This is a genomic window from Rhizobium altiplani (assembly GCF_001542405.1).
Classification (GTDB): Bacteria; Pseudomonadota; Alphaproteobacteria; order Rhizobiales; family Rhizobiaceae; genus Rhizobium; species Rhizobium altiplani.
This window is the reverse complement of sequence record NZ_LNCD01000123.1, coordinates 2501-233186: the sequence shown is the minus strand read 5'-3', so window position 1 is coordinate 233186 and position 230686 is coordinate 2501. Positions and strand designations below refer to the sequence as shown.

Genomic DNA, 230686 nt, shown 5'->3' with positions numbered 1-230686 from the left:
GCCACCCGACGAGGCAAAGCGCCTGACACCTTACGAACAGGCGATGCGCGCTACGGGCACGGGCAGACCCACGAAAAAGGACCGCCGTGCAATCGACAAGCTGATGTCGGACGAGGATTAGAAAACTCTGTCCGAACAGCCGGGTTTTGCGACGTCTTTATTCTTGAAATCCGCAGACAAAGCCGATACGTCACAATCAACTTGCCGGATAGCGTAAATGCCTCCCCCGCATTTCACTGCTTCCTTTCCGGTTAGGGGAAAGGCGCGACGTTCCAGGTTGCCCGGCCCCATTGTGTGGAAGTCCTGGAGTTCTTCATGACCTATGTCGTGACCGACAATTGCATTCGCTGCAAATATACCGATTGCGTGGAAGTCTGCCCCGTCGACTGTTTCTATGAAGGCGAGAACTTCCTCGTCATTCATCCTGACGAATGCATCGACTGCGGCGTTTGCGAGCCGGAATGTCCTGCCGAAGCCATCAAGCCGGATACGGAGCCGGGCCTCGACAAGTGGCTCAAGGTCAACGCCGAATATGCGAGCATTTGGCCGAACATCACGATCAAGAAGGATGCCATGCCGGAAGCCAAGGAAATGGACGGCGAAACCGGCAAGTTCGAGAAGTACTTCTCGGAGAAGCCCGGAGCGGGCGACTGATCTTCCCCCAAACCTCGGCCTGAAGCGTGCCTGCAGCATATGGGTGTCATGTGTTGCGCGCATGACTCAGGTGCAGCAAATTATTGATTTCGTCATATTTTTGTGATAGGTTCCCGACACTGATCCATTTGCGGCATGAAGTATGCCCAAACCACCACGAAAGCAAAACAAATCCAAAAACGCGGTTTCCGTGACATATCAACGCCTTGAGCTGTGAGGCTCTAAGCTTGTGCGCATGGATATGTTTGTTTTTGTCCGGTGGGACCAGAAGTAAGTCACCCGACGGATCCGACCGTCTCATCCGGGCTTGACTGACCCGGCTCCGGCTGCAGCCGGGAGCGTAACAGGGAGTGTTTGAATAGAATGACGACCCAGCAGAAAAAACCTTCTTCCGCACGTCACGGCTTCAAGACCGGTGAATCGATCGTGTACCCCGCACATGGCGTCGGTACCATCAGCGCCATCGAAGAGCAAGAAGTAGCAGGCATGAAGCTTGAACTTTTCGTTATCGATTTCGAGAAGGACAAGATGCGTCTGAAAGTGCCGGTCGCCAAGGCCATGAGCATCGGCATGCGTAAGCTCTCCGAAACCGATTTCGTCGAGCGTGCATTGAAGGTTGTGCAGGGCAAGGCGCGCGTCAAGCGTACCATGTGGTCCCGTCGCGCCCAGGAATATGATGCGAAGATCAATTCCGGCGACCTCATTTCCATTGCTGAAGTTGTCCGCGATCTCTATCGCGCCGAGAACCAGCCGGAACAGTCCTATTCCGAACGTCAGCTGTATGAAGCTGCACTTGATCGCATGGCACGCGAAATCGCTGCCGTGAACAAGATGTCGGAAACCGAAGCCGTTCGCCTCGTCGAGACCAACCTCAACAAGGGTCCGAAGCGCGGCAAGGCAATCGAAGAAGACGAATCTCAGGATGAAGCTGCATAAGCTTTCCTTGTTTTTCCTGAAAAAAACCCGGCCTTGTGCCGGGTTTTTTATTGGAACTTTTTCCGAGGTGGCGCGTTTTAAAGATGTAGCTGCGGACCGCGTCGGGAACTGACATTACCCTCCTCGAACGCTCGCATCCTGGAAACGATCGATGAGGAGCGGATCATGCCTTCCACGTTCTGCCTATCCGGCAACTTGAAGAAACTGGTCCTACCCGGCCGTATTACCGGCGCATAACCCTAAGCTAGGGCCCCATCTGGAAACGTCCAGAGTTCGGGGCCTTTATACGTTCAAGACATGAATTTGATCTGGGCAGCCAATGTCCGGAAGCAAGATTTCTTTGCCCTTTTTTGGCGTCACGCCTCAGGAGACCGATATGAAGAACATGTCAGCAGACCGGCGCATGATCAAAATCGCCATGGCGGCTCCCTACCTTGCTCGCGAAGAGGAACACGATCTCGCAATCCGCTGGAAGAACAATGATGATCGTGGCGCCCGTAACCAGATCGCCATGGCCCATATGCGTCTCGTTATCTCGATGGCCGGAAAGTTTCGCAACTTCGGCCTCCCCATGAGCGACCTTGTCCAGGAAGGCTACGTCGGTCTGCTGGAGGCTGCGGCCCGCTTTGAGCCCGAGCGTGATGTCCGCTTCTCCACCTATGCAAGCTGGTGGATCCGCGCCTCTATCCAGGACTACATCCTACGCAATTGGTCGATTGTTCGCGGCGGTACGAGTTCTGCCCAGAAGGCCCTGTTCTTCAATCTTCGCCGTCTGCGCGCCAAGCTTGCCAGGGGCGACACGCAGCTCACGCTCCAGTCCATCCACCAGGAAATCGCGGCAGCCCTCGGCGTCAGCCTTTCAGACGTCCAGACGATGGACGCCAGGCTCTCGAGCAATGACGCCTCGCTCCAGGCGCCCTCAGTCTCGGGTGATGCCGACAGCGCCGAGAAGATGGATTTCCTCGTCAGCGACGATCCTCTCCCAGACGAGCAGGTATCGAACATGATCGACGGCGAGCGTCGGCGCAATTGGCTCGCTTCGGCCCTGAAGCACCTCAATGAGCGGGAAATGAAGATCATCAGCGCCCGCAGGCTCGCCGAAGATGGCGCTACGCTTGAGGAACTCGGTGCAGATCTCGGCATTTCCAAGGAGCGCGTCCGGCAGATCGAAAGCCGGGCGATGGAAAAACTCCGCAGCGCTCTCGTGAGTGCTGACCCGTATATGGCCGCATCGGCCTGAAAGAGCTTACTCCCCCAGTGATGCAACTGGCCCGGTGAAAACCGGGCCTCTTTCTATTCCGCAATAATCTTGACGCGGTCGCCGGGAGAGACAGCGGCGCCGGTCGGCAGGGCATTGATAAGCTTGAAGAGATCGAGCTTTCGATCCGTGCCCATCATCCGCGAAGCAAGCGTCGTGATGTTCTCGCCTGGCCGTACCTTGACGACCCGGACCCGCAGAGGCTTCAGGGAAGCCGTTTCTTCCGGGGTCATGCGGCGGAAGCTTGCCCGCAACACGTCGGCCGTCTGCTGCAAGACCGGGCTTCCCTTCGGGACGGCCGTCAGGAACCGGAAAATCTGCGCATTGTTGCGGATCACCGTGACGTCGAAATCCCAACGATCTGCACTCGCGCGTGCCGTTGCGGCCTCCATACCGTTGACCGTGATCTGCTGAATGGTCGACGGATCGAGACCGGTAACCCAGCCGCTCGAGATATAGTTGGTCAGGCTTTGGTTCTGGTTATCGGCAACACCATCGAAGCGGATTGCGATGTCGCCCGGACCGGTCGCCATAACCGCCTCGACTTTGTTGTCGATCTTGAAATCGGGAGGTACGTCGAAGCGAATGCCAAGCCCGCCATGCAGGAAGGTCTGGCCGCGGACATAGCCTTCCTCCGGACTGTCGCCGTAGAGCAGGCCATCGATCCCATCGAGATAATAGTCCCTGCCCGTATCGCCAACCTTGCCTTCCTGGCCGAAAGCACGTGCATGATCGCGCGCGAGTTCGATGCGCTGCGCAGAGTTCGGGTGGCTGGAGAGGAAGTCGAGGCTCTGATCCGCCTCAGGATCGACCGACATGAAACGGCTATAGGCGGCCATGGAGTCCAGGAACCGCGCAGCGGCATAGGGATCATAGCCTGCTTCACCAAGCATACGGACGCCGATCACGTCGGCCTGCAATTCCTGCTGCCGCGAGAAAGCAGCCAGTCGGAGCTTGCCGCGCGCCAGAGCCTGCTTGCCGGCAATATCGCTCGACAGCACCTCGGCAACGACGCGGCTGGCAATGACTTCCGCCTCCTCGCGCTTCTGCCGTTCGATGCCGTGGTTTGCGGTAACGTGGCCCATCTCATGCGAGAGAACGGCAGCGACCTCGGATGCGTCGTTGGCGAGCGCCAGCAGACCGCGTGTCACATAGAGATAACCGCCCGGCAGAGCGAATGCGTTGATAGCCGGCGAGTTCAGGATGGTGATGCGATAGGACTGGCTCGGGTTCTCGGAGACGGCCGTCAGCGCGCCCGTGATCCGGGCGACCAGGCGCTCGGTCTTTGCGTCCTTGTACTCGCCTCCATAGCTCGCAACGATGCGCGGATGTTCGCGCGCACCCATGGCAGCGCGCGGATCGTTCTTCTGGACTTCATCGACGATCTGCGGATTGGAGGACGGCGCAACGCTTGGCTGATAGGACTGCTCGAGAATGGACTGACAACCATACAGCGCCATGCTTGTCGCACAGACGACCGAGGCTCGTCGCACCAGACGGCACGCAGACGAGAGCACATCACTGGAAGGCGCGGGGAATTTCCACGTCGGCATACTGTCCAGTCTGGCTCTCCAAGTCATCTTGCGTGTCAACCGGTCCACTTCCGCGACCCGGCCGGTCTCATCGTGATTCAACAGGCGTCCGTCCCCGCTCTTGCACTGCACAATCGGGGACACAAGTCTTTGCTGTAACTGATTTCCGCATCGGTTGCATAGCGAGACTCTGAGTAAATGTGGCGCCGTTGTATTTTAGCAAGCCTAACGTGCTTTTGAGTTTCCTCGGTCGCCTCAAATTATGGCGAAAGTGCCGTTGCGACTGCCAGATTCGTCAACTGCGGAGAAATTGCGTCAATCCTGGATGGTCCGCGCGGCCCAGAAATTCGTCAATTGGAGCCGCCACGACAATCCTGCCGTCTTCAAGGAAAAGACCGAAGTCTGCGATCCGTTTCACCTCGTCCGGATCGTGCGAGACGACGACGACGGTATTGCCGGTTTCACGATGCATGTCGAGCAGCAGCGCCGCCATTCCGTTTCGCAAACCGGGGTCAAGCGCCGCGAAGGGCTCGTCCAGCAGCAGCACCGGCCGGTTGCGAACAAGCGCGCGTGCAAAGGCTACCCGCTGCCGTTCCCCGCCGGAGAGCGTCCCTGGCATCCGCCGTTCGAAACCGGCGAGTCCCACCTTTTCAAGCGAAGACGAGATGGTTCGGCAATTTGCGGTCGTGAGTTTCAACGACGGGTTAATGCCAAGGCCGATGTTGGTAAAGATATCGAGGTGCGCGAACAGATTGTTATCCTGGAAGACCAGGGAGACCGGCCGCTGCGCCGGGTAAACCTCGGTCACATCTTTTCCGGCGATCAGGATCCGCCCCTTGAGAGCCGTGTCGAAGCCGGCAAGCAGATTGAGGAAGGTTGACTTGCCGGCCCCGGACGCCCCCGTCACGGCAATTACGGCACCGGTGGGAAGCCGGCAATCAAACTGAAAATTCTGATTGCCGAGCTGAAGACCGACCCGCTGCATCTCGATCGCGAACTTAGAATCAACCATGGACGGCAACCTCTCGGCGCACGGGGCCCATCGTACCGGCAATCGTGAGCAGCAGACAGGCGACGCCAAGGATCAGCGCCAGCCCATCCGCATCGTTCGTCCGATAGCTGCCCATACGGCTATAGACGAGCCATGGCAGGGTGACGAAGCCGTCCGAACCGAACAGCGCAACCGCGCCCAGATCGCCGAGCGACAGCGCCATCGCGAACGAAAATGCCGTAAGCATCGGCTTGAACAGGGCTGGCGTGTCGATGAGGCGCAGCCGCGCCCAACCTGTGACACCGAGACTCGCCGCAAGCTTCTGCGTCCGATGCTTGTGGACGATGAAAGCCGGCTCAAGGACACGCATCACAAAGGGCAGCGACATCAACGCGTTGATGGCGACAATCAGCAGCGGAGCGACAGCACTCACGTCACTGAGATTTCTCAAGGCAAGGAACCAACCGGTCGCAAGGACGATTGGCGGCACGAGCAACACCAGCGACGACGCGCCGCCCATGGCGGCAAAAAGAAGCCTCCTGCCGAAGGTCCCTGAACCCCGGAGAAGCGCCGCGCGGCGCGCGCTCACCAACGTCATCGAAATCAGCAAAGCGAGAGCCGCCGCGGAGATCGAGATAGCCAGGCTGGTCGCAGCCGATTGCCAGAAGATGGGCTCGCGCAAGAGCTTCATCAGATCGGACCGCAGGCCGGCCAGGACCACAGACATTAGAGGGAACGCTAGAAACAGCGTGGCAAGCAGCAGGACGCCACTATCCGCAAGCCGCGCGCCCGGTAGTCGCCCATCCGGACGCCTGACAGGCTTGCCAACTGTCATCCCTTCGTCCTCGGGAGCGGGGAGAAGCGACAGGGCTCCTAGGATCATTGATGTAAGTACGATCTGAAGCAGGGAAAGCGTAACGGCCCGGCCAGGGTCGAAATCGAAGCGCAGGGACTGATAGATGGCAACCTCGACCGTCGTTGCCGCAGGGCCACCACCCAACATCAGCACAAGCGTGAAGCTCGTGGCGCACAGCATGAAAATCAGGCCGGCGATACCGGGGACGACCGAGCGCAGGACCGGCCATTCGATGAAGCGAAAAGTCGAGCCGGAGCGCATGCCCAAGCCACTCGCCATCAGCCAATATTCCGATGGCACACGGTCCAGTGCAGCCAGCATCAGGCGGGCCGCCAGTGGCATGTTGAAGAAGACATGCGCCAGCAGGATCCCCGAGAGCCCGTATATGCTGACCGGTTCCGCCAGGCCGAACTTAAGCAGCGCCGAGTTCATGATGCCCTGCCGCCCCCAAATACCGATCAATCCGAGCGCCCCAATCAGAACAGGAAGCCCCATCGGCACGGCCATCAGCCTGATAATCCAGATACGGCCGGGGAAATGCTGTTGACGCGCCAGGGCTTGCGCGACCGGAATGGCAAAAACGATGGAGAGCGCGGTGGAGAGCACGGCCTGCAACAGCGTGAAACGCAATATCCGCAGGATGTACGGTTCAAACACGGTCGCAAGAATCGACGAACCGCCGCTCGAGAGAAGCAAAGCAAGGACCGCAAGGCCGACGAAAGCGATAATGCCGGCGAGGCTCGCGGCCCCGCCCAGCATCGCCCGTCGCATCTCTGCCTTGGTCAAAAGCATCAGTTCATGCTCATGGCAGCCAGCCACTCGTCGATCCAGGCTTTGCGATTCTCGGCAACTTCGTCCGAGCTCATCAGAAAGGTCTTTGATGGATTCACGAGCTTGCCGAACGCATCCGGCAGCGGTTGCGATGTCGCGGAAACCGGCATCATCCAGTTGTTGGTCGGAATGGTGTCCTGGAAGCCCGGCGTCACCATGAATTTCAGGAAATCGCGCGCAAGTTCCTTGTCAGGCGCATTCTTCAGCAGTCCGGCAACTTCGATCTGTATGTAATGGCCCTCTGAAAATGCAGCGGCCTGGTAGCGGTCCGTATTCTCCGCGACCATGTGATAGGCAGGCGATGTCGTGTAGGAAAGCACCATCGGTACTTCCCCCTTGGTGAACAGCCCATAGGCCTCTGACCAACCGGGCGTTACCGTCAAAACCCGCTTCTTGAGTTTTGCCCAAGCCTCCGGCGCCTTGTCGCCGTAGACGGATTTTACCCACAACAGGAGACCGAGCCCGGGCGTCGAGGTGCGCGGGTCCTCGATGACGATCTTCTGCGAAGGGTCGCCTTCGACTAGGTCCTTCATGCTTTGCGGCGGGTTCTTGATCGTTTGGGTATCGTAGATGACGGCGAAGTGGCCATAGTCGTACGGCACGAATACATCGTCCTTGTAGTCGCCCGGCACCTTGAGCCCGCCGACATCGATACCGCTCGCATCGAACAGGCCGGTCGCCTTCGCTTCCGTGGTCAGGTTCGTATCCAAGCCAAGCACGATATCTGCCTTCGTGCCGGCGCCTTCGAGCTTAAGACGCGACAACAGTGCCACGCCATCCGCCACGCTGACGAAATTGACATTGCAGCCGCAGGTCTTCTCGAACGCTTCCTTGACCTTCGGCCCCGGACCCCATTCGGATATGAAGCTTTCATAAGTGTAGACGGTAAGCGTCTTGTCTGCCGCCTGCGCGCCGGCGCCGGTCAGGGTTGCAGTCGCGATGAAGATCGTGGCAAGCAACGAACGGCTCGGGAATTTGAATTTGAACATGGCACCTCTCCTCTGGTTTGCTTGAAGGGGAAAAGGGCGGTGCCAGATGTCACGCGTCTAATCCCTCCGCCGGTGTTAGCCGGATCAGGTTCCGCGGGTTGGCTTTCAGCCTCTCAGCCGCGTGCCTGATGGCACGGGCACCCCGTTAGAGCGCTTGAGATGTATCGCCACGCTAGGCGTCTTGCAAGGGGCGGCCCTAGGGCCGCCATCGGGATTTACTCGGCGGCTTCGGCACTTGCCGGCGGTCGCACCTCTACCACGCGTGGCAACTGCGTGGGTTTCAGCATCAAGGCAGCACAAAGGCCGATGAGAGCGATCGCGCACGAAGCGATGAAAAGCGGCGTGAACGCATTGGCATAGACGTCGGCGACGGCCTGCCGCACCTGCTCCGGCAACGCCGCCAGCATCTTTGGCGTCAGCTGCTCGATATCGGTCACGCCGGGAATGGAGAGTCCGGTCTTGCCGAGCTGCGAGCCGATGATCGCACCATAAATGGAGATGGCGATCGATGCACCGCCCATGCGTGACAGCGTCACTGATCCCGTTGCGGCGCCGACGTCGCGCGCCGGAGCGGCATTCTGGACGCCGATGACCGGGACCTGCTGTGCTAGGCCGACGCCGAAGCCGTGGAGAGCCATCACCGCCCCGATCACCATGACCGGTGTTCCGACATGAACCTGAGTGAGCAGCACAAACGCGATGGCACTGCAGGTCAGGCTTGCGATCGCGAACGGCTTGTAGCGCCCGGTGATGGAGATGATGCGGCCGGCAGAGAGCGACCCGCAGACGATGCCGCCGGTCAGAAGAATGAAGAAGGCCCCGGCCGCGGACGGCGAAAGGCCGGTCGTCGTCTGCAGGAACAATGCGAAATAATTGACCATGCCGATGCCGATCGCGCCACTCATGATTGACATGATGAGCAGCAGGCTGAATGTCGAATTGCGAAACAGCGACAGGGGAACGATCGGCTCCGCGGCGCGACGTTCGACGAAGATCCAACCGATCGCCGCCGCTACACCGAGCGCCATGATCGCCAGGCTTTGAGGAGCGACAAGCGAGCCGAAAACCTGAGAGCCATCGGCGGCGAGAACGATGCTTGCCGTCGTCAAGGCGAGCAGCAGGGCGCCGGCGTAATCGATCTTCGGACGGCGGTTGGGCTTCCGGTAGGGCAGCATCAAAGCCAGACCGACAAGGACGACGAAACCGATCGGAACATTGACGAGGAAGATCGAGCGCCAGCCGAAAAGATCGCTCATTGCCCCGCCAAGGACGGGTCCGATAGCGCCCGAGGCCATCAGAACGAGGCTGGAATAGCTCTGGTACCGCGCCCGTTCGCGCGGCTCGAAGAGGTCCGCGTTGACGGCGAAGATCGAGACCATGATCCCGCCTCCGCCAAGTCCCTGCAGCACGCGGGCCGCAATCAGCGTGTTCATGGATACCGCCAGTCCGCAGACGGCGGAACCGACCGTGAAGATCATGATCGCGGCCATCATTACATACTTGCGGCCGAAGAGATCACCGAGCTTGCCATAGAGCGGCATCACCGCGCTCACGGCGAGAAGATAGGCGGAGCCGACCCAGCTGAACCGCTCGAGGTGGCCGAACTCGCCGACGATCGTCGGCAAAGCCGTTGCGACGATCTGGTTGTCGAGTGTCGCCATGAACATGGCCGCCATCAGGAAAAGGAAGAGGATGAACCGCCGGCGGTGATCCGTCACAAGCGGCGCCGCGGCAATTTGAGTATCCATGAAGCGTCGTTCCATATTGGGGAGTGGCTTATTTATGTGCTGTTAGCATATATTTGTCAATGTCACTTGATTGACAATGGCATATTTTCAATTGACGCCTGAGATGCTATGTTTCCGCAATGAACGAGAGCTTGACGAATCTGACCGATACTGACGCCGAGACGCACGAGCCGGACATCCTGCGCATTGGGCAAAGCATGACCCGTATGCGTCTCATGACCGGGCGGAGACTGATCGGTCGGCTCGCGATCCAAAGTGTCGCACCGGGCCTCGAGCTGTCACACCTCGACGTGCTGGACGCTGTGCGGCGTGCACATGAGGCTGGCGACGTAACGGTTGGGACGATTGCCGAGATGATGCGGATCGACCCCTCGCGCGCAAGCCGCATCGTCGCTGAAATGGTGGGGCGGAATATTCTGCGGCGAAAGGCATCTCAGGCGGATGCGCGGCGGATCATCGTCGTGATGACGCCGCTCGGGCAGAGGCTGCTGTCGGAAATACGCGCGCAGAAGCTCGCATTCGTTTCCGAAGTGGTCAAAGACTGGAAGCCGGAGGAGATCGAGGCGTTCGGAGAGCTATTCGAGAAGTTCATTTCCGGCTTCGAAAGTGTTTTTGAGGCTCGCGTCAAGGATATCGCTGACGAAGCCTGAGCCGCGGCCCTTTCCCTTCCCCCCTGGTTTGCGCTATGGGCAGTGCCCATGAGCCAATCCACCTTCACCATTCTGCTTGGCGGCGAGTTGCAGATAACCGACCGCTTGCGATATGCCATCTCGGGCAGCCGTTTCATAGCCGCCGATGGTGGCATGCGTCATGCGGCGACACTCGGCGTCGTTCCGGAATTGTGGGTCGGCGATTTCGATTCCACGCCGGCGGATCTCGAAGGCGCTTTTCCTGACGTCCCCAGGCAACCTTATCCCGCTGCCAAGGCCTCAACCGACGGCGAGATTGCGGTTGCGGAAGCGGTCGCCCGCGGCGCGAAACGCCTGGTCTTGGCCGGCGCCCTTGCAGGCGAACGTTCCGACCATGCCATTCAGCACCTGCTCTATGCCGTCAGCCTGGCGGAGCAGGGTTATGACGTACTGCTCACGTCTGGCAGCGAAGAGGCTGTGCCGCTGATTTCAGGCGCAATCGAACTGGACCTGCCACCAGACAGTCTCTTTTCGGTGCCTGGCTTCAGCGAACTTCGCGGCCTGACAATCGAAAACGCGCGCTACCCGCTTGCCGACTTCCATTTGCCCTTCGGCTCGTCACGCACCATTTCCAATGTCGCGAAAGGCAAAGTGCGCTTTTCGCTCGAGAGCGGCCGCGCCATTGTGCTCGCCCGCCCCTATGATCTTTCCGGAGTCTGATCTTTGGCGCCTCCCATTCTGAAACTCGACGACGTCTTTCTCAGCTTCGGCGGCACGCCATTGCTTGCCGGCGCCGCCCTGCAGGTGGAGCCCGGAGACAAGATCTGTCTCGTCGGCCGCAACGGCTCCGGGAAGTCGACGTTGCTGAAGATTGCTGCCGGTCTCGTCGAAGCACAGTCGGGAGAGGTCTTCCGCCACCCCTCCTCGACCGTGCGTTATCTCGAACAGGCTCCCGATTTCACCGGATTCAAGACGGTGCAGGCCTATGCCGAAGCCGGCCTCGGCCCGGGTGACGATCATTATCGCGTCACCTATCTCCTCTCGCATCTCGGCCTCACCGGTGAGGAAGATCCACAAAACCTCTCGGGCGGAGAAGCCCGCCGCGCTGCCCTCGCCCGCGTACTCGCGCCAGAACCCGACATCCTCCTGCTCGATGAGCCGACCAACCATCTCGACCTGCCGACCATCGAATGGCTGGAAGGCGAACTGCAGAAGAGCCGCAGTGCGCTCGTCCTGATCTCCCACGACCGCCGTTTCCTGGAGAAGGTTTCAACGGCAACAGTCTGGCTCGACCGCGGCGCATCGCGGCGGCTCGACAGGGGTTTTGCCCATTTCGAAGCCTGGCGTGACCAGGTTCTGGAGGCGGAAGAGCTCGAGCAGCACAAGCTCGGCAAGGCGATCGAGCGCGAAGAGCATTGGCTGCGCTACGGCGTCACGGCCCGGCGCAAGCGCAACATGCGCCGGCTTGGCGAACTGCAGACCATGCGTACTCAGTATCGCGGCCACAAAGGTCCGCAGGGCACCGTGCAGGCAACGGTTTCCGATGCGCAGGAGTCCGGCAAGCTCGTCATCGAAGCCGAGAAGATCACGAAGACCTTCGGCGACCGGCCGATCGTCGCTCCCTTTTCCATCCGCGTGCATCGCGGTGATTGCATCGGTCTCGTCGGCCCGAACGGCGCCGGCAAAACCACGCTGTTGAAGATGCTGACCGGGCAGCTCTTGCCGGACAGCGGCACGGTCAAGCTCGGGACCAATCTGGAAATCGCGACGCTGGATCAGAAGCGCGAAGACCTCAATCCGGAAGAGACGCTCGCCCATTACCTGACCGATGGCCGCGGCGAGAACCTCCTCGTCAACGGCGAGCAGCGGCACGTGACCGGCTATATGAAGGAGTTCCTGTTCCAGCCCGAGCAGGCACGCACGCCGATCAGGAACCTTTCAGGCGGCGAGCGCGCACGGCTGATGCTGGCCCGCATCATGTCGCGCCCGGCGAATCTGTTGATCCTCGACGAGCCGACCAACGACCTTGATATCGAGACGCTGGATCTGCTGCAGGAAATCGTCGCCGGCTTCCCCGGCACCGTGATTCTCGTCAGCCACGACCGCGATTTCCTCGACCGCACGGTGACGTCGACAATCGCGCCGGCTGTGCCGGATGCACCTGACGGTCGCTGGATCGAGTATGCTGGCGGCTATTCGGACATGCTGGCACAACGAAAGGGCGCTATCGACGAGCGACGGAAGGCCGAGAAGGCGGCGGAACGAGCGAAGCCGCAGGAGGCAGCCGTTTCCGCCGAAACGGCAAAAGGAAAAGGCAAGCTTTCCTACAAGCAGAAGTTCGCGCTCGAAAATCTTCCGAAGGAAATGGCCAAGGCGGAAGCCGAAATCGCCAAGCGCGAAGAGCGGATGGCAGATCCCAGCCTGTTCAGCAAAGACCCCACCACGTTCAATCGCCTGGCGGCCGAGATGGAGAAATTCCGCGACAGCCTGACGAAGATGGAGGAGGAATGGCTGGAGCTTGAGATGCTGCGGGAGGAGTTGGAGGGCTGAGACAGCACACCCCCCCATTCCGCCCCATCTGTTGTTGGGCAAATCTGGCTTCACTTTTCATTGATTCGTCAGCCTTCGACCGGCGGGACTAAGCTGCGCCCCGTAGCCGCAGTTCGTACGACGGCAAGGATGCAGATCATGCCACACAATCTCAACGCATTGACCGGGCTCGTCTGGGCCGCGGGTTTCCTCACTATGGCGTCACACGGCTCGCTTGCCCAGGAGGCGCAACGCGTGCGCGGTGCGATCGAAAGCCTGAACGGCAACACGCTGGTGGTGAAAACACGAGAGGGCACCGAGCAGACGGTAAAATTGAAGCCGGATTGGAAGGTCCGCGGCATCAGGAAGGCTTCCGTGGAAGACATCAAGCCAGGGGATTTCGTTGGCGTCGCCTCGTTGCCGAAAGCCGATGGCGGCGATGGTGCTCTCGAAGTGCTGATCTTTCCAGCAGCCATGAAAGGCACCGGAGAAGGCAGTCGCCCCTGGGACCTGAAGCCGAACAGCACGATGACCAACGCAACCGTGGCTAAGGCCGTCAAGGCAGTCGACGGCCACACCATCACGCTCACCTATCAGGGCAAGGAAAAGACGATATCCATTGCCGACGATACACCCATCGTTACCATCGCGCCTGCGGGAAAGAAGGATCTTGTCGCAGGAGCGCGCGTGATCGTAATGGGTGAAAAAGCTGCGGACGGCACTGTGTCCTCGGCGAATGTCACGGTCGGCACAAACGGCGCCGTACCGCCGATGTAAGTGATCAGAGTGCTGGTGCCGGCGCGTTCGGCGCCTTTGCCACGACCTTCATCTCAGGCTTCGCGTGCAGCGCTTCAAGATGCAGAACGCGTGGCTTGAAAGTCTCGACGTATGTGTCTGACCGACCGATGTAGATCATCGTTGCCTCAGGCATGGAAGCGAGGACCTGCATCATCGTCGATTGCCATTCCGGCTCCATGCCCTCCAGCACTTCGTCGAATACAATCCATTTCGGCCGCACCAGAAGCAGGCGAGCGAAGCCGATCGCCCGCTGCTCGTCAGAGTCAAGCAGCTTGTCCCAGCGGGCGCGGGTATCAAGCCGGGAAACCAGATTTTGGAGGCCTGCCTTTTCCAGCGCCGCAATGACATCGTCATTCTGATAGGCGTCAACAGGTTCCGGAAACGCCAATGCTTCGCGAAGCGTACCACCCGGAATGTAGGCCGACTGCGGGACGAAAAGAATGTCGTCCGTGGGCGGCAAGCCGATCTTGCCGCCGCCGCACGGCCAAAGCTCGGAAAGCGCAAGGAAGAGCAATTTACGATTCACGTTGTGGTCGCCGTTGATCATGACCTTTTCGCCGGCCTTGATCGTCACCGCGCCTTCGTGCATGCGGAAACCACCGCACTGGTCGATGTCCTCACCGATCTTGGCGGCGATCCGGACATGCTCCAGCGTCAGGTTTCCGGAAGGGTTCCGTTCGTACTTGATCGTTCCCTTCATATTGATTTCGTCATTCATGCTGGTGAGCGCCTGCCGGAAATCGGTGACGCGCATCAGCGTGGCGCGCCATTCGGCGATGGGACCGAAATTCGCGACATACCAGCGAAGGGCGGTGTTGACCTGGTTGAAGGCGCCCACGGACACCATCAGCTGGCCAAACGTCAGGCCGCCGGAGAAGTAGGCGGGTGCAGCAACAATGATCGGGATGACAACGACGAGCCAACCGTAGCCGGCCGATACCCAGGTGAGGTTGACGTTGGCCATCGCCACCCGCTTGATGACGGCAAGCACCGCACTGATGTCGGTGTCGATACGTTTCTGCTCATTCTCCTCGCCGCGTGCCACGGTAATCGCCGGCATGTTCTCGTTGGCATGCATCAGCGCGAAGCGAAGCTCTGCTTCCTTCGAGAAACGATCCGCATTGAGCTTTACAAGCTTGCGGCCCACCAGTTGGCTGAGAATCGATGCGGACGCCGCATAAAAGATCGCAGCCCAAACCATATAGCCCGGAATGGAAAAGGAATGCGTGCCGAAACGGAAGATAAAGCCGCTTGAGAGATCCCACAGAACGCCGATGAAACTGATCAGCAGGATCGTCGCCTGCACCAGCCCGATCATCAGGCTCGTGGTGCTTTCCGCGAGGTTGCGGGCGTCTTCGTGCAAGCGCTGATCGGGATTGACGCCGATGAGGCCGCTGGCCGAAAGCCGAAGCGCACGCTTGCGCTGAAGCCACTGGTTGACAAGATCACGCGTCAGGCCTTCGCGCATGTAGACCGCGGTCATCTGATTGAGCCAGGCCTGCACGACGTTGAGCAGCAGCAGCATGCCGGCGATCAACGCGAAGACCTTCAACTGATGGAAGAAGCCGGGCAGATCACGCCGCGCGATGCTGTCGTAAAATGGCGCGTTCCACTGGTTGAGAATGACGGTGGCATAGGCGGTCGCAAGAATGATGGCGATCAGCGCAGTAGCGATCACCAAGACCCTTCCCCGCACGGGCGAATGCCAGAAAGCCGAGAACATGACCCTCAAGCGATAGCCCAGGCTCAGGTCGTATCCTAATCTGTCCTGCCCTTGAATGCTTGGCCTGCCTTTGAGGTCATCTGCCATTACGCGTCCCTAGTCGTCATTCTACTTCAATAAACGTGGTGATTCGCTGTGTCCACCAACAGATTCTAGCAACCTTTAACGTGTGAGTGACTTCGCATCGACCCCACTCTTCGTATGAGCAATTGATTCGCAGCCCGACTGGCGCTATTTAAGGCACTCCGTGGTGATTTGGCCGGCCGGCTTGCAGCCACGTTAAAGAAGTTGCTAAAGGGCCGCGTGCGGACCGATAGCGATATATTCGTTTCTTTGATCGAGTGACCGCAATGCCCATCAAGATCCCCGATACCTTGCCTGCGTTTGAAACCCTGGTTCAGGAAGGCGTACGCGTGATGACCGAGACGGCGGCAATCCGTCAGGACATCCGGCCGCTGCAGATCGGGCTTCTCAACCTCATGCCCAACAAGATCAAGACGGAATTGCAGATGGCCCGCCTGGTCGGCGCTTCGCCGCTGCAGGTGGAGCTTTCGCTCATCCGCGTGGGCAACCATAAAGCAAAGAACACCTCGGAAGACCATCTTCTCGCCTTCTACCAGACGTGGGAGGAAGTGAAGGACCGCAAGTTCGACGGCTTCATCACAACAGGCGCGCCGATCGAGACGCTGCCCTACGAGGACGTGAACTATTGGGGTGAAATGCAGCAGATTTTCGACTGGACGGAAACCAACGTTCATTCGTCGATGAACGTCTGCTGGGGCGCGATGGCCGCGATCTATCATTTCCACGGCGTTCCGAAGTACGAACTCAAGGAGAAGGCCTTCGGTGTCTACCGACACCGGAATCTGAAGCCGTCGTCGGTCTACCTGAACGGTTTCTCCGACAATTTCGAAGTGCCCGTGTCGCGCTGGACCGAGGTTCGCCGCAGCGACATCGAAAAGTCACCAGACCTGGAGATCCTGATGGAATCCAGCGAAATGGGCGTCTGCCTGGTGCATGAACGCAAGGGCAAGCGGCTCTATATGTTCAATCATGTGGAGTACGATTCAACGTCGCTCTCGGACGAATACTTCCGCGACGTGAATGCCGGCGTGCCGATCAAGATGCCGCACAACTATTTCCCGCACAACGATCCGTCGCTGGCGCCGCAAAATCGCTGGCGCAGCCACGCGCACCTGTTGTTCGGCAACTGGATCAACGAGATCTACCAGACGACACCTTACGATCTCAACGACATCGGCAAGGGCAACTGACGGAGCCGATGCCAAGCGGCCGCCGCTTGGTGTGACGGTGCTTCTTTTTTACGACACCCGTTGCGGTTTGCGGCAAATGGGGGCAGGTTCCCTGCCTCAATTAAAGATATATCTGGATGGTCGCTATGTCGGAAATGTTGAAACGGGAAGTTTTTGGGCAAACCCAGTCGGGCGAGACCGTCTATCGTGTCGAGATCAAGGGTGGCGGGCTGACCGCCAAGATCATCACCTGGGGCGCCGTCATTCAGGATCTCCGCCTTGACGGTCACGATGCGCCGCTGCTGCTTGGCTTCGACGATTTTGACACCTACCCCGCCCACTCTTCTTACTTCGGCGCTACGCCTGGGCGCTGCGCAAACCGCATCGGCGGCGGCAAGTTCACATTGGATGGCAAGAACTATCAACTCGATCTCAACGAGAAGGGCGTGACCCATCTTCACGGTGGCAAGGACAACATCGCCAAGCGGAATTGGACAATCGTCGAGCACGATGTCGACCGCGTCGTGTTGAAGATAGTCGATCCCGACGGTCGGGGCGGCTATCCGGGCAACTGCACCATCCAGGCAACCTACTGGGTACACGGCAACGGCGAATTTTCTGTGACCTACGAATCGACCAGTGATCAGCCGACGATCGCAAACGTCTGCCAGCATGCCTATTTCAACCTCGACGGCCGCGACGATGCGCTCGGCCACGACATCATGATTGCAGCCGACGGCTACCTCGTGACGAACGAGTTGCAGATCCCGACCGGAGAGGTACGGCCCGTCGCCGGAACGGTGTTTGACTTCCGCGAGATGTCGCCCATGAAGCGGTTCGACGGCAGCGAACAGGCACTCTACGATCACAATTTCTGCCTCTCCACTGAACGCACCGCAAAGCGCTCCGTCGCGCTTGCCCGCAGCCTGAACTCAGGCGTTTCGCTGGAAGTTCGCACGACGGAGCCCGGCGTACAGTTCTACGCCGGCTTCAAACTCGACGTGCCTGTGCCAGGCCTCGATGGACGCAAGTATGGTCCCTTCGCCGGCTTCTGCCTGGAAACACAGATCTGGCCGGATGCGATCAACCACGAGGGCTTCCCCGATGCCGTTTTGCGCCCGGGTGAAGTGTTGCGTCAGGAAACGGATTACATTTTCTCGAAGAGCTAACGCACTCGCCTTGTTCTCGAATGAGCCAACCCTCGCAGGCATCCTGCGGGGGTTTTTTTGCGCGTCATTTCTTGCTTGCGATTGGTTCTAAATAGGTTCTATTATCGCCAAATGGATAGAACCAGTCTGATAGCGGAACTGAACAGCCGTGGCCTGCGCGACGAGGCGTTGACCGGGCCGCTTTACAAGCGGCTGGCGCAGGCACTAACCGGTTTGATCCAGGAAGGGTTGCTGAAGCCCGGAACGGCGCTCCCCGGCGAGCGCGATCTGGCCGAAGCCTTGAAGGTCGGGCGTGTCACCGTTCGGACCGCTTATCGCGACCTGATGAATTCCGGCACGCTCGAGTCGCGGCATGGAAGCGGCACCTTCGTTTCCAGCAAGGTCGAGCGCATGGAACAGTCGCTGTGGCGGCTCTCATCGTTTTCTGCCGACATGCGCTCGCGCGGTCGCGCTCCGGCCGCAAGGATCTTGTCTCGGACAGTCAACACGCCATCTCCGGAAGAGGCTTTCCTGCTTGGCCTTGGGCTTGATGAACCTGTTCTTCGCCTCGATCGTCTGCGCCTTGCCGACGGGCTGCCGCTTGCCATCGAACGCGCTGTCGTGCCGATAAAGTTTCTCGGCGAAGGCGGTGGCGGCGAGGGATCTCTTTATGAAGCGCTCGCGGCGAACGGCCACCGTCCGGTCCGAGCGCTGCAGAGATTGACGGCGGTCACACTCGATCCGTCGTCGGCCGCTGCGCTTAACGTGAATGCCGGCGCGCCCGCACTGCTGATCGAACGTGTGTCGCGTCTGGAGGACCAGCGTGTCGTTGAATACACCCGCTCCCACTATCGTGGTGATGCATATGATTTTGTTGCGGAATTGAGAATCGGAGATGACCTATGAGTGAAAGCCCATCGCTAATGTTGCAGGAAGCCGGCCAGTCACCGGAAGTCGTCGCAACCCTGCTGCAGAAAGAAAAGCCCGTCCTCGACGAAATTGCAAAGCTGTTTGCATCGGGCGCTCCGAGCGTCGTGACGACCGCGGCGCGCGGCTCTTCGGACCACGCCGCGACCTTCTTCAAATACCTGTTCGAGATCACCTGTGGCGTGCCAGTCGCATCGGTTGGCCCTTCGATCGCCTCGGTCTACGGCGCATCGCTGCATCTGAAGGGTGGCATCCACTTCACAGTGTCGCAATCCGGCGCGAGCCCCGACATCGTTGCCTTGCAGGATGCGGCAAAACGCGGCGGCGCAACGACGATCGCTGTCGTCAACGTCACCGATAGTCCGCTTGCCAAGCAGGCCGACATCGTTCTCGGGCTCAATGCGGGCGCCGAAAAGAGCGTAGCTGCGACCAAGTCCTTCATCGCCTCGGTCGCCGCGCTTTCCGGTGTCACGGCCGCCATCAGCGGCAAGCGCGATCTGCATGCCTCCCTGGAAAATCTGCCCGATGCCCTCCAGGCAACCAGCGGCATCGATACGAAGGCGGCAGAGGATGTCCTATTCAACGCCAGCTCGCTCTACACCGCCGGTCGCGGCCCCGCTTTCGCCATTGCCCTTGAGGCAGCCTTGAAAGCCAAGGAGACGGCAGGCCTGCATGCAGAAGCCTTCTCCCTTGCCGAGCTGATGCATGGTCCGATGCGCCTTGTTCAGCCTGGCTTTCCGATCGTCGCTTTCGCGCCCGATGATCCGGCCTTCAGCAACAACGTCCAGGCGCTGGAGCGACTGCAGAAGCTGGGCGCCACCACCGTGCCGTTCTCGGCCAAGCCGGTTTCCGGGATCAATGTCCAGGTGCCGACGACCGGCAGCGGGTTGCTCGACCCACTCGTTTCGCTGCTCGTCTACTACCGCCTGATCGAGTCGGTCACCCGTCGGAAAGGATTCGACCCCGACAAGCCGGCCAACCTGCTCAAGGTCACGGAGACGATGTGATGGTTCGCAAGATCTTCTCCGGCGCGCGGATCTTCGATGGTCAGCGCTTCCATGACGACAAGGCGCTCATTGTCTCGAACGGCCGCGTCGAGGCAATTGCGGCGGCAGGCGAACTGCCTGACGGTGAGCACACGCGCTTTGAAGGCGGCGTGCTTTCCGCGGGTTTCATCGATGCGCAAGTGAACGGCGGTGGTGGCCGGATGCTCAACGACGAGCCGTCGCCGGCCTCCATGTACATGATTGCCGAAGGTCATCGCCCTTACGGAACGACTGCGCTGCTACCGACACTGATCACCGATACCGCGGACGCGACAGCAGCGGCAATCGAGGCAGCCAAGGAAGCCGTCAAGTCGAACCGCGGCGTGGCGGGTCTGCACCTCGAGGGCCCGCATCTGGCGCCTGCCCGCAAGGGAGCACATCTTGCCGAGCTCATGCGCCCCGTCGAAGACAGGGACGTGAAGGCGTTCATCGCGGCCAAGGAGGCGATCGGCACCCTGCTGGTAACGATGGCGGCCGAACAGGTCACGGCGAAACAGGTGCGCGAACTCAGCGAAGCCGGTGTCACCGTCAGCATCGGCCATTCCGATTGCTCCAGCGAGGCGGCAGAGGCACGGTTCGATGCCGGCGCACGTGGCGTCACCCATCTTTTCAATGCAATGAGCCAACTTGGCCATCGGGCGCCCGGCTTGGTCGGTGCGGCCATCGATCACCCCTCGGTCTGGTGCGGCACCATCGCCGACGGCCATCATGTCGATCCGAAGGCGCTTCGAACCGCGCTTCGTGCCAAGCGGGGTGAGGGCAAGCTCTTTTTCGTCACTGACGCGATGTCGCTGGTTGGATCGGAGCAAGACTCTTTCACGCTGAACGGTCGTACGGTTCGGCGCGAAAGGGGCGGATTCTGCTCGAAGCTGGTTCTTTCGGATGGCACGCTTGCCGGCTCCGATGTCGATATGGCGTCCACCATCCGCTACGGGGTTAACTATCTCGAACTGACCCTCGCGGAGGCCCTTCGCATGGCGACGTCCTACCCGGCGCGCTTCCTGCGCCTTGACGACCGCGGACACCTGTCACCGGGCGCCCGGGCCGATCTGGTGCATCTCACCGACGCCCTGGAGGTCACACGGACCTTCATCAGCGGTGAAGCCGCCTAGAAAGCGAGGATGTGATGACCGCGATCACCGATGCTTATTTTTCCAATCTGATTGGCCGGCTCGAGGCTTTGAAGACGGAACTCGCCGAGCCCATGGCTTTGGCGGCCAAAGCGATCCTGGAAGCCGCCCGCAACGACAAGCGGGTCTATGTGTTCGGCACCGGGCACTCGCATATGCTGGCGGAAGAGGTCCACTATCGAGCAGGCGGCCTCGCTTTGACGATCCCGGTCCTCGTCGGTTCCGCAATGCTGCACGAGGGTGCCGTAATCAGTTCAGTTTACGAGCGCACGCAAGGATTGGTGCGACCGGTACTCGAACGCTATGGCATGCAGCCCGGCGACGTCATCATCATCGCATCGAACTCCGGCGTGAATGCAGCGCCGATCGAAGCTGCCGATTATGGCCACGAAATCGGCGCCAAGGTGATCGCGATCACGTCGGTCTCCTATTCGAGTGCGATTGCAAACGGCCGACGGCGGCTGGCCGACATCGCCGATATCGTGCTGGACAACGGTCTTCCCCCTGGCGATGCGGTGATTGCGCTCCCGGGCACGGAGCTAAAGGTCGGCCCGGTTTCCACGGCGATCGGTGCAACGGTCCTCAACGCGATCTTCGCAGAGGTTGCTTTGGAGCTTGCGAAGAGCGGCGACGCACCGATCTATCTCAGCGCCAACATGCCGGGCGCTGCAGCGGTGAACCAGCGGCTGGTATCAAAATACCGACCCCGCAATCCGCACCTTTAGGAGAGCTCGGCGCCCGATTGTCAACGCCACGCCGACAGTCGGTCGCCAAAGTTCAATCTACCGGACCGTGCGAGTGAGGCGCATATTTCTTTCAAGAACAGCGGCGAGCCACGTCCCGCCGACTTGGAAAGGAACGGTCCCATGACCCAGATTATCTTGAATTCCGCGGTCGCCATCCTGATTGCGGCTGCAGTCGTGACAACGGCCGCTGCCGCTCTTCGCGGCGAAGATCGCGCAATGCAAAAGGTGCCGGTCAGGGCTAAGGCAAGGCGTCACCCAAAGGGCTGAAAGACAGCCTAATAATTCCTCAAATCCGCCCCAATATCGACACCGGTTTGAACGACCAATGGGCCGTGGGGAATTCGGAGTGCAGGGCATGACCAGAATTATCGGCGCAGCCGCAATATTGACGATCGCCATGGCGACCTATGCGGCATACTTGAATCCGTACGATACGCGTAGCCAGCAAGGCCGCTATTCGCAGCAGATCGAGAGCCACGATAACGGCCTTACAGCCTCCATCCGCTAAACGAACAACTGGCCGCCATTGGCGCTGAGCGTCGATCCGGTAATGAAACCCGCATCATCGGAAACCAGGAAGACGACGCAGCGGGCAACCTCTTCAGGCTCGCCCAAGCGGCCTACCGGAATCTGCGGAATAATCCGTTCATTGAGGACTTTCTCCGGGACTGCGAGAACCATTTCCGTCCCGATATAACCTGGGCAGATCGCATTCACGGTGATGTTCTTGGCAGCACCCTCCTGCGCGAGTGCCTTGGTGAAGCCGAGGTCACCTGCCTTGGCAGCCGAATAGTTCGCCTGCCCCATCTGCCCCTTCTGGCCGTTGATCGAAGAGATGTTGACAATGCGCCCGTAGCTTCGGTCGCGCATGCCGCCCCAGACCTGGTGCGTCATGTTGAAGAGTCCGGTGAGGTTGGTGTTGACGACCTCGTGCCACTGTTGCGGCGTCATCTTGTGGAACATTGCGTCCCGGGTGATGCCGGCGTTGTTGACAAGGACGTCGACCGGACCCAGTTCAGCCTCTACCTTCGCGATGCCCTCACCGCATGATGCATAGTCGGAAACATCCCATTTGAAGACGGGAATGCCTGTCGTGCTGTGAAAGGCGTTCGCCTTCTCGTCGTTGCCCGCGTAGTTGGCGGCAACTGCATAGCCTGCATTCTTCAGTGCGACGGAAATCGCGGCGCCAATGCCGCGGGTACCACCAGTGACAACAGCCACCCTGCTCATGTTCCGCTCCCTCATTTGAAGGCCCCGCTATCCTGCGGGGCTCAGGTTATGGTTGGATTGCCTGCTGTTCAAAGAGCTTCAAAGCACATCGCGACGCCCATGCCGCCACCGATGCACAACGTCGCCAATCCCTTCTTGGCGCCACGGCGCTTCATCTCGAAGAGGAGCGTGTTGAGCACCCGCGCGCCGGACGCGCCGATTGGGTGACCGATCGCGATCGCGCCACCGTTGACGTTGACGATCGAAGGATCCCAGCCGAGGTCCTTGTTGACCGCGCATGCTTGCGCGGCAAAGGCTTCGTTTGCTTCGACCAGATCGAGATCGCCGACAGACCAACCCGCTTTTTCCAGCGCCTTGCGCGACGCTGGGATCGGTCCGGTTCCCATGACCTGCGGATCAACGCCTGCCGTAGCCCAGGAAACAATGCGGACGAGCGGCTGGATACCACGACGGGAGGCCTCAGCTTCAGTCATAAGCACGGCTGCAGCAGCGCCATCATTCAGGCCGGAGGCATTCGCCGCGGTCACCGTGCCTTCCTTGTCGAAGGCAGGCCGCAGTTTGGCCATCGAATCGAACGTGGCGCCATGACGGATGTACTCGTCGGCGTCGACAGTCACGTCGCCTTTTCGTGTCTGAATGACGAACGGAATAATTTCATCGGCGAAGCGACCGGCCTTTTGTGCAGCTTCCGCCTTGTTTTGTGACGCGACGGCAAAGCGGTCCTGCTCCTCGCGCGAGAGCTGCCACTGGCGGGCAATGTTCTCGGCGGTGATGCCCATGTGATAGCCGTAGAAGGCGTCTGTCAGGCCATCCTTGATCATGGTGTCGACCATCTTCATGTCGCCCATTTTGACGCCGGCGCGCAGATGCGCAGCATGCGGCGCCATCGACATCGACTCCTGGCCGCCGGCGACGATGATCTTTGCGTCACCGAGCGCGATCTGCTGCATGCCGAGCGCGACGGCCCGAAGGCCGGAGCCACAGAGCTGGTTGACTCCCCATGCCGTCGCCTCCTTGGGAACACCCGCCTTCATCGCCGCCTGGCGGGCCGGGTTCTGGCCTTCGCCAGCTGGAAGAACTTGGCCGAGAATGACTTCATCGACTTCGCTGGCATCGACGCCTGCGCGCTCCAGCGCACCTTTGACCGCGGCCGCACCCAGTTCATGGGCCGGAACGGTGGCGAACGCGCCATTAAATGAGCCAACGGCTGTGCGGCCTGCACTAGCGATGACGATGGATGAACTCGACATGACGATCTCCTGTTAGCTCCATCAGATACAGAGGAAACTGACAAAGCTTCAGCGCCAAGTCAAACGACAAGACGCTAACATTCAATTTTAGGCACTGCTTAGGCTAGGGCAAATTATCTCTGCTGCAAAAGGGGTTGCCGCATCGCACAAAGAGATTGTCACTGGGCTTCGTTTGCGTCTACATTCCTCCGTGGAGGAATTTCCATAACAATCAGACGGGCTTCGGGAGACTGATATGGCGAAGAATGACGGGCAGATCGTAATCAAGAAATACGCCAATCGCCGCCTCTACAACACAGGTACCAGCACTTACGTAACGTTGGAAGACCTGGCGGAGATGGTAAAGAAGGGGGAGGATTTTACGGTCCAGGATGCAAAGAGCGGGGACGACATTACCCACTCGGTACTGACACAAATCATTTTCGAACAGGAATCCAAGACGGGCAACACGCTCCTGCCGATCTCGTTCCTCCGCCAGCTGATTACCTATTACGGCGACCAGATGCAGATGGTCGTACCGAGCTTCCTGGAACACTCCATGCGCGCCTTTACAGAACAGCAGGCGCAGATGCGCGAGCAGGTCACGCGCGCTTTCGGCGAAACGCCGATCGGCAAGAACCTGCAACTGCCGATGCAATTGGTCGAAGACCAGGTCCGTCGCAATACCGAGATGTTCCAGCAGGCCATGCAGATGTTCTCGCCGTTCATGACGCCACCGGCCAAGGAGAGCCGCAAAGCGGAAGCAAAGGACATCGACGAGCTGAAGGAACAACTGCGCGCCCTTCAGAACAAGCTCGATAGTCTCTAAGCGTCAGAGCCCGATCGAAACATCGCGCCTGGCGGTGCGAATAGATACGGCAAAGCCGCCAATCACATCGATCAACACAATCGTCATCAGGATGAAGAAAACCTGGGTGGCCGCATCCTGGACGAGGAGAAACTCGACCAGGAAGGCAATAAAGACGAGCATCGACAACATGTGATTGGTAAGGCTGCCGTAATAGCGGGTCGCCTTCAGTATTTCGAAGAACAGGACTGCAAGCGCGATGACGATGAAGAGGTCGCCGAGCGACATGCTCCACATGGCCCCCGAAATCATCGACAAAACGATGACATCGTTTTCGAGCGATGGAAGCCCGCCGCCGCCCATCAAGCCCAGCATCGACATATTGTAGAGAATGAACGGAATAATCATCAGCGGTATAGCATTGAACATGTGGCAATATCTCCCCCAGCGAGAGAATAGTGCCGTAAATCGCCGCGTGACTTCAAGCCATCCAAAGAATGTATCTGTCGTCGGAAAAAGCAAAAGGCCGGCACATGGCCGACCTCGCAAGTCTTACCCAGACGGAGCGCAAATGTATTATGCGCTTTCCTTCGGCGTCAGAACCTGACGGCCGCGATACATACCGGTCTTCAGATCGATATGGTGCGGACGGCGCAGTTCGCCGGAGTTCTTGTCTTCAACGTAGGTCGCAGCCTTCAGCGCGTCGGCAGAGCGGCGCATACCGCGCTTGGACGGGCTCGTTTTTCTCTTCGGTACAGCCATTTCTCTTACTCCACTTCACGGGCAAACACATCCTACGGCCAGACCGGCGGCCGAAACGACGTGTCGCGATTTCGGAAATTTTGCGCGCTTATACATGCCTTGAGGGGGCTTGACCAGTCCCCAAGCTTATTTTTTGAGATTCCTGCGATTCAAGGGTCAGACCTCGTCTTCCTCGACAATCCAGGGCTCGGCTCGCGCCGCCTCTTCCCACTTTTTCCAGGCGGGATGCGCCTTGACGGCTGCAATATAACTGAGCGTGTCGCCGGCAGATACCAGGTCGTATACCTCGAAACGACTGACAACCGGCGCGAACATCGCGTCGGCGCCTGAAAAACCGCCAGAAAGGAACGGCCCGCCGGAGTGGGCGCGCAGGTCGCGCCAGATCGTCTCGATGCGGGCGACATCGGCCATGACCCCGTCAGCAAGCGCGATCTTGCCCTTCGGCCGCCGGATATTCATCGGGCAAGCGCTCCGCAGGGCTCTGAAACCCGCAAGCATTTCCATGGAAACAGCGCGCGCGACCGCTCGCTTCCCACGCTCCTTTGGCCATATCCCGGCTTCCGGGAAGAGTTCGGCAACATATTCGATGATCGCCAGTGACTGCCAGACACGAACATCGCCGTGCTGAAGCACAGGGACCTGCCCCGTTGGCGAGAACTCCCTGAAGCGCGGATTGCCGGCGGGAAAATCGAAGGGAACCAGCACCTCCTCGAAGGGAATGCCAGCGGCCGTCATGGCGATCCATGGCCGAAGCGACCAGGACGAATAGTTCTTGTTGCCGATGTAGAGCGTGAGCTTGTCCATGAAATCTCCCTTTACGCTGCAGGCGCGAACACAAGCCGCTCATCGAAATGGTTCATATCGTCGAAAGAGCAGAAGGCCGGAGGCTTCAATTCTATCACCGGAGCGGTTTCGCGCAGTGTGGCAAGCACGCTATCGAGCATAGCCTGCCATGCCGGGAGCGCCGCTTCCGGCAGCCTCGCGATCGGATAGCAGAATGTGACGTGGAATGCATAGGTGTCATGATCCGGGTGCCGGTAACCGAACACAGGGGCGAACGCATCACGCCATTCCTTCATGATCCGCCGGTCCGCTGCGGTAATGCCGTCCACCGCAAGTCCGACTGGCGTGACCTCCGTGACTTCAACCTCAAACGGGCCCAGTGGCTCGAAGAATTGCAACCGATCCAGAAAGATCTCATTCATGCGCTCGATCCCAGTGTCAAACGCCACATCCGCCGGCCAATAAGGCGGCGTGCGGCGATACTCGATAATACCCTGAAACAGGGTCATGTGCAGGCTGGAGATCGGCGTGAAGGCGAACTGCGAAGCTTCCGGCATCGCCAGAAACGTCTCACGCGCTTCAACGATCGCCTGCTGCGAGCGCGATCCCTCGACCAGATGACAGACGACCGTATTGCCGGGCTCGCGCAGAAACGTCCCAGTTGCGTCGTAGCGGGTCCCGAGATGCCTCGGCGGGACAGGATTATGAATGGCGGAATAGGTCAGAAGGCTGGGCGAAAGGGCAGAAATCATCGCTGGTAATCCGGTCGTTGATGGCGGGATTTCCGTCCATAATTTTAAAGCACGAATGCCAGATGACACTCATGAGCACCAACGACTTATTGCGATATCAATCATAAATGCATCTGATGTAATCGCCCGACCCTCGTGCGCGCCGCTCGATCAGGCCGGCGAGCCGTCGCAAGCCACGCCCGGGCTTGCCGGCGTTGCGATCGAAGGGGTTGGGAAGCGACACGGCAAGAAGAGCGGCCTGCCGACTGGTCAATTTCGATGCCGGCACGTTGAAATGGTGACGTGCCGCGGCCTCGATGCCGTATATCCCCGGCCCCCATTCGGCAATGTTGAGATAGATCTCCATCAGGCGCCGCTTCGACCAGACGAAATCTGCGGTCACAGCCAACGGCAGCTCCATCGCCTTGCGAACGAAGGACCGGCTATTCCACAGGAACAGGTTCTTCACCGTCTGCATCGGGATCGTACTGCCGCCACGGGTCGCCTGGCCGCTCAGCGTATCCTCCAACAACATCCGCATCTCGCCCCAATCGACACCGCCGTGGAAGCAATATTGTCCATCCTCGGACATCATCACCGACTGGACGAGAACCGGCGAGATATCGTCGAGCGATACCCATTGCCGGTCGTAGCCGCGCAGCAGCACCAGATCGCGAAGCATGAGCGTGGAAACGGGGTGAACGAAAGGCAGCAGATAGAGGACAATCAGGACATAGGGAAGAATGACGAGCGCCGCCAGTGCGAGAGCGATGCGCATGATCACGGGCCGGCCCTTGAGCCAAAACAACGCGTGCCTGTGAAACGGCACGGTCATGCTTTCCTCTCTCTCCGGCGTGATGTCCAATTCCCCGACCCAGTCTCTTGCCCTTCTCCTCCATACCGTTTGCGAACTGGCATTGCCAGAGACAAAGGAAATCTTCGCCGGATGATCGACAATTCCGTTGCAGAGGGAAGGCAGCTCATGCCAAACAGCGCGCCATGGACGCAAGCTCTGAAACATTCGAAGCCAGATTGACGGCCACCGCGCGCGAGGTCGAGGCTGTGCTCGACACTCTGCTGTCATCATCCGTATTGAACGGCGAGATCGTCCGTCCGGAACGGCTGCGTTCAGCCATGCACTATGCCAGCCTGAACGGCGGCAAGCGGCTCCGCCCTTTCCTGGTCATCGAGGCGGCATCGCTGCTCGGCGGGGACAGAGACGCGGCGCTGCGTGTGGGCGCGGCACTCGAATGCGTGCACTGTTATTCGCTGGTTCACGACGATCTGCCGGCAATGGACGACGACGACCTGCGTCGAGGCAAACCGACCGTGCACATCGCCTACGATGAGGCGACCGCCATCCTCACTGGCGATAGTCTGCTCACCTATGCCTTTGACATCATCGCTGCGCCCGAAACGAAATTGCCCGATGCCGCCAAAGTGGTGTTGACGCTCGCGCTGGCGCGAGCCGCAGGCATCGGAGGCATGGCAGGCGGTCAGGCACTCGACCTTGCCGCCGAGAAGCAAGCGCCGGACGAACAAGGCATCGTGACGCTGCAGGCCATGAAAACAGGCGCGCTCATCCGCTTTGCCTGCGAAGCCGGCGCCATCATTGCCGGCGCTTCGCCAGAGGATCGTACACGACTGCGTCAGTTCGGCGAGAGGATCGGCCTCGCCTTCCAGCTCGCGGACGACATTCTCGATCTCACCTCCGATGCAGCCACAATGGGCAAGGCGACGGGTAAGGACGCCGGTCGCAGCAAGGGCACATTGGTGGCACTGCACGGCATGGCATGGGCGGAAGCCAAGCTTGCCGAGCATGTGCGCGAGGCCGAAGCACTGCTGTCTCCCTATGCCGGGCGCGGCACAGTTCTGACTGAAGCAGCTCGCTTCATTGCCGGACGCAAGAGCTGAAAAAGCGTCACCGAGACAATATTTCCGCCACCTGACGAGATGCAGTCCCTTGTCGTTCGCTTGGAGCCGGGCCAAAAAAACCGGCAATAGCCGAGTGGCCGAACAAGAGACGCAAGATGCATGAGATCCTGACCTACCTGCCGCAGATCCTGCCGGCCTACGTCGCCTATCTGATCGCCGTCATCAGCCCTGGCCCGGCAATCATGGCCATCGTGTCGACGTCGATGACGCATGGCCGGAAGGCAGGCATGACCATCGCGCTTGGCATCTTCGCGGGTTCGTTCACCTGGGCATGCGCCGCCGCTCTCGGTCTTGCGACCATCCTCCAGACCTACGCCATCGCGCTTGAGATCCTGAAGGTCTTCGGCGGCCTCTATCTGCTTTATCTCGCCTACAAGGCCTTCAAGGCCGTACGCGCCAACAATGACCTGCCGACAGCTGTCGTGCAGAAGAACCTTTCGACGCGGGCCCTGTTGCTGCGCGGCTATGGTATCCACATCACCAATCCGAAGGCCATCTTCGCATGGCTGGCGATCATCGCGCTCGGCATGCCGCAGGGCGCGCCGGCACCCGTCGCCGGCCTGATCAGCGGAGTGTGCATGGTGACAGGCTTTACCGTCTTCATGGGATACGCAGTGTTGTTCTCGACACCACATGCGTTGAAGATTTACCGCAACATACGCCGCTGGATCGAAGGGGCTATGGCCGCCTTCTACTGTGTTGCGGGGCTGAAGCTGCTGACCAGCCGAATCTGAGCGTTTTCGATTGCCGCTTTATTCGGCGGCCGTCTTCTGCCCGAAGCGCTTTTCGATGTAGTCGACCACGAGCGCCTCAAAGTCAGAAGCGATGTTCGGTCCGCGCAGGGTCAACGCCTTCTTGCCGTCGATGAACACCGGCGCCGCCGGCGTTTCGCCGGTGCCGGGCAGGGAGATGCCGATGTCGGCGTGCTTGCTTTCACCTGGTCCGTTGACGATGCAGCCCATGACCGCAACGTTCAGCGCTTCGACACCCGGATATTTCTCGCGCCAGACCGGCATGTTCTTGCGAAGGTCGTTCTGGATGTTCTGCGCCAGTTCCTGGAATACGGTCGAGGTCGTGCGCCCGCAGCCGGGACAAGCCGCAACGACAGGCACGAACTGGCGGAAGCCCATCACCTGCAGCAGCTCCTGGGCAACCTGCACTTCGCGCGTCCGGTCGCCATTCGGCTCCGGCGTCAGCGACACGCGGATCGTATCGCCGATCCCCTGCTGCAGCACATAGCCCATGGCAGCCGATGAAGCGACGATCCCCTTGCTGCCCATGCCGGCTTCGGTAAGGCCGAGATGCAGGGCATGGTCGGAGCGTTCGGAGAGCATCGAATAGACGGCGATCAGATCCTGGACCTGGCTGACCTTGGCCGACAGAATGATCCGGTTGCGCGGCAGACCGATCTCTTCGGCCAGATTGGCCGAGATCAAGGCGGACTGCACGATCGCCTCACGCGTCACTTGGCGCGCCGAGAGCGGTGACCCGGCCTCGGCGTTCTGGTCCATCAGCGCCGTCAGCAATTCCTGATCCAGCGAGCCCCAGTTCACGCCAATGCGCACCGGCTTGTCGTAGCGGATCGCCATCTCGATGATGTCGCCGAACTGCTTGTCCTTCTTGTCCTTGAAGCCGACGTTGCCCGGATTGATACGGTATTTCGCCAGCGCCTCGGCGCAAGCCGGATGGTCGGCAAGAAGCTTGTGGCCGATGTAGTGGAAATCACCGACGAGCGGGACGTCCATGCCAAGGCGCAGCAGCCGTTCGCGAATTTTCGGAACCGCGGCCGCGCTCTCGTCGCGGTCGACGGTGATGCGGACAATCTCGGACCCCGATTTGAAAAGAGCCGCCACCTGCGCAACGGTGGAGTCGATATCCGCAGTGTCGGTATTCGTCATCGACTGGACGACAACAGGCGCGCCCCCACCCACGATGACACCACCAACATCGACCGCAACGGATGCGCGGCGCGGCTTCGGATCAAAATCTGCAGCAGAAGACATATAGAGTCTTGAACCCCTGAAATTCGTGTCTTTCAGGTGGATCATGCCCGCTTTGTTGTCAACCGCCCCGCACATCACTTTTACTTGGAGCCGTCTCAGTGACCGCCACCCGAGATGCCGTCGGCATAGCGTGCAAGGTTCGAGAACAGCAGTACGACGACAAGCAACACCGGCAACGCCATGAAGACGACACTGAATCCGATATGCTCCGCCACAAAGCCGATCGCGGAGGGAGCCACCAACATTCCGGAATAGCCCATGGTGGTTACCACAGAGAGGCCAATGCCGGCGCGCAGGCCCGGAATATTGCCGGCAGCCGAAAACGCAATCGGAACCATGTTCGAGATCCCGATGCCGCAAAGCGCAAAGCCCAGGATCGCAATTTCCGCATTGGGCGCAAAGGCGGCGAGCAGCATGCCTGATATCGCAAACAGCGTGCAGATCCTAAGCGTCAACACGCCGCCAAGCCGGTCGCGAACAAGATCGCCGCCAAACCGCATGACCGACATCGTCAGCGAAAACGCCGCAAAGCCGAAGCCGGAAAGCGCCACCGATGCTCCCAGTTCCTCACGCAGGTAGAGCGCGCCCCAATCCAGCACCGCGCCCTCGGGAACCATGGAGAACAGCGCCATCAAGCCGATCAGCCACGGCAGCGGCACCAGTGGCAGCCGAAGCTTTTCCTTCTTCTCGTCGGGATGCGGAGGGTCCGCGAGGATCATCCTCCAGGCGACGCCCAGAACGATCGCCGCAAGCGCAGTCGCAATCTGCGCATGCCAGAGCACACCGACCTTGGCGATCAGCAGGCCACCGAGGCCGGCGCCGATCAAACCGCCCAAACTCCAGAAGGCGTGGCACGAGGACATGATCGACCGCCGCATCGATTGCTCGACCGCAACCGCATTCGCATTCATGGCAACGTCCATGGCTCCCATGAAGCCGCCAAACAGAAAGATCGAGATCGCCCCTGTCGCAACGTTCGGCGCAAGCGTCAGTGCAAGCAGCGCAGGCAGAAGGCACACCGCAGCGATCTGCGCGACAAGTTTCGAGCCATAGCGCGCGATTTGCGCCCCCGCGATTGGCATCAGGGTAAGCGAACCGACACCAAGAACCAGGATCATCAGACCCAACTGAAACTTGCTCAGCTGCAGGCGCTCTGCGAATTCGGGAATTTTCGGCGCCCAGCAGCCAACGATGAAGCCATTGACGAGAAACAGCAGCGAAACCGCTATCCTGTTCTTCGTTACGTAGCCGCTTCTAACCATCGGCGCTGTGTTAACGTGATCCATGTCTCTTCCCACAGTGTCTCGACGTCGGCACTCGCCCGACGCGTTTCTTGAATGATAGTTATGTCGTTCCGCCAGCCACGATCGTCCTGCAGCCGCTGTCGCGATAGCGCGCCAGCATGGCCGGGTCGGCGTCCTGCTCGACCACCAGGCACTCGCACTGCGCCACCGGAAGCACGCTATGTGGCGCGGCAGTGCCGAACTTGTCGGACGTCGCGGCGACCAGAACCTTCTTGCTTCGCGATGCTGCAAAACGCTTGAATTCAGCATCTTCGAAGCCGAAGGCCGTCACGCCAGCAGTCAGATCTATCCCGCAAGCACCGAGGATGCAAAGATCGGGTGACAGGGATTCCATGTCGCGCATGGCCTTTGCGCCGAGCGCACCGCTGACCTGCCGGTCGATAAGCCCGCCGATCAGGATCACGTTAACCGCCGGCTTCTCGATCAGGGCGGCGGCGATCGCTGGCGCGTTGGTCGCTGCCGTCAGGGTCAAATCCATTGGCAGGGCCGTCGCAATTGCGAGGTTGGTGCTGCCCGCATCGAAAAACACGGTCGAGCCGGGAACGATCTGCGACACAGCGGCGACGGCGAGCGCCTGCTTGCGATCCCGCGCGATCCCTGCCCGGTGGCCAAGGCTCCCGCCGGCGGGCGCAACCGGCAACGCGCCACCATAGACGCGCTCGCACAGGCCGGCAGCTGCCATCTCGCGCAGGTCCCTGCGGACCGTGTCTTCGGATACACGGAATTCAACTGCAAGGTCTGCCGCTAGCACCCGACCATCACTGTGCAGCTTCCGCAGGATGACGCTTTGGCGCTCCTGCAGGAGAAGTTCGTTCGCATTCATGCCGACTTCAGCCTGGTTGATCAAAAACTGATAAAAACATGCATAAACGGATACAAACGTGCACGCAAGTGTGGTGCGTTATCTCGATCTTCACAAACTGAAACGGGGCGCGCCAAATCTGTGATAAATGAGAAAAATATTCGCAGATGCCGATTTTCTTCGCAGTTTTCTACGCTTCGCAGCGATCAGCTTTTCTGCGATTTTTCGTGCATCAAACACCCTGTGAATTGGATAAATAGATGAACCTCCTGAAGACTATCGCCGCTGCAGCACTGATCCAGGCCGCCGCCCTTCTTCCCGCCGTTGCCGGCGAAAACCTCGCTGCCATCAAGTCTGCGGGTGTCTTCAAGATCGGCACGGAGGGTACTTACGCCCCGTTCACCTATCATGACGATAGCGGCAAGCTGGTCGGCTTCGACGTGGAGATCGGCGAGGCGGTTGCTGCCAAGCTCGGCGTCAAGGCCGAATTCGTCGAAGGCAAATGGGACGGCCTGATCGCCGGTCTTGATGCCAAGCGCTACGACACGGTCATCAACCAGGTCGGTATCACCGAAGCCCGCAAGCAGAAGTACGATTTCTCCGAGCCCTACATCGCATCCAAGGCCGTTCTCATCATTCGCGACGGCGACGACAGCATCAAGGGCTTTGCGGACCTGAAGGGCAAGAAGTCGGCTCAGTCGCTGACCAGTAACTTCGGCAAGCTTGCCGAACAGTCCGGCGCAGAACTCGTCGGTACCGATGGTTTCGACCAGTCGATCCAGCTCGTATTGACCAAGCGTGCAGACGCGACGATCAACGACAGCCTCTCCTTCCTCGACTTCAAGAAGCACAAGCCTGACGCTCCGGTGAAGATCGTCGCCCAGCAGGAAAATGCCGATTTTTCCGGCATCATCATCCGCAAGGGTGAGCCGGAGCTACTGGAAGCCATCAACAAGGCACTGGCCGACATCAAGGCCGACGGCACCTACAAGAAGATCTCCGACAAGTACTTCGGTCAGGACGTTTCGAAGTAACTCGTAACGCAGGCGGCTTGCTGCCGCCGCCACATCCTTTATATGTTCCCGAGAAAGCGTTCAGCGAAACCTCGCTGGACGCATCTTCTTTGAGGATTGAACCTTGCCGCACTGGCTTCAACTGATGGCGGAGTCGCTTGGTCCGCTCCTCTGGGCCGGCCTGATCTTCACGATCCCGCTGACGCTCCTGTCATTCACACTCGGTCTCATCCTTGGACTGCTGACGGCAATCGCACGGCTTTTCGCGCCGGCGCCGATCGCCGCCATCGCGCGCTTCTATGTCTGGGCCATCAGGGGCACACCGCTGCTGGTGCAACTCTTCGTCATCTTTTACGGCCTGCCGAGCATCGGCATCCTGCTCGACGCCTTTCCGGCAGCACTGATCGGCTTCACCCTCAACATCGGCGCCTATAGCTCCGAAATCATCCGCGCCGTTATCTCCTCCGTGCCGAAGGGGCAGTGGGAAGCGGCCTATTCGATCGGCATGAGCTGGCGCCAGGCGATGAGCCGCACGATCCTGCCCCAGGCCGGGCGCGTTGCTGTACCGCCGCTCTCCAATACGTTCATCTCGCTGGTGAAGGACACGTCGCTGGCGGCCGCCATTACGGTCCCGGAGCTGTTCCAGGCTGCGCAGCGCATCGTCGCGACCACTTACGAGCCGCTCATCCTCTACATCCAGGCCGCATTGATATACCTTGCTTTGAGCTCCGTCCTATCAGCGTTGCAGGTTCGCCTCGAGCGTCGCTTCGCGCGCTATGGCGGCATGCTGGAGGCAAACGCATGATCGAGCTTTCCCATATCGAAAAGCGCTTCGGCGACGCCGTCATCCTGAAAGACATCAGCATCCGGATTCCGGAAGGCAGCGTCACCGCACTCGTCGGCCCCTCGGGCGGAGGCAAGAGCACGCTGCTGCGATGCATCAACCTGCTGGAGATCCCGACAGCAGGTACGATCCGCCTCGGCGACGAGAAAATAAGCTTTACGCCAGGCCAGAAGACCGGCTGGCAGGCGATCCAGAAGATCCGCCGGCAGACCGGAATGGTATTCCAGAACTTCCAGCTCTTTCCGCATCAGACGGCCATCGAGAATGTAATGGAGGGCCTCATCACCGTGCTCAAGTGGCCGAAGGAAAAGGCGCGTGAACGGGCGATGGAATTGCTGACAAAGGTCAACATGGCGCACAAGGCCGACGCCTGGCCTTCGACGCTCTCGGGTGGACAACAGCAGCGCGTCGCAATCGCCCGCGCGCTCGCTCCCTCTCCGCGAGTTCTTCTCTGCGATGAACCGACATCGGCGCTCGACCCCGAGCTTTCCGCCGAAGTCGTCGATGTTCTCGGCCGTCTCGCCCGCGAGGGCACGACGATGGTAATGGCGACGCATGACCTGCGCCTTGCCTCGAAGATCGCCAACGACGTTGTCTTCCTCGAGGCCGGCAGTGTGGTCGAGACGGGAAGCGCAAGGAACATCTTCACGGCGCCGGAGCGAGAGCGCACCAAACGCTTCATCTCGACGATCAACGCCGCCCATACCTACGATATTTAAGGGGCACGTGGAGCGACAGCGCGCAGCGCGTTCCCCCACAAGCAAGCCGGTCGAGCTGGTTCCTCACGTCTTTCGACGACAATCTTGAGCTTGCTCATATCAATTCGCGCATAAAAAGCAGAAGGGCGGCCCGAAGGCCACCCTCTTTTTGTCCCTCGCATCTTCGTCAGCCCGCGTAGCTGACCAACAGATCCTTGGCGTCGATCTGGTCGCCGGCTTTGACAAGCACTTCCGCGATCGCACCGTCCTTTTCGGCGTGGATCGCCGTTTCCATCTTCATAGCCTCGATAGAAACAAGCACGTCACCGGCATTGACCGCCTGGCCGGGCGAGACAAAGACGCGCGAGATGACGCCTGGCATCGGCGCACCGACATGCGCGGCATTGCCCGGTTCCGCCTTGCGGCGGGCGGCGGCACCGGTCGCACCATGCGCGCGATCCGGCACCTTGATGCGGCGCGGCTGGCCGTTGAGTTCGAAGAAGACAGTCACCATGCCTTGCTCGTCGGTCTGGCTCATCGCCTGGTTGACGACGACGAGCGTCTTGCCCTTTTCGATATCGGCAAACAGTTCCTCGCCGTCGGCAAGGCCGTAGAAATAGGCCGGCGTCGGCAGGACGGAGACCGGGCCGTAGGTGTCGGAGGCCAGCGCAAAGTCGGTGAAGACTTTCGGATACATCAGGTAGGAGGCGAATTCGAAGTCATTGACCTCGCGCTCCAGCTTGGTCTCGATCGCTTTGCGCTCGGCATCGAGGTCAGCGTCGGCAAGCAGCGAACCCGGACGCACCGTATAGGGCGCATCGCCCTTCAGTGCCTTCTTCTGCAGCGCCTCCGGCCAGCCTGATGGAGGCTGACCGAGATCGCCCTTCAGCATCGAGACAACAGATTCCGGGAAGGAGACTTCCTTGTCGGCGCTGACGACATCGGCAACCGTCAGGTCTTGGCTGACCATCATCAGCGCCATGTCGCCGACGACCTTCGAGGACGGCGTCACCTTGACGATATCGCCGAACATCTGGTTGGCGTCGGCATAGGCCTGCGCCACTTCGTGCCAGCGCGTCTCGAGACCGAGCGAACGGGCCTGTTCCTTGAGGTTGGTGAACTGGCCGCCCGGCATTTCGTGCAGATAGACTTCGGAGGCCGGTCCCTTGAGGTCGCTTTCGAAGGCCGCGTACTGATGGCGCACCGCTTCCCAATAGAAGGAGATACGGCGGATCCATTCCGGATCGAGACCGGGATCGCGTTCGGAGCCGCGCAGCGCTTCAACGATCGAGCCAAGGCAGGGCTGCGAGGTATTGCCGGACAACGCGTCCATCGCCGCATCGACCGCGTCGACGCCGGCATCGACCGCCGCGAGAACCGTCGCCGCTGCAATGCCCGAGGTGTCGTGCGTGTGGAAGTGGATCGGCAGGCTGGTGGCGTCGCGCAGCGCCTTGAACAGCGCCTTGGCGGCAGCCGGCTTCAGCAGGCCCGCCATATCCTTCAGCGCGATGATATGCGCGCCGGCTCTTTCGAGCTCAACGGCAAGGTCCGTATAGTACTTGAGATCGTACTTCGGGCGCGCCGAATTCAGGATATCGCCGGTGTAGCAGATTGCCGCTTCGCAGAGCTTGTTCTCCTCGGCCACCGCATCCATCGATACGCGCATGTTCTCGACCCAGTTCAGGCAGTCGAAGACGCGGAAGAGATCGATGCCGCCGGCAGCAGCCTGCCGGACGAAGTATTTGACGACGTTGTCAGGGTAATTCTTGTAGCCGACGCCGTTTGCTCCGCGCAGCAGCATCTGCAAAAGCAGGTTAGGCGCGGATTCCCGCACGAGCGACAGACGCTCCCACGGATCTTCCGTCAGGAAGCGCATCGAAACGTCAAACGTCGCGCCGCCCCAGCATTCGAGCGAAAGGAGGTTCGGCAAAGCGTGCGCATAGGTGCCGGCGATCCGCGCGATGTCATAGGTGCGCATGCGGGTCGCAAGCAGCGACTGGTGGCCGTCGCGCATCGTCGTATCGGTCATCAGGATGCGCTTTTCGTTGCGCATCCACTCGCCGAACTTCTTCGGACCGAGCTTGTCGAGAAGCTGCTTGGTGCCGTCGGCGATGCCGCTACCGTTGGTATAAGGGACAATCGGCTCGGCGATATCGGCGGACGGCTTCGGTCGATCCTTGGCTTCCGGATGGCCGTTGACCGTCACATCAGCGAGGTAAGTCAGAAGCTTCGTCGCGCGATCCTGTCGCTTGACCTGCTGGAAGAGCTCCGGCGTCGAGTCGATGAAGCGCGTGGTGTAGCTGTTATCCTTGAAATTCGGATGCGTGATGATCGCTTCCAGGAAGGTGAGGTTCGTCGCAACGCCGCGGATACGGAACTCACGCAATGCACGGTCCATGCGGGAGATCGCTTCCAGCGGGTTCGGGGCCCAGGCAGTGACCTTGACCAGCAGCGGATCGTAGTACCGGGTGATGATCGCGCCGGAATAGGAGGTGCCGCCATCGAGACGGATGCCGAAGCCGGATGCCGAACGATAGGCGGTGATGCGGCCGTAGTCCGGAATGAAGTTGTGCTCCGGATCCTCTGTCGTGATGCGGCACTGCAGGGCATGGCCGTTGAGGCGAATGTCCTTCTGCTCGGGAACGCCCGATTCCGGTGTACCGATCGCAAAGCCATCAAGGATGTGGATCTGCGCCTTGACGATATCGATGCCTGTAACGACTTCGGTGACCGTGTGCTCGACCTGGATGCGCGGATTGACTTCGATGAAGTAGAATTTGCCGGTGTCGGCATCCATCAGATATTCGACGGTGCCCGCACCGATGTAGTTGGTGGCACCCGCGATCTTCAGCGAGTATGCCGCCAGTTCCTGGCGCTGGGCTTCCGACAGGTAAGGCGCCGGCGCACGCTCGACGACCTTCTGGTTGCGGCGCTGGATCGAGCAGTCGCGCTCGAAGAGATGAACGACATTGCCATGCGTGTCGCCAAGGATCTGGCTTTCGACATGGCGCGCACGCTCGACGAGCTTTTCGAGATAAACCTCGTCCTTACCAAAGGCCGCCATCGCTTCGCGCTTGGCCTCCGTCACCTCGCGTGCAAGGTCGGCTTCCGAGCGGATGACGCGCATGCCGCGTCCGCCGCCACCCCAGGAGGCCTTCAGCATCACGGGGTAGCCGATCGCCGCCGCCATCTTGGCGACCTCAGCCATATCATCCGGCAACGGTTCCGTTGCCGGCACGACAGGCACGCCGACGGAGATTGCCAGATTGCGCGCGGCGACTTTGTTGCCGAGCTGGCGCATTGTATCGGCCGTCGGACCGATGAAGATGATGCCTGCCTTATTGCAGGCATCGACGAATTCCGGGCTTTCCGACAGCAGGCCGTAGCCGGGATGGATCGCATCGGCGCCGGAAAGCTTGGCGACGCGGATCACCTCATCGATCGACAGATAGCTCTCGATCGGACCGAGGTCGCGGGCAAGATGCGGGCCGCGGCCGACCTGATAGCTTTCGTCTGCCTTGAATCTGTGCAGTGCCAGTTTGTCTTCTTCCGCCCATATCGCGACCGTTTTTATCCCGAGCTCGTTGGCCGCGCGAAACACGCGGATGGCAATTTCCGAACGGTTGGCAACAAGTATCTTGGATATGGGCAATGCAGTCTCCTCACGGCATCGAAACGGGCAATGCTGCACCCGCGAAGAGAAGTCTTAACGCGCTGTCACGGAAAGTTCAATTTCCGGAACCGTCCGAAATAAAATTTCTCTAAGACTAGGTGATCAGCCCATGCCGGAAGGCGACAGCGACCGCGTGCTGTCTATTCTTTGCCTTCAGCTTGTCTTGTAGGCCGTTCATGTACCAGTCGACGGTGTGGTTTGAAATCTTGAGGCGTTTGCCAATCTCAACCGAGGTCATGCCTTCCGCGAGATATTGAAGTATTTCCATCTCCCGGCGCGTCAAACGCGTGTCGATGCCGGAAACTTCTTCGAGCGCATCCGCCTCCCCCTTCAGCTCAAGGGGACGCCAGAAAGCCTTTCGGGCAATGGCATCAAAGAGCGAAATCTCGACAGGAGAGAGGTCTACGGGTGTCCCGCCTACGCTCATGTTGCCGAGGATGCCGTTTCTGCCCTGGATTGGGAAAATGTAGCCGTCCTTCAGGCCATGGCTATGTGCGTCGGCCATCATTTGCTCCATCCGGCGATGGTGCGGATCCTTCCGGAAGGCCGCCAGGCTGTCCCTCCAGCGAAACGGCCTTTGCGCATATGCAAGATAACGCACCGTCGGGTCGCTCAGAACATACTTCTTCGAAAGATAGATCTGCGGCCATTTCTCTGGCCAATGACCGGCAAACATAAGACTGATTGGATCTTCAGTCGCCTTCAGGTGTCGCAAAAGGCCATAATACTGGAAGCCGTAGGCGTGGATGACATGCTCCAGTTCGCCAACAACTCCTTCGGGTCTTCGACACTCTTCCAGAACGACAAGCAATTGAATTAATGAATGAATACTCAAAATAAATGCCCCTACGCCAGTTGGGCTCCTAGCCGAATGATCACGACCAAGGGAAGTGTTTGGTTGGGCGCCCCTGCGACGCATTTAGACGTCAATCTATGGTGTGCCAGCGCGACCATGCAACGCAAGTGAAAATTGCGAGATTTGCGATACGTCCCAAAAAAGTTCAGTCCCTCGGAATGGATTGCTGTGGGTGCGCTCCGTAAAAGAAATTTGCCGCGACCGCTCGTCTGAACGCTTCGTTAATCGCTGGTTCAGGTATCTTTTTGTAGCGTTGCAGCGTCCATTATTTCGCACATGCACAAGAGGTATCGCCGTGTCGCTATTCAAGGTCTATGCTAGAGCTTTGCGCTATCTCGGCGCCTACAAGCTCCGCGTATCCCTGGTCGTTATTGCGAACATCGTGCTTGCCGCGATCACAATCGCCGAACCGATTTTGTTCGGTCGCATCATCGATGCAATTTCAGGCAAGGGCGAAGTCAAACCCATCCTTTTCATGTGGGCCGGCTTTGCCGTTTTCAACACCATAGCGTTCGTTCTTGTCGCTCGTGAGGCCGACCGGCTGGCCCATGGCCGCCGCGCCACACTGCTGACGGAAGCGTTCGGCCGTATCATCTCCATGCCGCTGTCCTGGCATCATCAGCGTGGCACGTCGAATGCGCTGCATACGCTGCTGCGCGCATGCGAAACGCTCTTTGGCCTTTGGCTCGAGTTCATGCGCAACCACCTGGCGACTGCCGTTGCCATCGCGCTTCTGGTGCCGACTGCGATGTCGATGGACCTGCGTCTTTCGGGCGTGCTGGTCGTGCTCGGCGTCGCCTATTGGCTGATTGGTCGTCTCGTCATGAGCCGCACCAAGGATGGCCAGGCGTCGGTCGAAAACCACTACCACACCGTTTTCTCACACGTCAGCGACTCGATCAGCAACGTATCGGTCCTCCATAGCTACAATCGCATCGAAGCAGAAACCAAGGCACTGAAGTCGTTTGCCGAGCGCCTGCTGCAGGCTCAGTATCCGGTTCTCGACTGGTGGGCTCTCGCGGGCGCCATGAACCGCATGGCTTCGACCATTGCGATGATGATCATCCTCGTCATCGGCACGCTCATGGTTCAGTCCGGCGAGCTGCGCATCGGCGACGTGATTGCCTTCATCGGCTTTGCGAACCTGCTGATCTCGCGTCTCGACCAGATGCGCCAGTTTGCCACGCAGATTTTCGAGGCCCGTTCGAAGCTCGAGGATTTCTACTCGCTCGAAGACTCCGTACGTGAACGCGAAGAGCCTGCCGGCAATGACGATATCGCCGACGTGAAGGGTGAAGTCGAATTCCGCAACGTGTCGTTCCGCTTCGGCAACACCGCGCAGGGCTTGCACAACGTGTCCTTTACCGCCAAGGCTGGTCAGACGGTTGCGATCGTCGGTCCGACCGGTTCGGGCAAGACCACGATGATCAACCTGCTGCAGCGCGTGTATGACCCGGATAGCGGCCAGATCCTCGTCGATGGTCACGACACGACGAAGATCACCCGCAAGTCGCTGCGCCGCTATATCGCGACGGTGTTCCAGGATGCCGGCCTGCTCAACCGCTCGATCAGCGACAACATTCGCCTCGGCCGGGAAGGCGCCTCGGATGAGGACATGCGTCGAGCAGCTGAAGCGGCCGCTGCCGCCGACTTCATCGAGACGCGCGAAGAGCAGTACGACACCCATGTCGGCGAACGCGGCAACAGGCTTTCCGGCGGCGAACGTCAGCGTGTGGCGATTGCCCGCGCCATCCTCAAGGATGCCCCGATCCTCGTGCTCGACGAAGCGACAAGCGCGCTTGACGTCGAAACCGAAAATCGCGTTAAGGCCGCAATCGACAACCTGCGCCAGAACCGCACGACCTTCATCATCGCGCACCGTCTTTCGACTGTTCGCGAAGCAGACAAGGTCCTGTTCCTGGACGGTGGCCGTGTCGTCGAAGAAGGCAGCTTCGATGAGCTCAGCCATAGCAACGGCCGGTTCGCGGCACTGCTGCGCGCCAGCGGCATCCTCACGGACGAAGAAGTTCGCAAGGCGCACACGACCGAGGCCGCATAAGACGGATCGCTCAGGGAAAAACAGAAGCCGGACGGTACCTGCCGCCCGGCTTTTTTCTTGCCCGCATGGAGTTCGCGCATAGCTTAAGGGAAACTGTATTGCCGGAGGCGATATGAAGGTCCTGCGAATCGTAGCAAACATCGAAACAGCCGACCCGGCCGCTGCCAAGGTCTTCTATAAGGATATCCTTGGTCTGGACGTGCTGGTGGATCACGGCTGGATCTCCACATATGGCTCAAACCAATCAATGCGGGTCCAGGTGGGCTTTGCGAGCGAGGGCGGCTCAGACACGCCGGTTCCAGGCCTCTCGATCGAGGTCGACGATGTTGACGAGGCCTTCGCAACCATGAGCGCGTCAGCCTTCGAAATCATCTATGGGCCGGCCAATGAGCCTTGGGGCGTTCGGCGCTTCTACGTGCGCGACCCCTTTGGAACAATCGTGAATATTCTTTCCCATAGGCCTTGAAGCCGGCAACACCCGACTCCTCGGGCGGGACGCGTCTGCGCCATCCAGCAGCAATTCGCGCGAAGGTGTTAGACTAAAGTCATAATCCCAAAGCCGCTCTCCGTATGGATGAGCTTTTCTGTCACACTCTTGTCAGGCGAACCTCGACCCGAGGGTATGCTTTGAGGAGAGCATGGTGGTCGCGCGCCGCGTTCACATCGTTCTGTGGAGGACAGAAAATGGCAAATATCGCAAGCGTCGACGGCCCTAAGGCCGGTCCGATGACGGGCGAGGAGAAGAAGGTTATCTTCGCTTCATCGCTCGGCACCGTTTTCGAATGGTACGACTTCTATCTTTACGGTTCGCTCGCAACCTATATCGGCGCGACCTATTTTACCCAGTATCCGGAAGCAACGCGAAACATCTTCACGCTTTTGGCCTTCGCTGCCGGCTTCCTCGTGCGTCCGTTCGGCGCACTGGTCTTCGGGCGTCTCGGCGATCTCGTCGGACGCAAATACACGTTCCTGGTGACGATCCTCATCATGGGCCTCTCTACCTTCCTCGTCGGTATCCTGCCGGGTGCGGCGACGATCGGTATCGCAGCACCGATCATCCTGATCGGACTTCGTCTCCTGCAGGGTCTTGCGCTCGGCGGTGAATATGGCGGTGCGGCGACTTACGTGGCCGAACATGCACCCCATGGACGCCGCGGTTACTTCACGTCGTGGATCCAAACCACGGCTACGCTCGGCCTCTTCCTGTCGCTGATCGTCATCGTCGGTGTGCAGTTCCTGATGGGCAAGGAAGCCTTCGCGGCATGGGGCTGGCGCATTCCGTTCCTCGTCTCCGTCGTGCTCCTCGGGATTTCCGTCTGGATTCGACTGAAGATGAACGAATCTCCGGCATTCCAGCGCATGAAAGCCGAAGGCAAGGGATCCAAGGCACCGCTGACGGAAGCTTTCGGTCAGTGGAAGAACGCCAAGATCGCCCTGATCGCGCTTCTCGGCGCAACGATGGGTCAGGCGGTCGTCTGGTACGGCGGCCAATTCTATGCGTTGTTTTTCCTGCAGAACGTGCTCAAGGTTGATCTGCAATCGGCAAACATCATGGTCGCCATTGCGCTCTTCCTGGGCACGCCCTTCTTCGTCATCTTCGGCGCCCTGTCCGACAGGATCGGCCGCAAGCCGATCCTGATGGCCGGCCTCTTGATCGCCGCCGTTACCTACACCCCGCTGTTTAAGGCCATGACCTGGACTGCCAATCCGGCGCTCGCGGAAGCCCAGGCTTCTATCCGTGCAACCGTGACGGCCGATCCGGCGGATTGCAAATTCCAGTTCAACCCAACTGGAACGTCGAAGTTCACCAACTCTTGCGATGTGGCCACTGCCTTCCTGACCAAGAACTCGGTGCCTTATGATGTCGTGCCCGGCCCGGCAGGCCAGCCTGCCACGATCAAGATCGGTGACGAAACCATCCCCAGCTTCGACGTCGTCGCCGCCGGCGACAAGGCAAAGGCAATGACGGGCGCGTTCGAAAAGGGCGTCAACATCGCCCTTCATGATGCCGGATACCCGCTGAACCGCGGCGCCATCAAGGTGCCGGATGCGAAGCTGGACGCCTTCATCGCGGCCAACCCTGAGCTTGCCCTCAACGCTGACGCAGTACGCGCCGGTGAAAAACAGACCATGCCGGCCGACAAGCTGGTTGCCGACAAGCTGCTGACGGCCGATGAAGCAAAGGGCGCCACCGACATGGCGGTCTATAACATTGCCAAGGGTGGAAGCTTCTCCATGGTAGCCGACCCTGCCCGTGTCAACTGGATCGGCACGATCGCCATTCTGTTCGTGCTCGTTCTCTATGTGACGATGGTCTATGGCCCGATCGCAGCTCTGCTGGTCGAACTCTTCCCGACCCGCATCCGCTACACCGGCATGTCGCTGCCTTACCATATCGGCAACGGCTGGTTCGGCGGCTTGTTGCCGGCGATGGCCTTCGCAATGAGCGCGGCCAAGGGCGATATCTACTTCGGCCTCTGGTATCCGATCGTCTTCGCAGCCATCACGCTGGTCATCGGCCTGATCTTCCTGCCGGAAACGAAGGACCGCGATATCCACGCCATGGATTGAGCCGATTAAAGACTGCAAACATCTGCCCGGCGCTCTCAAGGCGCCGGGTTTTTTACTTATGGAGGGCTAGAGAAGACGGCTCAGCCGCGGCGTCGGCCAGCCGCCATCACGATCGATGGAGAACACCAGACCGCAGCGCGCGAAGAGGACTGAGGTGGCAAAGGCGAACCAGGCGCCCAACGCAAGGCCGGCCACGACATCGCTTGGATAATGCACGCCGATGATGACGCGTGTGGCGCCAAGCCAAAGGCCGATACCGATAAAACCAAGGCGAAAACGCGGGAAAAGAAGTGCGAGCGCCACGAACAGCGCGCCGATGTTGGCCGAATGGCCGGACGGAAAGCTCTGGTGCAGGAAGTCAGCATTGAAAGGCGCGAAGCTGAAGATACCCTCCTGGTCATAGATCAGTGGTCGGGCCCGGCCGATTGCAAACTTCAACACGTTGGCAACGATGCTGGTGACCAGCACAGACAGCCCGACATACGCCGTCATCTGTGTGAAATAGACCATGCGGAACCGCCTGCGCACCTTCCAGAGTCGGCGGCGAACGAGATAGCCGGTGGCAAAGATCGTGCAGAGGCCTGCCAGGATCCAGGCGAGCCTGCCGATATCGGTAATGTCCCCGGCAACGGTGATCAGCCGCGGCGCCAGGTCCTTGGCCGCCTGTCCGAGCGGACGGTCGAAGACGAAGAAAGCAATGGCAATCGCGTTGATGGCGGTGAACACGAAGCCCTTCCAGGGAACCCGCCGATGGATCGTACGCCGCGTCTCATAACGCTTTCGCAGATAGTTCCAGAAACTTGGCTTGCGATCGACGGTCCCGCTCATTCCACTCCGCTCTTTCCTCAATGCAGAAGGGAGATAGGGGCGACAATAACTGCCTTCAAGCAAAGGCCCTCCGCATCGGTGGATGCGGAGGGCCGAAAGCGTGTTTCACGTGAAATATCAGGCAGAAAGCGCCTTGAACTCGGCGAGGATCGCGTCACCCATGTCAGTGGTTCCGACCTTCGTGCACCCTTCGGCCATGATATCGCCGGTGCGGATGCCCTTGTCGAGCACGTTGGCGATCGCCTTTTCGAGGTTGTCGGCTTCCTTCACGAGGTTGAAGGAATAGCGCAGGCACATGGCGAACGAAGCGATCATCGCGATCGGATTAGCGATGCCCTTGCCGGCAATGTCAGGAGCCGAACCATGCACGGGCTCATAAAGGGCCTTGCGCTTGCCGGTCTTGGCATCCGGGGCGCCAAGCGAAGCCGAAGGCAGCATGCCGAGCGAGCCAGTCAGCATGGCGGCAACGTCGGACAGCATGTCGCCGAACAGGTTGTCGGTGACGATGACGTCGAACTGCTTCGGCGCGCGCACCAGCTGCATACCGCCGGCATCGGCCAGCATGTGCTCAAGCTTGACGTCGGAATACTTGTCCTTGTGCGTCGCGGTGACGACCTGGTTCCACAACACGCCCGACTTCATGACGTTGCGCTTTTCCATCGAGCAGACGCGATTCTGACGCGTGCGGGCCATTTCGAAGGCCACGGCCGAGATGCGCTCGATTTCGTAGGTATCGTAGACCTGCGTGTCGATCGCACGTTTCTGGCCATTGCCGAGATCGGTGATGGTCTTCGGCTCGCCGAAATAGACGCCGCCTGTCAGTTCGCGGATGATCAGGATATCGAGGCCTTCGACCAGCTCCGGCTTCAGCGAGGAAGCGGAAGCGAGCGCCGGGTAGCAGATGGCCGGACGCAGGTTTGCGAAAAGCTCCAGATCCTTGCGCAGACGCAGCAGGCCGGCTTCGGGGCGCACTTCATAGGGAACATCATCCCACTTCGGGCCGCCGACGGCGCCGAAGAGAACGGCGTCGGCTGCGAGCGCCTTCTGCATGTCGGCTTCGGAGATCGCGGCACCATGTGCGTCATAGGCGCTGCCGCCGACCAAACCTTCATCGGTGACGAAGCCGGCATTCATTGCCTCGTTCATATAGGCAATGATCTTGCGGACCTCACCCATGGCCTCGGGGCCGATGCCGTCGCCCGGCAGCAGGAAAAGATTGCGCGCTGTCATGAAACCCTCCGCGGAAAAACAAGTTGCGGCTTCTTAGACCTGCAAAAACGGCATTTCAAGCGAGTGGGAGGCCGATTCGGTACGGTTGCAGAATTACTGCCAACATCCCTCGTTGACCGATCGGCGCGTGCGGGTCCACAAGAAGAGCCTCCATCGCCACGGTCATCGGATATCATCATGCCATCTGCGCCCCTGCACCTCGACACGCCGCTTTTCCGCACCTCCGCCGATTACAGCGCGAGCAACAAGCCGCTATGGCTGAAGCTCGACGCGCTGCAGCCCTCTGGAAGCTTCAAGCTTCGCGGTGTTGGCAGGCTTTGCCAGCATGAGATCGAGAACGGCGCCCGTGAGATCTTCTGCGCCTCCGGCGGCAATGCGGGGATCGCCGCCGCTTATACGGGACGGGCGCTCGGCATTCCGGTGACGATCGTCGTACCGGAGACGACGTCGCCGGAAGTGCGCCAATCGATCGAAGCAACTGGCGCCACGGTTCTGGTGCACGGATCGGTGTTCGACGAAGCCAATGCTTATGCAATCGAATGCGCGAAGGCCAGAAAGGCAGCCTACGTGCACCCATTCGATCATCCGCTTCTGTGGGATGGGCACGGCACCCTGATCGACGAGGTTGTCGCGAAGGGCGCCGAGTTTGATTGCGTCATCACGAGCGTCGGCGGTGGTGGCTTGCTGGCGGGTATCGTTGCCGGTCTCAAGCGAAACGGCCTGTCTGATGTGCCGGTCATTGCCGTCGAGACCCAAGGAGCTGCGTCGCTTCATGCCAGTCTCGCTGCAGGCGAGCGCATTACCTTGCCGGCGATCACGTCGATCGCCAGCTCGCTCGGTGCGCGTCAGGTGGCGCAGCATGTCTTCGATCTGCCGAAGCACCACCCGATCGAAAGCGTCACGGTGACCGATGCGCAGGCGGTCACTGCCTGCCTGAAGTTCGCCGATGCCTATCGCATTCTGGTCGAGCCCGCCTGTGGGGCCGCTCTGGCGGTGGCCGACATGCATCCCGATATCCTCGCTCGCTTCAACAATCCGCTGATCGAAGTCTGCGGCGGCATCGGTGTCTCGCTGGAAAAGCTGAAGGCCTGGAAAGACCGGTTGCTGTAGCAGCAAAAGAAAAAGCCGAGCGAAAACCCGGCTTTGACGAATGCTATGTTTCTTAAGACTTAAGCAGCCCAGGGGCGCGATGCCGCGTTCTTGGCTTCGAAGCTATCGATTGCCTTGCCCTTCTCGAGCGTCAGGCCGATATCGTCGAGGCCGTTCAGCAGGCAGTGACGCTTGAACTCGTCGAGATCGAACTTGATCGAACCGCCGTCCGGACCGGTGATCTCAAGGTTTTCCAGGTCGACCGTCAGGATCGCGTTGGAGCCGCGCGAGGCGTCGTCCATCAGCTTGTCGAGGTTTTCCTGGCTGACCTTGATCGGCAGAATGCCGTTCTTGAAACAGTTGTTGTAGAAGATGTCGGCGAAGCTGGTCGAGATGACGCAACGGATGCCGAAGTCGAGAAGCGCCCACGGCGCATGCTCGCGCGACGAGCCGCATCCGAAGTTGTCGCCGGCAACGAGGATCTTTGCATTCTGATAGGCCGGCTTGTTCAGCACGAAATCCGGGTTCGGAGAACCGTCTTCATTGTAGCGGGCTTCGGCGAAAAGACCCTTGCCAAGACCGGTGCGCTTGATCGTCTTCAAGTAATCCTTCGGAATGATCATGTCGGTGTCGATGTTGACAACAGGCAGAGGGGCAGCAACGCCCGTCAGCTTTACGAATTTGTCCATGGCCTGGCTCCAATGTCAGCAGACGTAGTTTTGTTGATCAGCGTTTAGTCCAGATTTCGGCCGAAATGAAGGAAAATTTACATCGCGAGAAAGGCCGCGCGCGGATTCGACGCGCAGCCATCCATGGATATCGTGAGATCAACTTGCATTCGCTGGCGCATTCATTGCCCAGAGAACCCCGAACGGGTCGCGAAGCTGGCCATATCGATCGCCCCAGAACATCAACTGGACAGGCAGGATGACCTCCGCGCCGGCAGTAACGGCGCGGCCCCACCAGAAATCGATATCGTCGATAACAAGCTGAAGCGTAAAGCCCTGATGCTTTTCGAAGGGATGACCATGCTCGGGATAGGCATCGCAGAGCATCAACGAGCTTCCGTTGATGTAGAGATGGACATGCATCGTCCGCCCATTTTCATCCGGGGGAACGACAAACGCCTCCTCGGCACCGAACGCACGCTTGTAGAATTCCGCGGCCTTTAGCGCACCATCGACCGTGACGTACGGCAACAGGCCATTCTTGACCGGCGGCATTTTCGTTGCGCCGGTTTCCGTTGCGGTATCCATTCTGTCCTCCATTGTTTGATTTGGTTTGGGCAAAAGCCCTGGCCTTCCAAAGACGCGGGAAGATCAGCCAAGCCGACAACGATGTCGAAATTTTTCTGGAAACGACCCGACGGTCAGAGGTCGATGATCGTGCCGCGCCCGTCATTCCAGATACGCATGTTCTCGCCGGAATGAGACTTCGTTCTGGCGGTGGCGCGAACGGGGGCCGGTTTCATCTTCAGCGAAAGCGCGCGGCCAACCATGAGCACCGTCAGGATACCGCCGACTGCGATCGTCACAGAGAATGTGAGGAGCGCCAACGCAACGAAGGCTGTGATGCCTGCGAGCAGGAGGAAGACGGAACGAATGCTTTGCATGGTTTAGACCTTTCTTCGGAAAGGAATGTGGTCCTTCATTTCTTTCTCTGCAAGGTGAGCATGGCTTTTTGTTGTCTTGCCACCCATCACAAAGCTTGGCACAGATTTGTGATGACCCGCAACTCTCCGACTCGTTCCTTGAATCTCCGCCGTTCGGTGCTAAGCGTTCCGGCCATCAATGCACGCGCCTTGGAAAAGACCCATGCGCTCGATTGCGACGCCGTGATCTTCGATCTCGAGGACTCGGTGGCGCCGGAGCGAAAGGCGGAAGCCCGCGACAATCTGAAAGCCTTTTTTTCGGGCCCTCCTCTGGTGAACAAGGAGCGGATCATCCGCATCAATGCGCTGGCTTCCACATTCGGCAATGCCGACATGGAGCTGGTCTTGGCATTGGAACCGGATGCCGTGCTTCTGCCGAAAGTGGACGAGCCTCAGGATGTGATGTCCATCAGCGACCGGCTTGCCGATGCCGATGCGCCGGATAGCCTCCGCATCTGGGCGATGATCGAAACGCCCCGCGGCATTCTGAACGCGGCGGCGATCGCCGAAGCCGGACGCACGCCGGGTTCGAGACTCGATTGTTTCGTCGTTGGCCTCAACGACCTGCGCAAAGAGACCGGTGTCTTGCCGCAGCCCGGCCGCACCTATCTCGTGCCCTGGCTGATGCAGGTGGTTCTTGCCGTGCGGGCCTATGGCCTCGACGCGATCGACAGTGTCTTCAATGATTTCAAGGACGCAGATGCCTTCGACGCCGAATGCGCGCATGCCCGGGCCATGGGCTTCGACGGCAAGATGCTGATCCATCCTGCTCAGATCGAAGCGTCAAACCGGCATTTCGGCCCGGACAAGGCGGCAATTGCCGAGGCGGAGGCAATCATCGCTGCCTTTGCCGGCCCGGCTGCCGAAGGTCTGAACGTCATCAATGTCAATGGACGGATGATCGAGCGGCTGCATCTTGTCCAGGCGGAAAGTCTGGTTCATAAAGCCCGCCTGATTGCAGAGCGCCAAACGGCGAAGTGAAAGACGACTCTAGATGAAGCTTTATCGCCTTCTGACCGGCCAGGATGATGCCGCTTTCTGTCATCGCGTAACCGACGCCCTCAACAAGGGCTGGTCGCTGAACGGCTCGCCGTCACTGACCTTCAACACCCTGACCGGCCAGGTGATGTGCGCTCAGGCGATCGTCAAGGAAGTCGAAGGCAAGGACTACCACCCGGACATGAAGCTGTCCGAACAGTAAGCGAAGGCTTAGCGTTCGGCCGCCTCTTCGGCACTTGCCTCGATCCGTTCCATGTCGTCGTCGCTGAGACCGAAATGGTGGCCGATCTCGTGGATGAGGACGTGGGTGATGATATCGCCCAGCGTCTCGTCGTTCTCGGCCCAGTAGTCGAGAATCGGCCGCCTGTAGAGGCGGATACGGTTCGGCAGTTCGCCGGTTTCCATCGTGAAACGCTCCGAGATCCCCCGGCCTTCAAAGAGGCCGAGAAGGTCGAATGGCGTTTCCAGCGCCATGTCCTCGAACACGTCGTCGTCGGGAAAATCCTCGATCTCGATGGTCAAATTGGTGGTCAGCGAGCGGAATTCTTCCGGCAGGTGGCTATATGCCTCCATCGCCAACGACTCGAAGGTACTGATCGTCGGCGCGTGGCGATCCCGCCAATCCTCGCTCTGGTCTATGCGGGCCATTAATATTCCTTCCTTTGCCGCCCATATAGAACCTTTGCGCACGATTTTCGAGAGCGGAATCAAAGGCAGGAATAAATTCACATCAAATGCCTGTTGACTCTTTCACCCGCCTCTGGAATCCATAAGAACATAACAGGAACATATGAGACTTGGAGAACGTCATGGCACAGCCGGCCGTGATGCGCGAGCGGCTTTTTGCGCTCCGCGAAACCATTGCAAAGCTTGAGGGAAAGCCCGCGCCGGCCTTGGCGGCTGCGGAAAGCGAAGCCTTGGCTGATAAAGGGCTCTCCGCGAAGAACGAAAGTGTCCTGCGTCTTCCTCTTGGAATCCCCACGCTGGACGAGGCGATCGATGGCGGCTTGCCGCTCGACGGGATCACCGAGGTTCGCTCGGACCTCTTGCGGGAGGCCGGTGCGGGCAGCGGCTTTGTGCTGGCGCTTGCCGCCATACTGCAGCGTCAAGTCGAGGAGAGCCACAGTGCGCCGCCACCGATCCTGTGGATCGCGGACATGGTTTCCACGATGGAAGCAGGCGTCCCCTACGCCGTAGGGTTACGAGATTTCGGTCTGAAACCGGACCAGTTCTTCTATGCCAGTCCGCGCAAGCTTGAAGACGCTCTCTGGCTTGCGGAAGCGGCAGTCGAAAGCGGCGTTTTTCCTGCGACGGTTCTGGAGATCCGCGGCAACCCAAAGCCCTTCGACCTGACGGAGAGCCGTCGTTTGAGCTTGCGGGCGAAAGCATCGAAACGCCCGCTTTTCTTGTTGCGGCAGGCTGGAGAGGAAGAAGCCAGCAGCGCTTATTTCCGCTTCCTTGCAGCACCCGCGCCGGCACAGGCGCGCCCCTTGCCGGATGGCACGATGCTGGGCGGTAGCATCGGCAATCCGGTTTTTCATCTCACCCTGGAGAAGAGCCGCAACCCGGCTCCCCTCTCCTTTCTACTGGAGTGGAACTCTCATGACCGCCGTTTTTTCGCCGTCTCCCGATCAGCCAACCCTCGCCTTCCAGACGAACGCGCAGCGCATTCTGGCACTCCACTTTCCGCATCTTCCAACCGACCGGATATCAAGAAAGAAATGGGGGCTCTCCTGGCGTTCGCACGGTCGTCCTGAGGCAGCGCCGATTGTCTGTTCCAGCCGGCTCAACAATACCATGCGGCTAACGGCGCTGGACGAGGCGGCCGAAGCCCTCAAACTCAGAAAGCATATGGGCGTTGCCGAAGCCCGCGCCACCTATCCCAAGCTCGATGTGATCGAGGACGACCCAGCTGCCAACCGACGTTTCCTGGAAGCCATCGCCGACTGGTGCGATCGCTATACCCCGCTTGTCGCTCTCGATGGCGTGGATGGCCTGTTTCTCGACATTACCGGCTGCGCCCATTTGTTCGGCGGCGAGACGCCTCTTCTGAAGGATATTCTCGCCAGGCTCTTCCAGATGGGGGTTGATGCCCGCGGCGCCATCTCTTCGTCGCCGGGATTATCCTGGGCCATCAGCCGTTTTGGCCAAGGAGGCATCATCGAACACGGAGAGGTCGAGCAGGCGCTTGCTCCTTTGCCGGTCGCGGCCTTGCGTCTCGAAGAAGCAACCATAGGCGCCCTGAATAAAACCGGGCTCAAATATGTGGGTGACCTTCTCAATGCACCACGCGCCCCGATTGCCCGTCGCTTTGGCGGATCCCTGCTCTTGCGGCTCGATCAGGCGCTTGGAACCGATGAAGAGCCTGTCTCTCCACGTCTTCCAGTCGCGAGCCTCTCGGTCGAACGTCGCCTGATTGAGCCGATCGGAGCCGAAGACGATATCCTCGCGCTCACCGGTCAGGTTGCCGTCTCCCTGAAGCCCTCCCTGGAAGCGCGTGGCATCGGCGGCCGCATCTTCGAACTGGTCCTGTTCCGTGTCGACGGCAAGGTGTTCCGCATTTCCGCCGAGACCGCGCAGCCCCTGAGAGAACCAAAGCGCATCGCCGCTCTCTTTGCCGAACGCCTGCAGGCAATCCACGATGATTTTGATGCAGGCTATGGGTTTGAGATCCTTCGTCTCAACGTGCTCCTTCACGAAGATTTCGTGACGTCGCAAGGCGATTTTGAACACCACCAGCAAAAGGAGGCCTCCCTTGCTGCCTTCGTGGATCGGGTTTCCGCCCGCCTCGGGGAGGACTGCCTGCAGACCTTCCAATTGCGGGAGAGCCACCTGCCGGAAAGAGCTGTCATTGCCGTGCCCGCAATCGATCACCTGTCCGCCCCGAAAACGAGGGAAGGACATCCTCCACCGGCCAGAAACGAGCGGCCCATCCGGATACTGCGGAAGCCGGAGCCGATGGACGCCTTTGCCGTCGAAGTCCCCGATGGGGCACCCGCCAGCTTTCACTGGCGGCGCAAGCAGCACCGTGTCTTGAAAAGCGAGGGGCCAGAACGACTGGCAACGGAATGGTGGCTCGATGGTTCGGACACGGGGGATCGGGACTACTTCCGGATCGAAGACGATCAGGGACGCCGTTTCTGGATCTATCGCCATGGCCACTATGAGCGTGACGCAACGCAGAACTGGTACATGCACGGAGTCAGTGCCTGATGTCGGCCTTCTTCGAGATCGGCGCAAAGACCAATTTTTCCTTTTTGGAGGGTGCATCCAAGCCGGAGGAAATGATCGTCCAGGCTGCCGTTCTGAGGCTTGGAGGACTTGGTATTGCCGACCGTAATTCGGTTGCAGGTGTGGTCCGGGCACATGCCCAATCAAAGGCGATCCAGAAGAAATTCGAGCGGATGAAAGCCGGGCTTCTGGAGGAGCATGAAAAGAAAGGCGTCATTCTTGATCCGATGCGTTTTCAGCCGGGCGCCCGCCTTGTCTTCTCGGATGGAACACCGGACATCCTGGCCTATCCCCAAGACCGTCAAGGCTGGAGACATCTTTGCCGGTTGCTGAGCACCGGCAACCTGAGGGCCGAGAAAGGTAAGTGCATTCTGACGGAGGCGGATCTGATGGAATGGGGCGACAACATGATGCTCGCGCTCATTCCCGATCCATCCGTTGCAGATGATGCCAATCAGGCAACGTTCGAAGCCTGTCTCGAGCGTTTCAGAAAGCGCTTCCGAAAAAACTTCCATGTGGCGCTCGCCCCCGCTTATGACGGCCGTGACAAACGTGTCTTCGCGACGCTCTCTGTATTGGCGGATCGTAACCGCATTCCGCTGATTGCCACCAACCAGCCGCTTTACCACGACACCACCCGTCGCCCCCTCGCCGACATCGTGACATCGATCCGAGAACATGTTCCAATTCCCGAGGCAGGCTTTCTTTTAGCGCCGAATGCCGAACGCTACCTCAAGGAGAGCGGCGAAATCCGGCGCCTTTTCCGCGATTACCCGCATGCGGTATCAAACACGGAGAAGTTCTTCTCACAACTTTCCTTTTCGCTCGATGAGTTGGAACACAATTATCCTCCCGAAAATGACGAGGGGGAAACGCCTTACCAAACCTTGGAGCGCCTGACCAAAACCGGAGCGGCAAAGCGTTTCCCCGACGGCATACCGGAGAAGGTTCAGAAAAACATCGAGTACGAGCTGAGCCTCGTTCGCCAGAAACAATATGAACCATACTTCCTGACGGTCCATCGGATCATCCAGTACGCCAGGCATGAGAAAAAAATCCTCTGCCAGGGTCGCGGCTCCGCGGCAAATTCCGTCATTTGCTACTGCCTCGAGATAACCGAGGTGAACCCTGAAAAAAGTACCCTGCTCTTTGACCGCTTCCTGTCGATGGACCGCGACGAACCGCCGGATATCGATGTCGATTTCGAGCATGAGAGGCGCGAAGAGGTCATCCAGCATATCTATGAGAAATACGGCAAGGAGCATGCGGGTCTCACAGCAGGGGTGACCACTTATCGCACTCGGTCCGCCGGACGTGAGGTTTCCAAAGCCTTCGGTCTCTCAGAAGATGTCCAGTCCGCGATCGGCAGCCTGGTCTGGGGCTGGTCGGAAGAGAAGCTATCCGAACGGGAAGCAAAGGCGGCCGGGCTCGACATTTTCGATCCCATGACCAAAAACGTGCTGAAATATGCATCCGAGCTTCTCGGTTTTCCCCGTCATCTCACCCAGCATGTCGGGGGTTTCGTCATCACCAGGGACAGGCTGGATGAAGTCGTTCCGATCATGAAGACGGCAATGCCCGGACGCTACATGGTCGAATGGGACAAGGATGATCTCGACAATCTGAAGATCCTCAAGGTCGATATCCTGGCGCTCGGAATGTTGACCGCCCTGAAGCGGGCATTCGATCTGCTTCTCCTGCATTACGACGTGAAGAAGACCCTCGCCGATCTCGGCAACGATAAGCATGAGGATGAGGATCCCGTCTATGCGATGATGTGCCGGGCTGACACGCTTGGCGTCTTCCAGATCGAGAGCCGAGCTCAGATGAGCATGCTGCCGCGTCTGAAGCCCCAAAGGTTCTATGATCTCGTCATTGAGGTCGCCATCGTCAGGCCGGGCCCCATTCAGGGAAACATGGTTCACCCATACCTGAAACGCCGGGAGGAAAAGGCACGCGGTATCCCAACGACATATCCGAGCCCGGAACTTAAGGAAGTTCTCAAACGAACACTCGGCGTACCGCTGTTTCAGGAACAGGCCATGCAGATCGCCATCACGGCTGCAGGTTTTAAACCAGCCGAAGCGGATCAGCTCAGACGCGCCATGGCGACCTTCAAACGAACAGGCACCATCGGCAATTTCGAAACGCGGTTCATTGAAGGCATGGTCGCGAAGGATTATCCCCGCGACTTTGCCCTCCAATGCTTCAACCAGATCAAGGGTTTTGGCGAATACGGCTTCCCGGAAAGCCACGCGGCCTCGTTCGCACTACTGGTATATGCCTCTTCCTGGGTGAAAGCCTACTATCCTGATGTCTTCTGTGCTGCGATGCTGAATTCGCAGCCAATGGGCTTTTATGCCCCCGCGCAGCTCGTCAGGGATGCAAGGGAGCATGGGGTTGATATCCGGCCCGTCGACATCAATGAATCGAACTGGGATTGCTTGCTTGAGGAGGCAGAATTTAACAAGCGTTCAGTCGATTTCCGGCATGCCAGCATGCGGAATGTCATCAAGACAAAGCGAGCCGTTCGGCTTGGCTTCCGGCAGATAAAGGGCCTTTCGGAAACGAGTATGGAACAACTCGTCGCCAACAGAGGCAGGGGCTATTCTTCCATTCGCGATCTCTGGCTACGTTCGGGCCTACAAAAGGCAGATATAGAACGGCTTGCCGATGCAGATACCTTTCACTCCATAAAGCTGTCGCGGCGGGAAGCGCTCTGGGAGGTGCGCGCGCTCGATGCGAAGAGCGCTGCCGAAAAGCTTCCTCTGTTCGACCAGGTGAGCCACATCGACTTGCAGGTCGAGCCGGAGACGCGGCTACCGGAAATGCTGCCTGGCGAACAAGTCATCGAGGACTATCGCTACCTCTCGCTTTCCCTGAAAGGTCATCCGGTCTCGTTCCTCCGCGACGAATTCCGCAAAGCCGGGGTCGTGCGGAGTGTCGATCTTCTCACCGTCCCGAACGGCAGAAGGGTGACGATCGCCGGCCTGGTTTTGGTGCGTCAGCGCCCGGGCTCCGCCAAGGGCGTCATCTTCATGACACTGGAAGACGAAACGGGCGTTGCCAATGCCATTGTCTGGCAAAAGGTCTTCGAGAAATATCGCCCGATCGTCATGGGAGCACGACTCGTGAAGATCCATGGCAGGCTTCAGAGCCAGAGCGGCGTGATCCACACCGTCGTCGATCATATCGAGGATATGACCCCCGCGCTCGGCATCCTACAGAAGGAAGCCCGTCGTTTTGGTGTTAGCGATCGTTCGGATCAAGCACTCAATCCGACGATGGATCCGCGTCAAAGGAAACTCGCAAACTCAGTTGAGAACGCCGTGATGGAGAAGAGACTGGACTCTGGCAGCCATGGCGCACGGGAAACAGCTCAGATCATGCCAAAAGGCCGCAATTTCCATTGAGAGCGTGCATCAGAACGCCGGATTTGAGGCTTGGCAGTGCACCGGAGAGTGCCTTCGACAGTCCCACAATGAGCGACGAATGGCCTATTCCGCGAGTCGATTTTTTCTTGACACCTATCATCTTCTTTTGCAGAAAAGGGGATAGTGAATGTCATGTTTGGAATGACGCCGTGCTTGTCTGCAGCTGCAACTACATAACCGATCACGAAATCCGGGAAGTCATCAACGAACTTCTCGATGAGGATTGTTGGCAGCTTATTGTGCCTGCAAAGGTATACCACGCCATGGGGAAACGAGGCCGCTGCTGTGGCTGCTTCCCGAACGTGGTCGACATCATCATCCAGACGACCGAGGAATATCACGCCCGTCACCACTCGACGGAAGCCGAAATATTTGATTTCATGTCCCGCCTCAGAGAATTCCATGAAGAAAACAGGAGAGCGGACATTGAAAGGCGACAAAAAAGTCATCGAGCGGCTTAACGAGGCCCTCTTTCTCGAGCTCGGCGCCGTCAACCAATACTGGGTCCATTACCGACTTCTTGAAGATTGGGGCTACACCAAGCTCGCCAAGAAGGAACGGGCAGAATCCATCGAGGAGATGCATCACGCCGATCGTCTGGTCGCGCGCATCATCTTCCTCGAAGGTCATCCCAACCTTCAGACTCTTGCCCCGCTTCGGATCGGCCAGAACGTCAAGGAAGTTCTGGAAGCCGACCTCGCCGGCGAATACGATGCCCGCACGGCCTACAAGAAATCACGCGACATCTGTCATGAGGCCGGGGACTACGTCTCGATGAAGCTTTTCGAGGAGCTTCTGGCAGACGAGGAAGGTCACATCGACTTCCTCGAAACACAGCTAGAGCTGCTCGGCAAGATCGGCGAATCGAAGTACGGCCAACTCAACGCCGACTCCGCCGACGAGGCCGAATAACGATTGACATGACCGGCAGCCCTGGCCGCCGGTCATTCACTCTGCGGCGCTTTGGCAGCCAAGTGCCTGAACTCGTCGACCACCTGCTCATAGACCGCCCGCTTGAAGGGCACGATGAGACCGGGCAGGCTTTCCATCGGCTTCCAATCCCATGCATCGAATTCCGCCGCATGGCCGCCGGGCGGCGGATTGATTGCGATCTCCTTCTCATCTCCATCGAAACGGAAGGCAAACCAGCGCTGCGTCTGACCGCGGAATTTTCCCTTTAGCCCAATGCCCACCAATTGGGGTGGCAAATCGTAGTTGATCCAGTTCCTGGCTTCCGCAAGCAGCGTCACCGTGCGAATACCCGTTTCCTCGTAAAGTTCCCGATAGGCGGCATCCAGCGGATCCTCGCCCTTGTCGATGCCGCCCTGCGGCATTTGCCAAAGCTGCGGCGATCCATCATATTCGGAGTTCTCTTCGGGAATCCGTCGCCCCGCCCATACGAGGCCTTCGCGGTTGAGGATCATAACGCCGACGCAGGGGCGATACGGCAGGTCTTCGGTGTTGACGATCATCTTGCTCATCAGCTCTCTCTATTTCAGGGTCTCTTCGGGTCGTTGGTCAGCGCAGAGACACCAACGATCTCAATGCCGCGCATCGCGGCCTCCTGCGTCCATTGCGCGATGGCATCAATACTCTCATCGAAGGCGGCGGCAACACCGATTGCCTGACCATTGCGCTTTGCGACGCGTTCAAGCTCGTCCAGCTTCTGGATGATGGCGTTCACATCAAGCTGCTTGTCCAACTGCACATCAGCAAAGGCGTAGGGCGCCTCCGTTCCCTTTGCGACTGCCGCGGTTTTGGACTGGGCCGACGTTCCATCGTCAAGAAACAGCAACCCGCGCTTTCGATATCCCGCATCACCGGCTCCATGGCGTTGGGGTCGGAAAGGAAGCGCCCGCCCTGATAATTCATGATGCCCGTATAGTTGGTGATCTCGCCCATTGCCCGGTGCAGGCTTTCAATATTCTTCGCAGCCGACGTCGACGTCAGCAGCGTGTCCGGCCCGGGATCGTTTGCCGGGTAATCAAAAGGTTCAAACGGAACCTGCAACAGGATTTCGTGGCCTGCGCGGCGCGCTTCCTGCATCCAACGTTGCAGGCTGTTGCCACTGGCGGCAAAAGCGAAGGTGACCTCCTCCGGCAATTGCTGGATCGCCCGCTGCGTGCCTGTCTGGCTTAACCCTAGTCCGCTCACAACGATCGCGATGCGTGTTCCGTGCGCACCCGACCATGGCCGCGCATACTGGTCCATCGGGCGACGTCCGTCCGGCCCGACGATCGGGAGCCGCCCCAACGGCGTACTTTCCAGAAGCGCATCGTTCGGCAACGCTGCCATTCGTGGATCCTGCCCGACCTGCGAGGCATCAACCAGCACTGGGCCATTTCCGTCGCGTTGTCTCGGGGAGTATTTCGTGACGACAGATCCGTCGCCCGTGACCATCTGCTCCACATTGGCACCCGATCGGGGATCAGATGGCACCATACCATTTGGAACCGCAGCGGACGAAGATTGCGACGGCACCTGATTTTGATTGGTATCGGATGGCGGCACAGCCGCCTGGTCTTGAACTGGCGGCATCTCGCGCTTCAGCCCATCTCCGCGGAATGCCGTATAAAGCGACGAAACCCCGATCAGAACGAGGCAAATCCCGGCGACGACACGGCCCGTTCGCAGAACACCCGGCCGCTGCCGCTTAACCTTACGGCCCTGTCCTAGTGGTGCGTGCAGATCGGTATTCAAGCTCGTTTCCGCTTCAGAATCAGGACAGCAAAAAGGCGCCAGGCCGGATATACCATCCGGCCTGACGCCTCAAATTGCAATTACTTGGCGCTAACGGCCTTGTCCGGATTGGGCGGGAAGGACGGGTCCGTCTTCTTGCCGCGAAGCAGGTCAAGCGCGTAGTTGAGCTGGACGTCATCCTTCGGATCCGGCGGAACATAGGCAACCGAACCGGAGCCTTCGTCCGTCTCGCTCTGGCCCTTGATGTGCCCACGCAGGCTGGACTCGCCTTCGGTGGTCATCTTGCCCTTCAGATCATCCGGCAGCGGCTCTTCGACCTTGATATCCGGCGTGATGCCGGTGCCTTGGATCGAGCGGCCCGACGGCGTGTAGTAGAGCGCCGTCGTCAGTCGCAGCGCGCCGTTTTCACCGAGCGGGATGATCGTTTGAACCGAGCCCTTGCCGAACGAGCGCGTTCCGAGAACGGTAGCACGACGCAGGTCCTGCAACGCGCCGGCAACGATTTCCGAAGCAGATGCCGAACCGCCGTTGATCAGGACGATTACCGGCTTGCCGTCCGTCAGGTCGCCCGGACCAGCGTTGAAGCGGCGGGTCTCATCGGGATTGCGGCCGCGGGTGGAAACCACTTCGCCACGCTGCAGCAGCGCATCCGACACCTGGATCGCCTGGTCGAGCAGACCACCCGGGTTCAGACGAAGATCGAGGACGTAGCCCTTCAGCTTGTCAGCCGGAACCGTCTTCTTGATCTTCTCGATCGCCTTCTCGAGATCGGGGTAGGTCTTCTCCGTGAAGGAGATGACGCGCAGATAGCCGACATCATCCTCGACGCGCGACTTCACGGCCTGCACAGCCACAACGTCGCGAACGATCGTCAGCTCTATAGGCTTGTCGGCACCCTTGCGGATCAGCGTCAGCTTGATCGGCGTGTTGACCGGGCCACGCATCTTTTCGACCGCATCTTCCAGCTTCAGGCCGCGAACGGACTGACCGTCGATCTCGGAAATGTAGTCACCAGCAAGAACGCCAGCCTTTGCCGCCGGCGTGTCGTCGATCGGCGTGATGACTTTGACGAGTTCATCTTCCATGGTGACCTCAATGCCGAGGCCGCCAAATTCGCCCTTCGTCTGGGTCTGCATGTCAGCCGCATCCTTGGCATTCATGTAGCTCGAATGCGGATCCAGCGAGGAAAGCATGCCGTTGATGGCATTTTCGATGAGTTTGTCCTCGGCCGGCGGCGTCACATACTGTGCGCGCACACGCTCAAAAACGTCACCAAAAACGGAAAGCTCCTTGTAGGTGGAGGCTCCGGCTGCTTCCGCAGGCACGCCTGCCGAATAGATGACGCTCATCGCGGTCGCACCCATCAATGCGCCGACCAGAACAAGAGAAGCCCTACGAATCATTGCGTGCCTTTCCAGTGTCTTTAGCGGTCCACCAAGGCCGGGAATCGACCGGTTTTCCATCTTTTCGAAATTCAATGTAAAGCGTCGGACGGTTGGTTTCCAGCGCCAATGCTGTCGCGCTTGCCACTCTTTTTGCGCCCATGGCTGCAAGTGGCTCGCCGGAGAAAACGAACTTCCCCTGGCGCGTGCTGATCGTCTCCATTCCGGAGAGGACGAGGTGGTATCCGTTGCCGGCATCGAGGATGATCATCTGGCCGTAGCTGCGAAAAGCACCCGCGTAAACGACAAGCCCATCTGCGGGAGCGGTAACCACCGTTTCCGGATTGGTGGCAAGCGTCATTCCCATCGCCTCATGGCCGGTTCCGTCGGCGTCGCCGAACTGGCGGAGGATATCGCCTGCCACAGGCAATTCCAGCTTCGCCTTCAATTCTCCGAAGGGATATGCGGGGGCAATGCGGTTTTTATCAGGCACGCCGCTCTCCGCGAGGGCCTTGGCCTGGGCGCGTTGCTCCTCGGTCAAGAGCTTGCGGTTTTCCTCGGCCTGGCGGGCCGCGGAGGCGGCGTCGCGAACCGATGCGATCTCGGTTTCCATCGATGCCACCAGCCCCTCGAGGCTTGTTGCCTTGCTGGCAAGATCCACCGACCGCTTCTTCTCCGCATCCAGTTCCGCCGCGCTGCTGCGGCTCAGCTTCTCGTTTTCAGCGAGAAGCAAATCCATCCGGCGCTCTTCCTCGATACTATTGGTCATCGTCGTCGTGAGTGCCGCTTTCTCCGCAGCGCTTGCCGTTTGCAACGCAGACAGATTGGCAAGATCGGCGACGAGCTTGTCAGTTTCCTTTCGGATACCGGGAACCACCGCGCCGAGCAGGATTGCGCTGCGAACCGATGCGAGCGCGTCGTCAGGTGTCACAAGGAGGGCCGGCGGCGGATTGCGGCCCATCCGCTGCAAGGCACCCAGCACCTCGGCCAGCAAGCCACGCCGTTCATGCAATGACCGGCGGACCGCGTCTTCCTTTACGCCGAGATCGGCCAGTTTCTTCTCGCTCTCCAGGATCTGCTTCTCGAGCGATTTGCGCCGCGCCGCGGAATCGATCAGCGCCTGTCGAACGCTGCTGGTGCTCTTGTCCAGATCCGCGATGCTCTTCTGAAGCTCAGCAACCTTATCGGAGGAGAGGCTGATGGTCTTCGACAGGGCTTCAAGCTCGGCGCGCGTCTCGTCTCGCTTCGCCGCAAGGTTGGCCGCCGGATCGGGCGGTGGCTGGGCAACCGTTGCATTTGCCAGGGCAGGCGCCTCGGGCAACGACATCCGCGCAGCTTCCGGCGCATCCTGCGCAAAGGCGCCCGTGGCGAAGGGGCGGTTCGCAACTGCCACCACAGACACGCTCAAGCCTGCAGCCAAGGCCGACAGAATGACGTATTTTGGCTTGAACGCGCGTGTCGGCATACGAGCTTCGAAATCCCTTCAAATCGCGCGAAGATTAAGCTGATTTGACATTCTTTGCCAGATCGATTGAGTGTCTGTGCGTTCCGGGACGTACACGCTCGCGTGAGCTACGGAACCCATCAGACGCGATGATAGGGATGACCGGAAAGGATCGTGACGGCTCGATAGAGCTGCTCTGCGATGAGCGTGCGAACCAACTGATGCGGCCAAGTCATCTTGCCGAGACAGAGGGTTGCATCGGCAACGTCGTATAACAACGGATCGAGGCCATCGGCACCGCCGATGGCAATCATCAGGTCGCGCTTGCCCTGGTCGCGATAGTTTCCAAGGAGATTGGCAAAGCCTTCACTGTCCAGCGCCTTGCCGCGCTCGTCCAACAGGATGAGAACACTCCCCTCGGACAACGACTTCTGCAGCATCGCCGCTTCATCGCGCTTGCGCGTATCGGCATTCGACGCACGACTTTCAGCCACTTCGGCCACGCGGGAGAATTCGAGGCCGACCGCAGGACCGGCCTTGGCAAAGCGATCGAAATAGCGGGCCGCAAGATCCTTCTCGGGGCCGGACTTCAGCCGCCCCACCGCAAAAAGACCAACACGCATCATCCGCTCCCGCAGTTCGGCAACCGGCGGCACACACCTGCCGCCAGCCGGATTCGTCCGGCCAATAAATGCCGTCTATCAGGCCGCGGACACAGCGTCCAGCAGCCTGTTAGTGCACCGTTTCCTCGTCCATATCGGGCGCGGCCCACATCTTTTCGATGTTGTAGAACTCGCGTATTTCTGGACGAAAGACATGGACGATGACATCGCCGGTGTCGATCAGGATCCAATCGCCGCCTTCCTGACCCTCGACGCGGGCGCTTCCAAGGCCCTCGTCTTTGAGATCAGACAGCAGGTGGTCCGAGATCGCCATGACATGCCTGCTCGAGCGCCCGGAGACGACGACCATGAAGTCTCCCAGTGCCGATTTTCCAGCAATGTCGATGGTGACGATATCTTCAGCCTTAGAGTCCTCAAGGCTAGTGAGGACGGCGTGCAGGGCGCGGGCGGCAGCATCGGCGCCACGTTCCGGGCTCTTCGGGACAACGGCAAGCGTTTTTCCCTTGGCGTGTACTGTTGTCAGTGCTTTCCCTTTCTCGGAATGACAAAACATGCACATCACTGATTTGGTGACCAAATCATAGTTAAGATAGGCACCAAACCATTAACGTTTCAAGACGCGCACAATCACAAAGCGTGAACGACCATTTGACGCGATAGATCATCTGTGGATGAAAGACCGAATGTGGCCCGGCTGTGTACAGTCCTTGCAACCACACGTAAAGTAAGATCGTTTTCGACTATAGAAGACTTGCCGATGAAAAGCCCCGCCGTTGATACGCTCACTCCGATACTCCGCATCAGTTTTCCTCATGAAGACCGCCTCGGGCGCGGCAAGATGGAACTGCTCGAACATATCAGGGAAACGGGATCGATTTCCGCGGCAGGCAGGGCGATGGACATGTCCTATCGTCGCGCCTGGTTGCTTGTCAGCGATATGAACCGGATGTTTCGCGAGCCCGTGGTCGAGTCCCAGCGCGGCGGCCCAAAAGGTGGAGGCGCGGCGCTGACGCCGTTCGGCGATGAGCTCCTCGCCCGCTTTCGCAAGATGGAGCAGATGATGAAAACGACTCTCGCTGAAGAGCTGGCATGGCTGGAGGCCAACCGATCGCCTGAAAGCAATCGCTGATCATGGTTCAAGGGCGACGGTCTTTATCACGGCAAAAACAGGCGACCCTATCCGCACGCCCAGCCGCTCTGCCGAGAAGCTTGTGATCCGGGAAAGAATGGCGTCCCCACCGCAATCGACGAGAACGTCAATGGTGGCGTCGTCTGCCTGCGACATGTTCTGAACGGTACCTTCAAGCACGTTGAGCGCGCTCAGGGCTTCCGGCTTTTTCATTGCCAGCATCACGTCGCGAGACGGAATGCGGACGCGAACGGGCTTGCCGAGGTTTAGCATCGCTCCCGGGACGTGAAGCCGAGCTGATTTCAGGGCAATTGTCGCTATGCGGTGCTGCACGTCGAGGCTCTCCACCATCCCTTCAAGAAGAGCCCCCGCATCGCGCCGCTCGAATGAGGCCGGCGGATGGCTTAACACATCCACGGCCGAGCCGACGGCCTCCACCTGTCCATCACGCATGACGACGACCTGATTGGCGAGGCGTGCTACTTCGGCGATCGAATGACTGACATAGACGATCGGAATGTCCATCTCGTCGCACAGGCGCTCAAGATAGGGCATGATCTCGGCTTTTCGCGCCTCATCCAACGCCGCCAGCGGCTCATCCATCAACAGCAGACGGGGAGCCGAAAGCAGGGCTCGCCCAATGGCAACGCGCTGCTTCTCGCCACCGGAGAGCTTTTCCGGTCTGCGCTCGAGCAGGCTTTCGATGCCCAGCAACGAAACAATATGATCCAATCCCTCTGCCGAACTGGTGGCTCTGGCAAACCACCGGCCATAGGACAGGTTGTGACCGACACTGAGGTGCGGGAACAGCCGCGCCTCCTGGAAGACATAACCGAACCTCCGTCGATGCTTGGCGACAAAGATCCGCCGCTCGGTATCTGTCAGGACTTCGCCGTCGAGGACGACCTGGCCCGCGTCGGGCCGCGCCAACCCGGCAATGATGCGGATCATCGACGTCTTACCAGAGCCGGAACGGCCGAAAAGCGCGGTGATCCCGCGCCCCGAGGTAAAGGTGGCATCGAGCGCGAATGCGCCAAGCCGCTGTTTTGCTTTCACGACAAGCGTCATTCCGGATCAATCCTCCGGCCGACGATGCGCGACAGCAATTCCGAGGCAAGCAAGGCGGCCATCGAAATCACGATAGCGACGAGCGTCAACCGCAGGGCGCCGGCATCACCGCCCGGGACCTGCGTAAAGGAATAGATCGCCGCTGAAAGGGTCTGCGTTTCCCCCGGGATGTTGGAAACGAAGGTAATCGTCGCGCCGAACTCCCCCATTGCCTTCGCAAAGGAAAGGATCATTCCTGCTATGATGCCAGGCAGGGTAAGTGGCAATGTTATCGTCATGAAAACCCAGAATGGGCTGGCTCCCAAGGTGCCGGCTGCCTCCTCCAGCTTTCGATCGACCGCTTCGATCGAGAGCCGGATGCTGCGCACCATCAACGGAAAAGCCATGACCCCGCACGCGAGCGCGGCACCTGTCCAGCGAAACGAAAACACGATGCCGAAATAGTAATCGAGAAAGCTGCCGATCGGCCCGCGCCGCCCGAAAAGGATCAGCAAAATGAAGCCCGTGACAACAGGCGGCAGGATCAGCGGCAGATGGACGACACCATTCAGAATCGACTTACCCCAAAACCGGCCGCGCGCCAGCAGCAGGGCAACGCCGATGCCGAATGGCAGGCTGGCCAGCATCGCCACCACCGACACGCGCAGGCTGAGCAAGATTGCCGTCCATTCATCATCGCTCAGGCCGAGTGCGTCCAAGCCATTCTCTCCAAAAATAGAAGGCCCGTATCGACGGGCCTTCTCACGCTATGTCTTCGTGCGAGAATTCGCAATCATTTCAAGATGGTGAAGCCTTGCTCGGTAAAGAAATGAGCCGCCTTTTCAGATTTCAGGAAGTCGAGGTATGCCGCGGCATCCGGGTTCTTGCTCTCGGAAAGAACGGCGACCGGATAAATGATCGGAGGATGCGAATCCGCCGGGAAGGTGCCGACAACGGCAACGCCCGGATCCGCGGAGGCGTCGGTCTGGTAGACAACGCCATAGGGCGCCTCGCCGCGCGATACCAACGCCAGCGCTGCACGAACACTTTCAGCACCGGCAACCTTCGCCTCAACCGAGGGCCAGACGCCAAGCGCTTCAAGCGCAGCCTTGCCGTACTTGCCGGCCGGAACCGACTTCACCTCACCCATGGCAAGCTTGCCATCACCGAGCAGAGTGGCGAGCTCGAAACCCTTTTTGATCTCGACCGGCTTGGCGTGGTCCTTGGTTGCGACAAGTACGATTCGGTTACCCAAAAGATTGGACCGGCTGTCGGCCTTGATCAGATTCTTCTTCGCAAGATAGTCCATCCAGTCCAGGTCGGCGGAGATGAAGATGTCGGCGGGTGCGCCGCCTTCAATCTGCTTTGCAAGCGCGGAGCTTGCAGCATACGAGGCGACAGCCTCCTTGCCGGCTTCCTTCGCCCACGCCGCATTCGCTGCATCAAGGGCGTTCTTCAGGCTGGCCGCTGCAAAAACGCTGACCTTTTCCGCAGCGGCGGCTGGCGTTGCGGCAACGCCTAAGAAGACAGCCGAAATGGCTGTGACGGCAAACTTCATCCATTGGCGACGACTGTGCATGATCTCTCCCGAAGCTTTGGAAATATCTGTAGAAATATAACGTCGCTTGCGACTTGGCTAGCGCTATATTTTGACAAGCATAACCGTCTGCGCGTCTCAGACTTCACACATTCGTGATGCGCATGACTGCGGAGATCCCAGTTCCCAAAACGGCGAGAATTTAGGGGGGGAACCGACAGGAGTTTGAAATCTCGACGAAAATCGTCTCGGATGCCAAAGAATTGGGCAAAAACGAGGAGGCTTATGGCTACGGCCATGCTTGCAGCGCATTGCTGCAATGCAATGGACCCGCTTCAAGAATCCGGGGACTATGGTACAACGCACTCATCGAACGGCGATCTCCTCCTCCCAAAGCCGTTGGATAGGATCGACAACACTCCTCCTCCCAGTTGTCGATCGAGTTTACGAAGCCCGACGGATCTCCTCCCCCGTCGGGCTTTTCATTTGTAGGTCTTCCCTGAAAAGTCGAACTATTTTACGGTGCCGTTCGTAGCGCGGATAGCCGTCGAGCTATGACTGGAGCGCGGACCGTGTATGAACGTCCAGGCTGGTGCCTGGCTCTTCCAGAGCGCGCGGGAATCATCTTCGTCAACGCGGGCAAAATCGAACGTCCTCGCCATCTTCGATGACAGGAACGACAGCGTGGAGCCCGGGCGGTCGATCACGGCAATCGGAAATGTGTTGACGATATCCTGCCAGCGTTGCCACTGATGGAAAGTTTTCAGGCTGTCGGCCCCCATGATCCAGATGAAATGGACATGCGGGTTGCGCGCCTTGACGCGCGCCAGCGTGTTTGCCGTGAAGCTCGTCGCGAAATCGCGTTCGAACGCCGTGACCTTGATCGAGGGATGTCGGGCAAGCCGCTCGCTCAGAGCGATGCGCTCGACAAGCGGCAGCAGGTGCCGCCGATCCTTCAGCGGATTCCCGGGCGTGACCATCCACCAAAGCTGGTCGAGGCCAAGCCGCTTGATCGCGATTTCTGCAACCAGCGCATGTCCGTCATGCGGCGGATTGAACGAACCGCCGAAAAGACCGACCACCATGCCCCGCTCGCTATGCGGCATCCGAAGATGGCGCCGGTCGATTTCGTCGTTGATCACGTCAGGGCCGGGTCTGTCCGGTGCCGTGCACACGGTATTTGAAGGAGGTGAGCTGCTCGACACCGACAGGGCCACGGGCATGCATCTTGCCGGTCGCAATGCCGATCTCGGCACCCATTCCGAACTCGCCGCCATCGGCAAACTGTGTCGATGCATTGTGCAGCAGGATCGCGGAATCAACCTCGGTGAAGAACCTCTGCACCACATCAGGATCGTCGGCAATCACTGCCTCGGTGTGGTTCGAGGAATAGGCCTGGATGTGCTCTATCGCACCCGAAATGCCATCGACGACAGCAACCGAAACGATGGCATCCAGATACTCGGTCGACCAGTCCTCCTCGGTGGCTGCCTTCACGCCAGGCATTGCTTGAACGACCGCAGCCGAACCGCGGATTTCGCAACCGGCTCCCGCAAGGGCCTCCAGCAGCGGGCGAAGATGAGTCTTGGCCGCAGCGCTGTCGACGAGAATCGTTTCCACTGCACCGCAGATACCGGTGCGCCGCATTTTGGCGTTGACGACGATCTCCGTGGCCATGTCGAGATCAGCGGATGCATCCACATAGATATGGCAAAGCCCTTCAAGGTGCGCGAAGACGGGCACCCTCGCCTCGTTCTGGACACGCGCAACAAGGCTCTTGCCGCCGCGCGGAACGATAACGTCGATCGCACCATCCAATCCGCGCAGCATCGCGCCGACGGCAGCTCGATCGGTTGTCGGCACGAGCTGAATGGCATGCTCGGGAAGTCCCGCGGCCTTCAGGCCCTGTACAAGGCAGGCATGAATTGCGTGCGATGAGCGCCGCGAGTCCGAACCACAACGCAGAATGACAGCATTGCCGGCTTTCAGGCACAGCGCACCGGCATCCGCCGTGACGTTCGGGCGGCTCTCGAAGATCACACCGATAACACCGAGCGGCGTCCGAACGCGCTCGATCTTCAGTCCATTCGGGCGTTCCCAGACAGCGATCAGCTCGCCGACCGGATCCTTCAGCGCCGCGATCGCGCGGATACCCTCGGCCATCTCGGCAATGCGCTTGTCGGTCAGTGTCAGACGATCAACGAAGGATGCGAGCATGTCCGTGCCGGCGACATCTTTCAGATCCTTGGCATTCTCGGCGAGGATGTGATCCTTGTTGGCGAGGATCGCATCCGCCATGGCGTTCAGCGCCTTGTTTTTGGCCTCAGTGGACGCAAAGCCCAACGGTCGCGCCGCAGCCTTGGCCTTGCGGCCGATGTCATTCATCAGCGCGTCAATGTCAGGGCTCCGCGCAACCGTATCAAGCATAGCTTGTGTCCTTCTTCTGCCTTTCCGATTTTGAACTGATCTGCGACGTCATCACCATGTCATCGCGATGGATCATTGCCGCACGTCCCGCATAGCCGAGGATTGCCTCGATCTCCGTCGACTTGCGGCCGGTAATCTGCCGCGCCTCTTCGGCATCGTAGCCAGCAAGTCCGCGCGCGATCTCCCGACCATGCGGGCCGACGATCGCCACCGTATCGCCGCGGCTGAAAAGCCCGACGACCTTGCGAACCCCGGCAGGAAGCAGGCTCTTGCCGGCGCCGAGCGCAACAACGGCACCCTCGTCGACGTGGAGTTCGCCCGCCGGCTGCAACTGGCCAGCAATCCACGTCTTTCGCGCCGCGACGGGCGTCCCTGAAGGAGCAAACCAAGAGGAGCGCGCCCCATTCTCGATCGCCGAGAGCGGGCTGTCCGCCTTGCCTGAGGCGATGATCATTGCGCAGCCGGCCGTCGTCGCAATCTTGCCGGCGTCGATCTTGGTGCGCATGCCGCCACGCGACAGCTCGGACGCAGCGCCACCCGCCATCGCTTCGATTTCAGGCGTGATCTCGGCGATCGTGGCAAGAAATTCCGCCTGCGGATCGAGGTGCGGCGGCGCCGTATAGAGACCGTCAATATCGGACAGCAGAATCAGCAGATCAGCACCGGTCATGGTCGCGACCCGCGCAGCCAGGCGATCATTGTCGCCGTAGCGAATTTCGCTGGTAGCAACGGTATCATTCTCGTTGATAATCGGCACGGCGCCGATCTTCAGGAGCTGATTGATGGTGGCACGCGCGTTGAGATAGCGACGGCGCTCTTCCGTATCGCCGAGCGTCAACAGGATCTGGCCAGCAACGATCTCGTCGTGGGACAGACTTTCCGACCAGGCACGCGCCAGAGCGATCTGGCCGACGGCCGCCGATGCTTGACTTTCTTCGAGCTTCAGGGCTCCCGAAGGGAGATCGAGGACCGAACGGCCGAGAGCAATCGCGCCGGACGAAACAACGAGGACGTCGACGCCCTTGGCCTTCAGGGCCGCAATATCGCGGCACATTGCGTCGAGCCACGCCTTCTTCAGACCGGTCTTGCGATCGACGAGGAGAGCCGAGCCGATTTTAATGACGATGCGGCGATAGCGCTCAAGCGACTTACGCGTCGTCATGGGCCTCGCCTTCATCATCCGACACCGTATCGCGATGGCGGAGCTTCGGTGCCTTGGCGAGCTTTTCCGCCCCGCCGGCATTCGCCTCGACAATCACATCCCGCAAGGCTCGCAGCACTTCCGTCATGCCCTTGCCCGTCGCCGCGGAAATCTGGAACGGCGTCTTGCCGCAGGCCTTGGCCAGTTCCTTCGTCTTCTTCTTCAGCGTGGCGTCATCGAGAACGTCGATCTGCGACAGGGCGACGATCTCGACCTTTTCGCCAAGATCACTGCCATAGGCCTCGAGTTCGCGCCGGACGGTCGTGTAGGCCTTGCCGACCTTTTCCTCTTGCGAGGAAACGAGATGCAACAGAACGCGCGTACGCTCGACGTGGCCGAGGAAGCGGTCACCGATCCCGACTCCTTCATGCGCGCCTTCGATCAGCCCCGGAATGTCGGCAAGGACGAATTCCTGCCCGTCAACGGTCGCGACACCCAGGTTCGGGTGCAATGTCGTAAAGGGATAATTTGCAATCTTCGGCCGGGCACGGGTGACGGCTGCAAGGAACGTGGACTTGCCGGCATTCGGCAATCCAACAAGGCCAGCGTCTGCAATCAGCTTCAAGTGCAGCCAGATTGTCTTTTCCTCACCGGGAAGACCGGGATTGGCCCAGTCCGGCGCCTGGTTGACCGAGGATTTGAAGTGCGCATTTCCGAAGCCACCATTGCCGCCGGTAGCGAGCCGGTAGCGTTGGCCTTCCTCGGTGAGATCGCAAATCAGCGTTTCCTTGTCTTCTTCGAAAATCTGCGTGCCGACGGGCACCTTAAGCGTCACGTGCTCACCATTGGCGCCGGTACGGTCCCTGCCCATCCCGTGCGTACCGATCTTGGCCTTGAAGTGCTGCTGGTAGCGGAAGTCGATCAGTGTATTGAGTCCGTTGACCGCCTCGACCCAGACATCACCGCCGCGTCCGCCGTCACCGCCATCGGGGCCACCAAACTCGATGAACTTCTCGCGTCGGAACGAGACGCTGCCCGCGCCGCCGTCTCCGGACTTGATGTAGACTTTTGCTTCGTCGAGAAATTTCATCTTACTTCCATTGTGGCCGTTCATCGCTCCTCTTGCCGCTTTCGATATAGGCGGTTCAATCGGAGGTCAAAGGATTATCGTGAGGTTTGCGAGCTATAGCATACAGTACGGCTGCGGTCTTGATGGTATCTACGACCTCGACCGTTCGGCAACATCATCGCATCCAGCAACCTGAAATCCGCGAAGATCGACGTAGCTCCGACCATTTCCGCATCTGGGTCGTTATTAGGTGGGGTTGAGGCGCCCCGACGATCGGGACGCCTCGCATTCGTCTCAAGCAATCCTGGCCTGTTGCAGGGCACCCGGCTTCAGCATCGTCTCGACATGCGTGACCATGGTGTTGCGCGCGAAGCTGTAGATTTCGCTGCAACCGGTCATGCGGAAGCCGAGCCTTTCCTGCAGCTTCAACGAAGCCGGGTTGTCCGCGAAGACCCCGGAATGAACCATCGTCTCCGGCATACGGCGCGAAAAGCGCTCCAGCACGGCCGATACCGCCTCGCTCATATAGCCGCGCCGCCAGTAGAAGCGGTTTAGCCAGTAACCGAGGTGCCAAAGGCCATGGCGAAGCTCGATGGCGACGACGCCGATATGAGCGTCGTCGCCAGTCGTGATGGCAAACTGCCAGTCGGCCATGCCACCCGCCGTCACCGGAACCAGCCAGTCGAGTGCGTCCTGCCTGTCATAAGGCGCAGGAACGCGCGCGAGCATGCGGGTAACGGCGAAGTCGGACAGCGTGTCCGCGATCGCATCGGCATCGCTCAGCCTGTGCGGGCGGAGCACCAGCCGGTCGGTGGTGATGACCGGCAATGGGCCGGGCGTCATCGACTGGCTCCTGGGTCTCTGAAGGCTGATCGCGTTCATAGGACGCTCCCCCAGCTTCTCAGCGACATCCAGGTCTTGCGGTCGAGCCTGTACCATTCGACGGGCACATTGCTGCCGAGAGCCAGCGATGCCGCCAACCCCGATCCCTGGAACTGGAAACCGCACTTCTGGATGACCCGCCGCGAAGCGACGTTCATCACCCGGCAACGAGCATCGATCTGATCGACATCCTGCCGCGTGCGAAAGACCATATCGACCAAAGCATGGCATGCCTCGGTCATAAAGCCTTGATTCCAGTACGGTTCTCCAAGCCAGTACCCGATCTCGACGGTCCGCCCGTCAAGATGCGGTTCGACCCCGCAGCACCCTACAAAGGCACCGTTCTCGGCCTTGGTGATCGCATAGACGCACTTGCCAATCTCGCCTTTTTTCGTGCGTCGCACGAAGTCGGCGGCATCATTGGCCGTGTACGGGTGCGGCATGCGCGACACCATGGTGGCGACTTTGGCGTTGTTGGCGAGATGGGCAAGGGCGTCGATATCTTCTTCGTGCGGCGCGCGCATGACGAGCCGCTCCGACAACAAGACAGGGCAATCGGTCCTTAACCGCTCCGGCCTCAGCCGTTCCTTGGGAGACCGCTGGTCTTCCCTGAAAGACCGCAATTGGCCTTCCCTCAACAATTCGCCTTGCATGTTCAGTCCTCCTTCGTTGGACAAGAAAAAAGGGGAGATGGCGCCCCATCTCCCCTTATTTCTGGACTGAACCTGATACGCTCAGCCGGGTCGATGAGACGCCGGCTGTTTTAGAGCGCTACCGGCTTATTCCGCTGCTTCCGCTTTCGGCATTACAGACACGTACACGCGGCCATTGGCCTTCGTACGGTAGTTCACATTGCCGGCCGTAAGCGCAAAAATGGTGTGGTCCTTGCCGAGGCCGACGTTGGCGCCCGGATGCCACTGCGTACCGCGCTGACGCACGATGATGTTGCCTGCGATGACGGTTTCGCCACCGAATTTCTTCACGCCAAGGCGCTTGGATTCGGAATCACGACCGTTGCGCGATGAACCGCCAGCTTTTTTGTGTGCCATTGGTGTTCTCCTTTAAACCTTAAAGTCCCGTGATCTTACTTAGCAGCCACGATGTCCGTGATGCGGACAACAGTGTGGTGCTGGCGATGGCCGCGCGAACGCTTCGAGTTCTGACGACGGCGCTTCTTGAAGGCGATGACCTTCTTGCCGCGGTTGTGCTCGACCACTTCGGCCTTGACGGAAGCGCCCTTGACGAAGGGAGCACCAATCGCAGCGTCGGCGCCTTCGCCGATTACGAGGACTTCGGTGAATTCAATTGCGTCGCCAGCGGTTGCTTCAAGCTTCTCGATGGTCAGCACGTCGTTTGCCGCCACACGGTACTGCTTACCGCCGGTCTTGATGACTGCGAACATTTTTTATCCTTTCATGTTCGTTCCGGCTCGTGCCCGCCAATCAGCAGGTGGCCGTCTTTTTATCAGTCGAGGTTAAGCAGGGATTTCAAAGGCTTTAGCCCAGAACTCTCGCTGCCGGTGATGTGCCTCGCGAGCGCGAAGCATGCAAGGCGCAGACTTATCCACACCTATTGCGCAGCCGAGATACGCGAGCATAAAAAAACTGTCAAGGCAAAAGGATGAAAAGCTTTGAGATTTCGTCTTGCCAGCCCGTCATTCTGTCGCTATGTAGCCCCCCGCGCCGAATAAGCGCCGACCTGACCGCGGAGAGGTGGCAGAGTGGTCGAATGCACCGCACTCGAAATGCGGCATACCTGCAAGGGTATCGTGGGTTCAAATCCCACCCTCTCCGCCATTATCACCAACTAGTTGTTTTGTTGTGCTTTCCTAGCCACCGTGGACAGCCCGCAACGGCGGAGCCCGTCTTGGTAACGAGTCGGATCCAGCGCGTGAAGTGCGCCCGGCAACCATGCTCGCGACGACCGCGTGAGCTGCACGCTGAATGGCACCGCTCACGCCAACATGCATGCGCCAGCAGAACAATCCTCGTTGTCGCTAATCGACGGTATCAGGATGCGTCGATGCCTTCAGATCGGCCAGACCGCGGTTTGCATCCTTGTTGCCGGTCGAGGCCGCGGCAGTGAATATCCGCTCGGCATCGCCGTACATCTTCATGTTCAGGTAGGCATATCCGCGCAGCACCATCAGGTCGATCGGTTCCTGGCGAAGCTGGGCGCGCTGATCGAGAAATATCAAGGCCTCGCGATAGCGCTTTGCATCGAAGGCGGCGAGAGCCCGGTCGGCCAGGATCGCAATCTGCAATTCGGCCGCGCGCTGTTGCGTCTGCGGTGCCTTCGTCGCGGCTACGGCAGCATTGTTGGATAGGCCGGCGCGCAGGAAGGCGAGGCTCTGGCCATAGGCTGCGTCCTCGCGCGTCTTGCGGTTTGAACTGGCGAGCGCTGCGTCGAAAGCCTTGGCTGCCTCCATCGGACGATTGATGTCCATCAGGCACCAGCCCCGTGACAGTGCGGTTTCCGGATCGAGCAGTTGCGCATTGACCGTGGTCGTGCATCCGCGCAGTTGCCGTGCACCGCGGCGAACCGTGACCGTTTGCATCGCAGGCTGGCGTACGACCTCGGTGACGGCTTGCGGGTTTGCACTTTCGATGCGCTCCGGCGGTGCCCGGACAATCTCCGGTGACGCGGCCGTTGGACCTTGCGGCACCATCTGCCCGGGAGGGGCGGGCAGGGAAGGTGTTGTGGTCCGTTGGTTCGTGGCCTCACCCAACTGTGCGATGCGCTCGGACCTGCCACCCCACAGGCGCTGGATCTCAGCTACGCCCGCCCGGTCCCGCAACTGCTGGCGCGTGATGGCCAATCCGTAAGCGGACGGTTCGTCATCCGGCTTCCAGCGTAGCGCCGTCTCGAACCAGCGCGCCGCTGTTTGCGGTTGATTGAGAGTACGGGCAAACCAGCCGAATTGCTGTGCCGTCGGCACATATTTCTGGGCAATGATTTCGCTGGCGATGCGCGAAAGTACCTCTTCGCTGAGGTTGGCAGGCGGCTGCAAGGCCATCAGGTTCGCCGTCGCAGCAAGATATGTCGCGGTCGCATCCTTGGAGGCACCACGCCACTTGTACATGACGTCCTCCGCCTCTTGCGGTTTCTTCTCGGCAATCAGCGCCAGCGCCAGACCCTGGGAAGCGATTGCCGAGTCTTCCTTCTCCCGCGCTGCCCGAAACCATCTTTCCGCATCGGGATAGTTTTCCCGGCGAAGCTGGTACCAGCCGAGAAGAAGGCTGTCGGATGCCAGCCGCTCCGTTTCAGCAAGTCGTTGCACGATTGAAAGATAAGCCGGCGCCACAGCCAGATCGGGGTCATCGTTGCCGGCGGCGACAAAGCGGCGGGCAAGCTCATTGCGAATGCCATCGAATTCGCGGCCGCCGTTGCCATCGGGGCGTTCAAGCGCCAGGAGATCCTGCATCACTGCATAGGAAAGCAAGGCGGACGCCTTCTGAATGGTCGCCACACGCTCTTGCGGATTTGTGCAATTCTTCAGGATATAGACATAGGCATCCCGGGCGCGCGGTGCGCGATCGGTCTTCGCGAAAGCTTCGGCAACCCGCCATAGCACGTCGATGTCGCTGCATGTCAGGAGGCTCGGTGTATTGGCGCCGATCTGGACGACGGTTGCATATTGCTTCAGGTCCGACGCATTGACGAGGCGCGCGCGGGCCTCGGCGACATCCAGCCGGTCAAGCAGGTCAGGCGGCGGCTGCCATCCCGATTCGGACGCCTGCCGGTCGGCAATCGCCTTGCGGAGTTCCGCGTAGCGTCCCTCCGAATACAGTTGCCACATCTGCTCCAGCTGCCTGTCGCCACTCTGCGGAACGGCCAGAGGATCGGCGGGCGGCACCCAGTTCGGGTACAGCGCCTGAAGCCGCGCGATCTCGGCCTGCAGTCGCGCCTTGTCGCCGCGGCTGGCGAAATAGCGCAAGGCACTCTCATCGACTTTCGGCTGGGCTGACTTGGCTGGCTGAGCCGCCGTAGGCTGCTGTTGAGGCGCCTGCGCGACCATCAACGACTTTTCGGCCTCGTCACCGGCGGTCTCACCCTGTTGAGGAAGCGGCGGAACCAGTGTTGCTGCGTGTAGCCGATCGGCAATGGCCTGGACGTCGATCTGCGGCTTGGGACTGGTTTCCGGTCCCGTGACACGACCCATGAGCATGAATTGTGGCGTAGCTGCGTGACCCGACTGCCCGAAGCCCAGCATCTCCTGAAGTGCCACGCGGTCCCTCAGGGCGGTCACCAGACCAGCCACCGCCACCGCAACGACAATTGCAACGGATGAGGATTTCACAGACACTCCGGATGCTTCTCCCCGACAAATGCCAACCCAAGAAGATGAAGGGTCGATGGATAGTAGAGCGACGGCTCAAAATGCTGCGACGACTCAGGCAGCTTGGTTCCTTCCGTCACACAGGCCACGACATCGTTAACAATTCGATAACCCGGGTCCGACAGCAGCGCCTTCGGCTTGCCGGACGAGAGGTCGATTGTCGCCGGAGTGCCCTCCTCGGCGGTCATTCCCTTTCGCAATCTTGACAGCAGAGCCTTGTCCGAAACTCCCGCGCGCACGAGATAGAGCGGGATGCGCAGGCTGTTGTATCCGAATTCCGCGTCGAAGCCGGCTGCGGGCTCCGGCATGCGATTGAGGCTCACCCAATCGGCGGGCAGTTTTCGTGGTCCGAACTGCATGGCCTGCAGCAGCTGCAGACCGTCGTCTGACAGCTTCTGCCAGGCGTTGGATGGGGCCAAGAGCGCCATGACCGGGATCGCCTCATACACCCAGTAGGAGGGATTGATGACGGGGCCGTCCTTGCGATCAGGGGAATTGAAACCGCTGACGCCAGGGAGCAACAGGGTGTGTCCGTTTGAACTGATGACGACATGCGAAAGAAGGGCTTGAGCCATCTTCGCAGCCGCCTCCATATAATCGGTCTTGTTCCACGCAGACCCCGCAAGGGCCAACGCATAGGCGATCAGCAGATCGCCATCCGATGCATTGTTGCTATCGGTGACATGCGGCGTGACGGCAGGATCCCATCTCCAGGCGGCCAGGCCGTCATCGCGCAGCAACAGTTCGGTGCGCGTGAAGTACCATATCTGTTCGAAGTCAGCGGGGTTGTTGGCAAGGTAGGCAAGCAGCAGGCCGTAACCCTGGCCTTCGCTGTGGCTAATATTGCCGTTGCCATCATCGACGATGCGGCCGCTGGCATCCAGGAACTTCGCCTTGTAGGCGCCCCATGCCTCTGGGCTAATTCCGGGACCTCGCGCCTGCGCGGGCTGGCAGACAGCCGCAACCGCGAAGCTTGCGGCGCAGAGCAGTTTCAGCAACCTCATCATTCGCGCCTGCCCAGCCGGGAAAGCATGCTTGCCGTGGTAACACCGATCAGCAGCGAAAGGACGACCAGAAGGAAGGCGTAGGACAGTATGTTCGTTGATAGCCAGTTCGCAGCAATCAGGCGATAATTTGAGAGGGACCAGGGCTGAGAGGCCACGAAATCGAAGCGACCGACCGGGACGCTTTCGACCTTGCCGGTCTTGCTGGAATAGGTGGTGATATGACCTGCGATCTGCGGCCAGTTGACCTGTGTGGTAACGGCTTCGGCGCCCTCGCGCAGGTCCTTGGCGGAAGGAGCCGTTACAATCGTCCAGGAGGATCCCCCGGCAGCGCTTTTGCCCTGAGCGATCAAGAAGCTGTCGTCGTTCGAGGGCGTGAAGACTTCCTCGGACCCTGGTACGAACTGCAGTGAACTCAGCGAAATGTCGAAGTTGCGGCGCAGCCACTCCTGAAATGATGTGATCTGCCCGCGCCATACCCCGCCGCTGACCTTGGAGCGCCAATCGTCAAAGGTCACAGAAGGCTCGGTCTGGTTCGATTGGGCGGCAGCGGGCGGTCGCCAGGACGCCTGACTGGTCGTTGCTACATTCAACTGCGTCAACACGGCCGGCGGCATCTGCGAGATCGAGCCGATGAAAATCGCATCCCGTTCGCCGATGGCGCCCGGTGTCGCCGCCGGTTCAATGTCGAGCGGGCGGCCGGCAACCACTGCCATTTGCCCGAGTAGCGTGGCCGTCGCCGACAGCGTGTCGCTATCAATCCGGTCGATGAACAGCGGAATGGGCTGTGTCGCGCGATTGTAGGGATAGCCAGTCCCTGACAGTCCGGCGAGGTTCGGTCGCTGCCCGATGCGGGCAAAGTCCGGAATGTGAATCTCGCTGGTGTCGAAGAGCGCAAAGCGCGGCGTGGTACCGGCCGTCGTGCCCGGCACGCAGATGTCGTCCTCTTTCGTCATCAGGATGGCTTCGAGGGACAGTGTGTTTAAGCCCGGTTTGAAATGCCGCATCGTCACGCGAATGGGCAAGTGCCGGAAGATGCCCCCACCCGTTGATGAAATCGGCACCGTTGAAGCGATGTTGCCGTTGACGTAGATGTCGATATGGCTGCCGGGCAGGACATTCTGCGTGAAGGCGGCGTCCAGCAGTACCGTCGCATCGCCATAGGCGTTCGCGTAGAAATCAGACGGCACGGCGATGTTGAAACTGGTCCGGAAGCGTCGTCCCGAAAACTCCGTTGTCTTCACGCCCAACTGCGCAAATGTCAGGTTTGTGGCCGAGAGAACAAGCGGTGCATCCGGTGCGCTCCAACGCTGGGTTACCAACGTATCGCGAATGGCGGTCGCGGGCCGGTCCACCGTCGACACAATGGTTTCAATCGCGGCCGAAATTGCGGGCCAGGACGGGCCGCTGATCAAAAGAACGGGTGCCCCCGACTTCGGGTCGGTCACAAAGGAGGCCAGCGGCGCCGCTTGCGCGGCCGGCGGGGGGGCGAAGAATGGTTGGAGCTCTGCCGGCGTTCCGACAACCACAGTCATGCGCCCGGGACCAGACTGGGGCAGTGCATCCGCGCTGAAGGAGAATGTCTCGTTCGGCATGCCGCTCAGAACCGAGAGTCCCTGGGCAAGGCGCAGAAGCGGTTTTGTCGTGCCTGGCTGCTCGAGTGCCGGTACGACAAAATTGAACTGCGTCCTGCCGGTTTCATCGACGCCGATCGCGCGAATGGCGTCCGTGCTGGAAAACTTCGCTGCCTCTTGACCGCTGAAGCTCAGATAGGTCTTTGCCGGGTCGATATCCGTCCAAAGCTCGTAGGTCGATTCAATGGTACAATCGGTGCGGTGGCGCTGTGTGGCTTCGAATGTCAGAAGATTTGCGCCCGGTTGCAGCAGTCCCGCTGGGACATCAAAGGAGACATTCGATGGTGCATCCGGTGAGGCGATCGCCTGTTGGCCGACGATCCGATTGTTCAGAAGAACGGTCAGTTGTGACGCCTCCGGGGCGACAACAACCGCATTCTGATAGGCGAAGTTGAACTTTGCAGGCGCGGCGGCCTGCTCCGGCGTGATGTAGACCGACCACGACTTGCGATCATACTCGCCATCCAGGCCGAGCTTGGCGAACGGAACAACATATCTCCGAAGCGCGGCGCTTAGGCTTGACTGGACGGCGGGCAGAGGGGGTGGCGTGGCAGTTTGTGGGCGAGGCGCTTCCACCTGCGCGGGCGGCGGTTGAGCCGCGGCTGGCGGTGAGGCGGGTGCGATGGCGAATGGTGGCGTCGGGTTAGCAGCGGGTGTAGGCGGCGTGGAGGGTGTTTGCGGGCCGGTCGCCGGCGCAGGCGTGGCCGGTAATGTCAGGCGCGGCACCATCGGGGCGCTCCCTTGCTCACGCTCGCCCGACATGTCGAAGGGCGCGGTCTGTGCATAGGCAACCGCGGGGGCGGAAAGGAGAAACGCCAGGATTGATGTGATCTTCCTCATCAGTTTCCTGCCTTCGCGACCTGATGCGGGCGCTCGCGCTCAGATCTCGTGCTCCGGAAGAGGTACACGAGGCCACGGCTTGTCTGATAGAGCGAAAGGCCGAGAAACCAGATTGTTCCTCGAATGAGGCCTGGGTTATGGCGTCGCGCCTGCTGGAACTGTGTCCACTGATCGGAATTCGCAAAGATCAGGTCGGCGATCAGGCGGTGGTCGAGCGCGCGCTTCGGAATGTATTGGCAGCCAACGGCCAGGATCTCGCCGGACGGCTGGATATTGCGGACGATTAGGGGGAGTGTTTCCATGCTTGCGCCGCTATGAGGCTGAAAGCGAATTTCCCCCTCGGTCCCGATCACCATGGGATCCAGCTGCTTGTTGAAAACATGCAGTCGCGCGCCGTGCACCGACACGTCTTCGATCGATGCCGTGTACCACTTGCCACCGACCCCGAATTCACAACGCCGGTTCACGCGCACGCGTCGGGACGCAGCCCGCTCGCCACGTTCGGACACGACCCCGAGGGCACAGCCGGCCATAATGAGGTTGATGACGTTCCAGCCACCGACCACCAAGGTCACATCGGCCTTATATGGCTCGGCATAGATGCGATAGATGGTCACCGCCAGAGCAATCAGCTGGACAGCAAAGATCACGAAGAACGGCCGGCTGATTTCCGATAAGCGGCTGACGGCAATCGACTCGTCCTTCGCCGTCACCTTGAAGGTTGGCTTGCGCGGATTGAGCATGACCGAAACCACCGCCGGGAGCAGGTGGACCGTCTGGACATACTCGTAGAGCTCCGAGATCCACGGCCAGCGGAAGGACCCGTAGAGGTAGTTCTGCATCATCAGGTTCACGAGCATATAGGCAAGCGTATAGGCCAGGAACTCGCCGCCCGATGCCGTGAAGATCTCAAGATCGAAGAAGAGATAGAAAAGCGGCGCGAACAGGAAAATCGTACGCGGGAAGGGGAAGAGCCAGAAGAGCGTCGACGACATATAGCAAAGGCGTTGCGGCAGTGTCAGGCCACGCTTCAGCAACGGGAAACGGAAACGCAAGATCTGCATCATTCCCTGCGCCCAGCGGCTGCGCTGGCCGATGAAGCTCGCAAATGTCGCGGGCTGCAGCCCGGCGATCAGCGGCTTGTCCACATAGATGCTGTTCCATCCGCTGCCATGAAGCGCAAGCGCGGTTTCGCAATCCTCGGTGATGCTGATGCCGCTGAAGCCTCCCTGGGATTCGAGCGCCCTCCGGCTAAGGACGGCGGCTGAACCGCAGAAGAAGGCGGCATTCCATTTGTCGAGACCGCGCTGGATGATGCCGTAAAACATCTCGTTCTCGCTCGGCATCCTCTCGAAGGTTCTAAGATTTCGTTCGAGCGGATCCGGATTGATGAAGAAATGCGGGGTCTGGACAAGAAACAGCTTCGGATCGTCGTCGAAATAGCCGACGGTTTCGAGCAGGAAGTCGCGTGCCGGCGCGTGGTCCGCATCGAACACGGCGATCAGCTCGCCGCTTGATTGCTTCATTCCGTTGTTGAGGTTGCCCGCTTTGGCATGCTCATTGCGGTCACGCGTGAGGTAGCGGACGTCGAGATCCTCGCAAAGCTTCTTGAGTTCGTCATGGCGCGCCACCGCGGCCTGGGCTTCGAGAAGCTTGTTGGAATTGCGCTTCTGCAGTGTACCACCGTCATCCAGCAGCCAGACGTGCAGTCTTTCGGCCGGATAATCCATGGCCTTTGCCGCAGCCAGCGTGTTGGCGAGAAGGTGGGAGTCCTCGTTGTAGGAGGGGACGAACACGTCGACATGCGGAAACCGCTCTTCCTTGCTCGCGCGCGATGGACGAGGAGGCAAGGGCGTGGCGACGATGAACAGGCTGAGCGCCAACATCGCCACGCTATACATTTCCGCGAGATAGAGCAGCAGGCCAGGGATGAAATTCTCCGGCTGGTTGATCGGCGGCAGCGTATTGGTCGTTCGCCAATAGACATAGCGAAGAACGATGGAGGTGCCAAAGGCAAGCGCAATCAGTCTCCAGGTGCCTTCAGCCTTCAGCCCCTTGATGATCGCCATCACGGCGACGACAACAAAGCTCGCGATCAGCTGTGTCTGCAGGTTCACAGGCAATGTGATCAGAACGATCACGCACAGAGAAACGAAGGCCCACGTAATGATGCTTCGGGCTTTATGCATCAACATCCCTTTGACAATGCGGGCCGGGCGCTTAGGAACACCGCAGCCGTCTCACGTCTACTTCTTCTGGCACGCGGCCGTCATGGCCGAATCCCCTATGCACTCCGGTGACGGCACCGTCAGGCCGCTCGCCACCGCGGTTCTCGGTTGCGTCTGTTCGGCCGAAGGCGCGGCTGACATGTCTGGCTGCGGCAGACTGCTCGAGCCATCAGGCAACGGAACGCGAGGGCCGGTCGGCGGCGGCAATTGCACGGGCGCCTCCTCGACTCTCGGCTGAACGCTGCGTACGCGAACGACACGAGATTGGATTTCCGGACGGGCTGGTTCATAGCCAAAAGCCATCGGCGTGTTTCTATAGCCGCCCTCGTCTGGATAGATCGGATTGCCGGGGCGCCCGAGCGTCGGATCAGTGCCCTGCGGATGCCCGAACGGATTCCAGATTTCTCCATCCAGCATCCCAACGATCGTGTAGCCATACATGATTCCGAGCAACTGTCTTTCGGTTGCCCGGGCATCACAGAGGCGCAACCGCACCTGGATCATTCCGAAGTTGCGCGCTTGCGTCTGCGCGGATCTGCTTGAGCGGATCTGCTGCCAGCCATAAATACAGGTATCGCCCGAACCGCTCTGGCCCGAGGCATAGCCGAACGGTCCATAGCTGTTTTGCAGATAAGTCGCCGAGCGCGTCATCTGCACGCCGGGAACGGCCGCAAAGGCTTCGCGGATTATCCCGTCCTCGCTGACCATCCTAAAGGAGGCGTTTCCGATGCCAGGATTGGCTCCTGATGCCCCAAAAAACTGCACCCCGAGAAAATTCTGACCGGACACGGAAGACGACGTGTAGAGCGAAATCGTCTGCTCTGTGCCATTGCCACGCTTGCGCTCTACGACACTGACGATCGAGGGACCACCAGGCGGAGGCAAGGCCAGCGCCCTTTCGGCGGGCACCGTCTCGGAGACGTTTGGGCGCCTGACATTTCCTGACGACTGACATCCGACCACAAGCCCGGCAAGCAGTGCCAAGCATGACGCCTTCATTACACTGGACGTTTCGGGTCGCCGCAATCGTCTTTCCTCACGTCCATGCGAGATTACGCATTGGACTTCCGAATCAACGACCCTTGAGGCCGCTACCTATGGTAAACGACGATTATGGTTAACCCATAGTTAATGTGCGACAGCGAGTGTTGATCTGGGAAGGGAATGGCACTCGGTGCAGCTGTCCGGCAACGTCGTCGACGGATTCCGATCCTCGCGGTGTTCTCCGTCTGGCGTTGAACACAGTGTGTCGATCATCCTGGATAGACTGCGAAATCATCTCGCGAAACTGATTTGCATTTTATTAAACATGTAACCAAATCGCATTCTTCCTTGAGGACCGATTTGCTCTCCTGGCGCGTTAGACCGGCATCCGAAACGGAGTATGCGAGTAGTGGCAAAGATCCTTATCGTGGAAGATGAACCCCTCATTCGCTTCGTGCTGGCAGACCAACTGCTTGAGGAAGGTTATAGCGTCATCGAATGCGGGAACGTGCTTGAGGCGATCGCGGCACTTGGAGTGAACGATGACGTTGATGCGATCGTGACCGACGTGGAGATGCCTGGGGCACTCAACGGCCTGGATCTCGCGAGGCTCATCAAGGCGACAAAGCCGTTCATCCACGTCTTGGTGACGTCTGGTCGTGAAATCGATCTTACTGACCTGGATTGGGACGCGAGCTTCTTTCCCAAGCCTTACGATCTAAAGGCTATCGCCAACGAAATCGGGCGACGGGTCGGTTCCCACGCGTCGCGTTCTTTGCCGAAGCGGCCAAACGCTGCCAGATAGCGCGAGGATGTCGTGACCATCCTGAAGGTCATGCGGACGCGGAGTCTGGCTGCCCCCATACAATTGATGCCAGCGCCACAACAGAAGCGTTAGCGATGCTGGCTCGAACTCTCAAATCCCTGACCCGTCGAGCTCCTGTGCGTCGTCGCCTTCCCAGGGTGAGGGCATCGACGCACGATTGAGATTGGCCGAGGGCATCGGCATCCAGCACTTCATTTCCGGCTCGGCATATTCAATGATTCGGCCTGGCGAGGAATCAGAGGCACGCCAGCCTTCCGCACCGAACTGATCGCCATTCGACCAATAGGCGAGGTCGACTTCTGCCGGCCCCTGTTCGGACTGGCGGATCGTGACGAGGATCCGACTGCCGTCTTTCGGCGCGCTTGCCATGTGACGCCAGCGGTCTTGCTCGTCCATCGTTCTCTCTCTCCCACCTTGCTGCAGGTTGCAAGTGTCGTCCCGCCATCGAAAACGGTCAACTCATTCTTTGTGGAATCCGTCCTCTATCGGATCTGCTGGTTTACGATCTCCACTGTGACGAAGATGAACGGTTGCGGAGGGGCGGGGGTGCGCCAGCATGGTTTCACCTTTCTCACAAAAAAAGCTTGCCAGAATCTCCGGCTCCTCCCAGCAATACCCCGGCGACGGGTGCACTTACTGTCCGTCGAACGGACTTTCCGCCGCAGGAAATTGGCGATTTGATCGATTCGATTGTCAAAAAACCATAATTTGCTTGACCTAGATCGCACATTGACTCTCGGCCTTAAGAATTGGATCAACGCTGAATGCGCATAACCTATGTTTTCCTTGGTGCAGTTCTTGCAATCGTACAGCCTGCATATGCTGACGTCGCGTCCCCGCCTGTTTTGCAGCCGCAAAAGCAACAGGCACAAGCCGCTCAGCTAAGTGCGCAATTCCTCACGCGGTTCAGCTATAAACCCATTCCTCTTGACGACGCCTTGTCGGCCAAGGTCTTGGATCGGTACATCAAGTCCCTCGATCCGGACCACATGCTCTTTCTGCAAGCGGATATCGACAAGTTCATGTCTGAACGGAACGAAATCGACGATTCCATCAAACGGGAGGACTTGAAGATCCCGTTTGCGATCTTCAACGTGTATGAGAAGCGCGTTGTCGACCGCATGAACTACGCGCGCACCTTGATTAAGCAGGACTTCGATTTCGGTGCGAAGGAAGATTTTTCCGTCCTGCGCGATAAGGAACCTTGGCCGCAGTCGGAAGCCGACAGCAACGAGCTTTGGCGCAAGCGCGTCAAAAGCGACTGGTTGCGGTTGAAACTAGGCGGTAAAGCCGACGCGGCTATTCGCGAGACGCTCGACAAACGGTACGCAAACACGCTCGAGCGCGCTTACAAGTACAAGAGCGACGACGTTTTCCAGTCGTTCATGGACGCCTATACGACCTCGGTCGACCCGCACACGGACTATTTCGGCGCGACCGCTTCCGCCGACTTCGATATCGCGATGAAGCTTTCGCTGGTTGGCATCGGTGCGGTGCTACAGGAACGCGACGACTACACGACAATCCGTGAACTCGTGCCTGGGGGGCCGGCGCAGCTATCCGGTAAGCTCTCGGTTGGAGACCGCATCACCGGTGTCGGTCAAGGCAAGGACGGGGCGATAAAGGACGTGATGGGTACACGCCTCGATGAAGTCGTGCAATTGATACGAGGCAAGAAAGGCTCCGTCGTGCGCTTGGACGTCCTGCCGGCGGATGCCGGAGCAGATGCCACCCATCGCACTATCAGCCTGGTGCGCGACAAAATCAGCCTCGAGAAGCAGGCTGCCAGCAAGACCGTGCTGCCCGTGAAAGTGGACGACGTCACGCGTAAAGTCGGGGTGATCACCCTACCGGCATTCTATGAGGATTTTGAAGCCAAGCGCAAAGGCGACAAGGACTATAAGAGCGCAACCCGCGACGTCGCAAAGCTTCTCGGCGAACTGGAGCAAGAAAAGGTCGACAGCGTTCTTATTGACCTGCGCAACAATGGCGGCGGCTCACTAGACGAAGCGGTCGATTTGACCGGTCTTTTCATCGGCAAGGGTCCGGTCGTTCAACAACGCGGCAGCGACGGCAAGGTCGCGGTGAGACGCGCTGATTTTAAGGCGCCAGTCTGGACAGGCCCCGTGGGCGTCCTGATCAATCGCGGATCAGCATCGGCGTCGGAGATCTTTGCCGCGGCGATCCAGGATTACGGTCGAGGCGTGATCGTCGGCGAACCAAGCTTCGGTAAAGGTACCGTTCAAACCGTCGTCGATCTTGATGACATGGTTCGCAACAGCAAACCGGAATTCGGCGAGCTGAAAGTGACGATTGCCCAGTTTTTCCGGATCAACGGCGGTACGACGCAGCTGCGGGGCGTGACGCCTGATATCAGCTTGCCGGGGTTCTCGGATCCGACAAGCTTCGGCGAGACCAGTTATGATAACGCCCTGCCCTGGGCGCAACTCAAGCCTGCGAAATATACGCCGGCAAACGTTGTAGCGGCATCGCTGCCGACGTTGCAAAGCCGCCATGATGCACGGGTCGAGAGCGACCCGGACTTCCAACGACTGTTGAAAGACATTGCTGACCTGAAGGCGCAGCGCGAGAAAGGGGTTATCTCCCTGAATGAAGCCGAACGTCGCAAGGAAGCGGTTGCTCGCGAGGAGCGGCTCAAGTCTCAAGCGCAAGCAAGCGATAGCGAAGATTCTGGCTCAGATGATGGCCTGCAGTCAAACGAGCGCAGCCTGAGCGCTGATATTGCCATGGAAAATGCCCGCAAGAACGCAAAAGACGTCTTGCTGAACGAGACCGCCGCCATTCTTGCCGATGAGGCGGACTTACAAGGGAAGGCAAACACTGCGGCAAAACTATCGGGAAGCACCGACGGAAAATAGCTCTATCCGATGGCGTGGCAGGCGGGAAACCGAACCGAGTTCGGCAAGCGAGTTCTGGTGACTGCCCCATCGGATACACTTGCGGCGGCCCGTGCTCGTAGCTGGCCGAACGGTAGGCGAAGCCGATTTTATCTTGAGCTGCATTGCTCTAAGCTGTCGGCTGAGCACTCCGTTGGGTTAGTGTATCATGGTCGGCCAGCTAACCATCAAGGTATTGGGCGAACTTAACGTCACGCAGCAGGGACAGCTTTTGCCTCTGCCGCAGTCAAAGAAAACCCGTGCCCTTCTTGCCTATTTGGCTGTCGTCGGAAGAGCCCAACGTCGCGAGCATCTTTGCAAGATGTTCTGGGAAGTTCCGGACGACCCTCGGTCTTCCTTAAGGTGGAGCCTTCACAAGCTGAGGCCAATCGTGAATACGGAAGGTCATGTGCGTCTGCATGCGGACCACAATTCCGTTCTCCTCAGCCCCCAGACGGTCGAGGTGGACTTCAAGGGTATGGCTTCTCTGAGGCCCGCGGACCTCGACCGCTTGGACACGGAGAGATTGGAGTCGCTTGCCGCGACATTTCGTGGTGAATTTCTCGATGGCCTATGCCTCCCGCACTGCCCAAACTTTGAAGCGTGGCGGCTATGTCACCGGGATATTGCGCTTCGGGTGCACATGGAGATTCTGCGCGCCCTTGTTCGACGCCTGCAAGACCGACCTGAGCGAGTAAACGTCTATTCCCTGGTGCTCGATCGCCTTACCAACGAGATTGCCGCCGTCGATCGCCCCGAACAGTGGCCGGAGCCTTCAGTCTCCGGCGTGAGCAACGGGTCTCGCGATGTCCCACTCCGGTCACTTCCACCTTCACAGCCTGGATCAGCTTTCATCTCGCGGAACTTTGAAACGGATGTCCCGTGGCCAGCAGTGACGCCCAGCAAAAGATCGCAGGAAATTCGCTTCTGCAAAACCGCGGATCGGGTAACAATCGCTTACGCGGTGTGTGGGCGGGGATCACCGATCGTAAGAGCCGCACATTGGATGTCGCATCTCCAGTATGATTGGGAAAGTCCGGTGTGGACGCATTGGATCGACGCCCTGTCGGAGAAGACGAAGCTGATACGCTACGACGAGCGCGGCACCGGACTCTCGGACTGGATTGCCGAGGATATCTCGTTTGCGGCGATGATTGCGGACCTGGAGAGCGTGGTCGACGCGGCGGGCCTCGATCGGTTCACGCTGCTGGGCGTATCGCAAAGCTGTGCCGTCTCCGTTGCCTACGCTGTCCGACACCCCGAACGGGTTTCGGGGCTCATCCTGTACGGAGGATTTGTAAAAGGCTGGCGAAAGCGAAGCGACAGCCATGAGGTGGCCACGCATGAGGCAATGACCGCTTTGATCAGGGAAGGATGGGGTCAGAACAATCCGGTTTTTCGACATCTGTTCACTGCAATGTTCATTCCAGGGGCGGACGAGGTGCAGATGGATTGGTTTGACGAATTTCAGCGCATTTCTGTCTTGCCCAGCAACGCAGGTCGCCTGCACGAGGCGTTCGGAGAGATCGACGTTTCGGATGTCCTGTCGCAGGTGACGATTCCGACGCTGGTCTTGCACGCAAGAAAAGACATGGTCGTTCCCTTTCAGTGCGGAAGGGAGTTTGCGACCGGCATCCCCGGGGCTCGATTTGTCGATCTCGATAGCGCCAACCACATTCTCCTCGCCAACGAACCCGCCTTTGAGCGGTTTGTTCGTGAAGTAACGCGCTTCGTCGCCGAAACAGCGTAGCCTTGTGACTGGCGCCTTGGCGCGCCCGACGGTCTTGGAGACGCTATCAACCGAGTTTGGCTCCCGCCTCTCGTTCAAGCGCGATCGCACCCGAGGGGCGCATTTTCAACGATCCGCCCGGCATTTTCAACGATTCCTCCCACACTCCTTCTCACGCCGGCAGAATAAAGTGCTTCCTACAGTTCTCGACGCTGACGAGGAGGCACGACGATGAAGGTTCACACTGTAACCGGCGGCGCAGGATTGCGACTGCATGTTCGCGAGTGGGGAAAAGAGGACGCTCCTTCGATCCTCTTCATCCACGGGTGGTCGCAGAACCATCTCTGCTGGAAGAACCAGTATGAGAGCATGCTTGCCGAGGATTTTCGCCTCGTAGCCCTGGACCTGCGCGGTCACGGCATGTCGGAGGCCCCGCTCGAAACGGAGTATTATACTGAGCCGCAGCTTTGGGCCGACGATATCGCCGCTGTCGTAGATCAACTCAACCTCGGCAGTCCCGTTTTTGTGGGCTGGTCCTACGCCGGCTTCATTATTTGCGACTACCTCCGCGCCCATGGAACGGCGAAGGTTGCGGGCATCAACTTTGTAGGCGCGGCGACCACGCTCAATAACGCCGGGTTCGGCACCTTGATTGGCCCGGGCTTCCTTGATCACGTCATTGGTGCCACGAGCGAGGACCTGCCTGGCAACATCGAAGCAATCCGCAATTTCGTGCGCGGGTGTACTTATTCGCAACTGCCTTCCGAGGTATTCGAAACGGCGATCTGCTGGAACATGGCCGTGCCAGCGAAAATCCGGGCTGCGCTGCTGGCCCGCGAGATCGATTCTGACGATGTACTGACCGCTCTTGCGGTGCCCGTCCTTGTCACGCACGGCCAAGAGGACACGGTGATCCTGCCGGCGATGGGGCGGCACCTTCTAGCGTTATGTCCTGAAGCCACGGCATCGTGGTATGCGGCAACGGGGCACGCACCTTTTTTGGAGAACCCTACCAGGTTCAACGATGAGCTATGTCGTTTTGCAGATGACGCAATGGTGTCCCGGAAAGGTATCTCTTCGAGGCTGGAAGGGAGCACATTGGCTGGAACAAGTCCCCCTTACAATCGCACTTGACCGCGCGGACGAGTTTCAGTTCCTCCAACGGCGAAGGATACGGCACCAGTACACACACAGCTGGCTTCGAATGTCGGATAACTGGCGCGCCCTCTCGGCCATCCGACCTCACACGCCGCCTTCACCGTGCCGCCACTGACCGGTCTCGAAGCTTCCCGTTATGGATTCGACCGCCGCTTTTCGAAGAAGGCGGTTATGCCCGCCTGCGCCTCTGTGGTCTCCCAGCTATCTGCAAGCTGGGAAATCACGCTCTCGATGATCTCTTCCGTGATGGGCGGCGCAAGAGACAGCGCAAGGGCCTTGGCGCGTGTCGCTGCCTCCGGTGAGGCCGCGATGAATTCCGCGATCTCGAGGTCGACAGCACGGTCGAGGTTCGCAGCGGGAACAACAGAGGCGACGAGACCGATGGATTTGGCATGGGCAGCATCGAAGGTTCGACCGGAGACGAAGAGGGATCGTGCCGCAGAGCTGCCGATCCGCGCTACGACGTAAGGGCTGATCGTTGCCGGTATCAACCCAAGCCGAACTTCCGTCAGGCCGAAGCGCGCCGCCTCCGAGGCAATCACTGTATCGCAGACGCTGATCAGCCCGATACCGCCGCCAAAGGCGCTCCCGTGGACGCAGCCAATGAGCGGCTTCGGAAGCTCGTTCAGGGCCTTGAACATCATCGCCAGCCGCCGCGCTTCGGCGATTCTCTTCGCCCGGCTCGCCTTGAACTGGGCTCTCATCCACTCCAGGTCACCGCCGGCACAGAAGCTCTTGCCCGCTCCAGCAAGCACGACGACTCGCACCCGTCCATCCGACCCGAGCGCGCTTGCGGCCTCCGTCAACTCGTCGATCATTTCGGCGGACATGGCATTGTGCTTGTCCTCACGGGTGAGCGCAAGCCGCGCAACGCCGCGTTCGTCGATCGAAATCATCAGCGTTTTCGGCATTATGCCTCGCTCCTTAGGCTCTGGGCAAAATCGGCGGCCTCTTCCAGCTTCTCCGGCGCGAGCCCGGTCCGATAGCCCTTGCGGGTAAGGAACTCAGCGACAGCCAAAGTATCGACATTGCCCTTTGCGCCCGGAGCATAGGGGCAACCGCCCAATCCGCCGACCGACGCGTCGAAAACCCGCAGCCCGTGCTTCAAGGAAACCCCGATATTGTCCAAGGCCCAGCCGTCGGTGTCGTGGAAATGACCCGCAAGCATCGTCGCCGGCGCACAGGAGAGGACCGTTACCAGCATCTGATCGACCTCTTCCGGTCGTCCCTTGCCGATCGTGTCGCCGAGACTGATCTCGTAGCAGCCCAATGCATGCAGGCTCTCGACGACGCGCGCCGTCGCATCCGGCGAAATGGCCCCCTCATAGGGACATTCGACCACGCAGCTGACATAGCCACGCATTGGAACGCCACGTGCACGGCTTGCTTCGGCAACCGGCTTGAAGCGTTCGATACTCTCGGCGATGGAACAGTTGATATTCTGTTGCGAGAAGCTCTCCGAGGCGGACGCAAAGATCGCGACTTCGTCCGCGCCCGCGGCCATTGCAGCCTCAAACCCCCTCATATTCGGGGTCAAAACGGCATAGCGGACCCCCGGCCTGCGCTTGATGCCGGCCATCACTTCGGCGGCGTCAGCAAGTTGCGGCACCCACTTCGGGCTGACAAAGCTCGTCGCCTCGATCCGCTCGAAACCACATTCCGAGATCATGTCGATGAGGGCGATCTTCGTCGCCGTCGGGATCAGGTTCTTCTCGTTCTGGAGGCCATCGCGCGGTGCCATCTCGACGATCGAGACGTCCCGGGGCAGCAATGACGATTCTCCGGGCTGCATCACGTCTCCTCTACCCGCAGCGTCAGAAGTACGGCGCCTTCGTCGACTTGCTGCCCTTCGCTCACCTCGACGGCTTCCACCGTCCCATCGCGGGCTGCGACAAGCGTCAGCTCCATCTTCATGGCTTCCATGACGACAAGCGCATCACCCTTGGCGACCTCCGCCCCCGAACTCGTCCGCACGATCTTCACAAAGCCCGGCATCGGCGCGATCAGTCTGTTGCCATCAGCAACATCCGTGGCACTGAAATCGAGCGGGTTACCGAGATGGAACACATGCGTTCGGTGGTCGACGCTGACGACCAGGTGATGCGCAGCCATACTGGCCTTGACCTGCACCTGCCGGGCATCGACCTCCACCCGGCAACCATCGTCCTGCCGGCTGACGATCTTCACGGGAATGACCCGCCGTCCATCATGCACGGCGAAGAAATCGAAACCCTTGGCCGCAATCCGTAGCGTTGAATGCCCTCCTTCATAGGTCAGAACGACGATGCGCTGCATCTCGCTCCAAAGCTGCCAATGTCCCAGCGTCAGCCAGGGATCGCTATCCGATGATCGCGCAAGCGTACCCAGTGACAACACGCCAGCAAGCGCGATCACCGTGTCCGCAGGCGGCTCGAGCGCGGTCAGAGATTGAAGATTGCGATCGATCAGCCCGGTATCCGGATGGCCAGCGACAAATTCGTCCTGCTCGCTCAATCTGGCGAGGAACTCGAGATTGGTGGTGACACCGACGACATGCGAGCTCTGCAAGGCCCTGGTCAGTCGCAACAGGGCGACACTCCGGCTGGGCCCGTGTACGACCATCTTGGCGATCAGGGGATCGTAGTGAGCCGAGACGGTATCGCCCGGACGGATCCCGGCATCGATCCGCGCCGTAACCTCCGGAAAATCCAGATGCCTGATCGTCCCCGTCGCGGGCAGGAAGCCTTTGGCCGCATCCTCCGCGTAGATCCGGGCCTCGAAGGCCCAGCCATAGATCTCAAGCTCCGACTGCTTCTTCGGCAGCGGCTCGCCGAACGCCACACGCAATTGCCACTCGACGAGATCGATCCCGGCAATCGCTTCGGTAACGGCATGCTCGACCTGAAGACGGGTATTCATCTCCATGAAATAGAAACGATCCGGCCAGAGGCCGTTCGAGACATCCGCGATGAACTCGACGGTGCCGGCACCACGATAGGAAATGGCACGCGCCGCGCGTACCGCGGCTTCACCCATGGCACGACGCATCTCCGGCGTCATTCCCGGCGCCGGCGCTTCTTCGATCACCTTCTGATGGCGGCGCTGGAGCGAACAATCACGTTCGAAAAGATGCACAACATTGCCGTGCCGATCGCCGAAGATCTGAACCTCGATATGGCGCGGGCGAATGAGGTAGCGCTCGATCAGAACGGCATCGTCGCCGAATGCGGCCTTCGCCTCTCGCCGCGCAGCAGCAAGTGCTTCGGGAAAATCCTCCTCGCTGTCGACGCGGCGCATGCCCTTGCCGCCGCCACCCGCGCGTGCCTTGATCAGCACGGGGTACCCGATCAGGGTCGCCTGATCGGCGAGAAACCCGTCGTCTTGTTCCTCGCCATGGTAGCCGGGAACGACCGGCACGCCCGACTGATCCATCAACGCCTTTGCGGCATCCTTCAATCCCATGGCACGAATGGACGACGGCTGCGGCCCAATGAAGACAATGCCTGCCGCCTCTACGGCTGCGGCGAAGTCTGCATTCTCCGAGAGAAACCCGTAACCAGGATGAATGGCTTCGGCGCCAGTTCGCTGCGCCGCAGAAAGGATCCGCTCGATCGAGAGGTAACTCTCCTGCGCGCTCGCGGGCCCCAGCCGAACCGCTTCGTCGGCCATCTCGACGTGCAGCGCCCCAACATCGGCATCCGAATAGACCGCCACCGTGGCGATCCCCATGCGCCTGGCGGTTCGGATCACCCGGCAAGCAATCTCGCCACGGTTTGCGATGAGAATTTTCTGGAACATCGCTACCTCACATCCGGAACAGGCCGAAGCGCGTCTCTTCAATCGGTGCATTCAGCGCCGCAGACAGCGAGAGACCGAGCACGTCGCGGCTCTTGGCCGGGTCGATCACCCCATCGTCCCATAGCCGCGCCGACGCGTAGAGCGGATGGCTTTGCCGTTCGAAAAGATCGAGCACCGGCTGCTTGAAACTGGTCTCCTCCTCCGGTGTCCATGGCGTGCCGGCACGGGAGAGCGCCTCGCCCCGCACAGTCGCAAGCACGCCGGCCGCCTGCTCTCCGCCCATGACCGAGATGCGGCTGTTCGGCCATGTCCAGAGAAAGCGCGGCGAGAAGGCGCGACCGGCCATCCCATAGTTGCCCGCACCGAAGGAACCGCCAACCAGCATCGTCACCTTTGGCACGCCGGTCGTTGCGACCGCGGTAACGAGCTTCGCACCATTCTTCGCGATGCCTTCGGTCTCGTATTTGCGGCCAACCATGAAGCCGGTGATGTTCTGCAGGAAGACGAGCGGTATCCTGCGCTGCGAGCAGAGCTCCACGAAATGGGCGCCCTTCAGGGCCGACTCGGAGAACAGCACGCCGTTGTTGGCGACAATGCCCACCGGGATACCATGGACATGTGCAAAGCCGCAGACCAGCGTCGTCCCGTAGCGCGCCTTGAATTCATCGAAACGCGAGCCGTCGACGATACGGGCGATAACTTCGCGCACGTCGTAGGGCACGCGCAGGTCGGCCGGGACGATCCCTGCGATTTCCGAGGGATCGAACAGTGGTGCCTCAACCGCCTGGCGCTCGACGCCACCCGCCTTGGATCGATTGAGATTGGCGACGGCGCGCCTCGCCAATGCCAGGGCATGCGCGTCATCTCGCGCAAGATGGTCTGCGACACCGGAGAGCCTTGTGTGCACATCGCCACCGCCAAGGTCCTCGGCCGAAACGACTTCGCCGGTTGCGGCCTTCACCAGCGGCGGGCCGGCGAGAAAGATCGTCCCCTGCCCCTCGACGATGATTGCCTCGTCGGACATGGCAGGCACGTAGGCACCACCTGCCGTACACGAGCCCATGACGACGGCGATCTGTGGAATTCCTGCCGCCGACATATTGGCCTGATTGTAGAATATCCGGCCGAAATGATCGCGATCCGGAAAGACCTCGTCCTGATTCGGCAAGTTCGCGCCGCCCGAATCCACCAAGTAAATGCAGGGCAGATTGTTCTGGGCCGCGACTTCCTGCGCGCGCAGGTGCTTCTTTACCGTCATCGGAAAGTAGGTGCCGCCTTTGACGGTCGCGTCGTTGCAGACGATCATGCAATCGCGCCCTGAAACGCGGCCGATGCCGGTTATCAGCCCAGCACCCGGCGCCTCATTGCCGTACATGCCGTGGGCTGCGGTCAATCCGATTTCGAGAAAAGGCGTAGCCGGATCGAGCAGGGCGGCGATCCGATCCCGTGGTAGCATCTTGCCGCGGGTAACATGACGCTCGCGCGCTGCAAGTCCGCCCCCATTGGCCGCACTCAAGGCTGCGTCCTCGATGGCACGGATAGCTTCGGCCATCGCCGCGCGATTTGTCCTGAAGTTCTCCGAATTCGTCGAAATCTGCGACTTCAAAACCGTCATTGGTCACCAGGATGGTTGTCGGATGAAACGTTCGGATCAGGCCGTTTCGGAAAAGAGCTCGCGGCCAATCAGCATGCGTCTGATCTCAGAGGTTCCGGCACCGATCTCGTAGAGCTTGGCGTCACGCAGCAACCGGCCGGCGGGATAATCGTTCGTGTAGCCATTCCCCCCGAGCGCCTGGATTGTCTCAAGCGCCAACAGCGTCGCCTTCTCGGCGGCATAAAGAATGCAGCCGGCAGCATCCTTGCGCGTCGTCTCGCCGCGATCGCAGGCCGCCGCAACCGCGTAGACATAGGCGCGCGCCGTGTTTATGGTTACGTACATATCGGCGAGTTTTCCCTGCATCAGCTGGAATTCGCCGATCGCCTGGCCGAACTGCTTTCTTTCGTGAAGATAGGGCACGACGACATCCATGCAGGCGGCCATGATGCCGATCGGTCCAGCGGAGAGGACGACACGTTCATAGTCGAGCCCCGACATCAGAACGCGCGCACCACCGCCGAGTGTGCCCAGCACATTTGCCGCGGGAACCTCGCAGTCCTCGAAGATCAATTCGCAGGTGTTGGAGCCGCGCATGCCAAGCTTGTCGAGCTTCGGGCCAGTTGAAAAGCCCTTGAAGCCTTTCTCGACGAGGAAAGCCGTGATGCCACGCGGACCCGCATCAGGGTCTGTCTTCGCGTAAACCACCAGCACATCGGCATCCGGGCCGTTGGTGATCCACATCTTGTTGCCGTTGAGGAGGTAGCTGTCGCCTCGCTTCTTCGCCCGAAGCTTCATCGAAACGACGTCGGATCCGGCGCCCGGCTCGGACATGGCGAGTGCGCCAACATGTTCGCCGGAGATGAGCTTCGGCAAATAACGCGACTTCTGCTCGTCCGTTCCATTGCGGCTGATCTGATTGACGCAAAGGTTGGAATGGGCGCCGTAGCTGAGGCCGACGGAGGCGGAAGCGCGGCTGATTTCCTCCATCGCGACGCAATGGGCCAAGTATCCCAAGCCGGCGCCGCCATAGGCCTCCTCGGCCGTGATCCCGAGCAGTCCCATCTCACCCATCTCGCGCCAGAGTGGCGTTGGAAAACTGTTGCTGCTGTCCGTCTCGGCAGCGAGCGGTGCAATGCGCTCCGTCGCGAAACGTCGAACGCTGTCGCGGAGCGCCTCGATCTCGTCCGCCAGACCAAATCTCAAACCACCAGAATACATGCCTTCCCTCCCAAGTCCGGCGCGCGACTACAACAGCGTCCGGTATGCGTGTGTCGTCATTCTCCCGTCATTGTTCTTCACGCGCGTATCTTGTCGGCAGCTCCTCCACTGCCGGTCGGCCTGATAAATCTCGTTGAAGAACGCGAAAATGGCAAGCATTTCCGGTCGGCCAGACGTTTCTGACCGCCAGTTTGCCCCAGCGACTATTCGATCGATCTTCGGCCGGCATCCGCCCTTCCTCCCGAGATAGGCGACGCACGGGATCTTTAGAGATCCGCGTGAGAATAAAGGGATGCTAGCACCGGGCGCGCGGAATTTCTGAACCAAGACGGTTCATCCTGCGCAAAATATGGAAAGAATTCGCCGCCGGGACGACGCGTTCAACCGCTGAGGGCCGTCCGACAAAATCGACGGCCCAAGTGGCGATATGAGCCACCTATGACGCTAGCGCTTTATGGCGCGGCCACTGCGGCTTTCGGCGATTGCCCGCACTTGATGACGGCGAACCAGCTCGGCCTGTACCTCGGCCTGAAACGTCATGACCTGTTCGCGGACCTTAGCTTCGGAGCAGCCAAGCGACGTCAGCTCATCAGCCAGCCGGCGGCATTCTGTCTTCCAGAAGCGTACTGCATCCTCGCCGTGGCGACGGTCCAGTTCGGTCGCGCACCGTTCAATGTCTCCGGCGCGTGAAGCGACCGGGAAAAGTACGATCTCGCTTGTCGTCATTGCTTGCAGATTCTTGTTTGACTGTACTGACATCGACTCATTCCGTTGCGTCCGACTCATTCCTAGCTGACCATGGTTAACGCTTTCCTCTTCGCCCCCACAAACGCGGCGTTCAATTCATCGCGGCGGTCAAAGCGGGCATCGACACGGTCTCCGCCACAAGCAGGACTTCCGAACCATCGGAAATGCCGCTAGGCTTCTGCAGGCTGCTTTATTGGTGCAGCGAGGGGGCTGAAATCAGTGAGACGTGTAGTTGCGAAGCCTGTTGCGGCGGCAATCGTGGTGTTCGCGCGCGCCATTACCGCGGTTCGCGCTATCTGGCCGAATGACGGCATTCCCCAGGGCCAGTGTGTTTACTTCGCCAATCACTCCAGCCATGGCGATTTCATCCTGGTCTGGGCCGTCCTGCCGCCGAGCTTGAGACGGAAGACACGCCCCGTCGCTGGCGCGGAATATTGGCTGAAGTCATCGATCAACCGCTTCATCGGCTGCAACGTCTTCGACGCAGTTCTTATCGAGCGGGACCGCGACAAGCGCACACGCGATCCGATTGAAGTCATGGCCGAAGTGGTCGATTCCGGAGCGTCGCTGATCCTCTTTCCCGAAGGAACGCGCAACCAGACAGATGCGCCGCTGCTGCCGTTCAAGAGCGGACTGTTCCATCTCGCCTCGACCCGGCCGGACATTCAGCTTGTGCCGGTCTGGATCAACAATCTCAATCGGGTCATGCCAAAAGGCGAGATCGTCCCGATCCCCTTCATCTGCACCGTGACCTTCGGCAACGCCATTCGGATCGACGCCGGCGAGACCAAGGAAACCTTCCTCGACAGGGCGCGGACGGCGCTGCTTGATCTGTCACCAAAACACCTGGGCGGTAAAGAATGAACGCAGCGAACGCCGACCTGTGGACACTCGTCCTTGGCATCTTCACGCTCCTGATTGTTTCGTCGACCATCGGCTACCTGCTGCAGCGCCGACTGCCGGCCGGCCAGTCGAATGCCGCGATCGAGAACCTGAACGCACGCATCAAGGCGTGGTGGATCATGGCCATCCTGATCGGCCTTGCCTTTCTTGCCGGTCGGATCGGCGTGCTGCTGCTGTTTGGCTTCTGCTCTTTCGCGGCACTACGCGAGTTCATTACGCTGACCGACACCAAACGCGCCGATCACTGGGCGCTCGCAGCCGCCTTCTTCGTCGTCCTGCCGCTGCAGTATTGGCTTTTGTGGGAGAGGCAATACGGCATCTTCTCGATCTTCATTCCGGTCTACGCGTTCCTCTTGATGCCGATCATCTCCGTACTGCGCGGCGATACCGAGCGTTTCCTGATACGCATTGCCGAAGTCCAATGGGCGCTGATGATTTGCGTATTCTGCGCCTCCCACGTTCCGGCGCTGCTGACGCTGACGATCCCCGGCTACGAAGGCCGCAACGTTCTGCTGATCGCTTTCCTGGTGATCATCGTGCAGCTCAGCGACGTGCTCCAATATGTCTGGGGCAAGCTGTTCGGTCGAACAAAAATCGCACCAAGCCTGTCGCCTTCAAAGACCGTGGAAGGCTTTGTCGGGGGCGTCTTTAGCGCGACGTTGATCGGTGCCGCCCTATGGTGGATCACACCTTTCACGCCGCTCCAGGCCGGGGTCATGGCTTTCGTTATCACCATGATGGGCTTTTTCGGCGGCCTCGTCATGTCGGCGATCAAGCGAGATCGCGGCGTCAAGGACTGGGGTCACCTGATCGAAGGCCACGGCGGACTGATTGACCGGCTCGATTCCGTCGTCTTTTCCGCGCCGATCTTCTTTCACATTGTCCGCTACTGGTGGTCGATCACATGATGACGCCGGTCCGTCGGCTGGCCCAGAGCAGTGCGATACATGTGCTTTTCGCATTTGTCGCCATGGGCGGCTGGGCGGTCTTCGCCAACAGCAGCCACCCGCTGCAGCGAGCCCTATTTGCCGGCCTTGTGCAGGGCGCACTCTCGGCCGGCCTCACCTTCTTTCTCAAGACGGTTATCGAGCGGCTCGCAAAACAGTTCAAAGGGCGCGCCGGTCTCTGGGCACCGCCGCTGATCGCATGTCTGGCATCGACTGCCGTGCTGATCTCGATCCATGCGTTGAGCGGCACCCCGGAAATCCTGAAAACCATAGCGGTGCCGCTAACCGTCTCGACGACCTACGCGGCAGTCTACAATTACTTTGTCTACCAAGAGAGGATCGTGGCATGACGGAAACGGGCGATCGCCGGCCGCTGGCAAGCAGAGACACGCAATGGGCAAAGCGCATTGCGCAATGGCTGGCGACACGGTCGGTCACGCCGAACCAAATCTCTCAGGCAAGCATGGTCGCCGCGGCATTGGCCGGCGGCGCGTTCTTCCTTGCGGGACGGGATGACGGGTGGACAAGACCGCTCCTCCTCGTTCTCGCGGCCGCGTTCTGCCAATTGCGGCTGTTGTGCAATCTCTTCGACGGTATGGTTGCCGTTGAGGGCGGCAAGGGCGCAGCGGACGGCCCCTTCTGGAACGAATTCCCCGACCGCGTCGCCGACATCCTGATCCTGGCCGGTGTTGGGTATGGCATCGGATCGCCCGGCCTTGGCTGGGCGGCGGCATCTTTTGCCGTATTGACGGCCTATGTTCGCGAGCTCGGTCGAGCAACCGGGACGCCGAGCGACTTCTCCGGCCCGATGGCAAAACAACACCGAATGGCGACAATCACGGCTGCGGCAATCCTCTCGATCCTCGAGCCGTTTTGGAGCGGGCACAATCAGGTTCTACTCGCTGCCCTCTGGCTGATTACGATCGGTGCTGCCTTCACGGCGCTGCGACGGGGCAGAAACGTCGTTCGGAATCTGAAAGGTGGCCACGCGGGCAATTGACGCCCTTCACTCAATCCTCGTCAGGCGTACCGAAAAGCTCGAAAGTGCGCTTTGCAGTCGAGCGCACCAGCAATACAACAACCGCGCCGCTTCTTCTTTTCCCCGAAGCGGCCTTGGACTAGCCTCGCTTCGGCGAGGCATTTTTCTTCCATCGGCATTTATAAGATTTTTATATCCGCGGCCCGCCGCCGATCTCGAACGCTTATGCGGTTCGACCGCATATTAATGTCCGAGAGATCCAAGGATCATCTCCAGCCAGAAAGCATAAAAGGTGCCATCCTGAGGATGGCGCCCTTTGTCTTGCCTGACTCCAGAAGAACAACAGGAGTCACGATCGATGATGGACATAGTTCTACTCGCCACAGCAATCGTATTTTTCGCCCTCTGCTTCGCTTACACCAAAGCCTGCGACCGACTTTAACCGGAGAAGCGCCATGACACTCGACTATATTCTCAGTAGTGCCGTCACCGTGTTCCTCACGGTTTACCTCACCTACGCTCTCATTCGCCCCGAACGCTTCTAGAATCGCGCCTCCTCCCAAGGCGCGACCGGCGAAACAAATCGGGTATTGAAAGTTACCTCCCATGACCCTCAACGGATGGCTTCAGATCCTACTTTACTGCGGGATCATCATTGTGCTCGTCAAACCGCTCGGCGGTTACATGACACGCGTCTTCAATGGCGAACGCACGTTTCTCTCACCCGTCCTCGCTCCGATTGAACGGGGACTTTACGCGCTTGCCGGCACCAGCGAACGCGAAGAGCAGCACTGGACCTCCTATGCGTTTTCCATGCTCGCATTCAACTTGCTTGGCGTGCTCCTGCTCTACGCGCTTATGCGGTTTCAGGCTGTCCTGCCTTTGAATCCCGCAGGCATGGCATCGGTGCCATCGGACCTCTCCTTCAATACGGCGGTCAGCTTCGTCACAAACACCAACTGGCAGAACTACGGCGGCGAAAGCACCATGTCGTATCTGACCCAGATGATGGGGCTCAGCGTCCAAAACTTCCTGTCAGCAGCGACCGGCATTGCGATCGCCATCGCCTTCATCCGCGCCTTCTCGCGTGCATCGGGCAAGGCGATCGGCAACTTCTGGGTCGATATGGCCCGTGCGACGCTCTACATTCTCCTGCCGATCTGCATCGTGCTGACGCTGGTCTATGTCTACCTCGGTGTACCGCAGACGTTTGGCCCTTACGTCGACGCGACGACGCTCGAAGGCGCCAAGCAGACGATCGCCCTCGGCCCGGTGGCCTCGCAGCTTGCCATCAAGATGCTCGGCACCAACGGCGGCGGCTTCTTCAACGCCAATTCCGCGCACCCCTTCGAAAACCCGGACGCTATCTCGAACCTCATTCAGATCGTGACGATCTTTGCGATCGGTGCGGCGCTGACCAACGTCTTCGGTCGAATGGTCGGCAACCAGCGTCAAGGTTGGGCAATCCTCGGCGCCATGGGTATCCTGTTCCTAGCCGGCGTCGTTGTCGTCTACTGGGCGGAAGCTGCAGGCAATCCGCTGATGCACGCCTTCGGCCTGCAGGGCGGCAACATGGAAGGCAAGGAAGTCCGCTTTGGCGTCGCCATGTCCTCGCTCTTTGCGGTGATCACGACGGCTGCCTCCTGCGGTGCCGTTAACGCAATGCATGGCAGCTTTACGGCACTCGGCGGCTTGATCCCCCTCATCAACATGCAGCTTGGCGAAGTCATCGTCGGCGGTGTTGGCGCGGGCTTCTACGGCATCCTGATGTTCATCATCGTCGCTGTCTTCGTGGCGGGCCTGATGGTCGGCCGCACGCCCGAGTACCTTGGCAAGAAAATCGAAGCCAAGGAGATGAAGATGGCCGTGCTTGCCATTCTTTGCCTGCCGCTCGCCATGCTGGTCTTTACCGCGATATCAAGTGTGCTGCCCTCCGCCGTCGCCTCGATCGGCACGGCCGGACCACATGGCTTCTCCGAAATCCTCTACGCCTACACGTCCGGTGCCGCGAACAACGGCTCGGCTTTCGGCGGCCTCACCGGCAACACACCCTGGTACAACATCACGCTCGGCCTCGACATGCTGATGGGCCGCTTCCTGGTGATCATCCCAGCGCTTGCGATTGCCGGCTCGCTGGTCACCAAGAAGACCGTCCCCGCCTCGGCAGGCACGTTCCCGACCGATGGCCTGCTCTTCGTCGGCCTCCTGACGGGCACGATCCTGATCGTCGGCGGACTGACCTTCTTCCCGGCGCTGGCGCTTGGCCCGGTCGTCGAGCACCTGGTCATGATCGCCGGCCAGACCTTTTGAGGTGAAGCAATGATCCTTCGTCACAAGCTTCGCAAATCCTTCAACGCACGTCCCGGTTCGCCGGGACGTGACAGCCAGCGGATGACCCGCGCCTCCGACATCATTCTAGTGATGCTCGCCGGCCTCCTCGTCATCGCCGCGGTACTTCGGATCCTACACGGCTGATCGCAACACGGTCGCCTTACTCTTTTCAAGCTGGAGTCTCTTATGAGCCAGGCAAAATCAGCGAGCATCATGGATTCTCGCATTCTCATTCCGGCCGTGGGCGCCGCCTTCAAGAAGCTGAACCCGCGCACCCTTGCCAAGAACCCCGTCATGTTCGTCGTAGCAACGGTTTCGGCGCTGACCACGATCCTGTTCGTCCGTGATCTCGTCACGGGCGGCGGAAATCTTGGCTTTTCCTTCCAGATCAACCTTTGGCTCTGGTTCACCGTGCTTTTTGCCAACTTCGCCGAAGCCGTTGCCGAAGGCCGCGGCAAGGCGCAGGCGGACTCGCTGCGCAAGGCTCGCACCGAAACCCAGGCAAAGCTGCTGACGGCCAACAACGGCACCGGCTACCGCCTCGTTCCGGGCACGAGCCTGAAGGTCGGCGATCTTGTCCTCGTCGAGGCTGGCGACATCATTCCCTCGGACGGTGAAGTCATCGAGGGCGTCGCATCTGTCAACGAGGCCGCGATAACAGGCGAGTCCGCCCCTGTCATCCGCGAGTCCGGCGGCGACCGCTCGGCCGTTACCGGCGGTACGCAGGTTTTGTCCGATTGGATTCGCGTTCGTATCAGCGCGGCCGCGGGGCACACCTTCCTCGACCGCATGATCTCGCTTGTCGAAGGTGCCGAACGTCAGAAGACCCCGAACGAGATCGCCCTCAACATCCTGCTTGCCGGGATGACGCTGATCTTCGTTCTGGCCACCGCGACCATCCCAAGCTTTGCAAGCTATGCCGGTGGCTCGATCCCGATCATCATCCTCGTCGCGCTTTTCGTGACGCTGATTCCGACGACCATCGGCGCGCTTCTGTCGGCTATCGGCATCGCCGGCATGGATCGTCTGGTGCGCTTCAACGTGCTTGCCATGTCCGGTCGCGCCGTGGAGGCAGCCGGCGACGTCGACACGCTGCTCCTCGACAAAACCGGCACGATCACGCTCGGCAACCGCCAAGCCACGTCCTTCCGCCCCGTTCACGGCATCTCCGAACAGGACCTTGCCGATGCCGCGCAACTGGCATCGCTCGCCGACGAAACACCGGAAGGCCGCTCGATCGTCGTGCTCGCCAAGGAGAAATACGGCATCCGTGGCCGCGACATGGCCAGCCTGAAGGCCGCTTTCGTGCCCTTCACCGCGCAGACGCGCATGAGCGGCGTGGATGTCGAGGGCTCTTCGATCCGTAAGGGGGCCGTCGATGCCGTACTCGCCTATGTTGGCGCCGCATCGGCACCGGCTTCAGGCAATGCAGCGATCGCCATCCGCACCAACACCGAGACCGTGCGGGAACTGCAGGCAATTGCCGACGAAATCGCCAAGGCAGGCGGCACGCCGCTTTCAGTCGCCCGTGACGGCAAGCTGCTCGGCATCATCCAGCTCAAGGACATCGTCAAGGGCGGTATCCGCGAGCGCTTCGCCGAACTGCGCCGGATGGGTATCCGCACGGTCATGATAACAGGCGATAACCCGATGACGGCAGCAGCAATCGCCGCCGAAGCCGGCGTGGACGATTTCCTGGCGCAGGCGACACCGGAGAACAAGCTCTCGCTGATCCGCGAGGAGCAGGCCAAAGGCAAGCTCGTCGCCATGTGCGGCGACGGCACGAACGACGCCCCTGCCCTCGCCCAGGCCGACGTCGGCGTGGCCATGAATACCGGCACGGTCGCCGCTCGCGAAGCCGGCAACATGGTCGACCTCGACAGCGATCCGACGAAACTCATCGAGATCGTCGAGATCGGCAAGCAGCTGCTGATGACCCGTGGCGCGTTGACGACCTTCTCGATCGCCAATGACATCGCCAAGTATTTTGCCATCATCCCGGCGATGTTCCTGGCCTTCTACCCGCAGCTTGGCGTCCTGAACATCATGGGACTGGCCACGCCACAGAGTGCCATATTGTCGGCCATCATCTTCAACGCGCTAATCATCGTCGCGCTGATCCCGCTCTCCCTGAAGGGCGTGAAATACCGCGCAATCGGCGCCGGCGCGCTCTTGTCCCGCAATCTGCTGATCTACGGTGTCGGCGGTATCATCGTCCCGTTCATCGGCATCAAGGCGATCGACATGGTCATCACAGCCATCGGTCTCGCCTAAGGAGTTGACATCATGTTGAAAGAACTTCGTCCGGCAATAGTAATGATCGTTGCCACCACCGCCATCACCGGACTGCTCTATCCGCTCGCAATGACGGGCGCTGCGCAGGCACTCTTCCCGTCGCAAGCCAATGGCAGCCTGATCGAGAAGGACGGCCACGTGATCGGCTCGACCCTGATCGGCCAGGCCTTCACCGGCGACAACTACTTCCACGGCCGTCCCTCGGCAGCCGGCGACGGCTACAATGCCGCCAGCTCCAGCGGTTCGAACCTCGGCCCAACCAGCCAGAAGCTCATCGATCGCGTGAAGACTGATTACGAAGCAGCCAAGGCGACCAACCCGAATGTGGAGGTGCCGATCGATCTCGTGACGGCTTCCGGCAGCGGCCTTGATCCGCACATCTCACCCGAAGCCGCCTACTTCCAGATACCGCGCGTCGCCAAGGCGCGCGGCATGGATGAGGCAAAGCTCAAGACGATTGTCGATGCCGCCATCAATCACCCCGAACTTGGGTTCCTCGGTGAACGCACGGTCAATGTTCTGGCATTGAATCAGTCTCTTGATGCTTCTATCTCTCAGTAAAATTGAAGGCCCCGGGCGTCTGCGCGCACCGGGGCTTGCTCTTCAGAAAGATTGACACGCATGCCGGAAGACAACCGCGACAAGGTTGGAAGGCCCTCGCCCGACGCGCTGCTAGAGAAAGCGCGCCAGGAGACACGTGGCCGTCTGAAGATCTTCCTGGGCGCCGCGCCCGGCGTCGGCAAGACCTACGAGATGCTGGAATCGGGCCGTGCCAAGATGTCCGATGGCGTTGACGTGGTGATCGGCATCGTCGAGACCCACGGGCGCAAGGAAACGCAAGCGCTCGTCAATGGCTTTGAAGTCATTCCGCGCGTCAAGATCGACTACAAAGGCCGCCCGCTTGAGGAGATGGATATCGACGCTATCCTCGCCCGCCAACCGCGCCTCGTCCTCGTCGACGAACTTGCCCATACGAACGCCGAGGGCAGCCGCCATCCGAAGCGCTATCTCGACGTGAAGGAGCTGCTTGACCGCGGCATAGACGTCTATTCGACACTGAACATCCAGCACGTCGAGAGCCTGAACGACGTCGTCTCGCAGATTACCCGCATCCGAGTGCGAGAGACCGTCCCGGATTCGATCATCGATATGGCCGATGACGTCGAGATCATCGACCTGACGCCGGATGATCTGATCAAGCGGCTGCACGACGGAAAGGTCTATGTTCCGAAGACTGCCGAACGGGCTCTGACCAATTATTTCACGCCCGGAAACCTGACTGCGCTGCGCGAACTGGCATTGCGCAAGACCGCGCAGCGTGTCGACGACCAACTCCTGACCCACATGCAGGCGCATGCCATCGCTGGTCCCTGGGCCGCAGGTGAGAGGGTCCTTGTATCGGTTGATCAGCATCCACGCTCGGCCTCGCTGGTACGCTATGCCTCGCGAATGGCCTCGCGACTGCGGGCACCGTGGGCGGCCGTCTATGTCGAGACCGGTCGTTCCATCAATCTGACTGAAACCGACCGTGACACAATTGCGGCCACACTTCGATTGGCCGAACAGCTCGGCGGTGAGGCGATCACCATTCCCGGCCGTGAGGTCTCCGAAGAGCTGGTCCGCCACGCCGCAGCCAACAACGTTACCCACATCGTCATCGGCGCCCCCAACAAGCCGACGTGGCGTGACTGGCTTCACCGCTCCATAGCCGACGATCTGATCCGGACGTCAGGCAATATCAGCGTCCATGTGATTTCCGGCAGCGAGACGGTGGGAACATCCGCGCGCGGCGTCAGAGCCGCACCGTCCGTGCCCGACTTCAACATCCAGCCCTATCTCTCCGCGACAGCCTATGTGGTTGTCGCGCTCATCGCCGGCGTGGTGCTCGATCAGGTTCTTGATGTCCGCAACCTTGCCCTCGTGTTCTTGATGGCGGTGCTAACCTCGGCGGTCATCCACGGGCTGCGCCCAGCGCTCTATACCTGCATCATCAGCGCGCTGTCCTTTAACTTCTTCTTCCTGCCGCCCCGCTACACGCTGACGATCAGCGATCCGGAGAGCGTGCTTGCGTTGTTCTTCTTCCTGGGCGTCGCTGTCATCGCCAGCAACCTGACGGCAACGGTCCAACGCCAGGCGGCTGCTGCCCGGCAGCGTGCCAGGACGACGGAAGACCTCTACCTCTTTTCCAAGAAATTGGCCGGCACCGGCACGCTCGACGACGTTCTCTGGGCCACCGCATTCCAGCTGGCATCAATGCTCAAGGTCCGCGTTGTCCTTCTACTGCCGGAAGAAGGCACCATCGCCGTCAAGGCCGGTTATCCGCCGGATGACACACTCGACGAGGCAGACATTGCCGCCGCCCGTTGGGCCTGGGAGCACAATCACGCCGCAGGCCGTGGCGCCGATACCCTGCCCGGTGCCAAGAGGCTCTATGTACCGCTGCGAACCGGTCGTGCCGCCGTCGGTGTCATCGGCCTGGACAATGACCGACGCGACGGCCCTCTGCTGACCCCCGAGCAGCAACGCCTTCTCGACGCATTGGCCGATCAGGCGGCGCTTGCGATAGAGCGCATTCAACTCGTGGCGGACGTTGACCGCGCCAAGCTGGCTGCCGAGGCCGATCGTCTGCGCTCTGCGCTCCTGACCTCGATCTCGCACGACCTGAAGACGCCGCTCGCGGCCATCCTTGGCGCTGCGGGCACACTGCGCGATTACCGCGATTCCATGTCGGTTGAAGATCGTCTGGATCTGTTGTCGACCGTCGTCGACGAGTCGGAACGGCTCAACCGCTTTATTGCCAACCTGCTTGACATGACGAAGATCGAGTCCGGTGCAATGGAGCCGAACTATGCGCTTCACTACCCGGGTGACATTGCCGGAAGCGCGTTGCGCCGCGCCGAGAAAATTCTCGCGCACCACAAGACCGTCATGACGATTCCTGCAGATCTGCCGATGATCCGCGTCGATCCGGTATTGTTTGAACAGGTGCTGTTCAATTTGCTCGACAATGCGGCCAAGTATGCGCCGCAGGGGTCGTCGATCCGTATCGATGGGCGGGCGGACGAATACAATGTTGTGATTGAGGTTTCAGACGAGGGTCCGGGCATTCCGCCGGCGGACTTGGACCGCGTCTTCGATACATTCTATCGGGTAAGCAAAGGGGACCAGGTTCGCGCGGGAACGGGCCTTGGCCTGTCCATCTGTCGCGGCTTTGTCGAGGCGATGGGCGGCACGATCACGGCCCGAAACCGCTCCGATGGTTCGGGTGCTGTCTTCACCATCCGTCTTCCAAAACCAAACGAGATTCCGAAATTGGATGAGCTAAAATGACCGGTTCAGCCGTAAAAATCCTCGTCGTGGACGACGAGCCTCCAATCCGCAAGCTGCTTCGCGTTGGCCTCACCGCACAAGGCTACGAGGTGCACGAAGCGCCAAACGGCGTGGCGGCGCTGCAGGCAGCGAAGGATGATCCACCGGATCTGATCGTGCTCGACCTTGGCCTGCCGGACAAGTCGGGCCATGAACTGCTTCAGGAATGGAGAGGCGCGGGCCTTGCCTTGCCGATCGTGATCCTTTCCAGCCGGACCGATGAAACCGGCATCGTCAAGGCGCTCGAAGCGGGAGCGGATGACTATCTGACGAAGCCATTCGGCATGAACGAGCTCGGAGCCCGGCTGCGTGTCGCCTTGCGTCATCGCTTGCAGCAGCAGGGTGAGCGGGCGATCTTTCAGGCGGGTGGCCTGTCGATTGACCTCGTCAAGCGCATCGTCAAGATCGACGGCAGGGAAATCAAGCTCTCGCCGAAGGAATACGACATTCTGCGGGTCCTCGCCCAGCACGCAGGAAAGGTCCTCACCCACCAGTTTCTGTTGAAGCAGATCTGGGGGCCCGCTGCCGACGTACAATACCTGCGTGTCTACGTGCGACAGCTGCGCCAAAAGATGGAGCAGAGCCCGGACCAGCCCCAATACATCACGACTGAAACCGGCGTCGGATACAGGCTGAAAGAAGCGGATCCGCCAGCAGCCTAAATCGGCCTATCGGTAAGCGCGCTCCGACAGTGCGCGCATGCCCAATCCGACCATCACTTCATGAGCGATGCGGCGGCGCATCGGATTGTGCAACCGGATCGCCGTCGAACCGAGGAAATCCGTCTCTATGTGATCGAACGCCTTCAGCTCCTGTGAAGTCATGATCGAATGCGAGTAGAATGCGTGGAAAGCGTTGCGGCAGACATAGGTCTTGTATTTCGTCAGGCAGAAAACCGAGAAGCGGCCGGCCTCTTCACGCAGGAAATCGGTCACCCCGACCGTGACTTCCGGCCAGGCGGGATTGAAGGTATCGTCGAAGACGATGATCCCATGCTCCGCAAGCGACCCGGCAGCAAGACGACTGTCGGCCGCGACGTGGTGCAGCATGTGGCCGCCGTCGATACTGAAAAGGCGGACCTTGCCGGCCCTTTCAATGATGTCCTCCGGCCTGAGCAGCGTGCTGTCGCTCTTGACGACGCGCTCTGCATCCACGGAAAGGCCCAGTTGGCGGCCACCCGCCACGAAACGGTCATATTGCGTCGCGCCGTGCTCGGGTTTCAGGATATCGAAGGGATCGATCGCCACGATCTTCTCGGCCTCTCCGCAGATCTTTCGCATCAGGAAGTAGGATCGGCCGTAGTAAACGCCGATCTCGGCCAAGCCACCTTGCAAGGATGCTGATTGCTGTGCCCGCAGAACGGCAAGAAATACCAGCGCGTCAGGCGGATCAATGTATCCTTCAATCGCCTGAAGATCATGGAAGATGAATTTTCTTATCGATGAATTCATTGAACTGTGCTTCCAGATTCATCAACAGAGGCACCGAAGAAGACAATTTCTTGCAGAAATCACGAAGAGAAGTCAATTCTATTTAAAATCATGCGAAAGCAGTATTTATAGATACGCTTGGTTGCAGGAATGATCAAAAGGGGTCTGCTGTTCTATTTAAAAATATTGTCGTGTCGAGCATTGCCGAACAGTCGATCGCGCCTGAAAAGCTTTGCGCGATCAATTTGCTAATGCCATCGTCGACAAAACGAGGCCAGCGTCCCTCCCCCGTTCGTTTCTTTCTTTTTCTTGCCATCGACCTGCCTTAAGTCTTCTCTTCATCCGAAACGAGAATTGAAGGTGGTGCATGGCAGGTGAAACGGTTCTGGTCGTTGGCGGCGCTGGGTATATTGGCTCGCACACGTGTCTCGATCTTGCGAACAAGGGCTTCAAACCGGTCGTTTTCGACAATTTCTCAAACGGTCACCGCGAGTTCGTAAAGTGGGGACCCGCGGAAGAAGGGGATATCAGGGATCGGGCGCGCCTTGACGAGGTCCTGGCAACGCACAAGCCAGCCGCCATCTTGCACTTTGCCGCGCTCATCGAAGTCGGCGAATCGGTCAAAGATCCGGTTGCCTTCTACGAGAACAACGTCATCGGCACACTGACGCTCCTGGCCGCTGCCCAGGCGGCTGGCGTCAAGGCATTCGTCTTCTCGTCGACCTGCGCGACCTATGGCTTGCCGCAGAGCGTGCCGCTCGACGAGACGCATCGTCAGGTGCCGATCAATCCGTACGGCCGCACGAAGTACATCGTCGAGCAGGCGCTTGCCGACTACGACAAGTACACGGGCTTCCGCTCGGTCGTGCTTCGCTATTTCAACGCTGCCGGGGCCGATTTCGAAGGCAGGATCGGCGAGTGGCACCAGCCGGAAACGCACGCCATACCGTTGGCGATCGACGCCGCCCTTGGCCGCCGCGAAGGCTTCAAGGTGTTCGGAACCGACTACGAGACGCGCGACGGCACCTGCGTCCGCGATTACATCCACGTCCTCGACCTCGCCGATGCCCATGTCCGCGCCGTCGAGCATCTGTTGCGCGGCGGCGAGTCGGTTGCTCTCAACCTCGGCACCGGCACCGGGACGACCGTGAAGGAGTTACTCGGCACCATCGAGCGCGTCTCCGAGCGTCCGTTTCCTGTGGAATATGCCGGCCGCCGAGAAGGCGACTCGCACACGCTGGTTGCCAACAACGACAAGGCGCGGGAGATTCTCGGTTGGACGCCGCAGTATGATTTGTCTCAGATCATCCGATCGGCGTGGAACTGGCACGCAAAATCAAACCAACACTAAAATGCAACCATGACCGGTCGACCGAACATTCTCCTGATCACCGCGGACCAGTGGCGTGGTGATTGTTTGTCAGCGACCGGGCATGCCTGCGTCAGGACGCCGAACATAGATGCGCTGGCGGCGGTAGGCGTATTGTTTGCACGCCACTACGCCGGCGCCGCTCCATGTTCGCCGGCACGAGCCACGCTCTACACCGGTCTCTATCAGATGAACCACCGGGTTTGCCGGAACGGCTCACCCCTCGATGCCCGATTTGACAATCTGGCGTTGGCGGCGCGGCGGGCGGGCTATGATCCGACGCTGTTCGGTTACACCGACACCGCACCCGACCCCCGCGGCCTGGATCAAAACGACCCGCATCTGACGACCTATGAGGGATTGTTGCCCGGTTTCACGGCCCGGCAACTCCTTCCCGAACATGAAAGGCAATGGCTCTCCTGGTTGCGCTCGCGGGGGCACGCTGAAGCGCATACCCGCGACATCCACATTCCTGTTGGCGCGCGGCGCGGCGAGATCTCGAACGCGGCAACAGCCTATTCGAAGGACGAGACGCAGACGGCGTTTCTCGCAGGAGAGTTTATCCGCTGGCTGGGCGAGCAAGATGCGCCTTGGTTCGCGCATGTTTCGTTCCTGCGTCCCCATCCGCCATTTTCGGCCCCGCCTCCATACAACGACCTGTTCAGCCCGGAGGACGGTCCGCATTTCGCCCGGGCGAAAAACCATGAAATAGAACAGAGCGCACATCCTTACCTGTCCTATGCCATGCCGAGGGCAAGGAAGGGTAACTTCATCTACGGCGCAGCCGGTCGCGTCAACGACTGGGAAGACAGCGACTTCGGCGCGATCCGCGCCATCTATTATGGCATGATTGCCGAGGTCGACGCGCAGCTCGGGCGTGTTTGGAGCGCATTGAAGGAAGCCAGGGCCTGGGATAACACGCTGATCATCTTCACCTCCGACCACGCCGAGATGGCGGGCGATCACTGGACGCTCGGCAAGGGCGGCTTCTTCGACGGCAGCTATCATATCCCGCTTGTCATCCGCGACCCGCAGGCCGCCACGCGGGGCAGCGTTGTCGAGCGGTTTACGTCCGCGGCAGACATCTTCCCGACATTGTGCGACCGCCTGAATATCGAGCCGGAGAATGGTGTGGACGGACAATCGCTCCTGCCGCTCATGCGGCGCGAGCCGGGAAATTGGCGCGAAGCAGCCTTCTGGGAATTTGACTTCCGCGATATCGCCACGCAGGAGCCGGAAACTCATTTCGGATTGCGGTCGAACGAATGCAATCTTGCCGTCATCAGGGATGAGCGCTTCAAATACGTGCATTTCACAGCACTGCCACCGCTCCTTTTCGATCTGCAGGCTGATCCGATGGAATTGAACAATCTCGCGTCAGACGAAGCCTATCTGCCGGTGCGGCTTTCCTATGCCGAGAAACTTCTCTCGCTGCGTGCCCGCCATCTGGATCAGACGCTAGCCTTCACCGAACTTACCGAGAAAGGGCCGGTCAAGCACCGGCCCTGAGCTTCGTCACGCGAAGCGACCGAGATAGTCCATCTTGCCGACCGGAACGCCCTGGTTGCGCAGGATCGCGTGAGCCGTCGCAATATGGAAGAAGAAATTCGGCAGCGCGAAGGTCATGACATACTCGTCGCCGCGGAACGTGATCTTGTTGCCTCCTGGAGACAGAGTGATCTCACGCGTTTCCGTTCCCTCGAGTGCAGCCGGCACAACGGCCGCAAGGTAGGCTTCTGTCTTGGTAACACGCGCACGCAACTCGGCGATCGTCGCTTCGTTATCCTCGAATTTCGGAGCCTCGCTGGCGGTCAGTCGCGCAATCGCCAACTTGGCGCTGTCGGTCGCGCGCTGATACTGGCCTGCAAACGGCAGCATGTCCGAAGATAGCCGCGCCGCAACGAGATCCGCGCCATCGATGCCTTTTTCTTTGGCGAAGGCCTCGGCTTTGTCGAGATAGGTCTTCAACGTCTCAAGGCCACGTTGGAAGACGGGAACGGTTGATCGATACATCGAGATCGGCATCAGTTTCTCCTTGGAAGGGCAGCGAAACTGCTGCCGCTGGCGCGGCCAATATAGTCATCGACATCGCGCTTTTCAGTGCCTGGCAGCTATCTTGGCGAGATTTTCGCCAAGCGCCGGCGGCCTCATCCTTCAATTGGACTTGACGCCTCCCATAGAAAATGGAATGAATATTCCGTGATACAAATTTCACGGTTCGTTTGTTCCGTTTCTTGACGGATGGCCAACGGGAGATGGCACGCAGCGAACAAGATACTGGCTTACGGGCATGGCCCGAAGCTCCGGCGTGAGGAGGGTGCAGCCGGACACCGCTTTGTGGAGGAAAACAAAATGAAGAAATTTATCATGGGTACTGCCATGGCGCTCGTCCTGTCGACGGCCGCTCACGCTGAAACCGTTGGCGTCTCGATGGCGCTGTTTGACGACAACTTCCTGACCGTCCTGCGAAACGGGATGCAGGACTATTCCAAGACCCTGAAGGGCGTGACGCTGCAGGTTGAAGACGCCCAGAACGACGTCGCGAAGCAGCAGAGCCAGATCCAGAACTTCATCGCATCCAAGGTTGACGCGATCATCGTCAATCCGGTCGACACCGACGCTACCGCCGCCATGTCGAAAATCGCGGCTGATGCCGGCATTCCGCTCGTTTACGTCAACCGCGAACCGGTCAACGTCGACAGCCTTCCGGATAAACAGGCCTTCGTCGCTTCGAACGAGCAGGAATCCGGTACGCTTGAAGCCAAGGAAGTTTGCCGCCTGTTGGGAGGCAAGGGTAAGGCCGTTGTCATGATGGGCGAACTCTCCAACCAGGCTGCACGCATGCGCACCAAGGACGTCCATGACGTCATTGCGACGGACGAATGCAAGGGCATCCAGATCATCGAAGAGCAGACGGCCAACTGGTCCCGTACTCAGGGGTCCGACCTTCTGACCAACTGGCTCTCCAGCGGTCTCGAGTTCGATGCCGTCATTTCGAACAACGACGAAATGGCGATCGGCGCCATTCAGGCCCTCAAGGCGGCCGGCAAGGACCTCAGCAAGATCGTGATCGGCGGCGTTGACGCAACGCAGGACGCACTCGCCGCGATGCAGGCCGGTGATCTCGATGTGACGGTCTTCCAGGATGCCGCAGGGCAGGGCAAGGGCGCGCTTGATGCGGCCCTGAAGCTCGCGAAGGGCGAAAAGATAGAGAAGAAGGTTTACATTCCTTTCCAGCTCGTCACGCCTGAGAACGTCAAGGACTTCGTCGCGAAGAACTAACGTTCGGAGAAATCGGGATGCGGGACAGGGTTCCGCATTCCTTCCCTCAGTCCGTGTCCGGGAGGAGATGAGATGGTTGTCAGCCCGTCTACAATGGCCGCAGTGCGCCAGAGCGGCGCTGTTCCGAATGCGGAATACCTGTTGAGCGCCGAAGGTGTCCGGAAGGAGTTCCCGGGCGTTGTCGCACTTGATGATGTTCAGTTCCGGCTGAGGCGCGGCACCGTGCATGCCTTGATGGGCGAAAACGGCGCCGGCAAGTCGACACTGATGAAAATCCTCGCCGGCATCTATATTCCTGACAAGGGCGAAGTACGCCTCAAGGGCGTTGAGATCCAGCTCAAATCGCCGCTCGACGCCTTGGAAAATGGCATTGCGATGATTCATCAGGAGCTGAACCTGATGCCCTATATGACCGTCGCCGAGAACATCTGGATCCGTCGCGAGCCAACGAACAAGTTTGGCTTTGTCGACCACGCAGCCATGTTCCGCCAGACCGACGAGCTGTTTCGCCGGCTGAACATCGACATCGACCCGGAGATCCAAGTCCGCGAACTTTCCGTCGCCAGCCGGCAGATGGTCGAGATCGCCAAGGCTGTCTCCTATAATTCCGACGTCCTGATCATGGACGAACCAACGTCGGCGCTGACCGAGCGCGAGGTCGAACACCTCTTTCGGATCATTCGCGACCTCAGATCTCAGGGAATCGGCATCGTCTACATCACACACAAGATGAACGAGCTGTTCGAGATTGCCGACGAGTTCTCGGTGTTCCGCGATGGCCGCTATATCGGCACTCATGCATCAACAGATGTCACCCGCGATGACATCATCCGCATGATGGTCGGCCGCGAGATCACCCAGATGTTCCCGAAAGAGGACGTGCCGATCGGCGACGTCGTCCTCTCGGTCAAGAACCTGTCGCTCAACGACGTCTTCCGTGACGTTTCCTTTGACGTGCGATCGGGCGAAATCCTCGGCGTGGCCGGCCTTGTCGGCTCAGGCCGATCAAACGTCGCCGAGACCTTGTTCGGCGTGACGCCCGCAACATCGGGCACGATCGAACTCTTCGGCAAGAAGACGGCGATCGCCTCGCCGACCGTCGCAATCCGGAACCACATGGCGTTCCTGACTGAGGATCGCAAAGACACAGGCTGTCTGCTGATCCTCAGCGTTCTCGAGAACATGCAGATCGCCGTTCTCCAGGACAGGTTCGTCAAGGGGGGCTTTGTGCAGGAAAGCTCGATCGAGGCGACCTGCGAGGACATGGCCAAGAAACTCCGAGTGAAGACGCCCAACCTCGATGAGCGCGTGGAAAACCTGTCCGGCGGCAATCAGCAGAAGGTTCTGATCGGTCGCTGGCTGCTGACGAATCCGAAAATCCTCATTCTCGACGAGCCGACCCGTGGCATCGACGTCGGCGCGAAGGCTGAAATCCATCGCCTGGTGACAGAGATGGCGAAAAACGGAGTGGCGGTGCTCATGATCTCGTCGGAAATGCCCGAAGTGCTGGGCATGAGCGACCGCATCATGGTGATGCACGAGGGTCGGGTGACCGGTTTTCTCAATCGCGACGAAGCAACGCAGATCAAGGTGATGGAGCTTGCCGCGCAGTAACGCGGCCTCCGGCAACCGAAGGGAGGATATCATGAATACCAACGCAGCTGAGGTAGCAGCCCCGCTTGCAACGCGCGCGCGCAGGCGGCGTGTCCCGCCCGAGCTCAGCATTTTCCTTGTCCTGGTCGGCATTGCACTTGTCTATGAAATTCTCGGCTGGATCTTCATCGGCCAGAGCTTTCTGTTCAATTCGCAGCGCCTGACGATCATGATCCTTCAGGTCTCCGTCATCGGCATCATCTCGGTGGGCGTGACGCAGGTGATCATTACCGGCGGCATCGACCTCTCATCCGGCTCCGTCGTCGGCATGACGGCGATGATTGCGGCAAGCTTCGCGCAGGCATCGACCTGGCCACGGGCGCTCTATCCTTCGCTGACCGACCTGCCATTCTTCATCCCGATCGGCGTCGGCCTCCTCATCGGCCTAGCGGCTGGCTTTATCAACGGGCAGCTGATTGCAAAGACCAAGATCCCGCCATTCATAGCCACGCTCGGCATGATGGTTTCGGCACGCGGCATTTCGAAGTGGTACACCAAGGGCCAGCCGGTTTCGGGGCTCACCGAACAGTTCAATTTCATCGGCACCGGCATCTGGCCCGTCATCGTCTTTCTGGTCGTGGCACTGATCTTCCACATTGCGCTCCGCTATACGCGCTACGGCAAGTTCACCTATGCGATCGGTGCCAACGTGCAGGCTGCGCGCGTTTCCGGTATCAATATCGAAGCTCACCTGATCAAAGTTTACGCCATTGCCGGTCTCCTTGCAGGCCTTGCGGGCGTCGTTACGGCAGCCCGCGCCCAGACTGCGCAAGCTGGCATGGGCGTCATGTACGAACTGGACGCTATTGCCGCGGCTGTCATCGGCGGTACGTCTCTGACCGGCGGCGTCGGCCGCATCACCGGCACGGTTATCGGTACGATCATTCTTGGCGTGATGACCTCTGGCTTCACCTTCTTGAGGGTCGATGCCTACTACCAGGAGATCGTCAAAGGCCTGATCATCGTGGCCGCCGTCGTGATCGACGTCTACCGCCAAAAGAAGCGCGCCAAGCACTGACGAAAAACCCTTCGGAACGGGAGCCTCGGCTCCCGTTTTTTGTTTCTGCTAACTATTGCTGCGGAACAGCAAAATTTCTGAAAAAAGAGGTGGCGTATTCTGCCAGCTTTTCTATTCTGCGCTCTTCATATCGCCCGCCCGGGCACACAGGAACGCAGATGCAATTCGTATTCGACGGCCATAACGACGTCCTCCTTCGGCTTTGGACACATGAAAGGGATGGCGGCGATCCAGTCGCTGAATTTTCAAACGGAACAGATTTGGGCCACATAGATGGCCCGCGCGCCAAGGCTGGCGGACTGGCCGGTGGCCTCTGCGCAATCTACGTGCCGTCCGGCGATCTCGTTTTTGCCGATCCCGACAAGAACGGCCACTACGTCACGCCGCTCGCTGCACCCCTCGAGCCGCTGTCCTCGCTGAACATCGCCGCAGAAATGGCTGCTATCGCACTGCGCCTGGACCGCGCCGGTGCCTGGCGCCTCTGCCGCACGGTAAAGGATATCCGCAAGGCCATGGCTGACGGGCCCTTCGCGGCCGTGATGCACATGGAAGGCTGCGAGGCCATCGGACCGGACCTGGCGGCGCTCGAAGTATTTTATGCCGCCGGCCTGCGTTCGCTGGGACCGGTATGGAGCCGCCACAATATCTTCGGCCACGGCGTGCCCTTCGCCTTCCCCATGTCCCCGGACACCGCGCCCGGTCTCACCGAGGCAGGCTTTGCCCTCGTGCGCGAATGCAACCGCCTCGGCATCCTGATCGATCTGGCGCACATCACCGAGAAGGGCTTTTGGGACGTCGCCAAGACGACCGATCAGCCGCTCGTTGCCAGCCATTCCAACGCACACGCGTTGACGCCAGTCGCCCGCAACCTCACCGACAAGCAGCTCGACGCCATCAGGGAAAGCCGCGGCCTCGTCGGCGTGAACTACGCGACCGCGATGCTGCGCAGCGACGGTCGCTCCGATGGCGATACGCCGCTGAGCGATATGGTGCGCCACATCGACTACCTCGTGGAGCGCGTCGGCATCGACTGTGTGGCGCTCGGTTCGGACTTTGACGGCGCGACGATCCCCGAGGAAATCGGGGACGCCGCAGGGAACCAGAAGCTGATTGCCGCCCTCCAGCGCGTTGGCTATGGTGCGCGAGATCTCGAAAAATTGGCCAGCGGGAACTGGCTGAGGATTCTGGCTTCGGCGTGGGGAGAAGAAAACGCCTGAGCCCGCCTAAAGCTTTGCATTGAAATGGAAAACAGGGGAACCAAAAACCATGATAGTCAGCAAATTCAACCGCACATTCCGTCAACTTTCGGCAGGCGCTGCTCTGTCGATCGTGATGGCAGTTGCACCGGCCGCTTTCGCGGAAACGCCGAAGGACACGCTGGTTGAAGGCTTTGCCTTCGACGACATCATCACCATGGATCCGGGCGAGGCGTTCGAGCTGTCGACGGCCGAAGTCACGAGCAACACCTACAGCCTGCTCGTCCGTCTTGACATGAACGACACGTCCAAGGTCAAGGGCGACCTCGCCGACAGCTGGACGGTATCGGATGATGGCCTGACCTACACCTTCAAGCTCAAGCCCGGTCTGAAGTTTGCCTCCGGTAACCCGATCACTGCTGACGACGTCGCGTGGTCCTTCGAGCGCGCCGTGAAGCTCGACAAGAGCCCCGCCTTCATCATCACCCAGTTCGGCATCAATGGCGACAACGTCACCGAAAAGGCGAAGGCGACGAATGAAAACACCTTCGTCTTTACCGTCGACAAGCCGTATGCGCCGAGCTTCGTGCTGAACTGCCTGACGGCAACCGTTGCCTCTGTTGTCGACAAGAAGCTCGTTATGGATCACGTCAAGTCCGTGACGCCGAGCGCTGATTACAAATATGACAACGACTTCGGCAACGAATGGCTGAAGACCGGTTACGCGGGCTCGGGCGTTTTCAAGCTGCGCGAGTGGCGCGCCAATGAAGTTGTCGTGATGGAGCGCAATGACAACTACTACGGCGACAAGGCGAAGCTCAATCGCGTCATCTATCGCTTCATGAAGGAAAGCTCGGCGCAGCGCCTGGCGCTGGAAGCCGGCGATATCGACACCGCCCGCAACCTGGAGCCCGGCGATCTCGATGCAGTCGCCAAGAACGCCGATCTGACGACCGTCAGCGCTCCGAAGGGTACGGTCTATTACGTCAGCCTGAACTCCAAGAACGAAAACCTGAAGAAGCCGGAAGTCCAGGAAGCCTTCAAGTACCTCGTCGACTATGACGCGATTGGTTCGACGCTGATCAAGGGCATCGGCGAAATCCACCAGACCTTCCTGCCGAAAGGCCAGCTCGGTGCGCTGGATGAGAAACCGTATAAGCTCGATGTGGCCAAGGCCAAGGAACTGCTGGCGAAGGCTGGCCTGAAGGACGGCTTCTCGGTGACGATGGACGTTCGCAATACGCAGCCGGTAACGGGTATTGCCGAATCCATGCAGCAGTCGCTCGCCCAGGCTGGCGTCAAGATGGAAATCATCCCCGGCGACGGCAAGCAGACCCTGACGAAGTTCCGCGCGCGTACCCACGACATGTACATTGGCCAGTGGGGCTCGGACTATTTCGATCCGAACTCGAATGCCGATACCTTCACCACAAACCCGGACAACTCGGACGCCGGTACCGTCAAGACGCTCGCATGGCGCAACACCTGGGAAGCACCCGAGCTCGACAAGGAAACGAAGGCTGCACTGCTGGAACGTGACGGCGCGAAGCGCGCAGCCATGTACGAGGACATCCAGAAGAAGTTCCTCGCCAACAGCCCCTTCGTGATCATCTTCCAGCAGATCGAAGTGGCAGGCGCCCGCAAGAGCCTCAAGGACTTCAAGCTCGGCCCGAGCTTCGACACCAACTATGTCGGCCCGGTCGGCAAGGAATGATCCGGCAGGATTGATCCGTTGAGCATCGTTGAAACAAAGATGGAGGCACGGCCCAAACAGGGCCGTGCTGTTCCCATTGCCAAGGCGGTCGGGCGATTTCTTGTCGCCGCCGTCACGACTTATCTTGGCCTTCTGGCCGTAACCTTTTTCATCGGCCGCGTCGTACCGATCGATCCCGTCCTTGCCATTCTCGGTGATCGTGCGCCCACGCATGTCGTCGAGCGCGTCCGTCGCGAGCTCGGTTTCGACCTGCCGCTCTACCAGCAGTTCTACATTTATCTGAAGAGCATTCTGTCGGGTGACTTCGGGACCTCCGTCCTGACCACCAATCCCGTCATGGTCGACATTAAGCGCGTGTTTCCTGCAACGATCGAGCTCGCGACGCTCGGGACCATCATCGGCTCGGTCATCGGCGTGCCGCTCGGCGTGCTGGCTGCCGTTCGACGCGGCAGCGTCGCCGACCAGGTTGTCCGCGTCATCGGCCTGATCGGTTATTCCGTCCCGATCTTCTGGCTTGCGCTGATCTCGCTTGTGATCTTCTACGCGCAATTGCGATGGGTGGCCTTCCCGGGCCGCATCGATATCGTATTCGAGTACAGCTTTACGCCGGTAACCGGCTTTTATCTGATCGACAGCGCCATGCAGGGACAGTGGGACGTCTTCTACGACGTCTTCCGCCACATCATTCTGCCCGCCTCGCTGCTCGGATACTTTTCGCTTGCCTATATCAGCCGCATGACGCGCAGCTTCATGCTCAATGAGCTCAGCCAGGAATATGTGGTTGCCGCACGCGCCAAGGGGTTGTCGGAGACCCGAGTGATCTGGGGCCATGCACTGCGCAACGCCGCCGTGCCGCTCGTCACCGTCATCGCGCTTTCCTACGCCGGTCTGCTCGAGGGTTCGGTACTGACAGAGACGGTTTTCTCTTGGCCGGGGATCGGGCTCTACATCACGAATTCCCTTCAGAACGCCGACATGAACGCTGTTCTCGGTGGCACCATCGTCATCGGCACGGTTTTCATCGGCATCAACCTTTTGTCCGATCTTCTTTATCGGACGCTCGACCCTAGGACCCGAAGCCGATGACGGTTCCCGCAAATCAATCAGCGCCGATGAGCCGCCGCGAGTGGCTGCTTTCCGATCGGCCGCAGTCGCGCAGACAGGCGCGATTGGGCCGAGCCTACGTGACCTGGCGCCAGTTCACCGCAAATCGCCTGGCCGTCGTCGGTTTGCTGATCATCATCGCCCTCCTGTTCGTGGCTGCGTTTGCGAACGTGCTGGCAACCCATTCGCCTATCGTTGGCGACCTGAAGAATGCGCGACTGCTGCCGCCCGGCTCTGAGGGCTACTGGCTTGGCACAGACGACCAGGGCCGTGATATCTATTCGCGCCTTGTCTATGGCGCCCGCTTGACGTTGCTGGTCGTCGTTCTCGTTGCTGCCATCTCGGCGCCGATCGGTCTGATCGTCGGTACGGTGTCGGGCTACGCTGGCGGCTGGGTCGACGCCACGCTGATGCGCATCACCGATATCTTCCTGGCTTTCCCCAAGCTGGTTCTGGCCCTCGCCTTCGTTGCTGCGCTCGGACCTGGTATCCAGAACGCGATCATCGCGATTGCGATTACATCTTGGCCGCCCTACGCTCGCATTGCACGCGCGGAAACGCTGACCGTTCGTCGCTCTGACTACATCTCCGCGGTCAAGCTGATGGGCGCATCGCCTCTGCGGATTGTGGTCCGGCATGTGATGCCGCTCTGCCTGTCCTCGCTCATCGTGCGCGTGACGCTCGATATGGCTGGCATCATCCTGACAGCCGCCGGTCTCGGTTTCCTCGGTCTCGGCGCGCAGCCCCCGCTTCCGGAATGGGGCGCAATGATCGCGTCTGGCCGGCGTTTCATCCTGGACCAGTGGTGGGTGGCAGCCATGCCGGGCTTTGCGATTCTCATCGTCAGCCTCGGCTTCAATCTTCTCGGCGACGGCCTGCGCGATGCGCTCGACCCCAAGGAGAGCGGCCAATGACCGATCTCCTCACCGTTCAAAACCTCAAGGTCAGCTATCCCACACGCACGGGCGTGATCGAAGCCGTTCGCGGCGTCTCGTTCACCCTTGGCAAGGAACGCCTCGGCATCGTCGGCGAATCTGGTTCCGGCAAGTCCCAGACGGGGCGCGCCATTATGGGCCTGACGCCGAAGCACGGCATCGTGTCGGCCGACAAGCTGGATTTCAACGGCATCGATCTTCTCGCCACATCCGCCAAGCAACGTCGGCAACTGCGCGGCAAGCGCATCGCGATGGTCCTGCAGGATCCGAAATATTCACTCGATCCCGTCATGTCGATTGGCCGGCAGATCTGCGAAACGCTGAGGACGCACGAGAAAGTCGGCAAGGCGGAGGCGCGCGACCGCGCTCTCGCCATGTTGGAGGCCGTGCAGATCCGTGATCCGAAGCGAGTGTTCGACCTCTATCCGCACGAGGTCTCCGGCGGCATGGGTCAGCGCGCCATGATCGCCATGATGCTGATTGCCGATCCGGAACTGTTGATTGCCGACGAACCGACCTCCGCACTGGATGTCACGGTTCAGCTCGACGTCCTCAGGATTATGGACCGACTTGTGTCGGAGCGCGGCATGGGGCTTATCTTCGTGTCTCACGATCTGCGTCTTGTGTCCTCCTTCTGCGACCGCGTCATTGTTATGTATGCCGGCAAGGTCGTCGAAGAACTCAAGGCATCCGATCTCAAGAATGCGCGCCACCCGTACACGCAGGGCCTGTTGAACTGCATGCCCCAAATCGGAGAAAGCAGGCATCCTCTGCCGGTTCTGGATCGCAAGCCGGAGTGGGCCGCATGAGCATTGCACTTTCGGTCGACAAGTTGAGCGTGATCTATGATCACTTCCACGCCCTGAAGGACGTCAGCGTCGATATCGAGACCGGCGAGTCATTCGGCCTGGTCGGCGAATCCGGATCCGGAAAGTCGACGCTGCTCCGTGCCGTTGCCGGCCTGGCGCCGCTAGCAAGCGGTTCCATCAAGATCCATGGCGATCTGCTCGTCGGCACGAAACGGTCGAAGGCCTTTTACAGGCAGGTGCAGATGGTCTTCCAGGATCCGTACGGATCCCTGCACCCGCGCCAGACCATCGATCGCCTCCTGCTCGAGCCGCTGGCAATCCATGGCATCAGCGACAGCGACACGCGGATCGCGCGCGCCCTCGACGAGGTCGGACTTGGAAATGGCTTCCGCTTCCGCTACCCGCACCAGCTTTCCGGCGGTCAGCGCCAACGCGTCGCGATCGCCCGTGCGTTGATTGTCGAGCCCTCCATCCTTTTGCTTGATGAGCCGACTTCGGCGCTTGACGCTTCCGTGCAAGCCGAGGTTCTGAACCTCCTCGAACAAGTGCGGCGTGATCGCAATCTGACCTTCGTTATGGTCAGCCATGATCTTGGCGTCGTCACCCATATGTGCGATCGCCTTGCTGTGATGCGAAACGGGACCGTCGTCGAGCGCCTAACCTCAGCTCAGCTGGCACAGGCGGCCGTGACGGAGGACTACACGCGAAATTTGATGATTGCCAGCAAGGGCTTCGTCAAAGCCTGAAAGGCAATCCCTTCAACGATTGTTAACGCTCAGGCTCGCTGAGCCTCAGCGTTAACAATCAGCTAAAACACGACCATTCAACTAGACTATTGACACTCGCCTTACTTCTGTCATGATCCCGTTAACGCCCGTTAATTTTCGTGATCATGGAGATCAGGCATGTTTTTTCTCGGCGGCATGACCATGGGATACCTGCACCCCCCGGCCAAGACCGATAGAGAAGCTGCAACCACGACATCCATTCCCGCGGAGAAGGATCGGCGGCTTTTGGAAACACAGGTGGCAACGGTCAAGCCGCACCCGGGTGCGATAGAGGACCGTTCCTTGCTTTGGGCTTGGCGAACCCTCGTCTAATCACCAGAGGCGGATTTTTTACACTCCCCTGGCAGGACAGAATTTTATCTCTACCTATCAGATAGAGAAAATACAAAAATACGATCTACAAAAAGAAAAGCGGAGAAAACGGAGGCAGCACATGGCAGATCTGGGTATCCCGCACGCTCATGTAAATCAGTATCGTCCCGCGCAGACTGCGCGGCCGGCCACGAGGCGCGGCAAGATTCAGCTTGATCCCAGTGATTATTCTGCTCTATCTCTTCCATGCATTTTAGAGCGGCTTTTTCCCAGGTTTTTTTGAAGGCGCGTCCACCTCGGCGCGCCTTTTTCGTTGACGGATCCAGCGGGCCTGAAGTTCCAACGGAACCAATAAGACGACCTGCCGTTATTTGAGCAGCAAAAACAAAGGAGATCGCCATGCTTTACTATGCACTCGTATTTCTCGTAGTGGCGCTCATTGCCGGCGTATTGGGCTTCGGCGGTATTGCAGGTGCATCCGCATCCATCGCCCAGGTTCTTTTCTTCCTGTTCCTGATCCTTTTCGTTGTCTCGCTGGTCATGCGCCTCATGCGTCGCACCTGAGGACGAATAATATAGGAGCTTAAAGCCGGCGCTCTTGAGCGCCGGTTTTTTTGTCGGCGCGCGAGATTGGCCGAACGAGCTCCGCATCCTTTGAAACATCTTGACTTGAATTATCGCAATGGTGTCCAACTTTCCCGGAATGGCTCCAGAAGGGTGGAGGGCGCAGCGGAGCCGTTTACGCACATAGCCCACACAGGTCGCGTTTAAACCGATTCGCATCGTCGGTTGATGGTCGTTTTGATTGTGTTGTCCGGGATCAAGGAACCCCGGCGCTGTTCATGCGGCAGTCATATTTGGCAGTGCAAAAGGCTACGCAAATCATCATAACTTTGCTTGGATCCAGAACCGAACCCATGTCAATTTCCGCCACGTCTCCGAGCCCGTCCCGCGAGTCCGAACCGAAGCAGATCGACCACAACGACTCGATCCGCTCGACCTACCTTTCCATCGAGAACATCAAGGCGATGGCCGCCACCGTGGCCGCCCGCGGCGTCGACTCGCTGCCCGCCTTTGCGCCCTTCGATTTCTTCGCGCGGCATAAGGAAAACGAGAAGGAGATCCTGCGGGTCTACCGCACCACGGCAACGGACGTGGAATCCGGGGAAACGATCACCCCCGCGGCGGAATGGCTGCTCGATAACCACTACATCGTTGAGGAAGCGATCCAAGAGATCCGTCGCGATTTCCCGCGGCGCTTCTATCGGGAACTGCCGACGATCAACGTGAACGGCGTCCAGATCCCACGCACCCTGGCGTTGGCTTGGCTTTATGTTGCCCACACTCAAAGCACGATTTCGCAGGAAAGCCTGACGGCCCTCGTCGATGGCTTCCAGCAGGGTGAAACGCTGAGGATCGGTGAGCTCTGGGCCCTGCCGTCGCTCGTGCGCTACGTGCTCGTTGAAAACCTGCGCCGCATTTCGATCCGCGTCGAACGCAGCCGCCGGATGCGCCGGCGCGCCAATGAGGCTGCAGATGAGCTTGTGCGGCTGACCGAGCCGGCACAGGCGGCCGACTATCTCAGATCGCTCGAGTCGCTCGCCGAAGACAATACCTTCGCGACGCAGTTCCTCTACCGCATGCGCGATGGCTCCCAGGCGTCGAGCGTGGCGATTGCATGGCTGGACGAACGCCTTGAAGCGCTCGGTCGCGACACCGAAGAGACGACGATGGCGGAGCACAGCCGCCTGTCCTCCGGCAACGTCACGATGGGCAACATCATTCGCAGCCTTCGCGAGATCGACGACACCGAGTGGTCGGTCTGGGTTGAACAGGTCAGCCACGTCGACAAGCTGCTCTGGGATCATTCCGACTACGGCGATCTCGATTCCGGCTCACGCAACAAATATCGCAAGCAGATCGAAAAACTGGCCAAGCGCTCGCAGCTCTCGGAAATGGAGATCGCCCAGCTGGCGCTCGACATGACCGAGGAGGCAAAGGCCTCCGACGAGCCACAACCGCACGAACCGAACGTCGGTGGCTTCCTGACCGGCGCACAAAGACCCAAGCTCGAAGCACGGTCGAACTATCGCCCAACGCTGACGCAGCATTTCGTCCGCACGGTCCGCCGATTCAATTGGCTGTCGATCGCCGTTCCGGTGATCCTGCTCACCATCATCGCCATGGCGATTGTTGGGAAGTTCATGGCGCATGCGGGCATGGGACCGCTTGAGATCGCAATCCTGCTGATCATGTTCTCCCTTCCGGCTTCCGAAGGAGCAACCGGTCTCTTCAACACCGTGCTGTCGTTCTTCGTCACGCCGGCCCGCTTGGTCGGCTACGAGTTCAAGGAGGGCATCCCCGAGGAAGCCCGTACGCTTCTGGTCGTTCCCTGCCTCATCTCGAACCGCGACAGCGTCGATGAACTGGTCCGCAATCTGGAAGTTCATTACCTCGCCAACCCGCGCGGCGAAATCTACTTTGCACTGCTCAGCGACTGGCCGGATAGCCAGGTCGAAGAAACCTCGGCCGATCTCGAGGTTCTGGACTATGCCCGCCGCGAGGTCGCGAACCTCTCGGCACGCTATGCCTTCGATGGCAAGACGCGCTTCTACCTCTTGCACCGCCGTCGTCTTTACAATCCATCCGAGGGCGCCTGGATGGGATGGGAGCGCAAGCGCGGCAAGCTGCACGAATTGAACCTGCTGCTTCGCGGCGACCGCGATACGACTTACCTTCCCGGTGCAAATATCGTACCGGCAAACATTCAGTACGTGATGACGCTCGATGCCGACACCCGCCTCATGCGCGATACGGTCACGAAGCTCGCTGGCAAGCTTTACCATCCGATCAACCGTCCGGTCATCAATCCGGCCACGGGCCGCGTCGAAAGCGGCTACGGCGTGCTGCAGCCGCGTGTCACCCCATCGCTGACAACAGGCAAGGATGCATCGGTCTTCCAACGTGTCTTCTCGATCAACCGCGGCCTCGACCCATACGTCTTCACCGTCTCCGACGTCTATCAGGATCTGGCAGGTGAGGGCACGTTCACCGGCAAGGGCCTCTATCATGTCGACGCCTTCGAAGGATCCTTGAAGGGTCGCATCGAGGAAAACTCGGTGCTCAGCCACGATTTGCTCGAGGGCTCGATGGCCCGGTGCGCGCTCGTCACCGATCTAGAACTCGTCGAAGATTTCCCGACCCGCTACGAGGTCGAGACGTCGCGCCAGCATCGCTGGGCGCGTGGCGACTGGCAGCTGCTGCCGTACATGTTCAACCCGACGCACGGTGTGACCGGGCTCGGCCGCTGGAAGATGTTCGATAACCTGCGGCGCTCTTTGACGCCGATCGCATGGTTCTTCGCTTCGGTGCTCGGCTGGTATTTCATGAGCCCGCTCGGCGCGCTCGTCTGGCAGATCCTCTTGATTTTCTGCCTTTTCGTCGCTCCAACCCTCTCGCTGATCCACGGCATCATTCCACGCAGCAGCGATATCGTCGCCAGTGCTCACCTTTACACGGTCTGGTCCGATATTCGCGCGGCCAACGCTCAGGTAGCCTTGCGGATCGTGTTCATCGCCGATTCCGCTTGCATGATGGCTGATGCCATCGGTCGCTCGCTCTATCGCCTGCTTTTCAGCCACAAACTGATGCTTCAGTGGCGAACGGCAGCGAGCGTCCAGGCCGGCAAGCAGGGAACGATCCCGTCTTACTACAAGGCAATGTGGCACGCGCCGGTGCTGGCCCTCCTCGCACTCGGTTTCGCGGCCCTCTCCGGCGACAACGCCTACCTCGTCGGCGTTCCTTTCGCGTTCCTGTGGATCATCTCGCCGCTGGTCGCCTACTATGTTAGCCAGTCCGCCGAGACCGAGGACCGGCTTGAGGTTGCCGATTCCGTTTCCAGCGAGCTCCGCAAGATCGCGCGCCGCACCTGGCGCTATTTCGCGACGTTCACCACCGCCGAGCAGAACTATCTACCGCCGGACAACGTTCAGGAAACGCCGCACGTGATCGTGGCGACGCGCACGTCGCCGACCAACATCGGGGTCTATCTGCTGTCGGTCGTCTCGGGCCGCCATTTCGGTTGGTTTTCCTTTGAGGAAACCATCGAGCGGCTCGAACAGACGATCGCAACAATCGACAAGATGGAGAAATTCCGCGGGCATCTCTTCAACTGGTACCACACGGATACGCTGGAGACGCTTGGACCGCGTTATGTTTCCGCCGTCGACAGCGGCAACCTCGCCGGCCACCTCATCGCGATCTCGTCTGCCTGCCGCAACTGGGCGGAAGCGCCTTCGGCGCATATGCAGGGCAATCTCGATGGCGTCGGCGATACTGCCGGCATCCTCGCGGAAGTGCTGTCGGAGCTGCCGGACGATCGCAAGACGGTCCGTCCGCTGCGCCGTCGCCTGGAGGAACGGATCATCGGCTTCCAGAATGCGCTGGCTGCGGTCAAGCGCGAGCATGAGTTCGCATCCATCCGCATCATCAACCTGGCCGTACTGGCGCGCGACATTCAGAAGCTCGCGGCCAACCTCGATCACGAGGTGAAGTCTGCGCTGAGCGCCGAAGTCACGCGCTGGGCGGAGTCTCTGGTCAAGGTCTGCGAAGCCCACATTTCAGACAGCACCTTCGATCTGTCCAACATCGATGCGTTGCGTCCGCGCCTGATTGCCTTGCGCGACAAGGCCCGTGACCTCGCCTTCTCGATGGATTTCGGCTTCCTGTTCAGACCTGAGCGACGCCTGCTCTCGATCGGATATCGCGTGGAAAGCGGTGAACTCGATCAGGCCTGCTACGACCTCCTGGCGTCGGAATGCCGGCTCACCAGCCTGTTCGGTATCGCCAAGGGCGATCTGCCGACGGAACATTGGTACCGCCTCGGCCGCCAGGTCGTCCCGGTTGGCTCGCGCGGTGCGCTTGTCTCCTGGTCCGGCTCGATGTTCGAATACCTCATGCCACCGCTCGTCATGCAGGAGCGTGGCGGCGGTATCCTCAACCAGACCAACAATCTGGTCGTGGTCGAGCAGATGAACCATGCGCGCAAGCTGGGGATTCCGTGGGGTATTTCAGAAGCGGCCTTCAATGCCCGCGACCATAACCTGAATTACCAGTACACCAACTTCGGCGTACCGTCGCTCGGCCTGAAGCGTGGCCTCGGCCACAACGCAGTCATCGCGCCCTATGCGTCGATCCTTGCCAGCCAGTACGATCCTGACGCGGCGCTGGAGAACCTGCAGCGTCTGCGCAAGCTCGGCGCGCTCGGCAAGTTCGGCTTCCACGATGCCGTGGACTTTACGCCGACGCGCCTGCCGGAAGGCAAGACTTGCGCGGTCGTCTATAACTATTATGCTCACCACCACGGCATGTCGATCGCCGCTGTCGCGAACGTTGCCTTCAACGGCCATCTGCGCGAACTATTCCACTCGGATCCAGTGATCGAGGCTGCCGAGCTCCTTCTGCAAGAGAAGGCACCGAGGGATATTCCGGTCATGAGCGGCAAGCACGAGTCCGATACCCCAGCCAGCATCCAGGACGATCTCTTGCGCCCTGAACTGCGCAAGATCTACGACCCCGCCTCGCGCGATCGCGAGCTGGTCTTCCTCTCGAACGGCCACTACTCGCTGATGCTGACCGCAACAGGCGCCGGTTATTCGCGGTGGAACGGCCAGTCGGTCGCCCGCTGGAAAGCCGATCCGACAGAGGATCGCTGGGGCACCTTTATCTTCCTTCGCGATACGGCGACCAACGAATGGTGGTCGACAACGACGGAGCCAAAGAGTGTCGAAGGCGAACAAGCTAAAGTTCTCTTCGCCGACGAAAAGGCGGAGTTCACCAAGACTGTCGGAGATATCACCAGCGAAGTCGAATGCATCGTTGCGACCGAGCATGATGCCGAGGCTCGACGCCTGACGCTCGTCAACACCGGAACGGAAGATCGCTTCATCGAGGTGACGTCGTATCTCGAACCGGTTCTGGCGACGGACGATGTCGATAACGCCCATCCGGCATTTGCCCGGATGTTTGTTAAGACGGAGATCGGCAAGCGTGGTGACGTCATCCGGGTCGAGCGCAACAAGCGCGATCCGAACGAGCCGAATATGGCCGTTGCCCACCTTATCGTCGACAACTCCGGCTCGACGCGGGACACGGAATTCGAAACCGATCGCCGCAAGTTCCTCGGACGGGGACGCAGCCTCGCAAACGCTGCTGCCTTCGACCCGGGCGCGACCCTTTCCGGCACGGACGGCTTCACCCTTGATCCGGTGCTCTCGCTTCGTCGCACCGTCCGCGTACCGCCCGGCAAGAAGGTCACTGTCACTTTCTGGACCATTGCCGCCCCGAGCCGCAATGAGGTGGACCAGGCAGTTGATCGGTACCGCCACGCCGACGCCTTCAACAACGAGCTCGTCCAGGCCTGGACCCGCACGCAGGTGCAGATGCGCCACGTCGGTGTCACGTCGCAGCAGGCAGCAGCCTTCCAGCACCTCGGCCGCCACCTGGTTTATCCGGATATGTATCTGCGAGCCGATGCTGCCGCGGTCGCGGCCGGGATGCAGTCGCAGTCGTCGCTTTGGCCGCTTGCGATTTCAGGCGATTTCCCGATCTTCACGTTGCGCGTCAACGATGACATGGATCTCGAAATCGTCAGGGAGGCCTTGCTTGCGCAGGAATACCTGCGCTCGCGCGGCGTCACCGCCGACTTGGTTATCATGAACGAGCGGGCGTCGTCCTACGCACAGGACATGCAGCACGCCGTCGACCAGATGGCCGAGAATGTCCGCCGCTTGGGTCAGGCCGATGGCTTGCGCCAGCACATCTTCACGGTCCGCAAGGATCTGATGGAAGAATCGACGTATCACGCGCTGATCTCGGCCTCCCGCGTGACGCTCCATGCCAAGAACGGCAAGATTATCGATCAGATCAATCGTGCCGCCGCACTCTTTTCTCCAAGCAAGGAAGAGCAGCAGGAACTGGAGCGCGCCGATCGCACGAGGACGTCAATCAAGCGGAGCGCCCCGAAACCGGCCGCACGGCCATCGAAGGTGGTCATCGAGGAAGAAGGCGATCTCAACTACTGGAACGGCATCGGCGGTTTTGCCGGCGACGGTCGCGAATACGTCGTGCGCCTTCCCGGGGGCCACGCAACGCCGCATCCGTGGATCAATGTAATCTCGAACGAAAAGTTCGGCTTCCATGTCTCCGCGGAAGGTGCGGGATTCACCTGGAGCGCAAACTCCCGCGATTATCAGCTGACGTCGTGGTCGAATGATGCAGTCATCAACCGCGCCGGTGAAGCGATCTACGTCGTCGATCAAGATAGCGGCGCCGTCATGACCCCGTTCGCAAACCTCTCGGATCGCCAAGACATACGATTCGAAGCGCGACATGGTCTGGGCTATTCGGCCTTCTCCAGCGTCCAGAACGAGATCGCACTCGAGGTTACGCAGACCGTCGATCGCGAGAAACCGGTTAAGTTGCAGCGAATCCGGCTACGCAATACCGGCTCCAAACCAAGAAAGCTGCGGATCTACGGCTACGTCGAATGGATTCTCGGCAACAATTCGCAAAGGTCCGCACCGTTCATCCTCTCGGAACACGACGCGGAAACCGGTGCGCTGTTTGCAAGCAATAACTACAGCATCGACTATTCCGGTCGTGTCGCTTTCTTTGTGGCCAGCGAGAAACCATCGAGCTTTACAGCCAGCCGCCGGGAATTCATCGGCAAGACAGGTACGATCCAGGCACCGCGTGCATTGAGCTTGGGAACCAGCCTTTCAGGCGCTACAGAACTCGACGGCGACCCGGCAGCGGTTCTGGCGTTCGATATCGAGATCGCACCGGACGAGGAGCGCGACGTCTGCTTCTTCCTCGGCGATACGAAGACGAAGGCGGAAGCGCGGGCGGTGATCAACGATATCCGCAAGGTCGCCTTTGACGATGTTGTCCAGGCAAATCGTGCCTTCTGGCAGGCGTTCACCGGAAAGGTGCAGGTTTCCACGCCCGATCAGGGCATGAACAATCTGATCAACACGTGGCTCCCATACCAGAGCCTCGGCTGCCGCATCATGGCGCGCACGGCCTTCTACCAGGCAAGCGGCGCCTTCGGCTTCCGCGACCAGCTGCAGGATACGTTGGCATTCGTCATCCATGAGCCGTCGATCGCTCGCAAGCAGATCCTGAATGCCGCCTCGCGTCAGTTCCGCGAGGGGGATGTGCAGCACTGGTGGCTGCCAGGCACTGGTGCCGGCGTTCGGACGATGATTTCAGACGATGTGGTTTGGCTCGCTTACGCGATCCATCACTATTGCAGCGTTACGGGAGACAAGAGAGTCCTCGACGAACAGCTCGCTTTCCTGGAAGGGCCGGCACTCCTCGAAGGGCAGCACGACTCCTTCTATCTGCCGGAAGTCTCCGAAGACAAGGTGAGCGTTTACGAACACGCGGCCCTCGCGCTCGATCTCGCCATCGCCCGAACAGGCAAGAACGGCCTGCCGCTCTTCCTCGGAGGCGATTGGAACGACGGCATGAACCGTGTCGGCATTGGCGGGGAGGGCACCAGTGTCTGGCTTGGCTGGTTCCTGGCAGGCGCGCTCCGTTCGTTCTCGGCATATGCGGAAGAGCGCGGCGACAAGGCGCGCGTCGAGCGGTGGACCCAGCACCTGACCACCCTCAAGGCCGCACTCGAGACCGTTGCCTGGGATGGCGCTCACTACCGGCGTGGCACGTTCGACGACGGCAGCTTGCTTGGCTCCAAGGAAAGCCTCGAATGCCAGATCGATTCCATCGCCCAATCCTGGAGCGTGCTATCAGGGGAGGGAGATCCGGCGCACTCGGCGAAGGCGATGAATTCCGTGCTGGAGAAATTGGTCGATCCGGAAGCGCGGATCATCCGGCTCTTCACGCCGCCCTTCGCAAACTCGGCTAAGGATCCTGGTTACATCAAGGCCTACCCGCCGGGTGTTCGTGAAAACGGCGGGCAATACACCCATGCCGCGACCTGGGTTGTGCTGGCACTGGCTGAACTTGGCCGCGGCGATGATGCCCTGCGTTGCTTCGATCTGCTCAATCCGATCAGCCATGCGCGCGATCCGGCTTCGGCGGAACACTATCGCGTCGAACCCTACATCATCGCGGCTGACGTCTACGGTGAGGGCGCGCTTAGCGGGCGCGGCGGTTGGACCTGGTATACCGGCTCGGCCGGTTGGCTCTATCGCGCGGTGATCGAGGGCATCCTCGGCATCCGGGTGAGGGATGGCCGCTTGTACGTGCGTCCCGCACTGGCAAGCACATGGGACGGCTTCTCCGCCGAGATTGAACGCGCAGGTGCTAAATACCTCATTTCGGTCTCAAAATCGTCCCATCCGAGAGGTTATGATGTGATCATCAATGGACGCGAAGTCACCGATCCCGACGAGGGATATCCGGTCGGATAACAGCATTTTTCCTGGCTAATCATCCGGCGATTCGTTGCGGCCAAAAGGGAACCCTTTTGGCCGCAACTGCGTTTGCAAATCGGAAGAGCAGGAGAATTCCATGGCAATAGCGCGCGGGGCGACGATCGGCGCCAAGCAGAGTTCTGTGACGGTAGCGCCGGCGAAGCGCGATACGCGGTTGGACGTTCTGCGCGGGCTAGCGCTCATCACGATTTTCATCAATCATGTTCCCGGTCAGATTTTCGAGAACCTTACAACCAAGAATTTCGGCTTCTCGGATGCCGCCGAGGCGTTCGTTCTGATTTCAGGTATTGCCGTCGGCTTGGCCTATGGCACGCGGTTTGAGCCAAGCGCGTGGCTTCAGACCGCAGTGAAGGCCACGAAGCGGGCGTTCACTCTTTACCTGGCTCACATGATAACGACGTTCATGACACTTGCCCTGTTCCTGACGGGTGCCTGGGTCTTCCACCGCCCCGGCCTTCTGTGCGAGATCAATATTCTTGCCGTCCTCACCAATCTGAAGGCTGGTATTCCCTCGCTCGTGCTGCTGGGACATCAGATCGGCTACAACAACATCCTCCCGATGTATGGGGCATTGATGCTGATGGTGCCAGTCATCCTTCTGCTCAACGCGGCAAGCCCTCTTCTCGCTTTGGCCGTCTCCGGCACCGTTTGGCTCTTTGCAGGCACCTACGAGATTGCGCCCCATAACATGCTGATTGAGGGCTATTGGTTCCTCAATCCACTGTCCTGGCAGTTCCTCTTCACGATCGGCATCGTCGGTATGATGCATGTCCGCCGCGGCGGCAAACTGCCGCAGCACCCGGTCCTCTTTGCCGCTGCCGCCGCTTACGTCGCATTGTCCTTCGCCTGGGTGGTCGGTCAACTCTGGAGCTTTGGGATTGCGTTGGCAGCGCTCGGTCTGCCGCCGGTGCTGACCGGTTTCGACAAGACGTTCCTGTCCCTGCCGAGGCTGCTGCACGTTCTGGCGCTGACGTATCTCGTCATCAATATTCCGGCAATCTCGCGCCTGCTTCGCCGGTCCGCAGACAATCCGCTGACCATTCTCGGCCGCCACTCGCTGAACATCTTTGTCGCCGGCACCATTCTGGCGATGGTTGGCCAGGTGGTGCTCTACATCAACAACCACGACCGGATCGTCGGCCCGGTCTTCGTTGTTATCGGCATCGCCATCCAGTTTGCCTACGCCTACCATCTTGAGCGTAAGCGCAAGCTCGAGACAGGCGGCCGAGACAGGTTGCCCAACCGAACGCTGGTGCCGGTTCCTGTCCGCGTCGATCGTTCGCGGGATCGGCGCTAGACGGCGGTGGCATCAGGCTGCTGGAAGATCGCAAGTCCGCCGCCACCAGCCGCATCTGATCGCAAAAACCTTGACTCCTGTGGAAAACCTTCTAAGAGCAACGGCGGAAAAGGAATATCCATGGTTCGCGACGAACACGCCATTGCTGCATGCAATGACCGGGCACAAGGTGCCGGGATGGATATTGCCGTTCCGGTTTCTTCCAAAACCAAGGCCAAAACGACGACGAAAACCGTCTGACGTCTCTGGCCTGCCGCTCTCTCCCCGGCCCGGCTGGGGACAAGGAAGCCGCGATATTTGCGCGCTTTCCCCCCTCACCGGACAAGAGGAGAGAAGAGAAAGAGAGCTTGAGAAATGGGTTTTAAAGTTGCAGTTGCGGGAGCGACCGGGAATGTTGGCCGGGAAATGCTCAATATCCTCTCCGAGCGCGGTTTTCCTGCCGATGAAGTCGTAGCGCTTGCGTCCGCACGCTCGCAGGGCACCGAAGTGTCCTACGGCGACAAGACGCTGAAGGTCGCCAACCTCGAAAACTACGATTTCTCCGATACTGACATCTGCCTGATGTCGGCCGGCGGCGAAGTTTCCAAGAAGTGGTCGCCCAAGATCGGCGCCCAGGGTTGCGTTGTCATCGACAACTCCTCGGCGTGGCGTTACGACGCCGATGTGCCGCTGATCGTTCCGGAAGTGAACCCGGACGCTGTTACCCAGTTCAGCAAGCGAAACATTATCGCAAACCCCAACTGCTCGACTGCGCAGCTTGTCGTCGCTCTCAAGCCGCTGCACGACTTCGCCAAGATCAAGCGCGTCGTCGTTTCGACCTACCAGTCCGTTTCCGGCGCTGGCAAGGACGGTATGGACGAGCTATTCAACCAGACGCGCGCCGTCTTCGTCGCAGATCCGATCGAGAACAAGAAGTTCACGAAGCGTATTGCCTTCAACGTCATCCCGCACATCGACGTCTTCATGGAAGACGGCTACACGAAGGAAGAGTGGAAGGTTCTCGCCGAGACCAAGAAGATGCTCGACCCGAAGATCAAGGTGACCTGCACGGCAGTTCGCGTTCCAGTCTTCATCGGCCACTCTGAATCGGTCAACATCGAATTCGAAAGCGAGATCACGGCCGATCAGGCACGCGACATTCTGCGCGAAGCTCCCGGCTGCCTCGTCATCGACAAGCACGAGAACGGTGGTTACATCACGCCTTATGAATCGGCTGGCGAAGACGCGACCTATATCTCGCGCATCCGCGAGGACGCGACGGTCGAGAACGGTCTGAATATGTGGGTGGTTTCCGACAACCTCCGCAAGGGTGCCGCTCTGAACGCGATCCAGATCGCCGAGTTGCTTGTCAATCGCGGACTTGTGAAGCCGCGCAAGCAGGCAGCCTGAACCAATTGTTAACTATGGTTTGTTAAGCCCGGCTAAATAAGGTAAGGGCTTTTCTTGGCGCGGGTTTGTCGTTTCGGCTTCCCGCGCTTGCCAAATCAAAGACGGTGACAATATTGCCGAAAGCGGGGCCGCCGGCCCGGTTTGAAGGCCAGTCAGATCGGGATATCTCCATGCGCATGACGAAATTTTTGCTGGCAGCTGCCGCCGCCTGCATGCTCCACGCAGTTCCTGCAGCCGCCTCGGCCGCCCAGTGCGGCAACAACGGCGCCGGCTTCAACGCTTGGGTGGACGAGTTCAAGCAAGAAGCCGTTGCAAACGGTGTCAGCCCCTCGGTTCTGGATCGCGCCTTCGCAAACGTCTCCTACAACAGGCCGACCATTGCCGCCGACCGCGGCCAGAAGAGCTTCAAGCTTTCCTTTGATGCATTCATGCAGAAGCGCGGTGGTGCCGCGATCATCTCACGCGGCAAGAGCATGAAGCGCTCCAATGCAGCCCTTTTTGCATCGATCGAGCGTCGCTTCGGTGTTCCTGCCGGCCCGTTGATCGCGATTTGGGGCATGGAAACCGGATTCGGCAGCTACATGGGCAACCAGCATACGCTGTCGGCCGTCTCCACGCTCGCGTATGACTGCCGTCGCTCCGACTATTTCACCGACCAGCTTTATGCAGCGCTGCAGCTGGTCTCTGAGGGTTATCTCAATACCCAGGCGCGTGGCGCAGCGCATGGCGAAATCGGCCAGACGCAGTTCCTGCCGCGCAATGTCGTGCGCTTCGGCGCCGATGGCGACGGCGACGGCCGCGTCGATATGGTCGGTTCTCGCGCTGACGCGCTCGCCTCGACTGCCAACTTCCTGAAGGGCCATGGCTGGCAGGCCGGTGCGGGTTATCAGCCAGGCGAGCCCAACTTCGCGGCCATCGCCGGCTGGAACGCGGCGACGGTCTACCAGCAGGCGATCGCCTACATTGGCCAGCAGATCGACGGAAATTGAGAACAGCTTAGCGTAAGCCAAAAGCGCCGAACCGAGTTCGGCGCTTTTTTGTTTTGGACTTAGACGTCCGGGCGAATGAAGTCGCGAGTTTCGGAATCCATCACCCAGAGTTCGCCGGTCGAGATGTCGAACCAGGCACCGTGAAGCGCGATCTTGCCTTCCTCCTCCAATGCCTTGATGTTCGGGAAGGTCCTGAGATTCTCAATGGAGTTGCGGATCGATACGCGCTCGAGAGCGGTCTGACGCTCAGAAGGCGTCATGACATCGTTGGCGCCGATCTGCTCTGCCGCAGGCTTCACGAGCGACATCCAGCGTCCAATAAAGTCACCGGGTGACAGGGGTTCTGCACTTGGATCGAGAGCGGCCCTGATGCCCCCACAGCGCCCGTGACCCATGACAACGATATCTGCAACCTTCAGAGCCTGAACCGCAAATTCCAGCGCAGCCGAGGTGGCATGGAAATGGCCGTCCGGCTCGTAGGGCGGCACCATATTGGCCACGTTGCGGATGACGAACAGTTCGCCGGGACCGGCATCGAAGATCAGCTCGGGGGCTGCGCGCGAATCCGAACAGGCGACCACCAGCGTACTTGGGTTTTGGCCGTGCTCGGCCAGCGCTTTATAGCGATCGCGGGCGTCCGTGTAACGCCCGTTCATAAAGTTGCGGTAACCGTCGAGAAGGGTGTTTGGAAAACGCTGCATGATCTTCGATTACAGCTTGCGCCCGGCAAGATCAATATCGCACTGCAAGATAGGAAGCGGCGTTAGCCCTTGCGCCTTTGCGCCGGATGCATCAAGCGCCGCATCTGGACCATCGCCATCGGCGATGCCAGGCTCGACGAGTCGCTTGCCAGCGTCAATTCATCGCTGCCCCGCTTCACGGCGCGGGCAAGCACCTCGTAGACGCTTGCCGTTGCAAGCTGAAGCGCCTTCTCGTCCTCCATGCCGGAAAGAAGTCGCGACAGAAACAGCGCGGCAAGAAGATCTCCGAGACCATTCGGCGGCTTGTCGATAAGGCGGTGTTCCGCCAGCAGCGCGTGACGGCCCGAGAGATAGAGGTTCCCCGTGCCACCGGCCATCATCGGCACCGCTGACGTCACCAGCATACGGGAGGGCCCCAGCGACAGGGCGGCGTCCATAATCGCCGTATTGTCCTCCAGCGGGGCGCCTACAAGCCACGCCAGTTCGTATCGATTGGGCGTCGCTAGCGACGCCAGTGGGATCAGATAATCTCTGATCGCCTCTGCCGTTGTCTGTGGTACGTAGAGACCGCCCAGATCCCCCATGACCGGATCGCAGACATAGAGCAGGTCCGGCTTGCGCTCTCGCAAAGCCGTTACGAGCCGGGCAACCGAGCGCGCCTGCGCGGCATTGCCGAAATAGCCGGAAAGAACCGCCTTCACCTCGCCGATCCAGGGCGCGCGAATGAGATCGTCGATGGCCGCCTCAAAATCGCTTTCGGTGAACGTTAGTCGCGTCGACCGACCGTGACCGGGATGCCACGGAAGCACGATCGTCGGCAGCGCCCAGACCTGATGACCAAGCGTTTCTAGTGCAAAGACCGCTGCACGATTTCCGACGGAGCCGCGCACAACGTGGCTGGAGATAACGATGACAGTTCCTGCGGCATTTTCCGACATGATGCTCGACTCGGCTTCCAATGAGTGTTGATCCCCTTTTTGCGGCTTCACTGTCAACTGCCCTTCATGCAGGCATGCCAACGTCGCCCCTCAAGAATTTCCACATACTCACGGCGAACCAAAAATCTTTCGAAAATTTGCGTCCCGGCGGCTAAAAACGCATGAAAGCTGCCTCGGGATGCCGTCTTTTAGAGATTCTTTCGTCAAATCTTCTGCTAACTTGCGCCAAATCGAGGAGATGAGGAGTATCTGCGATGGCTGGCCGAAACAATCCGAAGCGCGAAAAACAACTGGAGAGCGCGACCAAGATCGCGGCGGCAACAGGGGAAGCCTACCTCAATCCCGAGTTCCTGTTCGGCCGTGCCAGCGGCGACGACCTGGAACGCTACACACCGGAGATGCTGGCACTCTCGGCCATCCATTCCACCAAGGAACTCGCGGCCTGGGGCAGCAATTCAGCTCGGATCACCATCGAGACCATCGCCGATGTGGAGCCCGACGGCGTTGCCGTATCCGTTCTCACGGTCACCGACCACAACATGCCGTTCCTGTATGAATCGGTAATGGGCGAAGTCACCAGCAGCTATCGCGACCTCTACATGGCCGTGCACCCGATCCTGGTGATGGAGGACGGCAAAGCGCCGGAACTTTACTCCGCCGATCTCCCGAGCGAGCCAGCCAATCGCGTCAGCCATATCCAGCTGCACCTTGCCCCTTTAACGACCGCGCAGGCCGCAGACCTCATCAAGCGGATAAAGACGGTGGTCGAGCAGGTGCGCGTGACGGTTTCCGACTGGAGGCCGATGCTGGACAAGCTCGGAACCGTGATCGATGAACTTTCCGCTTACAATGCCAGCCGCCGGAAAGCGGAACGGGATGAAGCGCTTGCCTTCCTGACGTGGCTGCGCGACGCGAACTTCACCTTCCTCGGAATGCGCGAATATGTCTATTCCGGCAAGGGCGCGAGCGCGAAGGTTGAGCGCGACAAGGGCACCGGCCTCGGTATTCTTTCGAACCCCGACGTCCTCGTTCTGCGCACCGGCAAGGACGCCGTTACGACCACGCCTGAAATTCTGGCTTTCCTCGATGGTCCGGATTTCCTGATCGTCACCAAGGCCAACGTCAAGTCGATTGTCCATCGCCGCGCCTATATGGACTATGTCGGTGTCAAGCGCTTCGATGCCAACGGGAATGTGACCGGCGAGTTGCGCATCGTCGGTCTCTTCACCTCCACTGCCTACACGTCGCTCGCCAGCGATATCCCGTTGCTCCGCTCCAAGATCGAACGAGTGAAGGAACATTTCGGCTTTGACCCCATGAGCCATTCCGGCCGCATGTTGGACAACACGCTGGAATCCTATCCGCGCGACGACCTCTTCCAGATCGATACGACGCTTCTGGCGAGCTTTGCCGAACAGATCAATGATCTCGCCGATCGGCCGCGCGTGCGAGCGCTGCCGCGCATCGATCACTTCGATCGTTTCGTTTCCGTGATCGTCTATGTGCCGCGCGAAGAATACGATTCGATCGTGCGTGAGAAGATCGGAGCCTATCTGAAGACCGTCTATGACGGCCGTGTCTCGGCCTACTACCCGGCCTTCCCTGAAGGCGGCGTTGCGCGCGTCCATTTCATCATCGGCCGGTCCGGGGGCAAAACCCCACGCGTGCCACAGGCAAAGCTGGAGGAGGCCATCCGCGCGATCACCGCGCGCTGGGATGACCGCTTCGAGGCGCTTGCCGGACCGAAGGCGCCGCGCCTGCAGGTAAGCCATGCCTTCCAGGATCTCTTCCCGCCGGAAGAGACCTACTATGATCTCGAGGACATCGCCGCCTGCGCGGCTGGCGAACCCATCCGTATTGCGTTCTACACGCGGGAAAAGGATGGGATCGAACTGCTGTGCCTGAAGATTTTCCATTCCGGCGGCCAGCTCGCTTTGTCCCGCCGCGTGCCATTGCTTGAAAACCTCGGCTTTAATGTCATCAGCGAAGGAACATTCGATATTGATGTCACCCTGCCAGGCGGCTCGGAAAAGCTGGTCGTGCTGCACGACATGGAGCTCGAGGCCCGAGGCGGTATCGAGATCGACCTTCACCGCCACGGAGCAACCTTGGAAGAAGCCTTCCTTGCAGCGTTCGGCGGGCTGATTGACAATGACAACTTCAACCGCCTGATCGTATCGGCGGGTCTGACCGCACGCGAAACCAGCGTTCTTCGCGCCTACGCACGCTATCTGCGCCAGGCCGGCATCCCTTATTCGCTCGACTATATTGCAACGACGCTCGATAAATACCCGGCAATCGCGGCGATGATCTTCCGGCTGTTCCACGACACGCTTGATCCCAAGATCACCGACAAGGCGCGGATGAAGAAGGCAAGCGAACAGCACGAAAAGATCGAAGCAGCACTCTCCGACGTGCCGAGCCTCGATGACGATCGGATCCTGCGGCGCTACGTCAACGTCGTGGACGCAACCCTGAGAACCAACTACTTCCAGCGCAATCCGGACGGCTCCCCGAAAGCGATGCTGGCCTTCAAGCTTGATCCCAATCTGGTCGACGGGTTGCCGGAACCCCGACCATTCCGCGAGATGTTCGTCTATGGCGTCGAAGTCGAGGGCGTGCACCTGCGCTTCGGCAAGGTGGCGCGTGGTGGCTTGCGTTGGTCCGATCGTGCGGAAGATTATCGCACCGAAGTCCTCGGGCTCGTGAAGGCACAGCAGGTCAAGAATGCCGTTATCGTGCCAGTCGGTGCAAAGGGCGGCTTCTATCCGAAGAAGCTCCCGATCGGGGGCAACCGGGATGAGATCTTCAACGCCGGCCGCGAAGCCTACAAAACCTATATCCGCACGCTGTTGTCGATCACCGACAACATCAGTGGCGCCGATATCGTGCCGCCGAAGGACACGGTAAGGCTTGACGGCGACGATCCCTATTTTGTCGTGGCCGCCGACAAGGGGACGGCCACATTCTCGGATACCGCCAATGCGCTCGCCCAGGAGGCCGGCTTCTGGCTGGACGATGCCTTCGCCTCGGGTGGCTCGGCTGGCTACGATCACAAGAAGATGGGCATCACCGCCCGTGGTGCTTGGGAAACCGTGAAGCGCCACTTCCGCGAAATGGACATCGACATCCAGACCACGCCGTTCACCGTTGCGGGCGTCGGCGACATGTCCGGCGATGTGTTCGGCAACGGCATGTTGCTGTCGCCAAAAATCCGGCTGGTCGCCGCTTTCGACCATCGTGATATTTTCATCGACCCCGACCCGAATATGGAAAAGACGCTTACCGAGCGCCGGCGGCTTTTCAATCTGGCCCGATCGAGCTGGCAGGATTTCGACAAGGGGGTCCTTTCGAAAGGCGGCATGGTCATTTCGCGATCGGCGAAGTCCGTGACGCTGACGCCGGAAGCGGTAGCCGCAATCGGTATAGACAAGGCCGTTGCGACGCCTTTCGAAATCATAACGGCCATTCTGAAGAGCCCCGTCGATTTGCTGTGGTTCGGCGGTATCGGCACGTACGTCAAAGCGCCGTCTGAAACAGACGCCGAGGTCGGCGATCGCGCCAATGACCCCATTCGTGTCGCGGCGGAAGACGTGCGCGCCAAGGTGATCGGCGAGGGCGCGAATCTTGGCGTCACGCAGAAGGGACGTATCGCCTATGGCCTGAGAGGCGGGCGCTGCAATTCCGACGCAATCGACAATTCGGCCGGCGTCAACACGTCGGACGTCGAGGTCAACATCAAGATCGCTCTTGCCGCGGCAATGCACGATAACCGTCTCACACGGGCGAAGCGCGACCAGCTGCTGTCGTCCATGACCGACGAGGTCGGCAAGCTTGTGCTCCGGAACAACTATCTGCAGTCTCTGGCGATTTCGCTGACCGAGCGTAAGGGTACAGCCAACGGGCTGGAACTTGCCCGGCTCATGACGGTGCTCGAAGGCGCCAAGCAATTGAACCGCAAGGTCGAGACGCTACCCGACGACACCGTCCTTGCTGAGCGCTATGCAGCAGGAAAGCCTCTGACGAGACCCGAGATTGGTGTTCTGCTTTCCTATGCCAAGATCGTCTTGTTTGACGCTCTGGCCGCTAGTGATTTGCCTGATGATCCCTATTTCGCTGCGACGCTTTCCAACTACTTCCCCGCAAAAATGCGCAAGACGAACGCGTCCGATATCGACGCCCATCGTCTGAAACGGGAGATCATTGCCACGGTGCTCGCCAACGAGGCCATTAACCGCGGCGGCCCCGGCTTCGCCGTTAGCATGATGGATGCCACGGCGGCATCCGCGCCGGAGGTCGTTCGGGCGGCAATCATTGCCCGTGATGGCTTCGATCTCGGACGCCTTTGGACGGACACGGATGCGTTGGACGGCAAGATCGGCGGCCAGATGCAGAACCGCATCTACGAAGAGATCAGCCACACCTTCACCGTCCTGACGCGCCTCCTTCTGAAGACACAGATGGCCAAGGGCGATATCGCCACCACTATTGAGAGGCTTCAGGCAGCCCTCAAGAAGCTCAAGCCGATATTCGCCAACCAGACAGTGCCCGAGCTTGAGGCACGTCAGCAGGAGTATCGCGAGGCTGGGGTGCCGGATAAGCTGGCCGCCGAGATTTCGGGGCTGCTTGGCTTTGCGCTGGTACCCGAGATCATGCAGATCGCCGAACGCACGGGCGAACCGCTGGCGCGTGCCGCGGAAAGCTATTTCGCCGTCTCCCAGACATTCCGGATCGGACGGTTGCTCGCCGCCGGATCTCGCATCGTCACGGCCGACCACTACGAAAATCTGGCGTTGGCGCGCAGCATCGACCAGATCGCAAGCGCGAGACGCGATATCGTGATTTCGGCACTTGCTAACCATGGGAAGGACAAGCTTCCGGTCCAGGCTTGGCACGCCGGCGATCGCATCAGGATCAACCGGATTGCCGAGGAATTGTCTGGGTTGAGTGACAGCGGCGATCCGAACCTTGCCCGGATCACGGTTGCCGCAGGCCTGTTGACTGACCTTGCGCGAGACGGAACGAGGTGAGAGAGTTCCGCTCGGAATCAGGAGCGGACTGTGAATCGCATCGACTGGACGGGAACTCAGCCGGCTAGGGCATCGGAGAAGGGCATCTGGGGCTGGATGCTCTTCGACTGGGCAGCTCAGCCGTTCTTCACTGTTGTAACGACCTTCATTTTCGGCCCTTACTTCGTGTCCCGGCTGACGGCCGATCCGGTCTCTGCCCAGACGATGTGGAGCAACATGGCGACGATCTCCTCGGTGATCATTGCCATCTTGTCGCCTGTCCTCGGGTCGATCGCGGATCAATCCGGCGCGCGAAAGCCGTGGATCGCCTTCTTCGCCGTCATCAAGATTGCGAGTCTCTTCGGTCTCTGGTTCGCCGCACCCGGTTCGCCTCTGATCTACCCCATGACATTCATGATCCTGGCTTCGGTCGCCGCTGAGTTCTCGATCGTCTTCAACGATTCCATGATGCCGCGGCTCGTCGGCAAGGAAGAGGTCGGCAAACTGTCGAATACGGCCTGGGGCCTTGGTTATCTCGGGGGCATGATCGTCCTGATCGCGGTCGTGGTCCTGCTTGCGGGAAGCCCCCAATCAGGGAAGACAATTCTTGGTCTTGAGCCCTTGTTCGGCCTCGATCCGTACAAGGGCGAGGATGCCCGCATCACTGGGCCGATTTCGGCCATCTGGTACCTGATCTTTATTCTTCCGATGTTCTTTTTCACGCCTGATGTCAGCAAGGGCCTTCCGTTTGGCGCCGCTGTGCGCACCGGCCTTGCGGAGCTGAAAAGCACGCTTGGCGAACTCAAGCGTCGTCGTGGCATCGTTCGTTTCCTGATCGCCCGCATGATCTATCAGGACGGCGTCAACGGACTGCTGATACTCGGTGGTGCCTTTGCTGCCGGAATGTTTGGATGGGCAACGGTCGAGATCGGGATCTATGGGATCATACTCAACGTCGTTGCGATCTTCGGCTGCATCATTGCAGGCAGGGTCGATCGGCGGATCGGCTCCAAATCGACGATCGTCATCAGTCTGGCAATGCTCTTGCTTGCCACCATCGGCATTGTGTCGACATGGCCGGGATACACGCTCTTTGGCTTGCTTGCGCTGCCAACCGCAGATTCCGGCGGCCTCTTCGGTACGGCAGCGGAGAAGGCATACGTTGCCTATGGTCTGCTGGTCGGCCTTGCCTTCGGTCCGGTCCAGGCGTCGTCGCGCTCCTACCTCGCACGAAGCGTGAGCCTGAACGAGGCCGGTCGCTACTTTGGCATTTATGCGCTTTCGGGGCGCGCCACGAGCTTCATGGCAACGCTGTTTTTTTCCATCGTGACCTTCACGACTGGCTCGTCGCGGCTTGGAATGGCAACCCTGGTGCTCTTCCTGGCAGCGGGACTGATCCTGCTTGTCCGTACGCCCTATCCCGCGGACAGGGCGTAACGGCAAAGGCCACCGGTCAGTGGCGGAAGTGCCGCATACCGGTAAAGACCATCGCGACATTGTGCTCGTTGGCAGCGTCGATCACTTCCTGGTCGCGCATCGACCCGCCCGGTTGGATAACAGCCGTCGCGCCGGCTGCGATCATCGACAGCAAGCCATCGGCGAAGGGCAGGAATGCCTCAGAGGCAACAGCCGAACCGCGCGTCAACGGCTCTGCGAGACCGAGCGCTTTGGCCGCCTCCTCGGCCTTCAGGCCAGCAATACGTGCAGAATCGACGCGGCTCATCTGGCCCGCGCCGATGCCAGCCGTCTGGCCGTCCTTCGCATAGACCACGGCGTTCGACTTGACGTGCTTGGCAACCTTGAAGGCAAATTTCATGTCTTCGAGTTCCTGATGGGTCGGCGCCCGCTTGGTAACCACCTTCAGCTCCAGATCCTCGACCATGCCGTTGTCTCGGCTCTGCACGAGCAGTCCGCCGGAGACGGTTTTCGCCGTCAGGCCTGAAGACCGCGGATCCGGCAGGCCGCCTGCGGTCAGAAGCCGGAGGTTTGCCTTGCGCGCGACGATGGCTTTCGCCTCTTCGGTCACGTCGGGCGCGATGATGACTTCGGTAAAGAGCTTGATGATCTCCTCGGCGGTTTGAGCGTCGAGCGTCTGGTTGAGCGCGATGATCCCCCCGAAAGCAGAAACGGAATCGCAGGCAAGCGCGCGCTTGTAGGCGTCGAGCAGGTTGGAACCCGTCGCCACGCCGCAGGGATTAGCGTGCTTGATGATCGCGCAGGCCGCCGACTTCTCCGGCAGGAACTCGGCAACGAGTTCATAGGCCGCATCGGTGTCGTTGATGTTGTTGTAGGAGAGCTGCTTGCCCTGAAGCAGTGACGCCGTGGCAACGCCGGGGCGGTGCTCGCCGGTCACATAGAACGCCGCCTTCTGGTGCGGATTCTCGCCATACCGCATCTCTTCCTTGAGCACACCGCCGATGACGCGATGGCGCGGGGTGTCGATCGAAAGAGCCTCGGCAAACCAGTTGGAGATCATGGCGTCGTAAGCGGCGGTCCGGGCGAAGGCCTTGGCGGCCAACCGCTGGCGGAACGCATAAGCGGTCTGTCCGGCGTCCGAGGCAAGCTGCTCGAGCAGTTCTGGATAGTCCGCCGGATCGGTCAGGATCGTCACGTAAGCGTGGTTCTTGGCCGATGCGCGGATCATCGCAGGACCGCCAATGTCGATGTTTTCGACGGTCGTCGGATAGTCGCCGCCGGCGGCGCGGACATCCTCGAACGGATAAAGATTGATGACCACGAGGTCGATGCCCTCGATACCGTGCGCCTTCATCGCCGCTTGATGATCAGCATCGTCACGGATAGCAAGCAGGCCGCCATGCACCTTGGGATGCAAGGTCTTGACGCGACCATCCATGATCTCCGGAAAACCTGTGACATCGGAAACGTCGGTCACCGCGAGCCCGGCCGCTGCAATTGCCTTGTGAGTGCCACCAGTTGAGAGAAGGCGGACGCCCTTGTCGGCAAGCGCGCGTGCGAGTTCGACGATACCGGTCTTGTCGGATACGGAAAGCAACGCGGTCTTGATGCTGACTTTGTCGGGTGCAGGGATTTTCTTGGAAACAACGGCCATGAGGCTTCTCCGTTTGGTCTTCAGGAGATATCCGGCGAGGGATAAGCGGATGATGGGGCCGCGTTAGCACAGCTTTGCGCCCGCGGAAACAGCCGCTAGCTCTTGCGCGATAAAAACCAGCGTATTTCCGGCCTGTCGGGGTAGGAGAGGCCGATCTCGATCTGATCAGATCCGCAAATGCCCGAGGCGTCGGCAAAGAAGACGTCCTCGCCGATCAGCACTTCGTTGCCAGGCGAGGAGAACAGCCATGTTTCTCCGTCGGGCGCCGTCATCATGATCGACTCTTTGTCGATTTGCTTTAGGTTGATGGAGGGGTGGGCGTGAAAGCGCGCCACGGCCCGCACTGCCTCTTCGACATTGCCCTCCGGCGCGACCAGTCGATCACAGCCGGTCACGATCAGCCCTGTGGCGTTCAGGGTCAGCTCGCGCTCATGCAGGACGCCAAAGGCATTGAGGTAGCCATCGTGGCTCGACTTGATGACGTCGCGACCGTCATCGGCGAGCGCGCGATCGACATTCACGGTCTTCACGCCGTCTGTAATCACATTCGCAATGAAGTCGGACGGAGCAAAGCGGCTGGATGAGGTGTCGTTGACGGTCACCGTGGTATGGGCGGCAGTCGTTCGAGCAATCTGCACGTAACGCCGGCCGGCAAATTTCGGCGATCCGGAATTGACGATAAAGCGATGGCGTCCAGACGACATCTCGAATGACAGGCAACCGGCATGGGCCGTGCGGGACAGACTTCCGGTGGGCGGCAATCCGGTATCGGCAATGACCACCGTTTTCCCTGCTGCCAGCCGCTGATAGCGCGAATGGGGCATCGCCTTGAAGGGATCTCCCGCCGTCTCGTCATACCGCAGCAAGGACATTAGCTCTGTCGCAAGGGTCGACGTCGCGCCGTTGAAAAGGGCGAGATCGCCGTCCTGATGCCTGAAGAAGCGCAGGGCTGGGTACATGCGGTCGATGCCCGAGATCAACTTCTGCGGCAGGTCATGGCCGAGATTGACGTAGGTTTGCCGCAACGGGAGGAGATCAAGAAGCAGTTCCAGCCCTACCCGGGGATTGCGCGAGACATGACCGCCGTCAGGCAGGATCTGGCTATCGAACTCCTGATCCAATGCTTCGGCAGCGCGCCGCAACGCGCCTGCGCGCGTCGGCATTGCAATCGAGGCCATCGCGAGGGCAATCCGCAGCCGAAAGCGAACCTCCCCCGGCGGCGCGTACTTGGCCATTCGCCGCAGGAACCGGACCTGAAAGGCAAGCGACCGCAAGAAGCGGCGATAGAAGCCGCGGTCGGCATTGTGAAGAACCACAGGCGAATGCGAGAGCCAGGAAATAACGCGCTGCGCCGTCACATCGATTTCCCAGGCGATGCCCTCGATGCGGCCGCCATGCAGCGACAGCCAGTCGTTGACAATGGAGCGGGCAACGCTCGAGTGAAGGTCGCTTTTCTTGGTCCGCATATGGCGAAGCCAACCGAAGCCATGAAGCCGCAGTGCGAAGGAACGGGACGGAAGGCTGAAATTGAAGGGCGACTTGCCACCGGTTTCGAGAAGCCGCCCGGCAAGCGGGAAGCGACCGTTCAAAATCTCTTCAGCGACATGCGGATCAACGGCACGCAGATCGGTGGGGGCCACAATCAGGCGCTCGGGGGCGTGGGTCGTGTGGCGGAAGAGACGCAACCGCATGATTGCTCCGCGGCACAGCGTGCGCCGCCAAGCCTCTCTCACATAAAGAGTCGAGAACCCGGACCACATGTTTATTGTCTATTGACCCGCGTCGTTAAGAATAAGTGAATAAGCCCGGAATCCGTGACACTTGCGTATCAAATTATGACAGGTGCTCAACTATGCCAGTTGCCCTGCGATCAAGCAACACGGCGCATCACGACAGCGTAGAAACCGTCAAGACCGCCCGCAAAACCAGCGGGAACCTCCAGCATGTCTGGTGTCGTGCGGAATTCGCCAAGCGCGCTGATTGCTGCTTCGAGCCCGGGCCAGCGCTCAGGATCAACGGCCGCTCGCTCGACTGAAGGCGTATCCGAAAGGACGCGAGCCACGACGTCTTCGCCTTCGGCGGGATCAAGGGAACAATTGGAAAAGACGATCGTGCCATCCAGCTTCAGCAAAGTGATCGCATGGCGCAGCAGCCGCTCCTGAAGCGCAGCAAGCTTCGCTATATCTTCCGGCCCCTTGGCCCAGAGAACATCCGGATGCCGGCGCGTCGTTCCCGTCGATGAGCAGGGCGCATCCAGCAGGATCGCATCGAACAGCTCTGCAGGCTCATATTTCGTCAGGTCGCTGGCGACTGTCTCGGCTTTCAGTCCAAGCCGATCGAGGTTCGCGCGCAAACGCTTGATGCGGTTTTCAGACTGCTCAACCGCAGTAACGTCACCACCGGCGAGAACCAGCTGGGCAGTCTTTCCGCCGGGCGCCGCACATAGATCGGCAACTCGCTTTCCTGTCAAATCACCAAAGAGCTGAGCTGGGATGCTGGCGGCCGCGTCCTGGACCCACCAGTCGCCCTCCGAAAATCCCTCGAGTGAGGGGATGCTGCCCTCGAAGGCAGCCAGACGCACACCACCCGTCGGCAGCGCGAAACCACCCAAACGTTCCGCCCAGCGCTGCGCATCAGCTTTGACGGTAAGATCGATCGCTGCCGGCTCGAGCTGCGATTCAGATATCGATTGCGCCCTTTCCTTGCCGTAAGCCTTTTCGAGCCTTTGAAGAAACCATTCCGGCATCACCGGAATGGTCGCGATCTCAGCAAGGATTTGGTCCTTCTCGCGTCCAAGTCGGCGCAGAACGGCGTTCACCAGCTTTGCAAAGCGACGATTGCGCGGGTCCTGATTTGATTGCTCGACTGCCAGGTCGACCGCAGCATGATCCGGAACATCAAGGTAGAGGATCTGCGCCGCGGCAATCGCAAGAACATGGTGCAGCGCTCGCGCACCTTCGGGAAGCGGCGATTCGAGCAGGCGGGAGATCGCGGCGTCGATGCGCGGCAAATGCCGAAGCGTTGTATTCAGAATGGCGCGGACGAGGGCGCGGTCACCCTCGTTGAGCGCCTTATAGGCCGGATTGCCGTGTTCATTGTCCAAGGCGCCGTCAAGCGAAAGCTTACGGTCCACGACCGCTGCCAGGATCTTTGCGGCGGCGGCACGAACCTGGAATCCGGGCTTTGCCGGACCAGCCACAACGCCCGGATTGGACGACTTTGGTTTTCGAAATGGTTTTTTCTTGCCGTCTGAATTCAAGACCACGGACCTTTCGGCGGTTGTGAGCCACCGCGATCAAGACCGGTATTCGGAACCGAGCGCGATTTGCGCATCGGATTAGCAGCGCGCGCCGGCGCCGTCGAGCCATTCATGCCGCCGCGCGCCATTTCCTGCAGCGCCGCAATCCGGTTTTCCGTGTTCGGGTGCGTTGAGAACAGGTTGTCCACGCCAGCACCGGTCAGCGGATTGATGATGAACATGTGGGCAGTTGCCGGGTTTCGCTCGGCATCGTAATTCGGCACGTGCGAGGCGCTACGTGCAATCTTGCCCAGTGCCGAAGCCAGCCACAGAGGATTGCCGCAGATTTCCGCGCCTCGGCGGTCGGCGGAATATTCGCGCGTCCGGCTGATGGCCATCTGAACCATCATCGCGGCAAGCGGCGCGACGATCATCGCCAGCAATACCCCGATGAAACCCAGGGGATTGTTGTTGTTTCCCCGGTTGCCGCCGAAGAAGAAAGCAAAATTGCCCAGCATCGAGATTGCACCGGCGAGGGTCGCCGTAATCGTCATCGTCAGGGTGTCGCGATTTTGCACGTGAGCCAACTCATGGGCCATGACGCCTGCGACCTCTTCCGGCGTCAGTGCGCTCAGCAAGCCGGTGGACGCGGCAACGGCAGCGTTCTCGGGATTGCGACCAGTCGCGAAGGCATTTGGCTGTGGACTGTCGTAGAGGTAGACCTTCGGCATCGGCAGGCCGGCATTGCGCGCCAGATCCCTGACGATCGCGAAGAATTCGGGCGCATTGCGCTCGTCAACCTCCTGCGCGCGATAGGCCGACAGCACCATGCGGTCCGAATTCCAGTAGGAAAAGAAGTTCATCCCAGCGGCGATCACGAACGCGATCATCATGCCGCTCCGCCCGCCGATCAGAAAGCCGACGGCCATGAACAACGCGGTCATGAAGGCAAGCAACATGGCTGTACGGACGAGGTTCATTGCTATCTCCAAAATACCCCTAAGCGGGCCGCGCAAAACCGGAGGGTTTCAATTGAGGCGCCGGCGCTCTATGATTTGGTCATTCACCAGCCATTTTCAATATATTTCGGGCGGAATCGCGTGATGCAGGCAGCGGACAACGACAACAATGAAACCCTGGCGACTGAAGCCGCCGAGGCGCCACGCAAGCTGCTCTCGCCAGCCGCCAAGCGTGCGCTCGCCGAGGCCGAAGAGCGGCGCCGAAACGAAAAGCCGGTAGAAATGCCATCAGAGATAGGTGGCCGCGGCGGCGCTGATCCTTCCCGCTTTGGAGACTGGGAAATCAACGGCAGGGCCATCGATTTCTAAGTAAATATTCCTATTGACTTTCGCTCGTGGAATTTATTCCTTTCATGAGAGAGATTGCTTCGTTTGTTGCGATGACCCTTCTTGTGACTGCGGTAAACGCCGCGGCGCGCGACGAAATTGAAGGGCCAGTATCAGCCGAAATCCTGAGAGTGATCGATGGAGACACACTGCTGGTCGAAGCGCACCCTTGGCCGCAGCAGACAATGGAAGTCTATGTCCGTATTCGCGGGATCGACGCGCCCGAGATGCACTCGAGCTGCGCTGACGTAAGGCGCGCGGGAATCGACGCCCGTCACGCCCTGGAAAGCCTTACATCCGGATCCTCCGAGATCCAGCTTACGTAGATCGCAGGCGACAAGTATTTCGGTCGCATCCTCGCAGATGTAACCCTTTCGGATGGCAGGAATCCGGCTCAGGACCTCTTGGAGGAAGGGATTGTCCAGGCCTATAACGGCGGCCGAAAGCCACGAGAAACCTGCCCGTAGAGAATTGAAGCCGCCCCGATCGCTCGGAGCGGCTTTTGCTTAGGCAGTCGCCTTGTTCTGGCGGTTCGCGATCAGGTCGTCGACAACCGCCGGATCGGCAAGCGTCGAGGTGTCGCCCAGAGAGCCGAAGTCGTCCTCGGCGATTTTGCGCAGGATGCGGCGCATGATCTTGCCGGAGCGGGTCTTCGGAAGACCCGGTGCAAACTGGATCTTGTCAGGTGCAGCGATTGGGCCAATCTCGCCGCGAACATGCTTGACGAGCTGTTGGCGCAGATCATCCGAACCCTCATTGCCGGCCATCAGGGTGACGTAGCAATAAATGCCCTGACCCTTGATCGGGTGCGGATAGCCGACGACAGCAGCCTCCGAGACAAGATTATGCGAAACGAGTGCGGACTCGACCTCGGCGGTACCCAGGCGGTGGCCCGAAACGTTCAGCACGTCGTCAACGCGACCGGTGATCCAGTAGTAGCCGTCCTCATCCCGTCGGCAGCCATCGCCGGTGAAATACTTGCCCTTGTAGGTCGAGAAGTACGTCTGGATGAAGCGCTCGTGGTCGCCATAGACGGTACGCATCTGCCCCGGCCAGCTGTCGGTAATGCAGAGGTTTCCGTCGGCGGCACCCTCAAGCACATTGCCTTCGTTGTCGACCAGCTGCGGTTTCACGCCGAAGAACGGCGTCGTCGCCGAACCCGGCTTCAGATCGGTCGCGCCCGGCAGCGGCGTGATCATGTGGCCGCCGGTTTCCGTCTGCCACCAGGTATCGATGACGGGGCAGCGCTTGTCGCCGACAACATTGTAGTACCATTCCCACGCTTCCGGATTGATCGGCTCGCCAACCGTTCCGAGCAGGCGCAGGCTGGAGCGCGACGAGCGGGTGACGAAGTGGTCGCCGGCACCCATCAGCGACCGGATCGCCGTCGGTGCCGTGTAGAAGATGTTGACCTTGTGCTTGTCGATGACTTCCCAGAATCGGCCCTGATCCGGAAAATTCGGCACGCCTTCGAACATTAGCGTCGTCGCGCAGTTCGCAAGCGGACCGTAAACGATGTAGGAGTGTCCGGTAACCCAGCCAACGTCGGCGGTGCACCAGTAGATATCGCCGGGGTGGTAATCAAATACATATTCATGGGTCATCGCTGCATAGACGAGATAGCCGCCCGTGGTATGCAACACACCCTTCGGCTTTCCGGTAGACCCCGAGGTGTAGAGGATGAACAGCGGATCCTCCGCCTTCATCTTCACCGGCGGGCACTCCGGTTTAACCGTGGCGATTTCCTGATGGTACCAGAGGTCGCGACCCGGTGCCCAGCCGGTCTTGCCGCCTGTACGCCGTACGACGAGAAGCTTGTCGACGATGACATGCTGACGGGCGGCAATGTGAATTGCCGTGTCTGTATTGTCCTTCAGCGGCACCGGCTTGCCGCCGCGCACCCCTTCATCGCAGGTAACCACGAAGGTGGATTCGCAATCGACGATACGGCCGGCCAGAGCCTCCGGAGAAAACCCTCCGAACACCACCGAATGGACCGCACCAATGCGCGCGCAGGCGAGCATTGCATAGGCAGCCTCGGGTATCATCGGCATGTAGATGGTAACACGATCGCCCTTCTTGACGCCATGCTTCTTCATGACGTTCGCCATGCGACAAACATGCTCGTAGAGCTCGTTATAGGTGATCTTCTTGTCGACGTAGGGATTGTCGCCCTCGAAGATGATCGCCGTCTGATTGCCGTTGGTCTTCAGGTGCCGGTCGATACAGTTGTACGAAACGTTCGTCTGCCCGTCCTCGAACCACTTGATCGAGACTCGGCCAGTGAAAGACGTGTTTTTGACCTTCGTGTAGGGTTTGAACCAATCGATCCGCTTGCCATGTTTACCCCAGAACTTGTCGGGGTTCTCGACGCTTTCCTCGTACCATTGCTCGTACTTGGCCTTATCGATAAGCGCATGGTTCTTCACCGGCTTTTGCACCGGGTAGATCTTTTCGGACATGGAACTCCTCCTCACTCGGGCACCGGGCGACCAAAAAGCGAAGCAGCCCGGACTGGCTATAGGCATTCATAGCAGGTCACATCTGCCCGGCAATTAGACAAAGGTCATTTCATTCGTGATCAATTGCAATTCTGCATCACTGCGGTTATATAGCGGCATATTTCCCGGACATAGTGGTGACAATCCACGGACCGCGACACCGGCGCGGACGACAGAAGGACTATATCCATGGCTCAACAATTGCTCATGCCGAAGGCGACTGCCATCTGGCTCGTCGACAACACAGCCCTGTCATTCGACCAGATCGCACAGTTCTGCAGACTGCATCCGCTCGAAGTGAAGGCAATTGCCGATGGCGAAGCCGCACAGGGCATCAAAGGTCTCGATCCGATCGCAACGGGTCAGCTTTCGCGCGATGAAATCGCCCGCGCCGAAAAGAACCCTGCGCACAAGCTGAAGCTCTCGGAACCGAAGGTTCGCGTGCCAGAATCCAAGCGCCGCGGCCCGCGCTACACGCCGGTTTCTAAGCGCCAGGATCGGCCGAACGCCATTCTGTGGCTGGTGCGCAATCATCCGGAACTGAAAGACGCGCAGATTTCCCGCCTCGTCGGCACCACGAAGTCGACAATCGAACAGATTCGCGAGCGTACGCACTGGAATTCGGCTAACCTCGCGCCGATGGATCCGGTGACACTCGGTCTTTGCAGTCAGATCGATCTAGACATGGAAGTCGAAAAGGCGGCAAAGGGACGCCCGCTGCCGACAGCGGCCGAACTCGGAGCGACCTTGGAGTCGGCGCATGAAACCGAGCGCCTGACCCGCCATGAGCGCGAAGAGGAGAAGGAAATCGATGCCGATGCCGTCTTCGCAAAGCTCAAGTCGCTGAAATCCTCTCCGAAGGATGAGGACGAAGACGACCAGTATTGATTGCCTACGGTGATCGATCCACAAGGCCCTGCGTAAGCGGGGCCTTTTCTTTTTGTACCTACATCGGCAGCGAACCATATCCACGCTTGCGCAGGGCTTCGGCTATCTCCTCAAGAATGGTGGGGTCGTCGATCGTCGCCGGCATTTTCCAAGGCACGCCGTCGGCGATTTTCTGCATCGTGCCGCGCAAGATCTTGCCGGAGCGCGTCTTGGGGAGGCGCTCGACGGTTATCGCCGTCTTGAACGAAGCGACCGGGCCAATCGCATCGCGGATCAGCTGTACGACCTCCGATTCAATGGCCGATGTTTCCCGTGAAACATTCTTCTTCAGAACGAGAAAGCCGCAGGGGACCTGACCCTTCACCTGATCGGCAATTCCAACCACCGCGCATTCGGCAACATCCGGATGCGTGGCACAAACCTCCTCCATCGCTCCTGTCGACAGCCGATGGCCTGCGCAGTTGATGATGTCGTCGGTGCGCGACATGATGAAGAGATAGCCATCCTCGTCGATATAGCCGGCATCCGCCGTTTTATAGTAACCGGGAAATTCAGCCAGATAGGCTGTGTGGAAACGCTCGTCGGCGTTCCACAGCGTGGGCAGGCAGCCAGGCGGCAGGGGGAGTTCGACAACGATATTGCCGAGCGTCCCCGGCTCAACCGCGTGGCCGGCATCATCAAGAACATGAATGCTGTAGCCCGGCATCGGCATGGAAGGGGAGCCATGCTTCACCGGCAGAGCTTCGAGGCCGAGCGGATTTGCCACCATCGGCCATCCCGTCTCCGTTTGCCACCAATGATCGATCACGGGAACATCAAGCATGCGCTCGGCCCACTTCAGCGTTTCGGGATCTGCGCGCTCTCCCGCAAGGAACAGGGCACGGAAATTCGGCATCGGATAGGCCTTGAGACGAACCCCATCGCTATCCTCCCGTCGAATGGCACGGAAAGCGGTAGGCGCCGTAAAGAGAACGCGGACATCGTGCTCTGAAGCGATGCGCCAGAAGACGCCGGCATCCGGTGTACCAACTGGCTTTCCTTCGAATATCAGGCTGGTCGCGCCTGCCAGCAGCGGTGCATAAACGATGTAGGAATGGCCGACGACCCACCCGATGTCGGAAGCCGCCCAGAACACTTCGCCCTGCTTGATGCCGAAGATATTTGCCATCGACCAATTGAGGGCGACCATGTGACCGCCATTGTCGCGCACGACCCCTTTCGGCTGGCCCGTCGTGCCTGAGGTGTAGAGAATGTAGAGTTCGTCCGTCGCACTGACGGGAATGCACTCAACGGTCACACCACGATTTCTCGCGACAGTAGTGTCGAAATCCTCGTCGCGACCGGCTGTGAGATCAGCTGCAAGCTGCGGCCTCTGCAAGACAAGGCAGTGGGCCGGCTTCGACTTCGAAATGGCAATCGCCTGATCGACCAAGGGCTTGTAGGGCACGATCCGTCCCGGCTCGAGCCCGCAACTTGCCGTGATGATGAGCTTCGCCCCCGAATCGTCGATACGGGCCGCGAGCTCATTTGCCGCAAAGCCACCGAACACGACGGAATGGACCGCGCCGATGCGCGCGCAGGCAAGCATTGAGAAAACTGCCTGCGGGACCATCGGCATATAGATGATGACGCGGTCACCCTTTGCGATTCCACGTTGCCGGAGCGTTGCTGCAATGGCACTGACTTCAGCAAGGACGTCACCATAGCTAAACACAGCCTTGGTGCCGCTAATCGGGCTATCGTAGATAAAGGCAGTATCGTCACCACGGCCCGCTAGAACGTGCCGATCGAGACAATTGTAGCAGGTATTGGTTTCGCCCCCGGCAAACCAGCGGCCGTATGGACCACCTTCTCGCGAAAAGGTCTGCGCCGGCGGTTTGAACCAGCTGATTTCTGCCGCCGCCTCGCGCCAAAAAGCCTCCGGATCGTCCTTCCACCTGGAATAGGTCTGGCGATAGCTTCCTTGCATCTGCTCCTCCCCAGGACACGCAAATTATCCTATCAATCTAGGAGAGGCATGGCAGGAGAGAAAGCCCGACGAAAGGAGCGTATCAGCGGGCACCGAAGATCGCGGAGCCAACGCGAACGCTGGTCGCGCCAAAGGCAATCGCGGTTTCGTAGTCGCCGGACATTCCCATCGAGAGTTTCTCGACGCCGCAAGCCTTGGCGAGCCTGGCAAGCAACGCGAAATGCGGACCCGGATTCTCGTCCGCCGGCGGAATACACATCAGGCCTTCAATGGCGAGGCCGAGTTCGTCGCGGCAAAGAGCGACAAACGCTACTGTATCATCAGGGGCGATTCCTGCCTTCTGCGGCTCAAGCCCGGTATTCACCTGAACATAGAGGCGAGGGGTCTTCGCCTGACGCTTCATTTCGTCGGCGAGCACAAGGGCGATCTTTTCCCGGTCGATGGTTTCGATGACATCGAACAGCGCGACTGCCTCGGCCGCCTTGTTCGACTGCAGAGGGCCGATGAGATGAAGTTCAATGCCTGACGTCTCGGATTTCAGTTCAGGCCACTTTCCCTGGCTTTCCTGAACCCTGTTTTCCCCGAAGATCCGTTGCCCGGCCTGAATTGCCGGGCGGATCGCGTCTGCGTCGAATGTCTTTGAAACGGCGACAAGCTGAACCGAACCGTCGGGCCGTTTCCCCTGCTGCTCGGCCGCGGAGATACGCGAGCGCACGTCGTTCAATCGCTCTTCAAGTTCCATCACTCGCCTCGACATGACTGCATGAGAAGATGGCAATGCACTAAACGCCCCGACTGTGCTTGCCAAGGCCCACGCGCCCGAAATAGTGGCCGGCGGGCCGAGATCGGACGCTTGCGGCGCCCGTAAAACTTGACGCTACCGTGGTTTCATGGTGAAGGTCACCACCAACTTCCCCTGATCTTTCGGAAATACGAATACCATGGCAACCGAACGTTATAACCCGCGTGATGCTGAACCTCGCTGGCAGCAAAAATGGAACGAAGCGAAGGTCTTCGAGACCGACAACAGCGATCCGCGCGAGAAGTATTACGTCCTCGAGATGTTTCCGTATCCATCCGGCCGCATCCACATGGGCCATGTGCGGAATTACGCAATGGGCGACGTCGTAGCTCGCTATAAGCGCGCTCGCGGCTACAACGTTCTACATCCCATGGGTTGGGACGCCTTCGGCATGCCGGCTGAAAATGCGGCAATGGAGCGCGGTGTACATCCGGCCTCCTGGACCTACCAGAACATCGCATCGATGAAGTCCCAGTTGAAGGCGATGGGCCTCTCACTGGATTGGAGCCGCGAATTCGCAACCTGCGATGTCGCCTACTACCAGCACCAGCAGCATCTTTTCCTAGATTTCCTCGAGAAGGGACTCGTCTACCGCAAGCAGTCGAAGGTGAACTGGGATCCGGTCGACAACACCGTTCTCGCCAACGAACAGGTGATCGACGGACGCGGCTGGCGTTCCGGTGCCCTGGTTGAGCAACGGGAACTAACGCAGTGGTTCTTCAAGATCACCGACTTCAGCCAGGATCTGCTCGAGGCATTGGACACGCTTGATCAGTGGCCGGAAAAGGTCCGATTGATGCAGAAGAACTGGATCGGTCGCTCGGAAGGCATGATGCTGCGCTGGGAGATCGTCCAGGAGACGGCTCCGGCCGGAGAAACCGAGATCGAGGTCTACACGACCCGTCCGGACACGCTATTTGGCGCCTCCTTCCTGGCTATCGCAGCCGACCATCCGCTGGCCAAGGATGCCGCAGCGAAGAATCCGGCTATCGATGCCTTTTGTGAAGAATGCCGCCGTGCCGGAACCTCACTTGCTGCGCTCGAGACGGCGGAGAAGAAGGGCATCGATACCGGCATTCGCGTTAAGCATCCGCTCGATCCGTCATGGGAATTGCCTGTCTACGTCGCAAACTTCGTCCTCATGGACTACGGCACCGGCGCGATTTTTGGTTGCCCATCCGGTGACCAGCGTGACCTGGATTTTGCACGCAAATACGATCTGCCGGTGGTTCCCGTTGTTATGCCGGCGGATGACGATGCCGCGACCTTCAGCGTCGGCGACGTTGCCTATGACGGCGATGGCGTCATGATCAATTCGCGCTTCCTTGATGGCAAGAGCACAACTGAGGCATTCGAGATCGTTGCCGACCGCCTGTCGTCAATGACGCTTGGCAATGCTCCGCAGGGTGAGCGCAGGGTGAACTTCCGCTTGCGTGACTGGGGTATCTCGCGCCAGCGCTATTGGGGTTGCCCGATCCCTGTCATCCATTGCGACGATTGCGGCGTTGTCCCGGTTCCGAAGAAGGACCTGCCGGTGCAGCTGCCGGAGGATGTAACCTTCGACCAGCCCGGCAATCCGCTCGATCGTCATCCGACCTGGCGGCACGTCGCTTGCCCGCAGTGCGCCAAGGATGCACGGCGGGAGACCGACACGATGGACACGTTTGTCGATTCGAGCTGGTATTTCACCCGCTTTACCGCTCCCTGGGAGAGCAAGCCGACCGACCAAAGCGCTGCCAATCGCTGGCTGCCAGTCGATCAGTATATTGGTGGCATCGAGCACGCGATTCTGCACCTGCTTTATTCGCGCTTTTTCACCCGGGCGATGCGCGAGACAGGCCACGTCGATGCAAAGGAGCCGTTCAAGGGTCTCTTTACCCAGGGCATGGTCGTGCACGAGACCTACAGCCGCGGCACGGGCATGGGCCGCGAGTGGGTTGCACCGGCGGATATTCGCATCGAGGAGCTGGACGGGAAACGCCGCGCCTATCACCTTTCCAGCGGGGAGGAAGTCGCGATCGGCTCGATCGAGAAGATGTCGAAGTCGAAGAAGAACGTCGTCGATCCGGACGATATCATCGCTTCTTACGGTGCAGACACTGCCCGCTTTTTCGTTCTTTCGGACTCACCGCCTGAGCGCGACGTTATCTGGTCGGAGGCAGGCGTCGAGGGCGCCCACCGCTTCACGCAGCGGCTCTGGCGTCTGATTGCCGAGGTATCCGACAATCTTCGCGATGTTGCGCCGACTCCGGCTAAGGATGGGGAAGCTCAAGCGATTTCGCAGATCGCGCACAAAACCTTGAAGGCCGTCCAGAACGATTATGATCGTCTCTGGTTTAACAAGGCCGTCGCGAGGATCTACGAGCTCGTCAATGCCCTGGCGTCGCCATTGACCCGCGTCGCTGCAGGCGAAGGCGATGCGGCCTATCGCGCCGCAGCGCGGGACGCGGCCGAGATCCTTATCCAGCTGGTAGCACCAATGACGCCGCATCTGGCTGAGGAGTGCTGGGCGGTGCTGGGCAACGGCGGATTGCTGGCGCACACTGGTTGGCCGCGTTATGACGAAACCCTCGTCGTTGAAAACGATGTGATTTTGCCGGTTCAGATCAACGGCAAGAAGCGCGCCGAATTGACAATTTCTCGCGACGCAGATCAGAATGCCGTCACTGAGGGTGTGCTCGCATTGGATGACGTCAAGAAGGCGCTGAACGGTCAGACGCCTAAGAAGATCATCGTGGTTCCACAAAGGATTGTGAACATTGTCGTTTGATATCGCTTTTAAGCTGGTGCGCGGCACCGGCATTGCCGCAATCCTAGCGTCCACGGCTTTTCTCGCATCCTGCCAGGTTCGCCCTCTTTATTCCGAAAGTTCCGGCGCTGCGGGCAAGCTGGCGTCCGTCGGTTTCTCGGAAGCGGGGAGCCGCGTTGAGCAAGAGGTTCGCAATCGACTGATTTTTATCGCTTCGCGTGGCGCCGGCGAGCCTGAGAATCCCGAATACAAGGTTGAATTCAGCGCTCGCTCGAATGTCATCAGCACGCTGCTGGTGGCGTCGTCAGACGAATCGCTTGCCGGACGTGCGACCGTCAGCGTCGACTACACTCTGAAGTCCACAAAGGACGGCCACGTCATCAAGGCCGGCAATCGTTATGCTACTGCGCTGGTCGACTTCCCAGCTCAGGAATTTGCCAAGCAACGCGCCATCCGCGACGCCGAGAACCGCGCCGCACGGCAGGCTGCTGAGTTCGTTGGTGCCGATATTGCGGCTGCGCTTGGCCGCTGAGGAGCGGATGCATGGCGGAAATCAAATCGCACGAGTTTGAAGGCTTTCTTGAGCGATCCGCCCGCAACTACCGGCTCTTTGTGATTTATGGGCCGGATCGCGGTCTTGTTTCGGAGCGCGCCACCTCGCTGGCCGGCAGGACGGGCGTGGCATTGGATGATCCGTTTTCGCTGATCAAGCTCGATATCGGCGACCTACAGCGCGATCAAGGTCGCCTCTTGGACGAGGCGGGAGCAATTGGCCTTTTCGGAGGTGACAAGCTCATCTGGATCCGTGGTGCAGCCAACGAGAAATATCTTGTCGACTCCCTCCAGGTTCTTTCAGCGAACATGCCGGACGGCACATTCGTTCTTATCGAGGGCGGTGACCTCAAGAAGGGCTCGCTGCTGCGGAAAGCCGCCGAAACAGCACGCACTGTCATGGCGATACCCTGCTATGCCGACGATGCCCGCGCCCTCAACGGCCTGATAGATAGCGAACTTTCAAGCGCTGGCCTGGGCATCACGCCCGATGCACGCCAGGCCCTGCTGGAGCTGATAGGGGGGGATCGGATTGCCTCTCGCAACGAACTGCGAAAGCTGGCGCTCTATTGTCGGGGAAAATCGACCATCGAAGAGCACCACGTTACGGAAATAATAGGCGACGCCAGCGCCATCTCGGTGGACGACGCCGTCGATGCCGTCCTTAGCGGAAATCCAAGCAGCTTCCTGCATGCAATGCAAAAGATCATATCGTCGAAGACGGCGGTGTTTGTTGTGATCCAGGCCTGTCTGAAGCAGTTTCAGTTGCTCGACGCCATGAAGACGGAGATGGAGGAGAAGCGATTGTCGGCCGCTCAGGTCATGCAGACGCTTGGTCGTCATCTGCATTTCCGACGCAAGCCGATTATCGAGCAAGCATTGCGTACCTGGTCCGCAGAAGCGGTGGCACGCGAAGCAAACCGTCTGCAAGCGGCAATCCTGCAGACGCGCAAACGGGCGTCGTTGGAAGACAGCATCGCCCTACAGAGCCTGCTATCGACGACGCTGCAATCGGCGCGCCGATAGCGATTCCATTTAGCGGCGCTCGAGCAGCCGGCAGATTTCTTCCAATTGTTCCAACGACTTATAGGAAATTCTGATCTGGCCGCCGCCTGCCTTGTGATTGATCGTCACGTCCAGGCCGAGCGTATCCGACAAGGTTCGTTCCAGGGCGAGCGTATCTGAATCCTTCTGATCCTTCTGATGCCCCGGAATCTTCGGCTCCGACTGAGCCTTGATATCATTCTGCGCCAAACGCTCCGCGTCACGGACCGACATGCCTTTCGAAACGATCGTGCGGGCGAGGGCGGTCGGATCGGACGTCGGCACCAAGGCGCGGGCATGACCGGCCGAGAGGCTTCCCGCGGCCAAAAGGTCCCGAACGGGCTCTGGCAGTTTCAAGAGACGCAGCGAATTCGCCACGTGACTGCGGCTCTTGCCGATAATTTCGCCGAGATCGTTCTGGGTATAGCCATACTCCGCCATCAACTGCTCGTAGCCGAGGGCCTCTTCCAGCGGATTGAGGTCGGAGCGCTGAACGTTCTCTACGATTGCAATCTCAAGAGCGGTTTTGTCATCGACATCGCGCACGATCACCGGGATCTCAACGAGGCCTGCAAGCTGTGCCGCGCGCCACCGTCTCTCGCCGGCTATAATCTCGAACTGGCTGGCGGCCAATGTGCGAACCACAATGGGCTGCACGATACCGTGCTGCCGGATCGAACCCGCGAGCTCATGCAATTCGCCATCGTCAAAAAACCGTCGAGGATTGCGCGGATTGCGACTGACGAACTCGATCGGGACCATCCGATCGGCGCTGACCCCGGGCTTGCCGGCATCAACGGGCATCGGTTGATCCATCTCACCAATCAATGCGGCCAGCCCGCGGCCGAGCCTTCTTTTCGAGATGTCATCGCTCATATCTAAACTCGCCATTCTCTTTCAAATCACGCCGCGAGACGCCGCCGTTCGCGCTGAATAACTTCCGACGCCAGCTGGAGATATGCCTGACTGCCGGCGCACTTCAGGTCGTACAGAATTGCTGGCTTGCCATAGGAGGGTGCCTCAGACACGCGAACATTTCGAGGAATCAACGTGTGGTAGACCTTCTCTCCTAGATGCGTGCGAACATCGTTAACAACCTGTTGCGCAAGATTGTTGCGGGAATCGAACATCGTCAACACTATCCCCTGGATATCGAGGTGGGGATTTACGGTACGTCGAACCTGATCGACCGTCTCCAGGAGCTGACTCAGTCCTTCCAATGCAAAGAACTCACATTGCAGAGGCACAAGCACCGAATGTGCGGCCGCCATCGCATTCATCGTGAGCAGATTGAAGGAGGGCGGGCAGTCAACGAGAATATATGAGAAGCGGAAAGCCTCTTCTTTCGCGAAAGCCTTCTTGAGTTTGAAAACGCGATCGCTTTGGCTCGCAATCTCCATCTCAATGCCGAGCAAGTCCATCGTCGACGGCACGATGTAGAGGTTTGGAACAGCGGTTTCCTGCGACGCTTCTTCGATGCCGTAGTCACCGAGCAAAAGATCATAGGAAGATAGCCGGCGATGTTTGCGATCGATCCCCAAGCCCGTGCTGGCGTTACCCTGCGGATCGAGATCGACGATCAAGACCCGCTCGCCGATCGCGGCCAGAGCTGTTGCCAAGTTGATGGCAGTCGTGGTCTTGCCGACGCCACCTTTCTGATTTGCGATGGTGATTATACGATTTCGTTCGCCAGCCATAGCCAAAGCCCGATCTGTTAAGCCACACGCTGGAGATTGAAGATTTCCAAAACGACGGAATCCTGCTCGACAGCGCTTTTATGTTCTAACAGATCGAATCTCCAGTCACCATGCGCTTTCTCGATCTCGCTCCGGTAATCCCGGCCTTTATGAAAGTAAGCTCGGAGGTTTTCATTCCGTTTCGACCACGGTTCAATAAAGCCCAGCAATTTGCCTAGGTCCGCAAGCGCTCGCGCGGAAACAAAGTCGCAGTTCTCCACGATGGCAGGGGCGTCTTCTATTCGAACAGCGTGAATAGAGCCTCTGCCGCCGGTTTCCCGGAGCGCCGTGCGCAGAAAGGCCGCCTTCTTGTGATTGCTTTCCACGAGATGGACCCATCCATCGCTGAGCTCCGCCAGCATGATGGCCGTCACAATGCCCGGAAAGCCACCCCCGCTGCCTAGGTCAATCCACGTGCGAGGGAACGGCTGGAGCTGGAAGATTTGCACCGAGTCTGCAATATGCCGGCTCCAGGCATCGGCGAGCGTTGACGGTGCAGTCAGGTTGATCGACTTCGCCCACTTTTGAAAGAGGGCCACAAAGTGTTCGAGACGCTCCTGTGTTTCACGTGAAACACGTCGGCCGTTCAGTTGCATGGTAGGACTCTCGCCGATTGCATAGGATAACGTCAAGCGGATGCCGCAACATTTGTCGCGCCGCGACGCAGGTGCACGAGCAACAACGAGATCGCCGCGGGCGTCATCCCATCGATCTTTGTTGCCTGTGCAACGTTGTAGGGACGGATAGTACGCAACTTCTGCTTCAGTTCGTTAGACAGACCGGACAACACATTGAAATCGAAGTCGGCCGGTATCACGCGGTCTTCATCCCGCTTTACGTGAGCGATATCAGCCGACTGCCGTTCCATGTAAACCGCATAGCTCGCTTCGATCTCCAGAGCTTCAGCCACGCGGCCATTCAGCTCTCTTAGTTCTGGCCAGATCGGCGCAAGATCCGGCAAGCTAATATCCGGGTAGGACAGAAGCTCATACGCCGACCGCCGTTGGCCGTCCTGGTTCAGCTTTAGACCGAATCGCCCCGCTTCGCTTGGCGTCACGGAAAGTGATGCCAACTGAGCGCGGCCCGCATCCAGCGCCTCGCCATAGGCTTGAAAACGGTCCCGACGACCGGCCGAGGCTGCGCCTATCTGTATTGCCAACGGCGTCAGCCGGACATCCGCATTGTCAGCCCTCAACGATAAGCGGTATTCGGCCCGAGATGTGAACATACGGTATGGTTCAGCAACCCCGCGCGAGGTCAGGTCATCCACCATCACACCGATATAGGAATCGGTTCTGCTGAAGCGAACCTCGTCCTGACCGCCAGCCAGGCGCGCAGCATTGATGCCAGCGACGAGGCCTTGAGCTCCAGCCTCCTCGTATCCCGTCGTTCCATTGATCTGCCCAGCCAAAAACAGGCCTGGCATCTTCTTCACTTCGAGCGATGGTTTCAACTCGCGCGGATCGACATGATCGTACTCAATTGCATAACCCGGCTGCACAATGCGGACCCGTTCGAGACCAGGAATGGTATGAATGAACGCATCCTGGATCTCGGCGGGGAGGGATGTCGAGATACCGTTGGGATAGACTGTGCTGTCATCCAGGCCTTCCGGCTCAAGAAAGACTTGGTGTCCGTCACGTTCGCCAAACTTAACAAGCTTATCCTCGATCGACGGGCAATAGCGAGGTCCGACGCCTTCAATCTGCCCCGAATACATGGCCGAACGCTTCAAATTCTCGACGATGATGCGATGGGTCGCCTCCGTCGTGCGCGTAACGCCACAGGTGATTTGTGGGTTCAAGATATGATCTGTCATAAAAGAGAAGGGGACAGGATCCTCGTCCGCTCCCTGTTGGCCGACACTCTCCCAATCGATCGTCGTCCCATCCAGCCGCGCCGGCGTTCCGGTCTTCAGCCGCCCGAGACGAACGCCCAATTTTAAGAGCGTTTGAGAAAGCCCCACCGATGGCTCTTCACCAACGCGACCTGCGGGTATCTTTTGGTCGCCGATGTGAATGAGTCCACGCAGGAAGGTCCCCGTTGTCAACACAACTGATGCGCACTTGAGAATCCGGCTATCTTTCATGACAACCGCGGCGATCCGACCGTCTTTAATAGATAGATCGAACGCGTCGCCCTCGACCACAGTGAGATTCTCAATGCTCTCGATCTCCGCAAGCATAGCCTGCCGATAGAGCTTCCGATCCGCTTGGCTACGCGGGCCGCGAACAGCCGGCCCCTTCTTTCGATTCAGCATCCGGAACTGAATGCCGGCCGCATCAGCAACGCGGCCCATCAGACCGTCCATGGCATCGATCTCTCGGACCAGGTGTCCTTTGCCAAGTCCTCCAATCGCCGGATTGCAAGACATGATCCCGATGGTATCGCGACGATGAGTCACCAGCGCCGTGTTCGCTCCAAGGCGCGCGGCGGCGGCAGCGGCTTCGCATCCAGCATGCCCGCCTCCGATGACGATGACATCGAACCGTGAGGTATCCATTATTTAAGCTCCTGAGATCGTCAGGTGATGAGCGATGTCGCCCAGGGAGTCAAGGCGTTTCACGTGAAACCAGATGACAGGGCATGATTCCGATGTTTCACGTGAATCATTTTCCGATGCAGAATTCACCGAAGATCACATCAAGCAAATTCTCGACATCCACACGCCCAGTCACTCGTCCCAATGCGTCACTCGCGACACGCAGGTCCTCGGCCCGTAGATCCAGACCACGATGAGGGTCATGAAGTGACGCTCGCAGCGCAGCCAATGTCTGTGTCAGTGTTTCCTTGTGGCGTGCGCGGCTCGGGATCGCCATGGACTGCGGATGTACCTTTGCTTTAAGGCGGTCAACGATCAAGCTTCGGAGCGCATCGAGACCAATTCCGTGCGTGATCGAAATCAATAGATCATACTCTCTAGCACTTTGACGCGGCAAATCGGATTTCGTTCCTACCAGAACGGCATCGTCGGGCACTTCCTCAGCTTCACTTTTAATCGATACGTCCTCGATGAAAATTACCAGGTCGGCCTCTGCAATGATCTTCTCAGCCCGTCGAATGCCCTCGCGCTCCACGATCTCATCCGTCTCGCGCAGACCAGCAGTGTCGTAGAGCTTGACAAGATAGCCATCCATGCTGAGATCGACATGCAGCACATCCCGTGTCGTGCCAGCGATGTCAGTGACGATCGCAACATCGCGTTTCGCCAAGGCGTTCATAAGGCTCGACTTGCCGGCATTCGGCCTGCCCGCTATGACGACCTTGAACCCATCGCGGATGATCTCTCCGGCTTCGAGTTGCTCCAGATGGCTTTTCAATTCGTTAACCAGGCTCGCCACATCCGCCCAAACCTGATCTGAGACTGAACCCGGAACGTCTTCTTCGTCGGGAAAATCCAGTTCGGCCTCGATCAGTGCGCGTGCACGCGTCAGCCTGTCTGACCAGCCGTTGTAGATCGACGACAACCCCCCGGAGCTTTGCTCGACCGCGAGACGCCGCTGCATCTCAGTCTCGGCGGCGATAAGATCTGCCAAGCCTTCGATCTCGATTAGATCGAGCTTGCCGTTCTCAAATGCTCGCCGTGAAAATTCGCCTGGTGCCGCCGGCCGCAGATTGCGGAATTGGACGAGCTCACGATGCAATGCGTCGACGACCGCGCGGCCGCCATGCAGGTGCAGTTCGGCAACATTCTCGCCGGTAAAGGAATGGGGTGCCGGAAAGAACAGAATAAGGCCGGTGTCGATGACAAGACCATTACGAGTCCGAATCGATCGTAATGCTGCCTGCCGCGCAGGCGGCACGTCGCCAACGAGAGAGGCGACAACCGCCGGCACTTCCTCTCCACTAATTCTAACGACGGCCAAGCCGGCCGGGACAGGGCCACTCGAGAGCGCGAAGATCGTTTCGTTGTTAGACGACATTTTACTACTCCAGTTCAAGGCTGAAGAGAGTTTTCGCTACAAATGGAAAAGCCGGCCACAGCAGTGACCGGCTTATCAAAGAATCCGGCTAAGGATCACGTATTCATAGAATCGAAGAAGTCCGGATTGTTCTTCGTCTGCTTCAACTTGTCGATCAGGAATTCGATCGCGTCGGTCGTCCCCATCGGAGCCAGGATGCGGCGCAGCACGAAGATCTTCTGGAGATCCTGACGCGGAACGAGGAGGTCTTCCTTACGCGTGCCGGACTTCAAAATGTCCATGGCCGGGAAGATACGCTTATCGGCAACCTTACGGTCGAGAACGATTTCCGAGTTACCGGTTCCCTTGAACTCTTCGAAAATCACTTCGTCCATGCGGCTGCCGGTATCGATCAGCGCGGTCGCGATGATCGTAAGCGAACCACCTTCTTCGATGTTGCGCGCTGCGCCGAAGAAGCGCTTCGGGCGCTGCAGGGCGTTCGCATCGACGCCACCCGTGAGAACCTTACCGGACGAGGGGACAACCGTGTTGTATGCGCGGCCGAGGCGCGTAATCGAATCCAGCAGGATCACAACATCACGGCCGTGCTCCACAAGGCGCTTTGCCTTTTCGATAACCATTTCCGCCACCTGCACATGGCGTACAGCGGGTTCGTCGAACGTCGAGGAGATGACTTCGCCGCGAACGGAACGCTGCATGTCCGTGACTTCTTCCGGACGTTCGTCGATGAGAAGAACAATCAGATAGCACTCGGGATGATTCGCCGTAATCGAGTGCGCGATGTTCTGCAGCAGAACCGTCTTACCGGTACGCGGCGGAGCGACGATCAGTCCGCGCTGGCCCTTGCCAAGCGGCGCGACGAGATCGATGACGCGCGGCGAAAGATCCTTCGAGGTCGGGATATCCAATTCCATCCTGAAGCGTTCGTTCGGATAGAGCGGCGTCAGGTTATCGAAATGCACCTTGTGACGGATCTTCTCGGGATCGTCGAAATTGATGGTGTTGACCTTGAGCAGCGCAAAGTAGCGTTCGCCTTCCTTAGGCCCGCGGATCGGACCCTCTACCGTGTCGCCGGTCTTCAAAGAGAAGCGGCGGATCTGGGAGGGTGAGATGTAGATATCGTCCGGGCCCGGGAGGTAGTTGGCGTTGGCAGAGCGCAGGAAGCCAAAGCCATCCTGGAGCACTTCAACGACGCCTTCGCCGATAATCTCCACATCCTGGCTGGCAAGCACCTTCAGGATTGCAAACATCAATTCCTGTTTGCGCATCGTGCTCGCATTTTCGACCTCGAGCGATTCGGCAAATGCCAGCAGATCCGTCGGGGACTTACTCTTAAGTTCTTGAAGCTTCATTTCAGCCATGAAGTGACCATTACTCTTAAATTCAGGGGGGAGGCGATGTCGAGGGCTGTAATCGGTCCTGCGAAGGGATCGCAGACGATCGAACTTTACATACATGCCACAAGGATGAGGTGGAGCGAAAATAGCGAGTAAGGCTCACCGCCGCAAGGGGGCTGCTTAAAATCAAGCAAATTTAACCGAACCCGCTTTTTCTCAGAACGGCTTGACCACGACCAGAATGACAATCGCGATCATCAGAGCCGTCGGCGCCTCGTTCATGAAGCGCCAGTAACGCGCTGAATGGCGGTTCTCATCGCGCTCGAACGCTCTTGCTGCCCGCGAGAAAAAAACATGGACGGCAGTCAAAAGCACAACCAGGCCGATCTTCGCGTGCAGCCAACCACCCTGGAAACCATAAACGGACCAAGCGAGATAGAGGCCAAAGATCCAGGTCAGCATCATCGCCGGGTTCATGATCACCCGGAGCAGGCGACGCTCCATCACCTTGAATGTCTCCGACTGCGTCGAGCCCGGTTCCGCATCGGTATGGTAGATGAAGAGGCGCGGCATGTAGAACAGTCCGGCCATCCACGAGATCACCGCGATAATGTGAAGAGCCTTTATCCAGAGATAGAGATTGTCCGGGTTCCAGAGGAATAGTCCCAGGCCGAGAAGCACGAAAAACAGGATCGCAAAGTGGGCACGGCGACGCGCATAGGTGCCCGGCCTCTCATCCGTCTGCTTTGCCATGTGCTAGCGTCTCCAACCGCGGACCTGCTCGACGAGCAGCGCCACGTTTCGAGGGTCGGCCTGTGGCGTGATCCCGTGGCCGAGATTGAATATCAGCGGACCATTGCCGAGGTTGTCGAGAATATCATTGATCCCCTCCGACAGCGCCGCACCGCCGGCGACCACACGCATCGGATCAAGATTGCCTTGCACGGCTCCGTCCTTCTGCAGCTCCGCGGCAAAATCCAAAGGCACCGACCAGTCGAGCCCGATCGCATCAGCCTTCGTCTTCTGCCGGTAATCTCTCAGCAGGAACCCAGCGCCTTTGGCAAAGGCAATCACTCGAGCGTTCGGACGCCGCGCCCTGATAGACGCGATCATCCGTGCAACAGGCTTCACGGCGAAAGCCTCGAATTCCCGCTCGCCGAGAACACCAGCCCAGGAATCGAAAATCTGCACGGCATCGGCACCCGCATCGATCTGCGCGACCAAATAATCGGCCGACACCTCGGCCAGGACTGCGAGCAAGCGTTCAAAGGCCTTTGGATACTTGTAGGCAAATAGCCGCGCTGGAGCCTGGTCAGGCGTTCCATGGCCAGCGATCATATAAGTCGCAACCGTCCACGGTGCGCCGCAGAAGCCGAGCAGGGTCGTCTCGGAAGGCAGTTCGCGTCGCAGGCGCTCCACCGTTTCCAGAACCGGCTTCAGGTAGGCGATGACATGCTCTGTCTCGATCCCGTCGATGCCAGCTTCGTCGATCGGATCCATTTCCGGTCCATGCCCTTCCGTGAAGCGAACGTTGCGCTTCATCGCATCCGGGATCACAAGGATATCCGAGAAGAGGATGGCTGCATCAAAGCCATAACGGCGGATAGGTTGGAGCGTTACCTCGACTGCGTGATCAGGCGTATAACAGAGGTCAAGGAAACTCCCGGCTTTCGCGCGCGTTTCTCTGTACTCGGGGAGATATCGTCCCGCCTGTCTCATCAGCCAGATTGGAGGAGGACTGAGCGTTTCGCCGTCCAAGACTCTCATGATTTTCCGACCGCTTTCACCCACACGCTTCTTCCCTATAAAAATACAAAGATCTTTTAAAAGGTTTCTATTTCTTAGAGTCTGTTTCTATCAAGGATTAAAATCTGTCCACGACCGGAGCGTTTTGTCGCGCCATCGCCGATTCCAATGGACCGAATAACAACTTATCAAGCCGATATCGTGGATAACTAAGAAAACGCAAATGATTCCAATCAAATAAAAGGCAGCCTTTTGGCGTTGAACTGTGGAAAAGCCTTGGAAAGGCGCGGAACTTTCAGGAGCTGTCCACAGAACCAACAAAGCGCGTTTAGCAGCTCCCACGAAATTCCATTTGTGGAAAAGGCGGCATGTTTTCCCTTGCCTTACCCGTGCCGCGTCTCTTAGCTCTCCGTTGTCCAGTCTTTTCAACAGGCCCCGGAAAATAGCGTGGAGAACCGCACGAACTTCTTCCATCTGCATCTGATTTCTGACTCGACCGGCGAAACGTTGATTTCGGCCGGGCGCGCCGCGTCGGCACAATTCAAATCCGCTCAGCCGATCGAACACGTCTATCCGCTGGTCCGAAATCGCAAGCAGCTTCTGCAGGTTTTGCAGACGATTGATAGTCAGCCTGGGATCGTTCTATATACGATCGTTGACCGTGAACTCGCGACGTTGGTCGATCAGCGCTGTGCGGAGATGGGTGTCGCTTCGGTGAACGTGCTCGAGCCCGTCATGGACGCCTTTCAGATCTATCTTGGCGCACCGTCGCGCCGGCGTGTCGGTGCCCAGCATGTGATGAATGCCGGCTATTTCGCTCGCATCGAAGCGCTCAATTTCACGATGGATCACGACGACGGCCAGATGCCCGATGATTACAATGACGCCGACGTCGTGATTCTCGGCATCAGTCGGACGTCGAAAACGCCGACGAGCATCTACCTCGCCAATCGTGGTATCAAGACCGCCAACATCCCCGTCGTCTATGGCGTGCCGCTCCCGGAAAGCCTGTTCGCGACCACCAAACCCTTGATCGTCTGTCTGATCGCTACCACCGATCGCATCTCTCAGGTCCGGGAGAACCGTATCCTCGGAGCGACACCCGGTTTTGATCGCGGGCAATACACGGACCGAGCCGCCATATCGGAGGAGTTGAAATACGCACGGTCGCTCTGCGCCCGGCACAATTGGCCACTCATCGACGTGACGCGCCGCTCCATCGAAGAGACCGCGGCGGCGATTGTTGCTCTCCGTCCGAAGCTGCGTTAAGCGCTGCCGCACCAAACCTGTTCGAGGCTCCATGACACCGAAGCTTATCCTCGCATCCTCCAGCCCGTTCCGTCGCATGTTGATGCAAAATGCCGGCCTCACCTTCGAGGCTCATGCGGCTCATATTGACGAGCGGTCGGTCGAAGCGCCGCTCGAACGAGAAGGCGCAACACCGGATGCCGTGGCCCTCGTTCTCGCCAAGGCGAAGGCGAAAGAAGTCAGTGATCGGTATCCGGCCTGCCTAGTGATCGGCTCGGACCAAACGATGTCTCTTGGCCCGCAGACCTTTCATAAGCCCAGGGATATGGCTGATGCGGAGAACCACCTTCGCATACTGTCGGGCCAGATGCACCGGTTGAACAGTGCGATCGCGATCGCCTACGACGGCGACATCGTCTGGGAGCATGTTTCACACGCTGAGCTGACGATGCGTCCGCTGGATGCGGATTTTATCCAGCGGCATTTGAAGCGCGTCGGAGAGAAGGCACTCACGAGCGTCGGCGCTTACCAACTCGAGGGGGAGGGGCTTCAATTGTTTTCGCGGATCGACGGGGACTATTTTACAATCCTGGGATTACCGATGCTACCTCTGTTGGAAAAGTTGAGAGAATTGGGTGCGATTGATGGATGATTCACGTGAAACATTCGGGCCGCGGGCTTTCGTCACGGGGTTTCCTGTCAAACACTCCCGGTCGCCTCTGATCCATGGCTATTGGCTCAAGACACTTGGACTGCCGGGATCGTATCGCGCCCATGAAGTCGCGCCAGCCGATTTTCCAGCCTTTATCGCATCGCTGAAGAGCGGCGAGGCTGGCTTCGTAGGCGGCAACGTCACGATCCCGCACAAGGAGATGGCGTTCAAACTCGCTGACGATCCGGACGCGCTTTCTGAAGAACTTGGTGCATCCAACACGCTTTGGATGGAGGGGGGCCGGCTCAAAGCGACGAACACGGATGGAGGTGGCTTCACCGCAAATCTGGACGGGCGTCATCCTGGCTGGGACAAGGCGCACTCGGCCGTGGTCCTCGGTGCCGGCGGTGCGAGCCGCGCCATCATTCAGGCGCTGCGCGATCGGGGCATCAAGGAAATTCATCTGGTCAACAGGACGGTCGGACGCGCTCAGGAATTGGCGGATAGGTTTGGCTCGAGCGTAAAAGCGCATTCGATGGCAGCCTTGGCGGAAGTCATGCACGGCGCCGGCCTTTTCGTGAACACGACTTCGCTTGGCATGGACGGCGAGGATGCGCCGGAGATCGATTTTTCGCCGCTGCTTTCCGATGCCGTCGTAACGGATATCGTCTACGTCCCCCTGAAGACTCCTTTCCTTGTCCAAGCCGAACGGCAAGGATTTGCCGTTGTCGATGGTCTCGGCATGCTGTTGCATCAGGCCGTTCCAGGTTTTGAGAAATGGTTCGGGCATCGCCCGAAGGTTGATGACAAGCTGCGCGCGCTGATTATCGAGGATATGGACAAGCACTGATGTTGCGGATCGGACTGACCGGCTCGATTGGAATGGGCAAATCAACAATGGGAAAGCTCTTCGCAGAAGCGGGGGTGCCTGTGAATGATTCGGATGCCGTCGTCCATGATCTCTATGCGGGGGAGGCGGCGCCCCTTGTCGATGCTGCCTTTCCCGGAACCATGAAAGAGGGTGCCGTCGATCGGCAGGAACTGGCCCGCCAGCTGGCTGGAAGTGCCGACGGGTTCAAGCGCCTTGAAGCAATCGTCCACCCGCTCGTGAGGAAACGCGAAGCAGAATTCACTGAACGCGAGCGGCAGCGCGGCTCGCCCATGGTGCTGCTCGATATCCCGCTGTTGTTCGAAACAGGAGCCGAGAGTAGGGTCGATGTGATCGTGGTCGTTAGCTGTGATCCACAGATACAGCGCGAACGCGTACTTGCGCGGCCAGGCATGACAGTGGAAAAATTCGATATGATTCTTGCGCGCCAGACGCCGGATGCGGAAAAGCGCGCAAGAGCCGATTATGTGATCGATACCGGGCACAGCATCGAAACGGCCAGAAAACGGGTCGCCGAGATCGTCTCGGATCTAAAGCGGCGGCTCGCCAGCGGGGACTTCCTGAATGCGTGAAATCATTTTCGATACGGAAACCACGGGCCTCGATAACCGTGTGGACCGCATTGTCGAGATCGGCGGCATCGAGCTTTTCAATCATTTTCCGACTGGGAATACGATTCACATCTACATCAATCCGGGCGACCAGAAAGTGCACCCGGACGCGCTTGCCGTGCACGGCATCACAGACGAGTTTCTGAAGGACAAGCCTTCGTTCGCAGATGTTGCGCAGCAAATTATCGATTTCTTTGGTGACGCGAAGTGGATCGCGCACAACGCCACGTTCGATATGGGCTTTATAAACGCCGAGCTCGCAAGGCTCGATTTGCCGTCGATCCTGCCCGACCGGGTGCTCGACACACTGTCGATGGCGCGCCGCAAGCATCCGATGGGACCCAACTCCCTCGATGCACTTTGCCGCCGCTATGGCATCGATAATACGCATCGAACGAAGCACGGCGCGCTTCTCGACTCCGAACTGCTGGCCGATGTCTACATCGAGATGATCGGTGGTCGTCAGGCCGCCCTTGGCCTCGGCACCGTCGCGAGTAATTCGGCAGGTCAGGAAAGCTTGGTGGAGGAGATTATTATCGGGACGCTTGTGCGTCCGCGGCCCCTTGCGCCACGTCTCAGCGAAGCAGAGCAGCAAGCCCATGACGCGCTGATTGCCAAACTCGGCGCGAAGGGCGTCTGGGGAAAATACGATCTCGCAAACTAAAAATGCCCGGGGCGACCCGGGCATTTCATTTTGTTGCAGCGTTCTATGCGCGAACTGTTAGTTCGTGGTTGCCTGTACCTTGGCACGGGCCTGCTCTTCGGCAACCCGCTGCGCAAACATCTGAGAGAAATCGATCGGATCGATCATCAGGGGCGGGAAGCCGCCATTGCGCGTGACGTCGGCAATGATCTGACGTGCGAACGGGAACAGCATGCGCGGGCACTCAATGAAGAGAACCGGCAGCATGTGCTCCTGCGGGAACCCGGCAATCCGGAAGACGCCGCCATAGACGAGTTCGGTATGGAATACCGTTTTGTCGCCATCCTTGGCTTCGGCGTTCAGAGACAGAACGACATCGAAATCCGTATCGGAGAGCGGATTGGCGTTGACGTTGACATTGATATTGATGGCCGGAGCCTTGTCACGCGCCTGCAGCGAACGCGGAGCACCCGGATTTTCGAAAGAGAGATCCTTGGTGTACTGCGCAAGGATGGTAAGGCTCGGGCTCGTTGCACCGTTATTGCTGTTTTCGTCGGCCATTGGCTTTTCCTCGAGGGCATTGGATGGTGCCGCTCTATCATTTCGGGCATGGTGTTACAACCCTGGGCCAGTCGGCCGGCTGGGCTGGTCATTCCTTGCCGATATGCTTCCCTGACCAGGGAGAGTTGTCGTTGGGTTCGCGTCGATAATCCTCGTCGTCGAGGTCGACGATCTTGGAGTCCTTGGGGCGGTTCGACGTGTCGAAGCCGCTTGTTGAACCGACGACGACGAAACGGCGGCTGACATATTGCCAGGCCAGATCGCGCACAGCCGGAATGAAGATCAACAAAGCCACGATGTCGGTGATGAAGCCGGGGATCATCAGCAACAGGGAAGCGATCACGAACATCGCCGGTCGAAGCAGCTCGCGCCCCGGCACCATGCCGTTTCGCCCCTCGGCGGACATACGGCGGAGAATCCCGATGCCCTGGCGCCTGAGCAGGGCCATGCCGACCATGAAGCTCAATATGACAAGCGCCAGCGTCGGCCAAAGTCCGATCGCCTTTCCGACAAGCACGAAACCGGCAATCTCGGCGAGCGGAAGCAGCAACAGAAAACCAGGCAGGATCTTCAAGGGCATCGTTTTATTCCGGCTGAGCCGGACTCCGTTGGAGGGTCGCGTTGTCGACCCTATTTGAATCATCTGTATAGGCGGACTATATGGGAGTACAAATCAGGGATGTTAACAGCGGCAGCGGCGGGATATGGGTTCAAACGACTTCATCACATTGTTTTTTCTTGTGGCGGCGGTGCTGATTTTTTTGCAGCTGCGCAGCGTTCTCGGTCGCCGTACGGGCAATGAGAAGCCGCCACGCGATCTTTATACGCCGCGCGATGCCGTCGGACCGGATTCTCCCGACGCCGGAAAAGTGGTGACCCTGCCACGCCGTGACGCAGCGACTGAGGAAGACGATCGCTTTGCGGCAATCGATGCTTTCGCACCAGCGGGCACCTCACTCAATGAATCGCTGCGCGAAATCAACAAGGCAGACGCTTCCTTCAATCCGAAGGAATTCGTCAATGGCGCCCGCATGGCCTATGAGATGATCGTGATGGCGTTTGCGGACGGCGATCGTAAGACGCTGAAGAACCTGCTTTCGCGTGAAGTCTATGACGGCTTCGACGCAGCCATCACCGAGCGCGAATCCAAAGGCGACAAGGTGAAATCGACCTTCGTCGGCATCGACAAGGCGGAAATCGCCAGCACCGAGATTAAGGGCACGGAGGTGCAGATTACCGTTCGTATCGTCAGCCAGTTGATTTCGGCCACTTACGACAAGGCTGATAAGCTCATCGATGGCGACGCGGAGAACGTTGCCGAGGTCAATGATCTCTGGACGTTTGCGCGCGATACCCGCTCCCGCGATCCCAACTGGAAACTCGTGGCCACCGAATCGGAACATGAGTGAAGACACTCCGGGCTTTGCCCTTCAAGCAATAAGCTTTGACGATCTGCAAGGCTGGAAGGATGATGATCCTTCCAGCCTTTTTGAAGCGATGGAAGCATGCCGGCGGCAGGTCATTGACATCAAGCCGTATCGGACGGGCTCGCTCGGCCTGACGGCTCAGGACCTTCTACCGTTGCTTGAAGCAGCGCGCAGCGAGAATATCTCGTCGGCAGCCGATGCCCGAACCTTCTTCCAATCCCACTGTCGACCCTTCAGAATTCGTCGCATCGACGGCAATCCGGGCTTCGTCACCGCTTTCTACGAGCCTGAGATTATGGTCTCGGCCGTGCCGGATGATGAGTATCGCTTTCCCTTCTATCGCCGCCCCGAAGACCTGATCGACCTTGATGAGGGTAATCGCCCTGTGGGTCTGCCGGACAGCTACGCTTTCGGCCGGCTGACCTCCGATGGCATCGAAGCCTATCCGGACCGGCGGGCAATCGATGAAGGCTTCCTGGCGGGCAGGGGATTGGAGATTGCCTGGGCAAAGTCGAAGGTCGACGTCTTCTTCGTCCATGTTCAAGGTGCGGCGCGCTTGCGGTATCCTGATGGCAGGGTTGGACGCATCACCTATGCGGCAAAGGCGGGACATCCTTTCTCGGCGATCGGCAAGCTACTCATCGAGCGCGGGGAAATCGAACGATCCGAGATTTCGATGCAGACTATTCGGCGCTGGCTCGGCGACCATCCGCAGCAGGTGGATGAGGTCCTGTGGCACAATCGCTCCTACATTTTCTTCCGCGAAGTCCCGAGCGCAGATCTGAACGCCGGGCCCGTGGCCGCAGCAAAAGTGCCGCTGATTGCCGGCCGTTCGCTCGCTGTCGATCGGCTCATCCATACTTTTGGCTTCCCGTTTTTCATTCGGTCCGAGAATCTTGTCCATCTCGATGGCGACAAGCCGTTCGCGCGAGTGATGCTGGCTCTCGACACGGGCTCTGCCATCGTCGGTCCGGCGAGGGGTGATATTTTCACCGGGTCAGGGGATGATGCAGGAGAACTCGCTGGAACAGTGCGCCACGACGCCGACTTCGTCATTCTGCTTCCGAATGCCGCCGCCGCGAGGTTCGCCTGATGGCTCGAGACCGGAAGCTCAACACGGATGAAAGGATACTCTGGGGCAAGGTGGCACGGAGCACGCGTCCAATGCCCGGCAAGAAGGATCAGCTAGCCGAGCTCGATGCTTTTCTGACAGAGGTGGAGGTTGAACAGCAAACGGCCGCCGCCGCGAAGCGACCTTCCGAAACTGATGCCGGGCCCACGGTCCCGGTTGTTTCCAAAACACGCTCGGGTATCCATCACCCGCTCGAAAGGCCGGTCAAGCGTAAGATCGCCAAGGGCCGCGTGCCATTGGAAGCCCGTATCGACCTGCATGGGCTGGTCCAGAGCGAAGCGCATATATTGCTGCTCGAGTTCCTGATGCGAGCCCATGAACGAGGGATGAGGCATGTGCTTGTGATCACCGGCAAGGGCAGTTCGCTCGGCAGCGAAGGTGCCCTGAAACGCGCCGTCCCGATGTGGTTTTCGAAGCCGGAGTTTCGGTATTTCATCTCGTCCTATGAAACAGCAGCCCACCATCACGGAGGCGAAGGCGCCCTGTATATCCGGCTGTCGCGCCGGCATGGAGAGAGATCGTGACGCCGTTCGGTGAGGCCGTCCGCAAGCTGCGAGAGCGCAAGGGTGTCTCGCAGAAACAGATGGCGGCAGCCCTCAATGTGTCCCCGGCCTATCTGTCGGCCCTCGAACATGGAAGGCGCGGCTTGCCGACCTTCGATCTGCTCCAGCGGATCGCCGGCTACTTCAACATCATCTGGGATGAGGCCGAAGAACTCTTCCTTTTGGCCCGTTCTTCGGACCCTCGCGTCGTCGTCGATACATCGGGTTTATCGGCCGAACATACCGCTTTTGCGAACCTCCTGGCGGGTCGTATTCGCGATCTCGACCAAACGACGCTTGGCCAACTGACAAGCATTCTTAAAAACGGCGGAAAAGCGGACGGAAAACGGTCATAATCCCCTGATTTATGGCCAGGTTAAGCGCGCTGGCATTGGGAACTTGGATCAAAAACCCTATATTCTGGCATGTATAAGGCAGGTGATTCGCAAGTCTCACTTCAGCCCCGACAACAGGGAAATTCTCGAAAAGTATGACCGATATACCCACGACGGAAAACGGCGTTAGTACCGAATATGGCGCAGACTCGATCAAGGTTCTGAAGGGCCTTGATGCAGTGCGCAAGCGCCCGGGTATGTATATCGGTGACACCGATGATGGCTCGGGTCTTCATCACATGGTTTATGAAGTCGTCGACAACGCGATCGATGAAGCGCTCGCAGGCCACGCCGATATCGTGACCGTGACGCTCAATCCCGATGGGTCGGTCACCGTTACCGACAACGGCCGCGGCATCCCGACGGACATTCATACCGGCGAAGGCGTGTCGGCAGCCGAGGTCATCATGACCCAGCTGCACGCCGGCGGTAAGTTCGACCAGAACTCCTACAAGGTTTCCGGTGGTCTGCACGGCGTTGGTGTTTCTGTCGTTAACGCGCTCTCCGTCTGGCTGAGGCTGAAGATCCGCCGTCAAGGCAAGATTCATGAAATGAGTTTCACGCATGGCGTAGCCGATGCGCCGTTGAAGGTGATTGGCGACGCTGGTGATGAAACCGGCACCGAAGTCAGCTTCATGCCGAGCACTGAAACCTTCACGATGACCGAATTCGACTACGCCACGTTGGAGCATCGCCTGCGTGAGCTCGCCTTCCTGAATTCGGGCGTTCGCATCCTTCTGAGCGACAAGCGTCATTCGGACATCAAGCAGGAAGAGATGCTCTACGACGGTGGCCTGGAGGCCTTCGTCTCCTATCTCGACCGCGCCAAGAAGCCGCTTGTCGACAAGCCGGTGGCGATCCGCGGCGAAAAGGACGGGATTACCGTCGAAGTCGCAATGTGGTGGAATGACAGCTACCACGAGAACGTCCTCTGCTTCACCAACAACATTCCGCAACGTGACGGTGGCACGCATATGGCCGGCTTCCGCGCCGCGCTGACCCGCCAGATCACTTCCTACGCCGATACCTCGGGTATCACGAAGAAGGAAAAGGTGACGCTGACCGGTGACGATTGCCGCGAAGGCCTGACCGCCGTTCTTTCCGTCAAGGTGCCGGATCCGAAGTTTTCGTCGCAGACCAAAGACAAGCTGGTTTCCTCGGAAGTTCGCCCCGTTGTCGAGAACCTCGTCAGCGAAGCGCTGAGCACGTGGCTGGAAGAGCATCCGACGGAAGCTAAGGTTCTGGTCGGCAAGGTGGTCGAAGCCGCCGCGGCGCGCGAAGCGGCCCGTAAGGCGCGTGAGTTGACGCGTCGTAAGGGCGCTCTCGACATTGCCTCTCTGCCCGGCAAGCTCGCCGATTGCTCGGAGCGCGATCCGGCCAAATCCGAAGTCTTTCTTGTCGAGGGCGATTCGGCGGGTGGATCGGCCAAGCAGGGGCGTTCGCGCGAGAACCAGGCGATCCTGCCGCTGCGTGGCAAGATCCTCAACGTCGAGCGTGCTCGCTTCGACAAGATGCTGTCCAGCCAGGAAATCGGTACACTGATTACCGCGCTCGGCACAGGCATCGGCAAGGACGAGTTCAATGCCGAAAAGCTGCGCTACCACAAGATCATCATCATGACGGACGCTGATGTCGACGGCGCCCACATTCGTACGCTGCTGTTGACCTTCTTCTTCCGCCAGATGCCGGAACTGATCGAGCGTGGCCATCTCTACATCGCCCAGCCGCCGCTTTATAAGGTCTCGCGCGGCAAATCGATCCAGTACGTGAAGAACGAGAAGGCCCTTGAGGACTACCTAGTCGGCCAGGGTCTCGAAGATGCTGCCTTAAAGCTCGGCAGCGGCGAAGTGAGGACCGGCCAGGATCTTGGCGAGGTGATTAGCGATGCGTTGCGCCTCCGCGCGCTCCTTGACAATCTGCACTCGCGCTACAATCGCGCTGCCGTCGAACAGGCAGCAATTGCTGGTGCTCTCAATGCTGAAGCCGTTAGCGACCGCTCGAGAGCTGAACAGCTCGCCGGTGAAGTCGCCAGACGTCTTGACCTGATTGCCGAAGAGACAGAGCGCGGTTGGGAAGGGGGCCTCACGAGCGAAGGCGGCATCAAACTTGAGCGTATGGTGCGCGGCGTGAAGGAAGTTGTCGTTCTCGACATGGCGTTGATCGGCTCGCAGGACGCGCGGCTTCTCGATCAGCTGTCGGCTCGCTTGAAGGACATCTATCAGGTGCCTCCGTCACTCTCCCGACGCGACGGTGATGTCGAGATTTCCGGACCACGGGCACTGCTGGACGCGATTTTTGCGAGCGGCCGCAAGGGTCTGACGATGCAGCGTTACAAAGGCCTCGGTGAGATGAATGCCGAGCAGCTCTGGGAAACCACGCTCGATCCGAACGTTCGTTCGCTGCTGCAGGTGAAGGTTGCCGATGCAACGGACGCTGACGGCTTGTTCGCACGCCTGATGGGTGACGAAGTCGAACCTCGCAGAGAGTTCATCCAGGACAACGCGCTGAACGTAGCAAACCTCGATATCTAGCGAGCGGAGCTCGTTTCCGCCTAGAGGCCGCATAAAAAAGCCCCGCGCATCGACGCGGGGCTTTTGCGTGAGAACTAGTCTAGTTGGCGATAAACTTGCCGCGGAAGGCGACCTCTGAAAGAGGCTTGCGCTGGCTCGGAACTTCCCGCTCCTGGTTCCGCTCCGAAAGGACGCTCTTATCGGCAAGACGTCCCAACGCGACGCCCGCCTCCACCCGGTAACCCTCGGGAATAGCAAAAGTTTGCTGGATCTCTTCGTGCTTAATGCCGCCCATCCCGTGAGCGTAGAAACCCGAAAGCCGGGCCTGAAGCGCGAGATAACCCCAAGCAGTGCCAGCGTCGAACGAGTGTGTGTAGCTTTTCCTACCTTCGGAGAAGTCGCCGCTGAAGCCTCTTGAGACGACGTAGATCAGCGCCGAGGCGTTCTTTGCCCACTCTTGATTTGACTCGACGAGGAGACCAACGAACTTGTCCCAGTCCTCAGAACCTTTGAGCGCATAGATGAAGCGCCACGGCTGCTGGTTTGCGGACGACGGTGCCCAATGCGCGGCATCCAGTATCGTCAGAAGCTCCGATTCATCGATCACTTCGCCGGTAAAGGCACGCGGTGACCAGCGCTCGAGAAACAAGGGGTCGATCGAATATTGGGATTCACGGCTATTGCTCTTTGTCATGGCTCTTCCAAGTGCTGTTCAGGCATTCCAGGTGATGTGGAGTTCTTCGCGGAAAGCAAATCGCTTTAGGTGGTCGGCAACGACATTCTCGTATCGCTCTATCTGGGCCGGGTCAGCGGCCGACAATCTCATATGAAGCGCCGCGTGATCGGCTGAAAACGTGACTTCGGCGGTATCACTGAAGGGTACACGCCCGCTTTCCGCCGTGAATTCCACGGTAAACTTGTGGCTCCAGTGTTTGCAGAGCTGTTGGAGATACTTGCTGGCGTGTTCGGTGGCGACAGTCGAGGTCGAAACAGGCATATCAAGCTCCTTCCTGCCTTCCTTAGGCCCCATCCGATGCGTTTGGCAAGCAACTCCGCCATCTCCGGTGGTGCACAGTCTGTTTCAACAATAGTGGCCTCCCACGCGCGTAAAGGCACGCTAAGTTCCGCCAATATCAGCATGAGAGGAAAAACGCCTTGCTCGTAAATGGAAAGTGGACGGAAGATTGGCAGCCGGTTCAGGCGAAGGACGAGAAGGGCGGCTTTGTCCGTCAGATCTCCAGCTTCCGCAATTGGGTTACCCCTGACGGCGCGGCGGGCCCGACGGGAGAGGGCGGCTTCAAGGCCGAGGCGGGACGCTATCATCTCTACGTGGCCTATATCTGCCCCTGGGCATCGCGGACGCTGATCGGCCGAAAGCTGAAGGGGCTGGAATCGGCCATCTCGGTTTCAGTCGTCGAGCCGGTATTGACGAAGCAGGGCTGGCGGTTCGGCGACTATCCGGGCGCCACGCGGGATCACATTCGCGGCGCAACGTATATGCACGAGATCTATACGAGTGCGGCACGCGACTTTACCGGCCGCGCAACCGTGCCCGTGCTTTGGGACAAGCAGTTGCAGACGATCGTCAACAACGAGTCGGCTGATATCCTGCGGATGATGAACGAAGGTTTCGGCGATCTTGCTCGCAATCCGATCGACCTATATCCGGCAGCGCGTCGCACCGAGATCGACGCTTTCAACGAACGGATCTATCCGAGCCTCAACAATGGCGTCTACCGCGCGGGCTTTGCCACGACGCAGCTTGCCTACGAGGAAGCGTTTGCCGGTGTATTCAAGTGCCTCGACTGGGTGGAAACAGAGCTTGGCGATCGGCCCTTCCTGTTTGCAGACCATCCGACTGAAAGTGACATTCGTCTTTTCGTAACGCTCGTGCGCTTCGATATCGCCTATCACGGCCTGTTCAAATGCAATTTGCGCCGTCTCTCGGATTACAAGAATCTTCGCCGCTTCTGCCGGCGAATGCTCGATTGGCCGGGTGTCGTCGAGACCGTCAACTTCGACCATATAAAGCGCGGCTATTACTCGATTGAAAGCCTCAACCCCGCAGGCATCGTGCCTGCGGGTCCTGATCTAGGCGAAATTTTCTGAAGCAGCGTACCGCTTCGGCAAAAAGCCATAATGACACCGGTGAATATCTCGTTCATAGGTGATCAAAACGTGGATGCTGCTTAGGAGGAAATATTATGAAGCTCATGCGTGTTGGAGAGGTTGGTCGCGAGAAACCGGCCATGCTCGATTCCGATGGCAAGATCCGCGATCTGTCGGCGCACGTCTCGGACATCGGCGGCGAAGCGATTTCGCCCGAGGGCCTGTCGAAACTCAAGGCTCTTGACGCGAAGAGCCTGCCGGAACTCGCCTCGGGTCGCATTGGCGCCTGCGTTGCCGGCACCGGAAAGTTCATCTGCATCGGCCTCAATTTCTCTGACCACGCTGCTGAAACTGGCGCGACTGTTCCGCCGGAGCCCGTGATCTTCATGAAGGCAACATCGGCCATCGTCGGGCCGAACGACAATGTCCTGATCCCGCGTGGCTCCGAAAAGACCGATTGGGAAGTCGAACTCGGCGTCGTCATCGGCAAGACGGCAAAGTACGTCAGCGAGGCCGAAGCGCTTGATTATGTTGCCGGCTACTGTGTTTCCCACGACGTTTCGGAGCGCGCCTTCCAGACGGAACGTGCAGGCCAGTGGACCAAGGGCAAGTCCTGCGACACATTCGGTCCGATCGGACCCTGGCTCGTCACCAAGGACGAGATTGCCGACCCGCAAAATCTTGGCATGTGGCTGAAGGTCAACGGCGAAACCATGCAGAACGGCTCGTCGAGAACCATGGTCTATGGTGTCGCTCATGTGGTGTCTTACCTCAGCCAGTTCATGTCGCTGCATCCGGGCGATGTGATCTCGACCGGCACGCCTCCGGGCGTCGGCATGGGCATGAAGCCGCCGCGCTTCCTCAAGGCTGGCGACGTCGTGGAGCTCGGCATTGAAGGCTTGGGTACGCAGAAGCAGACCTTCCTGGCTGATCGATAACGTCCGTTCTGCGATCATTAAGCATTCGAGCGCACCATCATGCCGGGGGTAAATTCCCCGGCATTTCTTTTTGCGGTGCGGATGGCAATGTTGCTGCGCAACAAAAACCTGTTAATCTGCGTTGAGGTGCCAGCACGTCGTTGGAAAGAATCCGATGCCTTTCAATCGGCGTCGTCTTCCAGGTTAGAGAAAGGTGGCGCATCTCATGTTTTATCAGCTTTATGAATTGAACCATGCCGCATTGGCGCCTTATCGGGCTTTCGCCGATATCATGCGCATGGTCTATGCCAATCCCCTCAATCCGATTTCGCAGACGCCCTGGGGGCGTACGATGGCGGCGAGTCTCGAGATGTTCGAGCGGACGACCCGACGCTACGGCAAACCGGCCGTCGGTCTGCATGACACTGTTGTCGAGGAAGGAAAGGTGGCCGTACGGGAAGAGATCGTCTGGTCGCATCCCTTCTGCAATCTGCTCCATTTCGCGCGCAATGTTCCAAGCAGCCATGCGCCAGACCCGCGCATTCTCATCGTCGCGCCGATGTCGGGCCACTACGCGACACTGCTGCGCGGCACGGTCGAAGCGTTGCTGCCAAGCGCCGACGTTTACATTACCGACTGGATCGATGCGCGCATGGTGCCGATGACGGAAGGCACCTTCGATTTTGACGACTACATCGACTACGTCATCGAGATGCTTCGCTTCCTGGGCCCGGATACGCATGTGATTGCCGTCTGTCAGCCTTCCGTGCCGGTTTTGGCTGCCGTCGCCCTCATGGAAGCGGAGAACGATCCGTTTTCGCCCTCATCGATGACCCTGATGGGCGGACCGATCGACACGCGCATCAACCCGACAGCCGTCAACCAGCTTGCCAAGGAACGCTCGCTGGAATGGTTCGCGGATAATGTGATCATGAATGTGCCCTGGCCGCAGCCGGGCTTCATGCGTCCGGTCTATCCCGGCTTCCTGCAGTTGTCCGGCTTCATGTCGATGAACCTCGATCGGCACGTGATCGCTCACAAGGAGTTCTTCATGCATCTGGTGAAGAACGATGGCGAGCCGGCCGAAAAGCACCGCGACTTTTATGACGAGTACCTCGCGGTCATGGACTTGACGGCGGAGTTCTACCTTCAGACGGTCGAACAGGTCTTCATCAAGCACGCGCTGCCGAAGGGCGAGCTGCTCCACCGTGGTAAGCTTGTCGATCCCGCCGCCATCCGCAACGTGGCACTTCTCACCGTCGAGGGGGAAAACGACGACATCTCCGGCGTCGGCCAGACACAGGCTGCCCAGACCATCTGCGTCAACATCCCCGACAACATGCGCATGCACTACCTGCAGCCCGACGTCGGCCACTATGGCGTCTTCAACGGCTCACGCTTCCGCCGGGAGATTGCGCCGCGGATCATCAGCTTCGTGAAGGAACATGCCCGTTCGGGAAAGCCCGTGGTGAAACGGGTGATCAAGGGCGGAAAATCCGCCTGATTTAGTATATTCTGAATTAGCGATTGTATTTCAAGGCGTTGTCCGATTTGGGCGGGCGCTGCCTTGAAGCGGGCCAGGCGTGTAACCACATCGATTCCAGCGTTCGGTATCTCGCCGGACGCGGAAAATGCGAGGACACCGCACGATGAACCAGTCAGCATTGCTTCGCCCGGATTGGACTCCGGCTACCATTGCCCTGATGATCCTCGGCTTCGTGGTTTTCTGGCCTCTGGGTCTCGCCATGCTCGCCTACATCATCTTTGGGGAGCGTTTGCGCGGTTTCAAGCGCGACGCCAACAGCGCCGCCGATGGATTCTTCGCCGGCTGCCGACGTTCACATGGCCGCTATCGCCCTCATTTCTCGACGGGCAATGTTGCCTTCGATGATTGGCGCAAGGCCGAGCTCGACCGGCTGGAAGAAGAGCGTCGCAAGCTTGATGAAATGCGCGAGGATTTCGACTCCTACATGCGCGAACTACGCCGCGCCAAGGACCAGGAAGAGTTTGACCGCTTCATGCGCGACCGCAAGAAGGGCAAGCGCGAAGACAATGGTCCGGTAGCAGAATACCAGACTCCGTAATTCCCAGGACCGTTCAGCACTGAAACTTGAACCGGCATCATCGATGCCGGCTTTTCTTTGCCAAGAATTCCAGCGAATCATATAGAAAATGCCCATGTTCCCGCTCCCTGCAAAGCCACGCCGCAGCGTTCGAAAACCGGCTCCGCCGGAAACGCGAACGCTTGACGTTGCCGGACGCCTGATGCCGCTGACGATCAAGCAGCACGAGCGGGCGACCCGCATTACATTGCGCATCGAGCCTGGCGGTCGGGGCCTGAAGATGACGATCCCGTGCGGATTGGCGCAGCGCGAGGTAAATGCCTTCCTCGACCGCCATCAGGGCTGGCTGCTCACCAAGCTTGCCAAATTCTCGACCGACAGCGGTCTTCGTGATGACGGCACCATTCTCTTTCGGGGCGTATCCCATCGCGTTCACCACACCGGCAGCGTGCGGGGCCTGACAGAAGCCGTCGTCGTTGATGGCAAACCCGTGCTCAAGGTCAGCGGCATGCCCGAGCATCTCGGACGCCGGATTGCCACGTTTCTGAAGAAGGAAGCGCGAGCCGATCTCGAGAGGCTGGCAACGTTCCATGCCCGCTCGATCAATGCACCGATCAGGTCTATCGCCATGAAGGACACCCGCAGTCGGTGGGGTTCCTGCTCCTCGGAGGGAAACCTGAGCTTTTCCTGGCGCATCGTCATGGCGCCGCCGTCAGTGGTCGACTACCTTGCGGCCCATGAAGTCGCTCATCTCAAGGAGATGAACCACGGGCCACGCTTCTGGGCGCTCTGCAAGAAGCTCTGCCCCCACATGGAAGAGGCGAAGCTCTGGTTGAAGCGGCACGGCAGTCAACTGCACGCCATCGATTTCGACTGAGCGACGCCTCGCAAAAATCAGCTTTTGTCGTGATTTGGCTCGACTCCAAGTGCTTTTCGTGTCACTTCGCTGCCATGAAACCGGATATCAAAATCTGCGGACTGAAGACGCCTGAGGCGATCGATCGTGCACTCGCGCGCGGCGCCACACATATCGGCTTCATCTTCTTCGAAAAGAGTCCCCGCTACATCGAGCCTGATATCGCCGGCAAGCTTGCGGAACCGGCTCGCGGCAAGGCCAAGATCGTTGCGGTTTTGGTCAATCCGAGCAACGACGATCTTGATGAAATCGTGGCGCTACTTCGGCCCGATATCCTGCAGTTGCATGGCGACGAGAGCCCGGAGCGCGTTTTGACCATCAAGGCGGTGTATGGACTGCCGGTCATGAAGGCTTTCTCGGTGCGGTCGGCTGACGATCTGAAGCGGGTCGAGGCTTATGTCGGCATCGCCGATCGCTTCCTCTTCGACGCCAAGCCGCCGAAAGGGTCGGATTTGCCGGGTGGCAACGGCGTGTCCTTCGATTGGAGCCTGCTTACCTGGCTTGACGACAGCGTGGATTACATGCTTTCCGGTGGCCTGAACAAGGGCAATATTGCCGAGGCGCTCGGCATCACCAAGGCACCCGGGATCGACGTATCTTCGGGGGTCGAAAGCGCGCCCGGCGTCAAGAACGTCGCAATGATCGATGAGTTTTTCGATGCGGTCCAAACGGCTTGTCAGCCCGAAACGACCTCAGGGAGTTGAGAGTGAACCAGACGCCAAAACCGAATTCCTTCCGTTCCGGCCCTGATGAAGACGGCCGTTTCGGCATCTACGGCGGCCGTTTCGTCGCCGAAACGCTGATGCCTTTGATCCTCGACCTGCAGGACGAGTGGAACAAGGCAAAGGACGATCCGGAATTTCAGGCGGAGCTGAAGCAGCTTGGCACCCACTATATCGGTCGCCCGAGCCCGCTCTATTTCGCCGAGCGCCTGACGGCCGAACTCGGTGGCGCGAAGATCTATTTCAAGCGCGAAGAGCTGAACCACACCGGTTCGCACAAGATCAACAACTGCATCGGCCAGATCCTGCTCGCCAAGCGCATGGGCAAGACCCGTATCATCGCGGAAACTGGTGCCGGCCAGCATGGCGTTGCCTCGGCAACGGTTGCCGCCCGCTTCGGGCTCCCCTGTGTCGTTTACATGGGCGCAACCGACGTCGAGCGTCAGGCGCCGAACGTGTTTCGCATGAAGCTGCTTGGTGCCGAGGTAAAGCCGGTGACCGCCGGTCACGGCACGCTCAAGGACGCCATGAACGAGGCATTGCGCGACTGGGTCACGAACGTCGACGACACCTATTACCTGATCGGCACTGCCGCCGGTCCGCATCCCTATCCGGAAATGGTTCGCGACTTCCAGGCCGTCATTGGCACCGAAGCCCGTGAGCAGATTTTGGAAGCCGAAGGTCGGCTGCCGGATCTCGTCATCGCAGCCGTCGGCGGCGGTTCGAACGCGATCGGCATCTTCCATCCGTTCCTTGATGACGAGAGCGTCAAGATGGTTGGCGTCGAAGCCGGCGGCAAGGGCCTCAATGGTGACGAGCACTGCGCCTCGATCACTGCGGGTTCGCCCGGCGTCCTCCACGGTAACCGGACCTACCTTCTGCAGGATGGCGACGGCCAGATCAAGGAAGGCCATTCGATTTCCGCTGGTCTTGACTATCCTGGCATCGGCCCCGAGCATTCCTACCTGAACGACATCGGTCGCGTCGAGTATGTGCCGATCATGGACCATGAGGCGCTCGAAGCTTTCCAGACGCTGACCCGCCTCGAAGGTATCATTCCGGCGCTGGAGCCATCGCACGCGCTGGCCGAAGTCATCAAGCGCGCGCCGAAGATGGGCAAGGACGAGATCATTCTGATGAATCTCTCCGGCCGCGGCGACAAGGACATCTTCACTGTCGGCAAGATTCTGGGAATGGGTGAGTAAGCATGACCGCACGTATGGACAAACGCTTCGCCGATCTTAAGGCGGAAGGCCGGCCGGCACTCGTCACCTATTTCATGGGAGGCGACCCCGACTACGAAACCTCGCTCGGCATCATGAAGGCTCTGCCGGAAGCGGGTTCCGATGTTATTGAACTCGGCATGCCGTTCTCCGATCCGATGGCCGATGGTCCGGCGATCCAGATGGCTGGCCAGCGCGCTCTGAAGGGCGGCCAGACGCTGAAGAAGACGCTGCAGCTTGCCAGCGATTTCCGCAAGACGGACGATGCGACGCCGATCGTAATGATGGGCTATTACAACCCGATCTATGTCTACGGCGTGGAGAAGTTCCTCGACGACGCGCTGGCAGCCGGCATCGATGGCCTCATCGTCGTCGACCTTCCACCCGAGATGGATGACGAACTCTGCATCCCTGCGATCAAGAAGGGGATCAACTTCATTCGGCTTGCGACGCCGACGACCGACGAAAAGCGCCTGCCGACCGTTCTTCGGAACACGTCCGGCTTCGTCTATTATGTTTCGATGACTGGTATCACTGGCTCTGCTCTGCCGGATCCGTCTCTGGTCTCGGGCGCCGTCAAGCGCATCAAGCAGCACACCAACCTGCCTGTTTGCGTCGGCTTCGGCGTCAAGACCGCCGACCATGCAAAGGTCATTGGCAACTCGGCCGATGGCGTGGTTGTCGGCACAGCAATTGTCAATCAGGTGGCAACGAGCCTCACCAAGGATGGGAAGGCGACAGCCGATACCGTCCAGGCCGTCGCCACCCTCGTTCGTGGACTGTCAACGGGTACACGTTCGGCGCGCCTTGTTGCTGCCGAATAATTTCCCCACATTGGCAAGAGTCAATCAGGAGTTTTCGACTTGAACTGGATCACCAACTACGTCCGCCCCCGCATCAATTCCATGCTGGGCCGCCGCGAAGTGCCGGAGAACCTCTGGATCAAGTGCCCGGAAACGGGTGAGATGGTCTTCCATAAGGATCTGGAAGACAACAAGTGGGTCATTCCGGCCTCCGGTTATCACATGAAGATGCCGGCAAAGGCTCGCCTTGCCGACCTTTTCGACGATGGCGTCTATGAGGCTCTGCCGCAGCCAAAGGTCGCCCAGGATCCGCTGAAATTTCGTGATTCCAAGAAATACACGGACCGTCTGAAGGACAGCCGCATCAAGACCGAGCAGGAAGACACCATTCTCGCTGGCGTCGGCAAGATGCGCGGCCTGAAGATCGTCGCGGTCGTTCATGAGTTCAACTTCATGGGCGGTTCGCTCGGCATTGCCGCGGGCGAGGCGATCGTCAAGGCGTTCGAACGCGCCATTGCGGAGAAGTGCCCGCTGGTCATGTTCCCGGCATCTGGTGGTGCCCGCATGCAGGAAGGTATCCTGTCGCTGATGCAGCTGCCACGCACGACCGTGGCGGTAGACATGCTGAAGGAAGCAGGACTGCCTTACATCGTCGTGCTGACCAATCCGACCACTGGCGGTGTTACCGCGTCCTACGCGATGCTCGGTGACCTGCATCTGGCCGAACCCGGGGCTGAAATCTGCTTCGCCGGGAAGCGCGTTATCGAGCAGACGATCCGCGAGAAGCTTCCGGAAGGCTTCCAGACCTCCGAGTATCTGCTGGAACACGGCATGGTGGACATGGTGGTCAAGCGCCACGATATTCCGGATACGCTCGCGCGCGTCTTGAAGATCCTGACGAAGAAGCCGGTTGCGAACCTATCCAAGGAAAACAGCGGGACGCTTGCTATCGCTGCAAGCGCCTGACAGAACCCATCACAGGCGGGGTGAGCGATGATACCCAGGGGCCAAGCCGTAGTGAGTGAAGCAGCACAGGAAATCGACAAGCTCTTGGGCCTGCATCCCAAGGGCTTCGATCTATCCCTGGATCGCATTACCCGACTGCTTTCCGTCCTCGGGGATCCGCAGAAGAAATTGCCGCCCGTCATTCATGTGGCGGGCACGAACGGCAAGGGGTCCCTGACGGCGTTTTGCCGGGCTTTGCTGGAAGCCGGTGGCTACAGCGCGCATGTCCATACCTCTCCGCATCTCGTCAACTGGCACGAACGCTATCGGATCGGCGCCAAGGGCGGTCGCGGGCAACTGGTGGACGATGCGGTCTTCGCCGAGGCGGTGCGGCGCGTGGCGGCCGCCAATGACGGGCAGAAGATCACCGTTTTCGAGATCCTCACCGCAGTCACTTTCATTCTGTTCTCAGAGCATCGGGCCGATGCCGCGATCATCGAGGTTGGTCTCGGCGGTCGTTTCGACGCGACGAACGTCATCTCCGACCCGGCCGTTTCGGTCATCATGCCGATTTCCTTGGATCATCAGCCTTACCTCGGCGATCGCGTCGAACTGATCGCGGCAGAAAAAGCCGGTATCATGAAGCGCGGGCACCCTGTTGTGATCGGCAAGCAGGAATATGATGCCGCGCTCGACGTGCTGATGTCGACCGCCGAACGGCTGAACTGCCCGACCGCAGTCTTCGGCCAGGACTACATGGCGCATGAGGAATATGGGCGTCTCGTCTATCAGGACGAGTTCGGTCTCGCCGACCTGCCATTGCCCCGCCTTCCCGGCCGCCACCAATATGCCAATGCCGCCGCTGCGATCCGCGCCGTCAAGGCCGCCGGCTTTGCGGTCACCGAAACGATGATGGAAAAGGCGCTGCTGTCGGTCGAGTGGCCGGGCCGTCTCCAGCGTCTGAACGACGGCAATCTGATGGCCAGTGCTCCGGCTAAAGCAGAGATCTGGGTCGATGGCGGCCACAACCCCGGCGCCGGCGAAGTTATCGCCGAGGCCATGGCGAATTTCGAGGAAAAGCAGCCGCGCCCGCTCTTCCTGATCATCGGCATGATCAACACCAAGGATCCGGTTGGCTACTTCAAGGCTTTCAAAGGATTGGCCGAGAAGGTCTATTGCGTGCCGATCCGCGGGAGCGATGCGATGATCGATCCGGTGATCCTTGCAAACGCCGCCTATGATGCCGGCCTCGTCGCGGAACCGATGTCGACGGTCAGCGATGCGTTGGAGGCGATCAAGGAGGGCGCCTTTGAACAAGCCCACCCACCGCGCATCCTGATCGGCGGCTCTCTCTATCTCGTCGGCGATGTGCTTGCCGACAACGGGACGCCCCCGAAATGAAAAAAGCCCGGTCGAATGCCGGGCTTTTTCCTATCTGCTTATGGATAATTTAAGCGGCGCTCGAGATCCAGCTCGAAAGAGCGGTCTTCGGGGCAGCGCCAACTTTGATGTCAGCAACTTCGCCTGCCTTGAACATGGCGAGCGTCGGAATGGAACGGACGCCAAACTGGGCGGCGAGTTCCGGGTTTTCATCGATATTGAGCTTGGCGACCTTTACCTTGCCCTGAAACTCGACAGCGAGTTCTTCGAGGCTGGGGGCGATCATCTTGCACGGGCCGCACCATTCAGCCCAGAAATCGACGACGACGGGTTCTGCGGATTCCAGAACTTCCGACTGGAAGTTGTTGATATCGACTTTTACGGTAGCCATAGGCTGCTCCTTTACGGATTCCTGTTGAAACACATGTGAGCGTGCGGTGCGGGAATTTCAATGCCCGTATTTCACTTTGTCTCGAGTTGCGCAAGCGCCGACGCCAATGCATCCGGCGTCAGCGTGTGAACCGAAGCATTTTCAGTGTAGACAAGCACGCAATCGACGCGCTTGCCGGGATAGAGCGGCGCCAGGATCTCGCGATAGATCGCAAGCTGCGCCTTGTGTGCAAATGGGATGGCCTCTGCCGTCTGCGGCGGGACGCGATTGGTCTTGTAGTCCAGCACGACGACGCGATCGTCGAAGACCGCCATTCTGTCGACACGACCGGAAACGGCATAGTCCTGGCCGGCGATCGTCAGCGTCCCCATGACGGAGACCTCAGCCTGTGCATGAGTCGAGAAGACGGCTTCGAGGTCGGCTGCGCCCAATAGCGTCAGGACCGAGTCGACCAATTGCCGCCGCTCTGCTTCGGGCCAGAATGGCGCCGCACGCTTGGCGTATCGTGATGCTGCATCTGGCTGATCGCCGCGTGGCACATCCGGCAGCACCTGCAACATGCGGTGGAGGAGCCGCCCTTTTTGCAGCGAGCGATCCGGCTTTCCCGTTTCCGTGAAGAGCGGGGAGGCGACGAGGAGGTCATCGGCGCCATCGTCGATGATCGTTCCAACGCCGGATGGGCTGAGCGGGCGCGGCAATTGCCTGCGCGGTGGCAGTGGCCTGTCGAGGCCAGGCGGGACCGTCTGTTGTCTGGCGGTCTCCGCGCTGCGTTCAAGGCGCTCGAACCTTCTCTCTATCCGTGGTACGCGCCATTCGATGCCAGCCCATGTCCCGTCAGGCCCAGAAAATGTCGCAGCAGATACATGCGGATGGCTGTCGGTCATCGCAGCGGAAATCATGGCATGCCAGGTATCGGTGTTGGGACGAATGCCCCTGTAGCCGCAAACGGTAAGGCGATCGGCGGCCCGGGTCATCGCAACATAGAGCAGCCGGCGATATTCCTGTTCCGCCAGCGATTGGATGCGCGTCGCGTCGGCCTGGGTCAGCGAGTTGCTGAGATCGCCGATCGGAACCCATGCCGGCATGGGCGGCTCGCCGCTCCCCTGTTCAAGCAGCCGCAGCTTCGGCATGTGCGAATGGGTGAAGGCCTTCGAGCCGCCGTCGACGAGGAACACGATCGGTGCCTCTAGGCCCTTTGAGGCGTGGACTGTCATGATCCGGACTTCATTCCGGCCTTTGTCCTGCTCACGCTTCACCTCCGGTGCTTCGATTTCAAGCGTCGAAATGAAGGATTGCAGGCCTGGCAGGCCCGAGCTTTCGTGATCAAGCGCGAATGTCAGGAATTCATCTAGAATATCGCTGACCTCGGTTCCGAGCCGGGCAAGGAATTGTCGTCGGCCGCCGTGGCATCCGAGAACACGAGCATAGAAATCGTGAACCGACAGCGTCTCGGATTCGTCCAGGAAGAGCCTGAGGCGAGAGACGGCTGTTTCAAAGCGCGCATTTCTATCAGCGGCGAACTTCTGCACGTGAGCCCAGGCACTCTCGCCCTCCGTACGCAGGGCGGCAATTGCGAAGACGTCGTCTTCGCTCAGATCGAGAAGCGGGCTCTTCATCAGCGCTGCCAAGGAGAGGTCGTCCTGGGGCAACAGTAGAAAGCGGCCGAGCGCCACGAGGTCCTGCACGGCAATGTGGCTCGTCAGGCGCAGGCGGTCGGCGCCGGCAACCGGTATGTCGCCGCGTCGCTTCAAGGCGCGTGTCAGCGCGTTGACGAAGGCGTCGCGCTTGCGCACGAGGACGAGGATATCGCCGGCCTCGATCAGTCGCTCCTTGCCCTTCTCGACGATCGTTTCCTTGCCCACCAGATTGCCGATCGCATGAGCAATGCGACGGGCGAGAACGGATGCTGGGGCGCTCTCCGGCGTGGCGTCAAAGGGTGCGGTCCAATCTTCTTCCTTGATCGTCGCTTCAGGCGCGACCATCTCCCAGAGATCGACTGCGCCCGGGTGGCCTATGCGGTTAGAACGGTGCACCACCGGCTCGCCTGCTGCACTTAACCCGCGGGCATTTTCAGCCGGTGTGAAGATGTGGTCCACTGCGGCAAGGACATCCGAGGTCGATCGGAATGAGAGCGGCAGCCGCACCGTTGAGAAGGCGTGCCCGCTCTGCGAGACGCGCCGACGCGTCCGCTGGCTTTCTTCTGAAAAGCGTTCGGGCCGAGCGCCCTGGAAAGAATAGATCGATTGCTTTTCGTCGCCGACGGCAAAAAGGGTACGCACCACATTGCGGGCGCTCTCGCCGGAAAAGAAATCCTCGGCCAGCGACTGGATCACGCTCCACTGGATTGGACTTGTATCCTGTGCCTCGTCGACAAGGATATGGTCGATCCCTTGGTCGAGCTTGTAGTGGATCCAGGGGCCAACGTCGCTCTTGTGCAAGAGTTCGGAAGTCCGCGTTATCAGATCCTCGAAATCGAGTTGGCTGCGCTGCTTCTTGAGGTCGTCGTAGTCTTTGTTGAGGCGGTCGGCGAGGATCAGCGCTGCGCGTGTTGCCTCGTACATGCGGGCCGTTTTCCACCGATCCCGACACAATACCACGTGCGCTCGGGCCATTGCCACGGCATCGATGAGCTCCGGTGCTTCAGTCAGCATGGCCTTCACGAAAAACTGCGAATCCGCCTTTGGTTCAGCCCTTGCGGTAAGGAAGATTTTCTCCAGCACCGACGCCCGGCGCGCGGGGTCTCGTTCGCGCGCTGCCGACCGCAAGCCGGCTGCGATATCGTGCGCCTTTGCCCCGCCTTTCTGATCCGCAAGGTCTAGGTACCGGTCGAGCACCCCGCCGCGCAGACCAGGAAGCGGCCAATACGACTCGGCGATCCCGGTCGCAGTATCGTCTTCAGAAAGGTGAAGCTTCGTGCGCAGTACCGCATCGAGGCCACCCTTCCGCTCCGCATCCTGCGTGAAAGTGCGGATCGCATTGCGGTTCGCGATGATTTCCTCAAGAAGGTTTTCGAGGCCTGACTCATCGCCGAGATTTAGCACGTAAGCAAAGGCGTCCGCGAGCGCCGGATCGTCCTCCGGTGAAGTGGCCGTAAGCAGCGATCGCCGTGCATCCGAAAGAAGCGTCGCGGCAGCCCGATCGTCGAGCACGGAAAAGTGGCCGGCGACGTTAGCTTCCAACGGAAACTGGTGCAGCAAAGCTTCGCAAAACGCGTGAATGGTCTGGATCTTCAGCCCGCCCGGCGTTTCCAGTGCTTTTGCAAAGAGGCGCCTCGCCTCCGCAAGCTTCACCCTATCCGGCGCCTTGCCTTCGATCCGCGTGATGCGTTCTTCAAGTTCCGTGTCCGGCAGAACCGCCCACTCGGCAAGCCGCTCGAAAACGCGGTTCGACATTTCGGAGGCTGCCGCCTTCGTATAGGTCAGGCAGAGGATTGCTGACGGACGTGCTCCGGCCAGCAGGAGCCGGATAACACGCTGCGTCAGGACGTGCGTTTTTCCGGAGCCGGCATTGGCGGAAACCCAGGCTGAGCGTTGCGGATCGGATGCGATCGATTGCTGGATGGTCGTCCAACTCGTCCAGGCAACGGGATCATCGCCCTCAGGCAGCGTTGCGTCGTCATTCATCGCCGGTTTCCTCGTCGCTCTCTGCGGCAGACCATTCGGAAACGCGCGCCAGATGATCGTAATCACCACCGAAATCGAACTGCTGAGCCGGCACAAGCCGCGAGGTGAAGCCCTTTTCGCCTGACTGCAGGAGCGAGACGAACTTTATGAGTTGGTCGATCGAGTCGGTGGCCAGGTCCATGGCCGATTTTGCCTTGTCGGTTCTGGCCGAAGTCTCGTTGTTGACGGTGTCGACCTTAAAGCGGTTGCCCGGCCGCAGGCGCACGTAGAGAAGATCTTGTGGAACAAGACTGCCAGCATCCCGGAAGGCGCCGGCGTGAAGCGCGGCGGCCTCCAGTGCCAGCTGGGGATCAAGAAGCGCGCGTGCCTGAGGGGCGGAGGGATTGTATCCGGTCTTGTAGTCGATGATGTCGGCGGTACCGCTGCCGGTGATGTCGATCCGGTCGGCGACGCCGCTCAGGCGGACATTGATCGCCTCCAACTCCACCCCGCCACGCACCTCGGTCAATGTTCTTCGAATGCCTGGCTGTCGCTGCGCCTCCCACTCGAGAAACGCGCGGGCAACTTCACGGAAACGCGGGCGCCAGACTGCATCGATATGTGCAGGAAGTTGCTCCGTATCGAAGAGTTCGTTCAGAATGTTCTCCATCGCCGTTTCAGCTGCCGGCGTTCCGGCAACGTGACCTTCACGGACGAAGCGGTCGATGATCTTGTGATAGAGCGTTCCTCGCTCCGCGGCGCCAGGGTCTCGATTGAACGGTGCTACCGGGTCAAGGCGCAGAACGCGGCGTGCATAGATTGCATAGGGGTCGCGACGAAGGCGCCCGACCTCGCTGAAAGAGTAGGACTTAGGCTGAATATCCAGCGGCGGTATTGGACTTGGACGTTGCGCGGGCGCTTGGCTGTCGCCTTGGTCGATGAGGTTCGCCCAATGCACAAAATTGTCGCCGCGGGCCTTGAGCTGTGCCTCGAACTCGTGCCCGCCGAATGCGAGCAGCCGCTGCAACCAGCGCGACGCGACGGTTGGCGTCGAACCTTGTCGAAGGGCTCGCGAATAGATGAGATGGCGCGTGCCATTGGCCATTTCGAAATCGTGCGACAGCTGGCCGATGCGCCGTTCTGGAGGTTCCAGCCCGATCTCGGTCTTCATCGTCCGAGAAACGAAGGGGTTATTGGATGTTTGACCCGGCCATGAGCCTTCGTTCAGGCCGCCCAGGATCAATGTGTCTACGTTCTGCAGGCGCGCTTCTAGCGTGCCGAAGATGAAAATTCTCGGATGGCTTAGCGCCCGTGGCTTTACAGCCTGGCCAGCCAATAGCGCAGTGACGATGTCGATCCACTGCGGGCCATCCGCGTCGATCTGCCCCTCGGTTTCGATCACTTCGCCGAGCATCGACGCCAGGGTGTCGCCCGCTTCGCCGGACCAGAGACCAGCAAGATCGCCGCGCGCGTCGCGGGTTACCGCCTCCAATACGCGCCCGGTTCGCTCCCCCCAATCGGCGAGCCCAAGGCTGGCCGTTAGCCCCGGCTCGGAAAGGCGCCGAACAAGCGCCGACGCCAGCGGTTCGGTCGCTTCGGCAACCCGTCGGGCAAGAGCACGCGCGTGGTCAATCGCATCGGCGGGAAGGGATTTTCGCCACTGCGGCGCGTGACGATCCAACGCCTGCTCAGACAGCTGCTGCTCAAGAAGCGGTTCCAACGCCGAGATGTCGACGTCGGCCACACCACCACGCAGTGCCAGCAGCTCCAGAGCTGCTACCGCTGCCACGTGCACGCCACGCTCCAGTCCAAAATGCGCCAGGGGATGCTTCAGCAATCCGACGATAGCGACGGGATCGCCAGGGCGAAGGGTTGCTTCCAGCAGCAGTTGCAACAGCGTTCCCTGTGGGGTGGCGGAAAGCGGCGTGCCTGCGGAATCGTCCGCAACGATGCCGAAACGCGATAATTCCGTCGTCACGCGGCGGGCTAGGTTTCGATCCGGTGTGATCAATGCCGCCCGGCTCTCGCCGTCATTGCCGGGCGCGCGCTCGAGCGCCAAGCGGAGGGCGATTGCAATTGCAGTGGCTTCCTCGCGCTCATTGCCCGCCTCGATCAGCGAGACATCTGCAAATGCCGCTGAGATCGTAGCGTCGGATAGTTTCGCCTTCCATGTGCCCCAGTCGCTGGTTGCTTCGGAAGGGGAGAGCGCATGTGAGAGGATTTCGCTACGCTGTCGCAATTCCTCGGGCGGCGCGGCAAGCTGCACCACATCCTGCCGCGTCAATTTCAGTCGCTTTAGCAACTGCGCGAGGCCGTATTGCGAGTGGCTGCGGCTCGCCGGGTCGGCGGGCTGATCTATCCGAATGTCGGGCGCCACCATTCGCCAATGCTCATCCGGCATGCCGAGGTCGAGCCCCGGCAGAACGATGACGCCTTCCGGAAGGTTGGCGACCGCTGCGATAAGGTCGGCCGTCGCCGGCACAGAGCCTGTCGATCCTGCAATGATGATGGGTCCCATCGGCCGGGCTGTCGCCAGGCGATTTGCTTCGGCACGAAGAATTGCGTTGCGGTGTCTTGCGGGCGATGATTTGCCGAGCTCATTCAGCCGCTCCGGCCAGAAGGCGCTGGCAATCTGCAGGAACTCGGCCGTCAGTTGCCACCAAAGCGCATAGTCTTTCGCATTCAGGCGAGACAGTTCGTTCCAATCCCGATCCTCGGTCTCGATGGCGTCGATCAATTCCGCAAGATTGCGCGCAAGCCAAATGGCGTCGGCGGGGCTTGCGGGCGCGACGAGCGGCGAATCGGAATGGATGCTGCGCACAATCTCCGGCAGCTTGTTTCGCCAGGCGAGGATAAGGCGCGCGAGTTCCAGCAGGCGGGCGGTGTTGGATAACGGCTGAGCAAGATCCAGGGTCGCGGGCAGGGCTTCGTCGAAATAGCCGCTATCGTCGTCGGTCTCGCCGAGCGGTCGGATAACCGGGAGGATTGCGGATCGTCCGCCGAGGAGATCGACGAACTCCGAGCGGAGCACGCGTGCTGCGCGCCTCGTTGGCAGATAGATCGTGGTTTTCGAAAGCGATAGGGGATCGCCGGGATCATACCGGAAATGCGGTGTCAGTCGGCCGTCACAAAGGCTTTCGGCAAGGCTCTTCAGGAAGGGAAGCCCTGCGGGGATGCTCAAGACCCTCGGCCGGTGATGCTCGGCCATCCGTCATGCAAACGTCCGGTATCGCCGGATCGTTTCCTCCGCTTCACCAATCGCTTCCGGCGTGCCGACAGTAAGCCAGTGTCCTTCGAGTACGGTACCGTAGAGCCGGCCGCGAGCGATCGCCTTGTCAAAATAGAGATTGAGGTTGAATGGATCGGCTGGCGCGTCATCGAGAAACGACGTGTCCATTGCAATGGCGCCGGCATAGACAATTGGGCAGGGACCCGAGTCGAAGAAACGGGTCAACCGGCCATCCCGCGCCATGTTGAAGTCGTTCTTTCCGTTGTGCCCGGTCGTGTCTTCCAGTTTCACGCAAAGCATAGCCATGTCCATCTCTTCCGGTCGGAAGAATCCGGCTAAGCGTGTCAGGTTGCTGGGAACGCCGCGGCGTTCTCCGATCCAGAAGAGGTCGGCATTCGTGACAAAAACCTTGCCGGGATTAAGCAGCTTCAAGCCCTTCGCAAGGCCGCCGCCGTTGTTCAACAGCTTCTCGCGTTCGTCGGAGATGATGATCTCGAGGTCTTTGTATGAAGCCAGGTGCGCCAGCATCTGATCGGCGTGGTGATGAATATTGACCACGACCCTTTCGACACCGGCTTCCGCAAGCGAATCGAGCGCGTAATCGATCATCGCCTTGCCGTCGATCTTCACGAGCGGCTTCGGGATGGTGTCGGTGATCGGCCGCATGCGGGTTCCAAGACCTGCAGCGAGAACCATGGCTTGCTTGATGCTCATCTGATCCGAGAAATTATGATTCGCTTGGTACTATTCCAGCCCTTACGCACCAGTCGCGCAAGGGGGCAAGCGTTTCATGTTCCAGCGCAACGGAAAGATAGGACAGGGTGCGCGGCATATGCCTCATATAGCCAGGTTTTCCGTCTCGTTGCATCAAGCGAACCCAGAGGCCGGCAAGCTTGCAATTGCGTTGTGCAGACATGATTGCCCAACTCTTCAGGAAACGAGCCTCATCGAAGCCACCCTTTGTTCTGCGCAGAGATAGATAGTCGTCCATCAATTGCCGGAACAGATCGGGCGGGACCGTGACGCGCGCATCCTGCACGATTGAAGCGAGATCGTAGGCTGTGGGGCCGATCATCGCGTCCTGGAAATCAATCAGTCCGACGCGCGCTATCCCACGCTCGTTGTCGCGCCAGATAATGTTCGGCGAGTGGAAATCGCGGAGGAGAAGGCTTTTTTCGGAGGCTTCAAGTTCGTCGATCAGCCTGTCCCAGATCGCGAGGTATTCATCGCGCTCGGCGCCACTGGCGGCGGTACGGCCACGCTTCCAGGGCAAATGCCAATCGAGAACGAGACGTACCTCCATCTTCATCGCCGTCCGATCGAAGTCGGGGATGTGGTGGACGTGGCTGTCGGTGACGCGAATGTCCTGCGGGATCGTCAGCGAGTGCAGATGCGCCAGGCAGGCAACGCTCGCCCGGTAGCGGTCGGCGATGGGCTGACCTTGCAAATCCAGGACGCCGTCGGTGCCAAGGTCCTCCAGAAGCAGGATGCCTTGGTCGTAGTCGACCTGGTAGATCTCCGGTGCAGCAAAACCCTCCTGTCGGAGCACATTGGCAATGGCAACGAAAGGATAGGCATTCTCGGCGATATGCGCGACCTTCGGATATGGCTTGCCATCCAGGACCGGCGGCCCTTCCGGCAACGGTGGCCAATCCATCAGCACGCGTCGCTTCCCATCACCGGCATAGACTGCCTCGTAGGCTCGAAGCGAGGCATCGCCTGTCAGAAAACGACGCTTCGCATTGGTGTATCCCGCTGCATCGATGAAATCACGTATGGCCAGGACGCGTCGGATCCGGGCAGCCTGTTTTTCTGGGGCCGCAATGGTCACCTTTCGACCCAGGCCCTCGTGCTCCAGCTTGAGCGCAATGCGGTCTGCCGGCAGCTCGTCGCTTGCCATCTCAGGCCACTCGACGAGGCAGATGCCGTCCTGGAGTGCTTCGTCGAAGCCGAGTTCGGTGAGTTCGGCCGGATCGCCGAGACGGTACAGGTCGAAATGTGCGACCGGTACGCGCAGGTCGTAGGCTTGCACCAGGGTGAAGGTGGGGCTTGGCACGTCGAGTTCGTCATCATCCGCCATCGCACGCAGGAATGCGCGCGCGAGCGACGATTTCCCGGCCCCGAGGTCGCCCGAAAGGGCAAGGCAGTCGCCGCGTTTCAGCGCCAACGCCAGGTCCTCTCCAAAGCGGATTGTTTCCGCCTCATCCTTCAGGAAGAGAGAAATGACAGGAGTGCCCGACATCATTCGGCTGCGACGGACGTCGGAAGATCGACCGAAGGAATCCGGCAGGTCACGATCGTGCCCTTGCCCGGCTGGCTGTCAATGGTGACCGTCCCATGGTGAAGGCTGACAAAGCTGTCGACGATCGACAGCCCAAGTCCCGCGCCGCCCCTCTTGCCGCTCTTAGCGCCGGTCGCGAATCGATCAAACACATTGGCGATCATATCCTGCGAGATACCAGGACCGCGATCGCTGACGGAGAAGAGGAAATCCATCCCTTCACGCCGGCATTCGAGCGAGATTGACGAGCCTTCCGGAGAGAAATTGGCTGCGTTGGAGAGCAGCTTGACGAGGATCTGCTTCAGTCTTTGCGGGTCGGCGACGATCGAGCCAAGATGCGCCGGAGCGGTAATCTCCAGCGTCACGCCGCTTTCCTGCAGCCTGTCGGCAATCTGCATCGATACGTCGTCGAGCAGATCGCCAAGATCAATCGACGAGTAGCTCAGCCGCATGATTCCGGCGTCGACCGTGGCAAGATCGAGGATGTCGTTGACCAGCGTCAGCAGCACCGAAGAAGAGGTCGAGATGTGATCGATATATTCAGCCTGCCGGTCGTTCAGCGGTCCGAGTCCCGGCGTGCGCAGCAGGTCGGTAAAGCCAATAATGTTGGTCAGCGGCGAGCGCAGCTCATACGAGACATGCTGGACGAAGTCGTTCTTAAGCTCGTCTGCCTTGCGCAGTGCTTCGTTCTTTTCCGTCAGGGCGCGCTCAGCACGGACGCTGTCGGTCATGTTGACGAAGGTCAGCATCGTCTGCGCATTCGGCAGCGGGATGACAGCATAGTCGAGCACGAGACCCGAGAACAGCTCGAGCGTTCCCTGGCTGGAGCGGCGCTCGTCGTCGAAGCTGGTGATCAGCTCAGCGAAGGTCTTCCATCCGTCCGGACGGTCATATGATTGAGAGCACGCCTCGCCAAGGGCACGGATATGCGTGCCGGGCTTGGCCTCCGCTTCCGTGATTCCCCAGAGCGCACGGAAGGCGGGATTTGAAAGGCGCATGCGCCCATCAGGTCCAAAGACGGCAACGCCTTCCGAAAGGTGGTCAATCGTCTCGCCCTGCACCTTGAGAAGCGTGTTGTAGCGCGTCTCGAGGTCGACCTGCTCGGTGAGGTTTTCGAATACCCAGGTGGCACCGCCTTGCGGATGCGCTGTCGCGAATACGCGGAGCGTCTGGCCGTTCGGCAGGTGCCACAAATCCGATTGGGTATCGATCGATCGATAGACAGAGAGCGCGGTTTCCTTCCAGGATTTCCAGTTCAGTTGGTCCGGCAGCTTCTTCGCGGCGCGCAGGCGCTCCAGCAATTCCGCATTGTCGGGCCGGCTCTCGAGGAAAGCGATATCAAGCTCCCAGAGCGAGACGAAGGCCTGATTGTAAAACTGCAGCCGTCGGTCGCCGTCGAAAATTGCAACGGGTGTTGCGAGATGGTCGAGTGTTTCGGCGTGGCTTTTCAGGGTCCGCTCAAGCTCGGCGCGAACAGTCTCGATGCCGGAAACGTCGACGGCAATGCCGGCGGAGCCGCTTGGGACCTTCACATCGACAACGTCGAAGAAGGTGCGGTTGCCGCGCACCACGGTCGAGATCTTGTCGTGGAATGGTGACTCGGCCGTCGCCGTGGCACGGATGCGCTCGCGGGCAACGGTGGTCAGGAACTCGCGGCCCTCGTTGACCGCCTGATCTGGCGTGGGCGCCTCGACCGCGTCGCCGTAAGCGTGATTGACCCAGGTCAGCCGACCTTCGGTGTCACGCTGCCATGCCGGAAGATCGATTGCGTCGAGCATGCTTTGAAACGCCGAGATCGAGGACAACAGTCTGTCCCGTTCGATCTTAAGCTCAGCAAGCTCGGCGCGAAGATTGTTCAGCGCTACAAAACGGACGAATGCGCGGCCTCCGGAAACCCGGCCTTGCGCTTCCAGGATCTCCTCCCGGTGAGTTTCAACGACCATGTCGAAGCTATGGGCTGCCCCGCGCAGACGGTCGATCGCGCGCTCGAGCTCAGATGCGGAGCGCGACTTCAGCCACAGGCCGAAGGCGAGGAATTCGTTGTCCTGCGGCGCGCCGGTTTCGGGAGGCAGCTGACCGATAAGCTCAGGGCGCTCGTTGCCATCCCAGATCACGATCCGGCGATTCTTGTCTGCAATCAGTGCCTGATATTGCGAGATGCGCTGCTGCGCATCGGAGAGCGCCGAGCGGATCTCCCGGCTTTCGCTTTCCATATTCCCACGCTGCCGCACGACCCAAAGGGTGGAAAGCAGCGCGGCGGAGATCACGCCGATGACGACGGAAAGGCCGATAACCTGTGACGAGGTGAAAAGATGCGCGGATGTGACAGCCTCGGCTTCGACCTGCGCGAGAACCGGCTGCGCAATCGATGTCATTGCAGTGCCGGCCGCAAAAATCCGCGCCACATGAGCCAATAGTCCCGGCTTCTCGGCGACGGCCCTTGAAGTGCCGGCAGGTTTCCGTTCGCCCGAACGGAGCGGGCAGGGGTCAGCGTGAACGCCATCCTCTGCCTGTTCGACCAGGCTGTGCATCATTTCCGACATGCGCGGTATGTCTCCGTCCCTTAATGTGCCGCCATCACGACAAGACATCCCATTTTCGAAGCAAACGGACACGTCCGTGGCCACGAATCGAGTGTTAAAACAATACTTCGGAAGGGAATCGGCGGGAAGATGTGTGCCAAAAAATAAGGGCGACGCATTTGTCAATGCGACGCCCTCTAGATGTTGTGGATATTGATCTCGTGATTAATATCGGTAGTGGTCGGCCTTGAATGGGCCCTGTGGCTTCACGCCGATGTAGGCGGCCTGTTCTTCCGAAAGCTGCGTCAGCTTCACGCCAAGCTTGTCGAGATGAAGGCGTGCAACTTTCTCATCGAGATGCTTCGGCAGGATGTAGACCTGGTTCTGGTACTGGCCGGGCTTGGTGAAAAGCTCGATCTGGGCCAGCGTCTGGTTGGTGAAGGACGCGGACATGACGAAGGACGGATGGCCGGTGGCGTTGCCGAGGTTGAGCAGGCGACCTTCAGACAGAAGGATGATGCGGTTGCCCTTCGGGAACTCGATGAGGTCGACCTGCGGCTTGATGTTGGTCCACTTGAGGTTACGCAGTGCCGCAACTTCGATTTCGTTGTCGAAGTGGCCGATGTTGCCGACGATTGCCATGTCCTTCATCTGACGCATGTGGTCGATGCGGATGACGTCCTTGTTGCCGGTCGTGGTGATGAAGATGTCTGCTGAAGACACCACGTCTTCGAGAGTGACGACTTCGAAACCGTCCATGGCAGCCTGCAGCGCGCAGATCGGATCCACTTCCGTGACCTTGACGCGGGCGCCAGCGCCCTGGAGCGAAGCAGCCGAGCCCTTGCCGACGTCGCCGTAGCCGCAGACGACGGCGACCTTGCCTGCCATCATCACGTCGGTGCCGCGGCGGATGCCATCGACTAGCGATTCCTTGCAGCCGTACTTGTTGTCGAACTTCGACTTGGTGACCGAGTCGTTGACGTTGATCGCCGGGAAGGGCAGGAGGCCCTTCTGGCTCAACTGATACAGACGGTTCACGCCGGTCGTGGTTTCTTCGGTTACGCCCTTGATCGCATCGCGCTGCTTGGTGAACCAGCCCGGCGAAGCGGCAAGACGCTTCTTGATCTGTGCGAAAAGGATTTCTTCTTCTTCGGAATGCGGCTTGGAGAGCACGTCCTCGCCGGCTTCGGCGCGGGCGCCGAGAAGGATGTACATGGTGGCGTCGCCGCCGTCATCGAGGATCATGTTGGAGAGGCCGCCATCGGCCCACTGGAAGATCTTGTCAGTGTAGACCCAGTAGTCTTCCAGCGACTCGCCCTTGATGGCGAAAACCGGAACGCCGGCAGCAGCGATTGCGGCTGCGGCATGATCCTGCGTCGAGAAGATGTTGCACGAAGCCCAGCGGACTTCGGCGCCGAGCGCGACCAACGTCTCGATGAGAACGGCCGTCTGGATCGTCATGTGCAGCGAGCCGGTGATGCGCGCGCCCTTCAGCGGCTTTGCTTCGCCGAATTCGGCGCGGCAGGCCATCAGGCCCGGCATCTCGGTTTCTGCGATCGTGATTTCCTTGCGGCCGAAGTCCGCGAGGCCGATGTCGGCGACGACATAATCTTTTTCAGTGCTCATTGGGTTCTCCAGGCTGAAAAGCGGATCAAAATTCGAAGGCGCAAGCGTATGTGCGCCAGAAAGCATCCACGCGGCATGCGCGGCTAGGATGGCCGTTTAGCAGGCTTCCATGACGAAGGCAATAATGATATAAAGAAGTCTTTATATGTTTATATGAGCGGCAAGCAGCTCAAATTTCCTCGCCGAACCGGTTCTGGATCAGTTCGTCGAGAGCATCAAGCGCCTGTGCGGCCTGATTGCCGCTGGCGGAGACTAGGACGCTGGAACCGGGGCTCGCGGCCAGCATCATCAATCCCATGATCGATGTCCCGCCGACCGTCATTCCGTCTTTCGATACGGTGATCGCGGCATCGAAATTCTCGACCAGCTGTACGAACTTTGCCGAAGCGCGTGCGTGCAGTCCGCGCTTGTTGATGATCAGAATTTCTCGGGAGAGTGCCGTCATGGGCGCAATGTGCTCACTATTTGCCGCTGAGGACGCGGCTGGCGACGTTGATGTATTTCCGTCCGGCTTCGGACGCTTCGACAAGTGCCTTTTCCATATTGTTCTCGCCGCGTACCCCGGCAAGTTTGATCAGCATCGGCAGATTCATGCCAGCGATGACTTCGGTGTGGCCACTGCTCATGACGGATATTGCCAGGTTGGAGGGGGTGCCCCCGAACATGTCGGTGAGGATGACGACTCCGTGGCCGTCGTCGGCGCGTGACACTGCTTCCAGGATGTCTTGTCGCCTTTGATCCATGTCGTCTTCGGGACCGATACAGACCGTTTCGATGAATTTCTGAGGACCGACGACATGTTCGACCGCATGACGAAACTCTTCAGCCAGCTTGCCATGAGTGACAAGCACAAGTCCGATCATGATATTACTGCTCCTAGTGGCGTATGCAAACGGTGGCCCCAATATCGCAATGCAGCAATCGCGTCCACCGTGGGGGCACATCTTGGCGATGAAAAGCCGAAGTGCAAGACAAAAATACGACTTTTAGGGCAGGATTTGCCAATTTCGCCGGCATTACTGGCCAATATCGGGCGCTTTTGCCATCAGTATCGCCAGCGGCAACGGAGTATTCGCCAGCAACCGAATGACCGGCAGATTTATGCTGCCAGCAATAGTTGTCTGCTCTCCTTCCGGCGGCAACCGTTTCTCTCCCGACGCGCTTGCGGGAAGCACAGCGTAATGCATCACGGCGCTTGCAATATGAGGTACTCGGACGATGCCGGTGCCGCGGAGTTCGATCAAACCGCAGATCGACGCGGGGCAGGTCGCAATCACGGTTTCGTCTCCTTTGGAGATGAGCACCTGATCGTCGGCGACGAGCACGGAATAGATGCCCATGCGCTGTGCTTCATTGATGCAGGCGAAGGCCAGCATCGACTTTCCCCAGCCGGAGGGACCCATGAAGAGAAGGCCGGTCGTGCCGACGACGATGGCCGTTGCGTGGATGTTTGAAGGCGCGCCCGTCATAGGGTGGTATCGGCGGGAAGAGCGAGAATGAAGCGTGCTCCAAGCAGCTTCTCGCTCTCGGGATCGATAATGTTCTCCGCGCGCAGCGAACCACCATGCGCTTCGGCAATCTGGCGACTGATCGATAGGCCGAGGCCCGAATTCTGCCCGAAGCCTTCCGACTCCGGTCGGTCGGTATAGAAGCGCTCGAAGATGCGATCGATATTTTCTGCCTGGATGCCAGGGCCGTTGTCTTCGATATAGACAATGCAGCGCGAGCGGGTTCTGACCAGCCGCACGGTGATCTTGCCATCGTGTTCAGGAACGAAGGAGCGGGCGTTCTCGATGAGGTTGGTGACGACCTGCCCGATGCGCAAGTCGTGGCCGTTTACCACGAAGCGCGTCTTGACGCCCGGTTTGCGCTCGATCGCGAATTCGATCTGCACTTCCTTTTTGCGATTGCGGATTTGCCGCGACACGTCGATGAGGTCGCGAAGCAAAATCTCCAGATCGACCGAACCTGCATCGACCCGCGCCAGTTCCGCATCGAGGCGGGAGGCGTCGGAAATGTCGCTGATCAGGCGGTCGAGGCGGCGAACATCGTGCTGGATAACATCGAGAAGCCGCTTTTTGGACTCGTCCGTTTTGGCGAGCGGTAGCGTCTCGACGGCGCTGCGAAGCGACGTCAGCGGGTTCTTCAGTTCGTGGCTGACGTCGGCCGCAAAGCTTTCGATCGCGTCGATGCGATCGTAGAGAGCCGTCGTCATCTCGCGCAGAGCAATGGAAAGGTTACCGATCTCGTCCTGACGTGCCGAAAAGTCCGGGATTTCCTCGCGCTCCTTCGCGCCACGGCGGACACGAATGGCGGCCGCCGACAGACGCCGCAAGGGATTGGCGATCGTCGACGAGAGGACGAGAGACAAGAGAACGTTGACGAGGGTCGCGACCCCGAACACGCGCATGATGCCCAGGCGCTCGGCGTGGACGATGTTGTCGATATCTCCGGCCTGCGTCGACAATAGCAGCACGCCAAGGACGGCGCGGAAGCGCTGGATCGGAACGGCGACCGACACGATCAGCTCGCCCTTCTCGGTGGTGCGAACCACAGCGCCGCGCACGCCGGTCAGCGCGTTCATCACTTCCGGATAAATAGAGCCGTCGCCGCCCGGGGCTTCCTTGTAGAGAGGCAGATTTCCAGGCTGCAGGACCTTGTTGAAGATGGTCGTGAACCACTGGCCCCAGGTCTGTTCTTCGTCATCGACCGGCGGCAGATCAAAGCGCAGGACCTGACCGCGTGAATAGAGGTGGCGCGAATCGAGCAGCAGGTTGGCGTCAGCGTCGAAAATACGCGCCCGGGTTCTGGTCGGCGAAATCAGACGGCGCAGGACCGGCGCGACCTTCTCCGGATCGATCGGGAACTCGAGGTCCTCGTCGTTGGGAACTGGCGTAATGCTCTGCCCGGCCTGCAGTTCGAGCAGCTTTTCCGGGTCGATGGTGATCGAGTTGGTGTCGACTGAGGCCGAGGCCGAGACGGCACCGGCGATAATTTCGCCCTGCGTCAGAAGGCTTTCGACGCGGGCATCGATCAGCCCTTCGCGAAACTGATTGAGATAGAGAATGCCACCGACGAGAACGACAAGCGCCGCGAGATTGAAGAACAGGATGCGACGCGTCAGGCTCGAAAAGACGGCGTTGCCGAAGATGCGGCGGATGATCGTGAAGGGATGCGACCAACGGCGTCCCCTGACGCGGCGGCTGCTTACGCCTTCCGCCTCATCCAGATCCCTTTCCTGCACCAACTGCGCCAACGATAGGCCCTTTCGGAGAGCGGGTCGCTTTCGCGATCACCACTCTCGACAATTCTCAGATGCCGCGCCGCTTGGGCGTCAGGCTGCTTCGCGGAAGCGGTATCCCACTCCGTAAAGCGTTTCAATCATATCAAAGTCGATATCGACCATCTTGAATTTCTTGCGAAGCCGCTTGATGTGGCTGTCGATGGTGCGATCGTCGACATAGACCTGCTCGTCATAAGCCGCGTCCATCAGCGCGTCACGGCTTTTGACGACCCCCGGACGCTGGGCCAACGAATGCAGGATGAGGAATTCGGTGACCGTTAGCGTCACCGGCTCGCCTTTCCAGGTGCAGGTGTGGCGTTCCTGGTCCATGACCAGCTGACCGCGCTCGAGTGAGCGAGCGAGCTGTTGTGCCGTGCCCGGCTTTGGAGCGGCACCGCCGGCTGCGGCGGCAGCCTCGCGGCTCGATGCACGGCGCAGAACAGCGCGCACCCGCTCGACCAGCAGGCGCTGTGAGAATGGCTTGGTAATAAAGTCATCCGCGCCCATCTTCAGGCCGAACAGCTCATCGATCTCCTCATCCTTGGAAGTGAGGAAGATGACCGGCATGTCGGATTTCTGTCGCAGGCGGCGCAGGAGTTCCATGCCGTCCATGCGCGGCATCTTGATGTCGAAGATGGCAAGCTGCGGCGGGCGGGCGAGAAGACCATCGAGGGCGGAAGCGCCGTCCGTATAAGTCTCGACCTTATATCCTTCAGCCTCAAGTGCGATCGACACCGAGGTGAGGATGTTGCGGTCGTCATCAACGAGCGCGATTGTCGGCATGGTATTCGTCTCCGTCATCTATGCGCGTCTCCAGGAATTTTGAAGGTCCCCCAGGCGGCCTTTCTGAACCGGATGCGCTTATGGGGATAAAGGTGGAACAAATTGTGGCAAAGATAAAGGGTGGGATTGTCGCAAAGTTTTGAAGACAACCAAAAGCTGTGTTGTCAATTTGACGAGCGACTTCTGATTCAAACGATTTAAAATAAAGCGGAAAAATTTAAATCGATTAATAGTTTGATATTACTACATTTTATTGATTTTCGGCTCTTGCGTTTTAAAAAACCAGCCCGTACGGTCAGCCTCAGTTCTTAACGGCACGAGCCTCAAGGGAAGGGAAAGACCATGGAGCTGTTCGGAGTCCACAACCCGGCGATAGAGTTGGCGACGATCGGTTTGGGGAGCGCAAACAGCGCTCGCTATAACTTTACCGCCGCCTCCCTCTATGAAGAATCGATTCGCCGGGGTGAGGCTGAGCTGACCGCCCATGGCGCCTTGAGGGCCCTGACGGGCCAGCACACCGGCCGTTCGCCGAAGGACAAGTTCGTCGTACGTGACGCCAAAACCGATGGCGAGATCTGGTGGGACAACAACAAGCCGATGTCGCCGGAGCACTTCGCGCTGTTGAAGCAGGACATGCTCGCGCATGCCGCCGGCAAGGATCTGTTCGTTCAGGACCTCATCGGAGGTGCTGACGAAAACAACGCGCTGCCGACCCGTGTCGTCACGGAGCTGGCCTGGCATTCGCTGTTCATTCGTAACCTGCTGATCCGCCCAGAGCGCCCGACGCTCGAATCCTTCGTCCCGAAGCTGACGATCATCAACCTGCCGACCTTCAAGGCCGATCCAGCGCGTTACGGCTGCCGCACCGAAACGGTCATCGCTTGCGACCTGACGAATGGCGAAGTGCTGATCGCCGGCACCTTCTATGCCGGCGAGATGAAGAAGTCGGTCTTTACCGTGCTGAATTACCTGCTCCCGGCAAAGGGCGTCATGCCAATGCACTGCTCGGCCAATGTCGGTCCGGCTGGGGATTCCGCTGTCTTCTTCGGCCTTTCGGGCACCGGCAAGACGACGCTTTCGGCGGATCCTGCCCGCACGCTGATTGGCGACGACGAACACGGGTGGGGTGAGGATGGCATCTTCAACTTCGAAGGCGGCTGCTACGCCAAGACGATCCGTCTCTCGGCGGAAGCGGAACCCGAAATCTACGCAACGACGCAGCGCTTCGGCACGATTCTCGAAAACGTCGTTCTGAACGATGAACGCGAACCCGACTTCAACGACGGCTCGCTGACGGAGAACACACGCTGCGCCTACCCACTGGATTTCATTCCGAACGCCTCCAAGACCGGCCTCGCCGGTCACCCGAAGACAATCATCATGCTGACGGCCGATGCCTTCGGCGTCATGCCGCCGATCGCCAAGCTGACGCCAGATCAGGCCATGTACCACTTCCTTTCCGGGTACACCGCCAAGGTGGCCGGTACCGAACGGGGCGTGACCGAGCCGGAGGCGACGTTCTCGACTTGCTTCGGCGCGCCGTTCATGCCACGCCATCCGTCGGAATACGGCAATTTGCTGAAGGATCTGATCGGTCGCCACGGCGTTGAATGCTGGCTCGTCAACACGGGCTGGACCGGCGGGGCTTACGGCACCGGCAAGCGGATGCCGATCAAGGCGACCCGCACGCTGCTGGCCGCAGCACTCTCGGGTGAGCTCGGCAAGGCAGACAGCCGCGTCGACCCGAACTTCGGCTTTGCTGTTCCCGTTGTGGTGCCGGGCGTTGACACGGCCATCCTCGATCCACGTTCTACGTGGCAGGATCCGGTCGCCTATGATGCGCAGGCTAGCAAGCTCGTGACGATGTTCATCGAGAACTTCGCGAAGTTCGAAGGCCACGTGGATGGCGGGGTGCGCGATGCGGCTCCGGGGTTTCGCGCCGCCGCTGAATGATGCGCCAAAACATTGATGATTCACGTGAAACCCGGCGGTCTCCGCCGGGTTTCTTTGTCTGTTCCCAAGGGCCGGCCGATGTGAGATAGAAAATGTATGGCCAGCGAACCGCTTTACATCAACGATCGAATCATCATCGCCGGGTGGGAGTTGACCGAGCAGTTCGTTCTGGCGGGCGGCCCCGGCGGGCAGAACGTCAACAAGGTCTCGACAGCAGTCCAGCTCTTCTTCAACATCCCAAACTCACCGTCCTTGACGGAGCGGGTGAAAGCGAATGCCGTGAAACTGGCCGGGAAGCGCCTCTCGAAAGAGGGCGTGTTGATGATCGAGGCAAGCCGCTTTCGCAGCCAGGATCGCAACCGCGAAGACGCGCGCGAGCGGCTGAAGGAACTGATTCTCGAGGCGGCAAAACCGCCACCGCCACCGCGCAAGAAAACCAAGCCGACAAAGGGGTCGGTCGAGCGCCGGCTGAAGGAGAAATCGGGCCGTGCGGAGGTGAAGAAGATGCGCGGGCGACCGCTCGGAGATTGATATGCTGAAGCTTCCGAACGGCGTCAGTCATCGTCCTGACTATCTGGACCGGCCGCGACAGCAGGCTTTGGTGGATATTGTCAGGTCGATCGTGGCGGATGCGCCGCTCTTCGTGCCCGTCATGCCTGGCACCGGCAGGCCGATGTCGGTGCGCATGACGAATTGCGGACCGCTCGGCTGGGTAACCGACAAGGAGCGCGGCTATCGCTATCAGCCGACCCACCCCGTTACGGGCAAGCCCTGGCCGGACATGCCTGTGGAATTGATCGAGATCTGGAACGACGTCTCTGGCTATGACAAGCCGCCACAGGCCTGCCTCGTCAACTTCTACTCCGACGAGGCCCGCATGGGACTGCATCAGGACAAGGATGAACAGGACCTTGCAGCGCCTGTTGTGTCGATCTCGCTCGGCAATAGCTGCCTGTTTCGCGTCGGTGGCCTCGCGCGCGACGACCGCACGCTTTCCTTCAAGCTCTCAAGCGGCGATGTCGTGATCTTGGGTGCGGAAGGGCGCCTTTGCTTCCATGGCGTCGACAGGATCTATCCATCGACGTCGACCTTGCTGAAGAATGGCGGCCGGATCAATCTGACGCTTCGCCGGGTAACGGCCTAGAGCTTCCTCAATGCGACCTGTTCTATTAGGTGATTGTTGCCCTTGCGCAGGATAAGGTCGGCACGCGGGCGCGTCGGGAGGATGTTTTCCCGCAGGTTCTTCAGGTTGATGTTTTCCCAGAGGCCTTCGGCAATCGTCAGCGCTTCCTCCTCGCTGATCGAGGCATAGCGGTGGAAGAAGGAGTGGGGATCGCGAAACGCCGTTTCGCGCAGCCGCAGGAAACGCGTCACATACCAGTCGTGAATCCGACTTTCATCCGCATCGATGTAGATCGAGAAGTCGAAGAAGTCGGAAACCATCGGAACGATCTTGCCGCCAGCCGGCAGGTCGCGCGACTGCAGCACGTTGATGCCCTCGAAGATCAGAATATCCGGCCGATCGACGATCTTGTACTCGTTCGGCAGCACGTCATAGACAAGATGCGAATAGGACGGTGCCTTGACGTTCGGCTGCCCAGCCTTGATCGCGGCCAGGAAACGCAGGATCGCGCCGGTGTCGTAGCTCTCGGGAAAACCCTTGCGCTGCATCAGGTTTTCACGCTGCAGCACGGCATTCGGGTGCAGGAAGCCGTCCGTGGTGACAAGATCCACCTTTGGACTGGACGGCCAGCGCGACAGCAGTTCCTTCAGGATACGGGCGGTCGTCGATTTGCCGACAGCCACGGAGCCGGCGATGCCGATCACGAAGGGAGTCTTCGCGACGTTGGAGAGGCTGAGGAAGCGATTGCGCTGCTCGAACAGCAGCTGCGAGGATTCCACATGCGCCGACAGAAGGCGCGACAGCGACAGATAGATGCGCCGCACTTCATCGAGGTCGATGGGGTCGCCCATGGAGCGCAGCCGCTTGACCTCGTCCCCCTTCAGGGTGAGCGGCGTATCCGCCCGGAAGCGCGCCCATTCCTCGGAAGAAAAGAAGTGATAGGGCGAATAGGCATTCGCCTGAAAATGATCGAGCGTTTCGGGCGCTCCGATGAGCTGTCTTGCGATACTCATGAACTTTGCCGGCTCGCCTTTTCTTTCAGGCCGGATTGAGCGGTACGGCGCTCAAGCTCCGCCATGACACTTTGCAACGGAATGCCTGCGACCTTCAATACGACCAATAGGTGATAGAGCAGGTCGGCGGCTTCATAGGTAAGGTTTTCGCGGTCATCGGCGATCGCTGCAATCACGGTCTCGATCGCCTCTTCGCCGAGTTTCTTGGCCGCTTTTGGCTGACCGGCAGAAACGAGCTTTGCCGTCCAGGATTCTTCCGGAGAGGCCTTCGATCGCGCATCGACGATCTTTTCCAGGTCTGCGAGGGTAAATTCGCTCATGATTCCGCTTTCCACTCAATCCAGACGCATGTCGATGCCGCACGACGACATATAGCGCTTCGCTTCCCCGACGGAATAGGTACCAAAGTGGAAGATCGAAGCAGCCAGAACGGCATTGGCATGTCCTTGCTTGACCCCGGCCACGAGGTCATCGAGGTCGCCGACGCCGCCCGAAGCTATCACCGGCACCCGAACCGAATCCGCTATGGCACGCGTCAGTTCGAGATCGTAGCCGACCTTCGTCCCGTCCCGGTCCATTGAGGTAACAAGCAGCTCGCCGGCGCCACGCTCGACCATTTTCCGAGCGAAATCCACGGCATCGATGCCGGTCGCATTGCGGCCACCATGCGTATAGATCTCCCAGGCGCTGACATCCCCTTGGACAGGCACTGTCCGCCGCTTGGCGTCGATCGAGACGACGATGCATTGGTCGCCGAACTTGTCGGCGGCCTCCGCAACGAAATCCGGATTGTTGACGGCGGCCGAGTTGATAGAGATCTTGTCCGCGCCACAAAGCAGCAGCTTGCGAATGTCAGCGATGGTGCGAACGCCGCCGCCGACGGTGACAGGCATGAAGCATTGCTCGGCGGTGCGAGCGACGACATCGAAGATCGTCTCGCGATTGTCCGAGGAAGCGGTAATGTCGAGAAAGCAAAGTTCGTCGGCGCCGGCGGCATCGTAGGCCTTGGCGGCCTCGACCGGGTCTCCGGCATCTACCAGATTGACGAAGTTGACACCCTTGACGACGCGGCCGTCCTTGACGTCGAGGCAGGGAATGACGCGAGCCTTGAGGGTCATTGTGCAGTCTCCTTTGCGCGTGCGGCTGAAATCAGCGCCAGCGCTTCTTGCGGGTCGATGCGTCCATCATAGAGCGCGCGGCCGGAAATCGCACCCTCGAGCTTGCGTGCGTCGGGCTCGAGCATCCGCTTCACGTCCTCGATCGAAGCAAGGCCGCCGGACGCGATGACGGGGATCGATACGGCTTCGGCAAGCTCGAGCGTCGACGACCAGTTGATGCCGGCAAGGATGCCGTCGCGGTCGATGTCGGTGTAGATGATCGCGGCAACGCCGGCGCCCTCGAACTTCTTCGCGAGCTCGATGACGCCGAGCTCGGAGGCCTCGGCCCAACCCTCGACCGCGACTTTGCCGCCCTTGGCATCGATTCCGACAGCAACACGGCCGGGAAACCTCTTGCAGGCTTCAATCACGAGCGCCGGATCGCGCACGGCGATCGTTCCGAGAATGACGCGGGCAAGGCCGCGCGACAGCCAATTCTCGATATGGTCGAGTGTACGGATGCCGCCACCAAGCTGAACGGGGTTCTTCGTTGCCTTCAGGATCGCGTCGACAGCAGCGCCGTTGACGCTTTCGCCAGCAAAGGCGCCATTCAAGTCAACGACATGCAGCCATTCGAATCCCTGGTCTTCAAAGGCCTTCGCCTGAGCTCCTGGATCGGGATTGTAGACGGTTGCCTGGTCCATATCGCCAAGCTTGAGGCGAACGCACTGCCCATCCTTGAGGTCAATTGCGGGAAATAGGATCATTCTGTCAGTCCTTGCAATGCGCGAGCTCAAGGCTTCCAGCGCAGGAAATTGGCAATCAGGGCGAGGCCGAGCTTCTGGCTCTTTTCGGGATGGAACTGGGCTCCGGCCATGTTGTCGCGACCGACGAAGGCGGTGATCGGGCCGCCGTAATCGGCCGTCGCGAGCACGTCGGCGGGGTTTTTCGCCGCCAGATGGTAGGAATGCACAAAATAGGCATGCAGCCCGTTCGGCCCCGTCGGAATGCCGTCGAACAACGGGTGGGGGGATTTCAGATCCAGCGTATTCCAGCCGATCTGTGGAATCTTCAGATTGGCATCACCTGGCGTCATTTCGACGACATCGCCGGGTATCCAGCCAAAGCCATCCGTGACGGTCTTCTCGAGACCGCGCGATGACATCAACTGCATGCCGACGCAAATACCAAGGAAGGGCCGGGCCTTCTTCTCAACCACATCGATCAGAGCGTCCGACATGCCGGAAACGGCATCGAGGCCGCGTCGGCAGTCGGCATAGGCGCCAACACCCGGCAGCACCACGCGATCGGCGGCGGATACAACCTCGGCCTTGTCGGTCAGATCGATCGAGGCATCGATGCCGACTTCCCGCGCGGCCCGTTCGAAGGCCTTCGTCGCCGAACGCAGGTTGCCGGAACCGTAGTCTATAATTGCGACGCGCATTCAGCGTCCTCCATCAAAACCAAAGAGACCGAGCGAGGTGGCGTTGCCGTGTCGCGGGGCATGGGCTGCGGGATCCCATTGCGGCGACGGCGCCGGGCGGCTGTCGCCGGCGTCGGTCTGGACATTCAAAAAGTAGACTTCTTCTGCGGTCTGCAGCGAGTCGGCGGAAACGAGGTCGGCCTCAGCCCAGCCCTTCGCAACCAGATTGCGGATGCGAAGATTCTGGCCCTCGAGCGCCACCAGCAGACTGGTGCCGAAGGTGATCGTAACGCCGACGGGCCAGAGGTCTGCGCGGTCTGCCAGCGCACCGCCAAGGCTTTGCAGGAGAAATGCCGCGATGGCGTAGAGCCACAGCCGGTGGAAGGCCAGCCATACCCAGGGGAAGAGAAACCCGAGCACGGTAAAACCGTCGCGAATGAAGCGCGTCTTCTCGTGGTTGGAGTCTGTTCCGCTAGGCGCAGTCAGAACCAAATAGCTGGAAGTCATGTCGTCAAGCTCCCTCAGGGGGCTCAGACGAGCGTGCCCTTCGTCGAGGGAACACGGCCCGCCTGTCTCGGATCGATCTCTGTCGCCGTACGCAGCGCGCGGGCAACGGCCTTGAAGCACGTCTCTGCAATATGGTGGTTGTTGGCACCATAATGGTTGAGAATATGCAAGGTGATGCCGGCGTTCTGGGCAAGCGCCTGGAAGAATTCGCGAACGAGTTCGGTGTCGAACGTGCCGATCTTCGGCGCGCTGAAGGTGACGTTCCAGACAAGGAAGGGGCGACCGGAGAGGTCGACGGCTGCCTTCGTCATCGTCTCGTCCATGGCGAGGTCGATCGATGCATAGCGCGTGATGCCGCGGCGGTCGCCGAGTGCCTTGGCAATCGCCTGGCCGATCGCGATACCGGTGTCTTCCACTGTATGGTGGTCGTCGATATGGAGATCGCCCTTGGTCTCGATTTCCATGTTGATCAGCGAATGTCGTGACAGCTGGTCGAGCATATGGTCGAAGAAGCCGACGCCAGTCGAAATTTTCGACTTTCCGGTGCCGTCGAGATTGACGGAAACGGAAACCGAAGTCTCGTTCGTCTTGCGGGACACGGTACCCGTGCGGCTTGCTGCGGTCTCGGCCATAAGGCTGCTCCATCGGGAAATACGGGCGTTCCTTATCAGGCGTGCCGCGAAATATCCAGAACCGCGGCAGCAGAAAAAGACGCCATTTGCAATCGGCATTCACGCACTTACATAGGGCTCGACAGGGCCGGCGTTCGGCCCGACACAACAAGCCCGGCAGACGGGCAAAGGTGAATAGATGACAACGATTATTACAGTTCGAAAGGGCGGTAAGGTCATCATGGCCGGCGATGGTCAGGTAAGCCTCGGCCAGACCGTGATGAAGGGCAACGCCCGCAAGGTGCGGCGCATCGGCAAGGGCGAGGTCATTGCCGGTTTCGCAGGCGCCACTGCGGATGCGTTCACGCTCCTCGAACGCCTCGAAAAGAAGCTCGAGCAATATCCGGGGCAGCTGATGCGCGCCGCCGTCGAGCTTGCCAAGGATTGGCGCACGGACAAGTATCTCCGCAACCTCGAAGCCATGATGCTCGTCGCTGACAAGCAGGTGACGCTGGCGATAACAGGCAACGGCGATGTTCTCGAGCCGGAGCACGGCGCCATGGCGATCGGTTCGGGTGGCAATTATGCGCTCGCTGCGGCCCGCGCCCTGATGGACACAGACAAATCCGCCGAAGAGGTCGCGCGTCGCGCCCTCGATATTGCCGCCGATATTTGCGTCTACACGAACCATAATGTGGTGGTGGAAACGCTCGACGCCGAAGCTTGACCCGGTTTCAAAGATTCACGCCCCGATGGGATATTCGATATGACCACATTTTCCCCCCGCGAGATCGTTTCCGAACTTGACCGCTACATCATCGGCCAGCATGAGGCCAAGCGCGCGGTGGCAATCGCGCTGCGCAACCGTTGGCGTCGCCACCAGCTCGATCCGGATCTACGCGACGAAGTGATGCCAAAGAACATCCTGATGATCGGCCCGACCGGTGTCGGCAAGACGGAAATCTCTCGCCGTCTCGCCAAGCTGGCGGGCGCGCCCTTCATCAAGGTTGAAGCGACCAAGTTCACCGAAGTCGGTTACGTCGGACGCGACGTGGAGCAGATCATCCGCGATCTCGTCGAGGTCGGCATCGGGCTCGCACGCGAGAAGAAGCGGAGCGAAGTGCAGGCAAAGGCGCATATGAGCGCCGAGGAACGCGTTCTCGATGCGCTCGTCGGCGCCACGGCCTCGCCGGCGACCCGTGACAGCTTCCGCAAGAAGCTGCGCAACGGTGAACTTGATGACAAGGAGATCGATATCGAGATCGCCGACACCGGTACCGGCATGGGTGGCTTCGACATTCCCGGCATGCCGGGCGCAAATATCGGCGTGCTCAACCTCTCCGAAATGTTCGGGAAGGCGATGGGTGGCCGCACCAAGAAGGTCCGCACGACGGTCAAGGCATCCTACACGGATCTGATCCGCGACGAGTCCGACAAGCTGATCGACAACGAAGTTATCCAGCGCGAGGCGGTTCGTGCGGTCGAGAATGACGGCATCGTCTTCCTCGACGAGATCGACAAGATCGCCGCTCGCGACGGCGGCATGGGTGCCGGCGTTTCGCGCGAAGGCGTGCAGCGCGACCTGCTTCCCCTGGTCGAAGGAACGACGGTCTCGACGAAGTACGGGCCGGTGAAGACGGACCACGTCCTTTTCATCGCCTCCGGCGCATTCCATGTCTCCAAGCCGTCCGATCTGTTGCCGGAATTGCAGGGTCGTCTGCCGATCCGCGTCGAACTGCGCGCGCTCACAAAGGAAGACTTCCGCCGTATCCTGACGGAAACCGAGGCGAGTCTTATCAGGCAGTACAAGGCGCTGATGGAAACGGAAGGCCTCACCCTCGAATTCACTGACAATGGCATTGATGCCCTGGCTGATGTGGCCGTCCACTTGAATTCGTCTGTCGAAAACATCGGCGCCCGTCGCCTTCAGACCGTCATGGAGCGCGTTCTGGACGAAATCTCCTTCAACGCTCCGGATCGCGGCGGCTCGACCGTGACGATTGACGCCGACTACGTCCGCGAGCACGTCGGTGACCTGGCGCAGAACACAGATCTGTCCCGGTTCATTCTGTGATGAACAAGCATCGGGTCCTGTCCTTACTGATGTGACGCCGCGATTTTGACAGCTTAGACTCTCGACAGCGGGCCCTTTACTTTTTAGTGAAGGGCTCGTCTCGTTATCGGCGCCAGCATTATTCGGCCAAGATTGTGGTCCAGTCAGCGCGCTTCGCGACAATGCCAAAATGATGGGAATGCTGATCGTGCGACGCCTTCTGACAAGCCTCCTGATTGCTGCTGCGGTGCTGACCTCGGTGCCTGCTTTTGCCATGCAGGTGGTGCCGTCAGGTAATCGTCATGCCGAGCAACCGGATGTTCCGGACGCCTCGGTTCGTCGCACCAAGGGCACGAAGAGCTCGTTCGATCGGAAATACGAGAAGGTCCGTGACCTCTTGGCCACGGATCACGAACTGATGGGCAAGATCAAGAAAGTTTCGGCCGCTTATGGCATCGACCCGATCCACGTGGTCGGTGCGATCGTCGGCGAACATACCTACAATGTCGACGCCTATGACCGCCTGCAATCCTATTACGTGAAGGCCGCTTCCTATGCCGGCCAGAGCTTCCGTTTCGCCTATGATGGCGAGGACGTGGACGATTTCGTCAAGCGGCCGGAGTTTGCCGAATGTAGCGGCAAGGGCGATTCCTACACGTTGTGGAGCTGCCGTGAGGACGTCTGGGAAAGGGACTTCCGAGGCAAGACGGTCGGTGGCAAGAGCTACCCGAACAACCGCTTCAGTGCCGTCTTCTTTCAGCCCTTCTACGCTGGTCAGACCTTCGGCCTCGGCCAGATCAACCCGCTGACCGCGCTGATGCTCTCGGATCTCGTCTCCAAGGTCTCAGGTTATGAAAAGCTGAACGAGAGGGACGCCGGTGCCGTCTACAAGGCAATCATGGAGCCCGATATCTCGCTAGCCTTCGTCGCTGCCTCCATTCGCCGCTCGATCGACGATTACAAACAGATCGCCGACATGGACATTTCCAAGAATCCGGGCCTGACCGCCACCCTCTATAATGTCGGCAATTCGCGCCAGCGCGCGGCGGCCCTGGCGGCCAAGAACCGCGCTTCAGGCAAAACCGTCTGGCCGGAGGAAAACTATTACGGCTGGTTGGTCAACGACAAGCTGGACGAGTTGGAGCGCCTGCTCTAGCTTCCGCCTTGCCGGGAAGAGTTTAGAATCTTCCGCGAAAGGCTGAATTCTCATGGACATGCGTCCGGATCCCTTTGAGCCGCCGGCACCGTTGCCCCGCACGGTGCCACCGAGCCGCCTTGAGATCATCCGCACCATCCTGCGCAATCCGCTGGAGCTCTGGGGCGAGCCTTCCTACACGCTGCCGTGGATCCAGACACGGTTCTTTCGGGAAAGAACCCTGATCGTCAACGATCCCGGTTTGATCCGCCATGTTCTCGTCGACAATGCCACGAATTACCGCATGTCGGATATTCGCCAACTCATCTTGCGCCCGATCCTGCGTGACGGTCTGCTGACGGCGGAAGGAGAGGTTTGGAAGCGATCCCGCAAGGCGGTATCACCGGTCTTCACGCCGCGCCACGCAAATGGCTTCGCCGGGCAGATGCTTCGCCAGTCCGAGGACTACGCGACAAAATACGAATCCGCTGGCAGAGACGGCAAGGTCTTCGAGATTGCCGCCGACATGACGGAACTGACCTTCGCCATGCTCGCCGATACGCTGTTCTCAGGCGAGATCGTCACCTCCTCCGATAGCTTTGCCGACGATGTAAACGCACTCCTCCACCGCATGGGGCGCGTCGACCCGATGGATCTCCTGCGCGCGCCCTCATGGGTTCCGCGCGTCACCCGCATCGGCGGTCAGAAGGTGCTGGACAAGTTCCGAAACATCGTGCGCCAGACCATGGATGCCCGGCTCGCGCGTATGCAAGCCGATCGAGCCTCCGCGCCGGACGACTTTTTGACCTTGCTCCTTGATCAGGCTGCAACCGGCGGGCTGACGAACGACGAGATCGAAGACAATATTCTCACCTTCATCGGCGCGGGCCACGAAACGACGGCGCGGGCGCTCGCCTGGACGCTCTATTGCGTTGCCAACACGCCGCACATCCGCGAGGCGATGGAGGAGGAGATCGATCGCGTGCTGGCCCAGGATGTCGAGCCGGTAAAATGGCTCGACCTGATGCCTTACACGCGCGCCGCCTTCGAGGAGGCGCTGCGGCTCTATCCGCCGGCGCCGTCGATCAATCGCGCCGCCATCGCCGCCGATCGCTGGACCGATGCGAAAGGCGAAACGGTCGAGATCGAGGCCGGAGTTACCGTTCTCATCATGCCGTGGACGCTCCATCGTCACGAGCTCTATTGGGACAAGCCACGCGCCTATATCCCGGAACGGTTCCTGCCGGAGAATCGCGCCAAGATCGGGCGTTTCCAGTTCCTCCCGTTCGGCGCGGGTCCGCGGGTCTGCATCGGCGCGACCTTTGCCCTGCAGGAGGCTGTTATCGCTCTGGCCGTGCTGATGCACCGGTTCCGCTTCGATATGACGGACAAGACAAGGCCATGGCCGGTTCAGAAACTGACGACGCAGCCGCAAAATGGCCTGCCGATGCGCGTCACGCCGCGGTCTTTGTCCGTAGCGGCATAAATCTTTCGAATTATTGCATAATTGACTATGAATGAAAGCCGCGCAAAGTGGCAGCATGAAAAAGCTGCCGTGGTCTTGGGAGACATTGAATGAGCCGCATCGATAAAAACGGTCTTGCTGTTGAACCCGTCCTTCATGAGTTCCTGGTGAAGGAGGCGTTGCCCGGCCTGCAGATCGATGCCGACAAGTTCTTTGCAGATTTCTCGGCCATCGTTCACGATCTGGCTCCGCGCAATCGCGAACTGCTTACCAAGCGCGATGCACTTCAGCTTCGAATCGATGATTGGTACCGTCAGCATGGCGCGCCGACCGACATGGAAGCGTACCAGGCGTTTCTGCGGGATATCGGCTATATCCTGCCGGAAGGCTCCGATTTTCAGGTATCGACCGCCAACGTTGATCCCGAGATCGCCTCGATCGCCGGTCCGCAGCTCGTCGTTCCCGTCATGAATGCGCGCTATGCGCTGAACGCCGCCAACGCGCGCTGGGGCTCGCTCTACGATGCGCTTTACGGGACCGATGCGATTCCCGAGAGCGATGGCGCCGAAAAGGGCAAGAGCTACAATCCGAAGCGCGGCGAGAAGGTCATCGGCTGGGTTCGCAATTTCCTCGATACCGCTGCTCCGCTCGACAGCTGGAACTGGAAGGATGTCGCGACCTTTGCTGTCAAGGATGGTGCACTCGCCATCACTTCGACTGACGGCGAGCATGTTTCGCTGACCGATGCGGCGCATTTTGCCGGCTATCTGGGCGATGCCGCGGCGCCGACGCAGATCCTGTTAAAGAACAACGGCATCCATATCGACATCGTCATCGACGCCTCGACCGCGATCGGCAAGAGCGATCCGGCGCACATCTCCGACGTCTGGCTGGAATCGGCGATTACGACGATCATGGACTGCGAGGACTCGGTTGCAGCAGTTGACGCCGAAGACAAGGTCGTCGTCTATCGCAATTGGCTCGGCCTCATGAAGGGCGACCTGCAGGAGGAGGTGTCCAAGGGTGGCTCGAGCTTCATCCGCAAGCTCAATCCCGATTTGGAGTACAGCGGCCCGACCGGTACGCCCTTCGAAGTGCATCGCCGGTCGCTGATGCTCGTGCGCAACGTCGGCCATCTCATGACGAATCCCGCCATCCTCGATCGTGACGGCAACGAAGTGCCGGAAGGGATCATGGACGCCATGATCACCGGCATGATTGCGCTCTACGACGTCGGCCCCAATGGCCGGCGCAAGAATTCCCGCGCCGGTTCGGTCTATGTCGTCAAGCCAAAGATGCATGGACCCGAGGAAGTCGCCTTCGCTGCCGAGATCTTTTCGCGCGTCGAGGATGCCCTCGGCATGGCGCGCAATACCATCAAGATGGGCATTATGGACGAGGAGCGGCGCACTACCGTCAATCTCAAGGAGTGCATCCGCGCCGCCCGCGAACGCGTCGTCTTCATTAACACCGGTTTCCTGGACCGCACCGGCGATGAAATCCATACCTCGATGGAAGCCGGGCCGATGATCCGCAAGGGCGATATGAAGCAGGCTGCCTGGATCGGCGCCTACGAGAACTGGAACGTCGACATCGGCCTTGAATGCGGTCTTTCCGGCCATGCGCAGATCGGCAAGGGGATGTGGGCCATGCCGGATCTGATGGCGGCGATGCTGGAGCAGAAAATCACGCACCCGAAAGCCGGCGCCAATACTGCCTGGGTTCCGTCCCCAACCGCTGCGACGCTGCATGCGACCCATTATCACCGCATCAACGTCGCCCGCGTTCAACAGGGTCTGAAGGACCGTGCGCGCGCCAAGCTCTCCGATATTCTTTCAGTCCCCGTAGCGGTTCGTCCGAATTGGACGCCGGAGGAAATCCAGCGTGAACTCGACAACAATGCCCAGGGCATTCTCGGTTACGTTGTCCGCTGGGTCGATCAGGGCGTTGGCTGCTCCAAGGTGCCCGACATCAACAATGTCGGACTTATGGAAGACCGCGCGACGCTGCGCATCTCCGCCCAGCATATGGCCAATTGGCTGCATCATAAGGTCACGACCGAAGCGCAGATCGCCGAGACGATGAAGCGCATGGCCGCAGTCGTCGACCAGCAGAATGCATCCGATCCCGCCTACGTGCCAATGGCAACCGATTTCGACGGTTCGATCGCCTTCCAGGCGGCACTCGATCTTGTCTTGAAGGGCAGGGCACAGCCGAACGGCTATACCGAGCCTGTCCTCCATCGCCGCCGCCTCGAACTGAAGGGCAAGCAGGCTATCTAAGAACAAATCAATAGAAAATGCCGCCGAAACAATGTTCCGGCGGCCTTTCTAATACCCCATTTCGGCAACAGCTTACTGGATAACGATGACCTTCGAAGTCGTCTTGCCCGGACGTACGCGGCTGTAGAGGTCGATAACGTCCTGGTTCATCAGACGAATGCAGCCCGAGGAGGCCGCGGTGCCGATCGAAGCCCATTCCGGCGTGCCGTGCAGGCGGAAGAGGGTGTCCTGACCCTTTTCGTTGAAGAGATACATGGCGCGCGCGCCGAGCGGGTTGCTGAGGCCAGGGCCCATGCCCTCTTCGACATACTTGGCAACTTCCGGCTTGCGCTCGGCCATTTCCTTCGGCGGATGCCAGGTCGGCCATTCCTGCTTCCATGCGACATAGGCCGTGCCTGCCCAGGCGAAGCCCTGCTTGCCGACACCGATGCCGTAACGCATCGCCTTGCCGCCGGGCAGGATGTAATAGAGGAAGCGCTCGCGGGTGTTGACGATGATCGTGCCCGGACGCTCGGTGGTTTCGTAAGAGACGATCTGGCGGCGGAACTGCGGCTTGACCTTCTGGATCGGAATCGCCGGCAGCGAATATCCGGCATCCGTCGTCACGCCATAGGCGTCGTCAAAGATCTGCGCGGTCTGGACGGTCGGGCCCGGCACGGCCTTGTCTTCAACGGAGGCGCTCTCGGTAGTCGAAGAGCAACCGGCCAGAGCGAGCGTCGCCATCAGGCCGAATACAGGAAATGCATTGCGGATACGCATGGATGTCTCTTAGGAAATGGGCAAGGGGAAACGGTCTTTTGAACCATCTTTGATTATGGTTTATTTTCGATTAACTTTGCCTTTGCAAGCTGTTGCAGTGCGGCAAAATCAATACGCAGCGGCAAATTAGAAGCGCATGGTTTTTTTGCAACAACGCGCGCGCCAGACCTACGGTTATCCATGACGATTTTGAGTGTTTACAATAACAATCCGTTAATAGACGGCCGGCAGTCGGACAGAGCTATGCTCGTGCGGCGCGGGACTCAGATTTTACTTCATGAGATGCGTCACGCCGTGTTGCCGGAGCTGTCGCTTGCGAGCGGACGCCGGGCGGATCTGATCACCATTTCGGAGAAGGGCGAAATCTGGATCATCGAGATCAAGACCTCGATCGAGGACTTTCGCGTCGACCGCAAGTGGCCGGACTATCGCCTGCATTGTGATCGGCTGTTTTTTGCCACGCACAAGGATGTTCCGCTTGAGATTTTCCCCGAGGGCTGCGGGTTGTTTTTATCGGATGGCTACGGCGCGCATATGATCCGCGAGGCGCCCGAACATCGCCTTGCGCCAGCGACGCGTAAATCCGTGACGCTCAATTTCTCCCGCGTAGCCGCCCAGCGCCTGCTGATGGCCGAATGGGCAAACGGCAAGCCGTTTGAAGTCGACGATATTTAGGGTTATTTCGGCGCGCGCTTGGCGAGGATCCGCTGCAGCGTGCGGCGATGCATATTGAGCCGCCGCGCGGTCTCCGAAACATTGCGCTCGCACATTTCATAGACCCGCTGGATATGCTCCCAACGCACACGGTCGGCTGACATCGGGTTTTCCGGTAGCTCTGCTTTCTCGCCCGCCCGCTGCGTCAGGGCGGCATAGACGTCGTCCGCATCGGCGGGCTTTGCCAGATAATCGACCGCGCCGAGCTTCACAGCGGTAACGGCTGTTGCAATATTGCCGTAGCCGGTCAGAACGATGATCCGGGTATCGTCGCGGCGCTGGCGGATTGCCTCGATTACGTCCAGACCGTTGCCATCACCAAGCCGCAGGTCCACGACGGCATATTTCGGTGGATGGCTCTTGGACTTGGCAACACCTTCGGCGACTGACTCAGCTGTCTCGACCGTGAAGCCTCGTGTCTCCATCGCGCGCGCCAGACGGCGCAGGAAGGGACCGTCATCGTCAACGATCAGCAAGCTGGCGTCCGGACCGATATGATCCGCATTGGCGAGGGAGGAATCGTGGTCAAGCTCGTTCATATCTATCAATCCCGGCGGCTGCCCCGCCTGATATAAGTCAATTATTCAGCTTTTTCATTATGCCCATAGCGTCATTTTGTCGAATTCGCATCGATCAGCATGCGCGGCCATTCGACACGGACACGCGCTCCGGCGGCTTCCGGCATGCGGTTCTCGAAGACCAACGACGCGCCGGATCGTTCCAGGAGCGTCTTGGCGATAAAGAGGCCAAGTCCCAGCCCACCGGCCCGGTCCTCCCGTTGCCGCTTCGTGACGTAGGGCTCGCCGATCCGGGTCAGGATATCGGAAGAATAGCCCTCTCCATCGTCCTCGATGGTGATGCGGACCTTTCTCAGATCGTGTTCGACCGTGACCGTTACCTTGTCGCGCGCGTAGTCGACGGCGTTCTCGATCAGATTGCCGAGCCCGTACATGATGCCGGCATTGCGGTCGGTGATAGGCTCGCCCTTGCGCGGGCTCTTCTCGATGAGCTCGAGTTTGATCCCGAACTCCCTGTGCGGCGCCACGATCTCTTCCATCATGGATGAGAGCGGCAGCCGCCGAAGATGGGCCTCGCCCTCTGCCGAGAGCGTCGCCAGCCGCCGCAGGATGTCGCGGCAGCGCTCGCTCTGGCTCCGCAGGAGTTGCACGTCCTCGCGAAAGCGATCGTCATCCTTCAGTTCCCGTTCCATTTCCTTGGCAACCACGCTGATGGTGGCAAGCGGCGTTCCGAGTTCGTGTGCCGCTGCTGCGGCAAGACCGTCCAGCTGCGAAAGGTGTTTCTCCCGCTGCAGCACGAGTTCGGTTGCCGCCAGCGCGTCGGCGAGCTGGCTCGCCTCCATTGAGACCCGGTATGCATAGAAGGCGGCGAAGGCCATGGTCGATGCGATCGAGCACCAGACGCCGAACTGCATCACCGTGTGCACATTGATCTCGACCCCGTCGAACCACGGCAAGGGAAAGGGTGAAAAGGCAAGGATGGTGATGCAGACCATCGCAATGATAATGAGCACCGTGCTGAAGCGGATCGGCTGCGATGCGAAGGAAATGATCACGGGAACGCAGACGAGCGCGGCGAAGGGATTAGCAAGGCCGCCGGTGATGAAGAGCAGTGCGCAAAGCTGCAGTAGATCGAAACCGAGCAGTGCGAAGGCGGCGCCTGGGTAGAGCCGGTGCGTCGGCGGGTAGCGGATCATCAGGTAGAAGTTGACCGCCGCCAGCGCCGCGATCAGCAACCCGCAGGCAATAAGCGGAAGCGGAAACTTCAGCCAGAAGGCAACGATGAACACCGTCACGGCCTGGCCGCCGACGGCAAGCCATCTCAGCCGCACCAGCGTCTGCAGTCTCAGGCGCCTGCTGTTGTGCCTATCCTCTTCCGACGAACTTTCGACAGTATCGACCATTTGACATTCCTTGGGCCATGCTAGGGCTCATGTACCACGCGGTTTTGCCCTTGTCGTCGGCGGGGCGTCCTCCGGCCGTTCCGGCCAGGGGTGCTTGGGATAGCGGCCGCGCATGTCGGCGCGCACGTCCTTCCACGATCCGGCCCAGAAGCCCGGCAGGTCGCGTGTCGTCTGGATCGGTCGGTGCGCGGGCGACGTCAGTTCCAGAAGCAGCGGCAGCCTTCCGCCTCCAATTGCCGGGTGCTGCTTGAGGCCGAAGAGTTCCTGCACGCGGATCGTCAGAGTCGGCTCCTCGCCGTCGTACTGGATCGGATGCCGCTGTCCCGTCGGCGCTTCGAAATGCGTCGGGGCGAGGCGGGAAAGATCCCGCTGCAGCTCGTGCGGGATCAGCGCCATCAACCCGTTCGAAAGAGCAGACGAGGAAATGTCGGAAATCCCGCGGGCATCCGTCTGGTAGGGAACGAACCACTCGTCCAGCCGCGCAAGCAGTGCCTGGTCGCTGACATCAGGCCACGGATCGCCGATGTTGCGATGAAGAAAGCCGATGCGTTCACGCAGCTGCATGGCTTCCTTGGAAAAGGGCAGCAGTTCCAGCCCCAGCTCGCGCACGCCTTCCGCCAGCGCGCGGCTGACGGTTTCGCCGGTTGGACGCGGCAGTGGCGTCTCCTCGAAGACAATGGCGCCGAGCCGCGTCGCGCGCCGGGCTCTGACCTGCCGGCTCTGGCGGTCGAAGAAGACCTGATTGTCGGTGGAAATGGCGCCAGGTAGCTCTTCCTCGATCTCGCCACGCGAAACCTCTGCTGCAGCCAGAATTCGCCCCTGTGCCGCCCGGCCGGTCAAGTCGGCGATGACGAGCATCTGGGTGCCGGCAAGTCGCTCGGTTTCCGGCAGCTCCGCACCGCGCCCGTTCGCCATCAGGAATCGGCCTCTGCCGCCGCGTTGCAGCGCGATTCGGTCGGGAAAGGCGTGCAGCAGAAGGCGTCCCGTCTGGCTCGGTTCCGTTGACTTTGCGACATCGAGACCCTTGGCCAGTCGAGCCGCCAGCTGGCGCGCGCCCTCCGCGCGCTCACCTCGTTCCGACCGGAAGCGTCGCATCCGTTCCTCGAGGTCAATACCGGGACCACCGAGGCCCTGTTCGGTCAGCAGCACGGCAAGGGCGGCCGCATCTCTCGCTTGTCCCGTCTCGCCGGCTGAGATCACCATGGCGGCCAAACGTGGCGGCAGCGCAAGGTCACGCATCGTCCGTCCGCGCGCGGTGAGTGCGCCGTCCTTGTCTAGCGCGCCGAGTTGCAACAAGAGCGCGCGCGCCTCCGCCAGCGTCGTCTCCGGCGGCTGGTCGACGAAGGACAGCGCGCGGGCATCCTGAACGCCCCAGTGGGCAAGGTCGAGGACCAGGCCGGAGAGATCGCTGGAGAGAATCTGCGGCGGCGTGAAAGCCGGCAAGGCCGCGGTCTGTCCCTGATGCCAGAGGCGGATGGCGATGCCGGGCTCGGTTCGGCCGGCTCGCCCGGAACGCTGGTCGGCGGAGGCGCGAGAGACGCGCACCGTTTCCAGCCGTGTGATGCCGGTTGAGGCCTCGAACACCGGAAGCCGCTGCAAGCCGCTATCGATTACGATCCGTACGCCGTCGATGGTGATCGATGTCTCGGCAATCGAGGTGGCGAGCACGATCTTGCGCGTCCCGCCTTCGGCCGGTCGGATTGCCGCGTCCTGTTCTTTCTGTGTCAGGTTGCCGTAGAGGGGCGCAATCAGTGTCTCCGGCCCGAAGCGTCCTTGGAGCCGCTCCGCCGTGCGGGCGATCTCCGCCTGGCCGGGCAGGAAGGCGAGGATCGATCCGCTTTCACTGGCATGGGCGTCGACGATCGCACGCGTCATCGCATCCTCTATGCGTTCGCCGCCCGGCCGATCCTTGTAGCGGACGTCGATCGGATAGCTTCGCCCCATGCTTTCGATAACGGGCGGCTGGTCGAGAAGCGCAGCAACGCGCGCAACGTCAAGCGTCGCCGACATCACCAGCAGGCGCAGGTCGTCGCGCAAGGCGGATTGTACGTCGAGCGCCAACGCCAGGCCGAAGTCGGCGTCCAGCGAGCGTTCATGAAACTCGTCGAAGATGACGGTCGAGACACCCGAGAGTTCCGGATCCTCGAGGATCATGCGCGCGAACACGCCTTCGGTCACGACCTCGATGCGGGTCTTGGCGGAAACCCTGGTGTCGAGCCGCATGCGATAGCCGACCGTTTCCCCCACAGTCTCGCCAAGC

203 protein-coding genes, 1 tRNA gene, 1 pseudogene and 2 riboswitches (2 of these 207 cut by a window edge) are annotated in these 230686 nt (G+C 59.7%); of the genes and pseudogenes, 105 read left to right on the top strand and 100 right to left on the bottom strand.

Going from position 1 to position 230686, the window contains the following annotated elements; all coding sequences use genetic code 11:
• The 4 genes from AS026_RS29435 to AS026_RS29420 form a co-directional block, all read left to right on the top strand.
• A protein-coding gene (locus AS026_RS29435) for an RNA-binding S4 domain-containing protein (protein WP_062373987.1) crosses the window boundary here: on the top strand, positions 1 to 121 show its 3' end. It extends 284 nt beyond the left edge of the window; 121 of the gene's 405 nt are visible here — the last part of the coding sequence; the start codon falls outside the window, past its left edge; the stop codon is at positions 119 to 121.
• Between the two features lie 194 nt (positions 122 to 315).
• Positions 316 to 654, top strand: a complete 339-nt coding sequence (gene fdxA, locus AS026_RS29430) for a ferredoxin FdxA (protein ID WP_025658085.1) — start codon at positions 316 to 318, stop codon at positions 652 to 654.
• A gap of 363 nt (positions 655 to 1017) precedes the next feature.
• Entirely contained in the window at positions 1018 to 1590 is a 573-nt protein-coding gene (locus AS026_RS29425) for a CarD family transcriptional regulator (protein WP_007528356.1), read from the top strand.
• A 376-nt stretch (positions 1591 to 1966) separates the two neighbouring features.
• The gene (locus AS026_RS29420) at positions 1967 to 2830 is read left to right on the top strand and encodes an RNA polymerase factor sigma-32 (protein WP_018855886.1); all 864 of its coding nucleotides are present in this window, start codon (positions 1967 to 1969) and stop codon (positions 2828 to 2830) included.
• Between the two features lie 53 nt (positions 2831 to 2883).
• Here the strand turns inward: AS026_RS29420 and AS026_RS29415 are convergent, their stop codons facing one another.
• The 5 genes from AS026_RS29415 to AS026_RS29395 form a co-directional block, all read right to left on the bottom strand.
• On the bottom strand, positions 2884 to 4428 hold the full coding sequence (locus AS026_RS29415) for a M48 family metalloprotease (protein WP_025658084.1): 1545 nt from the start codon (positions 4426 to 4428) through the stop codon (positions 2884 to 2886).
• A 247-nt stretch (positions 4429 to 4675) separates the two neighbouring features.
• The gene (locus tag AS026_RS29410) at positions 4676 to 5392 is read right to left on the bottom strand and encodes a thiamine ABC transporter ATP-binding protein (RefSeq protein ID WP_062373983.1); all 717 of its coding nucleotides are present in this window, start codon (positions 5390 to 5392) and stop codon (positions 4676 to 4678) included.
• A complete protein-coding gene (gene thiP, locus AS026_RS29405; protein ID WP_062373979.1) occupies positions 5385 to 7019 on the bottom strand; it encodes a thiamine/thiamine pyrophosphate ABC transporter permease ThiP in 1635 nt (544 codons plus the stop codon). Before thiP ends, AS026_RS29410 begins: the two co-directional genes overlap by 8 nt.
• Positions 7019 to 8047: a thiamine ABC transporter substrate binding subunit gene (thiB, locus tag AS026_RS29400; protein WP_062373976.1), complete on the bottom strand. Its 1029-nt coding sequence runs from the start codon at positions 8045 to 8047 to the stop codon at positions 7019 to 7021. The genes thiP and thiB overlap by 1 nt, the downstream gene beginning before the upstream one ends.
• 44 nt (positions 8048 to 8091) lie before the next feature.
• Positions 8092 to 8202, bottom strand: a riboswitch (TPP riboswitch).
• Positions 8203 to 8262: 60 nt separating this feature from the next.
• Positions 8263 to 9795, bottom strand: coding sequence for an MDR family MFS transporter (locus AS026_RS29395; protein ID WP_062373974.1), 1533 nt, complete (start codon positions 9793 to 9795; stop codon positions 8263 to 8265).
• A 119-nt stretch (positions 9796 to 9914) separates the two neighbouring features.
• Between AS026_RS29395 and AS026_RS29390 the strand changes: the two genes are divergently transcribed.
• From AS026_RS29390 to AS026_RS29375, 4 genes are all read left to right on the top strand, one after another.
• On the top strand, positions 9915 to 10445 hold the full coding sequence (locus AS026_RS29390) for a MarR family winged helix-turn-helix transcriptional regulator (protein WP_029867647.1): 531 nt from the start codon (positions 9915 to 9917) through the stop codon (positions 10443 to 10445).
• Positions 10446 to 10493: 48 nt separating this feature from the next.
• Positions 10494 to 11144 carry a thiamine diphosphokinase gene (locus AS026_RS29385; protein ID WP_062373970.1) on the top strand — a complete coding sequence of 217 codons (651 nt, stop codon included), beginning with the start codon at positions 10494 to 10496 and terminating at the stop codon, positions 11142 to 11144.
• A 3-nt stretch (positions 11145 to 11147) separates the two neighbouring features.
• On the top strand, positions 11148 to 12974 hold the full coding sequence (locus AS026_RS29380; RefSeq protein ID WP_062373966.1) for an ABC-F family ATP-binding cassette domain-containing protein: 1827 nt from the start codon (positions 11148 to 11150) through the stop codon (positions 12972 to 12974).
• Between the two features lie 195 nt (positions 12975 to 13169).
• Positions 13170 to 13730 (top strand): DUF5666 domain-containing protein, encoded by a 561-nt coding sequence (locus AS026_RS29375; protein ID WP_245307687.1) that lies wholly within the window; start codon positions 13170 to 13172, stop codon positions 13728 to 13730.
• 4 nt (positions 13731 to 13734) lie between these two features.
• On the opposite strand, the gene AS026_RS29370 is transcribed toward AS026_RS29375, so the two are convergent.
• Positions 13735 to 15561 carry an ABC transporter ATP-binding protein/permease gene (locus tag AS026_RS29370; protein WP_062373959.1) on the bottom strand — a complete coding sequence of 609 codons (1827 nt, stop codon included), beginning with the start codon at positions 15559 to 15561 and terminating at the stop codon, positions 13735 to 13737.
• 150 nt (positions 15562 to 15711) lie between these two features.
• Positions 15712 to 15789, top strand: a riboswitch (SAM riboswitch).
• Positions 15790 to 15824: 35 nt separating this feature from the next.
• Here AS026_RS29370 and metA point away from each other — a divergent pair.
• The 8 genes from metA to AS026_RS42495 all read left to right on the top strand — a co-directional run bounded on the left by metA (position 15825) and on the right by AS026_RS42495 (position 22232).
• Positions 15825 to 16748, top strand: a complete 924-nt coding sequence (gene metA, locus AS026_RS29365) for a homoserine O-acetyltransferase MetA (RefSeq protein ID WP_018855897.1) — start codon at positions 15825 to 15827, stop codon at positions 16746 to 16748.
• Between the two features lie 125 nt (positions 16749 to 16873).
• Entirely contained in the window at positions 16874 to 17896 is a 1023-nt protein-coding gene (locus AS026_RS29360; RefSeq protein WP_062373956.1) for an aldose epimerase family protein, read from the top strand.
• Positions 17897 to 18007: 111 nt separating this feature from the next.
• The gene (locus AS026_RS29355; RefSeq protein WP_029867622.1) at positions 18008 to 18781 is read left to right on the top strand and encodes a GntR family transcriptional regulator; all 774 of its coding nucleotides are present in this window, start codon (positions 18008 to 18010) and stop codon (positions 18779 to 18781) included.
• Positions 18778 to 19809 (top strand): SIS domain-containing protein, encoded by a 1032-nt coding sequence (locus tag AS026_RS29350; protein WP_062373952.1) that lies wholly within the window; start codon positions 18778 to 18780, stop codon positions 19807 to 19809. Before AS026_RS29355 ends, AS026_RS29350 begins: the two co-directional genes overlap by 4 nt.
• Positions 19809 to 20960, top strand: coding sequence for an N-acetylglucosamine-6-phosphate deacetylase (gene nagA / locus AS026_RS29345; protein WP_062373949.1), 1152 nt, complete (start codon positions 19809 to 19811; stop codon positions 20958 to 20960). The genes AS026_RS29350 and nagA overlap by 1 nt, the downstream gene beginning before the upstream one ends.
• Before the next feature lie 14 nt (positions 20961 to 20974).
• Positions 20975 to 21703 carry an SIS domain-containing protein gene (locus AS026_RS29340; protein ID WP_062373947.1) on the top strand — a complete coding sequence of 243 codons (729 nt, stop codon included), beginning with the start codon at positions 20975 to 20977 and terminating at the stop codon, positions 21701 to 21703.
• Between the two features lie 141 nt (positions 21704 to 21844).
• Positions 21845 to 21991 (top strand): hypothetical protein, encoded by a 147-nt coding sequence (locus tag AS026_RS42500; RefSeq protein WP_167354920.1) that lies wholly within the window; start codon positions 21845 to 21847, stop codon positions 21989 to 21991.
• A gap of 88 nt (positions 21992 to 22079) precedes the next feature.
• Positions 22080 to 22232 (top strand): hypothetical protein, encoded by a 153-nt coding sequence (locus tag AS026_RS42495; RefSeq protein ID WP_167354919.1) that lies wholly within the window; start codon positions 22080 to 22082, stop codon positions 22230 to 22232.
• Here the strand turns inward: AS026_RS42495 and phbB are convergent.
• Both phbB and AS026_RS29325 read right to left on the bottom strand, forming a co-directional pair.
• A complete protein-coding gene (gene phbB / locus AS026_RS29330; protein WP_062373944.1) occupies positions 22229 to 22954 on the bottom strand; it encodes a beta-ketoacyl-ACP reductase in 726 nt (241 codons plus the stop codon). The two genes, AS026_RS42495 and phbB, sit on opposite strands and share 4 nt — an antisense overlap.
• Before the next feature lie 68 nt (positions 22955 to 23022).
• Entirely contained in the window at positions 23023 to 24204 is a 1182-nt protein-coding gene (locus AS026_RS29325; protein WP_025658067.1) for an acetyl-CoA C-acetyltransferase, read from the bottom strand.
• Between the two features lie 235 nt (positions 24205 to 24439).
• Here AS026_RS29325 and phaR point away from each other — a divergent pair, with 235 nt between their 5' ends.
• Positions 24440 to 25012 carry a polyhydroxyalkanoate synthesis repressor PhaR gene (gene phaR, locus AS026_RS29320; RefSeq protein WP_018855907.1) on the top strand — a complete coding sequence of 191 codons (573 nt, stop codon included), beginning with the start codon at positions 24440 to 24442 and terminating at the stop codon, positions 25010 to 25012.
• A gap of 3 nt (positions 25013 to 25015) precedes the next feature.
• Here phaR and AS026_RS29315 read toward each other — a convergent pair whose 3' ends face one another.
• The 5 genes from AS026_RS29315 to mtgA all read right to left on the bottom strand — a co-directional run bounded on the left by AS026_RS29315 (position 25016) and on the right by mtgA (position 28132).
• Positions 25016 to 25420 (bottom strand): hypothetical protein, encoded by a 405-nt coding sequence (locus AS026_RS29315; RefSeq protein ID WP_025658066.1) that lies wholly within the window; start codon positions 25418 to 25420, stop codon positions 25016 to 25018.
• A 147-nt stretch (positions 25421 to 25567) separates the two neighbouring features.
• Positions 25568 to 25753, bottom strand: a complete 186-nt coding sequence (gene rpmF / locus AS026_RS29310) for a 50S ribosomal protein L32 (protein WP_016556742.1) — start codon at positions 25751 to 25753, stop codon at positions 25568 to 25570.
• A 156-nt stretch (positions 25754 to 25909) separates the two neighbouring features.
• Entirely contained in the window at positions 25910 to 26557 is a 648-nt protein-coding gene (locus tag AS026_RS29305; protein ID WP_025658065.1) for a glutathione S-transferase family protein, read from the bottom strand.
• Positions 26558 to 26568: 11 nt separating this feature from the next.
• Positions 26569 to 27288: a DUF1868 domain-containing protein gene (locus AS026_RS29300; protein ID WP_062373941.1), complete on the bottom strand. Its 720-nt coding sequence runs from the start codon at positions 27286 to 27288 to the stop codon at positions 26569 to 26571.
• 97 nt (positions 27289 to 27385) lie between these two features.
• The gene (gene mtgA / locus AS026_RS29295) at positions 27386 to 28132 is read right to left on the bottom strand and encodes a monofunctional biosynthetic peptidoglycan transglycosylase (protein ID WP_025658063.1); all 747 of its coding nucleotides are present in this window, start codon (positions 28130 to 28132) and stop codon (positions 27386 to 27388) included.
• A gap of 134 nt (positions 28133 to 28266) precedes the next feature.
• On the opposite strand from mtgA, the gene AS026_RS29290 reads away from it, so the two are divergent.
• Complete coding sequence (locus AS026_RS29290; RefSeq protein WP_062373939.1) at positions 28267 to 29181, top strand: polyprenyl synthetase family protein; 915 nt, start codon at positions 28267 to 28269, stop codon at positions 29179 to 29181.
• Positions 29182 to 29297: 116 nt separating this feature from the next.
• Positions 29298 to 29936: a LysE family translocator gene (locus AS026_RS29285; RefSeq protein ID WP_062373936.1), complete on the top strand. Its 639-nt coding sequence runs from the start codon at positions 29298 to 29300 to the stop codon at positions 29934 to 29936.
• Positions 29937 to 29954: 18 nt separating this feature from the next.
• Here AS026_RS29285 and ispG read toward each other — a convergent pair whose 3' ends face one another.
• The 3 genes from ispG to AS026_RS29270 all read right to left on the bottom strand — a co-directional run bounded on the left by ispG (position 29955) and on the right by AS026_RS29270 (position 33332).
• Entirely contained in the window at positions 29955 to 31205 is a 1251-nt protein-coding gene (gene ispG, locus AS026_RS29280; protein ID WP_029867547.1) for a flavodoxin-dependent (E)-4-hydroxy-3-methylbut-2-enyl-diphosphate synthase, read from the bottom strand.
• Between the two features lie 95 nt (positions 31206 to 31300).
• On the bottom strand, positions 31301 to 32491 hold the full coding sequence (locus tag AS026_RS29275; RefSeq protein ID WP_062373933.1) for an MFS transporter: 1191 nt from the start codon (positions 32489 to 32491) through the stop codon (positions 31301 to 31303).
• 58 nt (positions 32492 to 32549) lie between these two features.
• Positions 32550 to 33332 (bottom strand): DeoR/GlpR family DNA-binding transcription regulator, encoded by a 783-nt coding sequence (locus tag AS026_RS29270; RefSeq protein WP_025658058.1) that lies wholly within the window; start codon positions 33330 to 33332, stop codon positions 32550 to 32552.
• Between the two features lie 239 nt (positions 33333 to 33571).
• Between AS026_RS29270 and AS026_RS29265 the strand changes: the two genes are divergently transcribed.
• The 3 genes from AS026_RS29265 (at position 33572) to AS026_RS29255 (ending at position 35887) form a co-directional block, all read left to right on the top strand.
• The gene (locus AS026_RS29265; RefSeq protein ID WP_062373930.1) at positions 33572 to 34345 is read left to right on the top strand and encodes an amino acid ABC transporter substrate-binding protein; all 774 of its coding nucleotides are present in this window, start codon (positions 33572 to 33574) and stop codon (positions 34343 to 34345) included.
• A gap of 103 nt (positions 34346 to 34448) precedes the next feature.
• Positions 34449 to 35129 (top strand): amino acid ABC transporter permease, encoded by a 681-nt coding sequence (locus tag AS026_RS29260; RefSeq protein WP_025658056.1) that lies wholly within the window; start codon positions 34449 to 34451, stop codon positions 35127 to 35129.
• Positions 35126 to 35887, top strand: coding sequence for an amino acid ABC transporter ATP-binding protein (locus tag AS026_RS29255; protein WP_025658055.1), 762 nt, complete (start codon positions 35126 to 35128; stop codon positions 35885 to 35887). Before AS026_RS29260 ends, AS026_RS29255 begins: the two co-directional genes overlap by 4 nt.
• Before the next feature lie 166 nt (positions 35888 to 36053).
• Here AS026_RS29255 and pyc read toward each other — a convergent pair whose 3' ends face one another.
• Both pyc and AS026_RS29245 read right to left on the bottom strand, forming a co-directional pair.
• Positions 36054 to 39518, bottom strand: a complete 3465-nt coding sequence (gene pyc / locus AS026_RS29250) for a pyruvate carboxylase (RefSeq protein WP_062373926.1) — start codon at positions 39516 to 39518, stop codon at positions 36054 to 36056.
• A 115-nt stretch (positions 39519 to 39633) separates the two neighbouring features.
• Positions 39634 to 40374: a helix-turn-helix transcriptional regulator gene (locus tag AS026_RS29245; protein ID WP_062373924.1), complete on the bottom strand. Its 741-nt coding sequence runs from the start codon at positions 40372 to 40374 to the stop codon at positions 39634 to 39636.
• A 316-nt stretch (positions 40375 to 40690) separates the two neighbouring features.
• Here AS026_RS29245 and AS026_RS29240 point away from each other — a divergent pair, with 316 nt between their 5' ends.
• The 3 genes from AS026_RS29240 (at position 40691) to AS026_RS29230 (ending at position 45025) form a co-directional block, all read left to right on the top strand.
• A complete protein-coding gene (locus AS026_RS29240) occupies positions 40691 to 42454 on the top strand; it encodes a glucan ABC transporter ATP-binding protein/ permease (protein ID WP_018855922.1) in 1764 nt (587 codons plus the stop codon).
• A 112-nt stretch (positions 42455 to 42566) separates the two neighbouring features.
• Complete coding sequence (locus AS026_RS29235; protein WP_062373921.1) at positions 42567 to 42920, top strand: VOC family protein; 354 nt, start codon at positions 42567 to 42569, stop codon at positions 42918 to 42920.
• 218 nt (positions 42921 to 43138) lie between these two features.
• The gene (locus tag AS026_RS29230; RefSeq protein ID WP_062373918.1) at positions 43139 to 45025 is read left to right on the top strand and encodes an MFS transporter; all 1887 of its coding nucleotides are present in this window, start codon (positions 43139 to 43141) and stop codon (positions 45023 to 45025) included.
• A 66-nt stretch (positions 45026 to 45091) separates the two neighbouring features.
• On the opposite strand, the gene AS026_RS29225 is transcribed toward AS026_RS29230, so the two are convergent.
• Both AS026_RS29225 and leuB read right to left on the bottom strand, forming a co-directional pair.
• On the bottom strand, positions 45092 to 45853 hold the full coding sequence (locus AS026_RS29225; protein WP_062373915.1) for a phosphatase PAP2 family protein: 762 nt from the start codon (positions 45851 to 45853) through the stop codon (positions 45092 to 45094).
• Positions 45854 to 45970: 117 nt separating this feature from the next.
• On the bottom strand, positions 45971 to 47083 hold the full coding sequence (gene leuB, locus AS026_RS29220) for a 3-isopropylmalate dehydrogenase (RefSeq protein WP_062373912.1): 1113 nt from the start codon (positions 47081 to 47083) through the stop codon (positions 45971 to 45973).
• A gap of 177 nt (positions 47084 to 47260) precedes the next feature.
• Here leuB and AS026_RS29215 point away from each other — a divergent pair, with 177 nt between their 5' ends.
• Complete coding sequence (locus AS026_RS29215; protein ID WP_062373909.1) at positions 47261 to 48193, top strand: pyridoxal-phosphate dependent enzyme; 933 nt, start codon at positions 47261 to 47263, stop codon at positions 48191 to 48193.
• A gap of 59 nt (positions 48194 to 48252) precedes the next feature.
• Here AS026_RS29215 and leuD read toward each other — a convergent pair whose 3' ends face one another.
• From leuD to AS026_RS29200, 3 genes are all read right to left on the bottom strand, one after another.
• Entirely contained in the window at positions 48253 to 48861 is a 609-nt protein-coding gene (gene leuD / locus AS026_RS29210) for a 3-isopropylmalate dehydratase small subunit (RefSeq protein ID WP_018855928.1), read from the bottom strand.
• 138 nt (positions 48862 to 48999) lie between these two features.
• Positions 49000 to 49428, bottom strand: a complete 429-nt coding sequence (locus AS026_RS29205; RefSeq protein WP_062373905.1) for a VOC family protein — start codon at positions 49426 to 49428, stop codon at positions 49000 to 49002.
• A gap of 113 nt (positions 49429 to 49541) precedes the next feature.
• Entirely contained in the window at positions 49542 to 49784 is a 243-nt protein-coding gene (locus tag AS026_RS29200) for a hypothetical protein (RefSeq protein ID WP_062373902.1), read from the bottom strand.
• A 111-nt stretch (positions 49785 to 49895) separates the two neighbouring features.
• On the opposite strand from AS026_RS29200, the gene AS026_RS29195 reads away from it, so the two are divergent.
• Both AS026_RS29195 and AS026_RS29190 read left to right on the top strand, forming a co-directional pair.
• Positions 49896 to 50804, top strand: a complete 909-nt coding sequence (locus AS026_RS29195) for an HpcH/HpaI aldolase/citrate lyase family protein (protein WP_062374259.1) — start codon at positions 49896 to 49898, stop codon at positions 50802 to 50804.
• 13 nt (positions 50805 to 50817) lie between these two features.
• Positions 50818 to 51024 carry a DUF1737 domain-containing protein gene (locus AS026_RS29190; RefSeq protein WP_062373899.1) on the top strand — a complete coding sequence of 69 codons (207 nt, stop codon included), beginning with the start codon at positions 50818 to 50820 and terminating at the stop codon, positions 51022 to 51024.
• Between the two features lie 8 nt (positions 51025 to 51032).
• Here the strand turns inward: AS026_RS29190 and AS026_RS29185 are convergent, their stop codons facing one another.
• Positions 51033 to 51470, bottom strand: a complete 438-nt coding sequence (locus AS026_RS29185) for a metallopeptidase family protein (protein ID WP_018855933.1) — start codon at positions 51468 to 51470, stop codon at positions 51033 to 51035.
• A 161-nt stretch (positions 51471 to 51631) separates the two neighbouring features.
• On the opposite strand from AS026_RS29185, the gene AS026_RS43760 reads away from it, so the two are divergent.
• The 5 genes from AS026_RS43760 (at position 51632) to bfr (ending at position 58399) form a co-directional block, all read left to right on the top strand.
• The gene (locus tag AS026_RS43760) at positions 51632 to 52579 is read left to right on the top strand and encodes an ImuA family protein (RefSeq protein ID WP_062373896.1); all 948 of its coding nucleotides are present in this window, start codon (positions 51632 to 51634) and stop codon (positions 52577 to 52579) included.
• Positions 52491 to 54035 carry a Y-family DNA polymerase gene (locus AS026_RS29175; protein ID WP_280950915.1) on the top strand — a complete coding sequence of 515 codons (1545 nt, stop codon included), beginning with the start codon at positions 52491 to 52493 and terminating at the stop codon, positions 54033 to 54035. The genes AS026_RS43760 and AS026_RS29175 overlap by 89 nt, the downstream gene beginning before the upstream one ends.
• A complete protein-coding gene (locus AS026_RS29170; RefSeq protein WP_062373890.1) occupies positions 54035 to 57466 on the top strand; it encodes an error-prone DNA polymerase in 3432 nt (1143 codons plus the stop codon). Before AS026_RS29175 ends, AS026_RS29170 begins: the two co-directional genes overlap by 1 nt.
• 68 nt (positions 57467 to 57534) lie before the next feature.
• The gene (locus AS026_RS29165) at positions 57535 to 57948 is read left to right on the top strand and encodes a (2Fe-2S)-binding protein (protein ID WP_082728625.1); all 414 of its coding nucleotides are present in this window, start codon (positions 57535 to 57537) and stop codon (positions 57946 to 57948) included.
• Positions 57914 to 58399, top strand: coding sequence for a bacterioferritin (gene bfr, locus AS026_RS29160; protein WP_062373885.1), 486 nt, complete (start codon positions 57914 to 57916; stop codon positions 58397 to 58399). The genes AS026_RS29165 and bfr overlap by 35 nt, the downstream gene beginning before the upstream one ends.
• A 32-nt stretch (positions 58400 to 58431) precedes the next feature.
• Here bfr and AS026_RS29155 read toward each other — a convergent pair whose 3' ends face one another.
• The 6 genes and pseudogenes from AS026_RS29155 to rsfS form a co-directional block, all read right to left on the bottom strand.
• Positions 58432 to 58968 (bottom strand): RNA pyrophosphohydrolase, encoded by a 537-nt coding sequence (locus AS026_RS29155; RefSeq protein ID WP_062373882.1) that lies wholly within the window; start codon positions 58966 to 58968, stop codon positions 58432 to 58434.
• 14 nt (positions 58969 to 58982) lie between these two features.
• A pseudogene (locus AS026_RS29150) lies at positions 58983 to 60187 on the bottom strand (divergent polysaccharide deacetylase family protein).
• Between the two features lie 80 nt (positions 60188 to 60267).
• On the bottom strand, positions 60268 to 61590 hold the full coding sequence (locus tag AS026_RS29145) for a S41 family peptidase (protein ID WP_025658013.1): 1323 nt from the start codon (positions 61588 to 61590) through the stop codon (positions 60268 to 60270).
• Positions 61580 to 63034: a murein hydrolase activator EnvC family protein gene (locus tag AS026_RS29140; protein WP_062373879.1), complete on the bottom strand. Its 1455-nt coding sequence runs from the start codon at positions 63032 to 63034 to the stop codon at positions 61580 to 61582. Before AS026_RS29140 ends, AS026_RS29145 begins: the two co-directional genes overlap by 11 nt.
• 119 nt (positions 63035 to 63153) lie before the next feature.
• The gene (gene rlmH, locus AS026_RS29135; protein ID WP_025658011.1) at positions 63154 to 63636 is read right to left on the bottom strand and encodes a 23S rRNA (pseudouridine(1915)-N(3))-methyltransferase RlmH; all 483 of its coding nucleotides are present in this window, start codon (positions 63634 to 63636) and stop codon (positions 63154 to 63156) included.
• A 109-nt stretch (positions 63637 to 63745) separates the two neighbouring features.
• Positions 63746 to 64189, bottom strand: coding sequence for a ribosome silencing factor (gene rsfS / locus AS026_RS29130; RefSeq protein ID WP_018855943.1), 444 nt, complete (start codon positions 64187 to 64189; stop codon positions 63746 to 63748).
• 204 nt (positions 64190 to 64393) lie between these two features.
• Between rsfS and AS026_RS29125 the strand changes: the two genes are divergently transcribed.
• On the top strand, positions 64394 to 64765 hold the full coding sequence (locus tag AS026_RS29125; RefSeq protein WP_018855944.1) for a winged helix-turn-helix domain-containing protein: 372 nt from the start codon (positions 64394 to 64396) through the stop codon (positions 64763 to 64765).
• Here the strand turns inward: AS026_RS29125 and modC are convergent, their stop codons facing one another.
• The 11 genes from modC to rplU all read right to left on the bottom strand — a co-directional run bounded on the left by modC (position 64766) and on the right by rplU (position 74270).
• On the bottom strand, positions 64766 to 65833 hold the full coding sequence (gene modC, locus AS026_RS29120; RefSeq protein ID WP_062373877.1) for a molybdenum ABC transporter ATP-binding protein: 1068 nt from the start codon (positions 65831 to 65833) through the stop codon (positions 64766 to 64768).
• Positions 65830 to 66531 carry a molybdate ABC transporter permease subunit gene (modB, locus tag AS026_RS29115; protein ID WP_025658009.1) on the bottom strand — a complete coding sequence of 234 codons (702 nt, stop codon included), beginning with the start codon at positions 66529 to 66531 and terminating at the stop codon, positions 65830 to 65832. The genes modC and modB overlap by 4 nt, the downstream gene beginning before the upstream one ends.
• Positions 66532 to 66605: 74 nt before the next feature.
• Positions 66606 to 67391, bottom strand: coding sequence for a molybdate ABC transporter substrate-binding protein (gene modA, locus AS026_RS29110; RefSeq protein WP_062373875.1), 786 nt, complete (start codon positions 67389 to 67391; stop codon positions 66606 to 66608).
• Between the two features lie 470 nt (positions 67392 to 67861).
• Entirely contained in the window at positions 67862 to 68455 is a 594-nt protein-coding gene (locus AS026_RS29105; protein ID WP_245307686.1) for a nicotinate-nucleotide adenylyltransferase, read from the bottom strand.
• A 37-nt stretch (positions 68456 to 68492) separates the two neighbouring features.
• A complete protein-coding gene (locus tag AS026_RS29100; protein ID WP_062373871.1) occupies positions 68493 to 69776 on the bottom strand; it encodes a glutamate-5-semialdehyde dehydrogenase in 1284 nt (427 codons plus the stop codon).
• Positions 69769 to 70938: a glutamate 5-kinase gene (gene proB, locus AS026_RS29095; protein ID WP_062373869.1), complete on the bottom strand. Its 1170-nt coding sequence runs from the start codon at positions 70936 to 70938 to the stop codon at positions 69769 to 69771. Before proB ends, AS026_RS29100 begins: the two co-directional genes overlap by 8 nt.
• Entirely contained in the window at positions 70925 to 72007 is a 1083-nt protein-coding gene (gene obgE, locus AS026_RS29090; protein ID WP_062373868.1) for a GTPase ObgE, read from the bottom strand. The genes proB and obgE overlap by 14 nt, the downstream gene beginning before the upstream one ends.
• A gap of 273 nt (positions 72008 to 72280) precedes the next feature.
• A complete protein-coding gene (locus AS026_RS29085) occupies positions 72281 to 72868 on the bottom strand; it encodes a GNAT family N-acetyltransferase (RefSeq protein WP_025658003.1) in 588 nt (195 codons plus the stop codon).
• Positions 72865 to 73521 carry a GNAT family N-acetyltransferase gene (locus AS026_RS29080; protein WP_025658002.1) on the bottom strand — a complete coding sequence of 219 codons (657 nt, stop codon included), beginning with the start codon at positions 73519 to 73521 and terminating at the stop codon, positions 72865 to 72867. Before AS026_RS29080 ends, AS026_RS29085 begins: the two co-directional genes overlap by 4 nt.
• A 126-nt stretch (positions 73522 to 73647) precedes the next feature.
• Positions 73648 to 73917 carry a 50S ribosomal protein L27 gene (rpmA, locus tag AS026_RS29075; protein WP_018855954.1) on the bottom strand — a complete coding sequence of 90 codons (270 nt, stop codon included), beginning with the start codon at positions 73915 to 73917 and terminating at the stop codon, positions 73648 to 73650.
• 35 nt (positions 73918 to 73952) lie between these two features.
• The gene (rplU, locus tag AS026_RS29070; RefSeq protein ID WP_007528566.1) at positions 73953 to 74270 is read right to left on the bottom strand and encodes a 50S ribosomal protein L21; all 318 of its coding nucleotides are present in this window, start codon (positions 74268 to 74270) and stop codon (positions 73953 to 73955) included.
• Positions 74271 to 74574: 304 nt separating this feature from the next.
• On the opposite strand from rplU, the gene AS026_RS29065 reads away from it, so the two are divergent.
• Positions 74575 to 74664 (top strand) — tRNA-Ser (locus AS026_RS29065).
• A gap of 200 nt (positions 74665 to 74864) precedes the next feature.
• Here the strand turns inward: AS026_RS29065 and AS026_RS29060 are convergent.
• Genes AS026_RS29060 through bcsN form a run of 5 tightly spaced genes read right to left on the bottom strand, consistent with a single transcriptional unit; the run spans position 74865 to position 83822 of the window.
• Positions 74865 to 77168, bottom strand: coding sequence for a hypothetical protein (locus AS026_RS29060; RefSeq protein ID WP_062373865.1), 2304 nt, complete (start codon positions 77166 to 77168; stop codon positions 74865 to 74867).
• Positions 77165 to 78214, bottom strand: coding sequence for a family 8 glycosyl hydrolase (locus AS026_RS29055; protein ID WP_062373862.1), 1050 nt, complete (start codon positions 78212 to 78214; stop codon positions 77165 to 77167). Before AS026_RS29055 ends, AS026_RS29060 begins: the two co-directional genes overlap by 4 nt.
• Positions 78211 to 80685, bottom strand: coding sequence for a cellulose biosynthesis cyclic di-GMP-binding regulatory protein BcsB (locus tag AS026_RS29050; protein ID WP_062373859.1), 2475 nt, complete (start codon positions 80683 to 80685; stop codon positions 78211 to 78213). Before AS026_RS29050 ends, AS026_RS29055 begins: the two co-directional genes overlap by 4 nt.
• On the bottom strand, positions 80685 to 82874 hold the full coding sequence (gene bcsA / locus AS026_RS29045; RefSeq protein ID WP_025657998.1) for a UDP-forming cellulose synthase catalytic subunit: 2190 nt from the start codon (positions 82872 to 82874) through the stop codon (positions 80685 to 80687). The genes AS026_RS29050 and bcsA overlap by 1 nt, the downstream gene beginning before the upstream one ends.
• 57 nt (positions 82875 to 82931) lie before the next feature.
• On the bottom strand, positions 82932 to 83822 hold the full coding sequence (bcsN, locus tag AS026_RS29040) for a cellulose biosynthesis protein BcsN (RefSeq protein ID WP_018116447.1): 891 nt from the start codon (positions 83820 to 83822) through the stop codon (positions 82932 to 82934).
• Positions 83823 to 84297: 475 nt separating this feature from the next.
• Between bcsN and AS026_RS29035 the strand changes: the two genes are divergently transcribed.
• Entirely contained in the window at positions 84298 to 84702 is a 405-nt protein-coding gene (locus tag AS026_RS29035; protein WP_037214600.1) for a response regulator, read from the top strand.
• A 111-nt stretch (positions 84703 to 84813) separates the two neighbouring features.
• On the opposite strand, the gene AS026_RS29030 is transcribed toward AS026_RS29035, so the two are convergent.
• Positions 84814 to 85119 carry a hypothetical protein gene (locus AS026_RS29030; protein ID WP_018855961.1) on the bottom strand — a complete coding sequence of 102 codons (306 nt, stop codon included), beginning with the start codon at positions 85117 to 85119 and terminating at the stop codon, positions 84814 to 84816.
• Positions 85120 to 85487: 368 nt separating this feature from the next.
• On the opposite strand from AS026_RS29030, the gene AS026_RS29025 reads away from it, so the two are divergent.
• The 3 genes from AS026_RS29025 (at position 85488) to AS026_RS29015 (ending at position 90483) form a co-directional block, all read left to right on the top strand.
• A complete protein-coding gene (locus AS026_RS29025; protein WP_062373856.1) occupies positions 85488 to 87602 on the top strand; it encodes a carboxy terminal-processing peptidase in 2115 nt (704 codons plus the stop codon).
• Between the two features lie 1057 nt (positions 87603 to 88659).
• Positions 88660 to 89370: an alpha/beta fold hydrolase gene (locus AS026_RS29020; RefSeq protein WP_062374252.1), complete on the top strand. Its 711-nt coding sequence runs from the start codon at positions 88660 to 88662 to the stop codon at positions 89368 to 89370.
• A gap of 210 nt (positions 89371 to 89580) precedes the next feature.
• The gene (locus tag AS026_RS29015) at positions 89581 to 90483 is read left to right on the top strand and encodes an alpha/beta fold hydrolase (RefSeq protein ID WP_062373853.1); all 903 of its coding nucleotides are present in this window, start codon (positions 89581 to 89583) and stop codon (positions 90481 to 90483) included.
• Positions 90484 to 90641: 158 nt separating this feature from the next.
• Here AS026_RS29015 and AS026_RS29010 read toward each other — a convergent pair whose 3' ends face one another.
• The 6 genes from AS026_RS29010 to AS026_RS43755 all read right to left on the bottom strand — a co-directional run bounded on the left by AS026_RS29010 (position 90642) and on the right by AS026_RS43755 (position 97825).
• The gene (locus tag AS026_RS29010) at positions 90642 to 91418 is read right to left on the bottom strand and encodes a crotonase/enoyl-CoA hydratase family protein (RefSeq protein ID WP_062373850.1); all 777 of its coding nucleotides are present in this window, start codon (positions 91416 to 91418) and stop codon (positions 90642 to 90644) included.
• Positions 91418 to 92299 (bottom strand): hydroxymethylglutaryl-CoA lyase, encoded by an 882-nt coding sequence (locus AS026_RS29005; protein WP_062373847.1) that lies wholly within the window; start codon positions 92297 to 92299, stop codon positions 91418 to 91420. Before AS026_RS29005 ends, AS026_RS29010 begins: the two co-directional genes overlap by 1 nt.
• Entirely contained in the window at positions 92299 to 94284 is a 1986-nt protein-coding gene (locus tag AS026_RS29000; RefSeq protein WP_062373844.1) for an acetyl/propionyl/methylcrotonyl-CoA carboxylase subunit alpha, read from the bottom strand. The genes AS026_RS29005 and AS026_RS29000 overlap by 1 nt, the downstream gene beginning before the upstream one ends.
• A gap of 7 nt (positions 94285 to 94291) precedes the next feature.
• Positions 94292 to 95899 carry a carboxyl transferase domain-containing protein gene (locus tag AS026_RS28995; RefSeq protein WP_062373840.1) on the bottom strand — a complete coding sequence of 536 codons (1608 nt, stop codon included), beginning with the start codon at positions 95897 to 95899 and terminating at the stop codon, positions 94292 to 94294.
• A 36-nt stretch (positions 95900 to 95935) separates the two neighbouring features.
• Positions 95936 to 97099 (bottom strand): isovaleryl-CoA dehydrogenase, encoded by a 1164-nt coding sequence (locus AS026_RS28990; protein ID WP_062373837.1) that lies wholly within the window; start codon positions 97097 to 97099, stop codon positions 95936 to 95938.
• Between the two features lie 444 nt (positions 97100 to 97543).
• Positions 97544 to 97825 (bottom strand): DUF6074 family protein, encoded by a 282-nt coding sequence (locus AS026_RS43755; RefSeq protein ID WP_312867209.1) that lies wholly within the window; start codon positions 97823 to 97825, stop codon positions 97544 to 97546.
• A gap of 240 nt (positions 97826 to 98065) precedes the next feature.
• On the opposite strand from AS026_RS43755, the gene AS026_RS28980 reads away from it, so the two are divergent.
• From AS026_RS28980 to AS026_RS28935, 11 genes are all read left to right on the top strand, one after another.
• A complete protein-coding gene (locus AS026_RS28980) occupies positions 98066 to 98710 on the top strand; it encodes a lysophospholipid acyltransferase family protein (RefSeq protein ID WP_062373834.1) in 645 nt (214 codons plus the stop codon).
• Positions 98707 to 99657, top strand: coding sequence for a phosphatidate cytidylyltransferase (locus AS026_RS28975; protein ID WP_062373831.1), 951 nt, complete (start codon positions 98707 to 98709; stop codon positions 99655 to 99657). The genes AS026_RS28980 and AS026_RS28975 overlap by 4 nt, the downstream gene beginning before the upstream one ends.
• Positions 99654 to 100046, top strand: coding sequence for a hypothetical protein (locus AS026_RS28970; protein ID WP_062373828.1), 393 nt, complete (start codon positions 99654 to 99656; stop codon positions 100044 to 100046). Before AS026_RS28975 ends, AS026_RS28970 begins: the two co-directional genes overlap by 4 nt.
• Complete coding sequence (locus AS026_RS28965) at positions 100043 to 100696, top strand: CDP-alcohol phosphatidyltransferase family protein (protein ID WP_062373824.1); 654 nt, start codon at positions 100043 to 100045, stop codon at positions 100694 to 100696. Before AS026_RS28970 ends, AS026_RS28965 begins: the two co-directional genes overlap by 4 nt.
• A gap of 434 nt (positions 100697 to 101130) precedes the next feature.
• Positions 101131 to 101220 (top strand): K(+)-transporting ATPase subunit F, encoded by a 90-nt coding sequence (gene kdpF / locus AS026_RS28960; protein ID WP_037214584.1) that lies wholly within the window; start codon positions 101131 to 101133, stop codon positions 101218 to 101220.
• Positions 101221 to 101281: 61 nt separating this feature from the next.
• The gene (gene kdpA, locus AS026_RS28955) at positions 101282 to 102985 is read left to right on the top strand and encodes a potassium-transporting ATPase subunit KdpA (protein ID WP_062373821.1); all 1704 of its coding nucleotides are present in this window, start codon (positions 101282 to 101284) and stop codon (positions 102983 to 102985) included.
• A gap of 9 nt (positions 102986 to 102994) precedes the next feature.
• Entirely contained in the window at positions 102995 to 103150 is a 156-nt protein-coding gene (locus AS026_RS42490) for a hypothetical protein (protein WP_018855977.1), read from the top strand.
• A gap of 42 nt (positions 103151 to 103192) precedes the next feature.
• On the top strand, positions 103193 to 105280 hold the full coding sequence (kdpB, locus tag AS026_RS28950) for a potassium-transporting ATPase subunit KdpB (RefSeq protein WP_025657982.1): 2088 nt from the start codon (positions 103193 to 103195) through the stop codon (positions 105278 to 105280).
• 12 nt (positions 105281 to 105292) lie between these two features.
• Positions 105293 to 105862, top strand: a complete 570-nt coding sequence (gene kdpC / locus AS026_RS28945) for a potassium-transporting ATPase subunit KdpC (protein ID WP_062373818.1) — start codon at positions 105293 to 105295, stop codon at positions 105860 to 105862.
• A 60-nt stretch (positions 105863 to 105922) separates the two neighbouring features.
• The gene (locus AS026_RS28940) at positions 105923 to 108631 is read left to right on the top strand and encodes a sensor histidine kinase (RefSeq protein ID WP_062373815.1); all 2709 of its coding nucleotides are present in this window, start codon (positions 105923 to 105925) and stop codon (positions 108629 to 108631) included.
• Complete coding sequence (locus tag AS026_RS28935; RefSeq protein ID WP_025657979.1) at positions 108628 to 109332, top strand: response regulator transcription factor; 705 nt, start codon at positions 108628 to 108630, stop codon at positions 109330 to 109332. Before AS026_RS28940 ends, AS026_RS28935 begins: the two co-directional genes overlap by 4 nt.
• 6 nt (positions 109333 to 109338) lie before the next feature.
• Here the strand turns inward: AS026_RS28935 and AS026_RS28930 are convergent, their stop codons facing one another.
• Entirely contained in the window at positions 109339 to 110121 is a 783-nt protein-coding gene (locus AS026_RS28930) for a class I SAM-dependent methyltransferase (RefSeq protein ID WP_025657978.1), read from the bottom strand.
• A 346-nt stretch (positions 110122 to 110467) separates the two neighbouring features.
• Between AS026_RS28930 and galE the strand changes: the two genes are divergently transcribed.
• Entirely contained in the window at positions 110468 to 111451 is a 984-nt protein-coding gene (gene galE / locus AS026_RS28925) for a UDP-glucose 4-epimerase GalE (protein ID WP_062373811.1), read from the top strand.
• A gap of 9 nt (positions 111452 to 111460) precedes the next feature.
• Positions 111461 to 112978, top strand: coding sequence for an alkaline phosphatase family protein (locus AS026_RS28920; protein ID WP_062373808.1), 1518 nt, complete (start codon positions 111461 to 111463; stop codon positions 112976 to 112978).
• 6 nt (positions 112979 to 112984) lie between these two features.
• Here the strand turns inward: AS026_RS28920 and AS026_RS28915 are convergent, their stop codons facing one another.
• Positions 112985 to 113494 (bottom strand): DUF1993 domain-containing protein, encoded by a 510-nt coding sequence (locus tag AS026_RS28915; RefSeq protein WP_025657975.1) that lies wholly within the window; start codon positions 113492 to 113494, stop codon positions 112985 to 112987.
• A gap of 327 nt (positions 113495 to 113821) precedes the next feature.
• On the opposite strand from AS026_RS28915, the gene AS026_RS28910 reads away from it, so the two are divergent.
• The 10 genes from AS026_RS28910 (at position 113822) to AS026_RS28865 (ending at position 124280) form a co-directional block, all read left to right on the top strand.
• Positions 113822 to 114751 (top strand): sugar ABC transporter substrate-binding protein, encoded by a 930-nt coding sequence (locus AS026_RS28910; RefSeq protein ID WP_025657974.1) that lies wholly within the window; start codon positions 113822 to 113824, stop codon positions 114749 to 114751.
• A gap of 72 nt (positions 114752 to 114823) precedes the next feature.
• Positions 114824 to 116365 carry a sugar ABC transporter ATP-binding protein gene (locus AS026_RS28905; protein ID WP_025657973.1) on the top strand — a complete coding sequence of 514 codons (1542 nt, stop codon included), beginning with the start codon at positions 114824 to 114826 and terminating at the stop codon, positions 116363 to 116365.
• A 31-nt stretch (positions 116366 to 116396) separates the two neighbouring features.
• Complete coding sequence (locus AS026_RS28900) at positions 116397 to 117422, top strand: ABC transporter permease (RefSeq protein WP_018858914.1); 1026 nt, start codon at positions 116397 to 116399, stop codon at positions 117420 to 117422.
• Positions 117423 to 117580: 158 nt separating this feature from the next.
• Positions 117581 to 118639, top strand: a complete 1059-nt coding sequence (locus AS026_RS28895; protein WP_062373806.1) for a dipeptidase — start codon at positions 117581 to 117583, stop codon at positions 118637 to 118639.
• Positions 118640 to 118688: 49 nt separating this feature from the next.
• On the top strand, positions 118689 to 120332 hold the full coding sequence (locus AS026_RS28890) for an ABC transporter substrate-binding protein (RefSeq protein ID WP_062373803.1): 1644 nt from the start codon (positions 118689 to 118691) through the stop codon (positions 120330 to 120332).
• Between the two features lie 18 nt (positions 120333 to 120350).
• Positions 120351 to 121418: an ABC transporter permease gene (locus tag AS026_RS28885; protein WP_025657970.1), complete on the top strand. Its 1068-nt coding sequence runs from the start codon at positions 120351 to 120353 to the stop codon at positions 121416 to 121418.
• On the top strand, positions 121415 to 122350 hold the full coding sequence (locus AS026_RS28880) for an ABC transporter permease (protein ID WP_018858917.1): 936 nt from the start codon (positions 121415 to 121417) through the stop codon (positions 122348 to 122350). The genes AS026_RS28885 and AS026_RS28880 overlap by 4 nt, the downstream gene beginning before the upstream one ends.
• Complete coding sequence (locus tag AS026_RS28875) at positions 122347 to 123180, top strand: ABC transporter ATP-binding protein (RefSeq protein WP_018858918.1); 834 nt, start codon at positions 122347 to 122349, stop codon at positions 123178 to 123180. The genes AS026_RS28880 and AS026_RS28875 overlap by 4 nt, the downstream gene beginning before the upstream one ends.
• Entirely contained in the window at positions 123177 to 123926 is a 750-nt protein-coding gene (locus AS026_RS28870) for an ABC transporter ATP-binding protein (RefSeq protein WP_062373800.1), read from the top strand. The genes AS026_RS28875 and AS026_RS28870 overlap by 4 nt, the downstream gene beginning before the upstream one ends.
• A 159-nt stretch (positions 123927 to 124085) precedes the next feature.
• Positions 124086 to 124280, top strand: coding sequence for a hypothetical protein (locus tag AS026_RS28865; protein WP_025657966.1), 195 nt, complete (start codon positions 124086 to 124088; stop codon positions 124278 to 124280).
• Positions 124281 to 124330: 50 nt separating this feature from the next.
• Here AS026_RS28865 and AS026_RS42120 read toward each other — a convergent pair whose 3' ends face one another.
• Positions 124331 to 124681: a hypothetical protein gene (locus tag AS026_RS42120; protein WP_160330125.1), complete on the bottom strand. Its 351-nt coding sequence runs from the start codon at positions 124679 to 124681 to the stop codon at positions 124331 to 124333.
• Here AS026_RS42120 and AS026_RS40650 point away from each other — a divergent pair.
• The 6 genes from AS026_RS40650 (at position 124680) to AS026_RS28840 (ending at position 137416) form a co-directional block, all read left to right on the top strand.
• Positions 124680 to 124844 (top strand): DUF1328 domain-containing protein, encoded by a 165-nt coding sequence (locus AS026_RS40650; RefSeq protein WP_025657965.1) that lies wholly within the window; start codon positions 124680 to 124682, stop codon positions 124842 to 124844. The two genes, AS026_RS42120 and AS026_RS40650, sit on opposite strands and share 2 nt — an antisense overlap.
• Positions 124845 to 125197: 353 nt before the next feature.
• Positions 125198 to 133717, top strand: coding sequence for a GH36-type glycosyl hydrolase domain-containing protein (locus AS026_RS28860; protein ID WP_062373797.1), 8520 nt, complete (start codon positions 125198 to 125200; stop codon positions 133715 to 133717).
• Between the two features lie 100 nt (positions 133718 to 133817).
• Complete coding sequence (locus tag AS026_RS28855; RefSeq protein WP_062373794.1) at positions 133818 to 135038, top strand: OpgC family protein; 1221 nt, start codon at positions 133818 to 133820, stop codon at positions 135036 to 135038.
• 27 nt (positions 135039 to 135065) lie between these two features.
• Positions 135066 to 135278, top strand: coding sequence for a hypothetical protein (locus AS026_RS28850; RefSeq protein ID WP_025657962.1), 213 nt, complete (start codon positions 135066 to 135068; stop codon positions 135276 to 135278).
• Between the two features lie 114 nt (positions 135279 to 135392).
• Positions 135393 to 136427 (top strand): aspartate-semialdehyde dehydrogenase, encoded by a 1035-nt coding sequence (locus tag AS026_RS28845; RefSeq protein WP_062373790.1) that lies wholly within the window; start codon positions 135393 to 135395, stop codon positions 136425 to 136427.
• A 170-nt stretch (positions 136428 to 136597) separates the two neighbouring features.
• Positions 136598 to 137416 carry a lytic murein transglycosylase gene (locus AS026_RS28840; RefSeq protein WP_025657960.1) on the top strand — a complete coding sequence of 273 codons (819 nt, stop codon included), beginning with the start codon at positions 136598 to 136600 and terminating at the stop codon, positions 137414 to 137416.
• A gap of 59 nt (positions 137417 to 137475) precedes the next feature.
• Here AS026_RS28840 and AS026_RS28835 read toward each other — a convergent pair whose 3' ends face one another.
• A complete protein-coding gene (locus tag AS026_RS28835; protein WP_025657959.1) occupies positions 137476 to 138117 on the bottom strand; it encodes a carbonic anhydrase in 642 nt (213 codons plus the stop codon).
• A 62-nt stretch (positions 138118 to 138179) separates the two neighbouring features.
• The gene (gene pdxY / locus AS026_RS28830) at positions 138180 to 139055 is read right to left on the bottom strand and encodes a pyridoxal kinase PdxY (protein WP_062374249.1); all 876 of its coding nucleotides are present in this window, start codon (positions 139053 to 139055) and stop codon (positions 138180 to 138182) included.
• Between the two features lie 254 nt (positions 139056 to 139309).
• On the opposite strand from pdxY, the gene AS026_RS28825 reads away from it, so the two are divergent.
• Entirely contained in the window at positions 139310 to 144085 is a 4776-nt protein-coding gene (locus tag AS026_RS28825; RefSeq protein WP_062373785.1) for an NAD-glutamate dehydrogenase, read from the top strand.
• Positions 144086 to 144115: 30 nt separating this feature from the next.
• The gene (locus AS026_RS28820) at positions 144116 to 145501 is read left to right on the top strand and encodes an MFS transporter (protein WP_025657956.1); all 1386 of its coding nucleotides are present in this window, start codon (positions 144116 to 144118) and stop codon (positions 145499 to 145501) included.
• 16 nt (positions 145502 to 145517) lie between these two features.
• On the opposite strand, the gene purH is transcribed toward AS026_RS28820, so the two are convergent.
• The 4 genes from purH to htpX all read right to left on the bottom strand — a co-directional run bounded on the left by purH (position 145518) and on the right by htpX (position 151352).
• Positions 145518 to 147134, bottom strand: a complete 1617-nt coding sequence (gene purH, locus AS026_RS28815) for a bifunctional phosphoribosylaminoimidazolecarboxamide formyltransferase/IMP cyclohydrolase (RefSeq protein WP_025657955.1) — start codon at positions 147132 to 147134, stop codon at positions 145518 to 145520.
• Positions 147135 to 147229: 95 nt separating this feature from the next.
• Positions 147230 to 148894, bottom strand: coding sequence for a heparinase II/III family protein (locus AS026_RS28810; RefSeq protein ID WP_062373781.1), 1665 nt, complete (start codon positions 148892 to 148894; stop codon positions 147230 to 147232).
• A gap of 110 nt (positions 148895 to 149004) precedes the next feature.
• A complete protein-coding gene (locus AS026_RS28805) occupies positions 149005 to 150393 on the bottom strand; it encodes an RsmB/NOP family class I SAM-dependent RNA methyltransferase (protein ID WP_062374246.1) in 1389 nt (462 codons plus the stop codon).
• Entirely contained in the window at positions 150390 to 151352 is a 963-nt protein-coding gene (htpX, locus tag AS026_RS28800; protein ID WP_025657952.1) for a zinc metalloprotease HtpX, read from the bottom strand. Before htpX ends, AS026_RS28805 begins: the two co-directional genes overlap by 4 nt.
• A gap of 123 nt (positions 151353 to 151475) precedes the next feature.
• On the opposite strand from htpX, the gene AS026_RS28795 reads away from it, so the two are divergent.
• Both AS026_RS28795 and AS026_RS28790 read left to right on the top strand, forming a co-directional pair.
• The gene (locus AS026_RS28795; RefSeq protein ID WP_018116220.1) at positions 151476 to 151700 is read left to right on the top strand and encodes a DUF1674 domain-containing protein; all 225 of its coding nucleotides are present in this window, start codon (positions 151476 to 151478) and stop codon (positions 151698 to 151700) included.
• A 44-nt stretch (positions 151701 to 151744) separates the two neighbouring features.
• Positions 151745 to 152044 carry a thermonuclease family protein gene (locus AS026_RS28790; protein WP_245307673.1) on the top strand — a complete coding sequence of 100 codons (300 nt, stop codon included), beginning with the start codon at positions 151745 to 151747 and terminating at the stop codon, positions 152042 to 152044.
• A 180-nt stretch (positions 152045 to 152224) separates the two neighbouring features.
• On the opposite strand, the gene acs is transcribed toward AS026_RS28790, so the two are convergent.
• Positions 152225 to 154180: an acetate--CoA ligase gene (gene acs, locus AS026_RS28785; protein WP_062373778.1), complete on the bottom strand. Its 1956-nt coding sequence runs from the start codon at positions 154178 to 154180 to the stop codon at positions 152225 to 152227.
• 228 nt (positions 154181 to 154408) lie between these two features.
• Between acs and AS026_RS28780 the strand changes: the two genes are divergently transcribed.
• Positions 154409 to 155107, top strand: coding sequence for a DUF1013 domain-containing protein (locus AS026_RS28780; protein ID WP_018858939.1), 699 nt, complete (start codon positions 154409 to 154411; stop codon positions 155105 to 155107).
• Positions 155108 to 155165: 58 nt separating this feature from the next.
• Here AS026_RS28780 and AS026_RS28775 read toward each other — a convergent pair whose 3' ends face one another.
• A complete protein-coding gene (locus AS026_RS28775) occupies positions 155166 to 157076 on the bottom strand; it encodes a propionyl-CoA synthetase (RefSeq protein ID WP_062373775.1) in 1911 nt (636 codons plus the stop codon).
• 82 nt (positions 157077 to 157158) lie between these two features.
• A complete protein-coding gene (locus tag AS026_RS28770; protein ID WP_025657949.1) occupies positions 157159 to 157818 on the bottom strand; it encodes a YggS family pyridoxal phosphate-dependent enzyme in 660 nt (219 codons plus the stop codon).
• Positions 157819 to 158017: 199 nt separating this feature from the next.
• Here AS026_RS28770 and leuS point away from each other — a divergent pair, with 199 nt between their 5' ends.
• Genes leuS through holA form a run of 3 tightly spaced genes read left to right on the top strand, consistent with a single transcriptional unit; the run spans position 158018 to position 162205 of the window.
• Entirely contained in the window at positions 158018 to 160648 is a 2631-nt protein-coding gene (gene leuS / locus AS026_RS28765; RefSeq protein ID WP_062373772.1) for a leucine--tRNA ligase, read from the top strand.
• The gene (gene lptE, locus AS026_RS28760; protein WP_062373769.1) at positions 160638 to 161159 is read left to right on the top strand and encodes an LPS assembly lipoprotein LptE; all 522 of its coding nucleotides are present in this window, start codon (positions 160638 to 160640) and stop codon (positions 161157 to 161159) included. The genes leuS and lptE overlap by 11 nt, the downstream gene beginning before the upstream one ends.
• An 11-nt stretch (positions 161160 to 161170) precedes the next feature.
• The gene (holA, locus tag AS026_RS28755; RefSeq protein ID WP_025657946.1) at positions 161171 to 162205 is read left to right on the top strand and encodes a DNA polymerase III subunit delta; all 1035 of its coding nucleotides are present in this window, start codon (positions 161171 to 161173) and stop codon (positions 162203 to 162205) included.
• Between the two features lie 9 nt (positions 162206 to 162214).
• On the opposite strand, the gene AS026_RS28750 is transcribed toward holA, so the two are convergent.
• From AS026_RS28750 to hemE, 8 genes are all read right to left on the bottom strand, one after another.
• The gene (locus AS026_RS28750) at positions 162215 to 163099 is read right to left on the bottom strand and encodes a ParB/RepB/Spo0J family partition protein (protein WP_025657945.1); all 885 of its coding nucleotides are present in this window, start codon (positions 163097 to 163099) and stop codon (positions 162215 to 162217) included.
• Positions 163100 to 163125: 26 nt separating this feature from the next.
• The gene (locus AS026_RS28745; RefSeq protein WP_062373766.1) at positions 163126 to 163920 is read right to left on the bottom strand and encodes a ParA family protein; all 795 of its coding nucleotides are present in this window, start codon (positions 163918 to 163920) and stop codon (positions 163126 to 163128) included.
• A 17-nt stretch (positions 163921 to 163937) separates the two neighbouring features.
• A complete protein-coding gene (gene rsmG, locus AS026_RS28740; protein ID WP_025657943.1) occupies positions 163938 to 164555 on the bottom strand; it encodes a 16S rRNA (guanine(527)-N(7))-methyltransferase RsmG in 618 nt (205 codons plus the stop codon).
• 32 nt (positions 164556 to 164587) lie between these two features.
• Positions 164588 to 166462 (bottom strand): tRNA uridine-5-carboxymethylaminomethyl(34) synthesis enzyme MnmG, encoded by a 1875-nt coding sequence (gene mnmG / locus AS026_RS28735; RefSeq protein WP_062373763.1) that lies wholly within the window; start codon positions 166460 to 166462, stop codon positions 164588 to 164590.
• A 106-nt stretch (positions 166463 to 166568) separates the two neighbouring features.
• Positions 166569 to 167882 (bottom strand): tRNA uridine-5-carboxymethylaminomethyl(34) synthesis GTPase MnmE, encoded by a 1314-nt coding sequence (gene mnmE, locus AS026_RS28730; protein WP_062373761.1) that lies wholly within the window; start codon positions 167880 to 167882, stop codon positions 166569 to 166571.
• 95 nt (positions 167883 to 167977) lie between these two features.
• On the bottom strand, positions 167978 to 169243 hold the full coding sequence (rho, locus tag AS026_RS28725; protein ID WP_018858949.1) for a transcription termination factor Rho: 1266 nt from the start codon (positions 169241 to 169243) through the stop codon (positions 167978 to 167980).
• A 192-nt stretch (positions 169244 to 169435) separates the two neighbouring features.
• Complete coding sequence (hemJ, locus tag AS026_RS28720) at positions 169436 to 169972, bottom strand: protoporphyrinogen oxidase HemJ (RefSeq protein ID WP_062373758.1); 537 nt, start codon at positions 169970 to 169972, stop codon at positions 169436 to 169438.
• Positions 169973 to 169975: 3 nt separating this feature from the next.
• Complete coding sequence (hemE, locus tag AS026_RS28715; protein ID WP_062373755.1) at positions 169976 to 170986, bottom strand: uroporphyrinogen decarboxylase; 1011 nt, start codon at positions 170984 to 170986, stop codon at positions 169976 to 169978.
• A 426-nt stretch (positions 170987 to 171412) separates the two neighbouring features.
• Between hemE and AS026_RS28710 the strand changes: the two genes are divergently transcribed.
• The 5 genes from AS026_RS28710 to dnaQ are packed head-to-tail and all read left to right on the top strand — an operon-like array spanning position 171413 to position 175029.
• Entirely contained in the window at positions 171413 to 172234 is an 822-nt protein-coding gene (locus AS026_RS28710) for a pyruvate, water dikinase regulatory protein (protein ID WP_025657938.1), read from the top strand.
• 31 nt (positions 172235 to 172265) lie between these two features.
• Entirely contained in the window at positions 172266 to 172865 is a 600-nt protein-coding gene (locus tag AS026_RS28705) for a Maf-like protein (protein WP_025657937.1), read from the top strand.
• Entirely contained in the window at positions 172858 to 173715 is an 858-nt protein-coding gene (locus AS026_RS28700; protein ID WP_062373752.1) for a shikimate dehydrogenase, read from the top strand. The genes AS026_RS28705 and AS026_RS28700 overlap by 8 nt, the downstream gene beginning before the upstream one ends.
• Positions 173715 to 174326: a dephospho-CoA kinase gene (gene coaE, locus AS026_RS28695; protein ID WP_025657935.1), complete on the top strand. Its 612-nt coding sequence runs from the start codon at positions 173715 to 173717 to the stop codon at positions 174324 to 174326. The genes AS026_RS28700 and coaE overlap by 1 nt, the downstream gene beginning before the upstream one ends.
• Positions 174319 to 175029: a DNA polymerase III subunit epsilon gene (gene dnaQ, locus AS026_RS28690; RefSeq protein ID WP_062373749.1), complete on the top strand. Its 711-nt coding sequence runs from the start codon at positions 174319 to 174321 to the stop codon at positions 175027 to 175029. Before coaE ends, dnaQ begins: the two co-directional genes overlap by 8 nt.
• A 57-nt stretch (positions 175030 to 175086) precedes the next feature.
• Here the strand turns inward: dnaQ and secB are convergent, their stop codons facing one another.
• Together secB and AS026_RS28680 are read right to left on the bottom strand one after the other, a co-directional pair.
• On the bottom strand, positions 175087 to 175569 hold the full coding sequence (gene secB, locus AS026_RS28685; protein ID WP_016556856.1) for a protein-export chaperone SecB: 483 nt from the start codon (positions 175567 to 175569) through the stop codon (positions 175087 to 175089).
• Between the two features lie 88 nt (positions 175570 to 175657).
• On the bottom strand, positions 175658 to 176149 hold the full coding sequence (locus AS026_RS28680; RefSeq protein WP_062373746.1) for an FxsA family protein: 492 nt from the start codon (positions 176147 to 176149) through the stop codon (positions 175658 to 175660).
• Positions 176150 to 176273: 124 nt separating this feature from the next.
• Here AS026_RS28680 and AS026_RS28675 point away from each other — a divergent pair, with 124 nt between their 5' ends.
• The 5 genes from AS026_RS28675 (at position 176274) to gyrB (ending at position 181596) form a co-directional block, all read left to right on the top strand.
• On the top strand, positions 176274 to 176978 hold the full coding sequence (locus AS026_RS28675; protein WP_025657932.1) for a Tim44/TimA family putative adaptor protein: 705 nt from the start codon (positions 176274 to 176276) through the stop codon (positions 176976 to 176978).
• Positions 176971 to 178089, top strand: a complete 1119-nt coding sequence (gene mltA / locus AS026_RS28670; protein WP_062373743.1) for a murein transglycosylase A — start codon at positions 176971 to 176973, stop codon at positions 178087 to 178089. The genes AS026_RS28675 and mltA overlap by 8 nt, the downstream gene beginning before the upstream one ends.
• On the top strand, positions 178089 to 178652 hold the full coding sequence (locus AS026_RS28665) for a Smr/MutS family protein (RefSeq protein ID WP_025657930.1): 564 nt from the start codon (positions 178089 to 178091) through the stop codon (positions 178650 to 178652). Before mltA ends, AS026_RS28665 begins: the two co-directional genes overlap by 1 nt.
• Entirely contained in the window at positions 178649 to 179026 is a 378-nt protein-coding gene (locus AS026_RS28660; RefSeq protein ID WP_018858960.1) for a helix-turn-helix domain-containing protein, read from the top strand. The genes AS026_RS28665 and AS026_RS28660 overlap by 4 nt, the downstream gene beginning before the upstream one ends.
• Positions 179027 to 179160: 134 nt before the next feature.
• Positions 179161 to 181596: a DNA topoisomerase (ATP-hydrolyzing) subunit B gene (gene gyrB, locus AS026_RS28655; protein ID WP_025657929.1), complete on the top strand. Its 2436-nt coding sequence runs from the start codon at positions 179161 to 179163 to the stop codon at positions 181594 to 181596.
• Positions 181597 to 181675: 79 nt separating this feature from the next.
• Here gyrB and AS026_RS28650 read toward each other — a convergent pair whose 3' ends face one another.
• Together AS026_RS28650 and AS026_RS28645 are read right to left on the bottom strand one after the other, a co-directional pair.
• Positions 181676 to 182269, bottom strand: a complete 594-nt coding sequence (locus AS026_RS28650) for a nitroreductase family protein (protein ID WP_062373739.1) — start codon at positions 182267 to 182269, stop codon at positions 181676 to 181678.
• Between the two features lie 18 nt (positions 182270 to 182287).
• Positions 182288 to 182572 (bottom strand): DUF2218 domain-containing protein, encoded by a 285-nt coding sequence (locus tag AS026_RS28645; protein WP_025657927.1) that lies wholly within the window; start codon positions 182570 to 182572, stop codon positions 182288 to 182290.
• A 158-nt stretch (positions 182573 to 182730) separates the two neighbouring features.
• Here AS026_RS28645 and AS026_RS28640 point away from each other — a divergent pair, with 158 nt between their 5' ends.
• From AS026_RS28640 to AS026_RS28595, 10 genes are all read left to right on the top strand, one after another.
• Positions 182731 to 183684 carry a glutathione S-transferase family protein gene (locus AS026_RS28640; protein WP_062373736.1) on the top strand — a complete coding sequence of 318 codons (954 nt, stop codon included), beginning with the start codon at positions 182731 to 182733 and terminating at the stop codon, positions 183682 to 183684.
• Positions 183685 to 183779: 95 nt separating this feature from the next.
• Positions 183780 to 184622 (top strand): fumarylacetoacetate hydrolase family protein, encoded by an 843-nt coding sequence (locus tag AS026_RS28635; RefSeq protein ID WP_062373732.1) that lies wholly within the window; start codon positions 183780 to 183782, stop codon positions 184620 to 184622.
• 205 nt (positions 184623 to 184827) lie between these two features.
• Positions 184828 to 186105 carry a polyhydroxyalkanoate depolymerase gene (locus AS026_RS28630; protein WP_025657924.1) on the top strand — a complete coding sequence of 426 codons (1278 nt, stop codon included), beginning with the start codon at positions 184828 to 184830 and terminating at the stop codon, positions 186103 to 186105.
• Between the two features lie 145 nt (positions 186106 to 186250).
• The gene (locus AS026_RS28625) at positions 186251 to 186685 is read left to right on the top strand and encodes a DUF2852 domain-containing protein (protein WP_062373729.1); all 435 of its coding nucleotides are present in this window, start codon (positions 186251 to 186253) and stop codon (positions 186683 to 186685) included.
• 94 nt (positions 186686 to 186779) lie between these two features.
• Positions 186780 to 187541, top strand: a complete 762-nt coding sequence (locus AS026_RS28620; RefSeq protein ID WP_025657922.1) for a M48 family metallopeptidase — start codon at positions 186780 to 186782, stop codon at positions 187539 to 187541.
• A 74-nt stretch (positions 187542 to 187615) separates the two neighbouring features.
• Positions 187616 to 188284: a phosphoribosylanthranilate isomerase gene (locus AS026_RS28615; RefSeq protein WP_025657921.1), complete on the top strand. Its 669-nt coding sequence runs from the start codon at positions 187616 to 187618 to the stop codon at positions 188282 to 188284.
• Positions 188285 to 188286: 2 nt separating this feature from the next.
• Entirely contained in the window at positions 188287 to 189507 is a 1221-nt protein-coding gene (trpB, locus tag AS026_RS28610) for a tryptophan synthase subunit beta (RefSeq protein ID WP_018859418.1), read from the top strand.
• 2 nt (positions 189508 to 189509) lie between these two features.
• Positions 189510 to 190349, top strand: a complete 840-nt coding sequence (gene trpA, locus AS026_RS28605; RefSeq protein ID WP_025657920.1) for a tryptophan synthase subunit alpha — start codon at positions 189510 to 189512, stop codon at positions 190347 to 190349.
• Between the two features lie 39 nt (positions 190350 to 190388).
• Positions 190389 to 191294, top strand: a complete 906-nt coding sequence (accD, locus tag AS026_RS28600; RefSeq protein WP_018859420.1) for an acetyl-CoA carboxylase, carboxyltransferase subunit beta — start codon at positions 190389 to 190391, stop codon at positions 191292 to 191294.
• A gap of 27 nt (positions 191295 to 191321) precedes the next feature.
• On the top strand, positions 191322 to 192674 hold the full coding sequence (locus AS026_RS28595; protein WP_062373727.1) for a bifunctional folylpolyglutamate synthase/dihydrofolate synthase: 1353 nt from the start codon (positions 191322 to 191324) through the stop codon (positions 192672 to 192674).
• A 49-nt stretch (positions 192675 to 192723) separates the two neighbouring features.
• Here AS026_RS28595 and trxA read toward each other — a convergent pair whose 3' ends face one another.
• The 12 genes from trxA to AS026_RS28535 all read right to left on the bottom strand — a co-directional run bounded on the left by trxA (position 192724) and on the right by AS026_RS28535 (position 210370).
• Entirely contained in the window at positions 192724 to 193044 is a 321-nt protein-coding gene (gene trxA / locus AS026_RS28590; protein ID WP_007528746.1) for a thioredoxin, read from the bottom strand.
• Positions 193045 to 193115: 71 nt separating this feature from the next.
• Entirely contained in the window at positions 193116 to 196667 is a 3552-nt protein-coding gene (gene addA, locus AS026_RS28585) for a double-strand break repair helicase AddA (RefSeq protein ID WP_062373723.1), read from the bottom strand.
• Entirely contained in the window at positions 196660 to 199854 is a 3195-nt protein-coding gene (addB, locus tag AS026_RS28580; RefSeq protein ID WP_062373719.1) for a double-strand break repair protein AddB, read from the bottom strand. Before addB ends, addA begins: the two co-directional genes overlap by 8 nt.
• Positions 199855 to 199857: 3 nt before the next feature.
• Positions 199858 to 200589, bottom strand: a complete 732-nt coding sequence (locus tag AS026_RS28575) for a nucleotidyltransferase family protein (RefSeq protein ID WP_018859424.1) — start codon at positions 200587 to 200589, stop codon at positions 199858 to 199860.
• Between the two features lie 13 nt (positions 200590 to 200602).
• Positions 200603 to 202117 carry a tRNA (adenosine(37)-N6)-threonylcarbamoyltransferase complex ATPase subunit type 1 TsaE gene (tsaE, locus tag AS026_RS28570; protein ID WP_025657916.1) on the bottom strand — a complete coding sequence of 505 codons (1515 nt, stop codon included), beginning with the start codon at positions 202115 to 202117 and terminating at the stop codon, positions 200603 to 200605.
• Entirely contained in the window at positions 202117 to 204699 is a 2583-nt protein-coding gene (locus tag AS026_RS28565) for a PAS domain-containing sensor histidine kinase (RefSeq protein ID WP_062373715.1), read from the bottom strand. The genes tsaE and AS026_RS28565 overlap by 1 nt, the downstream gene beginning before the upstream one ends.
• 204 nt (positions 204700 to 204903) lie before the next feature.
• Entirely contained in the window at positions 204904 to 206304 is a 1401-nt protein-coding gene (gene ahcY / locus AS026_RS28560; RefSeq protein WP_025657914.1) for an adenosylhomocysteinase, read from the bottom strand.
• A 169-nt stretch (positions 206305 to 206473) separates the two neighbouring features.
• Entirely contained in the window at positions 206474 to 206749 is a 276-nt protein-coding gene (locus AS026_RS28555) for an HPr family phosphocarrier protein (RefSeq protein ID WP_018859428.1), read from the bottom strand.
• 16 nt (positions 206750 to 206765) lie between these two features.
• Positions 206766 to 207167 carry a PTS sugar transporter subunit IIA gene (locus AS026_RS28550; protein WP_007528763.1) on the bottom strand — a complete coding sequence of 134 codons (402 nt, stop codon included), beginning with the start codon at positions 207165 to 207167 and terminating at the stop codon, positions 206766 to 206768.
• A 153-nt stretch (positions 207168 to 207320) separates the two neighbouring features.
• A complete protein-coding gene (locus AS026_RS28545) occupies positions 207321 to 207773 on the bottom strand; it encodes an HPr kinase/phosphorylase (RefSeq protein ID WP_018859429.1) in 453 nt (150 codons plus the stop codon).
• The gene (locus tag AS026_RS28540) at positions 207770 to 209560 is read right to left on the bottom strand and encodes a sensor histidine kinase (protein WP_025657913.1); all 1791 of its coding nucleotides are present in this window, start codon (positions 209558 to 209560) and stop codon (positions 207770 to 207772) included. Before AS026_RS28540 ends, AS026_RS28545 begins: the two co-directional genes overlap by 4 nt.
• A 78-nt stretch (positions 209561 to 209638) precedes the next feature.
• Positions 209639 to 210370: a response regulator transcription factor gene (locus tag AS026_RS28535; protein WP_192241849.1), complete on the bottom strand. Its 732-nt coding sequence runs from the start codon at positions 210368 to 210370 to the stop codon at positions 209639 to 209641.
• A gap of 342 nt (positions 210371 to 210712) precedes the next feature.
• Between AS026_RS28535 and AS026_RS28530 the strand changes: the two genes are divergently transcribed.
• From AS026_RS28530 to AS026_RS28520, 3 genes are all read left to right on the top strand, one after another.
• Positions 210713 to 212323: a phosphoenolpyruvate carboxykinase gene (locus AS026_RS28530; RefSeq protein WP_062373712.1), complete on the top strand. Its 1611-nt coding sequence runs from the start codon at positions 210713 to 210715 to the stop codon at positions 212321 to 212323.
• Between the two features lie 96 nt (positions 212324 to 212419).
• Complete coding sequence (gene arfB / locus AS026_RS28525) at positions 212420 to 212854, top strand: alternative ribosome rescue aminoacyl-tRNA hydrolase ArfB (protein ID WP_018859433.1); 435 nt, start codon at positions 212420 to 212422, stop codon at positions 212852 to 212854.
• Between the two features lies 1 nt (position 212855).
• Entirely contained in the window at positions 212856 to 213467 is a 612-nt protein-coding gene (locus tag AS026_RS28520; protein WP_062373709.1) for an alpha-ketoglutarate-dependent dioxygenase AlkB, read from the top strand.
• Here AS026_RS28520 and coaA read toward each other — a convergent pair.
• The 7 genes from coaA to hisB are packed head-to-tail and all read right to left on the bottom strand — an operon-like array spanning position 213464 to position 218118.
• Entirely contained in the window at positions 213464 to 214459 is a 996-nt protein-coding gene (coaA, locus tag AS026_RS28515; RefSeq protein ID WP_018859435.1) for a type I pantothenate kinase, read from the bottom strand. The genes AS026_RS28520 and coaA overlap by 4 nt on opposite strands.
• Complete coding sequence (locus AS026_RS28510; RefSeq protein WP_025657910.1) at positions 214456 to 214779, bottom strand: phosphoribosyl-ATP diphosphatase; 324 nt, start codon at positions 214777 to 214779, stop codon at positions 214456 to 214458. Before AS026_RS28510 ends, coaA begins: the two co-directional genes overlap by 4 nt.
• A gap of 15 nt (positions 214780 to 214794) precedes the next feature.
• Positions 214795 to 215577 carry an imidazole glycerol phosphate synthase subunit HisF gene (gene hisF / locus AS026_RS28505; RefSeq protein ID WP_018859437.1) on the bottom strand — a complete coding sequence of 261 codons (783 nt, stop codon included), beginning with the start codon at positions 215575 to 215577 and terminating at the stop codon, positions 214795 to 214797.
• On the bottom strand, positions 215574 to 216323 hold the full coding sequence (gene hisA / locus AS026_RS28500; protein WP_025657909.1) for a 1-(5-phosphoribosyl)-5-[(5-phosphoribosylamino)methylideneamino]imidazole-4-carboxamide isomerase: 750 nt from the start codon (positions 216321 to 216323) through the stop codon (positions 215574 to 215576). Before hisA ends, hisF begins: the two co-directional genes overlap by 4 nt.
• Positions 216324 to 216349: 26 nt before the next feature.
• Positions 216350 to 217000: an imidazole glycerol phosphate synthase subunit HisH gene (hisH, locus tag AS026_RS28495; protein WP_025657908.1), complete on the bottom strand. Its 651-nt coding sequence runs from the start codon at positions 216998 to 217000 to the stop codon at positions 216350 to 216352.
• Complete coding sequence (locus AS026_RS28490) at positions 217001 to 217486, bottom strand: DUF2628 domain-containing protein (RefSeq protein ID WP_062373706.1); 486 nt, start codon at positions 217484 to 217486, stop codon at positions 217001 to 217003.
• 23 nt (positions 217487 to 217509) lie between these two features.
• The gene (gene hisB, locus AS026_RS28485) at positions 217510 to 218118 is read right to left on the bottom strand and encodes an imidazoleglycerol-phosphate dehydratase HisB (RefSeq protein WP_018859441.1); all 609 of its coding nucleotides are present in this window, start codon (positions 218116 to 218118) and stop codon (positions 217510 to 217512) included.
• A 178-nt stretch (positions 218119 to 218296) separates the two neighbouring features.
• Between hisB and hslV the strand changes: the two genes are divergently transcribed.
• The 5 genes from hslV to AS026_RS28460 all read left to right on the top strand — a co-directional run bounded on the left by hslV (position 218297) and on the right by AS026_RS28460 (position 225032).
• The gene (hslV, locus tag AS026_RS28480) at positions 218297 to 218824 is read left to right on the top strand and encodes an ATP-dependent protease subunit HslV (RefSeq protein WP_018859442.1); all 528 of its coding nucleotides are present in this window, start codon (positions 218297 to 218299) and stop codon (positions 218822 to 218824) included.
• 39 nt (positions 218825 to 218863) lie between these two features.
• The gene (gene hslU, locus AS026_RS28475; protein WP_018859443.1) at positions 218864 to 220171 is read left to right on the top strand and encodes an ATP-dependent protease ATPase subunit HslU; all 1308 of its coding nucleotides are present in this window, start codon (positions 218864 to 218866) and stop codon (positions 220169 to 220171) included.
• Between the two features lie 187 nt (positions 220172 to 220358).
• Positions 220359 to 221306: a DUF1402 family protein gene (locus AS026_RS28470; RefSeq protein ID WP_062374243.1), complete on the top strand. Its 948-nt coding sequence runs from the start codon at positions 220359 to 220361 to the stop codon at positions 221304 to 221306.
• A gap of 52 nt (positions 221307 to 221358) precedes the next feature.
• The gene (locus AS026_RS28465) at positions 221359 to 222771 is read left to right on the top strand and encodes a cytochrome P450 (protein WP_025657905.1); all 1413 of its coding nucleotides are present in this window, start codon (positions 221359 to 221361) and stop codon (positions 222769 to 222771) included.
• Positions 222772 to 222860: 89 nt separating this feature from the next.
• Complete coding sequence (locus AS026_RS28460; RefSeq protein ID WP_062373703.1) at positions 222861 to 225032, top strand: malate synthase G; 2172 nt, start codon at positions 222861 to 222863, stop codon at positions 225030 to 225032.
• A 72-nt stretch (positions 225033 to 225104) separates the two neighbouring features.
• Here the strand turns inward: AS026_RS28460 and AS026_RS28455 are convergent, their stop codons facing one another.
• Positions 225105 to 225791, bottom strand: a complete 687-nt coding sequence (locus AS026_RS28455; protein ID WP_025657903.1) for a L,D-transpeptidase — start codon at positions 225789 to 225791, stop codon at positions 225105 to 225107.
• A gap of 180 nt (positions 225792 to 225971) precedes the next feature.
• Here AS026_RS28455 and AS026_RS28450 point away from each other — a divergent pair, with 180 nt between their 5' ends.
• Positions 225972 to 226466 carry an MmcB family DNA repair protein gene (locus AS026_RS28450; protein WP_026372086.1) on the top strand — a complete coding sequence of 165 codons (495 nt, stop codon included), beginning with the start codon at positions 225972 to 225974 and terminating at the stop codon, positions 226464 to 226466.
• Positions 226467 to 226468: 2 nt separating this feature from the next.
• Here AS026_RS28450 and AS026_RS28445 read toward each other — a convergent pair whose 3' ends face one another.
• From AS026_RS28445 to hrpB, 3 genes are all read right to left on the bottom strand, one after another.
• A complete protein-coding gene (locus AS026_RS28445; protein ID WP_025657901.1) occupies positions 226469 to 227044 on the bottom strand; it encodes an ActR/PrrA/RegA family redox response regulator transcription factor in 576 nt (191 codons plus the stop codon).
• Between the two features lie 71 nt (positions 227045 to 227115).
• A complete protein-coding gene (locus AS026_RS28440) occupies positions 227116 to 228426 on the bottom strand; it encodes an ActS/PrrB/RegB family redox-sensitive histidine kinase (RefSeq protein ID WP_025657900.1) in 1311 nt (436 codons plus the stop codon).
• A gap of 27 nt (positions 228427 to 228453) precedes the next feature.
• A protein-coding gene (gene hrpB, locus AS026_RS28435; protein ID WP_062373701.1) for an ATP-dependent helicase HrpB crosses the window boundary here: on the bottom strand, positions 228454 to 230686 show its 3' portion. It continues 233 nt past the right edge of the window; the window shows 2233 of its 2466 coding nt (coding positions 234–2466); the start codon falls outside the window, past its right edge; it ends in the stop codon at positions 228454 to 228456.

Bases quoted from the DNA above. Each gene is read 5' to 3' on its own strand.
- fdxA (WP_025658085.1), top strand. From the start codon at position 316: ATGACCTATGTCGTGACCGACAATTGCATTCGCTGCAAATATACCGAT.
- AS026_RS29425 (WP_007528356.1), top strand. From the start codon at position 1,018: ATGACGACCCAGCAGAAAAAACCTTCTTCCGCACGTCACGGCTTCAAG.
- AS026_RS29420 (WP_018855886.1), top strand. From the start codon at position 1,967: ATGAAGAACATGTCAGCAGACCGGCGCATGATCAAAATCGCCATGGCG.
- AS026_RS29415 (WP_025658084.1), bottom strand. From the start codon at position 4,428: ATGACTTGGAGAGCCAGACTGGACAGTATGCCGACGTGGAAATTCCCC.
- AS026_RS29410 (WP_062373983.1), bottom strand. From the start codon at position 5,392: ATGGTTGATTCTAAGTTCGCGATCGAGATGCAGCGGGTCGGTCTTCAG.
- thiP (WP_062373979.1), bottom strand. From the start codon at position 7,019: ATGCTTTTGACCAAGGCAGAGATGCGACGGGCGATGCTGGGCGGGGCC.
- thiB (WP_062373976.1), bottom strand. From the start codon at position 8,047: ATGTTCAAATTCAAATTCCCGAGCCGTTCGTTGCTTGCCACGATCTTC.
- AS026_RS29395 (WP_062373974.1), bottom strand. From the start codon at position 9,795: ATGGATACTCAAATTGCCGCGGCGCCGCTTGTGACGGATCACCGCCGG.
- AS026_RS29390 (WP_029867647.1), top strand. From the start codon at position 9,915: ATGAACGAGAGCTTGACGAATCTGACCGATACTGACGCCGAGACGCAC.
- AS026_RS29385 (WP_062373970.1), top strand. From the start codon at position 10,494: ATGAGCCAATCCACCTTCACCATTCTGCTTGGCGGCGAGTTGCAGATA.
- AS026_RS29375 (WP_245307687.1), top strand. From the start codon at position 13,170: ATGGCGTCACACGGCTCGCTTGCCCAGGAGGCGCAACGCGTGCGCGGT.
- AS026_RS29370 (WP_062373959.1), bottom strand. From the start codon at position 15,561: ATGGCAGATGACCTCAAAGGCAGGCCAAGCATTCAAGGGCAGGACAGA.
- metA (WP_018855897.1), top strand. From the start codon at position 15,825: ATGCCCATCAAGATCCCCGATACCTTGCCTGCGTTTGAAACCCTGGTT.
- AS026_RS29360 (WP_062373956.1), top strand. From the start codon at position 16,874: ATGTCGGAAATGTTGAAACGGGAAGTTTTTGGGCAAACCCAGTCGGGC.
- AS026_RS29355 (WP_029867622.1), top strand. From the start codon at position 18,008: ATGGATAGAACCAGTCTGATAGCGGAACTGAACAGCCGTGGCCTGCGC.
- AS026_RS29350 (WP_062373952.1), top strand. From the start codon at position 18,778: ATGAGTGAAAGCCCATCGCTAATGTTGCAGGAAGCCGGCCAGTCACCG.
- nagA (WP_062373949.1), top strand. From the start codon at position 19,809: ATGGTTCGCAAGATCTTCTCCGGCGCGCGGATCTTCGATGGTCAGCGC.
- AS026_RS29340 (WP_062373947.1), top strand. From the start codon at position 20,975: ATGACCGCGATCACCGATGCTTATTTTTCCAATCTGATTGGCCGGCTC.
- AS026_RS42500 (WP_167354920.1), top strand. From the start codon at position 21,845: ATGACCCAGATTATCTTGAATTCCGCGGTCGCCATCCTGATTGCGGCT.
- AS026_RS42495 (WP_167354919.1), top strand. From the start codon at position 22,080: ATGACCAGAATTATCGGCGCAGCCGCAATATTGACGATCGCCATGGCG.
- phbB (WP_062373944.1), bottom strand. From the start codon at position 22,954: ATGAGCAGGGTGGCTGTTGTCACTGGTGGTACCCGCGGCATTGGCGCC.
- AS026_RS29325 (WP_025658067.1), bottom strand. From the start codon at position 24,204: ATGTCGAGTTCATCCATCGTCATCGCTAGTGCAGGCCGCACAGCCGTT.
- phaR (WP_018855907.1), top strand. From the start codon at position 24,440: ATGGCGAAGAATGACGGGCAGATCGTAATCAAGAAATACGCCAATCGC.
- AS026_RS29315 (WP_025658066.1), bottom strand. From the start codon at position 25,420: ATGTTCAATGCTATACCGCTGATGATTATTCCGTTCATTCTCTACAAT.
- rpmF (WP_016556742.1), bottom strand. From the start codon at position 25,753: ATGGCTGTACCGAAGAGAAAAACGAGCCCGTCCAAGCGCGGTATGCGC.
- AS026_RS29305 (WP_025658065.1), bottom strand. From the start codon at position 26,557: ATGGACAAGCTCACGCTCTACATCGGCAACAAGAACTATTCGTCCTGG.
- AS026_RS29300 (WP_062373941.1), bottom strand. From the start codon at position 27,288: ATGATTTCTGCCCTTTCGCCCAGCCTTCTGACCTATTCCGCCATTCAT.
- AS026_RS29290 (WP_062373939.1), top strand. From the start codon at position 28,267: ATGGACGCAAGCTCTGAAACATTCGAAGCCAGATTGACGGCCACCGCG.
- AS026_RS29285 (WP_062373936.1), top strand. From the start codon at position 29,298: ATGCATGAGATCCTGACCTACCTGCCGCAGATCCTGCCGGCCTACGTC.
- ispG (WP_029867547.1), bottom strand. From the start codon at position 31,205: ATGTCTTCTGCTGCAGATTTTGATCCGAAGCCGCGCCGCGCATCCGTT.
- AS026_RS29275 (WP_062373933.1), bottom strand. From the start codon at position 32,491: ATGGATCACGTTAACACAGCGCCGATGGTTAGAAGCGGCTACGTAACG.
- AS026_RS29270 (WP_025658058.1), bottom strand. From the start codon at position 33,332: ATGAATGCGAACGAACTTCTCCTGCAGGAGCGCCAAAGCGTCATCCTG.
- AS026_RS29265 (WP_062373930.1), top strand. From the start codon at position 33,572: ATGAACCTCCTGAAGACTATCGCCGCTGCAGCACTGATCCAGGCCGCC.
- AS026_RS29255 (WP_025658055.1), top strand. From the start codon at position 35,126: ATGATCGAGCTTTCCCATATCGAAAAGCGCTTCGGCGACGCCGTCATC.
- AS026_RS29235 (WP_062373921.1), top strand. From the start codon at position 42,567: ATGAAGGTCCTGCGAATCGTAGCAAACATCGAAACAGCCGACCCGGCC.
- AS026_RS29230 (WP_062373918.1), top strand. From the start codon at position 43,139: ATGGCAAATATCGCAAGCGTCGACGGCCCTAAGGCCGGTCCGATGACG.
- AS026_RS29225 (WP_062373915.1), bottom strand. From the start codon at position 45,853: ATGAGCGGGACCGTCGATCGCAAGCCAAGTTTCTGGAACTATCTGCGA.
- leuB (WP_062373912.1), bottom strand. From the start codon at position 47,083: ATGACAGCGCGCAATCTTTTCCTGCTGCCGGGCGACGGCATCGGCCCC.
- AS026_RS29215 (WP_062373909.1), top strand. From the start codon at position 47,261: ATGCCATCTGCGCCCCTGCACCTCGACACGCCGCTTTTCCGCACCTCC.
- leuD (WP_018855928.1), bottom strand. From the start codon at position 48,861: ATGGACAAATTCGTAAAGCTGACGGGCGTTGCTGCCCCTCTGCCTGTT.
- AS026_RS29205 (WP_062373905.1), bottom strand. From the start codon at position 49,428: ATGGATACCGCAACGGAAACCGGCGCAACGAAAATGCCGCCGGTCAAG.
- AS026_RS29200 (WP_062373902.1), bottom strand. From the start codon at position 49,784: ATGCAAAGCATTCGTTCCGTCTTCCTCCTGCTCGCAGGCATCACAGCC.
- AS026_RS29195 (WP_062374259.1), top strand. From the start codon at position 49,896: ATGACCCGCAACTCTCCGACTCGTTCCTTGAATCTCCGCCGTTCGGTG.
- AS026_RS29190 (WP_062373899.1), top strand. From the start codon at position 50,818: ATGAAGCTTTATCGCCTTCTGACCGGCCAGGATGATGCCGCTTTCTGT.
- AS026_RS29185 (WP_018855933.1), bottom strand. From the start codon at position 51,470: ATGGCCCGCATAGACCAGAGCGAGGATTGGCGGGATCGCCACGCGCCG.
- AS026_RS43760 (WP_062373896.1), top strand. From the start codon at position 51,632: ATGGCACAGCCGGCCGTGATGCGCGAGCGGCTTTTTGCGCTCCGCGAA.
- AS026_RS29170 (WP_062373890.1), top strand. From the start codon at position 54,035: ATGTCGGCCTTCTTCGAGATCGGCGCAAAGACCAATTTTTCCTTTTTG.
- AS026_RS29165 (WP_082728625.1), top strand. From the start codon at position 57,535: ATGAGCGACGAATGGCCTATTCCGCGAGTCGATTTTTTCTTGACACCT.
- AS026_RS29155 (WP_062373882.1), bottom strand. From the start codon at position 58,968: ATGAGCAAGATGATCGTCAACACCGAAGACCTGCCGTATCGCCCCTGC.
- AS026_RS29145 (WP_025658013.1), bottom strand. From the start codon at position 61,590: ATGATTCGTAGGGCTTCTCTTGTTCTGGTCGGCGCATTGATGGGTGCG.
- AS026_RS29140 (WP_062373879.1), bottom strand. From the start codon at position 63,034: ATGCCGACACGCGCGTTCAAGCCAAAATACGTCATTCTGTCGGCCTTG.
- rlmH (WP_025658011.1), bottom strand. From the start codon at position 63,636: ATGCGTGTTGGTCTTTTTGCGGTGGGGCGGCTGAAGTCCGGCCCCGAG.
- rsfS (WP_018855943.1), bottom strand. From the start codon at position 64,189: ATGTTTTGTCATTCCGAGAAAGGGAAAGCACTGACAACAGTACACGCC.
- AS026_RS29125 (WP_018855944.1), top strand. From the start codon at position 64,394: ATGAAAAGCCCCGCCGTTGATACGCTCACTCCGATACTCCGCATCAGT.
- modC (WP_062373877.1), bottom strand. From the start codon at position 65,833: ATGACGCTTGTCGTGAAAGCAAAACAGCGGCTTGGCGCATTCGCGCTC.
- modA (WP_062373875.1), bottom strand. From the start codon at position 67,391: ATGCACAGTCGTCGCCAATGGATGAAGTTTGCCGTCACAGCCATTTCG.
- AS026_RS29105 (WP_245307686.1), bottom strand. From the start codon at position 68,455: ATGCCGCATAGCGAGCGGGGCATGGTGGTCGGTCTTTTCGGCGGTTCG.
- AS026_RS29100 (WP_062373871.1), bottom strand. From the start codon at position 69,776: ATGCTTGATACGGTTGCGCGGAGCCCTGACATTGACGCGCTGATGAAT.
- proB (WP_062373869.1), bottom strand. From the start codon at position 70,938: ATGACGACGCGTAAGTCGCTTGAGCGCTATCGCCGCATCGTCATTAAA.
- obgE (WP_062373868.1), bottom strand. From the start codon at position 72,007: ATGAAATTTCTCGACGAAGCAAAAGTCTACATCAAGTCCGGAGACGGC.
- AS026_RS29085 (WP_025658003.1), bottom strand. From the start codon at position 72,868: ATGAACGCGATCAGCCTTCAGAGACCCAGGAGCCAGTCGATGACGCCC.
- AS026_RS29080 (WP_025658002.1), bottom strand. From the start codon at position 73,521: ATGCAAGGCGAATTGTTGAGGGAAGGCCAATTGCGGTCTTTCAGGGAA.
- rpmA (WP_018855954.1), bottom strand. From the start codon at position 73,917: ATGGCACACAAAAAAGCTGGCGGTTCATCGCGCAACGGTCGTGATTCC.
- rplU (WP_007528566.1), bottom strand. From the start codon at position 74,270: ATGTTCGCAGTCATCAAGACCGGCGGTAAGCAGTACCGTGTGGCGGCA.
- AS026_RS29055 (WP_062373862.1), bottom strand. From the start codon at position 78,214: ATGATGAGGTTGCTGAAACTGCTCTGCGCCGCAAGCTTCGCGGTTGCG.
- AS026_RS29050 (WP_062373859.1), bottom strand. From the start codon at position 80,685: ATGAGGAAGATCACATCAATCCTGGCGTTTCTCCTTTCCGCCCCCGCG.
- bcsA (WP_025657998.1), bottom strand. From the start codon at position 82,874: ATGCATAAAGCCCGAAGCATCATTACGTGGGCCTTCGTTTCTCTGTGC.
- AS026_RS29035 (WP_037214600.1), top strand. From the start codon at position 84,298: ATGCGAGTAGTGGCAAAGATCCTTATCGTGGAAGATGAACCCCTCATT.
- AS026_RS29030 (WP_018855961.1), bottom strand. From the start codon at position 85,119: ATGGACGAGCAAGACCGCTGGCGTCACATGGCAAGCGCGCCGAAAGAC.
- AS026_RS29025 (WP_062373856.1), top strand. From the start codon at position 85,488: ATGCGCATAACCTATGTTTTCCTTGGTGCAGTTCTTGCAATCGTACAG.
- AS026_RS29015 (WP_062373853.1), top strand. From the start codon at position 89,581: ATGAAGGTTCACACTGTAACCGGCGGCGCAGGATTGCGACTGCATGTT.
- AS026_RS29010 (WP_062373850.1), bottom strand. From the start codon at position 91,418: ATGCCGAAAACGCTGATGATTTCGATCGACGAACGCGGCGTTGCGCGG.
- AS026_RS29005 (WP_062373847.1), bottom strand. From the start codon at position 92,299: ATGCAGCCCGGAGAATCGTCATTGCTGCCCCGGGACGTCTCGATCGTC.
- AS026_RS29000 (WP_062373844.1), bottom strand. From the start codon at position 94,284: ATGTTCCAGAAAATTCTCATCGCAAACCGTGGCGAGATTGCTTGCCGG.
- AS026_RS28995 (WP_062373840.1), bottom strand. From the start codon at position 95,899: ATGACGGTTTTGAAGTCGCAGATTTCGACGAATTCGGAGAACTTCAGG.
- AS026_RS28990 (WP_062373837.1), bottom strand. From the start codon at position 97,099: ATGTATTCTGGTGGTTTGAGATTTGGTCTGGCGGACGAGATCGAGGCG.
- AS026_RS43755 (WP_312867209.1), bottom strand. From the start codon at position 97,825: ATGACGACAAGCGAGATCGTACTTTTCCCGGTCGCTTCACGCGCCGGA.
- AS026_RS28975 (WP_062373831.1), top strand. From the start codon at position 98,707: ATGAACGCAGCGAACGCCGACCTGTGGACACTCGTCCTTGGCATCTTC.
- AS026_RS28970 (WP_062373828.1), top strand. From the start codon at position 99,654: ATGATGACGCCGGTCCGTCGGCTGGCCCAGAGCAGTGCGATACATGTG.
- AS026_RS28965 (WP_062373824.1), top strand. From the start codon at position 100,043: ATGACGGAAACGGGCGATCGCCGGCCGCTGGCAAGCAGAGACACGCAA.
- kdpF (WP_037214584.1), top strand. From the start codon at position 101,131: ATGACACTCGACTATATTCTCAGTAGTGCCGTCACCGTGTTCCTCACG.
- kdpA (WP_062373821.1), top strand. From the start codon at position 101,282: ATGACCCTCAACGGATGGCTTCAGATCCTACTTTACTGCGGGATCATC.
- AS026_RS42490 (WP_018855977.1), top strand. From the start codon at position 102,995: ATGATCCTTCGTCACAAGCTTCGCAAATCCTTCAACGCACGTCCCGGT.
- kdpB (WP_025657982.1), top strand. From the start codon at position 103,193: ATGAGCCAGGCAAAATCAGCGAGCATCATGGATTCTCGCATTCTCATT.
- kdpC (WP_062373818.1), top strand. From the start codon at position 105,293: ATGTTGAAAGAACTTCGTCCGGCAATAGTAATGATCGTTGCCACCACC.
- AS026_RS28940 (WP_062373815.1), top strand. From the start codon at position 105,923: ATGCCGGAAGACAACCGCGACAAGGTTGGAAGGCCCTCGCCCGACGCG.
- AS026_RS28935 (WP_025657979.1), top strand. From the start codon at position 108,628: ATGACCGGTTCAGCCGTAAAAATCCTCGTCGTGGACGACGAGCCTCCA.
- AS026_RS28930 (WP_025657978.1), bottom strand. From the start codon at position 110,121: ATGAATTCATCGATAAGAAAATTCATCTTCCATGATCTTCAGGCGATT.
- galE (WP_062373811.1), top strand. From the start codon at position 110,468: ATGGCAGGTGAAACGGTTCTGGTCGTTGGCGGCGCTGGGTATATTGGC.
- AS026_RS28920 (WP_062373808.1), top strand. From the start codon at position 111,461: ATGACCGGTCGACCGAACATTCTCCTGATCACCGCGGACCAGTGGCGT.
- AS026_RS28915 (WP_025657975.1), bottom strand. From the start codon at position 113,494: ATGCCGATCTCGATGTATCGATCAACCGTTCCCGTCTTCCAACGTGGC.
- AS026_RS28910 (WP_025657974.1), top strand. From the start codon at position 113,822: ATGAAGAAATTTATCATGGGTACTGCCATGGCGCTCGTCCTGTCGACG.
- AS026_RS28905 (WP_025657973.1), top strand. From the start codon at position 114,824: ATGGTTGTCAGCCCGTCTACAATGGCCGCAGTGCGCCAGAGCGGCGCT.
- AS026_RS28900 (WP_018858914.1), top strand. From the start codon at position 116,397: ATGAATACCAACGCAGCTGAGGTAGCAGCCCCGCTTGCAACGCGCGCG.
- AS026_RS28895 (WP_062373806.1), top strand. From the start codon at position 117,581: ATGCAATTCGTATTCGACGGCCATAACGACGTCCTCCTTCGGCTTTGG.
- AS026_RS28890 (WP_062373803.1), top strand. From the start codon at position 118,689: ATGATAGTCAGCAAATTCAACCGCACATTCCGTCAACTTTCGGCAGGC.
- AS026_RS28880 (WP_018858917.1), top strand. From the start codon at position 121,415: ATGACGGTTCCCGCAAATCAATCAGCGCCGATGAGCCGCCGCGAGTGG.
- AS026_RS28875 (WP_018858918.1), top strand. From the start codon at position 122,347: ATGACCGATCTCCTCACCGTTCAAAACCTCAAGGTCAGCTATCCCACA.
- AS026_RS28870 (WP_062373800.1), top strand. From the start codon at position 123,177: ATGAGCATTGCACTTTCGGTCGACAAGTTGAGCGTGATCTATGATCAC.
- AS026_RS28865 (WP_025657966.1), top strand. From the start codon at position 124,086: ATGTTTTTTCTCGGCGGCATGACCATGGGATACCTGCACCCCCCGGCC.
- AS026_RS40650 (WP_025657965.1), top strand. From the start codon at position 124,680: ATGCTTTACTATGCACTCGTATTTCTCGTAGTGGCGCTCATTGCCGGC.
- AS026_RS42120 (WP_160330125.1), bottom strand. From the start codon at position 124,681: ATGGCGATCTCCTTTGTTTTTGCTGCTCAAATAACGGCAGGTCGTCTT.
- AS026_RS28860 (WP_062373797.1), top strand. From the start codon at position 125,198: ATGTCAATTTCCGCCACGTCTCCGAGCCCGTCCCGCGAGTCCGAACCG.
- AS026_RS28855 (WP_062373794.1), top strand. From the start codon at position 133,818: ATGGCAATAGCGCGCGGGGCGACGATCGGCGCCAAGCAGAGTTCTGTG.
- AS026_RS28845 (WP_062373790.1), top strand. From the start codon at position 135,393: ATGGGTTTTAAAGTTGCAGTTGCGGGAGCGACCGGGAATGTTGGCCGG.
- AS026_RS28840 (WP_025657960.1), top strand. From the start codon at position 136,598: ATGCGCATGACGAAATTTTTGCTGGCAGCTGCCGCCGCCTGCATGCTC.
- AS026_RS28835 (WP_025657959.1), bottom strand. From the start codon at position 138,117: ATGCAGCGTTTTCCAAACACCCTTCTCGACGGTTACCGCAACTTTATG.
- pdxY (WP_062374249.1), bottom strand. From the start codon at position 139,055: ATGTCGGAAAATGCCGCAGGAACTGTCATCGTTATCTCCAGCCACGTT.
- AS026_RS28825 (WP_062373785.1), top strand. From the start codon at position 139,310: ATGGCTGGCCGAAACAATCCGAAGCGCGAAAAACAACTGGAGAGCGCG.
- purH (WP_025657955.1), bottom strand. From the start codon at position 147,134: ATGGCCGTTGTTTCCAAGAAAATCCCTGCACCCGACAAAGTCAGCATC.
- AS026_RS28810 (WP_062373781.1), bottom strand. From the start codon at position 148,894: ATGTGGTCCGGGTTCTCGACTCTTTATGTGAGAGAGGCTTGGCGGCGC.
- htpX (WP_025657952.1), bottom strand. From the start codon at position 151,352: ATGAACCTCGTCCGTACAGCCATGTTGCTTGCCTTCATGACCGCGTTG.
- AS026_RS28795 (WP_018116220.1), top strand. From the start codon at position 151,476: ATGCAGGCAGCGGACAACGACAACAATGAAACCCTGGCGACTGAAGCC.
- AS026_RS28790 (WP_245307673.1), top strand. From the start codon at position 151,745: ATGAGAGAGATTGCTTCGTTTGTTGCGATGACCCTTCTTGTGACTGCG.
- acs (WP_062373778.1), bottom strand. From the start codon at position 154,180: ATGTCCGAAAAGATCTACCCGGTGCAAAAGCCGGTGAAGAACCATGCG.
- AS026_RS28780 (WP_018858939.1), top strand. From the start codon at position 154,409: ATGGCTCAACAATTGCTCATGCCGAAGGCGACTGCCATCTGGCTCGTC.
- AS026_RS28775 (WP_062373775.1), bottom strand. From the start codon at position 157,076: ATGCAAGGAAGCTATCGCCAGACCTATTCCAGGTGGAAGGACGATCCG.
- AS026_RS28770 (WP_025657949.1), bottom strand. From the start codon at position 157,818: ATGGAACTTGAAGAGCGATTGAACGACGTGCGCTCGCGTATCTCCGCG.
- leuS (WP_062373772.1), top strand. From the start codon at position 158,018: ATGGCAACCGAACGTTATAACCCGCGTGATGCTGAACCTCGCTGGCAG.
- holA (WP_025657946.1), top strand. From the start codon at position 161,171: ATGGCGGAAATCAAATCGCACGAGTTTGAAGGCTTTCTTGAGCGATCC.
- AS026_RS28750 (WP_025657945.1), bottom strand. From the start codon at position 163,099: ATGAGCGATGACATCTCGAAAAGAAGGCTCGGCCGCGGGCTGGCCGCA.
- AS026_RS28745 (WP_062373766.1), bottom strand. From the start codon at position 163,920: ATGGCTGGCGAACGAAATCGTATAATCACCATCGCAAATCAGAAAGGT.
- rsmG (WP_025657943.1), bottom strand. From the start codon at position 164,555: ATGCAACTGAACGGCCGACGTGTTTCACGTGAAACACAGGAGCGTCTC.
- mnmG (WP_062373763.1), bottom strand. From the start codon at position 166,462: ATGGATACCTCACGGTTCGATGTCATCGTCATCGGAGGCGGGCATGCT.
- mnmE (WP_062373761.1), bottom strand. From the start codon at position 167,882: ATGTCGTCTAACAACGAAACGATCTTCGCGCTCTCGAGTGGCCCTGTC.
- rho (WP_018858949.1), bottom strand. From the start codon at position 169,243: ATGGCTGAAATGAAGCTTCAAGAACTTAAGAGTAAGTCCCCGACGGAT.
- hemJ (WP_062373758.1), bottom strand. From the start codon at position 169,972: ATGGCAAAGCAGACGGATGAGAGGCCGGGCACCTATGCGCGTCGCCGT.
- hemE (WP_062373755.1), bottom strand. From the start codon at position 170,986: ATGAGAGTCTTGGACGGCGAAACGCTCAGTCCTCCTCCAATCTGGCTG.
- AS026_RS28705 (WP_025657937.1), top strand. From the start codon at position 172,266: ATGACACCGAAGCTTATCCTCGCATCCTCCAGCCCGTTCCGTCGCATG.
- AS026_RS28700 (WP_062373752.1), top strand. From the start codon at position 172,858: ATGGATGATTCACGTGAAACATTCGGGCCGCGGGCTTTCGTCACGGGG.
- coaE (WP_025657935.1), top strand. From the start codon at position 173,715: ATGTTGCGGATCGGACTGACCGGCTCGATTGGAATGGGCAAATCAACA.
- dnaQ (WP_062373749.1), top strand. From the start codon at position 174,319: ATGCGTGAAATCATTTTCGATACGGAAACCACGGGCCTCGATAACCGT.
- secB (WP_016556856.1), bottom strand. From the start codon at position 175,569: ATGGCCGACGAAAACAGCAATAACGGTGCAACGAGCCCGAGCCTTACC.
- AS026_RS28680 (WP_062373746.1), bottom strand. From the start codon at position 176,149: ATGCCCTTGAAGATCCTGCCTGGTTTTCTGTTGCTGCTTCCGCTCGCC.
- AS026_RS28675 (WP_025657932.1), top strand. From the start codon at position 176,274: ATGGGTTCAAACGACTTCATCACATTGTTTTTTCTTGTGGCGGCGGTG.
- mltA (WP_062373743.1), top strand. From the start codon at position 176,971: ATGAGTGAAGACACTCCGGGCTTTGCCCTTCAAGCAATAAGCTTTGAC.
- AS026_RS28665 (WP_025657930.1), top strand. From the start codon at position 178,089: ATGGCTCGAGACCGGAAGCTCAACACGGATGAAAGGATACTCTGGGGC.
- gyrB (WP_025657929.1), top strand. From the start codon at position 179,161: ATGACCGATATACCCACGACGGAAAACGGCGTTAGTACCGAATATGGC.
- AS026_RS28650 (WP_062373739.1), bottom strand. From the start codon at position 182,269: ATGACAAAGAGCAATAGCCGTGAATCCCAATATTCGATCGACCCCTTG.
- AS026_RS28645 (WP_025657927.1), bottom strand. From the start codon at position 182,572: ATGCCTGTTTCGACCTCGACTGTCGCCACCGAACACGCCAGCAAGTAT.
- AS026_RS28635 (WP_062373732.1), top strand. From the start codon at position 183,780: ATGAAGCTCATGCGTGTTGGAGAGGTTGGTCGCGAGAAACCGGCCATG.
- AS026_RS28630 (WP_025657924.1), top strand. From the start codon at position 184,828: ATGTTTTATCAGCTTTATGAATTGAACCATGCCGCATTGGCGCCTTAT.
- AS026_RS28625 (WP_062373729.1), top strand. From the start codon at position 186,251: ATGAACCAGTCAGCATTGCTTCGCCCGGATTGGACTCCGGCTACCATT.
- AS026_RS28620 (WP_025657922.1), top strand. From the start codon at position 186,780: ATGTTCCCGCTCCCTGCAAAGCCACGCCGCAGCGTTCGAAAACCGGCT.
- AS026_RS28615 (WP_025657921.1), top strand. From the start codon at position 187,616: ATGAAACCGGATATCAAAATCTGCGGACTGAAGACGCCTGAGGCGATC.
- trpA (WP_025657920.1), top strand. From the start codon at position 189,510: ATGACCGCACGTATGGACAAACGCTTCGCCGATCTTAAGGCGGAAGGC.
- AS026_RS28595 (WP_062373727.1), top strand. From the start codon at position 191,322: ATGATACCCAGGGGCCAAGCCGTAGTGAGTGAAGCAGCACAGGAAATC.
- trxA (WP_007528746.1), bottom strand. From the start codon at position 193,044: ATGGCTACCGTAAAAGTCGATATCAACAACTTCCAGTCGGAAGTTCTG.
- addA (WP_062373723.1), bottom strand. From the start codon at position 196,667: ATGAATGACGACGCAACGCTGCCTGAGGGCGATGATCCCGTTGCCTGG.
- addB (WP_062373719.1), bottom strand. From the start codon at position 199,854: ATGGCCGAGCATCACCGGCCGAGGGTCTTGAGCATCCCCGCAGGGCTT.
- AS026_RS28575 (WP_018859424.1), bottom strand. From the start codon at position 200,589: ATGAGCATCAAGCAAGCCATGGTTCTCGCTGCAGGTCTTGGAACCCGC.
- tsaE (WP_025657916.1), bottom strand. From the start codon at position 202,117: ATGTCGGGCACTCCTGTCATTTCTCTCTTCCTGAAGGATGAGGCGGAA.
- AS026_RS28565 (WP_062373715.1), bottom strand. From the start codon at position 204,699: ATGTCGGAAATGATGCACAGCCTGGTCGAACAGGCAGAGGATGGCGTT.
- ahcY (WP_025657914.1), bottom strand. From the start codon at position 206,304: ATGAGCACTGAAAAAGATTATGTCGTCGCCGACATCGGCCTCGCGGAC.
- AS026_RS28555 (WP_018859428.1), bottom strand. From the start codon at position 206,749: ATGACGGCACTCTCCCGAGAAATTCTGATCATCAACAAGCGCGGACTG.
- AS026_RS28550 (WP_007528763.1), bottom strand. From the start codon at position 207,167: ATGATCGGACTTGTGCTTGTCACTCATGGCAAGCTGGCTGAAGAGTTT.
- AS026_RS28545 (WP_018859429.1), bottom strand. From the start codon at position 207,773: ATGACGGGCGCGCCTTCAAACATCCACGCAACGGCCATCGTCGTCGGC.
- AS026_RS28535 (WP_192241849.1), bottom strand. From the start codon at position 210,370: ATGCCGACAATCGCGCTCGTTGATGACGACCGCAACATCCTCACCTCG.
- AS026_RS28530 (WP_062373712.1), top strand. From the start codon at position 210,713: ATGGAGCTGTTCGGAGTCCACAACCCGGCGATAGAGTTGGCGACGATC.
- arfB (WP_018859433.1), top strand. From the start codon at position 212,420: ATGGCCAGCGAACCGCTTTACATCAACGATCGAATCATCATCGCCGGG.
- AS026_RS28520 (WP_062373709.1), top strand. From the start codon at position 212,856: ATGCTGAAGCTTCCGAACGGCGTCAGTCATCGTCCTGACTATCTGGAC.
- coaA (WP_018859435.1), bottom strand. From the start codon at position 214,459: ATGAGTATCGCAAGACAGCTCATCGGAGCGCCCGAAACGCTCGATCAT.
- AS026_RS28510 (WP_025657910.1), bottom strand. From the start codon at position 214,779: ATGAGCGAATTTACCCTCGCAGACCTGGAAAAGATCGTCGATGCGCGA.
- hisF (WP_018859437.1), bottom strand. From the start codon at position 215,577: ATGACCCTCAAGGCTCGCGTCATTCCCTGCCTCGACGTCAAGGACGGC.
- hisA (WP_025657909.1), bottom strand. From the start codon at position 216,323: ATGATCCTATTTCCCGCAATTGACCTCAAGGATGGGCAGTGCGTTCGC.
- hisH (WP_025657908.1), bottom strand. From the start codon at position 217,000: ATGCGCGTCGCAATTATAGACTACGGTTCCGGCAACCTGCGTTCGGCG.
- AS026_RS28490 (WP_062373706.1), bottom strand. From the start codon at position 217,486: ATGACTTCCAGCTATTTGGTTCTGACTGCGCCTAGCGGAACAGACTCC.
- hisB (WP_018859441.1), bottom strand. From the start codon at position 218,118: ATGGCCGAGACCGCAGCAAGCCGCACGGGTACCGTGTCCCGCAAGACG.
- hslV (WP_018859442.1), top strand. From the start codon at position 218,297: ATGACAACGATTATTACAGTTCGAAAGGGCGGTAAGGTCATCATGGCC.
- hslU (WP_018859443.1), top strand. From the start codon at position 218,864: ATGACCACATTTTCCCCCCGCGAGATCGTTTCCGAACTTGACCGCTAC.
- AS026_RS28465 (WP_025657905.1), top strand. From the start codon at position 221,359: ATGGACATGCGTCCGGATCCCTTTGAGCCGCCGGCACCGTTGCCCCGC.
- AS026_RS28460 (WP_062373703.1), top strand. From the start codon at position 222,861: ATGAGCCGCATCGATAAAAACGGTCTTGCTGTTGAACCCGTCCTTCAT.
- AS026_RS28455 (WP_025657903.1), bottom strand. From the start codon at position 225,791: ATGCGTATCCGCAATGCATTTCCTGTATTCGGCCTGATGGCGACGCTC.
- AS026_RS28450 (WP_026372086.1), top strand. From the start codon at position 225,972: ATGACGATTTTGAGTGTTTACAATAACAATCCGTTAATAGACGGCCGG.
- AS026_RS28445 (WP_025657901.1), bottom strand. From the start codon at position 227,044: ATGAACGAGCTTGACCACGATTCCTCCCTCGCCAATGCGGATCATATC.
- AS026_RS28440 (WP_025657900.1), bottom strand. From the start codon at position 228,426: ATGGTCGATACTGTCGAAAGTTCGTCGGAAGAGGATAGGCACAACAGC.